General features: G+C 71.4%; 212 protein-coding genes and 4 pseudogenes (2 of these 216 running past the window's edge). 118 read left to right on the top strand and 98 right to left on the bottom strand.

What is annotated here, in order from left to right; genetic code table 11:
- On the bottom strand, positions 1-228 hold the start of the coding sequence (locus tag A3CE_RS0101410; RefSeq protein WP_020638277.1) for a RecB family exonuclease. 675 nt of this gene lie to the left of the window's left edge; the window shows 228 of its 903 coding nt (coding positions 1-228); it begins with the start codon at positions 226-228; its stop codon lies off the left edge, out of view.
- A 163-nt stretch (positions 229-391) separates the two neighbouring features.
- Here A3CE_RS0101410 and A3CE_RS49785 point away from each other — a divergent pair.
- From A3CE_RS49785 to A3CE_RS0101395, 3 genes and pseudogenes are all read left to right on the top strand, one after another.
- Positions 392-1544, top strand: a pseudogene (locus A3CE_RS49785) (M50 family metallopeptidase).
- Between the two features lie 105 nt (positions 1545-1649).
- Positions 1650-2480 carry a tRNA (adenine-N1)-methyltransferase gene (locus A3CE_RS0101400; protein WP_026468046.1) on the top strand — a complete coding sequence of 277 codons (831 nt, stop codon included), beginning with the start codon at positions 1650-1652 and terminating at the stop codon, positions 2478-2480.
- 5 nt (positions 2481-2485) lie between these two features.
- Positions 2486-3268, top strand: a complete 783-nt coding sequence (locus A3CE_RS0101395; RefSeq protein ID WP_020638274.1) for a pentapeptide repeat-containing protein — start codon at positions 2486-2488, stop codon at positions 3266-3268.
- Here the strand turns inward: A3CE_RS0101395 and A3CE_RS0101390 are convergent.
- Both A3CE_RS0101390 and A3CE_RS0101385 read right to left on the bottom strand, forming a co-directional pair.
- On the bottom strand, positions 3265-3717 hold the full coding sequence (locus A3CE_RS0101390; protein ID WP_020638273.1) for a hypothetical protein: 453 nt from the start codon (positions 3715-3717) through the stop codon (positions 3265-3267). The two genes, A3CE_RS0101395 and A3CE_RS0101390, sit on opposite strands and share 4 nt — an antisense overlap.
- Before the next feature lie 13 nt (positions 3718-3730).
- Positions 3731-4585, bottom strand: coding sequence for a polyadenylate binding domain-containing protein (locus tag A3CE_RS0101385; RefSeq protein ID WP_020638272.1), 855 nt, complete (start codon positions 4583-4585; stop codon positions 3731-3733).
- Positions 4586-4950: 365 nt separating this feature from the next.
- Here A3CE_RS0101385 and arc point away from each other — a divergent pair, with 365 nt between their 5' ends.
- A complete protein-coding gene (arc, locus tag A3CE_RS0101380; protein ID WP_026468045.1) occupies positions 4951-6753 on the top strand; it encodes a proteasome ATPase in 1803 nt (600 codons plus the stop codon).
- 25 nt (positions 6754-6778) lie between these two features.
- Here arc and A3CE_RS0101375 read toward each other — a convergent pair whose 3' ends face one another.
- Positions 6779-7723, bottom strand: coding sequence for a DMT family transporter (locus tag A3CE_RS0101375; protein ID WP_020638270.1), 945 nt, complete (start codon positions 7721-7723; stop codon positions 6779-6781).
- 99 nt (positions 7724-7822) lie between these two features.
- Here A3CE_RS0101375 and A3CE_RS0101370 point away from each other — a divergent pair, with 99 nt between their 5' ends.
- On the top strand, positions 7823-8659 hold the full coding sequence (locus tag A3CE_RS0101370; protein ID WP_020638269.1) for a DUF3626 domain-containing protein: 837 nt from the start codon (positions 7823-7825) through the stop codon (positions 8657-8659).
- Here the strand turns inward: A3CE_RS0101370 and A3CE_RS0101365 are convergent.
- A complete protein-coding gene (locus tag A3CE_RS0101365; protein WP_020638268.1) occupies positions 8648-9529 on the bottom strand; it encodes a TIGR03620 family F420-dependent LLM class oxidoreductase in 882 nt (293 codons plus the stop codon). The two genes, A3CE_RS0101370 and A3CE_RS0101365, sit on opposite strands and share 12 nt — an antisense overlap.
- Positions 9530-9596: 67 nt before the next feature.
- Entirely contained in the window at positions 9597-9935 is a 339-nt protein-coding gene (locus A3CE_RS0101360; RefSeq protein ID WP_020638267.1) for an ArsR/SmtB family transcription factor, read from the bottom strand.
- Positions 9936-9982: 47 nt separating this feature from the next.
- Here A3CE_RS0101360 and A3CE_RS0101355 point away from each other — a divergent pair, with 47 nt between their 5' ends.
- From A3CE_RS0101355 to A3CE_RS0101345, 3 genes are read left to right on the top strand one after another with little or no spacing between them, the layout of a single operon-like run.
- Positions 9983-10321, top strand: a complete 339-nt coding sequence (locus A3CE_RS0101355; RefSeq protein WP_020638266.1) for a hypothetical protein — start codon at positions 9983-9985, stop codon at positions 10319-10321.
- Positions 10318-11259 (top strand): aldo/keto reductase, encoded by a 942-nt coding sequence (locus A3CE_RS0101350; RefSeq protein ID WP_043790603.1) that lies wholly within the window; start codon positions 10318-10320, stop codon positions 11257-11259. Before A3CE_RS0101355 ends, A3CE_RS0101350 begins: the two co-directional genes overlap by 4 nt.
- A gap of 52 nt (positions 11260-11311) precedes the next feature.
- Positions 11312-11932: a hypothetical protein gene (locus tag A3CE_RS0101345; RefSeq protein ID WP_020638264.1), complete on the top strand. Its 621-nt coding sequence runs from the start codon at positions 11312-11314 to the stop codon at positions 11930-11932.
- On the opposite strand, the pseudogene A3CE_RS49780 reads toward A3CE_RS0101345, so the two are convergent.
- Positions 11923-12440, bottom strand: a pseudogene (locus tag A3CE_RS49780) (NUDIX domain-containing protein). The gene A3CE_RS0101345 and the pseudogene A3CE_RS49780 sit on opposite strands and share 10 nt — an antisense overlap.
- A 41-nt stretch (positions 12441-12481) precedes the next feature.
- On the opposite strand from A3CE_RS49780, the gene dop reads away from it, so the two are divergent.
- From dop to prcA, 4 genes are all read left to right on the top strand, one after another.
- Positions 12482-13984 (top strand): depupylase/deamidase Dop, encoded by a 1503-nt coding sequence (gene dop, locus A3CE_RS0101335; protein ID WP_020638262.1) that lies wholly within the window; start codon positions 12482-12484, stop codon positions 13982-13984.
- Positions 13985-14063: 79 nt separating this feature from the next.
- Positions 14064-14258 carry a ubiquitin-like protein Pup gene (locus A3CE_RS0101330; protein WP_003075646.1) on the top strand — a complete coding sequence of 65 codons (195 nt, stop codon included), beginning with the start codon at positions 14064-14066 and terminating at the stop codon, positions 14256-14258.
- A 130-nt stretch (positions 14259-14388) separates the two neighbouring features.
- The gene (gene prcB, locus A3CE_RS0101325) at positions 14389-15243 is read left to right on the top strand and encodes a proteasome subunit beta (RefSeq protein WP_020638261.1); all 855 of its coding nucleotides are present in this window, start codon (positions 14389-14391) and stop codon (positions 15241-15243) included.
- A 54-nt stretch (positions 15244-15297) separates the two neighbouring features.
- Positions 15298-16086 (top strand): proteasome subunit alpha, encoded by a 789-nt coding sequence (gene prcA, locus A3CE_RS0101320; RefSeq protein ID WP_026468044.1) that lies wholly within the window; start codon positions 15298-15300, stop codon positions 16084-16086.
- Between the two features lie 129 nt (positions 16087-16215).
- Here prcA and A3CE_RS0101315 read toward each other — a convergent pair whose 3' ends face one another.
- Together A3CE_RS0101315 and A3CE_RS0101310 are read right to left on the bottom strand one after the other, a co-directional pair.
- A complete protein-coding gene (locus A3CE_RS0101315) occupies positions 16216-17448 on the bottom strand; it encodes an alpha/beta hydrolase (RefSeq protein WP_020638259.1) in 1233 nt (410 codons plus the stop codon).
- A 148-nt stretch (positions 17449-17596) separates the two neighbouring features.
- Positions 17597-19078, bottom strand: a complete 1482-nt coding sequence (locus A3CE_RS0101310) for a bifunctional phosphatase PAP2/diacylglycerol kinase family protein (protein ID WP_020638258.1) — start codon at positions 19076-19078, stop codon at positions 17597-17599.
- A gap of 143 nt (positions 19079-19221) precedes the next feature.
- Between A3CE_RS0101310 and pafA the strand changes: the two genes are divergently transcribed.
- Positions 19222-20580: a Pup--protein ligase gene (gene pafA, locus A3CE_RS0101305; protein ID WP_020638257.1), complete on the top strand. Its 1359-nt coding sequence runs from the start codon at positions 19222-19224 to the stop codon at positions 20578-20580.
- 110 nt (positions 20581-20690) lie between these two features.
- The gene (locus tag A3CE_RS0101300; protein WP_020638256.1) at positions 20691-21713 is read left to right on the top strand and encodes a WD40/YVTN/BNR-like repeat-containing protein; all 1023 of its coding nucleotides are present in this window, start codon (positions 20691-20693) and stop codon (positions 21711-21713) included.
- Here A3CE_RS0101300 and A3CE_RS0101295 read toward each other — a convergent pair.
- Together A3CE_RS0101295 and A3CE_RS0101290 are read right to left on the bottom strand one after the other, a co-directional pair.
- Positions 21710-22408 carry an SDR family oxidoreductase gene (locus A3CE_RS0101295; RefSeq protein ID WP_020638255.1) on the bottom strand — a complete coding sequence of 233 codons (699 nt, stop codon included), beginning with the start codon at positions 22406-22408 and terminating at the stop codon, positions 21710-21712. The genes A3CE_RS0101300 and A3CE_RS0101295 overlap by 4 nt on opposite strands.
- 129 nt (positions 22409-22537) lie before the next feature.
- Positions 22538-23458: an NADP-dependent oxidoreductase gene (locus A3CE_RS0101290; protein ID WP_026468043.1), complete on the bottom strand. Its 921-nt coding sequence runs from the start codon at positions 23456-23458 to the stop codon at positions 22538-22540.
- Positions 23459-23566: 108 nt separating this feature from the next.
- Here A3CE_RS0101290 and A3CE_RS0101285 point away from each other — a divergent pair, with 108 nt between their 5' ends.
- The 7 genes from A3CE_RS0101285 (at position 23567) to A3CE_RS0101255 (ending at position 28479) form a co-directional block, all read left to right on the top strand.
- Entirely contained in the window at positions 23567-23998 is a 432-nt protein-coding gene (locus A3CE_RS0101285; RefSeq protein WP_020638253.1) for a winged helix-turn-helix transcriptional regulator, read from the top strand.
- Positions 23999-24008: 10 nt separating this feature from the next.
- Positions 24009-24992, top strand: a complete 984-nt coding sequence (locus tag A3CE_RS0101280) for a helix-turn-helix transcriptional regulator (protein ID WP_020638252.1) — start codon at positions 24009-24011, stop codon at positions 24990-24992.
- A complete protein-coding gene (locus tag A3CE_RS0101275; protein WP_020638251.1) occupies positions 24989-25969 on the top strand; it encodes a helix-turn-helix transcriptional regulator in 981 nt (326 codons plus the stop codon). The genes A3CE_RS0101280 and A3CE_RS0101275 overlap by 4 nt, the downstream gene beginning before the upstream one ends.
- Before the next feature lie 9 nt (positions 25970-25978).
- Positions 25979-26191, top strand: a complete 213-nt coding sequence (locus A3CE_RS0101270) for a bacteriophage holin (RefSeq protein WP_020638250.1) — start codon at positions 25979-25981, stop codon at positions 26189-26191.
- 31 nt (positions 26192-26222) lie between these two features.
- Positions 26223-26537: a Sec-independent protein translocase subunit TatA gene (gene tatA / locus A3CE_RS0101265; protein WP_020638249.1), complete on the top strand. Its 315-nt coding sequence runs from the start codon at positions 26223-26225 to the stop codon at positions 26535-26537.
- An 86-nt stretch (positions 26538-26623) separates the two neighbouring features.
- Positions 26624-27595 (top strand): twin-arginine translocase subunit TatC, encoded by a 972-nt coding sequence (gene tatC / locus A3CE_RS0101260; protein ID WP_020638248.1) that lies wholly within the window; start codon positions 26624-26626, stop codon positions 27593-27595.
- Entirely contained in the window at positions 27595-28479 is an 885-nt protein-coding gene (locus A3CE_RS0101255; RefSeq protein ID WP_020638247.1) for a diacylglycerol/lipid kinase family protein, read from the top strand. The genes tatC and A3CE_RS0101255 overlap by 1 nt, the downstream gene beginning before the upstream one ends.
- On the opposite strand, the gene A3CE_RS0101250 is transcribed toward A3CE_RS0101255, so the two are convergent.
- Entirely contained in the window at positions 28476-29054 is a 579-nt protein-coding gene (locus A3CE_RS0101250) for a hypothetical protein (RefSeq protein ID WP_026468042.1), read from the bottom strand. The genes A3CE_RS0101255 and A3CE_RS0101250 overlap by 4 nt on opposite strands.
- A 189-nt stretch (positions 29055-29243) precedes the next feature.
- On the opposite strand from A3CE_RS0101250, the gene A3CE_RS0101245 reads away from it, so the two are divergent.
- The 4 genes from A3CE_RS0101245 (at position 29244) to A3CE_RS0101230 (ending at position 35466) form a co-directional block, all read left to right on the top strand.
- Positions 29244-32021 (top strand): DEAD/DEAH box helicase, encoded by a 2778-nt coding sequence (locus A3CE_RS0101245; RefSeq protein WP_020638245.1) that lies wholly within the window; start codon positions 29244-29246, stop codon positions 32019-32021.
- Positions 32022-32179: 158 nt separating this feature from the next.
- Positions 32180-32941 (top strand): DUF4333 domain-containing protein, encoded by a 762-nt coding sequence (locus A3CE_RS0101240; RefSeq protein WP_020638244.1) that lies wholly within the window; start codon positions 32180-32182, stop codon positions 32939-32941.
- Between the two features lie 68 nt (positions 32942-33009).
- Entirely contained in the window at positions 33010-34206 is a 1197-nt protein-coding gene (locus A3CE_RS0101235; RefSeq protein WP_020638243.1) for a GNAT family N-acetyltransferase, read from the top strand.
- A 42-nt stretch (positions 34207-34248) separates the two neighbouring features.
- Positions 34249-35466, top strand: a complete 1218-nt coding sequence (locus A3CE_RS0101230; RefSeq protein ID WP_020638242.1) for a GNAT family N-acetyltransferase — start codon at positions 34249-34251, stop codon at positions 35464-35466.
- A gap of 192 nt (positions 35467-35658) precedes the next feature.
- Here the strand turns inward: A3CE_RS0101230 and A3CE_RS0101225 are convergent, their stop codons facing one another.
- Positions 35659-36603 carry a 5'-3' exonuclease gene (locus tag A3CE_RS0101225; protein ID WP_026468041.1) on the bottom strand — a complete coding sequence of 315 codons (945 nt, stop codon included), beginning with the start codon at positions 36601-36603 and terminating at the stop codon, positions 35659-35661.
- A 222-nt stretch (positions 36604-36825) separates the two neighbouring features.
- On the opposite strand from A3CE_RS0101225, the gene A3CE_RS0101220 reads away from it, so the two are divergent.
- Genes A3CE_RS0101220 through A3CE_RS0101205 form a run of 4 tightly spaced genes read left to right on the top strand, consistent with a single transcriptional unit; the run spans position 36826 to position 38977 of the window.
- Positions 36826-37968, top strand: coding sequence for a M24 family metallopeptidase (locus A3CE_RS0101220; protein ID WP_020638240.1), 1143 nt, complete (start codon positions 36826-36828; stop codon positions 37966-37968).
- Positions 37965-38420: an Lrp/AsnC family transcriptional regulator gene (locus A3CE_RS0101215; RefSeq protein ID WP_020638239.1), complete on the top strand. Its 456-nt coding sequence runs from the start codon at positions 37965-37967 to the stop codon at positions 38418-38420. The genes A3CE_RS0101220 and A3CE_RS0101215 overlap by 4 nt, the downstream gene beginning before the upstream one ends.
- A gap of 46 nt (positions 38421-38466) precedes the next feature.
- Positions 38467-38691: a hypothetical protein gene (locus A3CE_RS0101210; protein WP_026468040.1), complete on the top strand. Its 225-nt coding sequence runs from the start codon at positions 38467-38469 to the stop codon at positions 38689-38691.
- Positions 38678-38977 (top strand): hypothetical protein, encoded by a 300-nt coding sequence (locus A3CE_RS0101205; RefSeq protein WP_020638237.1) that lies wholly within the window; start codon positions 38678-38680, stop codon positions 38975-38977. The genes A3CE_RS0101210 and A3CE_RS0101205 overlap by 14 nt, the downstream gene beginning before the upstream one ends.
- A gap of 33 nt (positions 38978-39010) precedes the next feature.
- Here the strand turns inward: A3CE_RS0101205 and A3CE_RS0101200 are convergent, their stop codons facing one another.
- Positions 39011-40090, bottom strand: coding sequence for a GDSL-type esterase/lipase family protein (locus A3CE_RS0101200; protein ID WP_020638236.1), 1080 nt, complete (start codon positions 40088-40090; stop codon positions 39011-39013).
- Between the two features lie 152 nt (positions 40091-40242).
- Between A3CE_RS0101200 and A3CE_RS0101195 the strand changes: the two genes are divergently transcribed.
- Positions 40243-40872 (top strand): FMN-dependent NADH-azoreductase, encoded by a 630-nt coding sequence (locus A3CE_RS0101195; protein ID WP_020638235.1) that lies wholly within the window; start codon positions 40243-40245, stop codon positions 40870-40872.
- Here A3CE_RS0101195 and A3CE_RS49775 read toward each other — a convergent pair.
- The gene (locus tag A3CE_RS49775; protein ID WP_020638234.1) at positions 40869-41438 is read right to left on the bottom strand and encodes a LysR family transcriptional regulator; all 570 of its coding nucleotides are present in this window, start codon (positions 41436-41438) and stop codon (positions 40869-40871) included. The genes A3CE_RS0101195 and A3CE_RS49775 overlap by 4 nt on opposite strands.
- Positions 41439-41535: 97 nt before the next feature.
- Between A3CE_RS49775 and A3CE_RS0101185 the strand changes: the two genes are divergently transcribed.
- Positions 41536-42375, top strand: coding sequence for an oxidoreductase (locus A3CE_RS0101185; RefSeq protein ID WP_020638233.1), 840 nt, complete (start codon positions 41536-41538; stop codon positions 42373-42375).
- On the opposite strand, the gene A3CE_RS0101180 is transcribed toward A3CE_RS0101185, so the two are convergent.
- The gene (locus A3CE_RS0101180; RefSeq protein WP_020638232.1) at positions 42372-42725 is read right to left on the bottom strand and encodes a VOC family protein; all 354 of its coding nucleotides are present in this window, start codon (positions 42723-42725) and stop codon (positions 42372-42374) included. The genes A3CE_RS0101185 and A3CE_RS0101180 overlap by 4 nt on opposite strands.
- Before the next feature lie 154 nt (positions 42726-42879).
- On the opposite strand from A3CE_RS0101180, the gene A3CE_RS0101175 reads away from it, so the two are divergent.
- Positions 42880-44076, top strand: coding sequence for an FAD-dependent monooxygenase (locus A3CE_RS0101175; RefSeq protein WP_026468039.1), 1197 nt, complete (start codon positions 42880-42882; stop codon positions 44074-44076).
- Here A3CE_RS0101175 and A3CE_RS0101170 read toward each other — a convergent pair.
- The 3 genes from A3CE_RS0101170 to A3CE_RS0101160 are packed head-to-tail and all read right to left on the bottom strand — an operon-like array spanning position 44057 to position 47989.
- Positions 44057-44725 carry an ABC transporter ATP-binding protein gene (locus A3CE_RS0101170; RefSeq protein WP_020638230.1) on the bottom strand — a complete coding sequence of 223 codons (669 nt, stop codon included), beginning with the start codon at positions 44723-44725 and terminating at the stop codon, positions 44057-44059. The genes A3CE_RS0101175 and A3CE_RS0101170 overlap by 20 nt on opposite strands.
- A complete protein-coding gene (locus tag A3CE_RS0101165; RefSeq protein WP_020638229.1) occupies positions 44722-45414 on the bottom strand; it encodes an ABC transporter ATP-binding protein in 693 nt (230 codons plus the stop codon). Before A3CE_RS0101165 ends, A3CE_RS0101170 begins: the two co-directional genes overlap by 4 nt.
- The gene (locus A3CE_RS0101160) at positions 45407-47989 is read right to left on the bottom strand and encodes an FtsX-like permease family protein (protein WP_020638228.1); all 2583 of its coding nucleotides are present in this window, start codon (positions 47987-47989) and stop codon (positions 45407-45409) included. Before A3CE_RS0101160 ends, A3CE_RS0101165 begins: the two co-directional genes overlap by 8 nt.
- 274 nt (positions 47990-48263) lie before the next feature.
- Here A3CE_RS0101160 and A3CE_RS0101155 point away from each other — a divergent pair, with 274 nt between their 5' ends.
- The gene (locus A3CE_RS0101155; RefSeq protein WP_020638227.1) at positions 48264-48797 is read left to right on the top strand and encodes a carboxymuconolactone decarboxylase family protein; all 534 of its coding nucleotides are present in this window, start codon (positions 48264-48266) and stop codon (positions 48795-48797) included.
- Here the strand turns inward: A3CE_RS0101155 and A3CE_RS0101150 are convergent, their stop codons facing one another.
- The 5 genes from A3CE_RS0101150 to A3CE_RS0101130 form a co-directional block, all read right to left on the bottom strand.
- Positions 48798-49757: a quinone oxidoreductase family protein gene (locus A3CE_RS0101150; RefSeq protein ID WP_020638226.1), complete on the bottom strand. Its 960-nt coding sequence runs from the start codon at positions 49755-49757 to the stop codon at positions 48798-48800.
- A gap of 5 nt (positions 49758-49762) precedes the next feature.
- On the bottom strand, positions 49763-50623 hold the full coding sequence (locus A3CE_RS0101145) for a dioxygenase family protein (protein ID WP_020638225.1): 861 nt from the start codon (positions 50621-50623) through the stop codon (positions 49763-49765).
- A gap of 11 nt (positions 50624-50634) precedes the next feature.
- Complete coding sequence (locus A3CE_RS0101140; RefSeq protein ID WP_020638224.1) at positions 50635-51426, bottom strand: citryl-CoA lyase; 792 nt, start codon at positions 51424-51426, stop codon at positions 50635-50637.
- Positions 51423-52580, bottom strand: a complete 1158-nt coding sequence (locus A3CE_RS0101135; protein ID WP_020638223.1) for a CaiB/BaiF CoA transferase family protein — start codon at positions 52578-52580, stop codon at positions 51423-51425. Before A3CE_RS0101135 ends, A3CE_RS0101140 begins: the two co-directional genes overlap by 4 nt.
- 74 nt (positions 52581-52654) lie before the next feature.
- Positions 52655-53464 (bottom strand): IclR family transcriptional regulator domain-containing protein, encoded by an 810-nt coding sequence (locus tag A3CE_RS0101130; RefSeq protein ID WP_020638222.1) that lies wholly within the window; start codon positions 53462-53464, stop codon positions 52655-52657.
- A 145-nt stretch (positions 53465-53609) separates the two neighbouring features.
- On the opposite strand from A3CE_RS0101130, the gene A3CE_RS0101125 reads away from it, so the two are divergent.
- The 4 genes from A3CE_RS0101125 to bglX all read left to right on the top strand — a co-directional run bounded on the left by A3CE_RS0101125 (position 53610) and on the right by bglX (position 59659).
- Positions 53610-55043, top strand: coding sequence for an amidohydrolase family protein (locus A3CE_RS0101125; protein WP_020638221.1), 1434 nt, complete (start codon positions 53610-53612; stop codon positions 55041-55043).
- 15 nt (positions 55044-55058) lie between these two features.
- Positions 55059-55562, top strand: a complete 504-nt coding sequence (locus tag A3CE_RS0101120) for a hypothetical protein (protein WP_020638220.1) — start codon at positions 55059-55061, stop codon at positions 55560-55562.
- 243 nt (positions 55563-55805) lie between these two features.
- Complete coding sequence (locus A3CE_RS0101115) at positions 55806-57302, top strand: right-handed parallel beta-helix repeat-containing protein (RefSeq protein ID WP_020638219.1); 1497 nt, start codon at positions 55806-55808, stop codon at positions 57300-57302.
- A 92-nt stretch (positions 57303-57394) separates the two neighbouring features.
- On the top strand, positions 57395-59659 hold the full coding sequence (bglX, locus tag A3CE_RS0101110; protein ID WP_020638218.1) for a beta-glucosidase BglX: 2265 nt from the start codon (positions 57395-57397) through the stop codon (positions 59657-59659).
- On the opposite strand, the gene A3CE_RS0101105 is transcribed toward bglX, so the two are convergent.
- Entirely contained in the window at positions 59652-60125 is a 474-nt protein-coding gene (locus A3CE_RS0101105; protein ID WP_020638217.1) for a GNAT family N-acetyltransferase, read from the bottom strand. The two genes, bglX and A3CE_RS0101105, sit on opposite strands and share 8 nt — an antisense overlap.
- A gap of 89 nt (positions 60126-60214) precedes the next feature.
- Here A3CE_RS0101105 and A3CE_RS0101100 point away from each other — a divergent pair, with 89 nt between their 5' ends.
- The 5 genes from A3CE_RS0101100 (at position 60215) to A3CE_RS0101080 (ending at position 63893) form a co-directional block, all read left to right on the top strand.
- Entirely contained in the window at positions 60215-60439 is a 225-nt protein-coding gene (locus A3CE_RS0101100) for a helix-turn-helix domain-containing protein (RefSeq protein WP_020638216.1), read from the top strand.
- A complete protein-coding gene (locus A3CE_RS49770) occupies positions 60436-61026 on the top strand; it encodes a Clp protease N-terminal domain-containing protein (RefSeq protein WP_020638215.1) in 591 nt (196 codons plus the stop codon). The genes A3CE_RS0101100 and A3CE_RS49770 overlap by 4 nt, the downstream gene beginning before the upstream one ends.
- The gene (locus tag A3CE_RS0101090) at positions 61016-61291 is read left to right on the top strand and encodes a hypothetical protein (protein ID WP_020638214.1); all 276 of its coding nucleotides are present in this window, start codon (positions 61016-61018) and stop codon (positions 61289-61291) included. Before A3CE_RS49770 ends, A3CE_RS0101090 begins: the two co-directional genes overlap by 11 nt.
- Positions 61292-61444: 153 nt before the next feature.
- Positions 61445-62275 (top strand): FkbM family methyltransferase, encoded by an 831-nt coding sequence (locus A3CE_RS53195; protein ID WP_051183734.1) that lies wholly within the window; start codon positions 61445-61447, stop codon positions 62273-62275.
- A gap of 637 nt (positions 62276-62912) precedes the next feature.
- On the top strand, positions 62913-63893 hold the full coding sequence (locus A3CE_RS0101080; RefSeq protein WP_020638213.1) for a trypsin-like serine peptidase: 981 nt from the start codon (positions 62913-62915) through the stop codon (positions 63891-63893).
- A gap of 164 nt (positions 63894-64057) precedes the next feature.
- Here the strand turns inward: A3CE_RS0101080 and A3CE_RS53190 are convergent, their stop codons facing one another.
- Positions 64058-65035: a helix-turn-helix domain-containing protein gene (locus A3CE_RS53190; protein ID WP_051183733.1), complete on the bottom strand. Its 978-nt coding sequence runs from the start codon at positions 65033-65035 to the stop codon at positions 64058-64060.
- Positions 65036-65197: 162 nt separating this feature from the next.
- Here A3CE_RS53190 and A3CE_RS0101065 point away from each other — a divergent pair, with 162 nt between their 5' ends.
- From A3CE_RS0101065 to A3CE_RS0101055, 3 genes are all read left to right on the top strand, one after another.
- Positions 65198-66151: a VOC family protein gene (locus A3CE_RS0101065; protein ID WP_026468037.1), complete on the top strand. Its 954-nt coding sequence runs from the start codon at positions 65198-65200 to the stop codon at positions 66149-66151.
- A 9-nt stretch (positions 66152-66160) separates the two neighbouring features.
- Positions 66161-66790, top strand: a complete 630-nt coding sequence (locus A3CE_RS0101060; RefSeq protein ID WP_020638210.1) for an alpha/beta hydrolase — start codon at positions 66161-66163, stop codon at positions 66788-66790.
- A gap of 115 nt (positions 66791-66905) precedes the next feature.
- A complete protein-coding gene (locus A3CE_RS0101055) occupies positions 66906-67667 on the top strand; it encodes an AfsR/SARP family transcriptional regulator (protein ID WP_211231797.1) in 762 nt (253 codons plus the stop codon).
- A gap of 108 nt (positions 67668-67775) precedes the next feature.
- Here A3CE_RS0101055 and A3CE_RS0101050 read toward each other — a convergent pair whose 3' ends face one another.
- From A3CE_RS0101050 to A3CE_RS49740, 8 genes are all read right to left on the bottom strand, one after another.
- Positions 67776-68669 carry an IS3 family transposase gene (locus A3CE_RS0101050; protein WP_020638208.1) on the bottom strand — a complete coding sequence of 298 codons (894 nt, stop codon included), beginning with the start codon at positions 68667-68669 and terminating at the stop codon, positions 67776-67778.
- Positions 68666-68980 (bottom strand): transposase, encoded by a 315-nt coding sequence (locus A3CE_RS0101045; RefSeq protein ID WP_169523903.1) that lies wholly within the window; start codon positions 68978-68980, stop codon positions 68666-68668. The genes A3CE_RS0101050 and A3CE_RS0101045 overlap by 4 nt, the downstream gene beginning before the upstream one ends.
- A gap of 106 nt (positions 68981-69086) precedes the next feature.
- On the bottom strand, positions 69087-71660 hold the full coding sequence (locus A3CE_RS49755; protein WP_020638206.1) for an amino acid adenylation domain-containing protein: 2574 nt from the start codon (positions 71658-71660) through the stop codon (positions 69087-69089).
- A gap of 1 nt (position 71661) precedes the next feature.
- Entirely contained in the window at positions 71662-74532 is a 2871-nt protein-coding gene (locus A3CE_RS49750; protein WP_020638205.1) for a type I polyketide synthase, read from the bottom strand.
- Positions 74529-77819, bottom strand: a complete 3291-nt coding sequence (locus A3CE_RS49745) for a non-ribosomal peptide synthetase (RefSeq protein WP_020638204.1) — start codon at positions 77817-77819, stop codon at positions 74529-74531. The genes A3CE_RS49750 and A3CE_RS49745 overlap by 4 nt, the downstream gene beginning before the upstream one ends.
- Positions 77806-78108, bottom strand: a complete 303-nt coding sequence (locus A3CE_RS0101025; protein ID WP_020638203.1) for an acyl carrier protein — start codon at positions 78106-78108, stop codon at positions 77806-77808. Before A3CE_RS0101025 ends, A3CE_RS49745 begins: the two co-directional genes overlap by 14 nt.
- 43 nt (positions 78109-78151) lie before the next feature.
- Complete coding sequence (locus tag A3CE_RS0101020; protein ID WP_020638202.1) at positions 78152-80068, bottom strand: RiPP maturation radical SAM C-methyltransferase; 1917 nt, start codon at positions 80066-80068, stop codon at positions 78152-78154.
- A complete protein-coding gene (locus A3CE_RS49740) occupies positions 80065-81849 on the bottom strand; it encodes an AfsR/SARP family transcriptional regulator (RefSeq protein ID WP_020638201.1) in 1785 nt (594 codons plus the stop codon). The genes A3CE_RS0101020 and A3CE_RS49740 overlap by 4 nt, the downstream gene beginning before the upstream one ends.
- Positions 81850-82304: 455 nt before the next feature.
- Between A3CE_RS49740 and A3CE_RS53185 the strand changes: the two genes are divergently transcribed.
- The 11 genes from A3CE_RS53185 to A3CE_RS0100960 are packed head-to-tail and all read left to right on the top strand — an operon-like array spanning position 82305 to position 99046.
- On the top strand, positions 82305-85175 hold the full coding sequence (locus A3CE_RS53185; RefSeq protein ID WP_020638200.1) for an amino acid adenylation domain-containing protein: 2871 nt from the start codon (positions 82305-82307) through the stop codon (positions 85173-85175).
- Positions 85172-86002, top strand: coding sequence for a sugar phosphate isomerase/epimerase family protein (locus tag A3CE_RS0101005; protein WP_020638199.1), 831 nt, complete (start codon positions 85172-85174; stop codon positions 86000-86002). The genes A3CE_RS53185 and A3CE_RS0101005 overlap by 4 nt, the downstream gene beginning before the upstream one ends.
- Positions 85995-88715: a condensation domain-containing protein gene (locus A3CE_RS54615; RefSeq protein WP_020638198.1), complete on the top strand. Its 2721-nt coding sequence runs from the start codon at positions 85995-85997 to the stop codon at positions 88713-88715. The genes A3CE_RS0101005 and A3CE_RS54615 overlap by 8 nt, the downstream gene beginning before the upstream one ends.
- Positions 88712-92080, top strand: coding sequence for a thioester reductase domain-containing protein (locus tag A3CE_RS0100995; RefSeq protein WP_020638197.1), 3369 nt, complete (start codon positions 88712-88714; stop codon positions 92078-92080). The genes A3CE_RS54615 and A3CE_RS0100995 overlap by 4 nt, the downstream gene beginning before the upstream one ends.
- A complete protein-coding gene (locus A3CE_RS0100990; protein WP_020638196.1) occupies positions 92080-92943 on the top strand; it encodes a 3-hydroxyacyl-CoA dehydrogenase family protein in 864 nt (287 codons plus the stop codon). The genes A3CE_RS0100995 and A3CE_RS0100990 overlap by 1 nt, the downstream gene beginning before the upstream one ends.
- Complete coding sequence (locus tag A3CE_RS0100985; protein WP_020638195.1) at positions 92940-93191, top strand: acyl carrier protein; 252 nt, start codon at positions 92940-92942, stop codon at positions 93189-93191. The genes A3CE_RS0100990 and A3CE_RS0100985 overlap by 4 nt, the downstream gene beginning before the upstream one ends.
- Complete coding sequence (locus A3CE_RS0100980) at positions 93192-94295, top strand: acyl-CoA dehydrogenase family protein (RefSeq protein WP_020638194.1); 1104 nt, start codon at positions 93192-93194, stop codon at positions 94293-94295.
- Positions 94292-95257, top strand: coding sequence for a 3-oxoacyl-[acyl-carrier-protein] synthase III C-terminal domain-containing protein (locus A3CE_RS0100975; protein ID WP_020638193.1), 966 nt, complete (start codon positions 94292-94294; stop codon positions 95255-95257). Before A3CE_RS0100980 ends, A3CE_RS0100975 begins: the two co-directional genes overlap by 4 nt.
- Positions 95258-95259: 2 nt before the next feature.
- Positions 95260-96327, top strand: a complete 1068-nt coding sequence (locus A3CE_RS0100970) for an HAD-IIIC family phosphatase (RefSeq protein WP_020638192.1) — start codon at positions 95260-95262, stop codon at positions 96325-96327.
- The gene (locus A3CE_RS0100965; protein WP_043791597.1) at positions 96324-97556 is read left to right on the top strand and encodes an MFS transporter; all 1233 of its coding nucleotides are present in this window, start codon (positions 96324-96326) and stop codon (positions 97554-97556) included. Before A3CE_RS0100970 ends, A3CE_RS0100965 begins: the two co-directional genes overlap by 4 nt.
- Complete coding sequence (locus A3CE_RS0100960) at positions 97553-99046, top strand: AMP-binding protein (protein ID WP_020638190.1); 1494 nt, start codon at positions 97553-97555, stop codon at positions 99044-99046. Before A3CE_RS0100965 ends, A3CE_RS0100960 begins: the two co-directional genes overlap by 4 nt.
- Before the next feature lie 108 nt (positions 99047-99154).
- On the opposite strand, the gene A3CE_RS49725 is transcribed toward A3CE_RS0100960, so the two are convergent.
- On the bottom strand, positions 99155-100594 hold the full coding sequence (locus A3CE_RS49725) for an NsdA family TPR-like regulatory protein (protein ID WP_020638189.1): 1440 nt from the start codon (positions 100592-100594) through the stop codon (positions 99155-99157).
- A 236-nt stretch (positions 100595-100830) separates the two neighbouring features.
- Here A3CE_RS49725 and A3CE_RS55960 point away from each other — a divergent pair, with 236 nt between their 5' ends.
- The 3 genes from A3CE_RS55960 (at position 100831) to A3CE_RS0100940 (ending at position 102642) form a co-directional block, all read left to right on the top strand.
- Positions 100831-100983 carry a hypothetical protein gene (locus tag A3CE_RS55960; RefSeq protein WP_020638188.1) on the top strand — a complete coding sequence of 51 codons (153 nt, stop codon included), beginning with the start codon at positions 100831-100833 and terminating at the stop codon, positions 100981-100983.
- Positions 100980-101303 carry a hypothetical protein gene (locus A3CE_RS49720; protein ID WP_020638187.1) on the top strand — a complete coding sequence of 108 codons (324 nt, stop codon included), beginning with the start codon at positions 100980-100982 and terminating at the stop codon, positions 101301-101303. Before A3CE_RS55960 ends, A3CE_RS49720 begins: the two co-directional genes overlap by 4 nt.
- A 73-nt stretch (positions 101304-101376) precedes the next feature.
- Positions 101377-102642 carry a hypothetical protein gene (locus A3CE_RS0100940; protein ID WP_020638186.1) on the top strand — a complete coding sequence of 422 codons (1266 nt, stop codon included), beginning with the start codon at positions 101377-101379 and terminating at the stop codon, positions 102640-102642.
- Here A3CE_RS0100940 and A3CE_RS0100935 read toward each other — a convergent pair.
- The 4 genes from A3CE_RS0100935 to A3CE_RS0100920 all read right to left on the bottom strand — a co-directional run bounded on the left by A3CE_RS0100935 (position 102615) and on the right by A3CE_RS0100920 (position 105864).
- A complete protein-coding gene (locus A3CE_RS0100935; RefSeq protein ID WP_026468034.1) occupies positions 102615-103901 on the bottom strand; it encodes an FAD-dependent oxidoreductase in 1287 nt (428 codons plus the stop codon). The genes A3CE_RS0100940 and A3CE_RS0100935 overlap by 28 nt on opposite strands.
- A gap of 154 nt (positions 103902-104055) precedes the next feature.
- Entirely contained in the window at positions 104056-104607 is a 552-nt protein-coding gene (locus A3CE_RS0100930; protein WP_020638184.1) for a TetR/AcrR family transcriptional regulator, read from the bottom strand.
- An 8-nt stretch (positions 104608-104615) separates the two neighbouring features.
- Entirely contained in the window at positions 104616-105059 is a 444-nt protein-coding gene (locus tag A3CE_RS0100925) for a nuclear transport factor 2 family protein (protein WP_020638183.1), read from the bottom strand.
- Positions 105060-105153: 94 nt separating this feature from the next.
- Positions 105154-105864, bottom strand: coding sequence for an alpha/beta fold hydrolase (locus tag A3CE_RS0100920; protein ID WP_020638182.1), 711 nt, complete (start codon positions 105862-105864; stop codon positions 105154-105156).
- 240 nt (positions 105865-106104) lie between these two features.
- Between A3CE_RS0100920 and A3CE_RS0100915 the strand changes: the two genes are divergently transcribed.
- From A3CE_RS0100915 to A3CE_RS0100880, 8 genes are read left to right on the top strand one after another with little or no spacing between them, the layout of a single operon-like run.
- Positions 106105-107427: an MSMEG_0569 family flavin-dependent oxidoreductase gene (locus tag A3CE_RS0100915; protein ID WP_020638181.1), complete on the top strand. Its 1323-nt coding sequence runs from the start codon at positions 106105-106107 to the stop codon at positions 107425-107427.
- Entirely contained in the window at positions 107427-108272 is an 846-nt protein-coding gene (locus A3CE_RS0100910; RefSeq protein WP_020638180.1) for an amidohydrolase family protein, read from the top strand. The genes A3CE_RS0100915 and A3CE_RS0100910 overlap by 1 nt, the downstream gene beginning before the upstream one ends.
- 4 nt (positions 108273-108276) lie before the next feature.
- A complete protein-coding gene (locus tag A3CE_RS0100905; RefSeq protein ID WP_020638179.1) occupies positions 108277-108789 on the top strand; it encodes an MSMEG_0572/Sll0783 family nitrogen starvation response protein in 513 nt (170 codons plus the stop codon).
- Positions 108790-108797: 8 nt separating this feature from the next.
- Positions 108798-109868 carry an MSMEG_0568 family radical SAM protein gene (locus A3CE_RS0100900; RefSeq protein WP_020638178.1) on the top strand — a complete coding sequence of 357 codons (1071 nt, stop codon included), beginning with the start codon at positions 108798-108800 and terminating at the stop codon, positions 109866-109868.
- A gap of 1 nt (position 109869) precedes the next feature.
- Positions 109870-111240 (top strand): MSMEG_0567/sll0787 family protein, encoded by a 1371-nt coding sequence (locus tag A3CE_RS0100895; protein ID WP_020638177.1) that lies wholly within the window; start codon positions 109870-109872, stop codon positions 111238-111240.
- Positions 111237-112067, top strand: a complete 831-nt coding sequence (locus A3CE_RS0100890; protein ID WP_026468033.1) for a carbon-nitrogen hydrolase family protein — start codon at positions 111237-111239, stop codon at positions 112065-112067. The genes A3CE_RS0100895 and A3CE_RS0100890 overlap by 4 nt, the downstream gene beginning before the upstream one ends.
- Positions 112068-112898 carry a carbon-nitrogen hydrolase family protein gene (locus tag A3CE_RS0100885; RefSeq protein WP_020638175.1) on the top strand — a complete coding sequence of 277 codons (831 nt, stop codon included), beginning with the start codon at positions 112068-112070 and terminating at the stop codon, positions 112896-112898. It begins immediately after the preceding gene.
- A complete protein-coding gene (locus A3CE_RS0100880) occupies positions 112898-113965 on the top strand; it encodes an MSMEG_0565 family glycosyltransferase (protein WP_020638174.1) in 1068 nt (355 codons plus the stop codon). The genes A3CE_RS0100885 and A3CE_RS0100880 overlap by 1 nt, the downstream gene beginning before the upstream one ends.
- Here the strand turns inward: A3CE_RS0100880 and A3CE_RS0100875 are convergent.
- Genes A3CE_RS0100875 through A3CE_RS0100850 form a run of 6 tightly spaced genes read right to left on the bottom strand, consistent with a single transcriptional unit; the run spans position 113949 to position 120198 of the window.
- Positions 113949-114737 (bottom strand): creatininase family protein, encoded by a 789-nt coding sequence (locus A3CE_RS0100875; protein ID WP_020638173.1) that lies wholly within the window; start codon positions 114735-114737, stop codon positions 113949-113951. The genes A3CE_RS0100880 and A3CE_RS0100875 overlap by 17 nt on opposite strands.
- Complete coding sequence (locus A3CE_RS0100870) at positions 114734-116068, bottom strand: FAD-binding oxidoreductase (protein WP_020638172.1); 1335 nt, start codon at positions 116066-116068, stop codon at positions 114734-114736. Before A3CE_RS0100870 ends, A3CE_RS0100875 begins: the two co-directional genes overlap by 4 nt.
- Before the next feature lie 11 nt (positions 116069-116079).
- The gene (locus tag A3CE_RS0100865) at positions 116080-117270 is read right to left on the bottom strand and encodes a hypothetical protein (RefSeq protein ID WP_020638171.1); all 1191 of its coding nucleotides are present in this window, start codon (positions 117268-117270) and stop codon (positions 116080-116082) included.
- Positions 117271-117294: 24 nt separating this feature from the next.
- Positions 117295-118155: an ABC transporter permease gene (locus A3CE_RS0100860; RefSeq protein WP_020638170.1), complete on the bottom strand. Its 861-nt coding sequence runs from the start codon at positions 118153-118155 to the stop codon at positions 117295-117297.
- Positions 118155-118922, bottom strand: coding sequence for an ABC transporter ATP-binding protein (locus tag A3CE_RS0100855; protein ID WP_020638169.1), 768 nt, complete (start codon positions 118920-118922; stop codon positions 118155-118157). Before A3CE_RS0100855 ends, A3CE_RS0100860 begins: the two co-directional genes overlap by 1 nt.
- 10 nt (positions 118923-118932) lie before the next feature.
- Complete coding sequence (locus A3CE_RS0100850) at positions 118933-120198, bottom strand: amidohydrolase family protein (protein ID WP_020638168.1); 1266 nt, start codon at positions 120196-120198, stop codon at positions 118933-118935.
- A gap of 108 nt (positions 120199-120306) precedes the next feature.
- Here A3CE_RS0100850 and A3CE_RS0100845 point away from each other — a divergent pair, with 108 nt between their 5' ends.
- From A3CE_RS0100845 to A3CE_RS0100825, 5 genes are all read left to right on the top strand, one after another.
- On the top strand, positions 120307-120957 hold the full coding sequence (locus A3CE_RS0100845) for a helix-turn-helix domain-containing protein (RefSeq protein ID WP_020638167.1): 651 nt from the start codon (positions 120307-120309) through the stop codon (positions 120955-120957).
- Positions 120954-121910, top strand: coding sequence for a PDR/VanB family oxidoreductase (locus tag A3CE_RS0100840; RefSeq protein WP_020638166.1), 957 nt, complete (start codon positions 120954-120956; stop codon positions 121908-121910). The genes A3CE_RS0100845 and A3CE_RS0100840 overlap by 4 nt, the downstream gene beginning before the upstream one ends.
- 9 nt (positions 121911-121919) lie before the next feature.
- Positions 121920-123215: an amidohydrolase family protein gene (locus A3CE_RS0100835; protein ID WP_020638165.1), complete on the top strand. Its 1296-nt coding sequence runs from the start codon at positions 121920-121922 to the stop codon at positions 123213-123215.
- A 270-nt stretch (positions 123216-123485) separates the two neighbouring features.
- Positions 123486-124295 (top strand): FHA domain-containing protein, encoded by an 810-nt coding sequence (locus A3CE_RS53175; RefSeq protein ID WP_020638164.1) that lies wholly within the window; start codon positions 123486-123488, stop codon positions 124293-124295.
- A gap of 13 nt (positions 124296-124308) precedes the next feature.
- Positions 124309-124686: a hypothetical protein gene (locus tag A3CE_RS0100825; RefSeq protein ID WP_020638163.1), complete on the top strand. Its 378-nt coding sequence runs from the start codon at positions 124309-124311 to the stop codon at positions 124684-124686.
- Between the two features lie 19 nt (positions 124687-124705).
- On the opposite strand, the gene A3CE_RS0100820 is transcribed toward A3CE_RS0100825, so the two are convergent.
- Complete coding sequence (locus tag A3CE_RS0100820; RefSeq protein ID WP_020638162.1) at positions 124706-125890, bottom strand: cytochrome P450; 1185 nt, start codon at positions 125888-125890, stop codon at positions 124706-124708.
- 145 nt (positions 125891-126035) lie between these two features.
- On the opposite strand from A3CE_RS0100820, the gene A3CE_RS0100815 reads away from it, so the two are divergent.
- Positions 126036-129089, top strand: coding sequence for an MGH1-like glycoside hydrolase domain-containing protein (locus A3CE_RS0100815; RefSeq protein WP_125591575.1), 3054 nt, complete (start codon positions 126036-126038; stop codon positions 129087-129089).
- Positions 129090-129103: 14 nt separating this feature from the next.
- Here A3CE_RS0100815 and A3CE_RS0100810 read toward each other — a convergent pair whose 3' ends face one another.
- Positions 129104-130042: a LysR family transcriptional regulator gene (locus A3CE_RS0100810; protein ID WP_020638160.1), complete on the bottom strand. Its 939-nt coding sequence runs from the start codon at positions 130040-130042 to the stop codon at positions 129104-129106.
- Between the two features lie 88 nt (positions 130043-130130).
- Between A3CE_RS0100810 and A3CE_RS0100805 the strand changes: the two genes are divergently transcribed.
- Genes A3CE_RS0100805 through A3CE_RS0100795 form a run of 3 tightly spaced genes read left to right on the top strand, consistent with a single transcriptional unit; the run spans position 130131 to position 133128 of the window.
- Entirely contained in the window at positions 130131-131516 is a 1386-nt protein-coding gene (locus A3CE_RS0100805) for a CitMHS family transporter (protein WP_020638159.1), read from the top strand.
- 15 nt (positions 131517-131531) lie between these two features.
- Entirely contained in the window at positions 131532-132815 is a 1284-nt protein-coding gene (locus A3CE_RS0100800; protein WP_020638158.1) for an acyclic terpene utilization AtuA family protein, read from the top strand.
- Positions 132802-133128: an AtuA-related protein gene (locus tag A3CE_RS0100795; RefSeq protein ID WP_020638157.1), complete on the top strand. Its 327-nt coding sequence runs from the start codon at positions 132802-132804 to the stop codon at positions 133126-133128. Before A3CE_RS0100800 ends, A3CE_RS0100795 begins: the two co-directional genes overlap by 14 nt.
- On the opposite strand, the gene A3CE_RS0100790 is transcribed toward A3CE_RS0100795, so the two are convergent.
- The 3 genes from A3CE_RS0100790 to A3CE_RS0100780 all read right to left on the bottom strand — a co-directional run bounded on the left by A3CE_RS0100790 (position 133070) and on the right by A3CE_RS0100780 (position 136956).
- Positions 133070-134437 carry a PHB depolymerase family esterase gene (locus A3CE_RS0100790; RefSeq protein WP_020638156.1) on the bottom strand — a complete coding sequence of 456 codons (1368 nt, stop codon included), beginning with the start codon at positions 134435-134437 and terminating at the stop codon, positions 133070-133072. The two genes, A3CE_RS0100795 and A3CE_RS0100790, sit on opposite strands and share 59 nt — an antisense overlap.
- Positions 134438-134559: 122 nt before the next feature.
- The gene (locus A3CE_RS0100785; protein ID WP_051183732.1) at positions 134560-135318 is read right to left on the bottom strand and encodes an LLM class flavin-dependent oxidoreductase; all 759 of its coding nucleotides are present in this window, start codon (positions 135316-135318) and stop codon (positions 134560-134562) included.
- Between the two features lie 246 nt (positions 135319-135564).
- The gene (locus A3CE_RS0100780; RefSeq protein WP_026468030.1) at positions 135565-136956 is read right to left on the bottom strand and encodes a KamA family radical SAM protein; all 1392 of its coding nucleotides are present in this window, start codon (positions 136954-136956) and stop codon (positions 135565-135567) included.
- Between the two features lie 131 nt (positions 136957-137087).
- On the opposite strand from A3CE_RS0100780, the gene A3CE_RS0100775 reads away from it, so the two are divergent.
- The 4 genes from A3CE_RS0100775 to A3CE_RS0100760 are packed head-to-tail and all read left to right on the top strand — an operon-like array spanning position 137088 to position 141881.
- On the top strand, positions 137088-138692 hold the full coding sequence (locus A3CE_RS0100775) for an amidohydrolase (protein ID WP_020638153.1): 1605 nt from the start codon (positions 137088-137090) through the stop codon (positions 138690-138692).
- Positions 138693-138703: 11 nt separating this feature from the next.
- Entirely contained in the window at positions 138704-140317 is a 1614-nt protein-coding gene (lnt, locus tag A3CE_RS0100770) for an apolipoprotein N-acyltransferase (RefSeq protein WP_020638152.1), read from the top strand.
- 25 nt (positions 140318-140342) lie between these two features.
- Positions 140343-141110 carry a polyprenol monophosphomannose synthase gene (locus A3CE_RS0100765; RefSeq protein ID WP_020638151.1) on the top strand — a complete coding sequence of 256 codons (768 nt, stop codon included), beginning with the start codon at positions 140343-140345 and terminating at the stop codon, positions 141108-141110.
- Between the two features lie 30 nt (positions 141111-141140).
- Positions 141141-141881, top strand: coding sequence for a PIG-L family deacetylase (locus A3CE_RS0100760; RefSeq protein WP_051183859.1), 741 nt, complete (start codon positions 141141-141143; stop codon positions 141879-141881).
- Here the strand turns inward: A3CE_RS0100760 and A3CE_RS0100755 are convergent.
- Positions 141868-142623: a DeoR/GlpR family DNA-binding transcription regulator gene (locus tag A3CE_RS0100755; protein WP_020638149.1), complete on the bottom strand. Its 756-nt coding sequence runs from the start codon at positions 142621-142623 to the stop codon at positions 141868-141870. The two genes, A3CE_RS0100760 and A3CE_RS0100755, sit on opposite strands and share 14 nt — an antisense overlap.
- Positions 142624-142671: 48 nt before the next feature.
- Between A3CE_RS0100755 and A3CE_RS0100750 the strand changes: the two genes are divergently transcribed.
- Complete coding sequence (locus A3CE_RS0100750; RefSeq protein WP_020638148.1) at positions 142672-143298, top strand: NUDIX domain-containing protein; 627 nt, start codon at positions 142672-142674, stop codon at positions 143296-143298.
- A gap of 100 nt (positions 143299-143398) precedes the next feature.
- Here the strand turns inward: A3CE_RS0100750 and A3CE_RS0100745 are convergent, their stop codons facing one another.
- The gene (locus A3CE_RS0100745) at positions 143399-143605 is read right to left on the bottom strand and encodes an FAD-dependent monooxygenase (protein ID WP_020638147.1); all 207 of its coding nucleotides are present in this window, start codon (positions 143603-143605) and stop codon (positions 143399-143401) included.
- A 69-nt stretch (positions 143606-143674) separates the two neighbouring features.
- Here A3CE_RS0100745 and A3CE_RS0100740 point away from each other — a divergent pair, with 69 nt between their 5' ends.
- Positions 143675-144253, top strand: a complete 579-nt coding sequence (locus tag A3CE_RS0100740; RefSeq protein WP_026468028.1) for a TetR/AcrR family transcriptional regulator — start codon at positions 143675-143677, stop codon at positions 144251-144253.
- Positions 144254-144540: 287 nt separating this feature from the next.
- Here the strand turns inward: A3CE_RS0100740 and A3CE_RS0100735 are convergent, their stop codons facing one another.
- The 5 genes and pseudogenes from A3CE_RS0100735 to A3CE_RS0100715 form a co-directional block, all read right to left on the bottom strand.
- On the bottom strand, positions 144541-145110 hold the full coding sequence (locus A3CE_RS0100735; RefSeq protein WP_020638145.1) for a DinB family protein: 570 nt from the start codon (positions 145108-145110) through the stop codon (positions 144541-144543).
- A gap of 236 nt (positions 145111-145346) precedes the next feature.
- Positions 145347-146453 carry an SWIM zinc finger family protein gene (locus A3CE_RS0100730; RefSeq protein ID WP_020638144.1) on the bottom strand — a complete coding sequence of 369 codons (1107 nt, stop codon included), beginning with the start codon at positions 146451-146453 and terminating at the stop codon, positions 145347-145349.
- The gene (locus A3CE_RS0100725; protein WP_020638143.1) at positions 146450-148924 is read right to left on the bottom strand and encodes a DEAD/DEAH box helicase; all 2475 of its coding nucleotides are present in this window, start codon (positions 148922-148924) and stop codon (positions 146450-146452) included. Before A3CE_RS0100725 ends, A3CE_RS0100730 begins: the two co-directional genes overlap by 4 nt.
- 71 nt (positions 148925-148995) lie before the next feature.
- A pseudogene (locus A3CE_RS49710) lies at positions 148996-149519 on the bottom strand (hypothetical protein).
- Positions 149516-150457, bottom strand: coding sequence for a daunorubicin resistance protein DrrA family ABC transporter ATP-binding protein (locus A3CE_RS0100715; protein ID WP_020638141.1), 942 nt, complete (start codon positions 150455-150457; stop codon positions 149516-149518). The pseudogene A3CE_RS49710 and the gene A3CE_RS0100715 overlap by 4 nt, the downstream one beginning before the upstream one ends.
- Positions 150458-150536: 79 nt before the next feature.
- On the opposite strand from A3CE_RS0100715, the gene A3CE_RS0100710 reads away from it, so the two are divergent.
- The gene (locus tag A3CE_RS0100710) at positions 150537-151313 is read left to right on the top strand and encodes a TetR/AcrR family transcriptional regulator (protein ID WP_020638140.1); all 777 of its coding nucleotides are present in this window, start codon (positions 150537-150539) and stop codon (positions 151311-151313) included.
- On the opposite strand, the gene A3CE_RS0100705 is transcribed toward A3CE_RS0100710, so the two are convergent.
- Positions 151296-152471, bottom strand: a complete 1176-nt coding sequence (locus A3CE_RS0100705; RefSeq protein ID WP_020638139.1) for a cytochrome P450 family protein — start codon at positions 152469-152471, stop codon at positions 151296-151298. The two genes, A3CE_RS0100710 and A3CE_RS0100705, sit on opposite strands and share 18 nt — an antisense overlap.
- A gap of 86 nt (positions 152472-152557) precedes the next feature.
- Here A3CE_RS0100705 and A3CE_RS0100700 point away from each other — a divergent pair, with 86 nt between their 5' ends.
- From A3CE_RS0100700 to A3CE_RS54610, 4 genes are read left to right on the top strand one after another with little or no spacing between them, the layout of a single operon-like run.
- Positions 152558-153628, top strand: a complete 1071-nt coding sequence (locus A3CE_RS0100700) for a TetR/AcrR family transcriptional regulator (RefSeq protein ID WP_020638138.1) — start codon at positions 152558-152560, stop codon at positions 153626-153628.
- 20 nt (positions 153629-153648) lie between these two features.
- On the top strand, positions 153649-154929 hold the full coding sequence (locus tag A3CE_RS0100695; protein WP_020638137.1) for an RNA polymerase sigma factor: 1281 nt from the start codon (positions 153649-153651) through the stop codon (positions 154927-154929).
- Between the two features lie 2 nt (positions 154930-154931).
- Positions 154932-155267, top strand: a complete 336-nt coding sequence (locus A3CE_RS0100690; protein WP_020638136.1) for a YciI family protein — start codon at positions 154932-154934, stop codon at positions 155265-155267.
- Positions 155264-155410: a hypothetical protein gene (locus tag A3CE_RS54610; RefSeq protein WP_020638135.1), complete on the top strand. Its 147-nt coding sequence runs from the start codon at positions 155264-155266 to the stop codon at positions 155408-155410. Before A3CE_RS0100690 ends, A3CE_RS54610 begins: the two co-directional genes overlap by 4 nt.
- Positions 155411-155481: 71 nt before the next feature.
- Here A3CE_RS54610 and A3CE_RS0100680 read toward each other — a convergent pair whose 3' ends face one another.
- A complete protein-coding gene (locus tag A3CE_RS0100680; protein WP_020638134.1) occupies positions 155482-155934 on the bottom strand; it encodes an anthrone oxygenase family protein in 453 nt (150 codons plus the stop codon).
- A gap of 17 nt (positions 155935-155951) precedes the next feature.
- Positions 155952-156098, bottom strand: a complete 147-nt coding sequence (locus A3CE_RS55955; RefSeq protein ID WP_157376759.1) for a hypothetical protein — start codon at positions 156096-156098, stop codon at positions 155952-155954.
- A gap of 82 nt (positions 156099-156180) precedes the next feature.
- Here A3CE_RS55955 and A3CE_RS0100675 point away from each other — a divergent pair, with 82 nt between their 5' ends.
- From A3CE_RS0100675 to A3CE_RS0100660, 4 genes are all read left to right on the top strand, one after another.
- Positions 156181-157113, top strand: coding sequence for an AraC family transcriptional regulator (locus tag A3CE_RS0100675; RefSeq protein WP_020638133.1), 933 nt, complete (start codon positions 156181-156183; stop codon positions 157111-157113).
- Between the two features lie 39 nt (positions 157114-157152).
- The gene (locus A3CE_RS0100670; RefSeq protein WP_020638132.1) at positions 157153-157752 is read left to right on the top strand and encodes a TetR/AcrR family transcriptional regulator; all 600 of its coding nucleotides are present in this window, start codon (positions 157153-157155) and stop codon (positions 157750-157752) included.
- 159 nt (positions 157753-157911) lie between these two features.
- Positions 157912-158385: a VC0807 family protein gene (locus tag A3CE_RS57805; protein ID WP_020638131.1), complete on the top strand. Its 474-nt coding sequence runs from the start codon at positions 157912-157914 to the stop codon at positions 158383-158385.
- Positions 158382-159101, top strand: coding sequence for an SDR family NAD(P)-dependent oxidoreductase (locus A3CE_RS0100660; protein ID WP_020638130.1), 720 nt, complete (start codon positions 158382-158384; stop codon positions 159099-159101). The genes A3CE_RS57805 and A3CE_RS0100660 overlap by 4 nt, the downstream gene beginning before the upstream one ends.
- A gap of 185 nt (positions 159102-159286) precedes the next feature.
- Here the strand turns inward: A3CE_RS0100660 and A3CE_RS0100650 are convergent, their stop codons facing one another.
- Positions 159287-160444 (bottom strand): methyltransferase domain-containing protein, encoded by a 1158-nt coding sequence (locus tag A3CE_RS0100650; RefSeq protein ID WP_020638128.1) that lies wholly within the window; start codon positions 160442-160444, stop codon positions 159287-159289.
- 4 nt (positions 160445-160448) lie between these two features.
- The gene (locus A3CE_RS0100645) at positions 160449-161165 is read right to left on the bottom strand and encodes an ATP-grasp domain-containing protein (RefSeq protein ID WP_020638127.1); all 717 of its coding nucleotides are present in this window, start codon (positions 161163-161165) and stop codon (positions 160449-160451) included.
- A 39-nt stretch (positions 161166-161204) separates the two neighbouring features.
- Here A3CE_RS0100645 and A3CE_RS49695 point away from each other — a divergent pair, with 39 nt between their 5' ends.
- Positions 161205-161624 (top strand): peptide deformylase, encoded by a 420-nt coding sequence (locus A3CE_RS49695; protein WP_020638126.1) that lies wholly within the window; start codon positions 161205-161207, stop codon positions 161622-161624.
- Between the two features lie 281 nt (positions 161625-161905).
- On the opposite strand, the pseudogene A3CE_RS59525 reads toward A3CE_RS49695, so the two are convergent.
- Both A3CE_RS59525 and A3CE_RS0100635 read right to left on the bottom strand, forming a co-directional pair.
- Positions 161906-162106 (bottom strand): annotated as a pseudogene (locus tag A3CE_RS59525) (ArsR/SmtB family transcription factor); the annotation flags it as partial.
- Between the two features lie 39 nt (positions 162107-162145).
- Positions 162146-163237, bottom strand: a complete 1092-nt coding sequence (locus A3CE_RS0100635; protein WP_245589407.1) for a hypothetical protein — start codon at positions 163235-163237, stop codon at positions 162146-162148.
- A gap of 220 nt (positions 163238-163457) precedes the next feature.
- Here A3CE_RS0100635 and A3CE_RS54585 point away from each other — a divergent pair, with 220 nt between their 5' ends.
- Both A3CE_RS54585 and A3CE_RS0100625 read left to right on the top strand, forming a co-directional pair.
- Complete coding sequence (locus tag A3CE_RS54585; protein ID WP_020638124.1) at positions 163458-164249, top strand: alpha/beta fold hydrolase; 792 nt, start codon at positions 163458-163460, stop codon at positions 164247-164249.
- A gap of 10 nt (positions 164250-164259) precedes the next feature.
- Positions 164260-165303, top strand: a complete 1044-nt coding sequence (locus A3CE_RS0100625; RefSeq protein WP_020638123.1) for a tyrosine-type recombinase/integrase — start codon at positions 164260-164262, stop codon at positions 165301-165303.
- 1 nt (position 165304) lies between these two features.
- On the opposite strand, the gene A3CE_RS49675 is transcribed toward A3CE_RS0100625, so the two are convergent.
- Positions 165305-165541, bottom strand: a complete 237-nt coding sequence (locus A3CE_RS49675; protein ID WP_020638122.1) for a hypothetical protein — start codon at positions 165539-165541, stop codon at positions 165305-165307.
- 25 nt (positions 165542-165566) lie between these two features.
- On the opposite strand from A3CE_RS49675, the gene A3CE_RS0100615 reads away from it, so the two are divergent.
- Complete coding sequence (locus A3CE_RS0100615; RefSeq protein ID WP_020638121.1) at positions 165567-166076, top strand: CGNR zinc finger domain-containing protein; 510 nt, start codon at positions 165567-165569, stop codon at positions 166074-166076.
- On the opposite strand, the gene A3CE_RS0100610 is transcribed toward A3CE_RS0100615, so the two are convergent.
- Complete coding sequence (locus tag A3CE_RS0100610; protein WP_020638120.1) at positions 166073-166777, bottom strand: SRPBCC family protein; 705 nt, start codon at positions 166775-166777, stop codon at positions 166073-166075. The genes A3CE_RS0100615 and A3CE_RS0100610 overlap by 4 nt on opposite strands.
- A gap of 493 nt (positions 166778-167270) precedes the next feature.
- On the opposite strand from A3CE_RS0100610, the gene vanH reads away from it, so the two are divergent.
- The 4 genes from vanH to A3CE_RS0100590 all read left to right on the top strand — a co-directional run bounded on the left by vanH (position 167271) and on the right by A3CE_RS0100590 (position 170826).
- The gene (gene vanH / locus A3CE_RS0100605; protein WP_084641149.1) at positions 167271-168311 is read left to right on the top strand and encodes a D-lactate dehydrogenase VanH; all 1041 of its coding nucleotides are present in this window, start codon (positions 167271-167273) and stop codon (positions 168309-168311) included.
- On the top strand, positions 168304-169347 hold the full coding sequence (gene vanA, locus A3CE_RS0100600; RefSeq protein ID WP_020638118.1) for a D-alanine--(R)-lactate ligase: 1044 nt from the start codon (positions 168304-168306) through the stop codon (positions 169345-169347). Before vanH ends, vanA begins: the two co-directional genes overlap by 8 nt.
- The gene (gene vanX / locus A3CE_RS0100595) at positions 169344-169952 is read left to right on the top strand and encodes a D-Ala-D-Ala dipeptidase VanX (protein WP_020638117.1); all 609 of its coding nucleotides are present in this window, start codon (positions 169344-169346) and stop codon (positions 169950-169952) included. The genes vanA and vanX overlap by 4 nt, the downstream gene beginning before the upstream one ends.
- A gap of 94 nt (positions 169953-170046) precedes the next feature.
- Complete coding sequence (locus A3CE_RS0100590) at positions 170047-170826, top strand: SGNH/GDSL hydrolase family protein (protein WP_020638116.1); 780 nt, start codon at positions 170047-170049, stop codon at positions 170824-170826.
- Here the strand turns inward: A3CE_RS0100590 and A3CE_RS0100585 are convergent.
- The 6 genes from A3CE_RS0100585 to A3CE_RS0100560 form a co-directional block, all read right to left on the bottom strand.
- Positions 170806-171417: a TetR/AcrR family transcriptional regulator gene (locus tag A3CE_RS0100585; protein WP_020638115.1), complete on the bottom strand. Its 612-nt coding sequence runs from the start codon at positions 171415-171417 to the stop codon at positions 170806-170808. The genes A3CE_RS0100590 and A3CE_RS0100585 overlap by 21 nt on opposite strands.
- Before the next feature lie 93 nt (positions 171418-171510).
- Positions 171511-171966 carry an SRPBCC family protein gene (locus tag A3CE_RS0100580; RefSeq protein WP_020638114.1) on the bottom strand — a complete coding sequence of 152 codons (456 nt, stop codon included), beginning with the start codon at positions 171964-171966 and terminating at the stop codon, positions 171511-171513.
- Positions 171963-172283, bottom strand: coding sequence for an ArsR/SmtB family transcription factor (locus tag A3CE_RS0100575; RefSeq protein ID WP_020638113.1), 321 nt, complete (start codon positions 172281-172283; stop codon positions 171963-171965). Before A3CE_RS0100575 ends, A3CE_RS0100580 begins: the two co-directional genes overlap by 4 nt.
- Entirely contained in the window at positions 172283-172669 is a 387-nt protein-coding gene (locus tag A3CE_RS0100570) for a VOC family protein (RefSeq protein WP_026468024.1), read from the bottom strand. The genes A3CE_RS0100575 and A3CE_RS0100570 overlap by 1 nt, the downstream gene beginning before the upstream one ends.
- 26 nt (positions 172670-172695) lie before the next feature.
- Positions 172696-174222 carry an FAD-dependent monooxygenase gene (locus A3CE_RS0100565; protein ID WP_020638111.1) on the bottom strand — a complete coding sequence of 509 codons (1527 nt, stop codon included), beginning with the start codon at positions 174220-174222 and terminating at the stop codon, positions 172696-172698.
- Positions 174223-174305: 83 nt separating this feature from the next.
- Positions 174306-174929 carry a TetR/AcrR family transcriptional regulator gene (locus tag A3CE_RS0100560; RefSeq protein ID WP_020638110.1) on the bottom strand — a complete coding sequence of 208 codons (624 nt, stop codon included), beginning with the start codon at positions 174927-174929 and terminating at the stop codon, positions 174306-174308.
- Between the two features lie 163 nt (positions 174930-175092).
- Here A3CE_RS0100560 and A3CE_RS0100555 point away from each other — a divergent pair, with 163 nt between their 5' ends.
- The gene (locus A3CE_RS0100555; RefSeq protein WP_020638109.1) at positions 175093-176451 is read left to right on the top strand and encodes an MFS transporter; all 1359 of its coding nucleotides are present in this window, start codon (positions 175093-175095) and stop codon (positions 176449-176451) included.
- A gap of 66 nt (positions 176452-176517) precedes the next feature.
- Here the strand turns inward: A3CE_RS0100555 and A3CE_RS0100550 are convergent, their stop codons facing one another.
- The 7 genes from A3CE_RS0100550 to A3CE_RS0100520 all read right to left on the bottom strand — a co-directional run bounded on the left by A3CE_RS0100550 (position 176518) and on the right by A3CE_RS0100520 (position 182059).
- The gene (locus tag A3CE_RS0100550) at positions 176518-177849 is read right to left on the bottom strand and encodes an SPFH domain-containing protein (RefSeq protein WP_376741600.1); all 1332 of its coding nucleotides are present in this window, start codon (positions 177847-177849) and stop codon (positions 176518-176520) included.
- A gap of 88 nt (positions 177850-177937) precedes the next feature.
- Positions 177938-178426 (bottom strand): SPFH domain-containing protein, encoded by a 489-nt coding sequence (locus A3CE_RS0100545; protein WP_020638107.1) that lies wholly within the window; start codon positions 178424-178426, stop codon positions 177938-177940.
- Positions 178423-178857: an NfeD family protein gene (locus A3CE_RS0100540; protein WP_020638106.1), complete on the bottom strand. Its 435-nt coding sequence runs from the start codon at positions 178855-178857 to the stop codon at positions 178423-178425. Before A3CE_RS0100540 ends, A3CE_RS0100545 begins: the two co-directional genes overlap by 4 nt.
- Before the next feature lie 84 nt (positions 178858-178941).
- Positions 178942-179757, bottom strand: a complete 816-nt coding sequence (locus tag A3CE_RS0100535; RefSeq protein ID WP_026468022.1) for a DUF3097 domain-containing protein — start codon at positions 179755-179757, stop codon at positions 178942-178944.
- A gap of 51 nt (positions 179758-179808) precedes the next feature.
- Complete coding sequence (locus tag A3CE_RS0100530) at positions 179809-180693, bottom strand: aminoglycoside phosphotransferase family protein (RefSeq protein WP_020638104.1); 885 nt, start codon at positions 180691-180693, stop codon at positions 179809-179811.
- Positions 180678-181481 (bottom strand): SCO1664 family protein, encoded by an 804-nt coding sequence (locus A3CE_RS0100525; RefSeq protein ID WP_020638103.1) that lies wholly within the window; start codon positions 181479-181481, stop codon positions 180678-180680. Before A3CE_RS0100525 ends, A3CE_RS0100530 begins: the two co-directional genes overlap by 16 nt.
- A gap of 2 nt (positions 181482-181483) precedes the next feature.
- Positions 181484-182059 carry a DUF3090 family protein gene (locus A3CE_RS0100520; RefSeq protein ID WP_020638102.1) on the bottom strand — a complete coding sequence of 192 codons (576 nt, stop codon included), beginning with the start codon at positions 182057-182059 and terminating at the stop codon, positions 181484-181486.
- A 78-nt stretch (positions 182060-182137) separates the two neighbouring features.
- On the opposite strand from A3CE_RS0100520, the gene A3CE_RS0100515 reads away from it, so the two are divergent.
- The 3 genes from A3CE_RS0100515 to A3CE_RS0100505 are packed head-to-tail and all read left to right on the top strand — an operon-like array spanning position 182138 to position 185360.
- Positions 182138-184057 (top strand): prolyl oligopeptidase family serine peptidase, encoded by a 1920-nt coding sequence (locus A3CE_RS0100515; protein WP_026468021.1) that lies wholly within the window; start codon positions 182138-182140, stop codon positions 184055-184057.
- Positions 184054-184953: a S66 peptidase family protein gene (locus A3CE_RS0100510; protein WP_026468020.1), complete on the top strand. Its 900-nt coding sequence runs from the start codon at positions 184054-184056 to the stop codon at positions 184951-184953. Before A3CE_RS0100515 ends, A3CE_RS0100510 begins: the two co-directional genes overlap by 4 nt.
- Complete coding sequence (locus A3CE_RS0100505) at positions 184950-185360, top strand: TIGR03668 family PPOX class F420-dependent oxidoreductase (protein WP_020638099.1); 411 nt, start codon at positions 184950-184952, stop codon at positions 185358-185360. Before A3CE_RS0100510 ends, A3CE_RS0100505 begins: the two co-directional genes overlap by 4 nt.
- Positions 185361-185440: 80 nt before the next feature.
- Here the strand turns inward: A3CE_RS0100505 and mptB are convergent, their stop codons facing one another.
- The 5 genes from mptB to A3CE_RS0100480 all read right to left on the bottom strand — a co-directional run bounded on the left by mptB (position 185441) and on the right by A3CE_RS0100480 (position 192455).
- The gene (gene mptB, locus A3CE_RS0100500; RefSeq protein WP_020638098.1) at positions 185441-186976 is read right to left on the bottom strand and encodes a polyprenol phosphomannose-dependent alpha 1,6 mannosyltransferase MptB; all 1536 of its coding nucleotides are present in this window, start codon (positions 186974-186976) and stop codon (positions 185441-185443) included.
- Positions 186977-187046: 70 nt separating this feature from the next.
- Positions 187047-188696, bottom strand: coding sequence for a nickel ABC transporter ATP-binding protein NikE (gene nikE / locus A3CE_RS0100495; protein WP_020638097.1), 1650 nt, complete (start codon positions 188694-188696; stop codon positions 187047-187049).
- Positions 188693-189598, bottom strand: coding sequence for an ABC transporter permease (locus A3CE_RS0100490; protein ID WP_020638096.1), 906 nt, complete (start codon positions 189596-189598; stop codon positions 188693-188695). The genes nikE and A3CE_RS0100490 overlap by 4 nt, the downstream gene beginning before the upstream one ends.
- Positions 189595-190617 carry an ABC transporter permease gene (locus A3CE_RS0100485; protein WP_026468019.1) on the bottom strand — a complete coding sequence of 341 codons (1023 nt, stop codon included), beginning with the start codon at positions 190615-190617 and terminating at the stop codon, positions 189595-189597. Before A3CE_RS0100485 ends, A3CE_RS0100490 begins: the two co-directional genes overlap by 4 nt.
- Before the next feature lie 2 nt (positions 190618-190619).
- Positions 190620-192455: an ABC transporter substrate-binding protein gene (locus A3CE_RS0100480; RefSeq protein ID WP_043790583.1), complete on the bottom strand. Its 1836-nt coding sequence runs from the start codon at positions 192453-192455 to the stop codon at positions 190620-190622.
- Positions 192456-192624: 169 nt separating this feature from the next.
- Here A3CE_RS0100480 and A3CE_RS0100475 point away from each other — a divergent pair, with 169 nt between their 5' ends.
- Positions 192625-193452 (top strand): M55 family metallopeptidase, encoded by an 828-nt coding sequence (locus tag A3CE_RS0100475; RefSeq protein ID WP_026468018.1) that lies wholly within the window; start codon positions 192625-192627, stop codon positions 193450-193452.
- Positions 193445-194743 (top strand): M20/M25/M40 family metallo-hydrolase, encoded by a 1299-nt coding sequence (locus tag A3CE_RS0100470; protein WP_020638092.1) that lies wholly within the window; start codon positions 193445-193447, stop codon positions 194741-194743. Before A3CE_RS0100475 ends, A3CE_RS0100470 begins: the two co-directional genes overlap by 8 nt.
- Here A3CE_RS0100470 and A3CE_RS0100465 read toward each other — a convergent pair.
- Together A3CE_RS0100465 and A3CE_RS0100460 are read right to left on the bottom strand one after the other, a co-directional pair.
- On the bottom strand, positions 194733-195371 hold the full coding sequence (locus tag A3CE_RS0100465) for a class I SAM-dependent methyltransferase (RefSeq protein ID WP_020638091.1): 639 nt from the start codon (positions 195369-195371) through the stop codon (positions 194733-194735). The two genes, A3CE_RS0100470 and A3CE_RS0100465, sit on opposite strands and share 11 nt — an antisense overlap.
- 41 nt (positions 195372-195412) lie before the next feature.
- Entirely contained in the window at positions 195413-197038 is a 1626-nt protein-coding gene (locus A3CE_RS0100460) for a tannase/feruloyl esterase family alpha/beta hydrolase (RefSeq protein ID WP_020638090.1), read from the bottom strand.
- A gap of 148 nt (positions 197039-197186) precedes the next feature.
- Here A3CE_RS0100460 and A3CE_RS0100455 point away from each other — a divergent pair, with 148 nt between their 5' ends.
- Both A3CE_RS0100455 and A3CE_RS0100450 read left to right on the top strand, forming a co-directional pair.
- Complete coding sequence (locus tag A3CE_RS0100455; protein ID WP_043790581.1) at positions 197187-201500, top strand: GH92 family glycosyl hydrolase; 4314 nt, start codon at positions 197187-197189, stop codon at positions 201498-201500.
- A 94-nt stretch (positions 201501-201594) separates the two neighbouring features.
- A complete protein-coding gene (locus tag A3CE_RS0100450) occupies positions 201595-203166 on the top strand; it encodes a recombinase family protein (RefSeq protein WP_125591563.1) in 1572 nt (523 codons plus the stop codon).
- A 933-nt stretch (positions 203167-204099) separates the two neighbouring features.
- Here the strand turns inward: A3CE_RS0100450 and A3CE_RS55950 are convergent.
- From A3CE_RS55950 to A3CE_RS0100420, 6 genes are all read right to left on the bottom strand, one after another.
- Entirely contained in the window at positions 204100-204486 is a 387-nt protein-coding gene (locus A3CE_RS55950) for a hypothetical protein (RefSeq protein WP_125591561.1), read from the bottom strand.
- 3 nt (positions 204487-204489) lie between these two features.
- Complete coding sequence (locus A3CE_RS0100440; RefSeq protein WP_245589406.1) at positions 204490-206637, bottom strand: FtsK/SpoIIIE domain-containing protein; 2148 nt, start codon at positions 206635-206637, stop codon at positions 204490-204492.
- A 217-nt stretch (positions 206638-206854) separates the two neighbouring features.
- Positions 206855-207742 carry a hypothetical protein gene (locus A3CE_RS0100435; RefSeq protein WP_020638085.1) on the bottom strand — a complete coding sequence of 296 codons (888 nt, stop codon included), beginning with the start codon at positions 207740-207742 and terminating at the stop codon, positions 206855-206857.
- Positions 207739-208077: a hypothetical protein gene (locus A3CE_RS0100430; protein WP_020638084.1), complete on the bottom strand. Its 339-nt coding sequence runs from the start codon at positions 208075-208077 to the stop codon at positions 207739-207741. The genes A3CE_RS0100435 and A3CE_RS0100430 overlap by 4 nt, the downstream gene beginning before the upstream one ends.
- Positions 208074-208409 (bottom strand): WhiB family transcriptional regulator, encoded by a 336-nt coding sequence (locus A3CE_RS0100425; RefSeq protein WP_020638083.1) that lies wholly within the window; start codon positions 208407-208409, stop codon positions 208074-208076. The genes A3CE_RS0100430 and A3CE_RS0100425 overlap by 4 nt, the downstream gene beginning before the upstream one ends.
- Positions 208406-208603 (bottom strand): helix-turn-helix domain-containing protein, encoded by a 198-nt coding sequence (locus A3CE_RS0100420; RefSeq protein ID WP_020638082.1) that lies wholly within the window; start codon positions 208601-208603, stop codon positions 208406-208408. Before A3CE_RS0100420 ends, A3CE_RS0100425 begins: the two co-directional genes overlap by 4 nt.
- A gap of 167 nt (positions 208604-208770) precedes the next feature.
- Here A3CE_RS0100420 and A3CE_RS0100415 point away from each other — a divergent pair, with 167 nt between their 5' ends.
- Together A3CE_RS0100415 and A3CE_RS0100410 are read left to right on the top strand one after the other, a co-directional pair.
- Positions 208771-209145 carry a helix-turn-helix domain-containing protein gene (locus tag A3CE_RS0100415; protein WP_026468017.1) on the top strand — a complete coding sequence of 125 codons (375 nt, stop codon included), beginning with the start codon at positions 208771-208773 and terminating at the stop codon, positions 209143-209145.
- Positions 209146-209496: 351 nt separating this feature from the next.
- Positions 209497-210450 carry an NsdA family TPR-like regulatory protein gene (locus tag A3CE_RS0100410; protein WP_020638080.1) on the top strand — a complete coding sequence of 318 codons (954 nt, stop codon included), beginning with the start codon at positions 209497-209499 and terminating at the stop codon, positions 210448-210450.
- On the opposite strand, the gene A3CE_RS0100405 is transcribed toward A3CE_RS0100410, so the two are convergent.
- Entirely contained in the window at positions 210436-210984 is a 549-nt protein-coding gene (locus tag A3CE_RS0100405) for an NUDIX hydrolase (RefSeq protein ID WP_020638079.1), read from the bottom strand. The two genes, A3CE_RS0100410 and A3CE_RS0100405, sit on opposite strands and share 15 nt — an antisense overlap.
- A gap of 142 nt (positions 210985-211126) precedes the next feature.
- Positions 211127-212653 (bottom strand): RNA-directed DNA polymerase, encoded by a 1527-nt coding sequence (locus A3CE_RS54575; RefSeq protein ID WP_125591559.1) that lies wholly within the window; start codon positions 212651-212653, stop codon positions 211127-211129.
- Between the two features lie 213 nt (positions 212654-212866).
- Between A3CE_RS54575 and A3CE_RS55945 the strand changes: the two genes are divergently transcribed.
- A complete protein-coding gene (locus A3CE_RS55945) occupies positions 212867-213478 on the top strand; it encodes an SLATT domain-containing protein (RefSeq protein WP_169523901.1) in 612 nt (203 codons plus the stop codon).
- 857 nt (positions 213479-214335) lie between these two features.
- Here A3CE_RS55945 and A3CE_RS0100400 read toward each other — a convergent pair.
- On the bottom strand, positions 214336-215502 hold the full coding sequence (locus A3CE_RS0100400) for an NsdA family TPR-like regulatory protein (RefSeq protein WP_020638078.1): 1167 nt from the start codon (positions 215500-215502) through the stop codon (positions 214336-214338).
- 608 nt (positions 215503-216110) lie between these two features.
- On the opposite strand from A3CE_RS0100400, the gene A3CE_RS0100395 reads away from it, so the two are divergent.
- The 6 genes from A3CE_RS0100395 to A3CE_RS0100370 all read left to right on the top strand — a co-directional run bounded on the left by A3CE_RS0100395 (position 216111) and on the right by A3CE_RS0100370 (position 223710).
- A complete protein-coding gene (locus tag A3CE_RS0100395; RefSeq protein ID WP_020638077.1) occupies positions 216111-216371 on the top strand; it encodes a hypothetical protein in 261 nt (86 codons plus the stop codon).
- Between the two features lie 53 nt (positions 216372-216424).
- Complete coding sequence (locus A3CE_RS0100390; protein ID WP_245589405.1) at positions 216425-217264, top strand: S1 family peptidase; 840 nt, start codon at positions 216425-216427, stop codon at positions 217262-217264.
- A gap of 89 nt (positions 217265-217353) precedes the next feature.
- Entirely contained in the window at positions 217354-217740 is a 387-nt protein-coding gene (locus tag A3CE_RS49670; RefSeq protein WP_084641144.1) for a transcriptional regulator, read from the top strand.
- A gap of 156 nt (positions 217741-217896) precedes the next feature.
- Positions 217897-218439 carry a YciI family protein gene (locus A3CE_RS0100380; RefSeq protein WP_020638074.1) on the top strand — a complete coding sequence of 181 codons (543 nt, stop codon included), beginning with the start codon at positions 217897-217899 and terminating at the stop codon, positions 218437-218439.
- A 37-nt stretch (positions 218440-218476) separates the two neighbouring features.
- Positions 218477-221602, top strand: coding sequence for a GH92 family glycosyl hydrolase (locus tag A3CE_RS0100375; protein WP_020638073.1), 3126 nt, complete (start codon positions 218477-218479; stop codon positions 221600-221602).
- Positions 221599-223710 carry an FUSC family protein gene (locus tag A3CE_RS0100370; protein WP_020638072.1) on the top strand — a complete coding sequence of 704 codons (2112 nt, stop codon included), beginning with the start codon at positions 221599-221601 and terminating at the stop codon, positions 223708-223710. The genes A3CE_RS0100375 and A3CE_RS0100370 overlap by 4 nt, the downstream gene beginning before the upstream one ends.
- Before the next feature lie 53 nt (positions 223711-223763).
- Here the strand turns inward: A3CE_RS0100370 and A3CE_RS0100365 are convergent, their stop codons facing one another.
- The 3 genes from A3CE_RS0100365 to A3CE_RS0100355 form a co-directional block, all read right to left on the bottom strand.
- Positions 223764-224393: a DUF4360 domain-containing protein gene (locus tag A3CE_RS0100365; RefSeq protein ID WP_026468015.1), complete on the bottom strand. Its 630-nt coding sequence runs from the start codon at positions 224391-224393 to the stop codon at positions 223764-223766.
- A gap of 321 nt (positions 224394-224714) precedes the next feature.
- Complete coding sequence (locus A3CE_RS0100360; RefSeq protein ID WP_020638070.1) at positions 224715-225080, bottom strand: VOC family protein; 366 nt, start codon at positions 225078-225080, stop codon at positions 224715-224717.
- Entirely contained in the window at positions 225077-225487 is a 411-nt protein-coding gene (locus tag A3CE_RS0100355) for a nuclear transport factor 2 family protein (protein WP_020638069.1), read from the bottom strand. Before A3CE_RS0100355 ends, A3CE_RS0100360 begins: the two co-directional genes overlap by 4 nt.
- A 94-nt stretch (positions 225488-225581) precedes the next feature.
- On the opposite strand from A3CE_RS0100355, the gene A3CE_RS0100350 reads away from it, so the two are divergent.
- The gene (locus A3CE_RS0100350) at positions 225582-226025 is read left to right on the top strand and encodes a MarR family winged helix-turn-helix transcriptional regulator (RefSeq protein ID WP_020638068.1); all 444 of its coding nucleotides are present in this window, start codon (positions 225582-225584) and stop codon (positions 226023-226025) included.
- 115 nt (positions 226026-226140) lie between these two features.
- Positions 226141-226549 carry the 5' end (the start) of a Kelch repeat-containing protein gene (locus tag A3CE_RS0100345; protein ID WP_245589404.1) on the top strand. Its footprint extends 782 nt past the window's final position, so only the first 409 of its 1191 coding nucleotides appear in the window; the start codon lies at positions 226141-226143; its stop codon lies beyond the right edge, outside the window.

Genomic DNA, 226549 nt, shown 5'->3' with positions numbered 1-226549 from the left:
GGCGGGCAGCGCGAACAGCCGCTCCAGGACCGAGTGGACGAGCGTGCCGCGCAGCTGGGCCTTGGTCGGGACCTCCGGCAGCCGGTCCACCGCGCGGAACCGGTAGAGCAGCGGGCACTGCTTGAAGTCACTGGCCCGTGACGGCGACAACGCGGGCCGCCGCCGTACCTCGGTGGCGACGGCGGAAGCGGTGGGCGGGCCGGTGGTCACAGTGTCGGCGTCGGGCATGGGCAGAGCGTAACGCCGGGGTCCGACAGTTCCGGCGACCGCAACGCCCGCCACCTCGTCCCGCACCGGACGTGTCGTCCATCCCGGTACGTGTGTCGTCCGGTCGCGACACCACCGGGGCCGGATCACCCGCTACCCACACCGGGGGCTCTAGGCTCTCGGGATGGCCGCGACCAGTGAGCAGGGCACCGGGGGCACCCGGCGGGCCGTCCTCCCGGACGGCGGCCTCCTGCTGTTCCGGGTCGCCGGGGTGCCGGTGCTGCTGGCGCCGTCCTGGTGGATCGGCTCGCTGATCGTCGTCGTGCTGTACGCGCCGCTCGTCGGACGGCTGCTGCCGGACGCCACGGCGCCGACGTCGTGGCTGCTGGCGGGCGCGTTCGCGCTGCTGCTGGGTCTGTCGGTGCTCGCCCACGAGCTCGGGCACTGCCTGGTCGCGCTGCGGCTGGGGATCCCCGTGCGGCGGCTGCGCCTGTTCCTGCTCGGCGGCCTGTCCGAAGTGGCCCGCACGCCGAAACGGCCCGGCGACGAAGGTCTGGTCGCCGCGGCCGGCCCCGCGGTGTCGCTGCTGCTCGGCGGGTTCTGCGGTCTCCTGATGTTCGCCGTCCCCCCCGGACGGCGCGGTCTGGCTCCTGGTGGCCGAATGCGCGGTGGCGAACCTCGCCGTCGGCGTGTTCAACCTGCTGCCCGGACTGCCCTTGGACGGCGGCAGGCTGGTCCGCGCCGGTGTCTGGGCGGTCACCGGCACTCGCGCGAAGGGGACGCGCGCCGCGGTCGCCGGCGGCGCGGTCGTGGCGGCGGGCCTGCTCGTGTGGGCGCTGTGGGGCCTGGCGACGGCGAGCCCGGACCGGTGGCTGCGGCTGGGTGTCTGCGTCGTCACGGCGTGGTTCGTGATCCTGGGCGCGCGGTCGGAACTGGCCGCCGAGACACGCCGGACGTGGCCGGAGGGTCTCGTCCTCGGCGAACTCGTCCGGCCGGTGCTGCAGCTGCCGGCCGAGAGCCCGGTGTCGGACGCGCTGGCCGCCTCCGCCGGCCGGGGCGTGGTGCTGGTCCGCGCCGACGGAGTGGCGGCCGGGCTCCTCGACGAGGGCGCCGCGGAGCGGCTCGCGAGCACGTCGCCGCACGCGCCCGCCGAACTGGCGGCCGAGCCGATCCGGGCCGAGACCGTGCTCCTGGCGTCGGAGCCCGGGGAGGACGTCGTCGAGCGGGTCCGCGAGACCCCGGCGTGGCAGTTCCTCGTGGTCGACGACGAGGGCCGCCCGGCGGGCGTGCTGCGCCGGGACGACCTGCGTGCCGCGCTGAACCGCCGTACCCGCTGAGGCCCCGGCCCGCGCGGCCTGCGAAGATCTGGCGTCGGCCAAACGGGTTACTGAGTCGACAAAAGCAGCCGATTGGTAACGAACGGCACAGTACAGGAGGAAGTGTTGTCGGTCAGCGGACCGTTTCGCGCGGGTGATCGGGTGCAGTTGACCGACTCGAAGGGGCGGCACTACACCCTGACGCTGGCCGACGGCGGTGAGTACCACACCCACCGCGGCGGCTTGGCCCACGACGACCTGATCGGCCGTCCCGAAGGGTCGGTCGTCACCTCCGCGGGCGGGTCGACCTACCTGGCGCTGCGCCCGCTGCTGCCGGACTACGTGCTCTCGATGCCCCGCGGCGCGCAGGTGATCTACCCGAAGGACGCCGCGCAGATCGTGATGTGGGGCGACATCTTCCCGGGCGCCCGCGTGCTCGAAGCCGGGGCCGGCTCCGGCGCGCTGACGTGTTCGCTGCTGCGCGCGGTCGGCCCGGCCGGGCAGGTGCACTCCTACGAGATCCGCGACGACCACGCCGAGCACGCCGAGCGGAACGTCGTGAAGTTCTTCGGCGAGAAACCGGCCAACTGGTCGCTGACGGTCGCCGACCTGGCCTCGCACGAGGGCGAGGTCGACCGGGTCGTGCTGGACATGCTGGCCCCGTGGGAGCAGCTGCCGAACGTGGCCGCCCACCTCGTGCCGGGCGGCGTGCTGACGGTGTACGTCGCGACAGTGACGCAGCTCTCGCGCGTCACCGAGTCGCTGCGCGAACAGCAGTGCTGGACCGAGCCGGAGTCGTGGGAGACGCTGATGCGCCCGTGGCACGTGGTGGGCCTGGCGGTCCGCCCGGACCACCGGATGGTCGCGCACACGGCGTTCCTGCTCACCGCGCGCCGGTTGGCGGACGGCACCGTGTCCCCGCGGGTGTCCCGCCGGCCGAGCAAGGGCAAGGGCTAGCCGGGGTGTCTCCGCGCCGGAAGGCCGGGTTCACGGTGGCGGCGGCCGTCGTGACCGGCCTCGCGGTGCTTTGCGTGGTCTTCGTGCCGTCCTGGCTCGTCGGGACCGCGTCGGGACTGGGACCGGTAGACCGGCTGAAGGCCGTCAACGACGTCCGCGCCACGCTGTTGCAGGCGCTCGGCGGCCTCTTGGCCCTGGCGGGCGTCGGGCTGGGTGCGCTCCTGACGTCCCGGCAGCTGCAGCTGAACCGGGACAGCCGGTCGATCGACCTGTTCACGAAGGCGATCGACCAGCTCGGCGCGGAGCAGGTGCCGACCCGGCAGGGCGCCGTCTACGCGCTGGAGCAGCTGGCCGACCTCGATCCCCGCTATCGCGGGCACGTCCACGCGCTGCTCACGTCCTTCATCTGCTTCCGGGCGCCCTGGCAGCCCGGAACGGCCCGCCGCGAAGGCGGTCTGGCCGACGACGTCGCGGCCGCGGTCGCGGCACTGGGCCGTGGCGGGATGATCGAACCGGGCGCGGGGTCCGAGCTGGAGCGAGTCGACCTCCGGGGCGCCGACCTGACCGGCTTCGCGATTCCGCGGGTCTGTTTCGTGGGAGCGAACCTCGAGGGCGCGGTGCTGCGGAACGCGAACCTCGCCGGCGCGACCCTGACCGGCACGCTCCTGCGGGACGCGGATCTGCGCGGCGCCGACCTCACCGGCGCCGACCTGACGGACGCGGACCTGACCGGGGCCCGCACCGACGGCACCACCCGCCTGCCGGAGGGCTTCACACCGCCCGCTTAGCCCGGCACGCACCAGTGGCCGGTCTCCTTGTGCAGCGGGAAGGGCGTGTCCTTGGTGCCGCCCGCCGCCTCGACGTGGACCACCGCCGTCGCCGACTCGCCGCGCACCTCGGGCGGCCGGGGGAGCGTCGCGGTGACCGGGCCGGCCGCGTCCCACATCCGCTGCAGCCTCGCCAGGGCTTCGGCGGTCTGCGGGCGGCAGGTGAGCTTGCCGAACGCCGCCGAGTCGTGCCGGGCGATCGCGTCGACGATCGCCTTGGCCAGCACGCTCACCGCCGCCGTGTCGGCCGCGTCGGGTACGGGCGGTGGCGACGAGCGGGTCGGCACCTGGCCGGTCTTGCTCGACGGTGTGGGCGGGGCGCCACCCGGGGCGACGAGCAGCAGGCCCAGCACGACACCCGCGCCGGCCACGCCGAGCAGGACCAGCCCGGCGGCGAAGACGCGGTTCACCGCCTGCGGGGGCTCACGAGCCGTCCGCCTGCACGTTGGACAGGCACCACAGCCCGGATTCCTTCCGCGCCGACATCGTGCCGATCTTGGTCTTGCTGCCGTCGGTGGCCGAGTAGCGCACGGTGGACTTGTCCCCGCTGTCCTGGGGCGTGCCGGTCAGCTTCACCGTGACCTTCGGGATGTCGCCGGTGGTGCCTTCGAAGACGCTCCGGCAGATGGTGTCGGCGAGGGACTTCTCGTCACTCGCGTTGTAGGCGGAGATCGTCGAATCGAACAGCTCCCGCGAGCTCGGCTTGCCGCCGGGGGCCGGGCCGCCCGCGGGCTTGCTGCTCTTCGACGTCGGGCTGGTCGGCGCGGTGCTCTTCGGCTTGGGGGTGGACGCCTTCGGCACGGTCGTCGGCGCCGCGGAACTGCTGCTCGCGGGCGGTGCCGCGGCCTGCTCGCCGCCGCTGTTCGTGAGGGCCAGCGCCGTCACGCCGCCGCCGACGAGGACCACCGCGCCCGCCGCGATGGCGATGATGAGCCCGGTTTTCTTCTTCTTGGGCGGGGGAGCGTCGCCGAAGCCACCGCCGCCGTACGGGTCGTAGCCGCCGAAGCCCTGCTGCGGCTGGCCCCACTGGTCCTGCTGCCCGTACTGGGGGTGGCCCTGCTGGGGCTGAGGGCCCGTCTGGGGTGGGTAACCGCCCTGCTGGGGCTGCCCGTACGGATCGGGCTGCCCGAACTGCTGGGTGCCGCCGTAGCCCGGCTGCGGCTGGGGCCCGCTCTGGGGGTAACCGCCCGGCTGCGGTTGACCGTAGGGCCCGGGCTGCTGCCCGTAGCCGCCGGGCTGCCGGCCGTAACCGCCCGGTTGCTGCGGCGGGTAGGTCATGAGTGGTGCCCCCTAGCGTTCCTTCGACGTGACCCGGGCCTGACTTCCGGTCCGGCGTCGGCCCGATGCTAGCCACCGGGGCCGCCCACCGCGCGGTTAGGGCGGAACTGGCCGGAATTGCCCGGATCCCGCAGGGTTGGCGGCCCCGGCGGCGGGGTACTCCCGTCGTGCTTGCTTCGCCCCGGCACGCCCGGACCCGTCTCGCACCATCGCCACGGCACCGAAATGGCCGCTTGCGCTGCGGGAATGTCCGTGCTGGGGGAGGCTCAGAAACCGCGACGCGCCGATCTTGTGATGCGGAAAGGGCTTTTCTTGTCGGTGATCGCCGGTACCGTGGAATGAAAAGCACTCCGAGGAGGTGCCCGATGCATCATGACCTTCCCGGAGGTCGGCGCGAGGAGGCCGACCCTTCAGCAACATCCGGAGCTGGGACGACGGCGGACGAGCAAGCTCGGCAGATCCGTTTTCTCGAGGAGGAAGTGGCGCTGCTGCGCCGCAAACTGACCGACTCGCCAAGGCAGAACCGAGTTCTCGAACAGCGACTCGCCGAGGCCTCGGAAAGGGTGAGCCAGCTCACCGAGCGCAACACCAAACTGGTCGAAACCCTGCGCGAAGCGCGAGGACAGCTCCTCGCACTCCGCGAGGAGGTCGACAGGCTGGCCCAGCCACCGTCCGGGTACGGCGTCTTCGTCGAGGCGTACGAGGACAACACGGTGGACGTCTTCACGGCCGGCCGGAAGATGCGGGTGTCGGTTTCACCCGCGGTCGAGCTCTCGTCGTTGCGCCGTGGTCAGGCGCTGCGGCTCAACGAGGCGCTCACGGTGGTCGAGGCCGGCGGCTTCGAACGCGTCGGTGAGGTGTGCGCGTTGCGTGAGGTGCTCGCCGCCGACGTCGAGGGCGGCAGCCTTCGCGCACTGGTGGTCGGGCACGCGGACGAAGAGCGGGTGGTCCTGCTCTCCGATCTGCTGGCGGAGCAGCCGCTCAAGCCGGGCGACTCGCTGCTGGTCGACTCCAAGGCCGGCTACGCGTACGAGCGCGTGCCGAAGGCGGAGGTCGAGGACCTGGTGCTGGAGGAGGTGCCCGACGTCCGCTACGAGGACATCGGTGGCCTCACCCGGCAGATCGAGCAGATCAGGGACGCGGTCGAGCTGCCGTTCCTGCATGCCGACCTGTACCAGGAGTACCAGCTGCGGCCGCCCAAGGGCGTCCTGCTCTACGGCCCGCCGGGCTGCGGCAAGACGCTCATCGCCAAGGCGGTGGCGAACTCGCTGGCCAAGAAGGTGGCCGCGGCACGGGGCGACAACGAGGACGGGAAGTCCTACTTCCTGAACATCAAGGGTCCCGAGCTGCTCAACAAGTTCGTCGGGGAGACCGAGCGGCACATCCGCCTGATCTTCCAGCGGGCGCGGGAGAAGGCCTCCGAGGGTACCCCGGTGATCGTGTTCTTCGACGAGATGGACTCGATCTTCCGGACCCGTGGGTCGGGCGTGTCGTCCGACGTGGAGACCACGATCGTGCCGCAGCTGCTGTCGGAAATCGACGGTGTCGAAGGCCTGGAGAACGTCATCGTCATCGGCGCCTCCAACCGCGAAGACATGATCGACCCGGCGATCCTGCGGCCGGGCCGGCTCGACGTCAAGATCAAGATCGAGCGTCCGGACGCCGAAGGCGCGAAGGACATCTTCTCCAAGTACCTGGCCGAAGGCCTGCCGATCCACGCCGACGACCTCGCCGAGTTCGGCGGCGACGCCAAGGCGACGTTCGACGCGATGATCCAGCACACCGTCGAGCGCATGTACGAGGAGAGCGACGAGAACCGGTTCCTCGAGGTGACCTACGCCAACGGGGACAAGGAAGTCCTGTACTTCCGTGACTTCAACTCGGGCGCGATGATCCAGAACATCGTGGACCGGGCGAAGAAGTCGGCGATCAAGTCGGTGCTGGAGACCCAGCAGCCGGGTCTCCGCGTGCAGCACCTGCTGGACGCGATCGTCGACGAGTTCGCGGAGAACGAGGACCTGCCCAACACCACCAACCCGGACGACTGGGCCCGGATCTCCGGCAAGAAGGGCGAGCGGATCGTCTACATCCGCACGCTCGTCACCGGCAAGAACCAGGACTCGGGGCGGGCGATCGACACCGCCACGAACACCGGTCAGTACCTGTAGTTCCGACGCGCGATGGGGCGGCTGCTTAGGCAGCCGCCCCATCGGCGTGTCTAACGACGGACGAGTTCGGCTCGCTGCTTCGGCGCGGGCGCAACCTCCCGTGGGCGGCGAGGATCCCCAGCACCACGAGCAGTGCGCCGGCCGGCTGGTTCCAGCTCACCGGTTCCCCCAGCACCAGCACGCCGAGCAGGACCCCGACCACCGGGGTCAGGTACGTCACCGCCGAGGCGTTGGCCGCACCCCAGGCGGCGATGATGCGGGTGTTCCAGGCATAGGCCAGGCCCGTGCCGAAGACGCCGAGCGCGATCATGCTCGCCACCACCGGCAGGTCGAGGTGCACCGGCGTCGCCGCGATCGCGGGGGTCAGCAGGCCGAGGATCACCGTCGCCGACGCCGTCTGCCCGAACGCGACGACCACCGGATCCGTCCCCCGTGGTGAGACGAACCGGCGCAGGTACACGAAACACGCGCCGTAGCACGTCGTCGCGCCGAGGCAGGCCAGCTGGGCCGTCAGCTGGTGGGACACGTCGATGCCGTGCCACACCCCGACGATCATGAGCACGCCGAGAAACCCGAGCAGCAGGCCGAGCACCCGCGGCGGCGTGAACCGCTCCTCCGGCAGCGCCGCGGCCGCCAGCAGCATCGTGACCAGCGGCGTCGTCGCGTTGAAGATGCTGGCCAAACCGGACGAAATGTACTGCTCCGCCCACGAGAACAGCAGGAACGGCACCACGCACAACAACACCGACACGGCCGCGAGGTGACCCCACAGCACGGGATCACGGGGGAGCGGCCGCCGGCGCACCGCCAGGACCACGGCCAGCGCCAGCGCGCCCAGCGCGACGCGGGCGAGCGCGACCTGACCGGGGGAGAGCCCGCCGAGACCGACCTTGATGAACAGGAAACTCGCACCCCACACCAGCGCCAGCAGCGCGAACCGCACCGTGACCCCGAACTCCGCCGATCGCATGGGCGCAGTCAAACCGGCGAACCGGCCGCGATGCCAGCGGTTTCCCGGCCCCGCGTTGTGTATAACGACCTATACCGCCACGGCGGTAGGGTGCCATCCATGGCGGGGAGAACCGCACGGCGGTGGCCGGAAGCCGTCAGGCATGTCGCGGACCGGGTCGCCGGGCCGCCGCTGCCGGCGGACCTGGACGTCACGATCCACTTCCACCCGGACCGGCTGGTGGGGGAGAGGTCGCTGCTGCGGCACTGGCTGACGGACGGTGTCTACCGCTCGCAGTTCGAGACGGGCACGAGCAACGGCGGCCTGACCGCGCGCCCCGGCGGGGATCGGTGGCACTGGGAACACCGGATGTTCGGCGGCGTCTACGACGAACTGCCACCGTCCGCCCGTCCGAAGTACGGCTCACTCAACCACCGCCGCCGCCCGGCCGGCGGCTCGGTGCGGTTCGGTTCGGCGCACTTCCGGCTCAAACGCGAAGTGCTGGGGCGGACGACGTTCTGCTATCCGGACAGCTTCAACGAGCCGACGCACTTCGGCACGAGCACGCACATGCCACTGATCCCCCTCGTCGAGGCGGACGCCCCCGACGAGCTCGACGACTACATCGAAGCCCACGTCCACGGCCCGCTGCGGCTGCCGGACGACGTCGCGGCCCTGGTGCTGGACCCGTCCTTCCGGGGCACCGACGTCGAAGCGGCCGCCGCGGAGTTCCGGTTCCCGATCTGCTGGCACCACGGGTTCCGGCTGCCGGTGGCCAAGCTCGCCGAGCACGCGGACTACCGCGGCGCGGACGCCGTGCGGGCCGGCGAAGACATCGCCCAGGGCGGGTGGCTGGATGCCCGCGTCATCGGCGACGCCGTCCGCGCCGGCCGGCACGACCCCCAGGTGCTCAAGCGCGTGTGGCACTGCACCGCGCGGTTCGGCTCACCCGGCTAGCAGCACCTCGGCCAGTCGCCGCCAGTGCGGCATGGCCGAGGTGCCCGGCTCGACCCCGACGACCTGGACGCCCACGTGGTCGGCGCCCGCGTCGAGGTGTCCGCCCAGCTTCGCGGTGATCGTCTCGAGATCGCCCCAGAACACCAGGTCGTCGACGAGACGGTCGCTGCCGCGGCCGCCGTCGATGTCCGCTTCCGTGTAGCCGAGCCGCCGGAACTTCGCGACGTTGTACTCCGAGGTCAGGTACAGGTGCAGGTGGGCGCGGGCGACCTCCCGCGCCTTGGCCGCGTCGGTTTCGAAGAGCACGGCCTGCTCGACGCCGAGGAACGGGCTGTCACCGAGGATCTCGCGCGCCTGGGCGGTGTGTTCCGGGGTCACGTGGTAGGTGTGGGCGCCCGCCGATCGGTCGCGGGCCAGCTCCAGCATCTTCGGGCCGTACGCCGCGAGCAGCCGTCGCATCGGTGCGCGTGGCCGGGGGTTGCCGTTGGTGACGGTGTCCAGGGCGTCGAGGTAGTCGTTCATCGCCCGAAGCGGCTTCGCGCCGGGCTTCCCGGCGCCGAAGCCGAGGCCGAGCAGGTGGCGGTCCGCGTAGGCGTCCGCCAGCAGCAGGGCCGCACCCCGGGTCCACTGCGGACCACGGGACCAGATCTGCGCGATCCCGTTGACCACGGCGAGGCGTTCGGTGGCCGACAGCAGGAACCCGGCGTGCGTCAGGGCTTCCCGCCCGTCGCTCTCCGGGATCCAGATCGCCGGCCAGCCGAGCTCTTCCAGCTCCTGCACGGAGTCCCGGATCAGGGCGGCCGGCTGGTCCTCGAAGTCGAACGTCCAGATCCCGTAGCGGCCGAGCCGCATGTCCTCGATCGTACCCATACTTCGAAGTATCGCAGATTTTCGATATGAGTGGCCGGGCGGGTGGTGTAGCGGGGGAGGGGAGGGGTCAGAGGGAGTGGCCGAGCATCGCGACGAACTCGGCGATCCGGGCTTCGTCGCGCTTGTAGTGCGTCCACTTGCCGACGCGCGTGGCCCGGACCAGCCCGGCACGCTGCAGCGACGCCATGTACGCCGAGACCGTCGACTGCGCGAGCCCCAGCTTCTCCTGGATGTGGCTCACGCACACGCCGACCTCCACCGGGTCGGCAATCGCCCGCTCCACCGGGAAGTGCCGTTCCGGCTCCCGCAGCCACTGCAGTACCTGTAGCCGCACCGGGTTCGCGAGCGCCTTGAACACGTCGAGCAGCTGCTCGACGTCGGCCTGGGATTCGGTGCGCGTCGTCATGGTGTCGCTCCCAGTATATCGGCGTATAACGACCTATACTCACGGGCGTGAGCGAAGAAACCCGGCGGCCGCGCGCGCCGATCACGGAGTCCGACATCCTGGCCTGGCTGGAGACGGCCGCGGCCGCCGTCCAGGCGGGGGAGGTGAACGCTCAGGAGCTCATCGACCTCCTCGGCGAGTTCCGCCGGGCGTCCGCCGCGTGCGCCGACGCGTCGGACTGGCTGCTGCTCGCCGCCCGCGAAGGCGGCGCCAGCCTCCGCCAGATCGCGCCGGTCTTCGGCAAGGGCTACGTCCGGGCGCCGGCCGCGCGGCTGGAAAAGCTCCACCGTCAGGCCCAGAACTCCGATCAGTGGCTGGCCATCCTCCGGCACAAGCAGACGGCGTGAGGGGATCCGTGGACCGCATCGCGCTCGGCCTGGCGGCGCTGGGCAGGCCCGCCTACATCAACCTCGGCCGGGACGGGGCGCTGCCGCCGGTGCGGGACGTCGCTTCGATGCGGGCGGCGACGTCCGAGGTGCTCGACGCCGCCTACGCCGCCGGTGTCCGGCACGTCGACGTGGCCCGGTCCTACGGGCGTTCGGAAGAGTTCCTGGCCGGCTGGCTCGCCGAACGCGGGCACGCCGACGTCGAGGTCTCCAGCAAGTGGGGTTACGCGTACGTCGGGGACTGGCGGCTCGACGCCGACGTGCACGAGGTGAAGGAGCATTCGGCGGCGCGGTTCGCCACGCAGTGGGCGGAAACCCTGGCGCTGCTGGGGGATCGGGTGGGTCTTCACCAGGTGCATTCGCTCACTGTGGACAGTCCTTTGTTCACCGACGAGCCGCTCCTGGAAGCGCTGGCGGAGCTGTCCGCGAACGGTGTCGCGGTGGGGTTCTCGACGTCCGGGCCGGCGCAGGCGGACGCGATCGAGCGGGCGTTCGCGCTGGAAGCCGCGGGACGCCCGGTGTTCTCGGCGGTGCAGTCGACGTGGAACGTCCTCGAGCCGTCGGCGGGCCGGGCCCTCGCCGCGGCACACGCGGCCGGGAAACGGGTGCTGGTCAAGGAAACCCTGGCCAACGGCAGGCTGGCGGTCGAAGCGCCGTCCGTCGTGCGGGACATCGCGGCGGCGCACGGGACCGGGCCGGACGCGGTCGCGGTGGCCGCGGCGCTGGCGCCGGACTGGGTCGACCGCGCGGTCATCGGCCCGGCGAGCACCGCGCAGCTGGCGGCGAACCTGCGGGCCACGGCGCTGGACCTGACCGCCGCGGAACGGGACGCGCTGGCCGCGCTCGCCGAGGAACCGGGCGAGTACTGGCGGCACCGGTCCTCCTTGGCGTGGGACTGAAGGGCTGCACTACCCTTCGCTGCACGCCAAGGACGACAGGAGGCCGGAGCAGGTGCGTCATCGGCAGGCGATCGCGTTGGCCGCGGTCGCGTTGGTGGGACTCACGGGCTGCGACGGGCCCGATCCGAACAACCTGGAGACGTACTACGACGATCCGGTGCCCACGTCCTCGGCGGTCCCGCCCGTCTCGGACGCTCCGGTGAGTGCCGCGAAGGCGGCTCCGGTCACGCCTTCCGCGGTAGTGCCCGATCCCGGCCGGCTCGCGGAGCGGGCGTTGCTGTCCGACACCGACGTCGCCGAGGAAGGTGTGCAGCCGGGCTCGGGTGAGGCTTCGGGGTGCCTGGCGGACGGGCCCTCGGCGAGCAGCCGGACCGCGACCTGGCGCTACCCCAGCGGGTCGGTGCTGAGCCACCGCGTCGTCGCGTACCCGGACGGGACGGCCGCCCGGGTCGTCGCGGAGGCGGACTGCGCGGGCAAGACGGTGACTGTCCCGGCCCAGCCGGGCGTCGAGCTGCAGCGTGCCTGGTGCGACGGCAAGACCTGCACGGTGTTGCTGGCCAAGGGAAGGCTCGTGTCGGGGCTGACGGTCTCGGCGAGCACCGAGGCCCGCGCGGTGGACGCGGCCAAGCGCCTGCTGCCCGCGATGACGGCGAAGCTGACGGCTCAGCCGTAGCGGCGGAACCATTCCTGGACGCCTTCGCGGCCGTCGGGGATGAACGGCAGTTCCGGGGCCGGGTCGTCGACCCAGGCGCGCAGGTCCGCCAGGGTGATCCAGCGGCCTTCGGCGATCTCTTCGGCCTGGTGGCGGATGGGGCCGTCCCAGCGGACCTCGAAGGCGAAGTTGTGGCAGCGGTTGCGGCCGTCGTCGTAGATCTTGGTGAACAGCGGGACGGGTTCCACTCCCTGGACGCCGAGCTCTTCGGCGAGTTCGCGGCGGGCGCACTCGGCCGGGGTCTCGCCGGCGGCGACCATGCCGCCGGCCCAGCAGTCCCAGGTCGACGGGAAGACGTCCTTCCCGGGGTGCGGAGGTGCACGTAAACGGCCTTGCCGTCACCCGAACGGACCAGGACGACGCCGGCGGCGTGCCACAGGCCCTCGGCGCGGACGCGGGCGCGGGTGGTCTCGCCGGCCACCGAGCCGGCCTGGTCATAGAGGGCAACGAGTTCGTCACTGCCTGGCATGGGTGCATCGTTCCACCAGTTCGACCCCGTAGGGTGGGGACATGCGGCGGATCATGGGAACCGAAGTCGAGTACGGCATCTCCGTGCCGGGCGACGCGACGGCGAACCCGGTACTCACCTCCACCCAGGTCGTGCTGGCCTACGCGGCGGCGGCCGACATCCCGCGCGCCCGGCGGGCGCGGTGGGACTACGAGGTGGAGAGCCCGCTGCGGGACGCGCGCGGGTTCGACCTGACCGGGCCCGGCGGGCCGGGGCACGATCCGGACGTCGAGGACCTGGGCGCGGCGAACGTCATCCTCACCAACGGCGCGCGGCTGTACGTGGACCACGCGCACCCGGAGTACTCGGCGCCCGAGGTGACGAACGCGCGGGACGCGGTCATCTGGGACAAGGCGGGCGAACGCGTGATGGAGGAGGCGGCGATGAAGGCCGCTTCCGTGCCGGGCCAGCCGCCGTTGCAGCTGTACAAGAACAACGTCGACGGCAAGGGCGCGAGCTACGGCACGCACGAGAACTACCTGTGCGCGCGCTCGACGCCGTTCACGGCGATCATCGCCGGGCTGACGCCGTTCTTCGTGTCGCGGCAGGTCGTGACCGGCTCGGGCCGGGTCGGGATCGGCCAGCAGAGCGAGGAGGCCGGGTTCCAGCTCTCCCAGCGTGCGGACTACATCGAGGTCGAGGTCGGCCTGGAGACGACGTTGAAGCGCGGGATCATCAACACCCGCGACGAACCGCACGCGGACGCGGACAAGTACCGCCGGCTGCACGTCATCATCGGCGACGCGAACATGTCGGAGTACTCGACGTACCTGAAGGTCGGGACGACGGCGCTGGTGCTGGACCTGATCGAGTCGGGCATCCGGTTCGACGACCTGAAGCTGGACGAGCCGGTCAAGGCGGTCCACCAGATCAGCCACGACCCCACGCTGAAGCAGCAGGTGGCGCTGGCGAACGGCAAGAAGTACACCGCGCTGGACCTGCAGTTCGCCTACCACGAGATCGCTTCCCAGAACCTGGAACGCACCGGTGCGGACCAGGCGTCGAAGGAGGTCCTGCGGGTCTGGGGCGAGGTGCTGGACGCGCTGGCGCGCGACCCGCAGGAGTGCGCGGACCGGCTGGACTGGCCGGCGAAGCTGCGGCTGCTGGAGGGGTACCGGCAGCGCGACAACCTGGCCTGGGGCGCGCCGCGGCTGCGGCTGGTCGACCTGCAGTACTCGGACGTGCGGCTGGCGAAGGGCCTGTACAACCGGCTGGTCACGCGCGGGTCGATGAAGCGGCTGGTGGCGGAGGAAGAGGTGCTGGCCGCGGTGACGACGCCGCCGTCGGACACCCGGGCGTACTTCCGGGGCCGGGCGCTGGAGAAGTACGCGACGTCGATCGCGGCGGCGTCGTGGGATTCGGTCATCTTCGACGTGGGCCGGGAGTCGCTGGTGCGGATCCCGACACTGGAGCCGCTGCGGGGGACGAAGGCGCACGTCGGCAAGTTGCTGGACAACTCGGCGACGGCGGAGGAGCTGGTGGAGGCGCTCACCGGTTCGGACTAGGCGGTCGGCACACCGGCGTTGCCCCGAATGTCGGGGCCGCTGGGTAGGCTAGGAAACATCAGCCACACCGGGAGGCGAGATGGCCCAGGAAAAGATCGAAAAGCACGGCGGTGGTGACTCCGACGAGGAGTTCGAGGACACCGGCGCGGCGGGTCAGGAGCGGCGCGAGAAGCTCGGCGAGGACGTGGACACGATCCTCGACGAGATCGACGACGTGCTCGAAGAGAACGCCGAGGACTTCGTCCGGGCCTACGTGCAGAAGGGCGGCGAATAGCCGCCTGGGGCCCCGTGCCCTTGCCGACCGTTCAGCCGGCGGCCGGGGTCCCGCGTGGTGGTGGCCTGGAGGCCGCCCGGCGCGGGGCTGCGGCTTGCCTGGCCCGCACAGATGGGATTTTTGAGCACGTATGGACAACACCAGGGGCATCTCGGGTCCCGCGCTGCCTGCCGCATACTTCTCGTCGGCGACGTCGTCGTTTTCGGACTTTCTGCGGGTACAGGCGCCGGAGCTGCTTCCGGAGCGGCGGGTGGCCGGCGGCACGGCGGAGCTGGGTGTGCCGCACGGGACGACGATCGTCGCGTGCACCTTCGCGGGCGGGGTGCTGATCGCGGGTGACCGGCGGGCGACGTCGGGGAACCTGATCGCGAGCCGCGACATGGAGAAGGTGCACGTCACCGACGAGTATTCGGCGGTGGGCATCGCGGGCACGGCGGGGCTGGCCGTGGAGATGGTGCGGCTGTACGCGGTGGAGCTGGCGCACTACGAGAAGATCGAGGGCGTTTCGCTGTCGCTGGACGGCAAGACGAACAAGCTGGCCGGGATGGTCAAGGCGAACCTCGAGATGGCGATGGCCGGACTGGCGGCGATCCCGTTGTTCGTGGGGTACGACCTGGACGCCGAGGACGCGAAGCACGCCGGGCGGATCGTGTCGTACGACGCCGCGGGCGGGCGATACGAGGAGAACGGCGGCTACGCGTCCATCGGTTCGGGTTCGCTGTTCGCGAAGTCGGCGTTGAAGAAGCTGCACGACCCGGACGCCGACGTCGAGAGTGCGGTGCGGGTCGCGGTGGAGGCGCTGTTCGACGCGGCGGACGACGACACCGCCTCGGGCGGGCCGGACCTGGTGCGGCGGATCTTCCCGACCGTCGTGACGGTCACCGCGGAGCACGGCGCCGTGCAGCTGCCCACGGCCGAGGCGGCGGCGGTGGCGGAAGCCGTCGTGGCGGGGCGGATCGAGCGTCATCAGCGCCGGGTTTCGTGACCGGAGCCGGACCACAGTGAACGTTGGAACACCGAAAGACCTGGAGCGCACACCGTGACGATGCCGTTGTATGCCTCTCCCGAGCAGCTGATGCGGGAGCGTTCCGAGCTGGCGCGCAAGGGCATCGCGCGCGGCCGGAGCGTGGTGGTGCTGAAGTACGCGGGCGGCGTGCTGTTCGTGGCGGAGAACCCGTCGGCCACGTTGCACAAGGTTTCCGAGATCTACGACCGGATCGGGTTCGCCGCGGTCGGGCGCTACAGCGAGTTCGAGAACCTGCGGGTGGCGGGCATCCGGCACGCGGACCTGAAGGGCTACCAGTACGACCGGCGTGACGTGAGCGCGCGGGCGCTGGCGAACGCGTACGCGGCGACGCTGGGCAGCATCTTCACCGAGCAGCTGAAGCCGTTCGAGGTGGAGGTCTGCGTGGCGGAGGTCGCGGCGAGCGCGGCGGAGGACCAGCTGTACCGGCTGACCTACGACGGGTCGATCTTCGACGAGCCGCAGTACATCGTGATGGGCGGGCAGAACGAGAAGATCGCGGCGAAGCTGAAGGAGACGTTCGAGGACGGCCTGGACCTGCAGGCGGCGCTGGGATTGGCGGTGGCCGCGCTGCGCACGCCGACCCAGCCGGCGCCGGCGTCCTCGTCGAGCGGGTCTTCGTCGTCGAACGCCCCGGCGAACGGGAACAGCGACGCGGACCCGATCAAGCTGGAGGTGGCGGTCCTGGACCGCGACCGTCCGCGGCGGTCGTTCCGGCGGCTGACGGGTGCGGCGCTGGACACGCTGCTGCCGGTCCCGGACCCGCAGGGCGAGGAGCCGGAGGCGAAGCCGGAAGGCGAATAGTTTCGCGGTGAAGACGCCGGGTGTGGCCGAGTGGCCGCACCCGGCGTTTTCCTGCTGTGCTCGGCCGGCCCGGTCGCGGAGTGTGTGACGAGGTCGATGCTCAAGCTTCCCGGCCGCGGCAACCGGGTTTCAGGACACCGCGGGCGAGGCCCGGAAGTTCTGGTCGGCGAAGGCCAGCAGGTACGGCAGCGTGGCGCGGGCGGTGTGCCAGGTGTGGTTGAAGCCGCGTTCGGCGTGGACGACCGCTTCCTGGCCGCGGGCGCGCAGCGCGTCGGCGATCCGCCGGGCGGTGGTGACGTCGGTGGGGGCGCCGGTGCCGACGGCGAGCATCACCGAGATCGGCGCGCTGAACTTCATGCCCGGCAGGTAGCGCCGGGGGGTGTTGGCGGCGATCGCGGCCTGGTTGCCGTCGAGGATGCCGATGGAGTCGTTGAGGTCGTCGTAGGGCAGGGCGATCACCAGGGTGGCGAACTCGTCGACGTGGTGGAGGCCGATGTTGAGCGCGCCGAAGCCGCCGCCGGACATGCCGCCGAGCGCGCGGTGGGCCCGGTCGGCGATGGTCCGGTAGCGGTGGTCGACGGCCGGGACGACGGTCGAGGCGAGGTAGGTCTCCAGCTGGGGGCCGCCGGGCACGTTCAGGCATTCCCAGTCGGTGCTGGGGTTGCCGGCGGTCAGGTCCACGCTGACCACGATCATCGGGGCGGTGACGTTGGCCTGCTGCAGCGCCGAGAGCGTGCCGGGGGCGTCGCCGGAGGTGAGCCAGTCGCGGGGGCCGCCGAACGGGTAGCCGTGGATCAGGTAGACGACCGGGTAGCGGCGGGTGGTGTCGGTGCCGTACCCGGGCGGGAGGATGACGTAGTTGCTGCCCGACGGGACCCCGTGGGCGGGGTCGGGAAGGTTGACGACGTCGATCCGCTGGCCGGCCGCGGCGGCCGTGCCCGTGCCGGCGTGCGGCGCCGACGACGAGTCCGATGAATCCGGCGACGAACCCGAGGACGGTTCGGGAGCTTCCTTGCCGTCGTCGAGCAGGTGGCCGGCGAGGTTGACGACGCCGGGGCCGCGCTGCAGGAGGCGGGCGAGGTCGTCGGAAGTGCGGACGTACCCGACGTAGCTGTTCAAGGCGGTGACCGCGGCCAGCAGCAGGAGCACGCCGAACGCGGTGAACCCCCAGCGCCGGACGCGGCGGTGGTACCAGAGCGCGACGACGACGGCGAGGACGGCGACGGCGGCCGAGGCGAGGGCCAGCCAGATGAGCGGCGACTCGAGCGGCCCGAGGTCGCGGGCGCGGGCGGTGACGTCGCCGGGCAGCACCGGATCGGTCCCGGCCCGGTGGATGACGCTCGCCAGGCCGTGCCCGTCCATCGAATCCCCGCTCGTCCCCTGGCTGTGACAACCGGGGCTCCGCCACCCGGAACCCCCGAAATGCCCGCCGCGGGCATGGTTGCCCGCAACTCGAACGCGAAGCTAGCGGGGAGTAGCTGTGGGTTCGTTGAGAGAAGGTAAAGAGCCGTTAAAGCCGGTAGAGGGTGAGGGCGCTGGGCCGCGACCGGAAGCGGAACCGGTTGCCGAGCGGGCCGACCTCGCCGTCGGTGGCGACGCGGCGGTTGCCGTCGAGCAGCTCGACGTCCAGCTCCGGCAGGTCGAGCTCGTGGTAGACGTGGCTGGCGGCGAGGCTGCGGGTGATCATCGCGAGCAGGAACCGGGCCCGCGAGTACGGCAGGTCGGCGCGCAGGTAGCGGATGTCGAGCAGGCCGGTGTCGAGCGCGGGCCGCCGGCTGGGCGCGAAGCCCTTCGGCGCGTACGTGCCGTTGCCGACGAACAGCAGCCAGACCTGGGTGCGCTTGCCGTTGAGCCGGACGGTCAGCGGCTTGGCGTGCCGCAGCGTCCGCGCCAGCGCGATCGCGGCCGAGGGCCACTTGGGATGCCGCTGCTGGAGCTTCTCGCGCAGCCGCACCATCTCCGGGTAGCCGCCGAGGCTGGCGGTGTTGACGAACCAGCGGTGGGCGGTCCCGTCGGCGCCCTCGATCTCGACTTCCCCCAGGTCGACGCGGACGGCGTTGCCGACTTCGGTCGCCGCGTCGGCTTCGGGCATGGAGCTGACGCCGACGTCGCGGGCGAAGTGGTTGAGCGTGCCCGCCGGGACCAGCGCGAGCGGCAGGTCGCGTTCGGCGGCGACCGCCGCGACAGCGGCTACGGTGCCGTCCCCGCCCGCCACGCCGAGCGCGCGGACCGTGCCGCGGGCGTCGATCTCGGCTTCGAGCTGGGCGCGGAGGTCCTGCTGGGGGTCCGGGTAGAGCAGCGTGGCCTTGGGCCAGGCGAAGCGGACGTCTTCGGTCGGGTCCTGCCCGGCCACCCCGGAGTTCGGGTTGACCACCGCGAGCATGTCGTCGCCGTCGACCATCTCGGGGGCGTCCGCGTCGTGGGCCGTGCGGCCCGGGACGTCGTCGTGCAGCGGCCACCAGTGCCGGGTGGCCAGGCCCACGCCGACGCCGATCCCCAGGCCGACGCCGACGTCGGAGGGCCAGTGGACGCCGGTGTGGACGCGCGAGTAGGCCACCGCCAGCGCCACCGGGATCACCGCTAGACCGGCCCGGGGCGACTCCATCGTCACGGCCGTCGCGAAGGCCGCCGCGGACGCGGAGTGGCCGGACGGGAACGACGAGGACGTGGGCCGTTTCCGCAGGCGGCGGTGCATCGGCACCTCTTCCTCGGCCGGGCGGCGGCGGGGAAAGAGCGGCTTGCCGACGAGGTTCGCCACGGCGCTCGCCCCGGCGATCGCGACGACCCCGCGCAGCGCGCCCCGCCGGGCCGCGCCCTTGCGGGTGGCCAGCAGCGCGGCGACGCCCCACCACAGGCGGGACTTGTTCGCGGATCTCGACAGTGCCATCAGCGCGTCGTCCGCCCGTGAGACCGGCAGCGAGGCGCTGCGCCGCATCAGCGCGCGATCGGTCCGGCCGACCCGCCGGAACGTCCGGATGAGCTGGTGTGCCAAGAGGTCCGCCTTCCGTGTGCCGTCAAGAGCCGTGCTCCAATCGTGCCTGATTCGGGGAGATTTCACCGTCTGTGGCGTACTGGGGGCGTGTCGACGCCCGAACGGCCCACCGTCGGAGGGGGTCCAGCGCCTACTCTGGTGGAATGCAGCGGCGGATCTTTGGCATCGAGACCGAGTTCGGGGTCACGTGCACCTTCCACGGACAACGCAGGCTCTCGCCCGACGAGGTGGCGCGGTACCTGTTCAGGCGGGTCGTGTCGTGGGGACGCTCCTCCAACGTGTTCCTGTCGAACGGCTCGCGGCTCTACCTCGACGTCGGCTCGCACCCCGAGTACGCGACAGCCGAGTGTGACGACCTGGTCCAGCTCGTCACGCACGACAAGGCCGGCGAGCGGATCCTCGAGGACCTGCTGGTCGACGCCGAACGGCGGCTCGCCGACGAGGGCATCGGCGGCGACATCTTCCTGTTCAAGAACAACACCGACTCGGCGGGCAACTCGTACGGCTGCCACGAGAACTACCTCGTGACCCGCGCGGGGGAGTTCTCCCGGATCGCGGACGTGCTGCTCCCGTTCCTGGTGACCCGCCAGCTCATCTGCGGCGCCGGCAAGGTGCTGCAGACCCCGCGCGGCGCGGTCTACTGCCTCTCCCAGCGTGCCGAGCACATCTGGGAGGGCGTGTCGAGCGCGACGACTCGCTCGCGGCCCATCATCAACACCCGCGACGAGCCGCACGCCGACGCCGAGCGCTACCGGCGGCTGCACGTCATCGTGGGCGACTCGAACATGGCCGAGCCGACGACCATGCTCAAGGTCGGCTCGGCGAACCTGGTGCTCGAGATGATCGAGGCCGGCGTCCAGTTCCGCGACTTCACCCTCGACAACCCGATCCGGGCGATCCGCGAGATCAGCCACGACCTCACCGGCCGCCGCCAGGTGCGGCTGGCCGGCGGGCGCGAGGCCTCGGCGCTGGACATCCAGCGCGAGTACCACGCCCGCGCCGTCCAGCACCTCAAGGACAACGGCTCGACCGCGGCGAACGAGCGCGTCGTCGAGCTGTGGGGCCGCGCGCTGGAAGCGGTCGAGCAGCAGGACTTCGGCAAGATCGACACCGAGATCGACTGGGCGATCAAGCATCGGCTGGTCGAGCGCTACCGGCACAAGCACGACCTCGACCTGTCCAGCCCGCGCATCGCGCAGCTCGACCTCGCCTACCACGACATCCGCCGTGGCCGGGGCATCTTCGACCTGCTGCAGCGCAAGGGCCTGGTCCGCCGCGTCACCGACGACGGCGAGATCGAGGCGGCCAAGGACACCCCGCCCCAGACGACCCGGGCGAAGCTGCGCGGCGACTTCATCGCCGCCGCCCAGGCCGCGGGCCGTGACTTCACGGTCGACTGGGTGCACCTGAAGCTGAACGACCAGGCCCAGCGCACGGTCCTGTGCAAGGACCCGTTCCGCTCGGTCGACGAACGCGTGGAACGCCTGATCAGCTCGCTCTAGGCCAGGTCCGTGAATGGCACATTGAGGGACTTGAAGTCTCTCAATGTGCCATTCACGGCTTTGCGTGGACGCGACGAAAGTCGGGGCGGGACTGCGGCAGGATCGGCCCCATGCGTCTCGTGCTGCTCGTGCTCGCCCTGCTCGTCTCGGTGGCCGCTCCGGCGTCGGCGGGGGAGCGCCTGCCGAAGTGGGAGCTGACGCCGACCGGCGTCACCGCCCAGTTCCGCGGCCTGTCCGCCGTCAGCGCCCGGGTGGCGTGGGTCAGCGGGACCCAGGGCACGGTCCTGCGGACGACCGACGGCGGGGCCACCTGGCAGTCCGTCGGCCCGCCCGAAACCGGAACCCTCCAGTTCCGCGACATCGAGGCGTTCGACGCCGACCACGCCGTGGTCCTCTCCATCGGCTCCGGGACCGACTCCCGCGTCTACCGGACCGACGACGGCGGCGCGCACTGGCGCCAGACCCTCCAGAACACCGACGCCGCGGCCTTCTACGACTGCCTCGCCTTCTTCGACCCGTGGCGCGGGCTCGCGATGAGCGACCCCGTCGACGGCCGGTTCCGCGTGCAGGCCACTTTCGACGGCGGCCGCAGCTGGCGCCAGGTGCCCGACAGCGGCTTCCCGCCCGCGCTGCCCGGCGAGGCCGGGTTCGCGGCCAGCGGCCAGTGCGTCACCACCGCCGGCCCGTTCGACGCCTGGCTGGCCACCGGCGGCGGCGCGACGGCCCGCGTCCTGCACTCCGGCGACGGCGGCAGGCACTGGACGGCGAGCGACACGCCGTTGCCGTCCAGCCCGTCCGCCGGCGTGTTCGCCGTCGCCTTCCGCACGCCCGGCCAGGGCATCGCGATCGGCGGCGACTACGCGAACCCGGCCGCGCCCGGCCCGGCCGTCGCACTGACGCGGGACCGCGGCCGCACCTGGCACACCCCGGCGCAGTACCCGGCCGGCTACCGCTCCGGGCTGGCCTGGCGCGGCGGCGGAGTGCTGGCGGTCGGCCCGGGCGGCAGCGACTACAGCCCCGACGGCGGCCGCCACTGGACCTCGTTCGACACCGGCAGCTTCGACTCCGTGGACTGCGCGGGCGCGAACTGCTGGGCGAGCGGCGCCCAGGGGCGCGTGGCCCGCCTGCGCTAGAGCACCTGGCCGGTGGGACGGACCAGGATCTCGTTGACGTCCACCGAGGGCGGCTGGGACAGCGCGTAGAGCACGGCACGGGCGACGTCGTCCGGCTGCAGCGTGGGCTTCTTGCGCTGCTCGTCGCTGAGGATGTCGGTGTCGGTCATGCCCGGGTTGACGAGCGTGACCCGCACACCGGTGCCGACGGCCTCCTCGCGGATCGCCCCGGCCATCCCGGTCACGGCCCACTTCGTCACCGAGTACATGCTGGCGTTCCGGATGTACCGCCCGGCGACCGAGCCGGTGATCAGCAGGTGCCCGGCCGACTCCTTCAGCGCGGGCAAGGCGGCGCGGGCGGTGTAGGCCGCGCCGAGGACGTTGGTGCGGACCATCTCCTCCCAGGCCCGCGGGTCTGGGTCATCGTCGCCGAAGAAGGAGGTCCCGACGCCGATCCCGGCGTTGGCGAAGGCGGCGTCGAGCCGGCCGAACCGCTCGATGGTCCGATCGACGGCACCGGAGATGCCCGGCCAATCGCCGACATCGGCACCGAGGGCGAGGGCCCGCTCTTCCCCGAGTTCGGCCGCGAGGCCGGCGACGGACCCGGCGTTGCGGGCGACGAGGGCGACCTTGAACCCGGAGGCGGCGGCCAGCCGCGCGGTCGCGGCGCCGAGGCCGCGAGAGGCACCGGTGACGAGGAGAACGCGATCATCCATGCGCTCCAGGCTAGTGCGGTGATCGCCACGCCCCGAGCGCCCCAACGTGGCATTGAGTGCGCTGGACGCACCCAATGTGGCATTGGGTGCGCTGGACGCAACCAGCGCCACATTGGGGCGCTTTGGCCCTTACGGTGTCAGCACGAGCCGGCCGCGCAGGCCGCCCGCCGCGAGCCGCTCGTGGGCCGTCGCCGCCTCCGACATCGGCAGCACCTCCGCCACCCGCAGGGGCAGTACCCCCTTCTCCGCCAACCGGGACAGCTCGGCCAGCCGCTCGCCGTCCGCCCTGATCCAGACGCTGCTCACTCGTACCCCGCGCAGCGGGATCGGCGCGGCGCCCGCCGCGAAGGCGACGAACTCCCCGCCCCCGCGGACCGCGTCGAGCGCCTCCAGCCCCAGCAGCGCCGGGTCCAGGACCGCGTCCACCCCGCCCGGCACCAGCGCACGCACCCGATCGCCGAGCGAAGGCCCGCGCGGCAGGAACTCGTCCGCGCCGAACCCCCGCACCAGCTCCTCGTCGGCGGCCGCGGCGACCGCGACCACCCGGAGCCCACGCACCTTGGCCAAGGCGACGGCGTACCCGCCCACCGCGCCCGCCGCCCCGGTGACCAGCACCGTCCCGGTCGTCTCGACGAGGTCCAGCGCCTGTGCGGCGGTCAGCGCGTTGAGCGGCAGCGTCGCGGCTTCGCAAAGAGAAACACCCGCCGGGGCCGGAGCGACCGCCGACGCGTCCAGCACGATCCACTCCGCGTACGCGCCCAGCGGGGTGGCGATCCGGTCGCGCAGGCCGACCACCGCGTCACCCGCCGCGAAACCCCCGCCGGCGGTTTCGACCACCCCGGCGACGTCCCAGCCCAGGCCGAGCACCTCCCGTGGCGGGACCACGCCAGCCTCGGTCAGGAGCCCGGCGCGGGTGGCGAGGTCGACCGGGTTCACCGCGGCCGCCGCCACCCGGATCCGCACCTGCCCCGGACCGGGCTCCGGCACCGGCACCTCGACGGGCTCCAGGACCTCCGGGCCACCGAACCGGCGGACCACCATCGCACGCATCTTCATCTCCGTTCCCGTAACCGGACCTTCCCCACGAACGTAAGGGGAGCTACTCTCCATCGGGAAGTACGCACTCGCAGGTGCCCACCCCACCAGGAGGTACGTCCGGTGCCCACGCGCACGGCGGAACAGCGGCGGCAGGCCGAACGAGCCGCCTACGACGCCTATCTCGCGGCCTGCCCCACCCGGAAGCTCCTGGACGAGATCGCCGGCAAGTGGGTCAGCCTCGTCCTGGTCGCGCTCGGTGACGGCCCGCGGCGCTACAGCGACCTTTCGCGGCGCATCGCCGGGGTCAGCCAGAAGATGCTCACCCAGACCCTCCGGGTGCTCGAACGCGACGGCCTGGTGCGCCGCGAGGTCACCCCGTCGGTGCCCGTCCGCGTCGACTATTCCCTTACGCCGCTGGGGGAATCCCTGCGCGCGCTGGTGGCCGGGTTCAAGGACTGGGCCGAGGCAAACTTCGACGCCGTCGACGCCGCCCGCGCCGACTACGACGCGCGTACACCGGACCTCACGATCGAGCCGGGCGGCGCGGGCTAGGCTCTACCGGGTGTCCACCGCACGCGCCGAACGGCTGGTCAATCTGGTGCTGGCCCTCCTGTCCACCCGGCAGTACCTCACTGCCGAGCGGATCCGCGGCATCGTGCCCGGCTACGGCGACGCCGTCAGCGACGATGCCTACTTCCGGATGTTCGAACGGGACAAGACCGAGCTGCGCGAGCTCGGCATCCCGCTGGAAACCGGCCGCAACTCCGCCTTCGACGCCATCGAGGGCTACCGCATCGCCCGCCGCGACTACGAGCTCGGCGAGATCGACCTCGCCCCCGACGAAGCCGCCGCGGTCGCGCTGGCGTCCCGGCTGTGGGACTCCCCGGAGCTGACCGGGCAGGCCCACGGCGCGCTCGTGAAGCTGCGCGCCGCCGGACTGGAGGTCGACGACCAGGCGCCCACGATCGTCGAGCCGCGCGTGCGCGCCGAGCCGGCGTTCGGGCCGCTGCTGGCCGCGGTCCAGAACGGCCAGGCCGTGCGGTTCGAGTATCGCCGCAGCGGCTCGCCCGAGCGGATCATGCGCACCCTCGAACCGTGGGGGGTGGTGTCGTGGCGGGCCCGCTGGTACGTCGTCGGGCACGACCGCGACCGCGGGGCCACCCGGTGCTTCCGCCTGTCCCGGGTGACCGGCCAGGTCCGCGCCGTCGGGAAACCCGGCGAGGTCAAGCGCCCCGAAGGCGTCAACCTGCTGAAGCTCGTCACGGCGACCGGGGACACTGAGCAGTCGCCGGTGACCACCGCCCGGCTGTGGGTCGCCGACGGCCGCGCGGCCGGGGTCCGCCGCCGCGGCACCGTCGTCGGCCGGTGTGCCGTCGACGGCGAAGAGGGCGACCTCGTCGAGATCGGGCTCTACTTCCCGGAGTCGGCGGCCGACTGGATCACCGCGCAGGGCCCCGACGTCGTCGTGCTCGAACCCGACGTGCTGGCCAAGACCGTCCAGGACCGGCTCGAAGCCGTCGTGGCCCGGCAGGGGAGCGGCCGGTGAGCGGGTCCACCGACCGGATGCCGAGGCTGCTCGCGCTGGTGCCCTACCTGCTGGCGCGCCCGGGCATCCGCGTCGACGACGCGGCGCAGGACTTCGACGTCACGCCGAAACAGCTGCGCAAGGACCTCGAGCTGCTGTGGATGTGCGGGCTGCCCGGCTACGGGCCGGGCGACCTGATCGACCTGTCCTTCGAGGGCGACACGATCGTCGTCACCCACGACGCCGGGATGAACCGCCCGCTGCGGCTGACCGGCGGCGAGGCGACCGCGCTGCTGGTGGCGCTGCGCGCGCTGGCCGAGACGCCGGGCGTGGTCGACGGTGACGCCGTCCGCCGCTCCATCGCCAAGATCGAGTCCGCCGCCGGGCAGGCCCAGCCCGCCGGCGTGGTCGTCGGCGGGGGAGTGCGCGAAGGCAAGAAGACCGCGCGGACCCGCGAGGAGGTCGCCCGGGCCCTGCGGGACGGGCGAGCGCTGCGGATCCGCTACTACACGGCGTCCAAGGACCAGATCACCGAGCGCACGGTCGACCCGATGCGGCTGCTGATCGTCCAGGCGGTCGGCTACCTCGAGGCCTGGTGCCGCCGCGCGGAAGGCGTCCGGCTGTTCCGGCTCGACCGGATCGACGAGCTGACGGTCCTCGACGAGCCGTCCCGGCCGCCCGCGCACGCCCACCCCACCGACATCTCCGAGGGTGTCTTCCGCGAACGTCCCGACCAGCGGGAGGCGGTCCTGGTCCTCGACCCGGACGCACGCTGGGTAGCCGAGTACTACCCGTGCGAGGAGCTCGACGAGCTCGACGGGGGGCGGCTGCGCATCCGGATGCGCTACGCCGACCAGTCCTGGATGGTGCGCCTCGTCCTGGGACTGGGCGGAGAAGCGCTGGTGGAGAGCCCGGCCGACCTCGCGTCCGACGTCGGTCGCCGGGCCGCCGGCGCCGTGGCCCGAGCCCGTCACCTTCCGTCAACCTGCGACCACTAGGCTGCTCGCGTGCCTTACCTGCCCACCATCGTCCTCGCCGCGGCGGGACTGCTCCTCCTCGTCGTCCTGCTGGTGCGGACCACCCGGGTCTTGCGTGGTTTCAAGCAGACCGCGAGCATGGTGGCTACGAACACCCAGGACCGGGCGGGGTTGATCCGCGCCCGGGCGGCAGGGTTGCGCGTCGCGTTCGCGCAGCGCCGCCGGAAACCGGAAAACCAGTAACATCCCTACCAGACGCAGATAGGAGGCCACCATGCTGAACGGATTGCAGCCGTGGCATTTGATCATTTTGGTGCTGCTCGTCGTGCTCCTGTTCGGGGCCAAGCGGCTTCCCGATGCGGCGCGGTCGATCGGCAAGTCGATGAAGATCTTCAAGGCCGAGACCAAGGACCTCGCGGGCGACAAGAGCGCCTCGCACGAGGACGCCGAGCCCGTCGAGACCAGGCAGATCCCGGCGACGCCCGCCCCGTCGGCCACGACCGACCAGCAGGTCGCCGACCTGCAGCGGCAGCTCGACGAACTCAAGAAGCAGCAGGCCGCCGACCAGCCGCAGAAGAACGCCAGCTGAGCGGCTAGGCCACACCCGGTCCCTGGTCCACGGAGCGCGCCCCAGCCGGCGCGCTCCGGCGGACACCGACGAGAACGGAACAACCCGTGGCGGAACCCGCCTCCGGAAACGGCGACAACCGCCGCTCGAAGCGGCGCAAGCGCAGCCGTCGCACCAACCCCGACGGCACGATGACGCTCATCGAGCACATCTACGAGTTCCGCCGCCGCCTCGGCTTCGCGATGCTCGCGGTGGTGATCGGCGGGATCCTCGGGTTCATCTGGTTCGGCACCAAGATCGGCCCGATCCCCTCGCTCGGTGACCTCGTCAAGGACCCGTACTGCGCCATCCCGCCGAGCCGGCGGCTTGACAGCGCCGCGGGGTGCCGGTTGCTGCAGACCGTGCCGTTCGAGGCCTTCATGACGCAGCTGAAGGTCGGCCTCGCCGCCGGCGCCGTGCTCCTGTCGCCGGCCTGGCTGTACCAGCTCTGGGCGTTCATCGCGCCGGGCCTGTACAGCAAGGAGCGCAAGTACGCGCTGACGTTCGTCGCGTTCGCGTCGGTGCTGTTCGCCGGGGGCGCCGTGCTCGCCTACATCCTCTTCCCGCACGCCCTGCAACTGCTGATGGGCTTCGGCCAGGACGCGTTCGTCACCGCCCTCACCGCGGACAAGTACATCTCGTTCCTGCTGTCGCTGCTGATCATCTTCGGGATCAGCTTCGAGCTGCCGTTGCTGGTGGTGATGCTCAACCGCGTCGGCGTCGTGAAGTACGCGCAGCTGAAGAAGTGGCGCCGCGGCATCGTGTTCGCGCTGTTCGTCTTCGCTGCCTTCGCCACTCCCGGTTCTGACCCGTTCTCGATGCTCGGCTTGGCCGGTGCGCTGACCGTGCTGTTCGAGATCGCCGTCCAGCTCGCCCGGATCCACGACCGCAAGAAGGACAAGCTGCGCGGCGACGAGGGCTGGGACCAGCTCGCCGACGACGAAGCGGCCCCGTTCGACTACACGCCGAGCACGGCCGACGACGAGCCGTCCACCCCGACCGCGTCCGGCGGCCGCTCGAGCACCGACGACATCACGTAGTGGGGATCCACGCCGCGCTCGCCGTCCACCCGGCGTCGGGGCACGGCGCCGCCGCCCGGATCGCCGACACCGTCGCCGAGCGGCTGCGCGCCGCGGTGGACCGGCTCGACGTGCTGGTCGCCCACTCCGTCGAGGAGTCTCGCGAACTGATGCGGACCTCCCACCACGCCGGACTCGACGTCCTGGTCGTGCTCGGCGGCGACGGAGCCGCCCACCAGGGCGTCCAGTTCTGCGCGAACCACGACGTCGCGCTCGGCCTCGTCCCGGCGGGCACCGGCAACGACTTCGCCCGCGCCCTGGGCGTCCCCGGCGAGCCGCTGCCCGCCGTCGACGCACTGGTGGCCGCCCTGCGATCGGGAGCCCGGCGGCGGATCGACCTCGGCCGCGTCGGCGACACCTGGTTCGCGACAGTGCTGTGTGCGGGCTTCGACGCCGGCGTCAACGAACGCGCCAACCGGATGCGCTGGCCGTCCGGGCCGCGCCGCTACGACGTCGCGATCCTCGCCGAGCTGGCGGCGTTCCGCTCCCGCCCGGTCGTCATCGACACCGGCACCGAACGCCTCGAACTCGACGCCGCGACCCTCGTGGCGATCGGCAACACCCCCTTCTACGGCGGTGGCGTCCCGATCTGCCCCACGGCCGACCCCGAAGACGGCGTCTTCGACGTCACGATCATCGGCCACGCCACCCGCCGCGGCCTCATCCGCCTGCTCCCCGGCCTCCGCACCGGCAAACACCTCACCCACCCGGCGGTCCGCACCCTCCGCGCCCGCACGGTGACCCTTTCCGGCAACTCCTGGCCCGCCTACGCCGACGGCGAGCCCCAGGGGAGTGTCCCGGTGACGGTCAGCTGCGTCCCGAGCGCGCTGACGGTCCTGGCCTAACGCTCGTACCCACCCGCCCGTGCCACCAGCTGGCGGAAGTGCGCCGGGGTGAGCAGCCGGCCCGCTTCGGCGAAGTACACGCCACCGCACCGGTGGCAGAACCAGCCCTGCTCCCACACCTGCCGCGCCGCCGGCACCCCGCGCCGCTGCCGCCGATCCGCCCGCACCCGCCGCACGTACAACCAGACCAGCACCCCGGCCGCGACGTACACGCACAACGCGGGCAGCGACACCACCGCGACGCCCACCACCTTCGACCCCGCGCCCCCGGGCGGCGGATCGTCGAACGCCGAAAACGGCAACAGCAGGAAACAGCTCCCGACCAGCACCAGCACGATCACCGCCGCCAGCAGGCCACCACGACGGCGCGGGGGAGGGAAGGGGTCCAGCGCCCGCGCGACCGCGGTCACCGACACCCCGCTCACCTGAGCGCCCGCGGAGACCACCAGCCCCTCGCCGGCCGGCACGACGACCGCCGCACCCTGCCCCCGGTAGAACGAGTGACCGCCCTGGTACACCGCGGGCACATGCTGCACCCGATCCAGCAGCCCACAGCCGGGACACGGTTCCGTCATGCCGCATCCGACGCACCCCACCACAACCCGGTTCCCGACATACCTAAGTGTATAACGCCCTATACGGCGGGTCGATTTTCTAGATCAACAAGCTGATCGTGAACCGCTCAAAAGAAGCAGCGACCAGGCGAGCCACGCCGTCGGTCACGCGGCGTGCGAACTGCCGGGGGGATGTGAAACCCTGACGAGGTGGCCAGTAGCCCTTCTCCTTCCCCGGCCGAGGCCTATGCGGCCTCCACGCGTCGCGGGAAGTACCCCCAGCTGACGCGCTTCGCCGCGGAGGCTTCCTTCGAGTTCGACCAGTTCCAGATCCGCGGGTGTGAGGCCCTCGAGGGCGGTCACGGCGTGCTCGTCTGCGCGCCCACCGGGGCGGGCAAGACCGTGGTCGGCGAGTTCGCCGTGCACCTGGCGCTGGCCGAGGGCCGCAAGTGCTTCTACACGACGCCGATCAAGGCGTTGTCGAACCAGAAGTACGCCGACCTCGTCGCCCGGTACGGCGCCGACGCCGTCGGCCTGCTGACCGGGGACACCTCGATCAACGGGAACGCCCAGGTGGTCGTGATGACCACCGAGGTGCTGCGCAACATGCTGTACGCCGGGTCCTCCACCATCACCGACCTCGGGTACGTGGTCATGGACGAGGTGCACTACCTCGCCGACCGGTTCCGCGGGGCGGTCTGGGAAGAGGTGATCCTGCACCTGCCCGAGCACGTCCGGGTGGTCGGGCTGTCGGCCACGGTCAGCAACGCCGAAGAGTTCGGCGAGTGGCTGGTCGAGGTGCGCGGTGACACGACCGTGGTCGTCGACGAGCACCGGCCGGTGCCGCTGTGGCAGCACATGCTCGTCGGGAACCGCCTGCTGGACCTGTTCGCCGGCGAGGACGTCCACGCGCCCGGCGCCGAGCTGCGGATCAACCCGACCTTGCTGCGCCGGACCGAGGAGATCGGCCGCCAGTACGCGCCCGCGGGGTTCCGTGGCCCGCGCGGGCGCCGGGGTGCGCCGCCGCGGATGCCGCGGTTCCGGCCGCCGTCGCGGGTGGAGGTGGTCGAGCAGCTGGACCGGGCGGGGTTGTTGCCGGCGATCGTGTTCATCTTTTCGCGGGCCGGGTGCGATGCGGCGGTGGCGCAGTGCGTGCGGTCCGGGCTGCGGCTGAACGGGCCGGGTGAGGTCGAGGAGATCCGCCGGGTCATCGAGGAGCGCACGGCCGATCTGCCCGAAGGTGACCTCGGTGTGCTGGGTTACTGGGAGTGGCGGGAGGCGCTGGAGCGCGGGATCGCCGGGCACCACGCCGGGTTGCTGCCGGCGTTCAAGGAGACGGTCGAGGAGTTGTTCGTCCGGGGGCTGGTGAAGGTCGTGTTCGCGACCGAGACGCTCGCGCTGGGGATCAACATGCCGGCTCGCACGGTCGTGCTCGAACGCCTGGTGAAGTACAACGGCGAAGCGCATGTGGACCTGACGCCGGGGGAGTACACGCAGCTGACCGGGCGGGCCGGGCGGCGGGGGATCGACGTCGAGGGCCATGCCGTCGTGGCTTGGCAGCCGGGGGTGGATCCGAAGCAGGTGGCGGGGCTGGCGTCGACGCGGACGTATCCGCTGCGGTCGTCGTTCCGGCCGGGCTACAACATGGCGGTGAACCTGGTCGCGCAGGTGGGTGCGACGGAGGCTCGTGAGCTGCTGGAGCAGTCGTTCGCGCAGTTCCAGGCCGACCGGTCGGTGGTCGGCACGGCGCGCCGGATCGAGCGGAACAAGGAGGCCCTCAAGGGCTATGGGGCCGCGGTGACCGGGGATTTCGACGAGATGCTGGAGTACGTCGAGCTGCGCGCGAAGATTTCGGCGCGGGAGAAGGCGTTGTCGCGGCAGAACACGGCGGTGCGTCGTGCGGGTACGGCGGAGTCGCTGGAGAAGCTGCGGAAGGGTGATGTGATCGCGGTGCCGGCGGGGCGGCGGGCGGGGCTCGCGGTGGTCGTCGATCCGGGGCTCGATCCGATCCGGGAGCCGCGGCCGGTCGTGGTGACGGAGGATCGCTGGTCGGGGCCGTTGTCGGTGGCGGATTTCCCGGCGCCGGTGGAGGTGCTGGGCCGGATCAAGCTGCCGAAGCACATCGAGCTGCGTTCGCCGAAGACTCGTCGGGACATCGCTTCGACGTTGCGGAGCGCGGGGATTGCGTTGCCGGGTAAGCAGAATCGGCGGTCCGGGGCGAACGAGGACGGTGAGCTGGCGGCGTTGCGGCGGGCGTTGCGGGCGCATCCGGGTCATGGGCTGGCCGAGCGTGAGGCGAACTTGCGCTGGGTCGAGCGGTATCAGCGGCTGGCGGCGGAGACGCAGCAGCTGGAGCGGAAGGTGGCCGCGACGACGCACTCGCTGGCGCGGGCGTTCGACCGGATCCTGGCTTTGCTGGGTGAGCGCGGCTATTTGGGGCCGGAGTCGGCGGGTGATGGCGAGGACCGTGTCACCGAGCACGGGAGGCGGCTGACGCGGCTCTACAGCGAGTCGGATCTGCTGGCGGCCGAGTGCATCCGGCACGGGGTGTGGCGTGGGCTGAACCCGGCGGAGCTGGCGGCGGTCGTGTCGACGTTGGTGTTCGAAGCTCGTCGGGACACGGCGGGTGAGCCGCGGTTGCCGGGTGGGGCGGTGCCCGAGGCGTGGCAGGAGACGGCGCGGTTGTGGGTGGAGCTGACCGAGGACGAGCGGCGGCACCGGCTCGATCGGACGCGGGAGCCGGACGCCGGGTTCGCGTGGCCGGTTTATCGCTGGGCTCGTGGCGAATCCTTGGAGAAGGTGCTCACGGCGGCCGAGGCGAACGGCCAGGAGTTGTCGGCGGGTGATTTCGTGCGGTGGTCGCGGCAGGTGATCGATCTGCTCGACCAGATCCGTGATGTGCTCGGCAAGGGTGATCCGGTCGGGGCGGCGGCCGCGGACGCGGTGAAGGCGCTTCGCCGGGGTGTCGTGGCTGCTGGAGCGGCGTGAACTTCGTGTAAGCCCTGCTCCAGACGGCGCAGGCGGTGAGCGTGGACACGTGTGCTCGGCTGCGACCTGTGGTTGGATCGCCTGGACACCGTCCGTATGCGGCTCGACGGCGGTTTCGGGGTGGACAGCGAGATGATCGAAGCAGGCGGAGGCAGACGATGAGCACGCCGTATGGCGGCAACGACCCACAGCAGCCCCAGTACGGGCAGCAGCCGGGCGGCGCGTACCCGCCGAGCGGTCAGCAGGAACAGCCTCAGTGGGGTCAGCAGCCGCCTTCCTACGACCCGAACCAGCAGCAGCAGTGGGGTCAGCCGCAGCAGCCCCAGCAGCCGCAGTACGGGCAGCAGCCGGGTGGGTACAGCCCGCCGCAGCAGCCGCAGTGGGGTCAGCAGCCCCCGCCTTACGGGCAGCAGCCGCCGGGGTATCCGCAGAGTGGTCCGCAGGCGCAGCCGCAGTACGGGCAGCAGCCGGGTGGGGCGTACCCGCAGAGTGGTCCGCAGGCGCAGCCGCAGTACGGCCAGCCGCAGCCGGGCCAGTACGACTACGGCCAGCAGTTCCCCGGCCAGGGCGCGCCGGAGGGTGAGCAGCAGCCGGCGAAGTCGAAGAAGGGCCTGTTGATCGGGGTCGTCGCGCTGGTGGTGGTGCTGGCGGTCGTGGGTGTGCTGGGTTTCGTGGCGCCCGGGTTCTTCAAGACGCAGGTCTTCAACAACACGCAGATGCAGACCGACGTCCAGAAGCTGCTCACGGAGACGTACAAGATCGACGGTGTCACCGGGGTCACCTGCCCGGCCGAGCAGAAGGTCGAGGACGGGGCGAAGTTCGAGTGCACCGCGACGATCGCCGGCAAGCCGCAGCAGGTGCCGATCACGGTGAAGGGCGACGGCGGCAACTACGAGGTTTCCCCGCCCGCTTCCAAGTGACGTGACCGAGGTCCGGTCGCCGGGAATTCCGGTGGCCGGACTTCGTCGTCTCCGGAGATGATCCGGGGATGAGCGACTTCGAGATCCGGACGCTGGGCGTCGATGAGCACCGCGCCGCGAGTGACTTGTTCCGTGGCACGGTGCATTTTCCGCCGGCCGACGACACCGAGTGGGAGCGTACGGCGCGGACGTACCAGCCGGGTGGGACGCTCGGGGCGTTCGGGCCTGAGCTCGTCGGTACCGCGAAGGCTTTCGACGCCGAGCTGACCGTTCCCGGCGGGGCGCGGCTGCCGATGGCCGGTGTCACCGGGGTCGGTGTCCGCGCCGACCGGACTCGCCGTGGCATCTTGCGGGCGTTGATGACGGCGCAGCTGGAGGATTTCGCGGGGCGCGGGGTGGTGTTCGCGAACCTGCTCGCTTCGGAAGGCACCATTTACGGCCGGTTCGGCTACGGCCTGGCGACGCGGTGCCGTACCTACAGCGTCGACCGGCATCGGGCGCGGCTGCGTCCGGAGGTGCCGGCGGGCGGTGAGCTCGAGCTGCTGGAGATCGACCGGGCTTTCGAGGTCTGCCCGGGCATCTACGAGCGTCTGCGGCGGCGGCCCGGGGGAATGACGCGTCCGGAGGTGCTGTGGCGGCTGTACGAGAACCAGGCGCGTCGCGGGACGCAGCCGATGAAGACGGTGGTGCACCACGGGCCGGACGGTCCGGACGGGTTCGTCCGGTACTTCGTCGGAGGCGGGCACGATCAGCCGAAGCGGCTGGAGGTGACGGATCTGTCCGCCGGTTCCCCGGCCGCGTTCGCCGGGTTGTGGCGGTTCCTGCTGGGCGTCGATCTGGTGGACCGGGTCGTGGCCGAGGAGCGCGCGCTCGACGAGCCGATCGAGCTGATCCTGGCCGACCATCGCCACGCCACCGTCGAGCGGGTCGCCGACGAGCACTGGATCCGGCTCGTCGACGTCCCGAAGGCACTGGCCGCCCGCGAGTACGGGCACGCGGCCCCGGTCGTGCTGGAGGTGGTCGACCCGCTGCTGCCCGGCAACAGCGGTGCCTACCGGATCACGCCGGACGGTGCGGAGCGCACTGACGGGCCTGCCGCGCTCCGCCTCGACGTCACGTCGCTCGCGATGGTCTACCTCGGTACCTGGCGGGTTTCGGCGCTGGCCGACGCGGGCCGGGTCGAGGTGCGTGATCCGGCCGCTCCGGCGGCGGCGGACGCGCTCTTCGGTACCCGTGTCGCGTCGTGGAGCGGCACTTACTTCTAAAACCGGGTGCCCGTTCCGGTGGGTGGGCGGCAGGATCGGGGGATGACCGCCTTCGACGTCCGCCCGATCACCGAAGACGAGCGGCGCAGCACGGTGGACGTGCTGCGGCGCTCGTTGCACCACAACCGCATCACCGACGACGCCTGGGCCCGGACCGGGAAGTCGTGGCCTGCCGAGCACAAGTTCGCGGCGTTCGACGGTGGAACTCCGATCGGGATCGTCAGTTCGTTCGACACCGGGATCGCCGTGCCGGGCGGGCGGGCCGTGCCGGTCGCGGCGGTCGACGGTGCCGGCGTGCGTGCCGACCGGACCCGGCGCGGGGTGCTCAGCGCGCTGATGGCCGCGCAGCTGGCGGACTTCGCCGCGCGGGGGGTGCCGTTGGCGGTCCTGCACGCCAGCGAACCCACCATCTACGGCCGGTTCGGCTACGGCTCGGCCGCGCTCGGCAAGACCGTGCGGGTGGCCCGGCCCGCGGGCCGGTTGCGTGAGCGCGTCCCGGCCGGGGGCGAGGTCCGGATGCTCACGCCCGAAGAGGCGGTGAAGGAGCTTCCCGCGTTGTACGAGCGCATCGGGCTGCACCGGCCGGGCATGATCGGGCGTCCGGACCTGTGGTGGCCTGTCGCGCACGACCGGTACGCGGGCCCGGAGGCCGGCCATCTCGTGGCTGTCCACAGTGGACCCGACGGCGACGACGGCTTCGTCGTGTACGCCACGGTCAGCCGCCGGTCGTTCGACTCGCCGGACGAAGGTGCCGTGCTGGACGTCCACGACATGCACGCCGCCGGCCCGGCCGCGCGGGCCGGGCTCTGGCGGTTCCTGCTGTCGGTCGACCTGGTCTCCGGGGTGCGCGGCCGTCACCGCCCGGTCGACGAGCCCCTCGCGGTGATGCTGGCCGACCACCGGCACGCCGCCACCCTGGCCGTCGAGGACGACCTGTGGCTGCGGCCGGTCGACGTCGAGGCCGCGCTGGGCGCCCGCGCCTATCGTGCGGCCGGGCCCGTGGTGCTCGCGGTGGCCGACCGGACGCTGCCGGGCAACACCGGGCACTACGAGGTCGGTCCGGACGGCGTCCGGCGCACCTCCGCGGCCGCGGACCTGGCGCTCGACGTCGACACCCTCGGCATGCTCTACCTCGGGCAGTGGAGCGCCACCGCGCTGGCGGACGCCGGCCGGATCGAAGTCCGCGACGAGGCGGCCGTGGCGCGAGCCGACGAGCTGTTCACCACGGTCACCGCGCCGTGGTGCGGCACGCACTTCTAGTGTTGCGCGTCGTCGGTTCGTTGACAGTGCGGCTGCGAGGGCGAGCGTCCTGAATGACTCATTCAGGTCTTCGGAGGTCCTGAATGAGTCATTCAAGACCTTTGGCCGGAGCTGGCGAGCTTCGCTCACCGGGGCTGAGCGAGCGCCCTGACTCCAGCGGCCCGAGCGTCAAACAACTTGCGACGCGCGACACTAAGCGCCGGGCAGGGCCTTGAGCAGCCGTTCGACCGAATTGCCGAGGTTCCACCGCTCGGCCAGTTCGGCGACCCGCTCCGGGTCGGCCGGGGTGGCCGGCACGGTGTCGGGGCCGGACTGCTCCACCGGGGCGTCGACGGCGACCTTGACCACGGTCGGGGCGACGGCGAGGTAGTCGGCGGCGTCCGCCAGCCGCAGCCGGGTCTTCAGCGGCACCTGCGAGTCCCCGGCCGAGGCGGCCGCCAGGAGTGCCTCGAGCGACCCGAACTGCGTGATCAGCTTCGCCGCGGTCTTCTCGCCGATCCCGGCGACGCCGGGCAGCCCGTCGGAGGGGTCGCCGCGCATCATGGACATGTCCGCGTACGCCGGCCCGGCCGTCTCGCGGGGGAGGCTGTAGCGCTCGGCGATCTCGGCCGGGCCGAGCACTTCGGCTTTGGCCCAGCCCTTGCCGACGTAGATCACCGATGTCGGTGTCGGCTCGGTGCGTACCAGCTGGAACAGGTCCCGGTCGCCGGTGATGACCTCGACCGGGTCGGTCTGCTCGCGGGTCGCCAGCGCGCCGATGACGTCGTCGGCTTCGTAGCCCGCCGCCTCCGCGGTGGCGAACCCGAACGCCGCCAGCAGGTCCAGGATGATCGGCACCTGCGGGGTGAGCGTGTCGGGCACCTCTTCGACGTCCGGGCCGCTGCCGGTCTCCTCGGCCACCCGGTGCGCCTTGTAGCTGGGCAGCAGGTCGGTGCGGAACTTCGGCCGCCAGTCCGCGTCGAGGCAGCACACCAGCCGCGCCGGGCGCCGGTCGGTGAGGATGCGCGCGATCGTGTCGGCGAACCCGCGCACGGCGTTCACCTGCGTTCCGTCCGCGGCGCGCATCGAGTCGGGCAGGGCGAAGAAGGAGCGGAAGTACAGGCTCGCGGAGTCGAGCAGGGCAAGGGATCCGGTCACCCGCACAGCCTGCCACGCCCGCCGGCGGCCGTGGGTGCGCGACGCACCCGGGACGGCGGCGCGCACGTCATGAACGACCCTTTCATGACATCCGGCGAGGTGAACGAGTCGTTCATGACGTGCGCGCGGCACGCCGCCGGCGACAGGGGTGGGTCACCCGGGTCGGCATGTCGTGGCCCCAGGCGGTCCGGCCGCCGCATCCGGCCCACTAGGCTCGCCCCCATGTCGCGCCGTTCCCTCCACACGCCCGCCCCCGACGCCGTCGCCCTGCGCGCCCGGCTGGACCGCGCCCGCACCGCCGCGGCCGCCGCGAGCACCGACGCCCTGCTGATCGCGCCCGGCTCCGACCTGCGCTACCTCCTCGGCCAGGCCGGCGGCTCGTTCGAGCGGCTCACCACCCTCGTCGTCCCGGCCGACGGCACGCCCGCGCTGGTCGTGCCGAAGCTGGAGGCGCCCGGCTACGCCGACGTCCCGACCGACGAGCTCGGCGTCGAGCTGCTCACCTGGGTGGACGGCGACGACCCGTACAAGCTGGTGGCCGACCGGCTCGGCAAGCCCGGCCGCGTCGCGGTCAGCGACTTCACCCCGGCGCTGCACGTGCTCGCCCTGCGGGCGGCGCTGGGCGAGGCCGAGCAGACGCTGGCCGGCCCAGTCGTGCGGGAGCTGCGGATGCGCAAGGACGCGACGGAGATCGCATCGCTGCGCGAGGCCGGCGCGGCGATCGACCGCGTGCACGCCCGCGTCCCGGAGTTCCTGCGGCCCGGCCGCACCGAGGCCGAGGTCGGCGCCGACATCACCGCGGCCATCGTCGAGGAGGGCCACCTCCGGGCGGACTTCGTGATCGTCGGCTCCGGCCCGAACGGCGCCAGCCCGCACCACGACGTCTCCGGCCGGGTCATCGAGCGCGGTGACGTCGTGGTCGTCGACATCGGCGGGCCGCTGCCGGCCGGTTACAACTCCGACTCCACCCGCACCTACGCCGTCGGCGAGCCGCGTGACGCCGACGTTGCCGAGACCTACGCGGTGCTGCAGCGCGCCCAGGCCGCCGCGGTCGCCGCGGTGCGGCCGGGGGTCACCGCCGAGGCCGTCGACGCCGCCGCGCGCGACGTCATCACCGAGGCGGGGTTCGGCGAGTACTTCATCCACCGGACCGGGCACGGCATCGGCCTGGACGTGCACGAGGAGCCGTACATCATCGCCGGCAACGCGCTGCCGCTGGAGCCGGGCATGGCCTTCAGCGTCGAGCCGGGCATCTACCAGCCGGGCCGGTGGGGCGCCCGGATCGAGGACATCGTCATCGTCACCGAAGACGGCGTCGAGTCCGTCAACAACCAGCCGCACGAGCTCGTCGTGCTGAACGCGTGACGCCCGGCGGTCTGGAGCCGCTGGACCAGGCGATCGTGCAGGAGCTCGCGGCCGACGGGCGGCGCAGCTTCACCGACCTCGCCGAGCGCGTCGGGCTGTCGGTGTCGGCGGTGCACCAGCGGGTGCGCCGCCTCGAGCAGCGCGGTGTCATCCTCGGGTACACCGCGCGGCTCGACGGCGAGCAGATCGGGCTGCCGCTGACGGCGCTGATCTCGCTGACGCCGAACGACCCGGGCGCGCCGGACGACTACCCCCAGCGGATCCAGCACATCAAGGAGATCGAGTCGTGCTACTCGGTGGCCGGCGACGAGTCCTACATCCTGCTGGTGCGCGTCCAGACGCCGCTGGCGCTGGAGGACCTGCTGCGCCGGATCCGGGAAGCCGCGAAGGTGTCGACGCGCACGACGGTCGTGCTGTCTACGCCGTTCGAGGGACGTTCGCCGACGTTCTGATCCCGGCGTTCCGCCCGGCGACCGGGGCACTGGTACGGTAAAAGGTATGGCAACACGTAAGGTGACTCTTTCGCTGGACAGCGGCGCGCTGGAATTCGCCGAACGAGCCGCGAAAGCCCACGGAATCTCAGTCTCGTCCTGGCTGTCCAAGGCAGCCAGGCGCGAGGCGGTCCGCACCGGCTACACCCCGCAGAAGCCGGAGCTCGGCGTCCCGGAATCGGACGAGGCCGAACGCAGCGCGGCGGAGAAGGATCTGCGTGCGCAGGGGTGAAGTCTGGACGTACCACCCCCCGACCGAACCGGCCCGGCAGCGCACGGTCGTGCTGCTGTCCTCGGACGGGGTGAACGAGTCCGAACGGCCCTGGCTGCTCGGGACCGAACTGCTCGACCGCGACCCGATGGACATCCTCGGCGTGGCGATCGACGCCCGCTACTGGGTATCGACGCTCAACCTGACCCGGCTGTACCGCCCGTGGTTCGACGAGCGCGTCGCCGAGATCGACCAGGACGTCCAGGAACGCATCGACATCGCCCTGCGAGCCGCCCTCGACCTCTGACACCGCGGACCCCGCCGACCCCGGGCGCCGGCGTCAGCGGGCGACGACTTCCGGGGCCGCGTGCAGCTTGCCGTCCGCGCCCGCCAGGCAGGACGCGTTGCCGTCGCGGGCCGCGATGAACTCGGTGACGCAGTTGGCGATCGCGGTGTGGCCGGCGGTGTTGGGGTGGAACGACTCCTGCAGCGCGTGCCCGGCGCGTTCGGTCCGGCCGAGGTCGGCCAGCTGCAGCGTCAGCCGCGTGAACCACTCCGTGGCGGGGTTCGCGCCGCCGCTGCACGCCTCGTGCTTCACGCCCGCCTTGGCCAGGTCCAGGAACCGCGCGCCGGACTCGCGCGCGGCCGCTTTCAGTCCCGACGACAGGACACCGATGCCGGTCTGGGAAATCCAGCGCAGGTCCTCGACCCGGAACGGGCAGCCGTTGAGGGTGCGCAGGTCCTCCGGCAGGTCGGGGCCGATCGGGGCGGCGTAGGACTGCAGGATCAGCTGGTAGTCCGCGGGCACGTATCCCGCCTGCGCCAGCACCGTCTTCACGTCCGAGACCGCCTTCGCGACCTTCGGCACCATCGCGTCCACTTTGGACTGCCAGCTCTGCTTCAGCGCCGTGCTGCACGGTGGGCCGCCGGGGTTGAACCACGCCTTGAAGCACTCGGTGACCTGGTTGGAGAACTTCGGCTCGTCGTTCGCGCCGACCGCGATCACCACCGCGGCCACCCGGTGGTCCTTCACCAGTGCCGCCAGCTGCTGTGCCTGTGAGCCTTCCGTCCACTGTTTGACGTCGCCGAGCGCGACCTGCTCGGCGGGCGCGCCGGAACAGCCGAGGTTGACGTGCGCGGTGACGCCGGGGACGGTGATCTTTTCGACGAACGCGTTGGGGGAGCGGTGGCACCAGTTGCCGCCCTGGCCGTTGGTGGCGGCGGTGTACTGGCCGGCGCCTTCGCCGGAGACGGTGCTGTCACCCATCGCGACGACGGTGAGCGGGCCGGTGCCGGGCGGTCCCTGCCGCGGCTGCGGGTGGCCTGGCCGGCTTTCCGAGCCGAAGAAGACGAAGAACCCGGCCAGCAAGGCCACGCACGCGAGGACCAGGGCCCCCCAGTACCACCGAAGACGTCGCATCGCCGTCGATTCTACGGATCGGGTGATCGACTCCTGGTCCGGACACGGTGCGTCACCGATCACTCCCGGCGCCTTGACTAACCGGACTCCGGTCCGATACGGTCGGAGGCATAACCGGACTGTGGTCCGAAACGCTGCCGAGGAGCACCGACATGCCCGATCTGCTGCACATCTCCGCCTCGCCCCGCGGCGAGAACTCCCAGTCGCTGCGCCTGGCAGCTACTTTCCTGGACACCTACCGCACCATCCACCCCGGCGCCGAGATCGACGAATGGGACCTCTGGGACGGCTCGCTGCCCGCGTTCGGCCCGGCCGCCGCCCGCGCCAAGATGACCGTCTTCGGTGGCGGCACCCCGCAGGGCGAGGAAGCCGAAGCGTGGCATGCGGCCACCGAGGCCTTCGCCCGGTTCGACGCCGCCGACCGGATCCTGTTCAGCGTGCCGATGTGGAACTCCGGGGTGCCGTACGTGCTCAAGCAGTTCGTCGACGTCGTGTCCCAGCCCGGCTTGATCTTCGGCATCGACCCCGCGACCGGCTACCAGCACCTGCTGGCCGGCCGCGGCAAGCGCGCCGCCGTCATCTACACCAGCGCGGTGTGGGGACCCGGCGTCGGCCCCGAGTTCGGCGCGGACTTCCAGGCGCCGTTCTTCACCGGCTGGCTGAACTGGACCGGCATCGACGACGTCGCCGAGATCCGGTTCCACCCCACCCTCACCGGCGACGCCGCGGAGGTGTCCCGCGTCGCCCACGAAACGGCCCGCGACGTCGCGAAGGCGTTCTAGCCTGCCTCGGTCAGGTCGGTGGCCGCAGCGAGGCCGGCCAGTGGATGCTCCGCCGGAAGCACCGCGCAGACCTCCTCGGTCAGCAGCGTCCGCGACACCAGGTCCTCGACCAGCGGCGGCCGGGTGAAGGCCAGGTCGAACCGGCCTTCGCGCAGGCCGTCGACGAGCTCGGCGATCGACGCCTCGGCCGTCGTCACCGCCAGATCGGGGAACCGCTCGCGGACCGCGCGCACCACCGGCGGCAGCAGGTAGTTCGCCGTCGTGGCGAGGAAGACCAGCCGCACGCTGCCGATCTCGCCGCGCACCGCCCGGCCGAGCGTCGCGACGGCTTCTTCGGCGCGAGCCAGCACCGCGCGGGCCTCCGGCAGGAACAGCTGCCCGACGGCGGTGAGCCGCGCCCCGCGCGCGTCGCGGTCGAACAGCCGCGCCCCCAAAGCCCGTTCCAGCACGGTGATCTGCTGCGACAGCGACTGCTGCGCGATGTGCAGGCCCGCGGCGGCGCGCGTGAAGCTGGTTTCGTCGGCGACGGCGACGAAGTAGCGAAGCTGCCGCAGCTCAGGGGTCACAGGCTCAGACTGTAGCTGTGGCAGGGCATCGGTGTTGGCGGCCCGGCCGTGATCGTCTCCAGGATGGAGGGAGGAAACCACTGGGAGGACACCGAAGATGACGAACACCGACGGCCGCGTCTGGCTGATCACCGGCTGCTCCGCCGGCTTCGGCCGGGAAATCGCGCTGGCCGCGCTGGCCGCGGGCGACCGAGTGCTGGCCACCGCCCGGCGGCCGGAAACGCTGGCAGAACTGCGGGAGCGCGGCGGCGACCGGATCCGGACCGCGGCACTGGACGTCACCGACCCCGGGCAGATCGACACGGCGGTGAAGACCGCGCTCGAGGAGTTCGGCCGGATCGACGTCGTGGTCAACAACGCCGGCAGCGGCTCGGTCGGCGCGGTCGAAGAACTCACCATGGACGAACTGCGCGCGCTGATGGAGGTCATGTTCTTCGGCGCGGTCGCGGTCACCAAGGCCGTCCTGCCGCACCTGCGCGCGCAGGGCAGCGGCACGGTCGTGCAGATCAGCTCGATGGGCGGGCAGCTGTCCCCGCCCGGCTACGGCGCCTACTGCGCGACCAAGTTCGCGCTGGAGGGCATCTCCGAGGCACTGGCCGCGGAGGTCGCGCCGTTCGGGGTGAAGGTGCTGATCGTCGAGCCCGGCGCGTTCCGCACCGAGTTCGGCGGCGGCCGGATGCACCGCTCCCGCACGATCGACGCCTACGCCGTATCGACCGGCGGAACGCGCGAAGCGGTCGAGAACATGGACGGCACCCAGCCCGGCGACCCGGCCAAGGCGGCCGCGGCGATCCTCCGCGCGGTGGGCAGCGACGACGCCCCGCTGCGGCTCGCGCTGGGCGCGGACGCCGTCGAAGCGATCCGCGCCCACCACGAGGCCGTCGCGGCGGACCTGGCCGCCTGGGAAGAGGTCAGCCGGGCCACCGCGCTCGGCTAGTTCTGCGGATCCTGCAGTACGCCAAGGACGTTGCCGTCGGCGTCGGTGAAGGTCGCCACCAGGCGCCCGTTGCCGACGTCCTTCGGCTCGTCCTTGACCTTCGCGCCCGCCGCGGTCACCTCGGCGAGCTTCGCCTCGATGTCGCCGACGTGCCAGTACGTCACCGGCCCGGTCATGCCCTGCTGCGCGCCGTTCGGCACCAGGCCGATGTGCTGGCCCTCGGCGTCGTAGCCGACGTAGTAGGGCGCGTCGGCCTGCGGCTCGATGCCCAGCAGGGCGGTGTAGACGGCCTTGGCGGCGGCCAGGTCGGTGACGGGGTGCAGGACGGTCTTGATCCCCTGGGTGCTCATCTTCGGTGCTCCTGAAGTCGTGGTCTGCGGTACGTCGCTTGCGTGACTTCACTGACGCTATTCCCGGCTCGCTGACCAGCGCTTCTCGATTCCTGATCGGTTGGCGGGCCGCTACACTCCGGACCGTCATCCGGGATCGGCGATGGGGGCCGCGATGAGCGGGAACAGGGTTTTGGTGGCCGGAGCGAGTATCGCGGGGCCCGCGCTGGCCCATTGGCTGCAGCGGCGGGGAGCCGAGGTCACCGTGGTCGAGCGGGCACCCGGGTTGCGTCCCGGTGGGCAGGCGGTCGACGCGCGCGGGGTGGCCAAGGAAGTCATCAAGCGGATGGGGCTGGACGCGGCAGTGCGCGCGGCCCGCACCGAGACCGCCGGCGCGCACACCGTGGACGTCGACGGGAACGTGCTGGAGACCTTCCGCGCCGACGACCACGGCGGCGACGGCTACATCGCGGACATCGAGATCCTGCGCGGAGACCTCTCCCAGGTGCTCCACGACGACACCCGTGACGGGGTCGAATACCTCTTCGGCGACCGGATCGCCGAACTCACCCAGGACGCGGACGGGGTCGACGTGACCCTCGCGAGCGGCGCCCGGCGGCGCTTCGACCTGGTGATCGGGGCCGACGGGCTGCACTCGGCGCTGCGCGGGATGGTCTTCGGGCCGCGCGAGCGGTTCCTCCGCCACCTCGGGCTCGTCCTGGCCTTCTACAGCGTGCCCAACGAGTTCGGGATCGACCGCTGGATGCTCGACTACCAGGACCAGGGACGCTCCGCCGGCCTGCGGCCCCTCAAGGACCCCACCCGGGCGATGGCCATGCTCTCCTTCCCCGCGGCCGGTTTCGACGTCGACTACCGCGACATCGAGGCGCAGAAGAACCTGCTGCGGGAGCGGATGGCCGGCCTGGGCTGGTGGACCCCGCGCATCCTCGCGCACCTGGACGACACCCCGGACTTCTACCTCGACCAGGTCGCCCAAGTCGTCATGGACCGCTGGTCGGCCGGACGGGTGGGGCTGATCGGCGACGCGGCGTTCAGCTCGTCGCCGATGTCCGGTGGCGGCACCGGGCTGGCCCTCGTCGGCGCCTACCTGCTGGCCGGCGAACTCGCCGCCGCCGGGTGGGACCCCGAGGCCGGGTTCGCCGGCTACGAGACGCTGATGCGTCCGTTCGTCGAGGCCAACCAGGAGATCGGCCGGCTGCACGTCCAGAGCCGCGACGCCGCCGCCGCGGACGCCGAACCCGACATGGCAGCGCTCATGCCGCTGATCGAACGCGCGATCAACGGCGTCGAACTGCCCGGCTACGCCGGGGTACCGGACTTCGGAGCTTCGGTCAGTCCAGCAGCGCCGTAAGCACCCCGTCGAGCAGGCGGACGCGGCGGTCGGCGATGCGGTGGACCTCGTCGTCGTGGGTCGCGACGATCACCGCCGCCCCCTCCTCGGCACACCGGCGCAGCAACCGCAGCACCCGGGGCGTCGAGCCGGCGTCCAGGTGCGCGGTCGGCTCGTCGGTCAGCAGGACCCGCGGCCGCCCGGCGACCGCGCGGGCGAGCGCGACCCGCTGCTGCTGCCCGAACGACACCTCCAGGGGGTAGCGGTCGCCGAGCTCGCCGATGCCCAGCTCGTCCAGCAGCCCGGTGACCCGCTCGGCGATCGCCGCCGGTGCCGGGCGCGGGACGTCGGCGCGCAACCGCAGCGGCAGGGCGACGTTCTCCGCGATCGTCAGCTCGTTGGCCAGCCCCAGTGCCTGCGGCAGCACCGCGCAGGTGTGCCACGGCGGCGCGCCGCTGATCGGGACGCCGTCGAGCAGCACACAGCCGGAGTCGGGGGAGTCGAACCCGCACAGCAGCGCCAGCAACGCGCTCTTGCCCGACCCCGACCGGCCCGACACCGTCACCAGCTCACCGGCGCCGACGCGCAGTTCCAGCCCGCGCAGCACCTCGATGTCCCCGCTCGGATGGGCGAAACTGCGGCGCAGCCCGACGGCTTCCACGATTGTCATGCCGGCAGCTCCCGTTCTTCGACGCCTTCGAGCGAACCCTTGTGCAGCCGGGCCACCCGCGCGCCGAGGTCGATGAGGCGCTCGTCGTGCGAGGCGACGAGCACCGCGAAATCCTGGTCCACCAGGTACCGCAGGGTGTCCAGCACCAGATCGGCCGACGCCTCGTCCAGCTGCGACGTCGGCTCGTCGGCCAGGACCACCGTCGAGCGCGCGGCCAGCACGCACCCGAACGCCAGCCGCTGCTGCTGCCCGCCCGAGAGCGCGGCGATCTTCCAGCCGCCGGTGCCGTGCAGGCCCAGCTGCCCGAGGATGTCGTCCGGACGGCACTCGGTCCCGGCCGCCTCGGCCGCGGCGTGGAGGTTGTCCGCCACGCTCAGGTAGCCCAGCAGGTTGTCGGCCGGGTTCTGGAACACCAGCCCCAGGTGGTGGCGCCGCAGCGCCCGTCGTTCCCGGTACTTGAGCCGGCGGACGTCGGCGCCCTGGAACGTCATCGTGCCGCGCGCGGGCGGCTCGAACAGCCCCAGCACCCGCAGCAGCGTCGACTTCCCCGACCCGGACGGCCCCGCGAACACGGTCATCCCGCGCGCGGGCACGTCGATGCTGACGTCGTCGACGCCGGTGACGACGCCGGCCGGCGTCTGGTAGTCGACGCCGATGCCGCGCAGGGAAAAGATGGGTTTCTCAGGCACGGATCAGCTCCGCGGTCCGGGCGGTGCGCACCGAGCGCACCGCGATCCAGCCGGCCAGGGCCACCACCAGCACACCCACGGCCAGCACGGTCAGCACGAACGGCAGCGGATCGGGCAGCTCCGAACGCGGCGCGAGGAACGTCGCCGGGTCGAACCGGGGCACCGACAGGCCCGCCACCGAAACCCCGCACACCACCCCGACGACGATGGCCAGCCCGCTCAGCGCACCCAGCTCCATCAGGTGACTCGCCAGCAGCGTCCGCGGCCGCATGCCCATCCGCAGCACCAGCGCCCCGGCCAGCGCGTTCTGCCGCCGCCGGACCTCGACCGCCACCAGCAGGGCCAGGATCGCGACCACCCCGAGCACCGCGCCCAGCAGCGCCACGAACGAGAACGTCCACGACACCACGAAGAACGGCAGACCGTCCAAAGCGGACTCGCGGCTGATCCGGTTCGGGATGAACACTCCCGCGGCCCGCAGCGCGGCGGTCGCCTCCGCCATCGGCGACGTCGTCAGCACGCTCCACTTCGGGATCCCGTTCAGCTGCGCCCGGCCGAGCACCGCGCGCGAGATGACGTAGCCGGGGGAGGTGCCGATCATCGGGAACACCGGCAGGTCACCGGCGACGACGGCGTCGGGCAGCCCGTCCGGCAGCTTGCCGGTCTGCTTGGCCGTGTGCCCGACGCGGATCACCGGCGTGCCGCGCGGGTCCGGCTGCGAGATCTTCCGCAGCAGCTCGGCCAGGTCGTCGCCGGGAACGCGGTCCACCGCGGCGGCGCGGGCGAACGTCGCGGGGTCGACCACCAGCACCACGCCGCCGGTGCCGGTCAGCTCGCCGACCACGGTGCTGGTGCCGGCCAGCGACGCGGGCATCGCGATGTCACCCATGCCGATCGGGCTGTCGGTGTCGAGGCGGGCGTTGCTGCCGACGAAGATCGCCGACTTCGTGTCGAGGGCCTCCTCCTGGCCGTGGGCGATGCCGATCCCGGTGGCCAGCGTGCCGATGGCGAGGGTGCCGATGACGAGCACCCCGGTCACCGGGGCCCGGGCACCGGCCAGCCGCCGGATCGCCAGCTGCAGCGCCGGGCGAGACCAGAACCGGGCCCGGTGCGAGGCGTGCAGCGCGAGCCACGCCAGCCGCGCGGTCAGCAGGCCCACGGTCAGCACCACGAACACCGGATAGGTCAGCGCCAGCGGATCGACCTGCGGTAATGGATTTCCGAGGCGTGACGCGGTGCCGTAGCCGGCCAAGCGGGTCCAGCCCAGCCACGCCATCCCGGCCGTCGCGAGCTCCCACGGGAAGTACGCCAGCAGCCGCACCCGGTTGCCGCGGCGGCGCACCCGGCCCAGCTCGAACTCCCGGTGCACCCGCACGGCGACGACGAGCGCCAGCAACGTCAGCGACACCACCAGCGTCCCCGCCGCGACGACGCCCGCCCGCAGCACGGCCGCCGGATCGGGCGCCCCGGGTGGCCCGTAGACGCCGAGCAGCACCCGCGCCGCGACCGCGCCCGCGGCGCCGCCGAGCAGGATCGGCGGGCCCAGCTCGGCGACGGCGAGCCCACCCAGCGCCGCCGGCCCGCTGCCGCGGGCCGAGAGCAGCCGCAGCTGCGCGTGCCGGCGCTGGTACCACTGCAGGGCCACCGTGCCGAGGCCGGCGCAGCCGACCAGGACGCTGATCAGCGCCAGCGGCAGGATCGAGACGAACACGTTGTCCCGGGCCTGGCGAGCGATCTGCGCCGAGCGCTCGAACGTCGGGACGTCGGCGGCGACCAGCGAGCCGAGCCCCTGGGCGGTCAGATCGGCGCGGACGTCGGCGACGAGGTCGCGCGAGCGCTGCACCAGGTCCTCGGCGCCGCTGAGAGTGGTCGGCGGCGGCTCGTAGAAGGAGATGTGGAAGTACTGCATGGTGGGCAGGCCGATCGCCTTGATCGCGTCGTCGAAGGTCTTCCGGTCGGTGGCGAACACGATCGAGTCGATCGGGTCGTTGACCAGCCGGTCGATGACGGCGCCGGACTGCTGCGAGCACCACCACCGCGGCGGCGGGTCGAGCAGATCGCGGTAGACGCCGGTGACCGGCGCCAGCGCGACGCCCTCGACAGCCGGATGCGCGCCGACCCCGACGTGCTCGCCATTGGCCAGCACATCGCCCAGCCACCACCCGGGCGCGCGCGTGCCCTGCTGCAGCGTCAGGTGGTCCAGGCCGACCTGGTCGCGCGAGGCCAGCCGGACCTTGTAACCCGGGCCGCCGTCGAACTTCGTGCCGAACAGGACGTTCGTGAACTGGCCGACGACGGGGGCGCCGAAGCCGTGCGCGGCGGCCTGCCGCTGGACCGCGCCGGTGAGCGCGGGGATGTCCTTGACCGGCATGTTGCCCTTGCCGAATACCGGGCCGTAGCTGTCGGGACAGGTGGTCCCGGTCTGGTAGGTCACCGTCGCCCCGCCGGCCGCGGACGCCTGCAGCACCGCCGCCGCGCCGAGAAAACAGGCCAGCAGCGAGGTCACAGCCGCCACGATCAGCGTGAGCGGACTGGAAAGGGCGGCCCTCGGGGCCGCCCGCCACGGCTTGGTCACTCTGGGTTGTCCAATCTTCCCCCACTTCACCCGCATGGACGCGCACGCTACCGGCAGACCCCAGGACGGGGAACGTTTTTGTCACGATCGTTGTCACCGGCGGTGTTCGCCCACGAAGATCACCTTGATTGGTCTAATCCAATCGTGAAAGCGTTCTCGCCGGTCTCGGCTGAGGCTTTCGGCGGCGTCCCGGTTGGGCAACACGGAGGTTGGCCAGGCCGCCGCGGGCCGAAAGACTGCGCGGGGAAGATCTCCGCCCCTCGAGGAGGAACCGATGCCGCACATTCCGCTCGACCCGCAGCTGCCGGGGATCCGGTCGCTGATGGCCTTCCGGCCCGAGACCGCCGTCCCGCTCAACCATCTGGCCCAGACCCTCCTTCGCGGCCCGAGCAGCCTGACCGTCGGCGAGCGCGAACTGATCGCCGCAGTTGTCTCCAACGGCAACGAATGCCGCTTCTGCCACGGCAGCCACGCCGCCGCCGCGGCCGAGACCCTCGACGGTGGCCGCGCGGTGGTCGACGCCGCCTGCGCCGGGGTCGACGACGCGCCCGTCTCGGACAAGCTCAAGGCTCTGCTGCGGATCGCCCTCGCCGTCCGCGAGACCGGCCGCGCCGTCACCCCCGAGCTGGTCGACGCGGCTCGTGCCGAGGGGGCGACGGACCTCGAGCTGCACGACACGGTCCTGGTCGCCGCGGCGTTCTGCATGTTCAACCGCTACGTCGACGGGCTCGCCACCGTGGCGCCGGACGACCCGGCGGTCTACGACCAGATCGGGAAGGTGCTCGCCGCCGAGGGCTACGACCGCTGATCAGGGCACCAGCACGATCCGGCCCGGCCGTGTCCAGGCGTCGGCGGCGTCCGCGAGCGGAGCGCGCTCGTAGCGGACGGTGAGGTGGCCCGCCATCGCGTGGGCCACCACCGTGAGGAGGGCTTCGCCGCGCTCGTCGGCGGTCAGTTCGTTGTTCGTGTAGCCGAGGACGCGCAGCGACCGGCTGCGCAGCACGGCCGAAGGCACGGCGAACTCGTCGCCGGCGGCGCTGCCGAGGTTGACCAGCCGGCCACCCTGGCGCAGGGTGCGCAGCGCCGCCGCGGCGGGGATCCCGCACACCGGGTCGATGACCAGGTCCACCGGCCCGGCGGCCTCGCCGAGCCGCCGCGCCAGCGAGCCCGCGTCGTCGCCCTCCTCGAGCCGGACGACGCGGTCCGCGCCGAGCCGCAGGGCCCGCTCCAGCGCGGCGTCCGAGCGCGCGCACGCCACGACGTGCCCGGCGCCCGCCACCCGCGCCAGCTGCAGTGCCGCCTGCCCGACCACACCACCGGCCCCGAGCACCAGCACGGTCTCGCCCGGCGCGAGCCGGCCCGTGGCCGTCAGGCACATCCAGGCCGCGACCGCCGACAGCCCGAGTGCCGCGACGAGCGTGTGGTCGGCCCCGGGCGGCAGGACGACCAGATCCTCGGGGGCGACCACGGCGCGGTCGGCCATGCTGCCGTCCCCGGGACGCATGCCCGCGGTCGTGGCGAACCAGACCGGTGTCCCGGCCAGGTGCGTCGGTGTCGGCCGCGTCAGGACGCCGACGCCCTGCACCCCCGGCACGTACGGCGTCGAGGGAACGCCGAAGTAGGACGCGCCGGACGCGCAGAGCAGGTCGAGCGGGGTGATCGGCGCCGCCGTGACGCTCACGGCGACTTCGCCGGGACCCGGCTCGGGATCGGGCCGGCCGGCCACCACCGGCGGCTGCCCGGCGACCCGGATCTCAGCGGCACGCACGGCGGTCAGACGGGCTGGAGGACGAAGTCGTACCGCGCTTCCAGCCACGGCTCCGCGGACTGGCCGCCGTCCGGGGTCGGCCCGGGATCGCGGGGCTCGAAGGCGACGACCAGTTCCTGCTTGGTGCCGAACACGACGTCGCTGTCGAGGTACTGCGCGCCTTCCTGGAACAGGTGCGTGATCAGCGGCTCGTAGCCGGCGGCGTTGACCAGGAAGTGCACGTGGGCGGGCCGGAAGTGGCTGATGTCCGTGCCGCCGATGAGCTCGCCGACCGGGCCGTCCATCGGGATCGAGTAGCCCTTGGGCGCGATGGTGCGCAGGCAGTAGGACCCGTCGGGACGCGTAGCGTACTTCGCGCGCAGCCGGGCTTCGTCGATGTCCGCGATCTGCGACTCGTACGCGCCGTCTTCGTCGGCCTGCCAGACGTCGAGGATCGCGCCGGCGACCGGGGCGCCGTCCAGGCCGCGGACCGAGCCGGTGACGTAGAGCGGCGTGCCGGGCAGGCCGTCGGACATGTCGCCGCCGAAGTCCTTCTCCGGCGAGCCTTCGATGTGGAACGGGCCGAGCACGGTGGCCGGGGTCGCCTTGGCGTCGAAGGCGTGGTTCATCTGGACCACCAGCATGCTCAGGCCGAGCACGTCGGAGGCGAGGATGAACTCCTCGCGCTTCTCGTTGCTGATCCGGCCGGTTTCGGTGAGCCACCGCATCGCGGCCATCCACTCGGGCTCGCTCAGCCGCACTTCACGCGCGAAGGCGTGCAGGTGCCGCACGAGCGCGGCCATGACCTCCGCCGTCCGCGGGTCGTGCGCGCTCGCCCAGCGCTCCGCGGCGAGCTCGGTGATGTTGTCCTCGGTGACGAGCTGCATCGGCGTTCCTCTCACGCTTCCGGATCCGGGGCGACCGACCGGTTGTTCAGGTCGACCGACAGGAAGATGTCGTTCGCGACCGGGTGCCGCAGCTCCTCGGCGAGCTGGCCGATCAACCCAGCGGTCCTGGCCAGCAACGCGAACCCGCGCAGCAGCTCCAGCGGCAGCCCCAGGTCGGCGAGCGCGGCCCCGCAGACGCCGGCGCCGTTGAGCGGCAGCGTCTTGCCGAGCACCCGGGGGTGCACCCGGCCGATCGCGGCGAACAGCTCCAGGTGCGGGCCGCGCAGGCCTTCCTCGTCGGCGATCGCGAACAGCCGCGGGGTGCGCGGGTCGCCGTCCTTGTGCACGTGGTGCCCGAGCCCCGGGACGAACTTCCGCTCCGCGCGGCGCTTTTCGACGGTTTCGAGCGCGAGCGCGTCCCAGCCCCGCTCGTCCGAGGGCAGCTCGGCTTCGGCGAGGACGGCGTGCAGGAACCGCCCGCAGTCCTCGGTGACCCCGAGGAACCGCGACCCGCCACCCAGCAGGCCGGCGGCCAGGGCACCCTGGACGGAGTCGGGCGCGGACAGGTAGGTCAGCCGCGTGACGATCGCCGTCGGGGTGAAGCCGTGGTCGGCCAGCGCGGCCAGCACCGCCTCGAAGACCCGCGTTTCCCCTTTGGACGGACGGCGCTGCGTCGCCAGCCAGAAGGCCAGCTCGCCGAACCCGACCGTGCCCATCACGTCCTCGGCGAGGTCCCGGCCGAGCAGCGTGATTTTGTCCTTTGTGGACGCGCCGAGCGCGGTTTCGTAGACCGGGTCAGTCATTCGCTGCCTCTCCTCAGCCACGCGCGCAGCTCGGCGCCGTGCTCGTCGAGGTCGGGCGGCGGCAGCCGGTAGGCGGCGGGAGTGGCGGAGAACCGGATCGGGTGGCGGGTGGTGGGGACGGCGCGGTCACCGTCGCCGACCTCGACGACCGGGTCGAGCCCGAAGCGTTCGGCCATCGCGAAGCCGCCGTCGATCGTGTTGATCGGTCCACAGGGGACACCGACCTCCGTCAGCGCGTCGAACCAGTCCACCGCGCCGCGTTTCGCGAGCCGCTCGACCAGCAGCGGCCGGAGCTCTTCGCGGTTCTTCGTGCGGTCGGCGTTGCGCGCGAACCGCGGGTCGTCCGGGACGTCCGGTAGGTCGAGGACCTCGCACAGCCGGCGGAACTGCCCGTCGTTGGCCGCGGCGACGATCAGGTCGTTGTCGGCGGTCGGCAACGGCTCGTAGGGGAAGACGCTCGGGTGGGCGTTGCCCATCCGGTACGGCACCACGCCGCCGGCGGCGTAGGCCGAGCTGTGGTTCACCAGCCCGGTCAGCGCCGAGGACAGCAGGTTGACCTCGACGTGCTGCCCTTCGCCGGTCGCGTCGCGGTGGCGCAGCGCGGCGAGGATCCCGATCACCGCGTGGTTGCCCGCCATCACGTCGAACACCGAGATCCCGGCCCGGTACGGCGGGCCGTCCGGGTCGCCGGTCAGGCTCATCAGGCCCGAGATCGCCTGCACCATGAGGTCGTAGCCGGGCACGTGCCGTCCTTCACCCGAGCCGAACCCGCTGATCGAGGCGTAGACGGCGCCGGGGTTGGCCGTGCTGACCGCCGCGTAGTCGAGGCCGTACTTGGCCAGGCCGCCGGGCTTGAAGTTCTCGATCACCACGTCCGCGCGGGCGGCCAGCTCGCGGGCGACCGCGGCGTCCGCCTCCTCCCGCAGGTCGAGGGCGATCGACCGCTTCCCCCGGTTGACGCCGAGGTAGTAGGTCGAGACATCGCCGCGCACCGGCGGCATCCACGTGCGGGTCTCGTCGCCCTGGGGCCCTTCGACCTTGACGACGTCGGCGCCCATGTCGGCCAGCAGCATCGTGGCGTACGGGCCGGCGAGCACCCGGGAGAAGTCGGCGACCAGCAGTCCCGAGAGCGGGCCCGTTGCGGTGGTGGTCACCCGAGTTCCTCGCCTTCTGTCCGTTCAGCGGACGAGTGTCCGCGAAAGCAGTCTGCTCTGGCGGGCAGGCCGGGTCAAGACACCGCGGGCACGGTCACGTGCGGGACGTCGTCCAGCCGGGCGAAGTCGGCGCTGATCTCCCCGGCGGTCTGCAGCAGCAACGGCAGGTGGTGTTCCAGCAGCCGGTCGACCGGCGTTTCCGCGGCGTGGCAGTTGACGTTGACGCCGGCGAGCACCCGGCCGGACCCGTCGCGCAGCGGCGCGGCGACCGACCGGATGCCCAGCGCGAGCTGCTCGTCGGTCAGCGCCCAGCCGCGGGCCCGGACCTCGCGCAGCTCGGCGTCGCGCTCGGCCCGGTCCGGCTGCCAGCGCGGCACCAGTCCCGAGCGCGTCGGCTGCGCCAGTACCGCGTCCAGCTCGTCCGGCGGCAGGGCCGCGAGCTGCACCTTCCCCAGCGACGTCGGCAGGGCCGGGAACCGGGTGCCGATCTGCACGGTGAGCCCCACGATCTTCGGCACCGCCACGCGGGCGACGTAGACGATGTCCGAGCCGTCGAGCTGGGCGATCGAACACGACTCGCCGGTGCGGGCGACCAGGCGTTCCAGGTGCGGCCGGGCGACGTCCCACAGGCCCATCGAACGCACGTAGGCGACGCCGAGGTCGAGCACGCGCGGGGTCAGGGCGTAGCCACGGCCGTCGGTGCGGACGTAGCCGAGCTCCTCCAGGGTGAGCAGGATCCGGCGGGCGGTCGGGCGGGCCAGCCCGGCGGCGCCGGCCACCTCGGCCAGCGTCATCTCCGGCCGGTGCGGCCGGAACGCCGTGATCACCTCGAGCCCGCGCGCCAGCGCTTCGATGAAGTCGGGACCCGTTCCCTCGCGTGGCATGCGCGACCTCCTCGTGCAGTGGGCCTGCCCGGCAGCGTAGCGGCGGGGAGGCGGCGGGCATTGACACCGGCGCGGCACTGGGCAATGGTGACTGCGCCCCTGAAGTGTCCGCAGGACGGACGAGTGTACGCAAGTGGAGGCAGCGATGACGCAGCCCACCGACGGTCCGGTCGTCCTGCGGGGCGGCACGGTGCTGACCCTCGACGACGCCCGCCGCGTCCTCGTCGGGGAAGACGTCCTCGTCGAAGGCGGCCGGATCACCGCGATCGGCCCGGCGCTGGAGGCGCCGCCGGGCACGACCGAGATCGACGCCACCGGCGGGATCGTCCTGCCCGGGATGATCGACACCCACCGCCACCTGTGGCAGACCGCCATGCGCGGCTACGGCGCCGACTGGACGCTCACCCAGTACTTCGTCTGGTACTACCTCGAGTGGGGCAAGGTGTTCCGGCCCGAGGACATCTACGCCGGCAACCTGCTCGGCGCGCTCGAGGCCCTCGAAGCCGGGGTCACCACGACCGTCGACTGGTCACACGGCCTGCAGACCACCCAGCACGCCGACGCCGCGGCCGACGCGCTGCAGGCCGTGCCCGGCCGGTTCGTCCTGGCCTACGGCAACATCCAGGACTCGCCGGCGACCTGGACCGGGACACCGGAGTTCCGCGACTTCGTCTCCCGCCGCGTCACCGGCGACGACCTGCTCGGCTTCCAGCTCGCCTTCGACGTCACCGGCGACCCGGCGTTCCCCGAGAAACCGGCGTTCGAAGTGGCCCGGGAGCTCGGCGTGCCGGTGACCACGCACGCGGGCGTCTGGGGCGCCACCGGCGACGCCGGCATCCGCCTGATGCACGACCACGGGTTCATGACGCCGGAGACGATCTACGTCCACAGCGCGTCGCTGTCGGCGGACTCCTACCACCGGATCGCCGCGACGGGCGGCTCGGTGTCGGTCTCGACCGAGAGCGAGCAGAGCGCCGGCCAGGGCTACCCGCCCACCTGGGCCCTGCGGAGGTACGGCATCCCGGTGTCGCTGTCGATGGACACGTCGGTGTGGTGGAGCGGCGACCTGTTCTCGGCGATGCGCGCGACGCTGGGTGCCGACCGGTCCCGGGAGCACCTGGAGGCGCACGCCAAGGGCGAAACGGTCACCCACGCCGCGCTGCGGGCCGAGCAGGTCGTCGAGTGGGCCACCCGCGGCGGCGCGCAGGCGCTGGGCCGCGCCGACCTCGGCAGCCTCGAGGTCGGCAAGAAGGCCGACGTGGTGCTGCTGAAGAACGACGACTCACCGGCGTCGTTCCCGCTGTTGAACCCCTACGGCCACGTGGCGTTCCAGGCCCAGCGCGGCGACGTTCACACCGTGCTGGTCAACGGCCGGATCGTGAAGCGCGACGGCCGGCTGGTGGGCGTCGACCTGCCCGCCGTCCGGCGGCGCGTCGAGGAGACGGTGGAGCACCTGCGCGCGCAGCTCGGCGAGGAGGCGTGGCGCCAGGGGATGAACCCGGACGTCCCGGAGACGAAGATCCTCGACAACCCCTACACCTACACCGACTACCAGAGCGACAGCACCCACGGCGGCTGAGCTACCGTTCCGGCTGTGGTCGGAGTCTTCATCCAGCCCGCCTACGGCACCCCGGACGCACGCCGGTACGGATCGGAGTCCCTCGAGCGGACCGTGCCGTTCCGCGACTTCGCCGACCTCCTCGACCCCGCCGACCTCGCCCGCCTCGACGCCCTGCACCCGGGCGGGCGGGCCCGGTTCTGGGGCGCCAAGGACAAGTACGACCGCCGGATGGACACCGTCACCACCGGCGACGTCGTGCTCTTCACCGGCCGCAAGCACGTCCAGGCCACCGCGGAGGTGGGGCACCGGTTCCGCAACCCGGCGTTCGCCCGCCGGTTGTGGCACCCAGACCCGGGGAAGTGCCTGTTCAGCAACGTCTACAGCCTGCGGCGCTACCGGCGTGTCGAGCTGCCGTACGAAGAGGTCTGGGCGCTGCCGGGCTTCACCCCCGGCGACCACTTCATGGGCCTGCGGTTCCTCGACCAGGCCAAGTCCGCCGCCGTCCTGGCCCTGCTCGGCGCCGAATCCGCGCGCTGAGCGAGCGTCGGCCCTGGTGCGTGCCGGCCGCTGGTCAGCCGATCGATATCCGCCGAACGGCGAGAATTCCGGTCGAATACCGACGTCGCGCCACGATAACGGTGTATTCGATCAATTGCTCCCACGGGTTTCACGGTCGTGGAGTAATCACTGAATATTTGGTGAGTTGGTATACCCGAAAAGTTACTTAAACGACTCGTTCGGCCCAAGCCGTTTCGCGATGAACTGCGTAGGTTTCACGGCATGTCGCGCATGAATTCGATCCTGGCCATTGTCCTGCTGGCCGCGCTGGTCGTGGTGCCCGGCCCGGGTGTCACGGCGGCCGCGGCCGCCGTGACACCCGGGCCGGTGTGCGATCACCAGCCGGCGCTGAACGTGACGGCTCCCGCGGGCGCCGTCACCGTCGACGCCGCGGTGCCCGGCGACCTCTACCGCAAGTCGCAGGAGTCGCCGCCGGGGACGACGTTCTGGCTGCCGCCGGGGAAGCACACGCTGGCCGTGGACCCGTTCGGGCAGGTCATCCCCAAGGACGGCGACGTCTACCTCGGCGCGCCCGGCGCGGTGCTCGACGGGCAGGGCGTCAACCGGGCGGCCTTCACCCAGCAGGCGAAGGACGTCGTGATCCGCGGGCTGACGATCCAGAACTTCGTCGCCCCGCAGGACCAGGGCGTCGTCAACCACGATTCCGGCGCGCATTGGATCATCGAAAACACCACCGTGCAGAACAACTCGGGCGCCGGGCTGATGGCCGGTGCCCGGCAGGAAGTGCGGCACACCTGCCTGCGGAACAACGGGCAATACGGCATGAACGCCTACCGTTCGGACAGCACCATCACCGCATTGATCATCGAAGGCAACGAAATCTCGGGCAACAACACCGATGACTGGGAAACGCGCAACCCCGGGTGCGGGTGCAGTGGCGGAATCAAGTTCTGGGTCGTCGACAAGGCCGATGTCCGCGGCAACTGGATCCACCACAACCACGGCGCCGGGCTCTGGGCCGACACCGACAACAACGACTTCCTGGTCGAGAACAACCTCATCGAGGACAACGACGCCGAGGCGCTGTTCTACGAAATCAGCTACAACCTGGTCTTCCGCGACAACGTCCTGCGGCGCAACAGCCTGGTGGCCGGCAAGCGCCGGTCCGACAAGGGCGACAACTTCCCGGTGGCCAGCGTGTACCTGTCGGAGTCGGGCGGCGAGCCGCGGGTGCCCGCCCGGACCCACCTGATCGACATCTACGACAACACCTTCGAGGACAACTGGTCCGGCATCACCGCCTGGGAGAACGCCGACCGGTTCTGCAACAGCCCGGCCAACACGTCGATCAACACGTGCACCAAGCTCGTCACCGACCGGACCCGGTGCTCCGCGCCGGGGATCGAGGACGAGCCGCTGTACGACGACTGCCGCTGGAAGACCCAGCTGGTCGAGGTGCACGACAACACGTTCCGCTTCGACCCGGTCCACGTCGGCTGCACGAACGGGATGTGCGGCAAGATGGCTCTGCTGTCCAACTACGGAACGTATCCGACCTGGTCGCCCTACAAGGCGACAGTCGTCCAGGACGCCATCACCCACGACCAGGACAACTACTGGTTCAGCAACTCCTACTACGGGCCGTGGAAGTTCGTCGCGGGGGACACCTCACGGACACTGACCGCCGATCAGTGGCAGTCGACGCCGTGGGACCAGGACAACTGCGCGTCCTTCGACGACGTGATGCCGCGCTGCTGACGGGAGAACGGTGACCGGAAACGCGAGCTGACAGGCAGGGTCCGGCGGGGCTTATCCTGTCTGGTCTCGTTCTCTCGCGAAAGGTCCCCGCCATGGAACAGCCCGAGAGCCACGAAGCCGCGGCAACCGCCGACGGGGTGAACCGCCGCAGCCTGCTCGCCGGGGTCGGCGGCCTCTTCGCCGCCGGGGGAGTCGCCTCAGTGCTCGCCCCGGCCGCCGCGGCGGATCCGGCCACCCGGCCGGACCGCGACGGCCGGGTCGAGGCGCTGCTCGGGAAGATGACCCTCGAGGAGAAGCTCGGCCAGCTCCAGCTCGTCGGTACCGAAGACCTCGCGCGGACGTCCCTCGCGACCGGACAGCTCGGCGGCGTCTTTTCGGTGGTGGGAGCGGCGAAGCTCAACGCGCTGCAGAAGATCGCGGTCGAGCAGACGCGGTTGCGCATCCCGCTGATCTTCGGCCTCGACGTGATCCACGGGTACACCACGAACTTCCCGATCCCGCTGGCCCAGGGCGCGAGCTTCGACCCCGGTGTCGCGGCCGCCGACGCGACGGTCGCCGCGAAGGAAGCCCGGCGCAGCGGGATCCACTGGACCTACGCCCCGATGATGGATGTCACCCACGAGCCGCGCTGGGGCCGCATCGCCGAGGGCTACGGCGAGGATCCGTACCTGGCGAGCAAAATGGCCGTGGCGAAGGTCCGCGGCTACCAGGGTGACGACTACTCGTCTCCGGACCGGCTCGCCGCCTGCGCCAAGCACTTCGTCGCCTACGGAGGAGCGGAAGGCGGCCGGGACTACAACACCGTCGACGTTTCGCTGCAGCGGCTGCACAACCTCTACCTGCCGCCGTTCAAGGCGTCCGTCGAGGCCGGCGTGGCGACGGTGATGGCGAGCTTCAACACGATCAGCGGCGTCCCCGCTCACGGCAACGGTTACGTCCTGCACGACGTGCTCAAGGGCGCCTACGGGTTCCGCGGGTTCGTCGTCAGCGACTACACCGGCATCGAGGAGCTGATCCTGCACGGCCTCGCCGGAGACGGCGCCGACGCCGCGGCCGCCGCCCTGCCGGCCGGCGTCGACATGGAAATGGTCAGCACCAACTACGTGCGGTACGGCAAGCAGCTGCTGGCCGAACGCCGGATCACCCGCGACCAGATCGACGACGCCGTCCGCCGGATCCTGCTGGTCAAATTCAAGCTCGGCCTGTTCGAGCGCCCGTACGTCGACGAGTCCGGCGAGGTGAAAGCGCCTTCTCCGGCCGCGCTCCCCGCGTCACGGCAGGCCGCTGGGCGGTGCATGGTGCTGCTCAAGAACGACGGGCCGGTGCTGCCGCTGGCGAAGTCGGTCCGCTCGGTGGCCGTCGTCGGGCCGCTCGGCGCGGCGACCTACGACCTCAACGGCACCTGGGCGGGCCTCGGCACCGGCGCGTGGACGACCCCGCCGGTGACCGTGGTCGACGGGATCAAGGCCGCGGCGCCCGGCGCCACCGTGACGTTCACCGCGGGCTGCGCCGTCGAGGGGGCCGACACCAGCGGGTTCGCCGCCGCGCAGCAGGCGGCCCGCGCGGCCGACGTGACCGTCGTCGTGGTCGGCGAAACCGCCGCCATGAGCGGCGAAGCGGCCGCGCGCAGCAACATCGACCTGCCCGGCGTGCAGCAGCAGCTGGTGGCCGCGATCAAGGACACCGGGAAGCCGTTCGTGGTGGTCCTGGTCAACGGCAGGCCGCTGACGATCCCGTACCTGCACGACAACGCCCCCGCCATCCTCGAGGCGTGGGCGCCGGGGGTGCAGGGCGGTCATGCGATCGCCGACGTCCTGTTCGGCGTGGTGAACCCGAGCGGCAAGCTGCCCGTCAGCTTCCCGCGCGCGGTCGGCCAGATCCCGATCTACTACAACCACGAGAACACCGGCCGCCCCGCCGACCCGGCCAACAAGTACACGTCGAAGTACCTCGACCTGGAGTCCGGCCCGCTCTACGAGTTCGGCCACGGCCTGTCGTACACGACCTTCCGCGTCGACGGCCTGCGTCTGTCGGCCACGCGGATGCCGGCGCGCGGCGGCCGGATCGAGGTGAGCGCCCGGGTGACCAACACCGGTGCCCGTGCGGGCGACGAGGTCGTCCAGTTGTACCTGCGGGACCCGGTCGCGAGCATCGTGCAGCCTGTTCGGCGGCTCCGCGGCTTCCAGCGGGTCACCCTGGCCGCGGGCGCGTCGAAGACGGTGTCGTTCACCCTCACCCCCGAAGACGTCGGCTTCTACGACAACGCCGCGAAGTTCCGCGTCGAGCCGGGCAAGATCGAGGTCTACGTCGGCACCAGCTCGGCGGCCACCCTGACCGCGAGCTTCACCGTCACCTGACCGGCTCCTTCACCAGGAGCATCGTCGCCGGCCCGAAGCCCGCCCGCCGGTAGAACGGCCTCGAGCGCTCGCTCGGGGCCAGCACGATCCGCACCGCGCCCCGCTCGCGGGCGTAGCCGATCGCCGTCTCGAGCAGGGCGGTGCCGATGCCCCGATCGCGGTGGCCGGCGAGGACGAAGGCGTTGCCCAGGTAGTACCAGAGCGAAGGCGCGCGTCCCGGTTTCGGCATCCGGGTGAAGGTGACGAGGTTGACCATCCCGACCGGTTCCTGGCCGAGCTCGGCCAGGAAGATCACGCGGCGCGCGGCTTCCTCCGCGTACCACTCCGCGAAGCGGTCCTCGAAGCCGTCGTCGTCGACGAGGTGGCCGGACTCCTCCTCGACCCAGGCACGGCGCAGCGCGGCGATCCGCGCCGCGTCGTGCTCGCCGGTCCGTCGAACGGTCGTGGTGCCGGAGGTGGTCGTCATGAGGTCATCTTCGGGGAAACCCGGTCGCCGCCCCAACTTCCGCGTCAGCTTATGTTGACGCAGTGAGTACGTCAGCTTATGCTGACGACATGGAGAAGACACTCGACCTCGCTGCCGGACCCGCCAACAGCGACCCGGACATCGGGCTGCGCGCCGTGGCGTCCCTGCGGATCCTCACCGAAGAACTGGAAACCCTGCAGGTCGACCGGGCCCGGGCGCTGGGCTGGAGCTGGCAGGACATCGCGGCCCGGCTCGGCGTCACCAAGCAGACCGTCCACCGCAAGCACGGCCGCCGGAACAGGAGCCGATCGTGAACCGGGCGTTCGACGACGGCGCCCGCCGGATCGTCGGGCGCGCCCAGCAGCAGGCCCACGCGCTCGGCCACCGCGGAATCGGCTGCGAGCACCTGCTGTTCGCCGTCGCCGAGTCCCCGGACCCGGCCGGCGCGGTGCTGCGGGAGCACGGCCTCACCCCCGCGCACGTGACCGCGCAGACCCGGCGGCTGCTGAGCGGCACCGCCACCCTCTTCGACAGCCTCGACGGCGACGCGCTGGCCACCCTCGGAATCGACCTGCAGATCGTGCGTCAGACGGTCGAGGCTACATTCGGCCCGGAGGCCCTGCGCCCGGCGCGGCTCAGTCCACGCCGACGCTGGTACCACCGCCGCCGTCCCCGCCGCCCCGGCAGGCACCTGCCCGTCACCGGCCGCGCCCAGCGCTGCCTGGACGCAGCCGTGCACGAGGCGAAGCGCGCGGGCAGTACCGCGGTCGACGCGACGGCGCTCGCCGTCGCGGTCGTCACCGCGGACGGCGGGCTGGTGCCCCGGATCGTGCACACCACCGGTGTCCCGGCGGAAGCCCTGCGCACCGCCATCCTGCGGCGAGCCCGCCGTGCGGGCTGAGGCCGGCCGGCGGGCCCGGTGGCTGCGCCGGATCGCCGTGGCCGTGTGGCTGTTCAGCTGGTACACCCTCTACCGCGAGATCTTCGTCTGGCACCACATGACGACCGGCCTGCGCTTCCGGCCACCCGACCTCCCGCCGGGCAGCACCGACCGGCCCCACCCGGGCCTGCCCCTGATCGCGGTGTGCGTGACGTCGGTGGCGGCGCCCGTGGTCGTCCTGGCCGCCACACTCGCACTCCACCACCGGCGGCGCGACGCCGGCTGATCACCCGGTCACCAGCTTGACCGTTTCCGGCGCCTGCAGGCTGTTCCCGCAGAATCCCTACACACCGTTACCGGTCGGCTTTCGCCCCTCGCGCCGCTGTAATAGCTTCGGCCGGGAGGGCTTGGCCGGATTGTCGGGAGGGGAGAGATCGACATGGGAATCGAACGGAGCTTGCGGAATTTCGTCGTCCGGACGCCGCTGGCGGAGAGCAGGTTTGTCGGCGGTGCGTACGCGACGCTGAACCGCATCAGGTTCAGGCGCTCCTGGGACCGGCCTGTGGAGTTCCGCGGCAGCCGGTTCGTGATCGGCCGCGATCTGACTCTCTACCCGTTCGTGCGGGCCGGCGGGTTCGAGGAGCGGGAACTGGACTGGCTGCTGCCGCGGATCAAGCCCGGCGACGTGGTGTGGGACGTCGGCGCCAACGTCGGGATCTACACCGTCCTGCTGGCCAAGCGAGCTCGCCGGGTGGTGGCCTTCGAGCCGATCCCGGCCACCATGGCGCGGCTGCGCGCGAACATCGGCCTGAACGGCATCGACAACGCTGAACCGGTCGAGGCCGCACTGGCGGACGAGGCCGGGCGCAGGTCCATGGCCGTCCTGGCCTCGGGTGCCGGCGGCTCGCACCTCGTGCGCGACGGCGGCGGCAGCTTCGAGGTGGCTGTCACGACGGGGGACCGCTATGCGGCCGAGCACGGCGCGCCCGACGTCGTGAAGGTCGATATCGAGAGCTTCGAACCGGAATTCGTCCGCGGTGCGTCAGCCGTGCTCCGGGATCGGCGACCGCTGCTGACCCTCGAGGTGAACCGGACCTCGATGGCGACCGCCGCCGAGCGCGAACGGTGGCAGGCCATGGCGGACGACCTGTTCGGCTGGTACGGCGAGGCCGTCTGGTTCGGCCCTTCCGGGCCACCGGTGACCCTCCGGGGGTTGACGCCCGACGAAGTTCCGCTCCGGCCGTGCACATTGGCGTTCGGAAGGATTTGAGCGACGACGGCGTCAGCGATTGTTCGGCATCGCTCAGGGCCGAAAGGGTGGATTTCTCGCCGCGCCCCGATCCCCGTGCGCCGGCGGTAACAGGTGGCGTGCAACGCAAACGGCCGATCGGGCTTCGCCGAAGGGGCGGCGAAGTGTGACGTTCTCGACCGTGAACATTCGCCCCAACCGTGCCCTCCAGGGCGATTGACAGTGTCCCGGCGACCCTGATAACCGCGTGCGCCTCGCGGTGGTCCGGTCGTGTTGCACGCTTAGACTCATCGGCCGAATCCCCAGTTGAAAATTTCTCGTTCTTTCCCGTGCTCCGGCGGCAAAAAGAATCATGGTCTTCCCGGTCATCGAACTTCTGTTGACATCACTTCCGGAAATTGGAACACTGTGCCGCGGCGCCCGGTACGGCGCCACCTCAAAGGGGTTGGATCTACCGATCACGGGGAGATCGGAAGTCGGCCGAACGGATCGGCCGGTTGTCTCGACAGACGACGCGGTTGCCGAAGTAACGCATTTGCATGGTCACATTCGAAGCCGTTACACGGGTGAGCCATGCCCATTTCCGTGCTGGCGGCCGCGTCGGCAGTCAAGATCCTTTTCCGATCGCCTTGTCGTGCATTCATTGGGAGGAGAACATATGGGAATCCGCGCATTGCGGCTGAAGACTTTCCTGGCAGTGGCCGGTTTGGTGGCCGGCGGCGCGCTGGTCGCGTCTGCACCGGTCGCGGCCGCGGCGACACCGGACGGTGTCGTGCAGTCCCCGCAGGTCGACAAGCTCACCCAGAGCCAGTCGGAGAAGTTCTGGACGCCGGAGCGGCTGCGCAGCGCCAGACCCGTCGCCCAGGACGTCCCCAAGGTGGCGGCCCAGCCGCAGGCGGCCAACCCGGTGCTGACGCCGGGCGGTGACCAGTTCGGCAACGCGCAGGTGGCTCGGCCGTACACCTCGGACTTCAAGGCGCGGGTGACCGGGAAGGTCTTCTTCGTCAATCCCCGCGACGGCCTGACGTACGTCTGTTCCGGCTCGGTGATCAACTCCACCGGCAAGAGCGTGGTCGCCACCGCGGCGCACTGCGTGTTCCAGGGCGGCGCCGGCCAGTCGATCTGGAGCTCGAACTTCATCTTCATCCCGTCGTACGACAACAACAGCCGCCCGCTGGGCACCTGGAACGCCGCGACGTTCTGGATCCCGACGACGTACTTCAACCACGGCAACGACGGCTTCACCCACGAAGACGACGTCGCGTCCGTGGCGATCTCCGCCCAGGGCGCGAACAAGATCACCAACGTGGTCGGCGGCCTCGGCTGGGTGTCGAACAACTCCGGCACGATCAACGGCTGGGACACCCACGGCTACCCGCAGGAGATGTACGGCGGCCAGAACCAGCTGCACTGCATCGGCAACGGCCGGGACGCGGGCGGCTTCAACGGTGACACCTACCTGTTCACCAACAACTGCGTCGCGTTCGGCGGCCACAGCGGCGGCCCGGTGATCAACGCCAGCAACCAGCTGCTCGCGGTCACCTCCGGTAGCGACCGGTCCACCAACTCGTTCTACGCGCGCGCCGCGTCGAACACGTGGATCCCGGTGCTGAACGCTGCCCAGGCGGCCGGCTTCTAACGAACATCGGCAAGGCGAGGGGCCACCGCGACGGCTGTCCATTCCGGACGCCGCGGGGTGGCCCCTCGTGTTCCTGGTACTCGGCTCCGCGTTGACCGCGCCGCTGTCCGGTGACCCGTGCGTGTGGTGCTTCAGCCAGGTGCTCGACGGGTGACGGATACCGGTCAGGCGAGTGCCTGGCGGCGGAATTCCGCCGGGGTGACGCCGGCGGTGTTCTTGAAGACCTGCCCGAAGTGGGACGGGTCGCCGAAGCCCCAGCGGGCGCCGATCGCGGCGACCGGGACGCTGCGGGCGGCCGGGTTCGCGAGGTCGCGTTTGCAGGCTTCCACCCGGCGGTGCCGGATCCACCCGGCCACCGTGTGGCCACTGTCGCGGAACAGCGCGTGGAGGTGGCGCACGGAAACGAAGCAGGCTGCCGCGATGGTCTCGACGCGCAGGTCCGGATCGGACAGTCGTTCGTCGATGTAGGCCTGCACGGCCTGCCGGCGCCGGCTCCGGTCGTCGCAGCCGGCCGGGCCGGTGAGGCCGGCCTCGGCCCGCAGCATGGTCGCCGTCATGTCGATCACGTTGCCCGCCAGCAGGATTCCGGTGGACTGGTGCGCCGGGGCCAGCGAGCCCAGGGTGAGGATCGTCGACCAGACCACGGGCGCGATGCCCTGCTCGGTGGAGAAGGTGCGGGCCGTCAGCTGGGAGAAGGCCTCCGCGTCGTGGGCGCCGAGCGCCGCCTTGCGGAACCGCACGTTCACCGACCGGTAGCCGTCGCCGACGTCGAGGGTCAGCGGCCGTTCCGAATCGTAGAGCGCGAACTCGCCGGCGCGGATGGTCGCGGACCGGCCGGCCTGGGTGAGCTGCTTGGTTCCGGCGAGTTGCAGGGTCAGGAGGAAGTAGGCGTCGCCGCCGTCCGTCAGGTCGTCGGGACGGCGGTGGACGGTGTGCCGGCGGCAGGCCACGCCGAACATGCCGAGCTCGCCCATCGACCGGTGGGTGATCGAGCCGGCGAAGGTCCTCGGGTTGTCGAACTCGAAGCTGAACTGGAGCGCCACACCGGCGTTGACCTGCTGTTCCCAGACGCCGGGGCCGACTTTGACGGCGGTGCGCGGTACCGCGTTCCCGGTGGGGATCAGGATCGACGAACCGGCCATGGTCGCTCCTGGGGGCACGTGGGCAACTCGGTCAGGGTACGCCGTGGTCCCGGCTGTGCACATCGGCGACATCGTCGTGCACGTTCCGCCGATGCCCGCGGTGGCCCGCCGTTCGTAGCGTGGGGCCGGAAGTGGTCGCAGCTCGACGAGGAGACGCCCGCAATGGCCTACATCGAAGGTTCCCATCACATCACGCTGTCCGTCGGCGGGGCGCAGGAAGACGTCGACTTCCACGTCAAGGTGCTGGGCATGAGGTTCATCAAGCGCACCGTCCTGTTCGACGGTTCGGTGCCGATCTACCACCTGTACTACGCGAACGCGAACGGCGACCCGTCGAGCGTCGTCACGACCTTCCCCTGGGCGCAGGCCGGGCTGCACGGCAAGCGCGGCACCAACCAAAGCCGCGAGGTGCTGCTCTCCGTCCCCGAGGGGAGCCTCGACCACTGGCACCGACGGCTGACCGAGCACGACGTCGAGGTGCGTGACCTGGAGGTCTTCGACCGGCGGCGGCTGGCGTTCGAGCACCCGTGCGGCATCGAGTACATGCTCGTGGCCAACGAAGGCGACGACCGCGTCGGGCACGCCGGCCACGGGGTTCCGCCGGAGTACGCGATCCACGGCCTGCACGGTCTCGGGGTGCACGTGACGACGCCCGACCGCACCGTGGAGTTCGCCAACGACACCTTCTACGCCCAGGACGGGCTCGCCGAAGAGGGTGACCGGATCGCCGTGCAGCTCGGGAAGCAGGCACACGGCAACCACCTCGAGATCACGGTCAACCGCCGCGACGAGCAGGGGACCTGGCACTACGGGGCCGGTACCCACCACCACTTCGCCTGGAACGCCGACACCCTGCAGAACCAGGACGAGCTGAAGTTCGAGGTCGAGGGCCGCGGCTACACCGACATCTCGGAACTGAAGGACCGCAAGTACTTCAAGAGCGTCTACGTCCGGTCCCCGGCCGGTGCCCTGTTCGAACTGGCGGTCACCCACGCCGACGGCGGCTGGGACTGCGACGAATCACCGCACGAGCTGGGACAGCGGTTCCAGCTCCCCGAGCAGTTCGAAGACCGCCGGGAAGAACTGCTCGCGGCGCTCGAGCCGATCGACGGCTGAGGGAGCGGCGTGAATCCCCATCTCGGGCAGCGGGTCCTGACCTGGGGGCCGGCCGAGGCGTCCGTCGTGGTGCTCGCCGTGCACGGCCGCGGGCAGGAGCCCGGGTTCATGCGCGAGCTGACCGAGCGGCTCGGCCCGCTGCCGGCGCGGTTCGTCGCGCCGGCAGCGGGCGGCGGCAGCTGGTACCCCCTGCCGTTCCTCCAGCCGATGGAGGCGAACCAGCCCCACCTCGACCACGCGCTCGCGGCGATCGAGGCCCACATCGACACGCTCCTCGACGCCGGAACGGCCGCCGGAGACCTGGTGCTGCTGGGCTTTTCGCAGGGCGCCTGCCTCCTGGCGCACCTGTTGCTCACCCGGCCGCGCCCGCTCGGCGCCGCGGTCCTGTTCACCGGCGGGTTCATCGGCCCCGACCCGATCAAGCCGCCGACCGGCACCGAGCTCGACGGCGTGCCGGTGCTGCTGCGGAGCATCGAGGACGACCCGTGGGTCCCCGCCCACCGGGTCGCGGAAACCGGCCGTCTCTTCGAGGCCGCCGGAGCCCGGGTCGACCTGGCCATCGAACCGGGGAACGAGCACGTCGTGACCGACGAGGCCTGCGCCGCGGCCGCCCGCGTGATCGGCCGCCTCGGCTCCTGACCCGCACCCGGGCGACCGGGACTGTCGACGGATTGTCGACGGCTCATGGGACCGTGCAGGCTGGGGGCCGGCTCGTCCCCCTGATGGATTTCCGCGGAACTCAGGGGGAGGCCACGTGCGTGTCAGGCTGCTCGGTCCCGTCGATGCCGTCGTCGACGGTGTGCCTGTGTCGATATCAGGGCTCCGGCGAAGAGCGGTGCTGGCGGCGCTCGCGCTGCACGGCGAAGGAATCGTCGGGACGGGCTGGCTCATCGACGCCGTTTGGGGTGCCGATGCGGGCGGGGTGTCGGCGAACACCCTGCAAAGCCACATGTCCTCGCTGCGGCGCATCCTCGGTGACCGGAACGCGATCGTCGCCCGCCCACCGGGCTACCTGCTCGGTCCCGGCACGACGGACGTGACCGAGGCGCGGCGCCTGGTCGCGCGAGGCGAATCCGGTGCCGACCCGGCGGAGAGCGTCGCGACGCTGCGCACCGCGCTGGCCCTGTGGCGGGACCGCCCGCTGATCGACGTCGGCGGTGTGGCGTGGCTGGACGAACAGGCCGCGAGCCTGGAGCGGTTGCGCACCCGGGCCCAGCTGGCCCTGATCCGAGCCAGGCTCACCCTCGGCGAGCACGCCCAGCTCGAACCGGAACTGGAGCGGCTGGCCCTCGCGCGCCCGCTCGACGAGCAGGTGCACGCGCAGTTGATGCTCGCGCTGTACCGCACCGGCAGGCAGGCCGACGCGCTCGGCGTTTACCGCAGGCTGCGCGCGGCCTTGGCCGACAACCTCGGCATCGACCCCAACCAGCGGCTGCGTGACCTCGAGATCGCGATCCTGCGCCAGGACCCGGCCCTCGAGGAGTCCGCGCTCGCCGTCCGGCTGCTGGCCGGTTAGCCCTCGCGCGCGGCCCGATAGCCCGGCCCCAAGGTCTTGAATGACTCATTCAGGACCTCCGAAGACCTGGGCTTGCCCCGTTTGGGCAGACAGGGTCGATGAGTGAGATCAGGCTACCTGAGGTTCGGTAGCCGGGTGAGTGGTTGTTTCGTAGGCGCTGGGGCTGAGGTAGCCGAGGCTGGAGTGCCGGCGGCGGGTGTTGTACCAGCCTTCGATGTAGCTGAAGATCGCCTGGTGAGCGCGGGTTCTGGTCGGCCAAGGTTGCCGGTCGAGCAGTTCGGTTTTGATGGTCGCGAAGAACGACTCGGCCACCGCGTTGTCCCAGCACTGGCCTGTGCGACCGACCGAGAGCCGGACGCCGGCGTCGGTGGCGGTGCGGGCGAACTGGGCGGAGGTGTACTGGCAGCCGCGGTCGGAGTGGAAGATCACCCCGGGAGCGGGGCGGCGCTGGGTGAGCGCATCACGCAGGGCCTGGTCGATGAGGTCGGTGCGCAGGTGGTCGGCGGTGGCCCAGCCGATGACCTTGCGGGAGGCGAGGTCGATCACGGTGGCCAGGTAGAGCCAGCCTTCCCAGGTGGGGATGTAGGTGATGTCGCCGCACCACCGCGTGTTGATGTTCTCGGGGTGGCAGGTGAAGTCGCGGGTGATCAGGTCCGGGCGGGCCGGGGCGGCGGGGTCGGCGATGGTGGTGGTGCGCCATCGTTTCGGTGTCCGTCCGGCCAGGCCTGCTTGGCGCATCAGCCGGGCGACGCGTTTGCGGGCATGGCGGTGGCCTTGGGCCTGCAGTTCGGCGTGCACCCGCGGTGAACCGTAGGTGCCGCGGGACTCCTCGTGCACTTGCGCGATGTGGTCGGTCAGGGCGGTGTCGGTCAGTTCGCGGGCGGACGGGCCTGCGCGGTGGGTGTAGTAGGCGGCACGGGAGACCTTGAGCAGCGCGCAGGCACGCTTGACAGTGCCCTTGCCGCTGGCGTTCTCCGCCTCGATGAACGGGTAAACGTTCACCGGGTCTCCTTCGCGAAGAAAGCTGTCGCTCGTTTGAGGATTTCCACGTCTTCCCGCAGCCGTGTGTTCTCTTTCCGGAGGGCGGCGAGTTCGGTCTTGTCGTCGCTGGTCAGCCCGTCGGTGCGGGTCCCGGCGTCGCGTTCGGCCTGGACGATCCACTTGCGGACCACTGAGTCGGTCAGCTCGAAGTCCCGGACCACCTCCGGGACGGTTCGCTCGCCGCGCTGCACCAGCTCAACGATCTGCGCTTTGAACTCAGGTGTGAACACCCGCCGGGGTCGTTGACGGGCGCGGGGTTTCTTCTTGGCCACGGGTTCCATGATGAGGGACATCCGTTCTCAGGGGCTTGCGTCCCTGATGAGAGGTGTCCGCCAAACCGGGTCAAGCCCAGGACCTCCGAAGACCTGAATGAGTCATTCAAGACGTTCGCCCTCGCCGCCGGCGGCCCGGCTCCGGCAGGGCGGCTCGGTCGAGCTTGCCGTTCGCCGTCGTCGGCACCTGCGGGATCACCACGAACCGGGCGGGCACCATGTAGCCCGGAAGGTGCCGGGCCAGGTGGTCGCGCAGTTCGGTCTCCTCCGGCGGCTCGCCTTCGGGGACGACGTAGCCGACGAGGATGTCGCCGTCGCGGAGGATGACCGCCGCGTTGCCGACGCGGGGATGGCCGCGCAGCACGGCTTCGATCTCGCCGAGCTCCACCCGCCTGCCGCCGATCTTCACCTGGCCGTCGGTGCGGCCGGCGTAGTGCAGGCAGCCGTCCGGGGTCCACCAGCCGAGATCGCCCGTGCGGTAGACGCGTTCCGGCGCGCCGGCCACGGTGATCTCGACGAAGCGGTCCGCGGTGAGGTCGGGGCGGCCGGCGTAGCCGCGGGCGAGGCACTCGCCGCCGAGGTACAGCTCGCCACGGCCGCCGAGCGGGGCCAGGCGCCGTTCCTCGTCGAGCAGGTAGACCGCGACGTTCGCGATGGGCCGTCCGATCGGCACGCCGGTCTCCGGTTCGGGGTGGCGGCAGGGCCACGCGGTGACGTCGATCGCCGCTTCGGTGGGGCCGTACAGGTTGTGCACCGCCACCGGGAGGACGCCCGTCAGCTTGTTGACCGTCTTGGGCGGCAGGACTTCGCCGCTGCAGATCACCGTCCGCAGTGACCGGCAGGCGGCGACCCCCGGTTCGGCGGCGAACAGGGCCAGCATCGACGGCACGAAGTGCACGGTGGTCACCCGTTCGCGCCGGATCACCTCGACGATCGCCTCGGGATCGGCCTGCGTGCCGGGTTCGGCGAGCACCAGCCGGGCACCGGCCATCAGCGGCCACAAGAATTCCCAGACCGAGACGTCGAACGTGTAGGGCGTCTTCTGGAGCACGACGTCGTGTTCGGTCAGCCGGTAGGTGTCCTGCATCCAGGCCAGCCGGTTCGCGAGGCTCCGGTGGGTCATCTCGACACCTTTCGGAGTGCCGGTCGACCCGGAGGTGAACATGACGTACGCGCTGCCGGGGGACGGCGGGGCGGCGGCCGGCCTGACCGGGCCCGGGCCGGCCGGTCGTCCGTCCACTGTGTACGGAGGGGGGCCGAGCCCGGCGACCGCGGCCCGGTGGTGGTCGTCGGCCAGCACCGCCGCGGCCCCGGCGGCGTCCACCATCGCGGTCAGCCGGGCCGGGGGATGGGTGCCGTCCAGCGGGAGGTAGGCCGCCCCGGCCAGCAGGATGCCGAGGATCGCGACGACCATGGCCGGGCTGCGCTCGGCACAGAGCGCGACCACGCGGCCCGGTTCGACGCCCTCCTCCCGCAGCCGGTCCGCGAGTTCCCCGGCCCGGTCGAGGAGCTCGCGGTAGGTCAGCTCGGCCGGGCCGAGCCGGACGGCGACCCGCTCGGGTGACCGCCGGGCCTGGTCACGGATCACTTCGTGCACCGGGCGATCCGGAAAGGGTGTCCTCGCCGGGTTGAAGGCGAGCAGCCGCTCCCGTTCCCGCGCGCCGACGAGCCCGGCCCGGCGGATCGCCCGGTCCGGGTGCCGGATGAGGGCGGGCAGCACGGTGGCGAGCCGTTCGTCCGTCACCGCCCCGGTCCGGTCGGCGGTGAGGACGCCGTCCCGCACGACCACGTCGCAGGCGTCCTCGTCCCCGCCCGGCGAGCGGAGCCGGTCGAGCACCTCGTGGAACGTCGTGTCCGGGCCGAGCCGCACGGCGCTCCGGCGCTCGCCGTGCCCGGTCACGACCCGTTCCCGGCCCGTGACGCGGTGGACCAGCACCGCGCACGCGGCGCCGAGCAGGGTGTCGCCGTCCACGCCGAGGGCCCGCTCGGCGTGGATCCGTTCGATCGCGGCCACGGTCGCCGCCACCATGGCGTCGTCCAGCTCGACGCCGGGGACGACGTGGTGCCGGGGCAGCGGATCGGGGTGCTGCGCGGCGGCCAGCAGGAAGCCGAGCCAGCCGTCGAAGCGGGCGAGCAGCTCGGTCTCCAGCAGCTCCACCTCGTCGGCGTCGATGTCCTCGGCCAGCGCCCAGCCGGCCAGGGCGGCCGCGAGCCCACGGTTCATCGCGGCATGCGTTTCGGCCCCGCCCCGAGCGCGGTCGAACGCCATGCCGTCGGCGGACGAACCCAGCTTCGCCGCGAAGCCGCCGAAGTCGTCGACAGCTTGCTCGAGCGTCGGCCGGGTGGGCTTGACGAGCACGACCGGCAGCCCGCCGAGCCGCGCGGCGATCCGTTCGGCGAGGCCGGAGGCACTGCAGTAGCCCACGACACAGCCGACCTCCGCCTCCGCCAGCAGTCCGGCGTAGGTTTCGGCGAGCTCGTCCAGGCCGCGGTAGGAGTAGCCGCCCGCCAGGTCGCGGACCGCGTCGATCCGCAGGATCGTCAGGTCCCCGCCGGCCGCGCTCAGCTCCGCGGCCAGCGACCGCTGCGCCGACAGCGGCTGGAAGTCCGTGACGACGACGGCCGGCGATCCACTGTGCAATCCACTGTGGCCGGTCAGCTGCTCCACGGTCGGTGCCATGTCAGTCCCGTTCCGGTGCGGCGGTGATGACCGCGGCGATCGCCGCGGGGGTCGGGGTGGCCGCCAGCGCGTCCACGTCGAGCGGGACTCCGAACCGCCGCTGGAGCCGCGCCACCATCCGGACGAACAGCAGCGACTCGCCGCCGAGGTCGAAGAAGTTCGACCCGGGCCGCACTCCGGCGGTCCCGAGCAGGTCCAGCCACACCTCGATGACCTGCGCCAGAACGGGCTCGGACTCCGGAACCGGTCCGGCCGGCGAGGGTGGCGGAGCCGGCTCGGGTGCCGGTTTCCGCAGCCAGTACTCGTTGCGGGCGAACGGGTACGTCGGCAGCGGTATCCGGCCGGCCACGCTCTGCCGGACGTCGTCCCAGCGAACGTTCACCCCGGCCGCCCACAGCGCGCCGGCGGCGGCCACGACCGGGCTCGAGCGGCCGGGTTGCACGGCGATCTTGGCGGCGTCGCGCGCTTCGGGAAGCGCCCGCGCGGCCGCGGTGAGCGCCTTGCCGGGCCCGACCTCGACCAGGACCGGGTTCGCCGTCGCCAGGCCGGTCCGCAAGGCCTCGAGGAACCGCACCGGTGCGAGGACCTGCTCGGCCCAGTAACCGGCGTCACGGCGCGCGCCGCGGGGGAGCAGAGTGCCGTCGAGTCCGCTGACGACGTCGATCCGCCTGCTCCGGCCACGAGCCGCGGCCGGAGCACGCCGGAGCCCGTCGGCGGCGCCGGCCATCATCCGGGAATGGAACGCCCGGCGGGCGGGGAGCATCCGGTGCCGCACGCCGAGGCGGTCGAAACGCGTCCGCAGCTCGTCGATCGCCTGCTCGGTGCCCGACAGGACGACGTTGTCGGTGCCGTTGACCGCGGCGAGGTCGAGCCCGCCGATCTCGCCGGCCTGGTGCCGGGCGACCGCCTCGCCGGTGAGCGCGGCGAGCATGCGGCCCGGCGGGGCGGCCTGCATGAGCGATCCACGCAGGGCCACGAGGTGCAGCGCGTCCTCGATGTCCAGCTCGCCGGCCAGGCACGCGGCGGCGTACTCGCCGGCGGAATGGCCGATCAGGGTGGCGGGCCGGACACCCCAGGACACCAGCAGGCGCCCGAGCGCGTATTCGTGCACGAGCAGCGCGGGCTGCGCGACGTCCGTGCGGTGGACGCGCTCGGCCGGCGCGCCCGGATCCAGGAGGACTTCGCGGAGATCGAACCCGAGGATGTCGGCGGCCGCCTCGGCGCACCTGTCCACATCGGACCGGAACGACGGCTGGCCGGCGTAGGGCTCCGCCGACATCCCGGCGTATTCCGAACCCTGTCCCGGAAACAGGAACACGAGGCTCGGGCGCTTCACGGCCGGTCCGCCGGGCGGATCCGCCAACCGCGCGACGGCGGACGGCACGTCTTCGGCCGCGACGGCGTGCCGGTACGGGAACGGGCGGCGATGCGACTGGAGCGTCAGGGCGACGTCGTGGACCGACACGTCGTTGGCCGTGCGCAAGTGCGCCGCGAGCCTGGCCTTCGCCGCCTCGAGCTCGGCCTCGGTGCGCGCGGAGACGGGCAGGACCGCGGTCGCCTGCCGCGGCCGCGGCGCGAGGCCGGCCCGAGCCGGTGCTTCCTCCAGGACGACGTGCGCGTTGGTCCCGCCGAGACCGAAGGCGCTGACGGCGGCCCGGCGGGTCCGGGAGTCCGTCCACTTGCGGGCCCGGCGGTCCAGGGTGAACGTGGTCCCGTCGGCGATCTCGGCGCGTGGCCGGGTCAGGCCCGCCATCGGCGGGATCCGCTCGAAGTACAGCGCCAGCACCGCCTTGATGAACCCGGCGACGCCCGCCGCGGCGTCGAGGTGCCCGACGTTGGCCTTGACCGAGCCGAGCGAACAGGGCCGGTCCCGGCCGCCGAACACCTCCGTCAGCGCGGCGAGCTCGATGGCGTCGCCGACCTCGGTCGCGGTGCCGTGCGCCTCGATGTAGCCGATCGTTTCCGGTGCCACCGCGGCGTTCGCGTAGGCCCGGCTGAGCACGTCGAGCTGGCCGCGTACCCCGGGCGCGGTGTACCCGGCCTTGGCGCCGCCGTCGTTGTTGATCGCCGACCCCTTGACCACCGCGTACACCAGGTCGCCGTCGCGGACCGCGTCGTCGAGGCGCTTCAGCACCACCATGCCGACGCCGCCGCCCGGCACGGTGCCGGCCGCGGTCGCGTCGAACGGGCGGCAGCCGCCGTCCGGCGACAGGACCCCGCCCGGCTCGTACAGGTAGCCGGTGTCCTGCGGGTACGGCACGGACACCCCGCCGGCGAGCACGACGTCCGCGTCACCGGCGAGCAGGCTCTGCCGGGCCAGGTGCACCGCGACCAGCGAGGTCGAGCACGCGGTCTGGACGGTCACGGCCGGTCCACCCAGGTCGAGCCGGTAGGCGATCTTCGCGGCCAGGTGGTCCTTCTCGTTGCCGAGCACCGCCGCGAGCAGGCCGTGCGAGCCGGCGACGTCCGGGTCCTTCAGCACGCTCTCGACGAGGTAGTGGCCGAACCCGGAGCCGGCGAACACGCCGACCCGGCCGAACGGGCGGTTCGTCGTCAGCCCGGCCGTTTCCAGTGCCTCCCACGCGGTCTGCAGCAGCAGGCGGTGCTGCGGGTCCATCAGTGCCGCGTCCTTCGGCGTGATGCCGAAGAAATCCGCGTCGAAATATCCGGCACCGTCGATCCGGCCACGGGACGGCACGTACCACTGATCGTCCACTTCGGACTCCGGGACGCCGGTGCGGAGCAGCTCGTCCCGGGTCAGGGTGGTGATCGAGACGCGGCCGGCCTCGATGTTCGACCAGTACCGCCAGACGTCCTCCGCGCCGGGGAACCGGCAGGCGAACCCGATCACCGCGATGTCCGGCCCGCTCATGCGCTCGTGCCCGGCGGTGCGCCCGCCAGGTGCCGCGCCAGCGATTCGACGGTCGGGAAGCGGTACAGGTCCACCAGCGGCAGCGGCTGGTCCGGCAACCGTTCCCGGAGCTGGTGCCGGACCAGGGCCAGCCGCAGCGAGTCACCGCCGACGTCGAAGAACACCTCGTCGTGGTCGAAGTCGTCGGTGCCGAGCACCGTGGTCCAGGCGTCCGCGATGATCTTCTCCAACGCGGCGACGTCGTCTTCGGCGGTGGTCGTGGCCACGGCCGGGAGCGTTTCGGCGGACAGCGCCCGGAGGTCCACCTTGCCGTTGCGGGTGAGCGGGAACTCCGTGACCCCGAGCCACCGTTGCGGGCGGGCGTAGGCCGGCAGTTCGGCCTCGACGGCCTGCCGGATCGCGGCCAGCGACGCGCCGCCGGTCCGGACCGCCGCGCACAGCCGGTCCTCGTCGGACAGGAACACCAGCGCGTCGAGCACGCCGTCCCGGCTCGCGATCCGGCGCTCCACGTCGGCCAGTTCGACCCGGTGGCCCGCGATCTTGACCTGCCGGTCGTGGCGCCCGTGGAAGCGCAGCGTGCCGTCGGTACCCCAGCGGGCCAGGTCGCCGGTCCGGTACGTCCGGTCTCCGGTCGCCGCCGCGCCGGTGAAGACCTCGCCGGTCCGGGCGGGATCGCTCAGGTAGCCGTCGGCGAGCCCGGCGCCGGTCGTGGACAGCTCGCCGATCCCGCCCGGCGGGACCAGCCCGCCGCTCGTGTCGAGCACGACCACGCTGGTCCCGGCCACCGGCCGCCCGATCGGCAGGTCGGGTCCGACCTGGTGAGCGCCGTCCACTGTGTGCGTCGTGGTGAACGTCGTGTTCTCGGTGGGGCCGTAGCCGTTGGTCACCCGCAGCCCGGGGCACCGGTCCAGCACGCGCCGGACGTGCGGGGGCGACACCACGCCGCCGCCGGTGAGCACCTGACGCACCCCGCGGAAGGCGTCCGGGCGGTGTTCGGCCACGATCCGGAACAGGCCCGACGTCAGCCACAGGTGGGTGACCGGGCGGTCGTGGAGGAACCCGGCCAGCGCGGCCGGTGCGGGCTCGCCGGGTGGGTACACCTCGACGGCGTCCCCCTTCAGCAGCGGGACCAGGAGTTCGAGCGTGGAGGCGTCGAAGGCCAGGGGAGCCAGGCGGAGCATCCGGGTGGCCGCGGCCGGGACGAACAGGTCCGGGTCGGCGGCCAGCCGCAGCACGCCGCGGTGGGTGACGACGACACCCTTCGGCAGACCGGTCGAGCCGGAGGTGAACGCGACGTAGGCCGTCTTCCCGGTGACCGCCGGAAGGACGGGCCCGGCCGGGACGGGCCCGGTGAGGTCGATCGCCGTTTCCGGGCCGATCCGGGCCTTCGGCTCGGCGGTGGCCAGCACGTGCGTGCGCCATTCCCGGGTGGCCGCCGGGTCGATGGCGACGTAACTCGCGCCGAGACACAGCGTCGCGAGCACGCCGACAGCTTCGCTCGCCGACCGCGGCAGGTCGATCAGCACCCGGTCACCCGCCTCGACGCCGGCCGCGGCGAGCTGCCGGGCCTGCGCCGAGGCGAAAGCGTGCAGCTGCGCGTAGGTCAGGGTGACGCCGGCGTGCGTGTCGCTGACGGCCACGGCTTCCGGCGCGGCGGCGACCGTGCGCTCGAACACGTGCCAAAGGTCGCCGTCGCTGTCGACGGACGGGCCGGCACCCAGCCGGTCGAGCCGGGCCCGCTGGCCCGCGGAGATGGTCCGCGCGCGGACGAGCGGCTGCCCGGGTTCCGCTGTCAGCTCGGCCAGCCCGGCTTCGAAGGACTCGGCGAGGTCTCCGGCGTCGGCCGGGCTCAGCACCGAGGTCGCGTACTCCAGCGCCAGCCGGGGCCCGCCGGACCAGGCCTGGACGTAGAGCAGCGCGTCGAACACCGCCCCGCCGCAGTGGCCTTCGTGCACGCGCCAGTCCGGTCCGATCCACTCGGGGACGAGCTGGTCGTGCGCGGCGAACCCGATCTGCGCCAAGGGGTTGCGAGCCGGATCGGGGTCCTCGCCGAGCGCGGCGACGAGGTGTTCGAAGGGCACGTCGGCGTCGCCGGTCGCGGCGGCGATCGCCGCGCTGACACCGCGGACGCAGGCTTCGGCGCTGTCGCCGTCGTCGATCCGGCACCGGACCGGCACGACCCGGGTGAGGAGCCCGACGACGCCGGCCGTGCCCGCGCCGAACCGGCCCGCCACCGGCAGGCCGAGCAGCAGGTCGGCGAGGCCGGTCCGCCGGGCGACGGTCAGCGCCCACGCCGTCATCAGCACCGCGGTGGTCGTGACCCCGCACCGGGCGGCCAGTGCCCCGGTCGCGGTGGCGAGCGGCTCCGGGAGGGTGAAGACCAGCCGGGCCCCGCGGCCGTCGGACTCCGGTGGCCGCGGGGAGTCGGACGGCAGTGAAACCACGGTCGGCGCCCCGGCCAGCCGGTCGGCCGCCCGCGCGGTGATCTCGGCCAGCTTGCCGGACGACGTCAGTTCCGCCTGCCGGTCGGCGACCTGGTCGGGGGACCGGCCGGGGGCGGCCGGTTCACCGCGGTACAGCTCGCCGAACTGGCGCCACAGCAGCCCGATGCTCCACCCGTCGGCCAGGACGTGGTGGACCAGCATCGTCAGCACGCTGCCGCGGCCGGCCCGGCCGAGCACGAACACCACCGGCGGCCGCTCGAACGGCCGGAGCAACGCGTCACTCGCCCTGGCGTAGAGCTCGTGGCCGGCTTGGACACTGTGGACGGACGGCAGGTGCTGGCGGAGGATCCGCGGCCGCTCGGTCGGCGGCAGGACCCGCCGGCACTGCGCCGTCCCGTCGGCCACGAACATCGTCCGCAGCGACTCGTGGCGGGCCACCAGCTCCGCCAGCGCCGCGGTGGCCCGGTCCTCGTCGAGCGGATCGCCGGTCTCGAGGCTGAACATCAGGTGGTACGGCCGGTCGGTGCCGGCCAGGTGCGCGGCGAGCATCACCCGCTGGCCCGGCAGCAGGGGCCGGTCCGGTTCCCGGCCCGCCGGTGGCGGCGGCGCCAGGTAGGGCGTGGCCGCCGACAGCACGGGGCCGAGCGGCTCCGGGCCGATCAGCCGTGCACTGTCCACACTGGACTCCAGGTGCCGCTGGCCGAGCGCGAGCAGCTCGATGGCACCCAGGGAACTTCCGCCGAGTGCGACGAACGAGGTGTCGCCGAGGCGGGCCGCGACCTCGGCGGCCCGCGTCCCGGTCACCGCGCCGACCAGCGGCAGCCAGTCCTCAAGCCCGGTCATGCGTCCTCCCGAAGACTTCACCGAGCAACTCGGCCATGGTGGTGACCGTGAACGACGCGAACAGCCGCCGCCGGTCGATGCGCACGCCGTACCGCCGCTGCGCGGCCGCCACGAGCCGGACCGCCTGCAGCGAATCGCCGCCGAGGGCGAAGAAGTGATCCGTCACGCCGAGCGGCCGGACCTCGACCCGGTCCGCCCAGAGCTCGAGGAGCTCCGACTCGAGGTCGGTCCGCGGCCCGAGCGGCTCCCCGAGGTCCTCCGGACGGTCGTTCGCGGCTGGTGGCTGCATCTGGGTTTCCCTTTCGCCCGAACCGGTTCGGCGCCGGGCCGGGTCATCGCCGCACCACGGCCAGCGGGAGCTCGCGCCGCGCCTCGGCGGCGGGTTCCGGGGCGTCGGCCGGTTCGCCCGGCGGCGGCACGACCAGGCTCATCACCCGATCGCCTTCGCCGAAGAGCAGGCGGTGGCGACGCAGGTAGGCCAGCTGCGCGGCGACGACTTCGGCAGGCCGGTCGAGGTCGGCGGCCAGGCGGTCCGCCTTGACCGGCGCGGAAAGGCGGCGCATCAGCGGCAGCAGTTCCGGCTCGATCGGTACCGTCCGGACCGTGCCGTCCCGGGAGTCGTGCACCCAGTGCTCGCCGGCGTCCGACCGCAGCACCAGCTCCGGCGGGACGTCCTGGTCCGCCCAGCGCGCCTGCCAGTACTCCACCTGCTCGGTCACCGGCTGCAGCCAGGTGATCGAATGCCGCATGTACGGCGAAACCCGGCGGTCGGTGAAGAAGTACGCCATCCGCGCGATCTGCTCGTCCGGGAACGGGTAGATCAGCGGGTAGAAGTCCATCGGGGTCAGCTCGAGCTCGTACTCCCCGGCCTGCGTGTAGTACGGGCTGAAGCGGTCGAACCGCACCAGGAACGCGCCGTTCGGCGGGGGAAGGTGGGTCAGCAGCGGGATGTCTTCCACGTACTTGGCGTAGACCTCGTCGGTCTCCCGGGGAAAGCCGAGCAGCAGGTTCCACTCCGGCGTGATGCCGTGGCCGAGGCAGCTGCGCAGGAACTGCAGGTTGAGGAACGCCGTGGTGCCCTTGTTCATCAGCTTGAGCGTGCCGGTGGACAGCGCCTCGATGCCCGGCTGGATCCGGGTCACCCTGGCCTCGCTCAGCACGGCCATGTCGTGCTCGCTCATCGGGACCTTGATCTCGTAGAACAGGGAGACGCCCGCCGGCGGGTCGAGCTTCGCGAACACTTCCTTCGGGTAGGACTTCGGCATGATGTTGTCGGTGCAGACGAACTCGTCGCACCACGGGCTGAATTCGAACAGCCATTCGAACTGCGCGCGGGCGTGCTCCGGTGCCATCGAGCGATAGGCCATGCCGAGACCGTTGAGCCCGCAGAACGTGCAATGCGAGCGCTGGCCCCACCAGCACCCCCGCGACGTTTCGAAGAACAGGATCGGTTTCGCGGCCTCCGGCCCGCCGAGCCGGTCCCGATGGGCGTCGAAACTCGCGACGAAGCCGGTGTAGTCGGGGGTGAAGAAGTCGTCGATGTCGCGCTCCCGCCCCACCGTGTCGCGGTAGGCGGGATCGTGGCAGTTCTCCGCCGTGAGCACGCCCGGGATCGTGTGGAGACCTTCGGGCGTCCCGGCCAGCAGCTGCCCCACGAACTGCGGGAACGTGTGCAGGGCGGGCCCCGAGAACACCGCGTCGATCGCGTCGACCTCCTGCGCGATGACCGTGCCCATCGGGGCCTCGCAGTTGGCCCCGCCCAGCAGCGTCATCGCGGCGGGATTGCGGTCCTTGATCACCCTGGCCATCCCGATGCTGGCCACGTGCTGGGCGAACATCGAGGTGAACCCGACGACGTCGGCGGAGTACAGGTCGTGGCGCTCGGCCAGCTCCGCGCAGAAGCCGGCGATCCCGGCGCGGCGCTCGACGATGCGCTCGCGGAACTCCCGCCACTGCGCGCCCAGGTAGTAGCGGCGGAAGTAGTCCTCGGCGTTGTCCGGCTCCTCCGGGAACGCCACCGGCCGGAACAGCCATTCGCCGATCCCGGTCATCAGGTGCCCGACACCGTCGGCGATCGCGTCGTAGGTGTCGACGCCGAGGTATTCGGCGAAGTCGAAGTTGAGGTAGCGGACGTCGACCTCGACCGCGTCGCCGAACTCGCGCCGGGTCAGCGCGGCGAGCTGGCTGAGCGCGAACGAGGGCTTGCGCCAGTCCGCGAACGGCATGGTGACGAGCACGATCCGGGTCATCGGGGTCCCTCCGGGGATTCGGGTGGGGGCTCAGCTAGGGGTACGGCGCCGCCGAGTTCGGCGGCGTAGAGCCGGAGCAGCTCCGGCATCCGGTACCGGCCGGGGCCCGCCGGCTCCAGCAGGTGGTGGTCGACGAGCCGCTCGGCCGCGGCGTGGGTGTCCGCCGCGGACATCCCGGGCACCGTGCCGTCGCCGGCGTGGCGGAACGCCCGCGCGGCGAGCCGGTCCGCCTCGTCACCGGCGTCGAGGACCCGCAGGCTCGCGGAGAACGCGGCGCGGACCGAGTGCGAACCGGCCCGCAGCTCGTCGAGCCGGCGGTGGGGGTCGGTGAGCCTGCTGGTGAGCGCCGAGATCGGGAGGCCGGGCCGGGCGGCCAGGCGGGCGCCGGCGATCCGCAGCGCCAGCGGCAGCCCGGTGCACGCGGCCACGATGGCGGCGGCCGCGGCAGGCTCGGCCGCTACCCGGTCCGCGCCCGCCCAGTGGGCCAGTATCGCCAGTGCCGCGGGCTCCGCCAGCGGGGCGGGACGCAGCCGGAGGCCGGCGTCCACCGCGGCGAGCCCGGCCCGGCCGGTGACCAGCACGAGGCACCCCGCCGCGCCCGGCAGCAGCGGGAGGACCTGGTCGGCGTCGCGGGCGTCGTCCAGCAGGATCAGCATCCGCTTGCCGACGAGCGCGGACCGGTAGGCGGCGCCGAGCTCCTGTTCGCTGGTGGCTCCGGGGGCGGGCGGGCGGCCGAGCCCCCGCAGCAGCCGGGCGAGCGCCTCGGCGCCCGGCAGGGGACCGGGGCCGGTGTGCCCGTGCAGGTCGAGGTGCAGCTGGCCGTCGGGGAACGCGTCGGCGCTCTCGTGTCCGAAATGGACGGAAAGAGCGGTCTTCCCGGTGCCCGCGGCGCCTTCGACGGTGACCACACCCGTGCCCCGCGGGCCGGCGACGGCCGCGCGCAGTGCGGCGAGCTCCTCGTCCCGGCCGGCCAGCAGACCCGGTGGCGCGGGCAGCTGCCGTGGCACCGGCGCGAGCGGTTCCCGTGGCTGCGGGGACTTCAGCAGCGTCCGGTCGGCGGCGAGGATGCGCTGCTGCAGGCGCTGCAGCTCCGGGCCGGGCTCGATGCCCAGCTCGTCCACGAGCACCGACCGGGCATCGGCGAAGGCACGCAGTGCTTCGGCGTGCCGGCCGGACTGGAACAACGCGAGCATGTGCAGCCCGCGCAGGCGTTCCCGGAGCGGGTGCGCGGCCACCAGCACGGTCAGCTCGCCGGTGACCTCGCGGTGGTGCCCCAGCCGCAGCCGCGCCTCGACCCACTGCTCCTCGGCGTCGAGCCGCTCGTCGGTGAGCGCGGAGCGGACGGCCGCGGTGATGGTCGAGTCCTCGACGCCGGCCAGCGGTTCGCCGCGCCAGTGGCTGAGCGCCCGGCCGAGCAGCTCGGCCTGGGCCTGGTCGTCGGCGGTCTCCTTCGCGGCGGCCACCAGGTCCCGGAAGCGGCACAGGTCGATCTGCTGCGGATCGACGTCGAGCAGGTAGCCGGGCTGGCGGTGGACGAGCCGGATCGCGGGATCCGCGGCCAGAGTGCTCCGCAGCTGTGACACACAGCCCTGGATGGCGTTCCTGGCGGTTCCCGGCACGTGCCTGCCCGGCCACAGCGCCTCGCGCAGCCGTTGCATGGGCACCACCTGGCCGGGCTGCAGCAGCAGCATGGCCAGCACGCAGCGGCGCTGCGCGCTGCCCAGCGCCAGCTGGCGTCCCTCGTGCCAGATCGCGATCGGACCCAACAGCCCGAATTCCATTTGACCCCCGGCCGTATTCCGGCGCTTTCGACCTGAGAGCGTCGCATCCCGATGCCGGTGAATTCAAGGAATTCTCGGTTTCGGGATGCCCGGTTCGGGAAGAACGGCCGAAGGGCCGGTCTTTCGTACCTGGGTGACGTCGCCTGGTCTGCCCCAAGAGGAGTGGAAACGTTTGCCGGGGCAATGATAGCGCGCACGGGGCGCCCTTTCGACGGGAACTCAGCGATCAATCAGCGCGCGCTCAGCGCAACCCGCCAGTGTTAGTCGAGGGAGCGGCGAAGTTGTCCAAAGGAGCGGCGGAGTTAGCCGAGGGGAGCGGGGGAGTTAGTCAACGGGAGCGGCGACCGGGCCGTGGAATCGCAGCATTCGGTGGCCGAAACGTATTCGAATGGCGGCTAAATCGGCCGTTCGGGTGAGACCCGGCGAAGCGGCAGGACTGAACGGGGGAATGGCGGGTGAACACTTCGGTGACGCAGCACGGCGCTGTCGTCGCGCTCCCGGCGGACCGGGGGATCCACCACCTCGTCGCCGGCCGTGTCTCGGCCGAGCCGGACACGCTCGCCGTCTCGGCCGCCGATGGAGACCTCACCTACCAGCAGCTTTGGGCGCGTTCTTCGGACCTGGCCGCGGCCTTGGCGGCCCGCGGTGTCGAGGCGGGTGACCGCGTCGCGGTGGCGGTGGACCGCTCGGCCGCACTGGTCGTCACCCTGCTCGCCGTCGCGCGGCTCGGCGCGGCCTATGTGCCGCTCGACGCGCTCGCCCCACCGGGGCGCACTGCGGGCGTACTGGCCGAAGCGGACTGCGCCGTAGTCGTCCGGGGGCCGGGTTGGCCGCCGTTGCCGGACATCCCGGCGCTGGACGTCACCGCCGTGCGCGGCGGGGAGAGCCATGGGCCCGAACCGGCGCCTTTCGATCCCGAGTCGCCGCTTTACGTGGCCTACACCTCCGGTTCCACCGGCGCGCCCAAAGGGGTCGTGGTGCCCCACCGCGCGGTGCTGCGGCTGGTGAGCTCGGCCGCCTATTGCCCGCTGGGTCCCGGTGACCGGGTCGCCCAGCTGGCGAACCCGGCGTTCGACGCGCTGACCTTCGAGGTCTGGAGCACGCTCGCCGCCGGCGCGACCGTGGTCGTGCCGCCCGCCGCCGGGCAGATCGACCTCGGCGCGTGGGGTGGTTTGCTGGCCCGGTACCGGATCAGCGCCCTGTTCCTGACCTCCGCGCTGTTCGACCTGATCGCCCGGGCCGAGCCCACGGCTTTCGCCTCGGTCGCCACCCTGCTGGTCGGCGGCGACACGATGGACCCGGCCGTCGTGCGGCAGGTGCTCGACGCGGATCCGCCCGGCCGGCTCGTCAACGCCTACGGCCCGACCGAGGCCACGACCTTCGCCGCCTTCTTCGAGTGCACGCCGGAGACGGTCGACGGCCACGGACGCGTCCCGATCGGGTTCCCGCTCCAGAACACCTGGCTGTGCGTGCTCGACGACGACCACGCGGCCACGGCCGAAGGCGAGCTGTGGATCGGCGGCCCCGGGGTCGCGCTGGGCTACCTCGGGCGGCCGGACGAGACCGCCGCGCGCTTCTTCCCGGGTGCGGCCGTGCCCGGAGCGGACGGCGAAGGACCCTGGTACCGCACCGGCGACCGGGTCCGGCGCCGCGGCGACGGGGCGATCGAGTTCCTCGGCCGCGTCGATCGCCAGGTGAAGCTGCGCGGGTTCCGGGTCGAGCTCGCCGAGGTCGAGGCCGCGGTGCTGGCCACCGGGCTGGTGTCCGCGGTGGCGGTGGAGAAGTCCGGTGACGGCCCGCTCGCCCATCTCACCGGTTACGTCGCGGGCGCCGCCGCGGACGCGGACTTGTCCACGGCCCTGCGGGACCGGCTGCCCGGATACATGGTGCCCGCCCGGTGGGTCCGGCTGCCCGCGCTCCCGCTGACCTCGACCGGGAAGCTCGACCGGGCACGGCTGTCCGCCGGCGAGCGGACCGCCCCGCTGTCGACCGGCCAGGAACGGCTCTGGTTCGTCGAGGCCGCCGAGCCGGGGACGGCGGCCTATGCGACGCCCATCCTGCTTCGCTGGCGTGGCGCGGTGGACCGGGCCGCGTTGTCCGCAGCGCTCACCGCGGTGGCGGCCCCGCACGAGCCGCTGCGCACGACTTACCGGCTCGAGGCCGGCGGCCCGGTGCAGGTGATCCACGAGCCCGCCGGCGTGGACGTCGAGGTGGGTGACGGTGCCGACGGCGAGGCCGAGCGGTGCGCGGCCGCCCCGATCGATCTCTCGGTGGATCCGCCGCTGCGGTGCACGGTCTGGCCCGGACTGCCCGGCGGGGACCTGGTTCTGCTGCGCACGCACCACATCGCGGTGGACGGCTGGTCCGCCCACGTGCTCCTGGCCGACCTGGCCGTCGCCTACCGGGCCGCCGCGGCCGGGCTGGTCCCCGTCCTGCCGCCGACGGAGATCGGGTTCTCCGGCTACGCCGCGCGGGAGCGGAGCGAGGCCGCCGGCCCGGAGACGGCGAGCCTCGTCGCCGAGTACGCCGCCCGGCTCCGTGACCTGGTCGCCGACCTGTCGCTCGACCGGCGGCCGGGATCCCGGCCGCCGGTGGCCGGGCCGCGAGCGGGCACCCGGTACCCGCTCGACCTGGACGGTCCCTTGTGGACGGACGTCCGCGAGCTGGCGCGCCGGCTGCGGATCACGTCGTTCGCCGTCCTGCTCGCCGCGTTCACCGTGGTGGTCCGCCGCTGGTCGGGCCGGACGGCCTTCCTGCTGGGTACCGGGGTGGCCAACCGGCCGTGGCCGGAGCTGGAGGAACTGGTGGGACTGTTCGCCAACACCGTCCCGCTCCGCTGCGAGGTGGCCGACGCCGAGTCGTTCACCCGGCTGTGCGAGGCCACCGCCGACGAGGTGCTGACCGCGCTCGAGGCCGAATCGCTGCCCCTGGACCGGCTGGTGACCGCGGTCGCCGACCGGCGCAGCCCACTCGTCCAGGTGGTCTTCAGCTTCCAGCAAACCGGCGCCTCGCCGCCCGCGCCGTGGCGCTCGGCGGATTCGCCGGACACCGGGTGGGCGAAGTTCGACTTCTCGATGTTCCTCGAAGCCGGGCCCGGCGGCCTGACCGGGCACATCGAATACGACACCGCCCGCTACCCCCGTGACCTGGTCGCCGCCCTCGCCGAAGGGTTCGTCGTCCTGCTCGGCGCGGCCTGCCGGAACCCCGCCGTCCCGGTCGCCGAACTACCCCACTCCCGGCGACCGGTCACCCGGCAAGCCCAGCTCGACTTGTCCTCGCACGCCCTGGCGCGCTTGGCGTCCTCCCGGAAGGAACCCGCACCGTGATCGATTCCTCCCTCGGCATCCTCGTCGACCAGGCGTTCATGGGTTCGTCGCTGCTGGGCCGCGATGCCTGGCGGGCCGCGGCGGAGGCGGGCGCGGACTGGATCGCGCTCACCGAGGAAGCCATGGAGATGACGCCGGACGTGCTGCACACGCTGCGCACCGACGTCGAGTCCGCCGGGGTGCCGGTGACCATGGCGCAGTGCCACGCCTTCGGCCTCAACGACCCGCGCGAGGTGGCCAGGGAATGGAACATCGTCCGCACCGAGCGGCACGTCGACCTGGCACGCGAACTGGGCGCGCCGGTGCTCAAGATCCTGCTCGGCGAGTGGATCTGGCGCACGATGTGGCCGACGGCGACCCAGTGGCAGCTGCTCGTCGACGCCGTGCGCCGGATCGGCGACTACGCCGCCCCTCGCGGCGTCGAGGTCAGCGTCGAGCTCGAACCCCTCGACACCTCCCTGGTCAACGACATCGCGTCGCTGACCAGGCTGATCACCGAGGTGGATTCGGAGGCCGTGCTGGCCAACATCGACACCTCGCACATGGTGGTCCGCGGGGTGCCCGCCGCCGAGGTGGCGCGGCTGAGCGGCCGGGTCAACAGCGTCGACTTCTCCGATTCGAACGGCCGCTACCACGAGCATCTCGCCCCCGGTGACGGCGTCGCGGACCTGCCCGCCTTCGTCTCGCAGCTGCGGGCCGCGCGGGCGCGGGCGATCGCGGTCGAAGTCGGCCCGTTCGCGGATCCGGAGAACGCCTTCCGGAAGGTCGAGCGGGCGATCCGCGGCACGCGGTCGTTGTTCGCGGAGGCGGTGGTGCCGCGTGCGTGAACCCACGACGGTCCCCGAAATGGCCGCGGCGAGCCTCGCGCTGGCCGACCCCGCGGCCGTCGCCGTCGAGTGCGGCGGCTCGACCGCCACGAACGCGGAACTCGACGCGCTCGCCTGGGGAACCGCCGGCAGGCTGCGGGCGGCCGGTGTCGGGCCCGGTGCGGTCGTCGGCGTCGTCGCGTCGCCGGGGCCGCGTCAGGTCGCGGCCTGGCTGGGGGTGCTGCGGGCCGGTGCCGCGTTCGCGCCACTCGACCCGGACCGGCCCGAGCCCGCCGGGATCGAACTGCTCCGCGAGGCCGATGTGGAGCCGGGCCCGCCGGTGCCCGCGGTCCCGGTCGACGAGCGCGCCCCGGCGGTGGTCCTGATCCCGCCCGGCGGCGAGACCGTCGTGTGGGAACAGGGAAACCTCCTGTACGCGGCGCTCACGACGGGGTGGCTGCACGAGCTGGGCCCCGGTGCCCGGCTGGTTGCTTCTGGTGCGACGGCGGTGGTCGAGGCGTTCGCCTGTCTGTGCTCCGGTGCCCGGCTGGTGCTCACCGACGTCGCCGAGCGCCAGGGCCGGTCTTTCTACCGCGCCGCCGGATGCCCCGGATTCGCGGCCGAGATCGTCGACGGATCGCTGCGGCCGGTGCCGAACACCCGCCTGGACGTGCTCGGCGCCGGGGACGAAGAACTCCCCGACGGGGTCGAAGGGGACCTTTGGGTCTTCGGTCCGGGCGTGCCCGGCGACCTCCGGCGGTGCCGGACCGGGGATCGCGCCGTGCGGGGCCGCGACGGGGAACTGAAGCTGTCCGCACCGGCCGAGCCGGCTCCGCCGCCGTCGCCGGTGAGCGCGTCCGAGACGGGACGGCGGCGGGCGGCGGAGCTGTTCGCGGAGACCCTGTCCGCGGCCGGGCTGTACGGCGAGGCGCAGCGGGCCGCGCTGCGCGAACCGGACGCCGACTTCTTCCGCCTCGGCGGGCATTCCCTGCTCGCGGTCGGAATGGTCGCCGCCGCGGCCCGGCGCTGGAACGGCGAAGTGGCGTTGCGGGACTTCCTCGCCGAGCCCACCGTCACGGGCCTCGGCGCGCTCCTGGACACCGCGGCCGCACCGCCGTCGCGCTCGCCCGTCACCGCCGACGACGGGTGGTACCCCGCGTTGCCCGCCCAGCAGCGGCTCTGGTTCCTCGACCGGCTTCCCCGGCTGCGTCAGGCCTACCTCGTCACGTTCGTGCTGGAGTACACCGGGGTGGTGGACGCCGCCCGGCTCGCCGCGTCGATCCGGTTCGTGCTCGGCAGGCACCCGGCGCTGCGTTCGGTGTTCCGGCTCGACCACGCGCGCCGGGAACTGGTCTACCGCACCGACGGCCCGGCTCCCGAAGTGTCGCTTGTGGACAATCGGGGCCGGTCGCGGGCGGAGCTCGACGACTACCTCGACGAGGTGCTCTGGCAACCCTTCGACCTGGCCGACGGGCCGCCCGCGCGAGCGGCGGTGATCACCTCCGGAACCGGGGCGACCACGGTCGCGCTGAGCGCGTCGCACGTCGTGCTCGACGGCTGGTCCCTGCGGCAGCTCGCGGACGAGATCGGCGAGACCTACCGCGCGGCCGGGCAGGGCAGGCCGCCGCATCTGCCCGAGCCGGTCCACCCGGCGGATGCCGCGGGGCCGGTGGAGGCGGGGAAGGACCGGCTGGCCGAGGTGCTCGCGTCACTGGAAGATGCTCCGCTCGACGTCGACCTGCCGCGGGACCGGCCGCGCACGGCCGAACAGCGCACCGAGGGAGCCACCGCCGTCCTCGGGCTGGGCCCGGAGCTGACCTCGCGGCTGCGGGTGGTCGCCGCCGCGCACGGCTGCTCGACGTTCATGGTGCTCGTCGTGTTGCTCGCGGCCGCGCTGGCCGAGCGCGGTGACCAGGCCGACTTCCTGTTCGCCTTCCCCTGGGCGGGCCGGGACGACCCGGGCCGGGCGAGCGCGGTCGGCATGTTCGCCGGCACTCTGCTCGTGCGGGCCGATCTGCGCGGCGAGCCTGGCTGGGGCGAGCTGCTCGGCCGGGTCCGCCGTGCCGCCACCACGGCGTTCGCCCACGCGGACGTCCCCTTCGACGCCGTCGCCGCGGCGCTGGAGCCCGGGCGCGATCTCAGCAGGCCGCCGGTGACGCCGGTGATGGTCAGCGTGCTCGACGCGCCCCTGGCCGCACCCGTCCTCGGCGACGGTGTGCACGGCCGGGTCGAGATCCGGGACGCGGCGCACGTGAAGTACGAGCTCGCGCTCGTCGGGATCGAGCACCCGGACGAGCTGGAGCTCTACGCCGACTACGTGACCGGCCTGTTCGACCGCGCCACTGTCACCGCGCTGCTGGCCGATCTGCGCAGGCTGGCGCTGGAGCTCGTGCGATCCCTGGAGGCGACCGTGCCCGAACCGTCCACATCGGACCTTGTCGACGTCGTCCGCAAAGCCTGGGCCGACGTGCTCGCCCGCGCCGACGTGGACACCGAGACCAGCTTCTTCGACGCGGGCGGCACCTCGCTGCTGCTCATCATGCTGCTCGACCGGCTGGCACCGCTGACCGCGCGCGAACTCACCGTCGCCGACCTGTTCCGCTGCAACACCGTGTCGAGCCAGGCGCGGCTGCTCGCCGGGGACGACCGGCCCGCACCCGCGCCGCGCGAGCAGAACCGGCAGCGGCTGCTCGGCGCCGCCCGCCGCCCGGCGCCGGGGACGTCGCGCCGGTGAGCGCGGACACGGCGATCGCCGTCGTGGGCATCGGCTGCCGGTTTCCCGGCGCGGACACCCCCGCACAGTTCTGGGCCGGCCTCGAAGCCGGGGTACTCGGCATGCGCGAACTGACCGACGACGAACTGCGCGTCGCGGGTGTCGGACCCGAGGTGTTCGGCGATGCTGACTACGTGCGCCGGATCGCGACCCTGGCCGGGCCCGGCCTGTTCGCGGCGGAGTTCTTCGGCGTCTCCCCGGCCGAAGCGGAGCTGATCGACCCGCAGCAGCGGTTGTTCCTCGAGACCTGCTGGGAGGCGCTGGAACAGGCCGGGTACCCGCCCGGCGGTGAAAGCGACCAACGGGTCGGCGTCTTCGCCGGGATGAGCCCGAGCGGGTACGTCGCCGCGTTGCAGGCCGCGCGGGCGCGGCGGGGCGGAACGGCCGGGCTCGACCACCTGTCGCTGCAGCTCGGCGGGATGGCCGACTTCGGCGCGGCCCGGGTGGCGCACAAGCTCGGCCTGCGCGGCCCGTCGGTGGGCGTGCAGACGGCCTGCTCGTCTTCGCTGACCGCGGTGCACTACGCCGTGCTCAGCCTGCTGTCCGGTGAGTGCGACCTCGCGCTGGCCGGGGGTGCCGGGCTCGCCGAACCCGCCGCGGGCTACCGGTTCGAGCCCGGCGGGATCCTCTCCGACGACGGCTACTGCCGGGCGTTCGACGCCCGCTCGTCGGGCACCGCGGTCGGGTCCGGCGTCGGCGTCGTCGCGCTGCGCCGGCTGGCGGACGCGCTCGCCGACCGCGACCCGGTGCTCGCGGTGCTGCGCGGCAGCGCGGTCGGCAACGACGGGGCCCGGCGGCCGGGGTTCACCGCGCCCACCCCGGACGGCCCCGCCGACGTCGTCGCCGCGGCGCTGCACACCGCGGACGTCGGCGCGGATCTGCTCTGCTACACCGAGGCGCACGGCTCGGGCACCCCGCTCGGCGACCACGTCGAGCTGCGCGGCCTCACCGACGGGCTGCGGATCTCCAGTGCCGCCACGGGATTCTGCGCGCTGGGCTCGGTGAAGGTCAACATCGGGCACACCGGCGCGGCGGCGGGCGTCGCCGGCCTGATCAAGGCCGTGCGCATCGCGGCGACCGGGATCCTGCCCCCACACCCGTTGTTCGAGCGGCCGCGGGACGAGGGACTGCTCGCGGACAGCCCGTTCACCCTGGCCGCGGCGGCGGGCCGGGCCACCGGCGCCGACCGGCACGTGCTGGTCAACTCGATGGGGCTCGGCGGCACCAACGCCGCGGTGGTGCTCGGCGCGCCACCGGCGCCGCGGCCCGCCGACGGCCCGGCTCCCGCGATCGTCCGGCTGCGGCTGTCGGCCCGCAACCGCGCCGAACTCGACGACGCCTCCGCCCGGCTGGCCGGCGAACTCGAAGGCGGCACGCTGCGGCACGCCGATGTCGCCTACACGCTCCGGACCGGCCGCCGTGACTTCGCCGAACGCCGGGTGGTGACGGCGCCGCCCGAACGGCTCGCCGCCGCGCTGCGGCTGCCGCGGCCCGGCCCGGTCCGGACTTTGCGCACCGGCGAACGACGGCCGCTGGTCGTCGCCGCCGACCCGGCGCAGCCGCTGTGCGCGCGGCTGGTCGCGGCACTCGGCGCGGGCACGGAGGTCGTCCCGGTGCTGCCCCCGGTGGTCCCCGACGACGTGTTCGTCCTGTTCGCCGGCGAGTCCGCGGAGACTTCCGCGGACTCGCACACCCTGCCGCTCACCGGGGACACCGATGCGCTCGAGGAAGCCCTGGCCACCGCGTGGCTGCACGGTGTCCGCGTGGGCGAGCACCAGCCGCCGGGCGACATCGTGCGCGTTCCGCTGCCCGCCTATCCGTTCCCGCGCCGCCGCTACTGGGCCCTCGATGATCTAGGCATCGAAGACACCGGCGCCGCACCCGAGGCGTCCGGGCCACTCCAGACGCAGGTGCTTTCCTTGTGGCGAGAGCTGTTCGGGATTTCCTCGATCGGTCCGGACGACGAGTTCGGCGCGCTCGGCGGGACATCCCTGCTGTCCGTGCGGATGGCGCTGCGGGTCCAGCAGCGTCACGGCGTGCTGATCAACCTGCACCGCGTGGGCGGCAGCCGGGCCACCGTCCGGCGGGTCGCCGAGGCCGTCGCGGCGAGCGGCACGGCGGGCGAAGCCGCCGACGGGGACGGTGCGCTGATCGATGCCGACCTCGCCGCCGGGCTCGGCCCGATCGCGGCCCGGCCGTCGGCGGGCACCGACGTCCTGCTCACCGGAGCCACCGGCTACGTCGGCGCGTTCCTGCTGCACGAGCTGCTCCGCCAGACCACCCACCGGGTGTACTGCCTGGTGCGCGCCGAAGACGAAGCCGGCGGCCTGGCCCGGCTGGCCGCGGCCGCGACCCGGTTCCGGCTGCCCGTCCCGGACCTGCGGCGGGTGGTCGCCGTCCCGGGCGACGCCGCCGGGGACGTCTGCCGCGGCTTCCGCGACGGCGAGCTCACCCGCCGGATCGGGCACATCCTGCACGGCGCGGCCAGGGTGGTGTTCACCGAGCCCTACCGGGTGCTGCGCACCGACAACGTGCTGCCGGTGCTCGAACTGGTGCGCTGGGCGCGTGAGTCCGGCATCACCGACTTCAGCCAGGTCAGCACCCTCGCCGCGACCGGCCCGGACGTCGGCACCGGTGACCGCCGCACCGAGCGGCGCGCCCAGCCGCTCGACCCGCGCACCGGCGGCTACGGCGCGTCGAAGTGGGCGGCGGAACGGCTGCTGGAGCGGGCCGGGCAGGACGGCCTGCGGGTCCGGGTGTTCCGCCCGGGGCTGATCAGCGGCGCCACCGCGACCGGGGCCTGCAACACCCGGGACATGCTGTTCCGGCTGCTGGCCGCGGGCCTCGCCGTCGGCGCGCATCCGCTCGACCCGCGCCCGGTCCCGCTGGCCCCGGTCGACGTGGTCGCCGAAGCCGTGGTGGGGCTCGCCGGAGCCGACGGGGCGACCGGCCGCCCCTACCACCTCGTCGACCGGGTCGCCCCCACGCTGCCGCAGCTGTTCGGGCTGCTGGCCGAAGCCGGTCACCCGACGGAAGCCCTGCCCGTCACCGCCTGGTTCGAGCGCGTCGCCGAACGGGCACTCGAGACCGGCGATCCGGTGCTGGCCAGCATCGCCCTCTACGACCTGGACCGGCTGGACGCGGGAGACGACGACGTCGACTGCGAGCACTGGCAGGACTGGCTGCGGCAGACCGGCCGCCACGCCCGGGTCGACGCCGCGCAGCTGGTGCGCAGTCTCGGGTACCTGGCCGGGCAGCCCGAGTTCGCCGGGCTGGTGCCGATCGCGGGCGTCGACGTCACCGCCGGTGAGAACGGGGGACACTGATGACAGATCCGTGGCACACCCAGGGAATCGCGGTGGTCGGGGCCGGGGTGATGGGCGTCGGCATCGCCGCGCTGGCGCTCGCCCACGGCGTGCCGGTCACGCTGGTGGACATCGATCCGGCCCGGCTGGCGCTCGCCCCTGCCGCGGTCCGCGACCAGGCGCGCATCGGCGCGCTGCTGCGCAAGCTGCCTGCCGCCGGAATCACCGCCGAGCTGCGGACCAGCACGTCGGTCACCGCGGTCGCCGGTGCGGCCGCGGTCGTCGAGGCGGTCACGGAACTACCGGACACCAAGGCAAAAGTACTGGCCGAAGTGTCCACTGTGGTCAGTGCGGGCACGCTGCTGGCGACCAACACCTCGGCGATCCCGGTCGGCGAGCTCGCCGCCGCGACCGCCCGCCCGGCCGAGCTGGCCGGCACCCACTTCATGAACCCGCCCTACCTCATCGACGCGGTCGAGGTCGTCCGCGGACCGGACACCGGCGACGCGGCGATGGCCGCGCTCGCCTCGCTGTTCGCGGTGCTGGGCAGGCGGGCGATCCTCGTCGGCGACGGGCCGGGGTTCGTGTCCAACCACGTGCTGATGCGGATGATCAACGACGCCGCGCGGCTGGTGACCGAGGGCCGGGCCGCCGCCGAGCGCGTCGACGAGGTGTTCACCGCCTGCCTCGGCCACCGCACCGGCCCGCTGGCCACTGCCGACCTGATCGGCCTCGACAACGTCGTCGACACCCTGGCGGTGCTGTACGACCGGACCGGCGAAGAGGCTTACCGCGCCGACGCGGAGCTCCTCGCCCGCGTGCGGGCCGGAAACCTCGGCCGCAAGAGCGGCGCCGGGTTCTACGACTACGGGAGTGTCTCGTGACGGCTTCGGAAACGACCGACCCGGTCGTGGTCGACCTCCTCGGCTTCCTGACGGGGCTGACCAAGGCCGAGCACGCGCCGGACGAGGACCTGTTCGCCGCGGGCGGGCTGTCCTCGTTGATGGCGCTGGAACTCGTCGTGCACGTCGAGCGCCGGTACGGGATCACGGTCGCGGGGGACGAGCTCAGCCTCGACAACTTCCGCACGGCCGAGGCGATGGCCCGGCTCGTCCGGCGATTGCAGTCCTGAATGGACGCCCTCGCCGACGCGCTCGCCGCCGTGACTGCCGCGGCCGGCTCCGACGCCGCCGCGTGGGATCGCGCGGGCCGGATCCCCGAACCGCTCGTGCGGGAGCTCGCCCGCGGCGGGCTCCTGTGCGCCCAAGTCCCGGCCGAGTACGGCGGGCCCGGGTTCAGCAGCCGGGACAACGGTGAGCTCACCGCGCACACCGGCAGCCTCTGCGGCTCGTTGCGGAGCCTGCAGACGTCACAGGGGATGGCCGCCTGGACCGTGCAGCGCCTCGGGCGTCCCGCCCAGCACGAAGAGTTCCTGCCGAAACTGGCCGGTGGCACGCTGGCCGGGGTCGCGATGAGCGAGCCCGCCGCGGGCAGCGACCTGTCCGGGATGCGGACCGCGATCCGCGCCGACGGCGACGCGATCGTCGTCGACGGCGCGAAGGTCTGGGTCACCGGCGCGGCCTACGCCGACCTGCTCGTCGTCTTCGGCACCTACGAACGCGGCGCCGGTGTCGCCGTGGTCCCGGCCGGGACACCCGGGGTGACGATCTCGCCGGTCGCCGACCCGCTCGGCTGCCGCGCGGCCGGGCACGCCGACGTCCGCCTCGAGAGCGTCCGGCTCCCCGCGAGCCACCTGCTCGCCGCCAGCGGGGCGCCGCTGCCGATGCTGGTCACCACCGCGCTGAGTTACGGCAGGCTCTCGGTCGCCTGGGGCTGTGCCGGGCTGGTGCGGGCCTGCCGGACGGCCGCGGTGCGGCACGCCGCCGAGCGCGTCCAGTTCGGGCAACCGCTGTCCGGTCACCAGCTCATCGCCCGGCACCTGGCCGAGCTGGTGACCGCGGAACACCTGGCGACGCTCGCCTGCGCGCACGCCAGCGGCCGGTGGGACGAAGGCGCGCCGGACCAGGCGGTCGCCGCGGTGCTGGCCAAGCAGGTCGCCGCGCGGCAAGCGGCCGAGAGCGCGGCTCGGGCCGCGCAGGTCCTGGCCTCGGCCGGGGCCCGTGACGATCACGTGGTGGCGCGGGCCTACCGGGACGCGAAGCTGATGGAAATCATCGAGGGCAGCACGGAGATCTGCCAGCTGCTGCTGGCCGAACACGCGCTGGCGCTCGCGTGAGCGCGCCCGGGATCGGCGCGGTGCACTGCGTCCTGCCGCGGGAGTTCGTGAAGGTGACCCGGCTGCCGGAGTTCGCCGACCTGGACCGCGCCGCCGCGGACTTCGCCGCCGGCTGTGGCGTCGCCGAGGTGGGGGTGCTGGACGAGCCCGCCGCGGACCTGGCCGCCCAGGCCTGCCGCGAGCTGCTGGCCCACCACGACATTCCCGAACCCGACGTCCTGGTGCTGGTCGCGCCACGCGCGCCGGAGGTGCTGCTCGGGTCGGACGTCACCCGCGTCCAGTCCGCCGTGGGGCTCGGGCGGGCGTTCCCGTTCGCCCTCGACGGGCTGGGCTGCACCGGGTCGAGCGCGGCCTGGGCGCTGGGCGCCGACCTGCTGCACGCCGACGCGTCCCGGCGGTGCGTGCTGATCACGCACGCCAGCCGTCCCACCGGCCTCGACCGCGTCCGGTATCCGGTGACGGTGATCGGGGACGGCGCGTACGCGATGGCGGTGGTCCGCGGTGGCCGCCCGGTGCTGCGCGCGCACCGGGCGGAGACGGACGGGTCGTTCCACGACCTCTTCCGCGTCGACTACCGCAGGACACCCTGGTACGAGTGGCGTGAGGAGTGCGCTTCGCCGGACCGCTACCGGTTCGAACTGGCGCTGCGCAGCCGGGAACGGATGGCCCGGCTGGTCGAGCAGGTGCTCGCGGACGCGGCCGTGGACCGCTCCCGCGTCCGCGCGACCGTGATGCAGAACGTCACCGCGTCCGCGTACGAGTTCTACACCGCGCTGCTGGGCCTGCCGATCCACCCGGTCTGCGCCGCGCACCTGAGCGCGTACGGCCACCTCGGCGCGATGGACGTCGTGCTCAACCTCGACCGCGTGCTCGCCACCGGCGAGCTGACCGAAGGGGACCTGGTGCTGGTGCTCAACAACAGCCCGGTCGCGGCCTGGGCCGTGACCCTCTGGGAGGTCTGAGCGTGGAAACCGTCAAGTGCCTGGTCTGGGACCTCGACGACACGCTGTGGCGGGGCACCCTGGCCGAAGGCGACGACGTCGCGTTGCTGCCCGGCGTCGCCGACGTCGTCCGCGGCCTCGACGCCCGCGGCATCCTGCAGTCGGTCGCCAGCCGCAACGACCCCCAGCCGGCGATGGCCCGGCTCGCCGCGTTCGGCCTGGACGGCTACTTCGTGCTGCCGCAGATCGGCTGGGGCCGCAAGTCCGACGCGGTCCGCGCGGTGGCGGGCGAACTGGGCTTCGCCCACCGCGCGATGGCCTTCGTCGACGACCGCCCGGCCGAACTGGCCGAAGTCTCCTTCGAACTGCCCGAGGTCCGCACCTACCCGGCCGCCGCGGCCACGAAGCTGCTGCAGCGGCCCGAGTTCACCCCGGCCGCGATCACCGACGACGCCCGCCACCGCCGCGAGCGCTACCAGGCGGGATTCCGGCGCGACTCCGCGCGGGCCGAGTTCGCCGGGCCCGACGACGAGTTCCTGCGCTCGCTCGGCATCGTGCTCCGGATCGACCACGCGACCGAGACGGATCTCGCGCGGCTCGAAGAGCTGACCCGCCGGACCAGCCAGATGAACGCGACCGGCGTGCCGTATTCCGAAGCCGCCTTGCGAGGGTTGCTCGGCGAGCCGGACCACGACGTGCTGGTGCTGACCCTGACCGACCGGTTCGGCCCGTCGGGTGCGGTCGGCCTGGCCCTGGTGCACCGGCATCCGCGCGTCTGGCACCTGAAGCTGCTCGCGACGTCGTGCCGGGTGGTCGGCTGCGGGGTCGGCGCGGTCGCCCTCCGGTGGCTCGCCGACCGGGCCGCCGCCGCGGACGTCCACCTGGTGGCCGACTTCCGGCGCACCGACCGCAACCGGATCATGGAGATCGGCTACCGCTTCGCCGGGTTCTCGCCGGCCGGGTGCGCCTGCGCGGCCGTGCTGGCCGGCCACGAGGACACCGGGATCGAGCGGTTCCACCTGGTTCCGCGGGCGCAGCCGGCGTCGGCGGTCATGACCGTGCTCGGTCCGAAGTGGACGGTCGCGTCGTGACGGGGTCCGCGACGGCGGTCCGCGGCGATTTTTCCCGGTTGTGGCTGGCGACCGCGATCTCGGCGTTCGGCGACGGCGTCCGCTACACGGCGATCCCGCTGCTCGCGCTTTCGTTCACCACCGACCCGTTCCGGCTCGCGCTCGTCACCGTCGCCATGGCCGTCCCGCTGCTGTTTTCGGCGCTGGCCGGGGTGCTCGCGGACATGGTGGACCGCCGCCGGCTGCTCATCGGCGTCGACCTCGCGCGCGCCGCGGTCGTCACCGTGCTGGCGCTGCTGGTGCTGACCGGCACGGCGAACCTCGCGCTCGTCTGCGTCGCGGCGGCCCTGCTCGGTCTCGGCGAGGCCGTGTTCGCCGTCGGCGCGCAGTCGTTCCTGCCGGAGGTCGTGCCCCCGGCGCGGCTCACCGCGGCGAACGGCCGGCTGCACGTGGCCCAGCTCGTCTTCCGCGACTCGATCGGCCAATCCGCCGGGGGAGTCGTGTTCGTCCTGTTCGCGGCCCTGCCGTTCCTGCTCGACGGCGGCTCGTTCGCCCTCGGCGTGCTCCTGCTCCTGGCCGTGCGCCGCACCGCGGCACCCGCGCCTGAGCCCGCGTCCGGTCCCGGGCCGAGGGTTTCCTGGCGGGCGATGCTCGCCGAGGGCGTCCGCTACCTGAAGGCCGACCGGCTGCTCACCACTCTCGCCGTGATGCTCGGCATGGCGAACTTCTTCGTGACCGGCATCGCCGCGGTGGAGGTGCTCTACGTCGTGCAGGAGCTCGGACTGCCGAAAGCGGTGTTCGGCGTCTTCCTGGCCGCGGCGGCGCTGGGCGGGATCGCGGGCGCCCTGCTCAGCGGCAGGCTCGCCGCCCGGCTGGGCGTGTTCCGCGCCGCGCTGGCCTCGCTCGCGTCCGCCGGTCTGGCGGTCATGCTCCTCGGCCTGGCCGCCTGGCCGCCCACCGCGGTCGCCGGGTTCGCGGTGTTCGGCTTCGGCACGGCGGTGTACCAGACGCTGACCGTTTCGTTCCGGCAGGCGGACGTGCCGGCGGAACTGCTCGGCCGGGTCAACGGGGTCTACCGGCTGATCGGCACCGGGACGGCGCCCTTGGGCGCCCTCGCCGCCGGTGCCCTCGCCGGTGCGCAAGGCTTGCGGTCGCCGTTCCTCGCGGCAGGCGCGGGAATCCTGCTGCTGGCACTGGTCGCCGCGCGGCCGGTGCTGCGGATGGCGGCCGGACGGGTGGGGACCGCATGACGCTGTACCGGTTCTTCGCGGACACCGCGGCCCGGTGGCCGGACGCCGTCGCGGTGGAAACCGACGGCCGGAGCTGGACGTATCGGGAGCTGCACCGGCTGGCCGAGGGAACGGCCGGAGCCGTCCTGGCCCGCCATAGCCGGATTCCGCGGCGGATCGGCCTCCTCGCGGCCCGCGGCATCCAGGCGTATGCGGGCTACCTCGCGGTGCTGAGGCTCGGTGCCGCGGTCGTCCCCCTCGATCCGCGGCTGCCCGAGCGCCGCCTGCGGCACATCGCCGAGCTGGCCGGCCTGGAGCTGGTCCTGGCGGCCGAGCCCGCGGACTGGGCGCCGCGCGTGGTCGAGCTGCCGGTCACCGAGGACTGGGCGCTGCCGGCCTATTCGGGTCGTCCCGGCGACGAGGCCTACGTGCTGTTCACCTCCGGCTCGACAGGACGGCCCAAAGGCGTGCCGATCCGTCACCGCAACTTCGCGGACTACGTGCCCTACTGGGTCAAGGCGTTCGAAGTGGGACCGGGCAGCCGGGTTTCGCAGACGTTCGGGCTGGGGTTCGATCCGTCGGTGTTCGACCTGTTCGTCGCCTGGGCGGCGGGCGCCACCGTGGTCGCCCCCGATCCGGGAGAGCTGCTCACCCCGGTCGCCTACATCCGGCGGGCCCGCCTGACCCACTGGTTCGCCGTCCCGTCGGTGGTCGGCGTCGCGCGGCAGCTGGGCAACCTGCCCACCGGAGAAGCGGACACCCTGCGGCACAGCCTGTTCGCCGCCGAGCCACTCACCCGCGAGCTGGCTTCGCTCTGGGCGGAGGTCGCCCCGGCGAGCACCATCGGCAACATCTACGGGCCCACCGAACTCACCATCACCGTGACCGGCTACCGCCTCCCGGCCGACCGCCCGGCCTGGCCCGGCACCTCGAACGGCACCGTGCCGATCGGCCGCCCGTACCCGCACCTGGACGCCGTCGTGCTCGGTGAGGACGGCCTGCCCGCCACCGAGGGGGAACTGTGCGTCCGCGGCCTCCAGCGTTTCGGCGGCTACCTCGACCCCCGCGACGACATCGGCCGGTTCACCTTCTTCGACGGCACCGGCCCGGCCGCCGACTACGACGGCTCGCGGCCACTCACGGACGCCTTCTGGTACCGCACCGGCGATCGCGTCGGCTGGGAAGCCGGCGAGATCGTCCACCGCGGCCGCCTCGACCAGCAGGTGAAGATCCACGGCCACCGCGTCGAACTCGGCGAGATCGAAGCCGCCCTGCGCGCCCACCCGGAGATCGACCAGGTCGTCGTGCTCGCCCCGGCGACCGACGGCGAACCGGCCCTGACCGCCATCTACACCGGCGAGCCCCTGCCTGCCGCCGCACTCCACCACTGGCTGCGTTCGCGGGTCCCGATCCACATGCTCCCGCGCCACTTCGAACACCGCACGACCATGCCGCTGAGCCTCAACGGCAAGATCGACCGCCACCGCCTGACCGGCCCGGAAAAGTCATGAGGGGCACCCTCATGGTCTTTGTGTCCATGAGGGTGCCCCTCATGACACGGGCATCACCCGAGGTGGACCGCGGCCCCGAGGCCGATGGGAAGCGCTGTTTTGGCCCGGTCAGCCGGTGGCCAGCGCCGGGTGGGCGCGGATCCGCTCGGCCAGTTCTTTGGCTTCGCGGGAATTTCGGTACAGCGGGGTGTCCAGGGTCGCGCAGATGCCGGACAGGCGGGTGGCCAGGTGGGCGACGCCGGCGGTGGCGGACGTGCTGATCACCGGGTCGAGCGCGACATCGGCGGCGTCCAGTTCGCGTGCGGCCAGGTAGCCGTCGGTCATCTCCAGCCGGGTGGATGCCTCGCCGCCGTAGCGGCGGCTGCGTTCGGCGTCCGTCGCGTACAGGCGCAGTGCGCGTTCGGCGGCTTCGATCGCCAGCGTCGGCTTGCCCACCTGCACCCAGGCGCCGGCGTTGCAGAAGGACTGCCGTGCCTCGTCGAACCCGAATTCGCCGCCGACGAGGTCGTGCAGCTCGTCGGGCTCGGTGACGAGCTCACGCGCGTGGTGACCCATGCCGATCACCTTCTGGGTCTCGCGGACGTCACCGAGGTGGGCCCAGGCGCGGCTTTCGATGTTGCACAGCCGCACGAAGCCGGTGCCGTGCCGCAGGTGTTCGCGGCCGGCCTTCGCCAGGTGCGCCGCCTCCCGCGGGTTTCCCGACCAGAACGCGATGAGCGCCTGGGTGCCGCGCAACCACGCCTTGAGTCCACTGTGGCCGATGATCTCGGCGTAGACCCAGGCGGCGCGCGACTGTTCGGCCGCGGCGCCGTAACAGCCCAGCTCCATGCTGGCGTTCGCCAGTAGCCCGCACGTCTGGCCGGCGAGCAGGTAGAGGTGTGACTGCTGGGCCGGGTGGGCGTGCCGCTGCAGCAGCTGGAAGACGCGATCGCGCACGCGGACGAGCTCGCCGAAGATCTCGGCGGGCTGGGTGAGGATGGACGTGCGCGCGAGCTCGACGACGTCGTGGTCCAGCTGTTCGAGCGTGATCGCGCCGACCTCGGTGACCTCGGCGCGTTCGGCGTGCGCCCCGGACTCGTGGGCGGCGGCGCGGACCGCGGCGGCGCTGAGCCGTCCGGATCCGGGCGACGGCGGAGCGGCCTCCTCCTCGGGCGGCGGAAGCTGGTCGAGCACGAGCCGCTCCGACTCGGGCAGCAACGGCAGTTCGTCGTCGCCGAGCAGGGCGCGGGGCACGGTGCCGTAGACCTGGGCGAGCAGGGCGAGGACGTGCACGGTGGGGCGGATGCCCCGCTGCGGCCACGCCTCGTATTCGCTGATCCGTTTGCCGGTCATCGGTGCCCGGCCGTCGCCGAGCAGGTCGTTGCAGCGCGCCGCGACGGCCGTCTGGGACAGGCCGTGGGTGTACCGCCAGGCCTGGCGTGGGTTGAACTGCCAGCGGCCGGCCATCTCGGCCGCGATCCGGGCCGGGCCGCAGCCGCCGGCGAGCAGCTGGTGCCGGAGCCGTTCCCGTTCGGGTTTGCTCCCGGGCTTCGACCCGCTGGTTCCCATGACGCCGCTCCGAGACCGAATAGGTATCCACACACCGCCGACGGTCGGTCACCGTAGCGCATCACCGCTTTCCGCGGCAGCGCCGGAGATCGCGCGGAAACTCCGGCGAAAACTCCCATCCGGCGGGAACCCGCCGGGCCGGGCCGGCCGGGAATGCTGGTCCGCCGCATCAAGGCAACTGGAGGATCTGTGCCCCGTCTTCGCGACACCGCTGGTACCGGCCCGCGGCGGCGGTCATGACCGTGCGCTGGGTCGAAAACGCCCGCGGTGGCGGGACACCGCACGATCGCGTCCCGTCTGCGCAGGCCGCGCACGCCCGCGCGAACGCCTCGGCCGGCCGGCCCGCCGAGACCGCCCGGCCGGCCACGGACGAGCGGGACCGCCGGTGACCACCGTCGAGGAGGGGTTGCACGCGCTCGTCGCCCGCGGGTTCCGGTTCCAGCACATCGGCGACCGGCACGGCGAGCTGGCGATCATCGTGGGCACGTACGGATGGCCGGGGTTCAGCGACCGGATCGAGATCCACGGTGAACACGAGGCATCGGCGGCCCGCACGAGGGCCGATTCGGCCGAGGAGGCCGTGTGGAGCCAGGGCGGCGAAGCCGTGTCGGTGATCGCCGCCCTGCTCGCACTGCCACCACCGCACGAGCCGCCGCACCCACCGGTTCCCGGGAGGGCACCTGGCGCGCGAACCATCCGGACCAGGTAGCTGCGTGTTCCACCAGGTCCGGCGGATCGCCGGACTCGCACCGCCACCGCGTTTTCCGCCGTAGAGTGCCGGCATGCCCTCACCGGACAGCGAGTACAGCCGGTTCCTCGACGAACTGCTCCCCGAACTCGAGTTGTCCTTGAGCAAGCGCGAAAACGCCGAATCGGCGCTGGAGCGGCTCCGCGCCCACTACGCGGCGTGGCCCGCGCCCGGCGAGGAGCCCCGGCCGGAACCGGGCCGGGTCGCCGTGATCGCCCTCGATCCCTGGCGCGACTGGTCCGCCGAGGTCAAAAGCGCGGTGCTGGTCGCGGACCTGGTGATCTGCGACGACCCGTTGCTGTACGTGCAGGACCACATCAAGCGGTTCGCCCACTTCTACCGGCGGACCTTCGGCAGGGGGACCGGCACCCGGCTGCTGGCTCACCTGGCGACGCAGCTCGACCGGATGTGGGAGGTGCTGCCGCTGGTCCGGGCCGGGTTCGTCGTGTTCCGGCCGCTGCGCATGGCGGCCGAGGAGACCGTGACCGCGGTGGAGCGCGCGGTCACCGACCACCTCGAGGACCACCTGGAGATGCTCGGCTACGACGTGTACAGCTATCCGCAGTGGGTCGAGTACCGGCTGCCGTTGCTGGCCGAGCACGAGAAGATCGAGCTGGACCGCGAGCTGTGGACGGAGTTCGGCATGGGTCCGGCCGAGATAGCCCGGTTCACCGTCGAGCCGCGGCTGACCCTGCAGTCCTTGACCACGTGGAACGGGCTGCTGCACGCGGAAGCGGTCGACGGGACGTTCTGGAGCACGTCCGACGCGTACTGGCGGCTGGCCCGGGACGCGATGAACGGCCTGCATCCCGGGACGAGGCTGCTGTCGTTCGTCGACACGTTCACCCGGCCGGTCCTGGAAGAGGTGCCGGCGCGGGACCTGGTCGCGATCCGGGGTAACGACGAGGCGTTCGACGCCTTCCGGCGGCATCTCGTGCTGACCGAAGACCTGATCGGCTCGGATCCGGACGAGGAGCGGTTTCCCGCCGACGTCGCCCGGGTCTTCGACGAGGTGTTCCGGCCGAACATCCGCGTCATCGAGAAAGCCATGCAGCGCAACACCGTGTTGCGTGACCTGCCGTTCGTCCTGGCCACGGCCGGCTTCGCCGTCGCCGGCGGGGTGGCGAGCGCCGCACCCCCCACGGCGACGATCTTCGGTGCCCTCTCGAGTCTCCTCGGCTTCGGCCCCGCGGTCCGGGACAGCCTGCGCCGGGAAGCCAAGGTGCAGCAGGAGCCCGCCTTCGTGTTCTGGAAGCTCGGCGTGCCCGGCGATCAGGGGCTTTCCGAAATGTTTCCGTGAGCTGCCCCCGCCGGCGCGCGGCGGGCGAAGGCCGGTGCCCGTTCGGGGCGGAACCCGACGCCGACGAGGTACACGGACAAGGTCTGCACCCACGGGAACCGCCGAGCCGCGGCGATCAGCGGCCCGGCCGGTCCGGCCAGGCCTCCGGTCGCGAGCGGACGGGCGAGGTCCGTGTGCATGATCCGTTGCAAGGTCTGGACCAGGATGGTCGCCGGTAGCCGGCGCTTGCGCACCCGGGCGAGGTCAGCCGTGCCGACCGTGCCCCGGCGCAGTGGTCCGGCCAGTGCGGTCGCGGCCGCCACGGCATCCTGGACGGCCAGGTTGACACCCATGCCGCCGACCGGCGACATCGCGTGCGCGGCGTCGCCGAGGCACAGGAGCCCGTCGGTGTGCCAGCGGCGTAGCCGGTTGAGCCGCACGTCGAGGTGCTTGACCTGGTCCATCGACACCAGTTCGCCGACCCGGCCGGCGTAGTCCGGGAGGAGTTCGGCGATGTCGTCCCGAAACGCCGCGATGCCGCGAGCCCGCAACTGCCGGTCGGTCCCTTTGGCGGCGACGTAACCGATCTGGAAGTAACCGGGCCGGGGGATGACGACCGCGAAGCGTCCCCGCCCGGCGGTCCGCGTCAGCACGCCGCTTTGCTCGTCGGCCCGCCGGGAGAGCTGGAACCACCAGGTGTCGAACGGGACCTGGTACGTGGTGACCGGCAGGCCGGACGCGGCGCGCAGGACAGAGTGCCGTCCGTCGCAGGCCACGGTGAGGTCCGCCCGGATCTCACCGTCGACGCGCGCGCCGGAATCCTCGTTCGCGCGGTAACGAACGCCGACGACCCGGCCGTGTTCCTTGATGACGGAGGTCGCTTCGGTGCCCATCCGCAGCCGGAAGGCCGGCTCGGCTCGCCCGGCGTCCGCGAGCAGGGTCAGCAGATCCCATTGGGGCACGATCGTCATGTAGGGGTGCCGGACACCGAATCGGGCCAGCGCCGCGAAGTCGCCGATGCGCTCGAACCCGCCGGACCGATCGGGCAGCAGCACTTCGGTGACGCGAGAACGTGGCAACGCGGCGAACTGCTCGCCCAGGCCCAGATCGTCGAGCAGATCCACGGTGGCGGGGTGCACGGTGTCGCCGCGAAAGTCGTCCCGGAAGTCTGTGTGCTTTTCCAGGACTGTGACGTCGACTCCGGCGCGAGCCAGCAACAGCCCGAGCATCATCCCGGCGGGGCCGCCACCGACCACGCAACAGGTCGTCCGTTGCCTCAGGCCGGTGCCTTCCGTCGCTGATGATTCCTGGTGGGTCGTAGCGGCCGAACGTACTGAGGCGAGCCGGTCCGCACAAGGAAACTCCCGCCAAGGGGCGGCGGTTCTGCGCGGAACTCTCGTGAGGTGGGGGAGAATCGGGCAGAACTTTCGCGGCTCAGTGGCCGCTGAGAGTGCGCGCCCAAGGCTCGTCGATGTCCGCGAGGCCGAGTGAGAGCGTGACGTTTTCGAGCATGCCGGCGGCGAACCAGTGCCGGACGGCTTCGTCGTCGGATCCCACCAGTTCGCGGACGAGCTCGACCTGCTTGGCATAGCAGGTCCGCACGGCCTCGCCGATCAGCGGCTCGTCGGCCGCGCAGTTGGCCTGCATGAGGAATCGCAGCACGTCACGGTCCTGGATCAGTGCGCCGTAGGCCGATCGGGCCGCACGCAGAGCCGCTTCCGGAGACCGGAGGACCGGGGTGGCCTCGGCGACGTGGGCGGCCAGAGTGTTCGCCATCAACTCGGACACGTGGAAGACAGTGCGAGCGAAGAGCGTCTGCTTGTCGGCGAACAGACGGTAGACGTACGGCTGCGAGATGCCGGCGCGCTCGGCGATCTCGTGGGTCGTCGTCCCGTAGAAGCCTTTGCGCGCGAAGCACGCGACCGCGGCCTCCAGGATTACTCGGCGGCGCTGGTCACCCTTCTTGCTCGAGCCGGGGGCGGGCATGACGACAGTCAATCACGCGGCGCGGCGTGGGGTTCCAGCGCTTCGATGGCGACGAGCGGGTTCCAGTAATCGACGTAGCGGATGATCCGGCCGGTGTCGTCGGTGTAGACCACCGAGATGCAGGTCTGCTCGTAGGGCTTCCCCGTGGCCACCGCTCGTCCGGTCGACCCAAACTCGGCGATCGCGGTCGCCGGATCGGTGGTCTCGTGGAACACCAGGTTCACGAACCGCACGTCGAAGGTGTCCGGGAACTGGCTCATGTGGGCGAGCAGCGCGTCGCGCCCCCGGACCTGGCGGGGAACGCCGGCCGGGGCGTAGGGGAACTCGAGGATGCCGTCCGGGGTGAACAGGTCGACCCACTCGGCGATCCGGCCGGCTGCCACCAGCCGCAGGTGCTCGGCGACGGCGTGCTGCGCGGCCGATCGCCGCTCGGGAACCAGGGTGCCGCTCATGTGCGCTCCTCTATTAGTGATTGACCAATAACTAACGTACCGGCCAAGCACCCGGGTGGTAAGCGCCCGGAACAAAACTGATTTCAGGTTGTCTTCACGGTCGGGAGCCGGCGCGGTTCAGGTCGTTCAGGAGGGCCGCGACCTGGCCGGGGATGGTCACCGATGCCATGTGGCCGGCGTGGAGCGTGACGACGTGGGCGCCGATGCGTTCGCTTGACCTGGCTTGCAACTCGGGTGGGTAGCACTGGTCGTTCGTCAGGTGGACATAGGTGCGAGGGATGGGGAGTTCGTATCCCGCCAGGTCCACCGGCTCGGTGAGCAGTGCCGCGGCGTCATCGACCAGCCCACCGAGGATGAAGGCGGTCTGGTCCTCGTCGGCGTCGTTGCACAGCATGGTCCGCGCCGCCTCGACGCCGACCGAGTAGACGCCTCCCGTGATGCCGGCTTCGACGGCGGTTCGCACGTCCGGATCGATCTGGTCGAGCACGCGTGTGCGGTCTTCGGGCACCACGGCCGACAGCAGGACGACGTGCCGGATCCGCTCGGGCAGCAGGGCCATCACCCGCGGGACGGTGACGCCGCCGAACGAGTGGCCCACCAGCACGATGTCGGTGAGGTCGCGCTCGAGGACGTCCGCTGCGACGGCCTTGGCGCAATCGTCCAGGGTGACGGTCCTGACGTCGGTGCCGGCCCGTTTGCCGCGGCCGGGCAGGTCCACGGCCAGCGCGTCGCCGTCGAGCAGGGGGATCAGCCGGTCCCAGCAGGCGGCACCGAGGGTTGCCCCGTGGATCAGCACGAACGACATCTGGGTCTCCTGGCAGCGGCGGTGGTGCGCGGATGACGACCGCGAGAGCCTAACTGAATTCAGCTCAGTTGCAAACGGGGCAGGTCTTCCCTGGCCTGCCGGCAGTGACGCGCCTGCCCCAGGTGACCGTGGCGATGTTAACCACCGCCGGAGATAAGTTGTCACGCGGCGGCGGCCCGGCAACATGCCGATGTTCCGGATGAAACCGTCCGGAAATGGTTCGCCGGTGCACTGATCGGCATGAACTTCGAGCTCGACGGCCTGCATCGGCCGGTGATCGTGGTCGGCGGCGGCCAGGCGGGACTGTCGATGTCCCACTGTCTGAGCACCGCCGGGGTCGGGCACCTGGTGCTCGAACGCGAGCGCGCGGGGCACGAATGGCGGACCCGCCGCTGGGACAGTTTCTGCCTGGTCACGCCGAACTGGCAATGCCGGCTGCCCGGGTTCCCCTACGCGGGCGGGGATCCGGACGGGTTCATGGTCCGGGACGAGATCGTCGCCTACCTCGAGGCGTACGTGAAGGAGTTCGACGTCCCGTTGCACGAGGGCGTCGAAGCGACGCGGCTGCGGCAGCTGCCCGGGGGCGGGTTCCGGCTCACGACGTCGGCCGGTGAGCTGACCGCCGATCACGTCGTGCTGGCCACCGGTCCGTATCAGGTGCCGCTGAAGCCGCGGCTGGCCGAGCGGTTGCCCGAGCACGTCGTCCAGCTGCATTCGGCCGAGTACCGCAACCCGGCGCAGCTGCCGGACGGCGAAGTCCTGGTCGTGGGAACGGGGCAGTCCGGCTGCCAGATCGCCGAGGACCTGCACCTGGCCGGGCGCCGGGTGCACCTGGCCGTCGGGGCGGCGCCGCGGGTGGCCCGGCACTACCGCGGCCGCGACGTCGTCGCGTGGCTCGACGAGATGGGTTACTACGCGCGGGGGATCGACGAGTTCGCCGACGCGGATGCCGTGCGGTTCCGGGCGAACCACTATGTCACCGGCCGCGACGGCGGGCACGACATCGATCTGCGCGCGTTCGCCACCGAGGGCATGCAGCTCTACGGCAGGCTCCACACAATCCGAAGTGGACAACTGAGCTTCGCGGACGACCTGCGCCGCAACCTCGACGCCGCAGACACTGTGTCCGAAGGCATCAAGGACTCGATAGATGCCTTCATCGCCCAACGCGGGATCGCGGCGCCGCGGGAAGCACGCTACAAGCCGGTGTGGGAACCGCCGGAGGGGCCTCGCACCCTCGACGTGGAAGCGCTTTCGGCGGTCGTCTGGAGCACCGGCTTCGGCCGCGACCACCGCTGGATCGACGTCCCGGTGTTCGACGGCAAGGGCTACCCGACGCATCACCGCGGCGTCACCAGCTGCCCTGGGCTGTACTTCCTCGGCCTGCCGTGGCAGCACACCTGGGGCTCCGGCCGGTTCTGCGGTGTCGCGGCGGACGCGGAGTACCTGACCCGGCGGATCACCGGGGTCGGCCGCGGCGCCGACGTCCGGTGGCTCTCCGGCACGCCGGTGAGCACCTACCCGGCCGACGACGACTGGGTCGCGCCCCGGACGGTGGCGTGATGGCGGCACCGAAGTGGACGAACGACGCCCACCGGCACCTGGGCGTGCTGCCGGCGTACCCGTTCTACGGCGGACCGCCGGTCGCCCCGGCGATTGGCGCCCGTGCGACGATCGGGGAGCTGCTGTCCGATTTGGACCGTGAAGGCACCGAGCGCGCGCTGGTGATCCCGAACTACGGCGTCCCGGACCCGGCGATCGCGTTCTCCTTCAACGAGCTCTGCGTCGAGGCGGCGGGCAAGGACGACCGGATCAGCGCCGCGCTCTGGGTGTCTCCGCGCGCCGAAGACGCCGGCCGCACCGAAGAAGCGCTGAAACTGGCGGGTGAAGAAGGCGTGCGGGCGCTCAAGCTCAGCTTCCTGCTGGGTGGCCGGGCGGCCGACCCGGCCTGCCGGCCGCAACTGGACCGGATCTTCGCCACGGCGAGGGAGCACGACCTCGTCGTGCACGTCCACACCTCGCCGGGTGCGGCGTCGGACATCGACGAGGTCGGCAAGCTCGTCGACGCCTACGCCGGCGACGTCAAGCTGCACCTCGTCCACTTCGGCGGCGGGATGAGCGGGCACATCAAGCTCGCCGGCGGCCGCTTCTTCGACTGGATCGCCGCCGGGAAGCAGGTCTACACGGACCTGTCCTGGGCGATCGGCTTCACGCCGCGCTGGCTCGTCGAGGAGATCTCACGCCGCGGCTTCGGCCACGACCGCGTGCTGTTCGCTTCCGACGAGCCATGGGGCGATCACGAGGGCGAACTCGCGAAGCTGGCCACCGCGGCCGGTGACGGCGAGCTCGCCGACCTGGTTTTCCGCGGCACGTTCGACGTGCTGTACGGACCGAAGAAAGGGAAATAGACCGATGGCAGAGCTGACCGAAACCGAGAAGACCAGCCTCGACGAGATCCCGCACCCGTCGCTGCCGCAGGGGTCGAACATCTACGGCGGGACCAAGGTCTTCCCGGACTACCAGGCCGAACCCGGCCAGAGCTACTTCACGCTCGTGCACGGCATCGCACACGAGTCGTCGGTGAGCTTCGTGGCGATCCTGCAGGCGACCCGCGCGCTGCGGAAGGGTTTCGAGGCCGCGATCTACTTCTACGGCCCGGGTTCGCTGAACTGCCTGGCCACCCGCGGCTTCCCGACCACCGGCAACGCCGCGTTCCCGGGCGAGCTGAACATCAACGACCAGCTCAAGACGTTCATCAGCGAGGGCGGCAAGGCCTACTGCTGCCGGTTCGGCCTGTCTCTGCACGGTGCGCGCGAGGAGGACCTCATCGAGGGTGTCATCCCGACGCACCCCCTCGATGTACAGGACGCGCTGATCCACTACGCGCGCAAGGGCGCGATCATCAACTCCACCTACATGTTCTAGGAGCCGTAGTGCGCGTTGGCATCGAAGAAGTTCTGGACACCCGCGCCGACATCGCCGTCCGCGGGGTGCGGGTGGACGCACCTGTGCGGCGCAGCAAGGGCGCCGGGCCGAGCGACGACGGCCACCTGGTCGTCGACGGTGCCAACGCGACGCTGCCGCTGAACCCCGACAGCCCGTACGAGGTCCGCGACGGCCGGATCCACCGCGGGCCGGTCGACCTCGGCCTCAGCGTGACGCCGGTGGCGCGGCCGCGGTTCTACGATCTGTCCACTTCGGACGGAATTCCCTACCGGAAGATCGCACTGCTGCACGGCAAGGACGTCCTCGCGACGACCGTCGTGCAGACCTGCGTCCGGTACGCCGAGGACCAGCGCTGCCGGTTCTGCACCATCGAGGAGTCGCTGCGGTCGGGGTCCACCGTCGCCGCGAAGACGCCGCAGCAGCTCGCGGAGGTCGCCGAGGCCGCGGTGCGGCTCGACGGCGTCCGGCAGATGGTGATGACGACCGGCACGACGGCCGGGCCGGACCGCGGGGCCCGGCACCTGGTCCGGTGCGTCCGGGCGGTGCTCGACGCCGTCCCGGGCCTGCCCATCCAGGTGCAGATCGAACCACCGGGCGACCTCGGCGTGCTCACCGAACTGCGCGAAGCCGGGGCGACGTCGATCGGCATCCACGTCGAGTCCCTCGACGACGACGTCCGGCAGCGCTGGATGCCGGGCAAGTCGACCGTACCGCTGGCGGAGTACGAGGCCGCGTGGGCGGAGGCGGTCCGGGTGTTCGGCCGCAACCGCGTCTCGACCTACCTGCTGATCGGCCTCGGCGAGGACCCGGACGACCTGGTCGAGGGTGCCGGGCGGCTGATCGACCTGGGCGTCTACCCGTTCGTCGTCCCGATGCGGCCGATGCTCGGCACCCTCGCCCGCCGCGACGGCGCGACCGCGCCTTCGCCTTCGCTGGTCGCCGACGTCACGAGCCGGGTCGCGGCGCTGCTGCGGGCCGCCGGGATGACCGGCGCCGACCAGGGCGCGGGCTGTGCCGCGTGCGGGGCCTGCGGCCTGCTGAGCGCGGCGGGAGGCTGACGTGGACCACGACATCCTCGCGCTGCTGGGTGACGTCCGCAGCGTCGCCGCCCGCCCGGCGTTCCACATCTCTGAAGCTGACCGCAGTGGACTGACGGCGTATCGCGCGTTGCGACACGAAGCGTTCGTGTCGCGACAGGGCCTCTTCGCCGGGCACGATCTCGACGACCACGACGCCGATCCGCGCACGATCGTGCTGGTCGCCCGCGACGCGGCCGGTGCCGTGCTCGGCGGGGTCCGGCTCGGCCCGGCGACGGACGGCCCGGATCTGGGCTGGTGGCAGGGCGGCCGCCTGGTCGTCGCCCCCGGCTCGCCACCGGGGATCGGCTCGGCCCTGGTCCGCGCGGCCTGCGCGCGGGCCGAGGCCGAGGGCGCGCTGCGGTTCGAGGCCACCGTCCAGACCCGCACCGAAAAGCTGTTCGCCCGGCTCGGCTGGCAGCCGGTGCGGCCGGTGACCGTCGCGGGCCGCGAGCACGTGCTGATGCGGTGGCCGATCGGCCGGATCGCCGCGCTGGCCCGCGCGACCAAGGCCGCACTCGGGCCGCTGCTGCGCGGCATGACCGGCGTGCCCGGCTTCGTCGGCGACGACGGCGTCCCGCTGCCGGGCACCGACGTTGTCGCGGCCTGCGACGCGATCATCCCGGCCATGGTCGAGCGCGACCCGGAGTGGGCGGGCTGGTGCTCGGTGCTGGTCAACCTCAACGACTTGGCCGCGATGGGGGCCACGCCGACCGGGTTGCTCGACGCGCTCGGCGCCCGTGACGCGTCCTTCGCCGCCCGTGTCCTGAGTGGACTGCGGAAGGCGAGCGAGGCGTACGGCGTGCCGGTGCTCGGCGGGCACACGCAGTTCGGCGTCCCGGCCTCGCTGTCGGTCACGGCGCTGGGCCGGACCGCCGACCCCGTGCCCGGAGGTGGCGGGAAGCCGGGGCAGCGCGTCTGGCTCACCGCCGACCTCGGCGGCGGCTGGCGGCCCGGCTACACCGGACGCCAGTGGGACTCGACGAGCTTCCGCCGCACGCCCGAATTGCGCGAACTGCTCGGCTCGGTCGCGGCGGTGCGACCGGACGCGGCCAAGGACGTCTCGATGGCCGGGATCGCGGGCACCCTCGGCATGCTCGCCGAAGCGTCCGGCTGCGGCGCGCTACTGGACGTCGAGCGCGTGCCGCGGCCGCCCGGAGCGTCCACAGGGGACTGGCTGACCTGCTTCCCGGGCTTCGCGATGCTCACCACGGGGACGCCCGCGCCGGCGGGCCCGGCGGTCACCGCCGAGTGCGGCGAGCTGGTGCCGGGGGCCGGCGTCACGCTGCGCTGGCCCGACGGCGAACTGACGCGAGCCATCGACGGCGGCGTCACCGGATTGGGGAACTCATGACGACACTCAGGATGGCCGCGGTCGCCGCGCCGTTCGACCGCGATCTCGAGGGCGACTTCGCGCGCATCGAGAAGCTGATCGGTGAGGCGAAGGCCGAAGGCGTCCGGCTGCTGGCCCTGCCGGAGGCGGCGCTCGGTGGCTACCTGGCCAACCTCGACGGCGGCGCCGAGGGCCCGCCCGCGCTCGCCGCCGACGGCCCGGAGCTGAAGCGGCTGGCCGCGCTGGCCGGCGACCTCGTCGTCACGGCCGGGTACTGCGAGCTGGCCGGCGGGCGGCGGTACAACTCCGCGGTGTGCGTTTCCGGCGACGGTGTCCTCGGCCACCACCGCAAGGTCCACCAGCCCCTGGCCGAGAACGCCAGCTACGGCGCCGGACGGGAGTTCGCCGCCTTCGACACGCCGGTCGGACGGCTGGGCATGATGATCTGCTACGACAAGGCGTTCCCCGAATCGGCGCGGGCGCTCGCCCTCGACGGCGCCGAAATCGTCGTGTGCATGAGTGCCTGGCCCGGCAGCCGGACCCAGCCGGCCGCCGACCTCGCCGAGGACCGCTGGAAGCGCCGGTTCGACCTGTTCGACCGGGCCCGCGCGCTGGAGAACCAGATCGTCTGGCTCTCGGCCAACCAGTCCGGCACCTTCGGCGACCTCCGGTTCGTCGCGAGCGCCAAGGTCGTCGACCCGGGCGGCGAGGTCGTCGCCGACACCGGCGTCGCCGAAGGCATGGCGATCGCCGAGCTGGACGTCCACGAGGCGCTGGTCACCGCCCGGCGGTCGATGGGCCACCTGGCCGACCGACGGCCCGACGCCTACCCGGTTAGTGTCCCGTGAATGGGGCAGACCCGGATCGCCGCCGTGGCCGCGCACTTCGGCCGCGACCTCGGCTTCGACCTCCAGCGCATCGCGACGCTGATCGACCACGCGCGCTCGTCCGGTGCCGCGCTGCTGGTGCTGCCGGACGCGGCCCTCGGCGGCTACCTCGCCGACCTGCGCCATCCGGACCCGGACGCGCTGCCGCCGGCGCTCGACCCGGACTGCGCGGAGCTGAAGACCGTCCGGTCGCTCGCCGCGGAGATGGTCGTCTGCGTCGGCTACTGCGAGGCCGACGGGCCGCGGCGCTACAACTCCGCGGTGTGCGTCACCGGTGACGGCGTGCTCGGGCGGCACCGCAAGGTCCACCAGCCGCCGGGGGAGAGCATCGCTTACGAGGCGGGTGACCGGTTCGCCGCGTTCGACACGCCGGTCGGGCGGCTGGGCATGCTGATCGACTACGACAAGACGTTCCCCGAGTCGGCCCGGTCGCTGGCCGTCGACGGCGCCGACATCGTCGCCTGCCTGAGCGCCTGGCCGACCAGCATCACCAACCGCGCGCCGCGGATGGCCCAAGATCGCCAGTCGCGCCTGTTCGACCTCTACGACCAGGCGCGGGCGGCGGAGAACCAGGTCGTGCTCGTGTCGTCGAACCAGACCGGCGCGATGGGCGGGATGCGGTTCCTCGGCCAGGCCAAGGTCGTCGGACCCGGCGGCGAGATCCTCGCCCGGACGTGGTCGAAGGCCGGGATCGCGGTGGCCGAGCTGGACGTCGCGCAGGAGATCGCCAACGCCCGGCGCGTCCTGCACCACCTGGGGGAACGGAAACCCGAGGTCTACCGGGAGGCCTGATGCGCATCGCCCTGCTGAGCTACTCGACGAAACCCCGCGGCGGGGTCGTGCACACCCTCGCGCTGGCCGAGGCGCTGGCGGACCTCGGCGAGGACGTCACCGTGTGGACGCTCGGGCGCGGCGGCGACGCGGGCTTCTTCCGCCCGGTCGACCCGCGGGTGCGGCTGGCGATCGTCCCCTTCCCCGACGTCGCGGACGAGTCCGTCGGCGAGCGGATCCTGCGGTCCATCGCCGTGCTGCGCGCGGCGTTCACCCCGGACGCCTACGACGTCGTGCACGCGCAGGACTGCATCAGCGCGAACGCCGTCGACCGGTGCATCCGGACGATCCACCACCTGGACACTTTCACCACGCCCGAGCTGGCGGCCTGCCACGAACGCGCGATCGTCCGGCCGTACGCGCACATCTGCGTCTCGGCGTCGGTCGCCGCCGAGGTCCGCGACGGCTGGGGCCTCGAGGCAGCCGTCATCCCCAACGGCGTCGACTACCACCGCTTCGCGACCGCGCCGCGCACCGCGGAGCGCGGCCGGTACGTACTGGCGGTCGGCGGGATCGAGCCGCGGAAGGGCTCACTCGACCTCCTGGAGGCGTACGCGCTGCTGGCCGAACCGGATGTCCGCCTGCTCATCGCCGGCGGCGAGACGCTCTTCGACTACCGCGACTACCGGACACGCTGGGAGAAGCGCGCCGCCGAGCTGGGCATCGAGCCGGTCGTGCTGGGTCCGGTCGCGCACGACGAACTGCCGTCACTGGTCGCGTCGGCGGCGGTGTTCGCCTTCCCGTCCACCAAGGAGGGCTTCGGGCTGGCCGCGATGGAGGCCCTCGCCGCCGGGGTGCCGGTGGTGACCCGCGACCTGCCCGTGCTGCGCGAGGTCTTCGGCGGCGCCGCCCGGTTCGCCGCCGACCCGCCCGGCTTCGCGCGAGAGCTGCGGGCCGCGCTCGACGGCGTCGATCCCGCGCCCGGCCGGGCGCGGGCCCGCCGCTACACCTGGGCCGCGGCGGCGGACCGGCACCGCGCTTTCTACCGGAGCCTGCGCGGCACGCAAAGCCTCATTTCCCCGGGCTGAAGTTGTGCTCGAAACGGGCGATCTCGCGGAGGGACTCGACTGCCTGGTGCACGGACGCTTCCCACAGCACCTCGCCGTAGGCCGGGGTCGCCTGCGTCGGGTCTCCGACGACGCCGGGTGTGCCGAAGTCGTTCGACAGCCAGCCGAAGCTCACGGGACGCCCGTTGAATCCGATGTGCCGGAAGTCCGCGAGGTGCTCGGGCACCCAGCGCTCGGCCCGCGAGAGGTCCACGAGGTCGGGGCGCAGGTGCAGGACGAGGGAGGTCTCCGCCGCACCGCCGTGGATGCCGAGCTCCCGCTCGTCCAGCCCTTCACCCGCGGGCGGGGCCGCGCGGACGAGCGAGGGCATGAGGAAGGTCTTGAGCCCGGAGCGTTTGCGGATTTCCCGCAGCGCCACTTGGAGGAGCGCGACGTTTCCGCCGTGCCCGTTGAGGAACACGAGCGTCCCGGCGCCCATGAGCGCTACCGACCGTCCGATTTCGACGGTGGTGCGCAACAGGGTCTCGGCGTCGAGCCAGACCGTGCCGGGCGCCCAGCTGTGTTCGTCCGATTTCGTGTAAGTGAGCGTGGGGAGCTGCCAGACGTCGATGCCCTCGGCGGCGGCGCGTTCGACGGCGGCGCCGGCCACTGCTTCGGCGATCAAGGCGTCGGTGCTGAGCGGCAGGTGCGGCCCGTGGTGCTCGATCGCGCCCGTGGGGAGGACGACGATCGATTCCCGGCCGATCCGGTCGGCGAGGGACGGGCCCGCGAGTTCGGCGATGGCGCGGTTCATATCTTGGCCTGCGCGGGCAGCGTCACGGCGAGTTCGGGCACGCCCAGGTGGCCGGGGTTGAGCAGCCCGTCCGGGTCGGTGCGTTCCTTGAGCGCGAGGAGCTCCTCGACTCCGTGGTCGACGTAGAACTGGTGCGGGCTGTGGACGCGCACGCCGAGTTCGACGAGCTTCGCGTATCCCGCGTAGACGTCTTCGGCGCCCGTGTATTCCGCGACGAGCATCCCGATGGGGAAGTGATGTGCGGCTTCGATGTGCAGGATGCCACCGGGGTACACGGCCTCGACCTCGTGGATGCGGTCGATCAGCGCCTCGCCGCCGACCTCGACGTGGAAGTAGTCCTTGCCGGGACTGTTCTTCTTGAGCCACCAGATGGGGTGGTTGTAGGAGAGCATCGAAACCTTGATCGTCTGCTGGACCCCTTCGCGGACGTCTTCGACCGAGCCGCCGGCGACGGAGATGAGCGACGACGCCGCATCGAGTGCCACCGCGTCGATGATCGCGCGCAGGCTCGCGCGCCCGGCGGGGATCGCCGGGTCCGCGGGGAGCCGTTCCGCCACGGCGGCCCGGTCCGCGCTCACCAGCCGTGGCAGGGGCTCGATCTCACGGAGCGTCCGCACGGCGCCGAGCGCCTCCTCGAAGGTGGGGAAGCTCGCGTAGACGGCCCGCCAGTCCTGGGCCGGTTCGAGCCGGACCGTCGCGCGGGCGATCACCCCCGCGGTGCCGTAGGTGTGCACGAAGGGCCGTGCGTCGTCGCCCTCGACGTGGACGAGGGCCGGTTCGGTACCCGGGAGGGCGACGTCGAGCGCGACGACGAAGCCCTCCCAGTTCGTGCCGTGCGCGATCGACCCCGTGCCGCCCGAGCCCCCGGAGAGGAAGCCGCCCAGGGTGGACTGCGCGGTCGACGGATACATCCAGACTTGCTGGCCGCTCGCGTCGGCCGCTCGTTCCAGAAGTGCCAGGGAGGCGCCGGCTTCGGCCGTGATGACACCGTCGCCCACCTCGACGACGGCGCGGGCGCGCGTCGTGTCGAGGATCAGGCCGCCGTGCAGCGGGATGCCCTGCCCGTAGTTGCCCGTGCCCTTGCCGCGTGCGGTGACGGGGACGCGGTGGCGGGTCGCGGCGGCCACGACCACCGCGATCTCCTCCGCGCTCGCCGGGTAGGCCACGAGGTCGGCGAGGCCGAGCGGGAGCTGCTCGGAGAGGATGGGGCTCATCGTGGCCTCGTCGACCGAGGCGCGCTCGCGGGTCTTGAGGTCGGCGCTCACGCCGCGCTCGCCGAGCAGCTCGACGAGTTCGGCGCGCAGCGCCTCGATGGTCTCAGTGCTGGTCATGACGCTCCTGTTCACCAGCCGAGGGCGATCTTGGGGTCGAGGAACTGGTTCGTGACGAGGTCGCCGGCGACGAGGCCGCTCTTGACGTGTCCGCCCGACTTGGAAAAGACCGGCGCCGCGATCTTGATGAGCTCGGAGACGCGCTTGTCGTCCATTGCGCCGACGTGCCCGGTGCCGGCGTCGGTCGCGATCTTGAGGTCCTTCATCTGGGCGACGGCGGCCTTGCCCACCGCGGCGTCGTACGTCCAGCCGTTGTTGTAGGCCTGCACGAGCTTGACGATGAGGTCGTTCGTGGCCGCCGGGTTCTTCAGGAAGTCGACGTCCGCCTGCTGCATGACGGGCACGAGCTTCTTGAGGCACGGCGAGAGCGAGGCCAGTTCGGTGGTGCGGACGGACATCGTCTGGGGGTACGGGGACCAGCCGGTGTCCGCGACGAGCTGGAACTTGAGCGGTTTGCCCCAGGCGGCGATTTCGTTCTGGTAGACGTACGGTTCAGCGGTCGCGAAGCCTTGCTGCGCGTCCTTGCCCTTGGCGGTCACGAACTTCGCCGGGGCGCCGTCGTAGCTCCCGTCGAGGATGCCGGCGGGCAGGTAGCCCGCATCGGTGAGATAGGCCATGTAGGCGGCGCCGTTGAAGTACCGGACGACGCCGCCGCTCGCCTGGAGCTTGGTGCCGAGGTCCTTGATCGTGGTGACGTCCGGGTAGGTCTTCGGGTCCCACATGATCATCATCGGCGACTTGTCGTTCTGGGCGAACACGGCCGTGGTCGGCATGTCCCCGGAGAACTGGACGGCCTCGTCGGTGGAGACGTAGCCGAGGGTGATCGACTTGTCCTGGTTCATCTGGGCCGAGACCTTCGAGAAGCCGATCGCCGGCCCGCCGGCGCGGATCTGGAGCTTGACGCCGGTCGGCTGCCCGTTGGCGTAGAGGTCGCTCGTCACGGACTTCTGGCTGGCGTCGATCGCGGGGTTGGGTCCGAGCAGCTGGTAGAGGTGCCCGTGGTCGGCCTCGGGATTCCAGTCGGTCTGCACGACGACCGTCGACGGGCACACGCCGGCGAGGTCGACGGCGGGTCCGGTCGGGACGGGCGCCGCGGGCGCTGCGCCGGCGTCGGCCGATCCGCTCCCGCCGCAGGCGGTGAGGGCGACGGCGAGCGTGGCAACGGACAGGATGGCGGCGGCAGTGCGGGGTCGAGTGCGCATGGAACTCCGTTTCGGGTGGGAAAATCAGGTGAAGTCGAACCAGCGGCCGACCGCGAGCCGGCCGATGAGCCCGAAGGCGAGGAAGACGGCGATGCCGTAGAGCGAGGCGACGATGATCGTCGCGTACAGCTCGGGGCCCATCAGGCGGGACGCCGTGACCTGGATGAGGACACCGAGGCCGGGGTCGCCGCGCTGGAAGAACTGGTCACCCACGATCGCGCCGATCACGGACAGGCCCGCGGAGGTGCGGAGGCCGACGAAGATCGAGGGGAGCGCGGCCGGGATCTGCAGCTTGAGGAGCCGGGTCAGCCGGCCGGCGCCTTGGAGTGCGAACAGCTCGCGTTGCGCACGATCTGTGGAATGCAGGCCGAAGAGGGTGTTCGAGACCATGGGGAACAGCGCGATCATGACGGTGACGATCACGCGGGAGAGGAAGGCGTAGCCGAACAGCGCCCCGATGAGCGGCACCAGCGCGAGGATCGGCACGCACTGAAGCACGACAGCGTACGGATACAGCGCCTTCTCGAGGCCCTTTGCCTGGGCCATGACGGTGGCCCACAGGACCCCGAGGACGATGGCGGCGGCGAGACCGACGAGCGAGACGACCGTCGTGCGGCCGAGTGCGGCCCACAGCTCCGCGTTGAACCCGGTCGGAGCGCCGTCGGGGCGCGTGTCGTTGATGATCGCCGTCAGCACGAGGTGCGGATACGGCACGAGGTAGGGCGACTCGACCACCTGGTCGTAATACGCCGCCGCCGCGTACCACAGCCCGACGAAGACGCCGAAGGCCACGACGGGCTGCCACCACGACGCCGTTTTCCGGACGCGCCGGGGCTTCAGGGCGGCGGTGGTCCGGCGTGCCGCGGTTTCCTGGAGCGTGGGCATCAGCTGTGCCCCTTCCTGAGCGCGTGCGAGACGTCGCCGACGAGCTCGGCGAACTCCGGGGTAAAGCGGATGTCGGGATCCCGCGGCATCGGGAACGGCACGTCGAACCGCGCGACGATGGAGCCCGGCCTGCCGGACATGACGACGACCTTGGTCGAGAGGTAGACGGCCTCGGAGACCGAGTGCGTGACGAACAGGCCCGCGAAGCGCTGCTCGGTGAACAGCCGCAGGAGTTCGTCGTTGAGGCGTTCGCGCGTGATCTCGTCGAGGGCCCCGAACGGCTCGTCGAACAGGAACAGTTCGGGGTCGAGCGTGAGTGAGCGCGCGAGGGAGACGCGCATCTTCATGCCGCCCGAGAGCTGTTTCGGGAGATGTTTCTCGAAGCCGTTGAGGCCGACGAGGCCGATCGCGGCGGCCGCCTTCGCGGTCCGGTCCACTTTGGCCGCCCGGTTGAGCTCGGCGAGGAGTTCGACGTTGCCCTGGACCGACCGCCACGGAAGGAGCGTCGCGTCCTGGAAGACGTAGCCGATGCGGCTCGTGCTCACGTCGGCCGCTCCGCCCGAAGCCGATTCGAGGCCCGACGCGATACGCAGCAGCGTCGACTTGCCGCAGCCGCTCGGACCCACGATCGAGACGAATTCGCCGCGGTCCACCGTGAGATCGACGCCGTCGAGCGCCGCCGTGCCGTCGGGGAAGACGAGGTCGACGTCGCGGAAGTCCAGCAGGGTCGAGCGGACAGCGGGCTCGGCCGCGATCGTGGTGGACATGCAATTCCCTTCAGGAAGCGGGGACGGGCAGGGGAGCCACAGTCAGCGCCGCAAGCTCGCGGCGTGCCTCGGTGATCGCGACGACGCGGCCGCGGTGGACGACGATGCGGTCGGCGGGCGCGGTGGCGATCGCGTCGACGAGGTTCACGGCCCGGATGGCGAGGAAGTCGGCTTGGCTGCCGACCACCGTCCCCGCGGGCGGCAGTCCCATGACGGATCGCGCTCCGGTGCTCACGAGCCCGTAGGCGTCCTCCGGCGAGAGATGGCCTGCCGTGACGAGAAGCGACGCGGTTTCGAGTGCGTCGCCGCGGCCCACCGGGTTGAACGGATCGCGCACGTTGTCCGCCCCGGCACCGAGGCGGACGCCCGCGTCGAGAAGCTCGCGCAAGGGCGCAAGACCGCGCGGCGTCGAGACGGGGTGCTCCCATCCCTGGAGATAGAGGTTCGTGATGGGCAGGGTGACGATGCCGATGTCCGCGGCCTTGACGTCCGCGATGATCGCGTCCCGGCGTGCGGCTTCGAGCGTGCCGAGCCGCACGCAGTGGCCCGCCGTGCGCGGGCGGTCGGCCGGCCAGTCGCGCACCGCGCGGGCATAGGCGTCGAGGGTGACGGGCCCGTAAAGGTTCTCGTCGGCGTGGAGGTCGGCGCCGATCCCGCGCCGCTCCGCGAGCGCGAGCAGCCGCGCGAGGTCCGCCGCGGGATCGGGAGCGAGGTGCGGAGCGCCGCCGACCAGGTCGACGCCGACGTCGAGGACCGCTTCCACGTGGTGGTCGGGGCAGTGCGGCCCGGCGAGCGCCACGAGTTCGATGTCCATGAGGCCCGCGAGTTCCGCCCGGACCTGTACGAGGGCACGGGCTGCGCGCGTCACGTCTTCGGTGCCCGCCCCGCCGTCTTCGAGGACGTCGACGTGAGACCGGATCGCGGTGGTGCCCGCGGCGAGCATCGCGAGGGCCTGCGCCCGGGCGCGCTCGACGATCGACTCGACGCTCATCGCCGTCGCGTGCGCCCGCCACGCGTCGATCGCGGAGCCGAGGTCACCGAGCTTCGGGCCGACGGCGTCGAAACTCCGGGCCTTGTCGAGATGCGCGTGGGGCTCGGCCGGGGCGGGAAGCAGCAGCCAGCCATCCAGATCGAGCGTCGGCTCGGGGAGGCCGGCCGCGCCCGCGGCGGTGATCGCACTGACCGTGCCCGAGGTGAACGAGACGTCCACGACGCGCCCGTCGAGCAGCTTCGCGTTGCGCACCGCGGCGAGCGGGCGGGGCAGCGAGTCAGCCATGCGTTTCTCCGGTATCAGGGTGTTGCGGAAGCGCGGGGATGGTGTAAATGTTGACCGCATCAACATCGCAGACGGTACGGAGCCGAGGTTTCCGATGTGTAAAACCCCGTGTTCGTTGTGTTGCCCTTGCGGCTCGGTGGGGTGGTGGCGGTCACCGTGAAGGAAGCCGACCCCGCGCCGTCACGCGTCGTCGACGAGCAGTCCGAGCGAGTCGGCGCGCGCATCCGCGAGCTGCGCCGGTCCCGTGGCCTCACGCTCGTCCAGCTGGCGGGGCGCACCGGACTTTCGCACCCGTTCCTCAGCCAGCTGGAGCGAGGACACACCCGGCCGAGCATGGTTTCGCTCGACCGCATCGCGAAGGCCCTCGGCTCGACCCAGGTCGAGCTCATCGCCGCCGGCGCCCCGGGCTTGCCGGACGCCGAGAGCGGGCGAGCCGACGTGCTGCGCGCCGGCGAGGGCGCCCGCAACCAGTTCCCCAACGGCGAGGTCAGGCTGCTCACGCGCGGCAGGCGGGCGTTCGATCCGATCGAGTGGACCGGGACCAGCCCCGAGTTCGGGGACTACTTCCGCCACTCCGAGGACGAGTTCGTCCACGTCGTCGGCGGGGCGCTCCTGCTGGACCTCGAGAAGGACGGGACGGTCCGGCTCGACGTGGGCGACTCCGTCTACTACCCGGGTGGCACGGCACATCGCTGGTGCTCGCCCGACGGATCGCGGTTCCACCTCGTCGTGGTGAAACAGAAGCTGGAGAACGCATGACGGGCCCGGCGCGCCACGCCGAATACGACGTTGTCGTCGTCTCGAAGACCCAGGCCGCGGACGGCGTCGTCGTCCTGGACCTCGCGGCCGCCCACGGCGGCCGCCTGCCCGCGTGGCGGCCCGGAGCGCACATCGACCTCGTGCTCCCGACGGGTGACGAGCGTCAGTACTCGCTCTGCGGGGCGTTGGACGCCGGTGCCTGGCGGATCGCCGTGCGGCGTGCCGAGGCGGGCCGCGGGGGCTCGGCGTATGTCCACAATGTCCTCGAGACCGGGACGTCGCTGCGGGCCCGTGGGCCGGTCAGCCATTTCGAGTTCCGGCCGGAGGTCCCCGCGCTCTTCGTCGCCGGTGGCATCGGCATCACCCCGATCCTGCCCATGATCGAGTCGGCCGAGGCGAGCGGCACGCCGTGGCGGCTGGTGTACGCGGGGCGCACGCGGGCGTCGATGGCGTTCGCCGACGAGCTGGTGCGGAGCCATCCCGGGAAGATCGAGCTGAGGGTGAGCGCCGAGGGCTCCCGGCTCGACTCCGGCCGGCTCCTGGACGTTCCCGCGGCGGGAACCGTCGTCTACTGCTGCGGGCCCGCGGGGCTCATGGACGACGTCGAAGCGGCGATGCGGGCGTGGCCGTGGGGTTCCCTGCAGGTCGAGCGCTTCGCGCCGAAGGTGGTCCCGGCGACGACCGACGTCGAATTCGAGGTGGAGCTGGCGTTGTCCGGGCAGACGTTCTCGGTGCCGCCCGATCGGTCCATTTTGGATGTTGCCGAGGACGCCGGGGTTCTCGTGCTCTCCTCGTGTCGTGAGGGCACCTGCGGGACGTGCGAGACCCCGATCCTCGACGGCGCCGCCGAGCACCGGGATTCGATCCTGAGCGAAGACGAGCAGGCCGCGAACCGCACCATGATGATCTGCGTCTCGCGCTCGTGCGGCGGCCGGCTCGTCCTGGATCTGTGAAAGGGACCCATGCTGACGATCCAGGGCGCCGATCGCATCCTCGTCGATTCATCCACTGAGGACAGTGGTGATCTCATCCTCGACGACGGTTCCCCGCTCAGGACGGCGCTCGACGCCTCCGGATGCGTGGTGACGCCGGGGCTCGTGAACGCCCACCACCACCTCCTGCAGAGCGCGTTCCGCACCCTGCCCGGAACGCGGGGCGTGCCGATGGTCGAGTGGCTGCCCGCGATGGCCGCCGCCTACGGGCGAGTCGGCCACGATCCGGAGGCCTATGCCGTCGCCGCCTCGGTGGGCGCCGCCGAAAGCCTCCTGTGCGGTGTCACGACCATCGCGGACCACCATCTGAACTGGCCGCACGGCGCTTCGATCGCGGACACGGTCGCCCTTGCCAGGGCGACGACCGGGGCCGTCCGGTCCCTCGGCGCCCGGCTCGCCTTCGTGCGCGGCTCGGCGCGGGACGATCCGGAGTGGGCGGGCGAGTCCGCCGAGGCCATCGCGACCGCGCTCGTTCCCGGGGCCACCGGCGGGGTCTCGCCGGACGGCATGCTCCAGGTCGCGGTCGGCCCCGCCGGGGTCCATTCCGACGCGCGGGAGACGTTCGCGGCTCTCGGCGCGGTCGCGGCCCGCCACGGCTTGCGCCGCCGGACTCAGGCCAACGAGCAGGTCGACACCGCGATCGCCGTCGAGCGCTACGGGCGCAGGCCACTCCAGCTCCTCGACGAATGGGGGTGGCTGGAACCGGACGTCACCGTGGCCCACCTGTGTGACGTCACGCCCGGCGAGATCCGCCTGCTCGCGCAGGCGGGCGTGACCGCGACGCACGCGCCGGGGTGCGACGTACCCATGGGGTGGGGCGTCGCGCCGGTCGCCGCGCTGATCGAAGCGGGCGTCGTCGTCGGCCTGGGTACGAGTGGCGGGGGAAGCAACGACGCCGGGCATCTGCTCGCCGATGCCCGGCTCGCCCTTCAGGTCTCGGCCCTCGTGGGGCCGCAGCTGCCCGCGCGCACCGTGCTCGGGATGGCCACGACGGGTTCCGCCGCGGGGCTGGGCCGACCCGAGCTCGGGCACCTGGGTGCCGGGTCGGCCGGTGACCTGTGCGTGTGGGACGTCTCCGGCGTCGCCGACGCGGGCGTGCACGATCCGATCGCGGGACTGCTGTGGGCGTCGCCCGGGCGGCGGCCGAAACACGTGGTCGTCGGGGGACGTGTTGTCGTGCGGGACTACCGGCTGGTCGCGGCCGACGAGGCAGAGCTCGTGGCTCGCCTGCGCGAACGACTGGCCCGCACACCCTCCACGAGCTGACCGGTTGGTCGCTGTTCTCGGTTTCCGGACCGCATTGAGAATGCCGGTCGGGCAGAAGTGGACGGTGCTCGATCCGGCAGATATCAGTCCGGCAATCGACGGCCGCCGAGATCGATTTTCGCGAGCGTCCCGAGCATGTGACTGACAAACCGCGGAGAAACTGCGTTCAAGGCTACGGGAGATATCGAAACGGCGGCATTACCTGTCGCCGCCCCCCTGCCGGAGGCGTATCGTGGGGGAAACATTTCGTTGGCGCCCTCGGAGACACTGATGGCCGGTCGACTGGTGATCACCAAACCCGCCGCCCTTCGCGGGACGGCCTTCCCCCTGACCGCCGCCCGCACGGTCATCGGGCGCAGCGCCAACTCCGATGTTCAGGTTCAGGACTCCTTCATCAGCCAGTGTCACGCCGTCGTGCTGCACAGGGACGGGCGCGCGATACTGGAAGACCTCGGCTCGAAGAACGGGACGACGATCAACGAGCGGACGGTGTCGTCGCCGGCGCTCCTGCAACACGGCGACGTGATCAGGGTGGGTCGAGCTGAGATGCGGTTCGAAGAGACGGCCGGAAACGAGCAGTGGGATGTCACCGGCCTGCACGACGCAGTCCGTGACAGAGCTGATCGGCCCCACCCGGGCAATTTTGTCGTCGACCGGCAAAGCGCAGAATCACTGTACAACATCGGCGGCGATCAGATCGTCCACCAGATCCAGCAACGCGACAGCTTCCTCAGGGAAATCGCCGCGACCAAAACAAAGGCCACTCGGCTGATCTGGTTCGGCTTCCTGCTCATCCTGCTGGGCGGTGCCGCTTTCGCCTCGATGGTGCTGGGCTTCATGAGCGAAATCTGGGGCAAGATTCCGAGCGCCGGCGACCCCGGCGGCTTCGTCCAGCCGGACCTGAGCACCCCGACGCTCGGCGGAGTCCCGGTCGGGCTGCTCGGGTGGGCCGCCGCGGCCGTCGGCGGCGTCCTGGTCGTCATCGGCATCGTGCTCCACGTGGTCGCGACAGCCCGCCGGCGACGGGTGGAAGCCGCATACCCGGCCCTCCCGACCTCCCGTCCGCCCCGTTCCCCCTGAAGGGAGTTCACCCATGACGTTCAACATCGGCAGCCAGCACGCCGCGAATATCAACAACGTCGCGGGAGACCAGGTCATCCACGGCGGGCAGGCGGGGTACGCCGACTCCCGAGCCCTGCTCGACCGAGTCCGGCAGGACATCGGCGCGCTACGGTTGTCACCTCCGCTCATGACCCGGGTGAATGCCGAACTCGAAGCCATCGACACCGAACTCGGTACGCCGCACTCTGACAAGCAGTCTGCGGCCGGCCGCCTCGGCCGCCTCGTCTCCCTGCTCAAGTCGGCCGGTGTCCTGGCCACGAGCGGGAGCGGACTGATGACCTCACTGGCCGCGCTGGCCAGCTCCTTCGGCGCACTCGGCGAGCCGATCGGACGACTGCTCGGTTCCTGACCTCCCGGCACCTGACGGGTCAGAACCCGATCGGCATCCGCTGTGCGCCGCGCACCGGCATCTCGATCTTCCACACGATGTCCCCGGCGATGTGGAGGCCGGGCAGCTTGGCCAGCAGTGCCCGCAGTCCTTCCTGCAGCTCGGCCCTGGCCAGTGGCGCGCCGAGGCAGTGATGCACGCCGTGTCCGAAGCCGAGGTGCTGGTTGTCTTCCCGGTCGAAGCGCAGTTCGTCGGGATCGGGGAACTGCCGGGGATCCCGGTCGGCCGCCGCGAAGTTGACCACGACAGGTTCTCCCGCCCGCACGAGCACCCCGCCCACTTCGATGTCCTCCGTGGCGTAGCGCGGGAAGCCGGGCCCGTAGCTCAGCGGCGTGAACCGCATCAGCTCTTCGACGGCGGCGGGCATCAGGTCGAGGTCGGCACGCAGTTCGGCCAGCCGCTCGGGGTGGGCCAGCAGCACGACGACGAAGTTGGGGATGTGCGACGCGGTGGTTTCGTGCCCGGCGACCAGCAGCCCGAGGCACATGTCGGTCAGTTCGAGCTCGGAGAGCCGGTCGTGTTCGTCGCGGGCCTCGATCAACGCGGTCATCAGGTCGTCGGCGGGGGCCGCGCGCCGGGCAGCGATGAGTCCGCTCATGTACTCCCGGAACTCTTCCCGGTTGGCCGCGAACTGTTCCGCGGTGGTCCGGTTGGTGGACAGGAACGCGTCGCTCCACGCCCGGAACTTCGGCCGGTCGGCCACCGGCACGCCGATCAGTTCACAGATCACCGCAACCGGCAGCGACAACGCGAAGTGCTCCACCAGGTCGACCGGCGCACCCCGGGCCGTCATCGCGTCAACGAGTTCTTCGGCCAGTTCACGGATCCGCGGCCGCAGGTGTGCCACCCGGCGCACGGTGAACGCCTTGGCCACCAGCTTGCGTAGCCGGGTGTGGTCGGGGGGATCCTTCACGATGATCCCGGCGTCCAGCTTGACCGGCCCCATCCTCGGCACGTCGGCCTCGACGGCCATGGCGCGGCTGAACCGCCGGTCACCCACCACGAGCCGGACGTCGTCGTAGCGGACGGCCAGCCACGCGGGCTCACCGTAGGGCAGCTTGATCCGGATCATCCCGGGTGTGTCGCGTGCCTTCGCGTAGGCCGGGTCGATGTCCAGCCCCGCCGCGGAGCCGAACGGGTAGGTGACGGGTTCGAGCTGCGTCATACCGCTCATCCTTCGGGTGTATCGAGCGAACCCGGATCGGAAAACCGCTGATCGGCGCAAGCGAAGGTGTTCCCTTTTGGGTTCTGCTGAGCGATAGTGGTGCGGTCTGTGGTTTTACAACGTTGTAAACCGTGCGGGAGGCTCGATGCACAGGCGGCTGTCCAAGAGACGACGCGGACGTGGCGCGATGGCCTGGCTGGCCGCGATCGGCCTCGCCACCCAGATCGCCTTCGCGGGCGTCGCGAGTGCGGCCGAGGACGTCTCGCCTTCCCCGGCGCCGGGGACGCACTTCCTCGACCACGCCGCCGCGCTCGCCGGTTACGCCGATCCTGCCTGGTACGAAGCGAACATCCCGTTCGTCGACCTGCCGGACGCCACGATGCAGAACGTCTACTACTACCGGTGGCGCGTCTGGAAGGAACACCTGCGCTACACCGATCCCACCGACGGCTGGATCTCGACGGAGTTCCTCGACTGCTGCGGCTACGCCGCGCCCTACCAGGCGATCAACGCGGCCGCGGGCCACCAGCTGACCGAAGGGCGCTGGCTGCGAGACCCCGGCTATGCCCAGGACTACCTGCGGTTCTGGCTCACCGGTCCCGGCGCCGGGACCAAACCGGCCATCGACGACGTCAACGCCGACACCACCGACTGGGCGCACGAGTACAGCGCGTGGCTGGCCACTTCGGCCTACGGTCTGGCCCAGGTGACCGGCGACTTCGCGGCCCTGCGCGAACTGCTTCCCGCCCTCGTGCGCCAGTATCGTGGCTGGGACAAGCAGTTCAACGCCGAGCTGGGCCTGTACTGGTCGGTGCCGGTCTGGGACGCCATGGAGTACTCCGCCTCCTCCTACGAGTCGCCCAACCCGTACCACGGAGGCGCCGGGTACCGCCCGACGCTCAACTCCTACCAGTACGGCGACGCCGTCGCGATCAGCCGTATCGCGGACTCGGCCGGCGACCACCGGCTCGCCGCCGAATACGCCCAGCGCGCCGCCGGACTCAAGGCCGCGCTGCAGAAGTGGCTGTGGGACCCGCACCGCGGCTTCTACTACGCGATGGCCCGCGACGGCAACCCGGACCACCGGCTGTCCGGCAGCCGCGAACAAATCGGGTTCGTCCCGTGGATGTTCGGCGCCGCCGGCACCGGGAACGACGTGGCCTGGTCCCAGCTGCGCGACCCCGGCGGTTTCGCGAGCGCCTACGGCCCGACCACGGCCGAGCGTCGCAGCCCGTTCTTCATGAAGGACGCCGGCGGCTGCTGCCGCTGGGACGGCCCCAGCTGGCCCTTCGCCACCTCGCAGACCCTCACCGGCCTCGCCGGCCTGCTCGACGACTACCCCGCGCAGGCCACGATCTCCCGAGAGGACTACGCCGCGGCGCTGGCCACCTACGCCCGGACCCAGACCAAGGACGGCAAGCCCTACGTCGCCGAGGCCCACGACCCGGATCGCGACGCGTGGATCTACGACGGCCGCGACCGCAGCGAGGACTACAACCACTCGACCTACACCGACCTCGTCCTGTCCGGCCTGATCGGGCTGCGCCCGCAGACCGGGGACACGCTCGACGTCCGGCCGCTGGCACCGTCCACATGGGACCACTTCGCCGCCGAGAACGTGCCCTACCACGGGCACGACGTGACCGTGCTGTGGGACCGCGACGGCCGGCACTACGGACAGGGCGCCGGGATGCGGCTCTACGTCGACGGACGGCTCGTCCGGCAGTCGGCGGCATTGCGGAACACCACGATCGACGTCGGCCGCCCGCGCCTCCCCAGGGCCGACGACCTCGTCGACGACGCCGCCAACCCGCTGCGCACCGGTTATCCCAGGCCGATCACGTCGTACACGTCGCCCTACGACAACGCGTGGAACGCCCTCGACGGCAAGGTCTGGTACAACGAGGTGCCCCAGAACACCCGGTGGACCAACTACGCCTCGCCGAACGCGAACGACTTCTACGGTGTCGACTTCGGCGCCCCGACGCCGGTCGGCGACATCCGCTGGCACGGCTACGACGACGGCGGCGGGGTCAAGCCGGCGGCCGCCTACAGCCTGCAGTACTGGACCGGTTCGGCCTGGCAGGAGATTCCCGGCCAGGTCCGCGAACAGGCGAGGCCGGTGGGCAACGGCGTCAACCGCATCACCTTTCCCGTCGTCACCACCAGCAAGGTCCGGCTCGTGTTCACCAACCCGCCGGGCGCGTTCGTCGGCGTCACCGAACTGCAGTCCTGGACGCCGTCGAGCCCGGACGCCCGGATCGGCGTCGGGCCCGCCAACGCCAACGGCGTCGTCACGGTCAAGCGGGGCATCCCGCTCGACGTCACGGTGCGCAACACGACGCAGAGCCCGCTCGTCTCGCCGCGGGTGAGCCTGGCCGTGCCGGACGGCTGGTCGGCCACCCCGGCCGCCGGACGGCCCGCCGCGGCGATCCCGCCCGGCCGGTCCTGGACGTGGAACTACACCCTGACGGCACCGGCGGGCGCCGAGCCGGGCAGTGCCGCGACGCTGACCGCGACCGCGTCCTACCGCGGCCCCGGCGGCGGAACGGAAACCACGCACCAGCGGCAGAACCTTCAGGTCGCCCATCTCGCGGGCCGGCACGATCCGGTCGGCGCCTGGCGTCTCGACGAGGGCAGCGGCACGATCGCCCACGACACAGCCGGGGCCCACGACGCCACCCTGACCGGTTCACCCGCCTGGGTTCCTGGCGTGACCGGCACCGCGCTGCAGCTCGACGGCACGGGTCAGTACGCGCAGACGAGCGGGCCCGTCCTGGACACCACCGGCAACTTCTCGGTCAGCGCGTGGGTCCGGCTGGACCGCACGGACGCGTGGGCGACGGCGGTCAGCCAGGACGGCGACCCGAGCAGCGGCTTCTACCTCCAGTACTCCGCGGCCGACAACCGCCTGGCTTTCTCGACCAGCGCGGGAAGAGCGCTGTCGGACGTGGCCCCGCAAACCGGGCGCTGGTACCACCTGGCCGGCGTGCACGACGCCGATGCCGGCAGCTACGTCCTCTACGTCGACGGCGTGGCGCAGGCCAAGACCTGGAACCAGCCCGCCGGAGATGCCGCACCGGGCTCCCTGGCCATCGGCCGTGCGGTCTCGGGTGGCCGGCACAGCGATCCATGGCCTGGCGGTGTCGACGACGTCGTGGTGTGGAACCGGGTCCTGACCGCGACCGACCTCGCTTGAGGAGGTGCTGTCGTTCACGACGGCAACCAGGACACCTCCTCGGGCAGGTTGATGCCGGAGCGGCTCGCGTCGGTGATGGCGGCTTGGAAGGCGACGACCGCGGGCGCCAGCGGCCGGTGCGGGACGCGGACGACGGCGATGCTGCGTTCGGTGCGCGGGGCGCCGAGCGGACGGTGGTCGAGTTCGGCGAACGTCATGAGTGGCAGGACGAGTCCCGGTACGGCGGTCACGCCGAGGCCGGCGGCGACGAGGCCGGCGACCGCGCTGATGTTGCGGGCCTCGATGGCGTCGCGCGGGCGGGTGCCTGCCTCGGTGAAGGCCCGGTCGAGGTGCTGGCGGATGCTCGTGGTGCGGTCGAAGGCGATGAACGCCTCGGCCGTGAGGTCGGTCCAGGTGACCTCCGCGACCTCGGTGAAGCGGTGGCCTTTCGGGAACACGCAGCAGAACCGGTCGGTGGCGACGGGGGTGACCAGCAGGTCGTCGATGGGGTCGGTGGTCGCGGACACGACGGTCACGGCCAGGTCGACGTCACCGGCGCGGACGCGACCGAGCACCTCGGCGGCGAGGGCGTCCTCGATGGACAGGACGACGCCGGGGTGGTCGCGGTGGTAGGTGGACACGATGGTGGGCAGCAGGATCGCGGCCAGGGAAGGCAGGGTCGCCACGCGGACCCGGCCGCGCTGGCCGTCGAGGAAGCCGGCGAAGTGGCGCAGGTTCGCGTCGAACGACGCGACCGTGACGCGGGCGATCGCGACGAACTCGCGGCCTTCGGCGGTCAGCTCGAGCCGTCTGGTCGTGCGTTCGAAGATCGCCACCCCCAGGCGTCGCTCCACTTCGAGCACGGTCCTGGACAGTGACGACTGTGCCTGCAGCAGCACCTCCGCCGCTGCGGTGAAGCTGCCGGCGTCGTGCACGGCGAGCACGACGCGGAGCTGTTGCACTGTCAGATCCATGCGCACGGCTCATCAATCTATCGAAGATTGATGCTTGCCGCGATAGGTGGCCGCTGGGGAAGGTGAGCACACTCGAAGGAGGTCAAGGATGCTCGCCGCGAGTGGCTTTGTCACCATCGCACTGTTCCTGGTGGCGGTGCTGTCCCGCCGGGTCTCGGTGCTCATCGCGCTGACCGCGCTGCCGATCCTCGTCGCGGTGGTCACCGGGCACGGCGGCGCCCTCGGCACGCTGGTCGGCGGCGGTCTCCTCAAGGTCGCCCCGGTCGCGATCATGATCACGTTCGCGGTGCTGTACTTCAGCCTGATGATCGACGTCGGGCTGTTCGACCCGGCCGTCGCGCGGGTGCTGCGGTGGGCGAAGGGCGACCCGCTGAAGATCACCGTCGGCACCGCGATGCTGACCCTGCTGGTCGCGCTCGACGGCGACGGCGCGTCGACGTTCCTGATCACCGTGTCGGCGCTGCTGCCGATCTACAAACGGCTCGGCATGCGGCCGCTCGTCCTCGCCGGCGTGGTCTGTCTCGGCGCCGGCGTGATGAACATGGTTCCGTGGGGCGGCCCGACCGCCCGGGCCATGGCGGCGCTGCACCTGACCTCGGGCGACATCTTCGTGCCGGCTATCCCGGCGATGGTCGCGGGCATCCTGTGGGTGCTGGTCGCCGCGTTCCTCATCGGACGGTCGGAACGCAAGCGGCTCGGTGTTACTAATCCGGCCGAAAGTAGGCGGACACGGACCGCAGCTGATCCGCTTGCAGGAACTGTTTCCGCCGTGACTGCCGGTCGGATTGGTAACGATCGGCACAGTATCGAACTGGACGAGGTCGTGCCCGCGCCGGAGCCGCGGGCCGGCTGGGCCCGCGTCCGGTTCTGGTTCAACGTGGTCCTGACCCTCGCGCTGGTCGTGGTGCTGCTCGCCCAGTGGTTCCCGCTCGAGGTCGTGTTCGTGATCGCGTTCGTCATCGCGGTGATCGTGAACCGGCCGAAGTGGGAGCAGCAGCAGGAGCTGTTCACCAAGCACGGCACCAACGTCGTGCTGGTCACGACGATGATCTTCGCCGCCGGTGTGTTCACCGGGATCCTCGGCGGCACCGGCATGATCGGGGCGATGGCGAAGTGGCTCGCCGGCATCATCCCGCACGGCGCGGGCGGCGCGCTGCCGGTGATCGTGGCCGTCACGGGCATGCCGCTGTCGCTGGTGTTCACCCCGGACGCCTACTACTTCGGGGTGCTGCCGGTGCTGGCGGAGACCTCGGCGACGTTCGGCGGCAGCGCGGCCGAGGTCGGGACGGCGGCCATCCTCGGGCAGATGACCACGGGGTTCCCGCTCAGCCCGCTGACCGCGTCCACGTTCATCCTGGTCGGCATGAGCGGCGTCGACCTGGGCGCCCATCAGCGGTTCATCTTCAAATGGGCGTTCGGCACGACGCTGGTCATGACCGTCGTCGCGCTCGTGACCGGCGCCATCTCGTTCTAGCCGGGGAGAGATCGCTTGTCTACCACCAGGATCGGCAGCGGGGCGGGGTTCTCCGGCGACCGGGTCGAGCCGGCGGAGGACCTCCTGCGCCGGGGGGACCTGGCCGACATCGTGCTGGAGTGCCTCGGCGAACGGACGGTCGCGCTCGCGCAGCAACGCAGGCTGGCCGACCCGTCACTCGGCTACGAACGCCGGTTGCCGGCCCGGTTCTCCCGGCTGCTGCCGCCGGCCCTGCGCAACGGCGTGCGGATCGTGACGAACATGGGTGCGGCCAACCCGCTCGCGGCGGGCCAGGTCACCCGCGACCTCCTGGACGCGCACGGGCTCGGTGGCCGGGTCGCGGTCGTCACCGGCGACGACGTGCTCGCCGGCCTGGACCTGGACGCCCCGGCGTGGGAGACCGGGAAGCCGCTGCGCGAGCACGGCGAGATCGTGTCGGCCAACGCTTACCTGGGTGCCGATGCCCTGCTCCCCGCACTGTCCGCCGACGTGGTGATCACGGGCCGGGTGGCGGACCCCTCGCTGTTCGTCGCGCCGCTCGCCGACCGCCTCGGCTGGGACGTCGGCGACCTGCCGAGGATCGCCGCGGGCACGGTCGTCGGGCACCTCCTCGAATGCGCGGGCCAGCTGACCGGGGGCTACTTCGCCGACCCCGGCTTCCAGGACGTGCCGGACCTGCCCGCGTTGGGGTTCCCCTTCGCGGACGTCGAGCCGGACGGCACCGCCCTGCTCGGGAAGCTGCCCGGCACCGGTGGCCGGCTGTCCCGCGCGACCGTGCGGGAACAGTTGCTCTACGAGATCACCGACCCGGCCGGCTACCTGACGCCGGACGTGACGCTGGACGTGCGGGGTGTGTCGGTCACCGAGACCGGCGCCGACGCGGTGCGCGTGGCGGGCGCGCGCGGGACCCCGCGACCCGGATCGCTCAAGGTGAGCGTCGGCTACCGGGCGGGGTCCAAAGTGGAGGCGGAGATCTCCTACGCCGGTCCGAACGCCGCCCGCCGCGCCGCGCTCGCCGCCGAGGTCGTCACCACCCGGCTGGCCGGCGTGCCACTGCGCGCCGAAGTACTCGGCGGCGAGACCGACTGCCGGCTGCGGGTGGCCGCGATCAGCCACGACCGGGACGTCCTCGAACGCGTCGGCGACGAAGTGGAATCCCTGTACACCAACGGTCCCGCCGGCGGCGGGGGAGTGCGCGTGCACATCAACGAGGTGATCGGAATCGTCTCGACTCTCATCCCGCGCGACGCCGTCCGCCCGGCCGTGACGTTCCTGGAGGCACCCGATGCTGCTGCATGACCTGGCGCACTGCCGCGCGGGCGACAAGGGCAACGTGGCGACCCTGTCGGTGTTCCCCCGCGACGACGGCGACTACCAGCTGCTGGTGCGGACCCTCACGGCGGACCGGGTCCGTGCCCACCTCGCCGGGTACGTCGCGGGTGAGGTCGTCCGCCACGAGCTGCCCGGCCTGTGCGCGCTGCACTTCGTCTGCCACCAGGTCGTCGACGGCGGCGTGACCACGTCGCTGGCGCTGGACACCCACGGCAAGTCCCTCAGCTCACGCTTGCTCTCGCTGGAGCTTGGCGTGACTGGGCGAACAGCCAGTCGATGACGACGTCGTTCTCGTACGTCTGGCCCCACGCGAAGTGCGGGCTGGGCGTCGTCGTCCCCGCTGTGTAGCTCGTGAACAGCACGTGGCTGCCGGTGGCGCGGGCTTCGCGCAGAAGTGCGCGCGAGCGGGCCTCGAACTCGGCCTTGGGAAGGTTGTTGGCCCACTCACCTCGGGTCACCTCGGTGCCGGCGGCCTCCAGCGCGTTCATCAGCGTCCAGGTGCCGGGTTTGCCGAACCGGCCCTCCCGGTAGGGCACGACCGGGTCGTCGATCGAGTGGTCCGCCCACAGCGGGACGCGCGTGATCTTGTCCATGGCGGCCACCTCGCCCCAGCCGGACGTGGCCAGGGCCGCGGCGAACTTGCCGGGGTACTTCGGCAGCAGGTGGTAGATCCCGCGGCCGCCGGAGGACAGGCCGACGAGGTAGATCCGGTCGGGGTCGACGGGTTCGCGGGCCGCGAAGGTGTCGATGAGCTCGACGGTCGCCGCGGTGACCCGGGCGTCGGTCCAGTCGGTGCCGTCCGGGCCGTCCATCGGGCGGGGGAGCGGGACCTGGGGAGCGAGGACGAACGCCGGGTTCGTGTGTTGCCGTTCCGGTTTTGCGAACGTGACCGCGATCCGGTTGCCGGTCAGCTGGGTCATGGTGTTGTCGGCGACCTCGCCGCCGCCGTGCAGGGTGACGACGAGGGGGAGGCGCCGGTTCCCCGTTGCCGGTCGGTAGAGCCGGAATCTCAGTTCGAACCCGGTCGAGTCGACGAACGAGCCCGCGCTGAAGCGGTCGACGACCGGGTTGAGCACGCCGTCGTTGCGGACTGCGAACGGGGTCGCCGGGAGGACGACCGCACCGCCGCCGGTTTTCAGGTCCTCGACCTGCCGGATCGCGTACGCCCGGTCGAGCGGGAGCGGGTCGGTGGCGCCCGCTGCGCGCGCGTTGGGATCCGCCGGAGCCAGCTCGATGACCACGTAGTTGCCCGGCCGGCTCCGCTCGGCCACCTCGGGCGCGGTGTTCGTGTAAGCCCGGGTGACCGTCCGGGGCGCCTTCTGGCCGCCGACGGTGGCGATGACCTCGAACGCGGACGGCGCGATCGTGCCGCCTCGCAGGTCGACGGGATCGGCGTACCGGACGGCGACCGCGGTGACCCGCCAGTTGTCGCGCGGTGTGACGGTGGTGATGAGGTCGGCGCCCACGGCCGGGTTCTGCCCGCGTCTCCCCGGCGGGCTCGCCGCGGCCGGCGAACTCGTGCTCACGATCTGGGCTGTGGCCGCACCGGCGGCCAGTGCGAGTGCGCCCCGCCTCGAGATCCCGGTCATGCGTACCTCGTCTCCTCGTTGAGCGAAGGTTCACCGACGAGTCTGGTGGTGGGCGACGACCGCGGTCCAACACCGGCATCCGATCAATCGATGCGGTGCACGCATGGACGGCGTCTGGCCGGCTACCGTCCGGCCAGTTCGGCAACGACCGGCGCGAGGGCACCGGCGACGTCGGCGCCGAACACGAAGTAGGAGAAACCGATCTCCTCGCGTCGCCGTTGGATCTCCTCGGCGGCGGCAGCGGGATCACTGGGCAGGAACGCCAGCGAGTCCGCGGCTCGGACGGCGGCGGGGTCGGTGTCGGGTCCGGCCATGAAGGCGGCGACCGAGTCGCCGACCACAGGTACGTGCAACGCCAGTTCCGCACCGCGACGGTTGTCGAAGCGTTGTACCCGTTCCATCGTCTCGGCCCGCGTCTCGATCTGTGGCATCACGAAGGTCACCGTGTCGGCGAGTTCAGCGGCGAGCGCTTGTGCCTTCGGGCCGCCGGCGACCATGGCCACCGGGGTGTGCAGGTCCGGGCCGTCGAGGTCACGCAGGGCCGCGACGACGTCACGCACCTGGCTCGACCGTTGGCTCACCGGAGTGACCGGCAGACCCAGCTCATGGAGCTGGTCGGCGATCCCGGGGCGGCCGGTGCCGATGCCCATCTCGAACCGCCCGTCGGTGAGCACGGACAGCGAGTGCGCCTCCCACGCGGTGATCCACGCGGGTCGCACCGGAGATGCGTACACCCAGGTGCCCACGCGCAGGTCGGTGATCGTTGCCGCGACGGCGAGCGCCGGGCCCGGTGCCGGCTGCCACTGCGGCACATCGGGCATCAAGATCGTCGAGTAGCCACTGTCGGCCAGACCACGCACCTGATCACGCCAAGCCGGCATGTCAGTGGTGATCGGCGCAAGGACTCCGAATCGCAACGGCCTGATCTCGCGTGTCGAGTTGCCCGTCATGGTGAAGCCTCTTCCCCTGCGGCCCGGCCTGGTACCGAGCTTCATACCTGCTACGAACGAGCCGCAGGGCATCCGACACCACCCGACAAGCAATCCGGCGCGACGTCGCCCCGTGGCCGTCGCGGAACAAGGCGCGCCGGCGCGCCTTGTTCGCGTTGGGATCAGGTGGCTACATGATCAAGATCGAGGCTGGGTGTTCCACCAGGTTTGACCGGCCTCGGGCAGGGTGGAGATCGGGTCGTAGTACGGGTAGCGCCGCTGCAAGGCTTCGGGGTCGGCGTGCTCGATGCCGGTGCGGTAGTTCTTGGTCCAGTACGAGATCCCCAGCTCGCGGTCGTAGTCGGCCAGCTGGTGCACCCACCGCTTCCCGACGTAGGGGACGTCGCAGACGATGCGCGGCGTCGCGTACCCCGGCAGGTACCCCATGATCGCGTGCTGCAGCTCCTGCGCCTCGTGCACCGAAACCCGCCAGTGCTCCGCGTTCGGGATCATGTCGCACATGTAGAAGTAGTACGGCAGGATGTTCGCTTCCCCTTGCAGGGCAAAGCAAAGGTCCAGCAGCGCCGCCGGGGTCGCGTTGACCCCGCGCATCAGCACGCCCTGGTTGCGGACGTCGCGGACGCCGACGTTCAGTGCCGTCTGGGCCGCTTCGGCCACCAGGGGCGTCACCGACTGAGCGTGGTTGACGTGGGTGTGGATCGCCAGGTTGACGCCCCGGCGCTGGGCCGTCACGGCGACGCGCTCGAGGCCTTCGACGACCTTCGGCTGGAGCCAGTGCTGCGGCAGCGCCGCCAGTGCCTTGGTCGCCAGGCGGATGTCGCGGACCGTGTCGATGTCCATCAGGCGCATCAGGAACGACTCCAGCTGCGGCCACGGCACGTTGGCGACGTCGCCGCCCGAGACGACCACGTCGCGGACGCCCGGGGTCTTCTTCAGGTAGGCGATCATCGCGTCCTGGCGGTCGACCGGCTTGAGCGTCAGCTTGTGCTTCTCGATCTGCTCGGTCGAGTTGCCGACGAGGTCCATCCGGGTGCAGTGCCCGCAGTACTGGGGGCAGGTCGAGATCATCTCGGCCAGCACCTTGGTCGGGTAGCGGTGGGTCAGGCCCTCCACGACCCACATCTCCGCCTCGTGCAGCGAGTCGCGCTCCGAGTGCGGGTGGCTCGGCCACGTGGCGTCGCGGTCACTCTTCACCGGGAGCATGTAGCGGCGGATCGGGTCGGCGTAGAACGCCTCGGTCACCTTGGCCGGGTCGGTGCCGGCCGTCGGCGCCATCGTGTTGAGCATCTGCGGCGGGAGCAACATCGACATCGTCGCCATCTCGCGCTGGTCGGCGAGCAGGTCGTCGTAGAAGCGTTCCTCGAGCAGGTCGCCCATGAGGGCGCGCAGCTGCTTGACGTTGCGGACGCAGTGCACCCGCTGCCACTGCGCGTCACGCCACTCGGCGTCGGTCACGTCGTGCCAGCCGGGGAAGCGGCGCCAGTCGGGTTCCACCAGCTCGGCGCGGGCGTACTCGTAGGGCTGGTCGAAGGCGGCGGCAGGCGTCACAGGTTCCTGGATCGCAGTCACTTGTACTCCTAGTCGTCGGGAACGCGTTAAAATATCCTGTCATAACGCTCTCACAGAGTAAATCTTCCTGCCTGCTGGGCTGAGTTCCCCCACGTGGAGGAAGGGCCGGGCGGCGGGGCAGACTCGAGGGCGTGACGGACGAAAACACGACCCTCCTGCTCGGTGGGCGCATCTACACACCCGCGGGTCCGGACGCCACGGCGATGGCGGTCACCGGCGGCACCGTGGTCTGGGTCGGCCAGGACGCCCCGGCCCGCGCCCTCCACCCCGGCGCCGAGGTGGTGGACCTCGGGGGCGCGTTCGTGGCGCCCGCGTTCGTCGACGCGCACGTCCACGCCACCGCGACCGGCCTGCACCTGACCGGCCTCGACCTCACCGGCGTCCGCGGCGGCGCCGAGCTGCTGAGCCGCGTGCGTGACGCCGTCGTCCCCGGCCAGGTCCTGCTCGCCCACGGCTGGGACGAGAGCATCTGGACCGACCCGCGGCTGCCCAGCCGCGCCGAGCTCGACGCCGCCGCCGGCGCTACGCCCGTCTACCTCAGCCGCGTCGACGTCCACTCCGCGCTGGTGTCCACCGCCCTGGTCGAACTGGCCCCGGCGGCCCGCGACGCCGAGGGCTGGTCGCCCGACGGCCCGCTGACCCGCGCCGCCCACCACGCCGTCCGCGGGGCCGTCCGCGCGGCGATCACCCCCGAGCAGCGCGAACTCGCCCAGCGCGCGTTCCTCGCCGAGGCCGCGAAGCAAGGCATCGTCAGCGTCCACGAATGCGCCGGCCCCGACATCTCCGGCCGCGACGACCTCGCCGCCCTGCTCGCCCTCGCCGGACCGGACACGCCCGAGGTCGTCGGCTACTGGGGCGAGCTCGGCGCCGTCGAAACCGCCCGCGAACTCGGTGCCCGCGGCTTGGCGGGCGACCTGTTCGTCGACGGCGCTCTCGGCTCTCACACCGCCGCGCTGACCACCCCCTATGAAGACCACCCCAGCGAGGGGACGCGCTACCTCGACGCGCACCGCATCGCCGGGCACCTCGCCGCGTGCACCGAAGCCGGGCTGCAGGCCGGCTTCCACGTCATCGGCGACGCCGCGGTCGCCGAGGTGATCGAGGGCTTCCGCCTCGCGGAGAAGGAGGTCGGGCAGCGTGCCCTCGCCGCCCGCCACCACCGGCTGGAGCACCTGGAAATGGTCACCGCCGGGCAGGCGAAGCTCCTGGCCGGCTGGGGCGTGACCGCCTCGGTGCAGCCGCTGTTCGACGCCCTCTGGGGCGGCCGCGAAGGCATGTACGCCGAACGTCTCGGCGCGGACCGCGCGGCCGGGCTCAACCCGTTCTCGGCACTGGCCGCCGAAGGCGTACTGCTCGCCTTCGGCTCCGACGCGCCGGTGACACCGCTCGACCCGTGGGCGAGCGTCCGCGCCGCGGCCTACCACCGGACGGTGGGGGCGGGCCTGTCGCCGCGTGCGGCGTTCACCGCCCACACCCGGGCGGGGCACCGGGCCGCGGGTGTCAACGACGGCGTCACGGGGAGCCTGGTCCCGGGCGCGCCGGCGCACTACGCGATCTGGGACGCGACCGACCTCGTCGTGGCCACGCCGGACAGCCGCGTGCAGCGCTGGTCGACCGACCCGCGTGCCGGGGTGCCGCCGCTGCCGCGGCTCGAGCCGGACGCGGCCCTGCCGCGGTGCCTGCGGACCGTGCGGGACGGCAAGGTCGTCTACGGCGGCTTCACGCCGGGCACCTAGAGTTGTCAGCCGTGGCAGTCACCGTCGCGGACCCCGAACCGGGCACCCCGCAACTCCCCGCGCGCACGCGACGCTTTCCCCGTGCCTGGCTGCTGCGCCTGGCCGTGGCGCCGGCGTCCGGGTTCGCGTACTACTTGAGCTTCGCACCACGCTCGCTGTGGTGGCTCGCGCCGCTGGCGTTCGCGGGGTTCGCCCTGGTGCTTCGCGGGCGGCGCTTCCGCGGCGGGTTCGGCTACGGCTTCGCGTTCGGGTTCGTGTTCTTCCTGCCACTGCTGACTTGGCTGCTGGACTTCCTGGGCCCCGACTTCGGCCCGTGGCCGTGGCTGGGCCTGTCGTTGGCGCTGGCGCTGTACCACGGCTTGGCGGGCGGTCTCATCACGCTGGTGTGGCGCCTGCCCGCCGGGCCGCTGTGGGCGGCGCTGGTGTTCGTCGCGCTGGAGACGCCGCGCGCGTGGTTCCCGTTCGGCGGCTTCCCCTGGGGCCGGGTCGCGTTCAGCCAGCCCGAGGGCGCGTTCCTGCCGCTCGCCTCGATCGGCGGCGCCCCGCTGGTCGGCCTCGCCGTCGTCTTCACCGGGTTCTGCCTGGCCGCGCTCGCCGCCCGGCTCTGGGACGTGCGCAAGCTCACCCGGCCCGCCGTCCTCGCTGCCATCGGCACCGTCCTGCCGGTCGTGGCCGGCCTGGCGCTGTGGCCGGCGATCGGGACCGGCGCGCAGGACGGCGAGCGCACCGTCGCGACCGTGCAGGGCAACGCCCCGGACATCGGGCTCGCCCTGCAGGGTGAGCGCACCGTGCTGCGCCGCAACACCATCGCCGAGAGCCAACGGCTGCTGGACGCCGTCCACGCCGGGAAGGTCCCGAAGCCCGACCTGCTGGTCTGGCCGGAGAGCGCCACCACCGTCACCGGCCCGGACCCGCAGGTCGACCGGCTCGTCGCGAACTTCGGGGTGCCGGCGCTGATCGGCGCGATCTACCAGCTGCCGGACGGGCACCTGCAGAACTCCGTCATCGCCTGGGACCCGCGCACCGGGCCCGGCGAGCGCTACGCGAAGCAGCAGCTGGTGCCCTTCGGCGAGTACGTCCCGGCCCGCAAGGTCGCCGAGCTGGTCACCCCGTTCCTCGACGCCGAAACCGTGGACATGGTTCCCGGCGACGGCGCGAACCAGACCATGACCGCCGCGGGCACGAAGGTCGGGGTGTTCATCTGCTACGAAACGGCGTTCGACTACCCGGCCCGCGACGCCGTGCGCGACGGCGCCGAACTGCTCGTCGTGCCGACCAACAACGCCTGGTACGGCGAGAGCGAGATGAGCGTGCAGCAGCTGGCCATGTCGCGGCTGCGCGCGGTCGAACACGGCCGGGCCGTCGTCGTCTCGGCGGTCTCCGGGGTGAGCGCGATCGTCGCGCCCGACGGGTCCGTGACCAGCTCAACGGGCCTTTTCACGGCGGATTCCCTGGTCGGGCGCGTCCCGTTGCGGACGCAGACTACGCTGTCGGATCAACTAGGTGCGTGGACGGAGTACGGGCTGCTGGCCCTGGCGATCGCCGGGGTGGCCGGCGCGCTCGTACTCCGTTTTCGCACCCGGCGCGGCAGCGCCGGCACGGAGGCAGGGGAAGCGGCGGACTGAGCGCCGCGGATTCGGAGGAAGACGGATGTCGCAGGCGCCGCGGGGGGCCCGGGAAATCGAGCCGGTGCTGGTGGTGATCCCGACCTACAACGAGCGGGAGAACCTCGGCCCGATCCTGGACCGCCTGCACAAGGCACTCCCGGACGTGCACGTGCTGGTGGTGGACGACGGCAGCCCGGACGGCACCGGTGAGCTCGCCGACGAGCGGGCCGCCGCGAACGAGCACGTCCACGTGCTGCACCGGACCGAGAAGGCCGGCCTGGGCGCCGCCTACATCGCCGGGTTCCGCTGGGGCCTGGCCCGCGAGTACAACACGATCGTCGAGATGGACGCCGACGGTTCGCACGCGCCCGAGGACCTGCCCCGCCTGCTGGACGCGGTCGGCGACGCCGACCTGGCGATCGGCTCGCGGTACGTGCCGGGCGGCAGCGTGGTGAACTGGCCGCTGAAACGCCAGATCCTCTCGCGTGGCGCGAACGTCTACTCCCAGATCGCGCTGGGCATGCGGACCCGGGACATCACGGCGGGCTTCCGCGCCTACCGCCGTCCGGTACTGGAGAAGCTCGCCCTGGACGAGGTCAACTCCCACGGCTACTGCTTCCAGATCGACCTGACGATCCGCACGGCCGACGCCGGGTTCGAGATCGTCGAGGTGCCGATCACGTTCACCGAGCGGGAGATCGGCGAGTCGAAGATGGACGGCTCGATCATCCGCGAGGCGTTCCTGCGGGTGGCGACGTGGGGCGCCGGGCGCCGCTGGAACCAGCTGCGCCGTCTTTTCGGCTCCCGCTGACGGACGTGCTCATCGGGCATCATGGGGCCGATGAGCACCCTCGTCGCCTTCCACGCCCACGCTGACGACCCCGTGCTGCTCAGCGGCGGCACCCTGGCGCGCGCCACCGCCGACGGGCACCGGGTGGTGATCGTCGTGGCCACCGACGGCATGGGCGCCGAGTGCCCGACGCCGCGGTGGGACGAGCTGCGCGCCGCGGCCGCCATCCTCGGTGCGCACCGCGTCGTGCACCTGGGGTACGCCGAGAGCGGGCACGGGCCCGTGCTTTACCCCGATCCGCCCGGCCGGCGGCGGTTCGTCCGGGCGGACACCGGCGAAGCCGCGGAACGGCTCGCCGCGCTCCTGCGGGAGGAGCGGGCCGACGTCCTGCTCGGCTACGACCCCAACGGCGGCTACGGCCACCCCGACCACGTCAAGGTCCACGAGGTCGCCCGGCGCGCGGCGGCGCTGACCGGAACGCGGCTGCTGGAGGCCACGATGCCGCGCGACGTCGTCGTGCGGCTCACCCGGCTCGTCCGGGCGCTGCGGATCCCGTTCCGGTACGACACCGACGCCCTCAGCCGCGCCTACAGCCCGGCCTCGGCCATCACCCACCGTTTCGACGTCCGGCGCTTCGCCGCGCGCAAGCAGGCGGCGCTCGCCGCGCACGTGTCCGATGTGCGCGGCACCGGACGGCTGGCGCCCGTCCTGCGGGTGCTCGTGTGGCTGCCGGCGCCGGTGTTCGCGCTGGTGGCCGGCCGCGAGTGGTACGTCGACGTCACGCGCCGGTGATCGCGACCCCCATCGCTGCAAGTTTCTGCACGTTCTGGTCGTCTTCGCCGGCGTCGGTGATGACGCCCGCGATGTCGGCGAAGGAAAGCACGGTGAACCGGGACGCCGCGCCGAGCTTCTCGGCGCTCGCCAGCACGTAGGTGTCCGCCGCGCGGCGGGCCAGGGTCCGCTTCATCGCGGCTTCGTCGGCGTCGCCGGTGGTGAGCCCGGCTTCGGGGTGGACGCCGGCGACGCCGAGCAGGAAGACGTCGGCGCTGATCGCCTGAGCGGCTTCGGCCGCGGCCGCGCCGCAGGTGACCGCGGAGTGCCGGAACAGCCGGCCGCCGAGCAGGAACACCTCGATGCCGTGGTGGTCCAGCAGCGCGGCGGCCACGGTCGGACTGTGCGTCACGACGGTCGCCGCCAGGTCACGGGGCAGGGCCTTGGTGACGGCCAGCGTGGTGGTGCCGCCGTCGAGGATGACGGTCGAGCCGGGCCGGACCAGGGCGGCGGCGGCCACGGCGACCCGGTCCTTGCCGTCGACGGCGATGGACCGGCGGCTCGCGTAGTCGGCGATGGCGGGGGAGACGGGCAGTGCGCCGCCGTAGACGCGCTGGCAGAGCCCCGCCGCGGCGAGGTCACGCAGGTCCCGGCGGATGCTGTCCTCGGAGATCCCGAGCTCGGCCGCGACGTCCTTCGCCAGCACCTTGCCGTCGGCCGCCAGCCGGGCGAGCAGCAGTTCACGGCGTTCACCGACCAGCATGCACGATCCTCCTTGGTTGTTCCGAGTCGTGCACATTATGGTCGTGGCATGACCTCTTCGACAAGCGCCCCCGCACTGGACCGCAACCCGCGTGTCCGGATCACGAACGTCGAACTGCTGGCGTCGGCCTGGCACGTCCTGCGCCGCACGACGTTCGAGTACCAGCACGGCGACGGTCACTGGACGACCGAGCAGCGCGAAACCTACGACCGGGGCAACGGCGCCACCGTGCTGCTCTACGACCCGGCGGGCGGCACGGTGCTGCTGACCCGGCAGTTCCGCTACCCGGTCTACGTCAACGACCACCCGGACGGCATGTTCCTGGAGACAGCGGCGGGCCTTCTGGACGAGGACGACGCGGAGACGGCGATCCGCCGTGAAGCCGCAGAGGAGACCGGCGTCCGCATCGGCGAGCTGCAGCACGTGTTCGACGTCTACACGAGCCCGGGCTCGGTGACCGAACGCCTGCACTGCTACGCGGCACCCTACGCCCCCGCCGACCGCGGCGAGGGTGGCGGCCTCGCCGAGGAAGGCGAGGACATCGAGGTGGTGGAGCTTCCGTTCCCGGCGGCGCTGAAGATGATCGAAACCGGCGAGATCGCGGACGCCAAGACGATCATGCTGCTCCAGTGGGCCGCACTACGCGGCCCGTTCCGCATCTCGGCAGGCGGCTAGCGCGTACCCCAGCCGGATACGCCGACCGGCGCATCCAGGCATGCGAAAGGCCCCCGCGGGGGGAGGTCGCGGGGGCCTTTCCGTTGTGCAGGAGCTCGGGCTACAAAGCCGAGGCTCGCGGGGTCACGCGGACCGGGCGGAACACCTCGGTGCTGCGCGGGTTGAACCGGCGCGCCTTCGGCTGCGGCGACACCCCGGCGTGCTTCTCGACCAGCACCGGGTACACCCCTTCGCGCCGGAGCAGCAGTGCTGCGGTCAGGCCGGCGATCCCGCCGCCGCTGATCAGAACTGGAACACGTGTGGTCATCGGAACTCCCTGACTAAAGGTGACACGGTACAACTGAGTACACCGTACAACTAGTGGTATCGTCAAGGCATGACTACCGGGATGGGCCGGCGGGAGCGCAAGAAGGCGGCTACCCGCCAGGCGCTGGCCGACGCGGCCCTGCGGCTGTTCCTCGAACGCGGCTACGACGACGTGGGCGTCCGCGAGATCGCCGACGCCGCCGACGTTTCCACCACAACTCTGCAGAAACACTTCCCCAGCAAGGAATCCCTCGTCTTCGACCGGGACGCCGACATCGAGGAGGCCCTGATCGCGGCCGTGCGCGACCGCGCGCCCGGCACTTCGGTACTCGCCGCGCTGCGGGACCACACGCTGGCCCGCGTCGAGCGCGGCGCAGCCGCCGACGGGGCGTCGGGATTCATGGCCCTCGTGCGCGGCACGCCGGCGCTGAGCGAGTACTGGCACCGGATGTGGATGCGACACGAGGACGCGCTCAGTCGCGCCCTCACCGCCGAAACCGGCGAGCCCGAAGGCGATCCCAGATGTGCCGCACTGGCCCACTTCGCCCTGGAAACCTCGGCACTCGCCATCCGCGCCGAAGATCCGGCCCGCACAGTCGAAGCCGCGTTCGCCATCCTCGAGCACGGCTGGCACGCTTCGCCACGCTGAGCCGCTTCCCGGGTGACCCGTTACTCGTCTCGGGCCGATACGGGGTTGGCTTGACGGCGTACCGGGCGAACATCCTCTTCTGCCGCTGATCGAGCGTCCGCGTCCAGCCCCAATTAGCCGCGAGGCGCTTGCTTCCAGCAGCCGTAGCAGCTCATGTGGCGACGTGCCTGCCGTTGACTGTCAACGCAAAGTCGGGTTCCACAAGCCGGCCGCAGCCTGGCAGGCAATCGGGTCCAATGACTTCCCGGCAGTCCGGCGTTCGGGAGCGTCTCCCGCTGAAGTCCCCCTCAGCGATGCCGCTCGGCCGCTTGCCCGATTTCCCGCACGTAGGTCTCCCACCAAGCCGCGTCGCCGATGTCGTCGTGGTCGGTGCCCGAGCGGCCGTCGATCAGCTCGCGGAGGATGTCGGCGTGACCGGCGTGGTGCGCCGTCTCGGCGGTCACCCGCACCAGCAGCGAGCCGAACGTGGTGGTCCGCCGCTCCTGCGGCCACCACGCCACCGACGCCGGCGCGTCCAGCGGCAGCCGCTCGATCGATTCGTCCGAATGCCGCCACGCCGTCCGGTACAGCTCGACCAGCTCCTCGCGGGTCTCCTCCGCCTTGGCCCACATGTCCGCGCTCTCCCAGACCGAACCGTCCTCGAACCACGGCAGCTTCACGGGAGCCGGGCGGCCCACGGAGTCACCGAGGTAGCCGAGTTCTCCCCCGGCGACGTGCTTGATCAGGCCCAGCAGGTTCGTCCCCGTCGGGGTCATCGGCCGCCGGATGTCGTACTCGCTCAGCCCGGTGAGGCTGTTCACCAGGCTCTCGCGCGACTCCTGGAGATACCGGCGCAGGTCAGTGGCAAGGGTGTCCATGCGCGCACGCTAGCGACCGGCACCGACAAGAACGAGACGCTGACGCTGGAGGGGACCGCCGCGCGGAAGCCCCTCCAGCTCGACAGCGGGCTGTGCGGAAGCCGGTCACCGGTGGAAACCGGGCGGGCGCGCGGAGGGACCCCGCGCGCCCGCACCCCCAGTGGCCCGGCGGAACCCGCCGTCAGGAGACAGGAGACGACGAGGAGCGCACGGGATACCGGCAATACCCGCGGATTTCAGCCCAGCAGCAGGCCGGGATCGGTTTCCGGCGCGCCCGACGGCCACCACGAGTTCCCGTCGGACCGGTAGGGGTGCCAGCGGCCCCTGCGGTCCAGCCGCAGCTGCACTTCGCCGACCGTGCAGTGGTTGCGGTCGAACACCGGTTCCGAGTCCGTGACGTCGGCGAGCGCCGCCCGCGCGGCGGCCAGTGCCGCTTTCGGCGGGGTCCACGGCGCGTCGAGGACGTCCAGGCCCGCACGCCCGCCGTGGGTCCAGGCCGCGACCGCCCGCGCGAAGTCCGCGCCGTCCCCGAGCCGCCCGGCCGCCGCGGGGAACTCCGCGGCCAGGCGGACCGTGTCGGGCCGCCGTCCCGGCCACGGCTCCCCCGCGAGCAACGCCGTCGCCCGCCCCGCGGCGTTGGCGGCGAGCAGGGCGAAAGTCTCCGCGGGCACCCCCGGCGCGGCGGGGATCGATGGTTCACCGGAGGGCTGGAACGCCGTCAACTCCGGCAGCTCACCCGGCGTCCGGGCCACGTCGAGGGGGTCCGGACGCGGCGCGGTGCGGCTTTCGAGGTCCTCGAGGATCTCCCGCTCGCCCTTGCCCCGCATCAGCAACAGCACGAACGGGTCGACGTCGAGCAGCCACGACGCCTGGAACGACAACGCGGCCGCGTGCCGGCACGGCAGCTCCCAGCCCGGGCAGTCGCACTCCGGATCGAGGTCGCCGATCCCCGGCAGCAGGTGGACGCCGGCGTCGTCGGCCGCTTCGATCAGGTCGTGCGGCATGTCGCGGTCCAGCAGCGCCGCCAGGTGCCCGGCCCGCGAGGCGACCCGGTCCAGGAACCGCGTCCAGTCCACATCGGACAGTTCCGCCAGCCGCAGCTCGGTCCGGTACGGGCCGCCGTCGACGTCGTCGACCACCGCCGCGATCCGGCCCGGGCTGACCGTGATCGGCCCGACCAGCCCGGCCGCGGCGTACCGGCGGCCCTGCTTGAGCTGCCGCTGGTCGAGCGCGGTGTCCTCCATCGCGCTCAGCCAGGCCCGGCCCCACCACGACTTCGCGAAGCGTCCCTGCGCGCCGGCGGCCCCGAACGCGGGGAACCCGCGTACCCGGTCATCACTCATCCGCGGCTCCTCAGTTCCACGAGCTCCGCCAGCTCCGTGTCGGACAGTTCCGTCAGTGCCGCTTCGCCGCCGGCCAGGACCGCGTCGGCCAGCGCCCGTTTCTCCCGCAGCATCGCCGCGATCCGGTCCTCGACCATGCCCTCGGCGACGAGCCGGTGCACCTGCACCGGCCGGGTCTGCCCGATCCGGTACGCCCGGTCGGTCGCCTGGTCCTCCACCGCCGGGTTCCACCAGCGGTCGAAGTGCACGACGTGGTCGGCGCGGGTCAGGTTCAGCCCAGTGCCTGCCGCCTTCAGCGACAGCAGGAACACCGGCACCTCGCCGGCCTGGAACCGCGCCACCAGGTCGTCCCGGCGGGCCACCGGCGTGCCGCCGTGCAGCAGCTGCGTGGGGATCCCCCGCGCGGCCAGGTGCTTCTCCAGCAGCCGGGCCATGGCGACGTACTGGGTGAAGACCAGCACCGCGCCGCCTTCGGCGAGGATCGTGTCCAGCAACTCGTCGAGCAGCTCCACCTTGCCCGAGCGGCCGCCGGGCTCTTTGAGGTACTGCGCCGGGTGGTTGCAGATCTGCTTCAGCGCCGTGAGCAGCTTGACGATCCGGCCGCGGCGGGCCATGCCGTCGCTCGCGGCGATGCCGGCCATCATCTCCCGCACGACCGCCTCGTACAGCGCCACCTGGTCCGGGCTGAGCGCGACCGGCCGGTCGGTCTCGGTCTTCGCCGGCAGCTCCGGCGCGATCCCGGGATCGGATTTGCGGCGCCGCAGCAGGAACGGCCGCAGCAACCGGCTCAGGCGCTCGGCCGCGCCCGCGTCCCCGGCCTCGATCGGCTTCGCCCAGCGTGCCCGGAACTCGCTCAGCGACCCGAGCAGTCCCGGCGCCGTCCAGTCGAGGATCGCCCACAGCTCGGACAGGGAGTTCTCCACCGGTGTGCCGGTCAGCGCCACCCGCGCCGCCGCGGGCACCAGCCGCAGCGCCTTCGCCGTGCCCGAGCGGTGGTTCTTGACGTGCTGGGCCTCGTCGGCGACCAGCAGCCCCCAGCGCACTCCGGCCAGCGGCGCCGGATCGGTGCGCAGCGTGCCGTAGGTGGTCAGCACGAACCCGCCGGCGTCGTCGAGCGAACGGGCGCTGCCGTGGAAGCGCCGCACCGGCACGCCGGGGGCGAACCGGCGGATCTCCCGTTCCCAGTTGCCCAGCAGTGACGCCGGGCACACCACCAGGGTCGGCCCGGCGGCCCGGTGCAGGTGCAGTGCGATCAGCGTGACCGTCTTGCCCAGGCCCATGTCGTCGGCGAGGCAGCCACCGAGGCCGAGCCCGGTGACCGTGGCCAGCCACTGCAGACCGCGCAGCTGGTAGTCCCGCAACGTCGCGGCCAGCCCGGCCGGGGGCGCCTGTGGTTGCGGTGGCTCGGACAGCCGTTCCCGCAGCCGCGCCAGCCAGCCGTCGGTGACGACCTCGATCGCCTCTCCGTCGACCTCCGTCGTGCCCGACAGCACCGCGCCGAGCGCGTCGACCGGGTTCAGCGGCTTCAACGTCCGCTCCCGCGCCTTCGCCGCCAGCGCCGGATCGACCAGCACCCACCGGTCGCGTAGCCGCACCACCGGACGGCGGGCCTCGGCGAGCGCGTCCAGCTCCGCCTCGGTCAGCACCTCACCGCCCAGGGCGAGCTGCCAGTCGAACGCCAAGGCCCGGCCGCCGCCGAAGAACGACGGCAGGTCACCCGGGGTGTCCCCGGCGCGGACGACGGCACGGGCGGACAGCGACCCCACCAGCTCGGCCGGCCAGTGCACGTCGATCCCGGCCGCCGCCAGCCGCGGCGCCGCGGCCGCGACCAGCTCGGTCACGTCGTCCTCGCCGAGCGCCAGCTCGGCCGGCACCGCCGAGGTCAGCAGCGGGCCCAGCGCCGGCCACACCTGCGCGCCCCGGCGCAGGGCCAGCACGACGTCGATGCGGGCCCGCGGCCCGAACCGCCCGGTCTCCCACAGCCGCGCCGCGTCGGCGACCTGCCCCGGGTCGGCGAGGCTGTGCACTTGCACCACGGCGTGGAATCGCCCGGCGTCGAACCCGTCCGGCGCCTCCACCCGCAGCGACACCCGGATGCCCGAGTCCAGCCCGGCGGCCAGTTCGTCCGCCCAGTCCCGCAGCGAATCCGCGCGCTGCGGCGCCACTGCGGCGAACAACCGCGTCCCGGCCGCCTTCGCCGCGGCGGGCGTGCGCGGCAGCGTGTCGGCGACGGCGTCGAGGAACGCCCGCAGCAGCGGGCCCGGCGCACGGTCGTCCGGCGGCATCGCCGCGGCGAGGTCCCGCAGCCACGCCGCTTCGGCCGGTTCGAGGGGACCGACGCGCCAGGCGTCGTGCCCGGCCTCGGTGACCCCCGGCAGCAGCCGTCCCGCCGCCACCAGCCGCAACGCGGCCTTCGCCGCCGTCACCCAGAACGCGTCGGCGCCGGCCAGCAGCTCCGGCAGGCCGTCCACAATGGAGAGATCGCGGCCGTCGACGACCAGCCGTCCCGCCCGTGGTGGTTCGCCCGGTTCGAAATGGACGTTCAGTTCCCCAGCCTCCCGTATCGGCGCACGGACAACGGCACGAACACCGCGAGCAGCACCAGCGGCCAGACCACCGCCATGAGCACCGGGTGCGTGCTCACCCAGGAGTCCCCGGCGCCGCCCGGATTGCCGAACAACACCCGCGCCGCGGTCACCGTGGAGGACAACGGGTTCCACTCCGCCACGGTTCCCAGCCACGCCGGCATCGTCGAGGTCGCCACGAACGCGCCGGAATCGGCAGCGACCGGAACCGGTCGGTGACGCCCTTGACCGCGTCGTCCAGCACCGCGATCATCGTCCCCGACAGCCCGAACGCCATCGTCATCGCGAACATCCCCGGCATCAGGAACTCGCGGTAGGAGCCACCGCCGGGCACGCTCATCCCGCCGCCGAGCAGGTAGGCGAAGATCAGCACCATCAGGATCGGGAACGCCACCACCGTGGCCAGCCGGGCCGGCCGCCGCGCCAGCTGCGCCAGATAGCGCTGGGTCAGCGTCCAGCCGTCTTCGATCGCCCACCTCATCGCGCCACCTCCGCCTTCCCGGTCAGCTGCAGGAAGACCTCGTCCAGCGTCGGGCGCCGCAGCGCGACGTCGGCCACCGCCAGCCCGGCCGCGGCCAGCTCGCGGACGACGGCGGTGAGCACCGACGCCTCGTCCGGCGCGGGCGCGCTCACCCGCAGCTCCTCGGTGACCGGCTCGGCCCCGGTGACCCGGTTCAGCAACGCCGCCGTCGCGCCGAGCGCGTCCGGATCGGTCAGCGCCAGCTCGATCCGGGTCGCCCCGAGGGAGCCCTTCAGCTCGGCCGGGGTGCCTTCGGCGATCACCCGGCCGTGCTCCACCAGCGAGATCCGGTCGGCCAGCCGGTCGGCCTCCTCCAGGTACTGCGTGGTGAGCAGCACGGTCGTGCCGTCGCCGACCAGCGACCGCACCGCCCGCCAGACCTCGGTGCGGCTGCGCGGGTCCAGGCCGGTCGTCGGCTCGTCGAGGAACAGCACCCGCGGCGCGGCCAGCAGCGAGGCGGCCAGGTCGAGCCGCCGCCGCATGCCGCCCGAGTACGCGGAGACCGGCTTGGCCCCGGTGTCCGCGAGACCGAACCGCTCCAGGAGGTCGTCGGCGCGGCGCACGGCCTCGCGACGGCCCAGGTGGTGCAGCCGCCCGAAGAGGATCAGGTTCTGGCGCCCGGACAGGATTTCGTCGACGGCGGCGTGCTGGCCGACCAGCCCGATCGCCGAGCGCACCTTCGCCGGCTGGGCCGCCACGTCGAACCCGGCCACCCGCGCGACCCCGCTGTCGTGGCGCAGCAGCGTGGACAGCACACGGACCGCGGTCGTCTTGCCCGCGCCGTTGGGTCCCAGCAGGCCGCACAGGGTGCCGGCCGGAACGGAGAGATCGAACCCGTCGAGGGCGTACGCGTCGCCGTAGCGCTTGCGAAGTCCCTCAGCGTGGATCTGCGGAATCATCCTGCCCCCAAACTCTGTACTGTGTACGAAGAAGAGGTTAGCACAACTCTGTACGATGTACAGAAATCGAGTGAGCAGAATGGCCGGTGTGAGCACGCAGGAGAACGGCGACGGCGACCCCCGGCGGGCGATCGAACTGCTCTGGGGCGTCTCGGCACCCCCACGCCGCGGCCCGAAACCCAAGCTGACCACGGCCGACGTCGTGCAGGCGGCCGTGACACTGGCCGACGCCGACGACATCGAAGCCGTCACCATCCGCCGCGTCGCCGAGCAGCTCGGCGTCTCCCCCATGTCGCTCTACACCTACGTGCCCGGCCGGGCCGAGCTGCTGGACCTGATGATCGACCACGTCCACGGCGAGCTGCCGGTCCCCGGGGAAGGGCTCGGCTGGCGCGCCGCGCTCACCGCGATCGCCGAAGCCCAGTGGGCGCTGTTCCACCGGCATCCCTGGCTGCTGCAGGTCGCCACCAGCCGCTCGGCGCTCGGCCCGAACAGCTTCGCGAAGTACGAGCGCGAGCTGCGGGCGGTCGAAGGCATCGGCCTCGGCGATGTCGAGATGGACGCCGTGGTCACCGTCGTCAGCGGCCTGGTCCGGGCCACCGCGCGCAGCTCGCTCGACAACGCCCGCCTCGTCCGCTCCAGCGGCATGACCGACGCCCAGTGGTGGGAGCGCGCCGCGCCGGTCCTGGCCGCCATCCCGGCCGCCGACGCGACGCACTACCCGATCTCCTCGCGGGTCGGCACGGCCGCCGGTGAGGCCCACAATGCCACGGAGAACCCGGCCTACACCTTCCGCTTCGGCCTCGCCCGCGTCCTCGACGGCATCGAAGCGCTGGTGTCAGAGCGTCAGGAGTAGCCGCGCCGGGCGCCAGGTCCCGCCGTCGGGTGCCCGGGGGACGTCCTCGACGAGCGCCAAGTCCGGGAACCGCGCGAAGAGCGACGACAACGCCACCTCGGTCTGCACCCGCGAAATCGAGGCGCCCAGGCAGAAGTGTGGCCCGTGCGAGAACCCCAGCTGCGGCGGCCCCGAGCGGGTGATGTCGAAGCGGTCCGGATCGGTGAACGCCCGCGGGTCGCGGTCGGCGGCCACCATCGCCGCCGTCACCCGCTCGCCCTTCCGGATGAGCTCCCCGTCGACCTCGACGTCCTCGCGCGCGAACCGCGGCGTGGTCAGCAGCTGCGGGCTGCACCAGCGCATCAGCTCCTCGACCGCGCCCGGCCACAACCCGGCGTCGGCGCGCAGGAGGTCCAGCTGATCCGGGTGCCGCAGCAACGCTTCGACGGCGTTGGCGATGAGGTTCACCGGCGTCTGCCCGCCCAGGACCAGGTGCCAGACCAGGGTGACCAGCTCGGTGTCGGTGAGCCGGTCACCGTCCTCGGCCTGGATCCGCACCAGATCGCCGATGAGGTCGTCGCCCGGCTCGGCCCGGCTGCGCGCCACCGCTTCCTTGGCTCCCTCGATGATCTCCGGGATCGCCCCGGCGAAGTCCGGGCCCATCCCGCCGGCGACGGCGGCGCCGTACGCGCGCCAGCGCGGCCGATCGGTCCCGGGAATGCCGACCAGCTCGCAGATCACGTCGATCGGCAGCGGCCGCGCGAAGTGCGGCACCAGGTCGACCACGCCGTCTTCGGCGTGGTCGGGCAGCTCGTCGAGCAGCCTGGTGGTGATCGCCTCCAGCCGGGGCCGCAGCTGCGCGGCCCGCTTCGGCGTGAACGCCGGCGCCACCAGCCGCCGCAGCCGCAGGTGCTCCGGCCCGTCCTTCTCCGCCATCGTCCGCAGGTACTCCAGGCAGTGGTCGGGGATGCCCGGCGGGCGCAGGAAGCTGCCGGAGTTCACCTCGAACCGGGAGTCGGTCAGCATCGCACGCGCTTCGGCGTAGCGGGTCACGGCCCAGAACGGGCCGAAACCGGGGATGACCAGCTTGGCCACCGCGCCCAGTTCCCGCGCTCGGTCGTAGGCGGTGAAGGGGTCGGTCAGCACCTTGATATCGGTCAGATCGATCTCGGGGGTCATCCACCACTCCAGATGTTCAAATCAGATGTTCTTATCATCTCAGTGGTCACGGTATCTTGACTCGCGACGCCGCGGCAAGGAGGACGATGGTCAGGCTCAGCAGGGCGGAGACCCAGGAACGCAACCGCGCGAAGGTGCTCACCGCCGCCCGGGACGAGTTCGCCCGCCGCGGCTTCCGCGAGGCGAAGGTCGACGTCATCGCCGAACGCGCCGAGCTCACCCGCGGCGCGGTCTACTCCAACTTCCCCGGCAAACGGGCCCTGTACTTCGCCGTCCTGGCCGACCTCGCCGAGCGCGCGCCCCGGCCCGCCACGCCGCCGCCGGACCCGGCTGCCGCCGACGTCCTCGCCGCGTTCGCCCGCGCCTGGGTCGCCCGGCTCCCCCTGGCCACCGACAGCGACAGCGACGACGCCCGGCTCGCCCGCGACCTGCTGCCGGAGATCCTCGCCGACGACCACACCCGCCGGCCGTTCGCGCAGCTCATGCGCGTCAACGCGATCCTGCTCGGGCTCGCCCTCGAACGCCTCCGGCCCGGAAGGCGCCTCGTCCGGGTCGCCGAAGCCGCCCTCACCACGCTGCACGGCGCGAGCCAGCTCGCCGCCGCCGCGCCCGGCTTCGGCGAGCCGTTCCACGTCGTCACGGCGTGCGCCGCACTCCTGGACCTCGGCCTGAGCGACGACTGGCCGGCCGAGCCGCCGATCACCACCTCGGCCCGGCCCGCCGACGACCCGTGGCACCCGCCGACGGCGACCGACCTGCTCACCGGCGACACCGTGCGCCCCGGCGACGGCGTCGTCACCATCCTCGGCCTGCACCGCGCGGCCGCCTTCGAGGAAGCCGTCCGCGCCGGCGCCGACGTCACCGCCGTGCTCGTCACCAGCGACCCCGGCGAACTCGCCCCGCTGGCCCGGCTCGCCGTCGCCGACCTGCGCAGCTGCCTCGACCAGGCGATCGCCCCACCTCCGCGGCCGCGGCTGCGGATCGTCTGCGACGCCGGCGGCAAGCTCGCCGCGGCCGCCGGCGTCACCGCGGTCAGCGACGCCACCGAGACGGCCGTCCGCGTCGAAGGCGGCCGGATCGTCGCGCGCGCCGAAGGCTTCGGCGCGTGTCACGCGGCCGCTGTCGGTTCGGCCTCCGGCCGTTCGTCGGGTGGGTGAACCGGCCGAGAGGAGTGGTAGTGGACGTCGAGACCGCGGTCGCCGAAGCGTTCCGCGAGGAGTGGGGCCAGGTCGTGGCCACGCTCATCCGGATCACCGGCGACTGGGACCTCGCCGAGGAGTGTGCCCAGGAAGCCTTCGCCCTCGCCCTGCGCACCTGGCCACGCGACGGCGTCCCGCGACGACCGGGCGCGTGGCTCACCACCGCCGCCCGCAACCGCGCCACCGACCGGATCCGCCGCGAAACCCTCGGCGCCGCCAAGCTCCGGGAGGCCGCCGTCGTGCCCGTCCCCGACGAACCCGACCCCAGTCCCGAACCCGACGACAGCGGGGTCACCGACGACCGGCTGCGGCTCATCTTCACCTGCTGCCACCCCGCGCTGGCCACCGAAGCCCAGGTCGCGCTCGCCCTGCGCACCCTCGCCGGGCTGTCCACCGCCGAGATCGCCCGCGCCTTCCTCGTCCCCGAAGCCACCATGTCCCAGCGGCTCGTGCGGGTGAAACGCAAGATCCGCCACGCCCGCATCCCCTACCGCGTGCCACCCGCGCACCTGCTGCCCGAACGCACCGCCGCCGTGCTCGGCGTGCTGTACCTGACGTTCAACGAGGGCTACTCCGCCAGTGCCGGACCGGACCTGCTCCGCCCCGACCTCGCCGCCGAAGCCGTCCGCCTCACCCGTGTCCTCGCCCGGCTGATGCCCGACGAGCCCGAGGTCCTCGGTCTGCTCGCCCTGGTGCTGCTGCAGCACGCCCGCCGGGCCACCCGCGTCGACGCCGGCGGCGTCCTCGTCCCGCTCGAAGCACAGGACCGCACCCGCTGGGACGCGAGCGAAATCGCCGAAGGCACCCGGATCCTCGAGACCGTGCTGCGGCGCCGCCGGCCGGGGCCGTACCAGATCCAGGCCGCCATCGCCGCCTGCCACGCCACCGCCGTCCGGGCGGCCGACACCGACTGGCCCCAGATCGCCGGCCTCTACGGCGAGCTGCGCAAGTTCGTCCCCAGCGCGGTCGTCGAGCTCAACCGGGCCATCGCGGTCGGCATGGCCGACGGGCCCGAAACCGGGCTCGCCCTTCTCGACGAACTGCCACTCGCGGGGTACCACCTGCTGCCGGCCACCCGCGCCGACTTCCTCCGCCGCCTCGGCCGCCACGCCGAAGCCGCGCACTGGTACGCCCAAGCCCGCGACCTCGCCGGCACCGACGCCGAGCGCACCTACCTCACGCGCAGAATCTCGGAGATCGTGTCGGTCGCGGGCGAGCCCGCTCGTCGGCAGGATGAACCCCGACCGGAAGGACGCTGACCATGCAGTACCTGCTGATGATCTGCGGCGACGAAACCGCCGGAGAACACCGCGACGACGGCTGCGGCGGCTGGAGCGAGGACCTGGAACGCCGCGGCAAGATCCGCGGCGGCGGTGGTCTCCGCCCGCCGGCCGAGGCGACGACGATCCGCGTCCGCGACGGCGAAGTCCTGCTCACCGACGGGCCCTTCACCGAAGCGAAGGAACAGATCGGCGGCTTCGTCATCCTCGACTGCGCCGACCTCGACGAAGCCCTCGAACTCGCGGCCCGCCACCCCGCCGCGACCTACGGCAGCATCGAGGTCCGCCCGATGCTGGGCCCGGAGGACTTCGCGTGACGCCCGCCGTCGTCGACCGGCCCGCCCAGCGGTACGTCGCCGAGCGCGCCACCCCCGGCATCCCCGGCTTCCCGCGGATCGCCGACCGGCTGCCGGACCCGGCACAGTGCGTCACCGACCTGCTCTTCCGTATCGACGGCTGACCACGGCAAGGCCGTGAATGGCACATTGAGAGACTTGAAGTCTCTCAATGTGCCATTCACGGCCTTTACTCTCAGCCACGCCGGGTGAGCACCGCTGCCACCAGGCAGCCGAAGCCCGCCGTGCTGACCAGCGCGCGCAGGACGTTCCAGCGCACCCACACCGTCTCGAACTGGGCGCGCACCGCCGTGTAGTCGTCGCCGCCCTTGTCCAGCGCGTTGTTCAGCGGGATGTTCACCGCCCCGGTGATCACCACCATCGCCGCCAGGAACGCGAACCCCGCGATCACCCACGGCCGTGGCCCCGGGTTCAGGAACACCGCCACGCCCGCCAGCAGCGGCGCGCCCAGGAACGTCAGCATGAACACCGGGTTGATGATCGCGACGTTGATCCCGCGCATCCCCTCGACGAACGTCTTGTCGTCGGCGCGGGCCAGCCCCGGCAGCACCGAGCAGGCGTAGGCGTAGAACAACCCGGCGATCAACCCCGCAGTGACCAGCGCGGCCACCAGAACCACCGTCGACATCGGTTTCTCCTTCCCCTTCACCGTGTCCAGACCCCGGTCGCCGCGGCCTCCGAGCGAACCGGAACATAGCGGACAGCACGCCCGGACGCGGCCGCGTTCCCGCAGCCGCCCGCCACGCGCCGCCCGGTGTTGCCGGTGCCACCCACCGCCAATGTCGTTGTCATGCCACTGAGTCAAGCGGCTCCAGATGAGACTCTCCATAGTTCAGAACCGCGATCGCATGTCTCAGCGTCTACGCTCGGTCGCATGGACCCGCTCGCCGCCCTGCTCGACGGCCCCCGCGCCCACGGCGCGTTCCTGCTCCGGTCGGTACTGACCCCGCCGTGGTCGCTGCGCATCGAGGACCGGGCACCCCTCACGGTCGTCTCCGTGGTGCACGGCGAAGCGTGGATCGTGCCCGACACCGGCGAAGCCGTCCTGATGAGCGAAGGGGACGTCGCGATCGCGCGCGGCCCGGATCCGTACCTGGTCGCCGACCACCCCTCGACCCCACCGCAGGCGCTCATCCTCCCCGGCCAGGAGTGCCGCACCCCCGATGGCGGGCACCTCACCGCGTTCGCCCACGTCGGCGTCCGCACCTGGGGTCACGGCACCGACAGCCCGGTCGTGCTGCTCACCGGCACCTACGGCATGGAAGGCGAGCTGAGCAAACGGCTCCTCGCGGCCCTGCCGGTGTTGATCGTCCTGCGCGCGACCGACTGGCCCACCCCGCTCGCCGGACTGCTCGCCACGGAGATCGGCAAGGACGTGCCCGGCCAGGAAGCCGTCCTCGACCGGCTGCTGGACCTGCTGCTGATCGCCGCGCTGCGGACCTGGTTCGACCGGCCGGACAGCGCCGCCCCCGCCTGGTACCGCGCCCACGACGACCCGGTCGTCGGCCACGCCCTGCGGCTGCTGCAGCACCAGCCGGCCGAGCCCTGGACGGTCGCCAAGCTGGCGGCCGACACCGGCGTCTCCCGCGCCGCACTGGCCCGCCGGTTCGCCGCCGCGGTCGGCGAACCCCCGATGGCCTACCTCACCGGGTGGCGCCTCGCGCTCGCCGCGGACCTGCTGCGCCAGCACCCGGAAGCCACGATCGGCTCGATCGCCCACCAGGTCGGTTACGGCAGCGCCTTCGCCCTCAGCACGGCGTTCAAACGCGAGTTCGGCGTCAGCCCCCACCACTACCGGACGACCTGACCGTTCGGCGCCCTGGCCAGATAAACGTCTGGAGGGGCCATGGAACGGACGTTCACCAACGAGGCACGGCGCGCGCAGATCATGCGGGCGGCGATCGACACGATCGCGGAGCTGGGGTACGCCAAGGCGTCCTTCGCCCGGATCACCGAGAAAGCCGGGCTGAGCGGCCCGCGCATGATCTCCTACCATTTCGCCGACAAGGACGACCTGATCCACGAGATCCTGATGTACGTCCTTACCGCCGGGGCCAGGTTCATCAACGAACGCGTCGAGGCGGCGGACACCCCCGTCGGCAAGCTGCGGGCCTACCTCGAAGCGAACCTGCAGTTCCTGCGCGAACACCCCAACGACGTGGCGGCGCTGACCGAGATCGGCCCGCACCTGCGGACCGCGGCCGACCGGCCCTACACGTCGGTCAGCGCGCAGGAAGTCAGCGCGCAGAGCCTGGAAAAGCTGCTCGCCCAGGGGCAGACGAGCGGGGAGTTCCGCGACTTCGACGTCCGGTCGATGGCGGTGCTGATCCGCGGAGCCGTCGACGGAGCCGCGCGGAGATTGCGCGACGAAGCCGACTTCGACTTCGACTTCGACGCCTACGTCCGAGAAGCCGTCACGACGTTCACGCGGGCGGTGGCCCGGTGAAGCGGCTCAATGGCGTCCTGGTCGACGTGCTGGTGCCGCTGGCGCTGTTCTACGGACTGCGCGCCGCGGGCGTGGACCAGCTGCTCGCCCTGCTCGCCGGGGCGGCCATTCCCGTCGTGACCGGACTGCGCGCACTGGTGGCGGGAACGGATCGGCGGAGTGCGGTGGTTCGTGCTCGGGGCCATGGCGGTGACCGTGGCCAGCTCGTTCGTCAGCGGCAGCCCCCGGGCGCTGCTGCTGCGCGGCGTGGTGCTGATGGCGGCGCTCGGGGTGTTCCTCCTGCTCAGCGTGCGGGCCCGGCGCCCGTTCCTCTATGAGGCGGCGATGACCGTCCTCGACCAGGACAAGCAGCGCACCTGGCGCCGCAACTGGGACGAGCACCCGCCGTTCCGCCGGCTGGTGCGCCTGTGCAGCGCCCTCTGGGCGGCGGCGTGCCTGCTCGACGCGGGGTTGCGGGCGGTGATCGTCCTGGTCCTGCCGATCGACGCGGTGCCCGCGGCCGAACTGGTGCTGCTCCTGGTGACGCTGGCTGCGCTCGTCGTCGTCCAACGCGTCTTCGGCCGGACTTTCCTGCGCCGCCACGGGTTGCGGATGCGTGGGGTCGAGATCTCACCGACGGCGGCCGCCCGGTGACCGGCACGGTCACGCTGATCACCGGCGGGGCGAGCGGAATCGGCGCGGCCGCCGCTCGCCGCTTCCACCGCCGCGGCGACCACGTCGTGATCGTCGATCGCGACACCATCCGGGGCGCGGCCGTCGCCGAAGAGGTCGGCGGGCAGTTCGTTTCCGCCGACGTCGGCGAACCGGACGACAACACCCGCGCCGTGGAGACCACCCTCGACGCCTTCGGACAGCTGGACGAGGTCGTGCTCAACGCCGGCGTGCCCGGTCGCTGCGGCCTGCACGACTTCACCGTCGAGGGCTACCGCGACACGATGCGCACCAACCTCGACGGTGTCGTCTACGGGCTGCACGCCTGCCTGCCCCGGCTGCGCCGGCAAGGGCACGGATCGATCCTCGTCATGGCCGGCATCGCCGGGCTCACCGGCTCGCCGGACCTGTTCTACGCCACCGGCAAGTACGCGCTGGTCGGTCTGGTCCGCTCGGCGCCGGCCGCCGACGGGATCCGGATCAACGCCCTGTGCCCGGGACTGGTCGACACCCCCGCGCTCGCCCCGCATCGAGCGGCGCTGCGGGCCCACGGCCTGCAACTGGCCGACCCCGCCGAGATCGCCGCCGCGGTCGAAACCGTGCTGGCCGATCCCCGCACCGGGCAGGTGTGGACCGTCCAAGACGGACAGCCCGCGGCTCCCGTCCCGCCACCCGAAGTGCGGCTCGCTTCCGGGTGACCCGTCAGGGCTGCAGTTCCGGGGTTGAGTAGCAGCGGTTCAGCCGTTGGCCCAAACCAAGATCCGCAGATCAGCGGCGGATGACGTTGCCGAAGGCGCCGGTGTTGACCGTGACCGCGAGGTCGAGCCATGCCTTCCCGTACGTCTCACGCGGGCGCTGCGCCGGTATCCGCGCAGTCCCCCGGTCAGCCACTGCAACCCAGCGGCCAGCAGTGGTCGCGGTCGGGGTCGTCGAGCCAGACGTACTGCTTGCCGGGCACGTTGAGCGCGGTCACGCCGAGCCGGGCGGCGTCCGGCTCGCCGAGGGCGTCGAACGCGGCGACGGCGTGCTCGACGGTGTCCCACAGCCGATAGGGCCCGGACTGCCGGACCACCCAGGTCCCCTCGGCCACCGGTGTCACGTCGACCTCGGCGCGTGCCGGACCTCGCTCGGCGACCACGACGCCGTGCGCGGCGCTGCCGGCGAGCCGCAGGCCCGGCGCGTGCAGCCACAGGAACAGCGCCAGCTCGGGCCGATCGAGGAGCGCGGCGGGGTCCACGGCGGTGGAGCCGTAGTGGGGAATCGCCGACGTGGCCACTGATGGTTCCTGGCCGGGGCCGAACGGGCTGGCGACGTCGGCGCGCATCGGCATGAACAGTACGGGGAACGGGTCGATACGGCCGCTGACCTCATCGTCGGCGGTCTTGTCGAGCACGAGCAGCGGACCGGCGGCGCCGGCGTCGAGCGGGGCGACGATCCGGCCACCGTCGGCAAGCTGGTCGATCCACGCCGGCGGGATCGCGGTGACCGCGCAGGTCGCGATGATCCGGTCGAACGTAATCTCACCCGGCCAACCCGCGAAGCCATCGCCCGCGGCCAGGTGCGGGTTGTACCCGGCGGCAGCGAGCCGGTCGGAGGCGGCGTCGACCAGCTCGGGGTCCAGATCGAGGGAGTACACGTTGTCCGCGCCGAGCCGATGGGACAGCAGAGCCGCGTTGTAGCCGGTACCGGTGCCGATCTCCAGCACCCGGTGCCCGGGTTCGGCGGCGAGCCGCTCCAGCATCACCGCCATCACGGTGGGCTTGCTCGAGGACGAGCTGGCGATCGGCCGCCCGGCCGCGCCGTCGCCGGCGGGACGGGTCTGGGTGGCCAGGGCTTCGTCGGCGTAGACCGCGTCCAGCCAGCCCGGATCACCAGCACCCAGCGAGGCAGGGCCGTCGAGGATGCGCGGGACGAACAGGTGCCGGGGCGTCGCGGCAAACGCGGCGCGCCACGCCTGGTCGGACAGGACGCCGGCGGTGGCCAGCGCATCGGCAAGGGCGACCGCCCGGGTTTCCCAAGCGGCGGTGTCCAGGACGTCCACGGGTCTACTCCTCGGTCAGGGCGTCGGCGATCGCCGCGGCGATCGGCAAGTCGCATTCTTCGGCCAGCCAGCCCCAGGCGGCAACTGCGTTGGCCTCGAGGGCGACCCATTCGCCGTCGGGCCGGATGACGAAGTCGAACGCACTGAATCCCAGCCCGGCCGCGTCCAGGTACCGGGCGATACCCGCCCGGACGTCGTCAGGGACGTCGATCACCTCGTAGGTCAGGGCGTCGTAGTCCGAACGCCAATCTACTTGCGCCTTCTCACTCCTCGCGTGGATCGCCACCGGGAACAGCCGACCGCCGACCGCGGTCACCCGCGCCTCGAACCGCTTGGGCTGCCACTGCTGAACCAGGTGCGCAGTCACTTCGACACCGTCGAGCGCGTCGAGTTCGTCGCGGCCGAGGCGCCGGGTGTAGACGAGCGCTTCGCCTCCGGACTCGTACACCACCGGCTCGGCCAGCGGCTTCACGATCAGCTCCCCGAAGGCCTTCGCGAACGCGCGGACCGCATCGGCGTCGTTGGTGACCAGCGTCGGCGGGACTGCCAGCCCGGCCTGCTTCAGCACCGCCAGCTGCCGCGGCTTGTACGCCGCGTCGGCCAGCGCCGAGGGATGGGAGACCCAGCGGACCGGCAGGCTCACCAGCACCCCGCCCAGCCCGACCCGGGCCTGCGCCCGGCTGAACCGCAGCTCCGGGCCGGACAGCCCCGCCGGTATCACCGGCGCGGTCGGCTTCCCGTAGTAGACCGCGGTGACCTCGTGCAGCGGGACCTCGTGCTCAGCGGTCCGCAGTCCGCCCCGCCAGCCGGCGGCGGCCGGGGTCAGCTCGGCGCCGATCGACATGCGGCCGCGATCGTCCGGACGGCGGATGGCGAGGCGATCACCCTGTTCAATCCCACGATCATCGAATCCGCCGGCGAGGTCGACGAACAGTACGAGGGCTGCCTGTCCTTCTTCGACGTCCGCGGCCAGATCCCACGTTCGCACGTCATCCACGTCGAGCACACCACCATCGACGGCCGGACGAAGATCACCGTCTTCGAGCGCGGCGTCGCCCGCCTCGTCGCCCACGAAATCGACCATCTGCACGGCACCCTCTACACCGACCGGATGCGGATCGGGGTCGAGCCGATCCCGGTCGAGCAGTACCGCGGCACCGGCACCACCTGGAAGTACTGATGGCCCGCTGTCCCTTCCGGCGGTTCTGCGCCGGTCGTGGATGTCGGGGTTCGGCCCAGCCGCGGGACGTTCCACGGCTTCGCGTGCGGGGCCGGGGGCGATGCCCGGGTGTTGCCGCGCAGGGCGGCCGCCGGCCCTGACCAACGGGAACCGATTCGGCCGCAGGTCAGCCGCGGCGGATCTTGGCTTGGCGCCGACGGCTGTACCGCTGCTACTCGACGCTGAGTTCCTTGCCCAGCTTCGCCAGCCAGTCGCCGGTGCCCTGCTCGCGCCAGGCCGGCTCCTCCGCGCCGTCGAGGAACGATCCCCGCCGCCTCCAGCACCTGCAGGTGCTGCACGACCGCGGCCAGCGACATGGTCAGCGGCTCGGCCAGCTCACTGACCGACGCCGGACCGCGCACGAGCCGCTCCACCAGCGCGCGCCGGGTCCGATCGCCCAAGGCGCGGAACACCAGGTCCAGCGACTCCTCATGGTTAAGCATGTACTTAAGTTAGTCACGGACGTGATAACAGTCAAGCAGTTACTTAAGCATTGCGGCGACGTCGTCGGGCAGCGTGGCTTCGGGGACTTCCCGCAGCGCGGCGAGCACCCTGCTCGTCGCGTGCTCGGCGGCGTCGGCGCGGGCGGTGCAGGCGCGGAGTTCGGCACCGAGGTTCGTGGTGGTCTCGTGCATCGACCGGACGGTCTGTTCGTGCGCCGCCTGGGACTCGGCCAGCCGCTGGTCGAAGACGGCGCGCAGCCGCTCGGTGTCCGCCCGGGCCCGGTCGAGGGCGCCCTCGTGAGCCGCGGTCGCCTTGGTCAGTTCTTCGCGGACCTCGTCGAGACGTCCGGCAGCGGCGTCGGCGCGGGCGGCGGCAGCTTGACCGCGCCTGCGTTCCTCGTCGAGACGTTCGTTGGCCGCGTCGGCCCGAGCCTCGGCAACCTGGCCGCGGCCGCGTTCCTCGTCGAGAGCGGCGCGGGCGGCCGTGAGTTCGGCGGTCAGGGTGGCCACCACCGAGGCTCGCTCGCCGGCCAGTGCCGCGGCGGCCTCGGCCCGCTCACCGACCCGGGCCAGCTCGTCGCGGACCGCGGCCAGCTGCCCTTCCGCGCGTTGCTGCTCCTGCGCGGCGGCTCGCCGGGCGGCACGCTCGGCGTCCCGGTCCCGGGTCGCCGCGGCCTTCTCCTTCTCCGCGGTGGCCGCGGCCTCGGCAGCTTCGTCGGCGATCTCCCGGGCCTGGGCCGCGTCGGCTTCCGCCAGGCCACGCTGACGGCGGTGCTCGTCGGCCTCGGCCAGTGCCGCGTCCCGCTCCGCGAGCGCCGCGGCGGTCGTCGCCTCGAGCTGGTGGCGCAGTGTCGTGAGGGTCTCGACGAGTCCGCGAGCCGGTTCGAGCACCCGGTCCACCTGGCCGGCGAGGGCCGTGACAGCCGTGTCGTCGAGCTCGGTGTCGCTCTCCCGCAGCGATTCGGCGTCCGACAGGACCGCCTCGGCATCCCGGCAGCTGAGGCTCCGCCGGCCCCAGGTCTTCCCGTCCTGGCAGAACCGGGCGCGGCTGCCCCGGCCGACCGCCGGCGGCAGCGGCGCCCCACACCTCCGGTACTCGCAAACCCGGATCTGACCAGCATCTTCCGTCATGATCAGCACCCTATCAAACCTTCTAATCAGAAGTAGATCTATTTATTCAGAATCAGAAGATTGAACACAGCCTAGCTGGATTCGGATAAGGTCACATATCCCAATCCAGAACACCCGGGATCGCCGATCGCCCTCTCGAAAACTGGGAGGGGTCCTCCGCGAGGACTGGGAGCCCCGGACGATCGCGAAATCCCGTGGACACCGGCGGGAGGATCGAGGCATGAAGATCACCGCGTCCGACCACGAGACCGCCGTGACCGTCCGTGGCACCCGTGGACCCGCCGTGCTGCTCGTCCACTCCCTCGGCCTGGACCGCCGGATGTGGGACCCCGTGCTCGACCGCCTCGCCGAAGGCCGCCGGGTGTTCGCCTACGACGTCCGCGGGCACGGCTCCGCCGCCGGGGCGCCGCTGCCGTTCACGATGGCGGCCACCGCCGCCGACCTCCTGGCCGTGCTCGACGCGCTCGAACTGGACACCGCCCACGTCGCCGGGCTGTCGTTGGGCGGGGCGATCGCGCAGACCGCCGCCGTCGCCGCGCCCAGGCGGTTCGCTTCGCTCATCCTCATGGCCTCGCCGGACCGGCCGGTTCCCGAAGCGTTCGAGGAACGCGCGCGGGTCGCCGAGACCGGCGGCATGACACCGCTGATCGGCCCGACGCTGGAACGCTGGTTCACCCCGGACGCCCTGGCCGCCGGCACCGACGGCGTCCGCTACGCCCGCGAGTGCCTGACCTCGTTCGATCCGGCGACGTGGGCGTCGATCTGGCGCGGCTACGGCGGCCTCGACGTCTACGAACGGCTTCGCGACTTCCCGGTACCCGCGCTGGCGCTCGCCGGTGACGCGGACGCGTCGATCCCGGTCGAGGGCATGGCGGCCATCGCCGGCCGCATCGGGGACGGCGCGAAGTTCGCCGTCGTTCCCGGCGCGCCGCACATCCAGACGCTGGAACAGCCCGCCGCGGTCGCCGACGCCCTGGCCGGGTTCCTGCCCGCGGAGATCGACATCCCGTAACCTTCGGCGCGTGCCCGAGCTCGAACCGGTGACCGACGCCGCCCTGGCGGCCGCGAGCCCGCAGGACCGGCTCGCCCTGCTCGACGAGGCCGCCGCCCGGCACGTCGACGGCCAACGGCCGCCGAACACGCTCAAGGCCTACGCCCAGGACTGGCAGGTCTGGCAGGACTACACCGCCGAAACCGGGATCCCGCCACTGTCGGCGACGATCGGCGCGCTGACCGGGTTCGTCGTGTGGCTCGAGCGGGGACGCACCCTGCGTCCGGACGAACGCGCCGTGCCCGAAGTGCCCGAACGGGCCGCCCCGGCCGCGCCCTCGACGATCGAACGGCGGCTCACCGGGGCACTCGCCGGGTTGCGGCACCACAAGGTCGTCGTCGATCCCGAAGCGAGCCGCGCCGCCTGGCGGGCGCTGAAGGGGTACCGGCAGCGGCTGGCCCGGGAGGGGATCCAGCGCGGCCGCGGCAAGGCCACCATGGTCACCCTCACCGACCTGCGGGCGATGTCACGAGCCTGCCCGGACACGCTCGCCGGCGCGCGCGACCGGGCGATGCTGCTCATCGGGTTCCCGATCGCCGCACGCTGCTCGGATCTGGCGAACCTGCTGGTCACCGACGTCGAGCCGGTCGACGACCGGGGTCTGGCGGTCACCGTGCGGCACGGCAAGAGCACCGGTGACATGGTCGTCCCCCGGCGCGACAGCCCCGACACCGACCCGGTCCGGGCGTGGCACGCGTGGCGCTCCGGCGCCGGGATCACCGAGGGGCCCGCGTTCCGCCGGGTCGACCGGCACGGCAACGTCGGCGTGCCCGCGCTCAGCACGACCGGCGTCAACCAGATCCTCACCCGGGCCGGCGTCCGCGCGGGCCTGCCGTACCCGGTGACCGGGCACTCCCTGCGGTCCGGGTTCGCCACCGAGGCACGCCGGGCCGGCGCCGACGACCTCGCGATCGCCGACCAGGGCCGCTGGGTGCGCGGCAGCCGCGCCCTCTACGAGTACATCCGCCGGGTCGACCAGTGGAACGACAACGCGGCCGGCGCGCTCGACCTCTGAGTCACCGGGCCGGCCGGGTGGCGCCGACGACTTCGCCGTCGAGGCGGGCGAGCCAGCTGCCGCAGACGCAGCGCACGTAGTCGAGCCGGTGGGAGACGGGCTGGGCCGCGGACGCCGGGAGTTCGGCGAGCGGCCAGCCGCAGCGGGGACAGTGATCCTCTAGTGCGGCTGAGTTTTTGAGTGCGGCGGGGTTCTCGAGTGCGGCTGAGTTTTTGAGTGCGGCGGGGTTCCGATCCATGCCACGATCGTGCTGTAATGCTTCAGTGCACTTCAACCCTTACGGCGGTCCGGCCGCGCTCGTGGCCGCCGACCTGGTGAACGCGGGGTCGGCGAGTGAGCTCCTCGACGGGATGGTCCGCAACGGCATGGCCATCGCGGCCCTCACCGGCGACGAAGCGACGCGGATCGGGGAATGGGCACACCGGCTGCACCCGGTGTTCACCGCCGACCCCGCCGAGCGGCCCGCGCTGGTCAACGAGCTGCTCGCGGAAGCGGCGTGCCGTCCGTATATCACCACCCACGACGGCAAGCCGCCCCACCTGCACTACTCGGCCGAAGACGCCGGGCCGGTCGGCCGGGTCCGCGCCTACACCGCGGGCGGCCTCGCCCACCTCGTGTGCGAGGCCCCGGACCGCCTCGGCATCTGCGCCAGTGAAAGCTGCGAGACCGCGTACGTCGACACTTCGCGCAACGGCCGCCGCCGGTTCTGCTCGACGCGCTGCGCGACCCGCGTCCACGTCGCCGACCACCGGGCCCGGCAGGTCAGCGCCTAGGCGAAGACCCCGGCGAGCCACGTCTGCCAGCCCAGCTCCTCGGCCCCGGCGTCGATCCCGGCGAAATGGTGCCGTCCGACGCCGAGGGGCCAGCCGAAGGCGTTGCGGCCGTAGAACCGGTAGAGCGCGTCCTCGGTCCGGACACCGAGGAAGTTCGGCGTCGCGTAGTCGACGACGCCTTCGACACCCCGGACGGTCACCCGGTCGCCGGCCTGCGCGTTTTCCGGCACGCCGAGCGCTTCCTTCAGCTTGGTGAAGCCGTCGGCCGACGCGGACGACTCCGGTGCCTCGGTCATCGCGTAGGTGGCGGCGCGGCCGGCGAAGTGGGTCAGGTACTCGCCGAGGGAGTGGTAGTAGAACGCGGTGTGCTGCCGGCAGGCGTCGTAGTTGGTGTCCCAGTCCTCGAGGAAGACGCCGCGGTGCCGGAACTTCAGGTGCGTCGCGTCGCCGCGGCGTTCGAAGGTGTAGTCGAGCTGGTTGAACCAGTCGCCCTCTTCACAGCGGGTCGCGAAGTGCGCACCGGGCTGCCAGACGGTGACCTCGCCGCCGTGGAAGGTCAGCCCGGTCTCCTTGCCCCCGACCCGCGGTTCGTACGAGATGGGCCAGGACCAGCTCCCGGCGTCCACGGTGATCGCCCGCCAGCAGGCCTCCGGCGTGGCCGCGAGCGTGCCGTCGAACCCGGCTTCGAATTCCTTCGCCATGGCTGTCTCCCTCGGTGCGGTCCGGCTTCTGCCAGGACGTCATCCGGGAGCGACCGGATTCGACAAACCGCGCGGAACTTTTCTCGCCCGCCACGCGAGCACTCCCGGAGTACCCCGGCGTGGACACCGGTGCCGCAGCCCAGCTCGAGGCACGGCCCGGAGCCGGGGCCGAGGAGCTCCCGCAGGGCGGGCCCGATGGCCAGGGGGTCCTCGCGCTGCCCGGCGAGGAACGTCGTCTCGTACCAGTCGGCGATCGCGTCGTAGGCCGTCATGCTTCCCGTGTACCGGCCGCGAGCGGCGGGGAGCCAGGAATTCCGCCGCGGGCGAAGCCCGCTTGTGGCGCGGCCCGCCGGGGGGCATGATGCACAGAGCTGGGGCTCTTTCCTTCACCATCACGACCCGCGTACTCGCCGTTACTGGGCGGTAACGTCGTGTCCGCCGTATCGAAACCCGCATACGGGGCGGCCTCACCGCGCTGCCTATACTGCCGGGCATGACCTACAGCGAACCGGCACGACCAGCGGACAGCCGCGCCCGATCGCTGGCGTCGTCATCCTCCTCGGCGGTTCCGCCGACGGGAATCACCATCTATGGATGCGGTCAGGACGAGGCCGCTTTGTTCCGGGAGCTGGCGCCTCGCTACGACGTAATACCGACCATCGCCGAGGCGCCGGTATCCGAAGCCAATGTCGAACTGGCCGCCGGAAACCCGTGCATCAGCATCGGTCACAAAACCCGGGTCACGAACCCCACTCTTCTGGCGCTCGCCGAAACCGGCGTGAGGTACATCTCCACGCGAAGCATCGGGTACAACCACATCGATGTGAAATACGCGGAGAGCATCGGCATCACCGTGGAAAACGTCGCCTACTCGCCCGACAGTGTGGCTGACTTCACGCTGATGCAGATGCTGATGCTGATGCGCAACGCGAAGACCATCATCTCTCGCGCGGGTGTCCACGACTACCGGCTGAACGACGTCCGCGGGCGAGAACTGCGCGACCTGACCGTCGGGGTCGTCGGAACGGGACGCATCGGCGCGGCGGTGATGGACCGGCTCCAGGGTTTCGGCTGCCGGACCCTGGCCTACGACACGCGTCCCGTGGCCGCCGCCGAATACGTTTCCCTCGACGAACTGCTGCGGTCGAGCGACATCGTCACACTCCACACCCCGCTCACTCCCGATACGCACCACCTCCTGAACGGTGAGCGCATCGAGCAGATGAAGCCGGGCGCGTTCGTGATCAACACCGGCCGCGGGCCACTCATCGACACCGAGGCCCTCGTTCCGGCCTTGGAAAGCGGCAGGCTGGGCGGCGCGGCGCTGGACGTCCTCGAAGGCGAGGAAGGAATCTTCTACGCCGACCACCGGGACAAGCCCATCAAGAACAAATTGCTGCTGCTGCTCCAGGAACTGCCGAACGTGATCGTCAGCCCGCACACGGCTTACTACACCGACCACGCTCTGAGTGACACCGTCGAAAACTCCATCGCGAATTGCATGAAATTCGAAGGCAGGAACCAGCATGGATAGGCTGAAAATCGCAGTCCTCTTCGGCGGCATGTCCGAGGAGCACCCCATCTCCGTCAAGTCCGCTCGCGAGGTCGCGAAGAATCTCGACACCGAGAAGTACGAGGTGTACTGGGTCGGGATCACGCAGAGCGGTGCCTGGGTGCTCTGCGACGGTCCCGAGGGGAACTGGGAAGACGGCGCCAACAGCCGTCCGGCCGTGCTGTCGCCGGACCGGAGCGTGCACGGGCTGCTCGTCCTGGGCGACGGCGGGTATGAGACCATCAGCCTCGACGTGGTGCTTCCCGTCCTGCACGGCAAGCTCGGCGAAGACGGCGCGATCCAGGGTCTGTTCGAGCTCTCCGGCGTCCCCTACGTGGGCTGCGACGTCCAGAGCTCCGCGGTCTGCATGGACAAGGCCCTCGCCTACGTCGTCACCCGCGGCGCGGGCATCGCCACGCCGGACTTCTGGATCATCAACACGGACGAGGACGTCGACACCAGCCAGTTCAGCTACCCGGTCTTCGTGAAGCCGGCCCGTTCGGGTTCGTCTTTCGGTGTCACCAAGGTGTCCAGCGAAGGTGAACTGGCCGCCGCGCTGGAGACCGCGCGCGAGTACGACACGAAGGTGCTCATCGAGGCGGCCGTCATCGGCAGCGAAATCGGCTGTGCCGTCATGGGCAACGACCCCGACCTGGTGACCGGCGAGTGCGACCGGGTCGCGCTGTCCCACGGCTTCTTCCGGATCCACCAGGAAGCGACGCCGGAAACCGGTTCCGAGAACTCCTCGTTCATCGTGCCGGCCGACATTCCGGACGAGAAGCGCGCGCTCGTGCAGGAGACGGCGAAGAAGATCTACCGCGCCCTCGGCTGCCGTGGGCTGGCGCGGGTGGACCTGTTCCTCAAGGAAGACGGATCCGTGGTCCTCAACGAGGTCAACACCCTGCCGGGCCTGACCTCCTACAGCCGGTACCCGCGCATGATGGCGGCCGCGGGCCTGCCGCTCGGCGAGGTGATCGACCGGCTCGTGTCCCTGACGCTGACCGGGAAGCTGCAGTGAACGAAGGCTTCGCCTTCGTGGACGAACTGGTACCCGGTATTCGCTGGGACGCCAAGTACGCCACCTGGGACAACTTCGTCGGCAAGCCGGTGGACGGCTATCTCGTCAACCGCATCGTCGGCACGAAGGCTTTGTGCGCCGCCCTGGAGAAGGCACGGGACAAGGCCGGATCCCTGGGGTTCGGCCTGCTCCTCTGGGACGGTTACCGGCCGCAGCGCGCGGTGGACCATTTCCTGCGCTGGTCGACGGAGCCGGAGGACGGCCGGAAGAAGGCGCGGCACTACCCGAACATCGAGCGGCCCGAGATGTTCGAACAGGGTTACGTCGCCGCCAAGTCGGGCCACAGCCGGGGCAGCACCGTCGACCTGACGATCTACCACCTCGACACCGGGGAACTCGCCCTCATGGGCGGTGACCACGATGTCATGGACCCGATCTCCCACCACGGAGCCGAGGGAATCACGGCGGACGAAACGCGCAACCGTGCTCACCTTTGTTCCGTCATGGAGGATTCCGGGTTCAGCCGGTACGACAGCGAGTGGTGGCACTACACGCTGAAGGACGAGCCGCACCCCGACACCTATTTCGATTTCCCGATCGAATAACCGAAGTGGGCCGTGCTGGGCTCGTTGGTGAACCGCTCCGGTTCGCCGACGAGCCCAGCGGCGCGTCCGGCAACGCGGTGGTTATGATCGGGCCATGCAAAGCAAGCGCTTAGTCAGCCTAGGTGACTCGTTCACCGAGGGCGTCGGGGACGAGGACCCGGCCGCTCCGAACGGCGTGCGTGGCTGGGCCGACCGGGTCGCCGAGCAGCTCGCGACCCGCGAGCCGGACTTCCGCTACGCCAACCTCGCCATCCGCGGCAAGCTGATGGGCCAGGTACTGGCCGAACAGCTCGAGCCGGCCCTGGCCATGGCGCCTGACCTCGTCACGCTCTACGCCGGCGGCAACGACCTCATGCGGCCGAAGGTCGACATCGACGCGCTGATGGCCGGCTACGAGGCGGCAGTCGAGAAGATCCGCGCGACCGGTGCCCGCCTGGTGCTCTTCACCGGCGTCGACGGCGTCGAGGACGTGCTGTTCCGCAGGATTCGCGGCCGGGTCGCGATCTACAACGAGTTCGTCCGCGCCATCGCCGCCCGGCACGGCGCGCTGCTGGTGGACATGTGGGCGATGCGGCAGCTGCGTGACCGGCGGCTCTGGGCGCCGGACCGGCTGCACCTCAACCCGCTCGGGCACGCGGAGATCGCCATCGCGGTGCTGGCCGCTCTCGGCGTCGACCACCCGCTGACGGCGAGCGAGCTGGGCCCGCGCGACGTCCTGAGCCCGTCGCAGCGCCGCGCCCAGAACCTCCGGTGGGCGCAGGAGCACGCGCTGCCGTGGGTCCGGCGCCGGCTGCGCGGCGAGTCGTCCGGTGACACGCTCACCCCGAAGCGGCCGACCCTTGAGCCGGTGGGCTCAGCGCCGCTCCCCCGTTGACGCGCCGGGACGGAGCCCGTCGAACAGGATTTCCACGGCTCGGTCGCGCAGGCGCGCGTCCGGGCCGGCGTATTCGGCGGCCTTCGCGGCCCCGATGACCACGGTGATCAGCTCACCGACGACGAGGTCCTTCCGGACCGCGCCCGCCCCCTGCGCACGCGACAGCAGCACGCCCAGCGACTCGATGAGCCGGGCGCCGACGGCGGACTTCGTCATCGGCACGGTGACGCCGGCCGCGGTGAGCGCCTCGAAGTAGGCGTTCTTCGCGCTCGACATCTCGATCCAGCTGGTCAGGAACGTGAAGAACGCGCCGCCCGGGTCGGCGGAGTCCGCGGCGACGGCGGCCTCGGCCTCGTCGACGAACCGGCGCAGGCGGGCGAAGAGCACCGCTTCGAGCAGCGCCTCCTTCGTCGGGAAGTGCCGGAACACCGTGCCGATGCCCACCCCGGCGGCGCGGGCGACCTCCTCGGTGGGCGCCCCGGTGCCCTTGGCGGCGAACACGCTCTCGGCCGCCTCCAGCACGCGCGCCCGGTTGCGCCGGGCGTCGGCGCGCAAGGGTTTCGACTCGGTGGGGTCAGCGGCCTGTGTCACCACCCGATCCTACTGTGCCGATTGTTACCAATCCGACCACAGTCACGGCCGAATGGCTTGGTAGCAACGGTTACGTGCCGGGTGGGGGTCGGCCTACTTTTGGTCGGATGGGTAATCGGGCAGCGTGTCCAGCAAGCGGGTCAGCGCCCGCGGCACGTGGGAGCGCCAGCCGCTGCCCATGATCCGGCGCGAGACGCGCTGGAACTCGTCGTCCTGGTCGAATCCCTCGTGGCTGAGGAACAGCCGGGTGCCGGTGCCCTCCGGCTCCAGCCGCCAGGTCACCGTCCACTGCGGACCCCAGCGGATGCTGAGCTTGCGCTCGGGCTCGACCTCGAGGACCTCGCACGCGACCGGGCCGCCCGCGAACCCGGCGGCGGGCACCGGCTCGGCCAGCAGCTCGAACCGGTGCCCCACCACGGGCTTGATGTCGTTGGGCATGCCGATCCACCGTTCGAGCAGAGCCGGTTCGGTGAGCGCGCGCCACACCTTGCGGGCCGGGTGGGCGAGGAACTGGTCGACGTGGACCGCGGCCGGATCGTCGTCGGTCACAGGTCGTCCTCCTTGTCGAGCAGGTCACGCAGATTCGTGAGCTTGGTCCGCCAGAACCGCTCGTACGGCGTGAGCCAGTCCGCGACCTCTTCGAGCGGGGCCGCGTCGAGCCGGTAGACGCGGTTGCGGCCTTGCCGCTGCTCGCTGACCAGGCCAGCCTCCCGGAGCACCCGCAGGTGTTCCGAGAGGCTGGGCCGGGCCATCGCGAAGCGGTCCGCGATGACGCCGGCGGCCATCGGGCCGTCGAGCAGCAGCCGCAGGACTTCGCGCCGCGCCGGGCTGGCGAGGGCGGCGAAGACGTCGTCGTTGACCGGCATCAGCTCGGGACGTTGCCGAAGTCCGACGGTTCGAGCAGCCCGAGGGTGTGGCCGTCGAGGTCCGTGAACGAGGTGGCGCGGCCCCACGGCCGTTCCGCCGGCTCGGCGACCTCGACGCCGGCCGCCCGCAGCGCGGCGACGTCGGCGTCGAGGTCGGTGGTCTGCAGCTGGAAGTGCTGCGGGCCGCCGCCGGTGCCGGTGACCTGCTGATCGGTCAGCACCACGCCGGTCTTCGCGCCCTTCGGCGCGACCATCACGAAGTGCCCGCCCTCGGGCGTGCGGCGGTCGACGAGCGCTTCGAACCCGAGCTTGCCGACGTAGAAGTCCCGCGCGCGGGCGTGGTCGGCGACGGGCAAGGTCAGGAACTGCACGTGGGTGATCGTCATGCCCGCCACCATACGTAGGGGATTTCCTACATGTCAACGGGGCTACCGAACCACCGCTCCAGCGCCGCTCGCAGGGCCTTGCGCTCGGTGTCGTCCGGCTCCGCCGAGCTGGACGCCCAGGCGACGTAGCAGTCCGGCCGCAGCAGCATCGCCGTCGCGGGCGCCTGGCCCGCGGGCCGGGCGGCGACCAGGTCGACGCGGTCGGTCCAGCCGCGCAGGTCGGTCCCCAAGGAGCCCGTGAAGTCCAGCAGCAGCGGCCGGGCCGTGCGGGTCAGCTCGGCGAGCCGGAGGCCGTCGGCCAGCTCGACGTCGGGAGCCCACCGGCCGTCGAGCGGGTGGTCGGTGGCCGGGTCGTACCGGATGTCGGCGCCGGACATGAGGTTCGCGATGTGCCGCACGGTGCTCGGCAGTCTGAGCAGCTCGCCGAAGAGTTCGCGTAGCGCGGTGATAGCGCTGTCCGGTCCGATGAGCGCGCTCTGGGCCTGGGTGTGCATGACGACCCGCTCGGCGGCCGGGCGGCGTTCGGCTTCGTAGGTGTCGAGCAGTCCCGGCGGGGCCCAGCCGTGGATCTCGGCCGCGAGCTTCCAGCCGAGGCCGATCGCGTCCTGCATGCCGAGGTTGAGCCCGGGCCCGCCGATCGCGGAGTGGACGTGCGCGGCGTCGCCGACCAGCAGGACGCGGCCGTCGCGGAAGCGGTCGGCCAGCCGCGTGTTGCGCCCGTGGAGCCGCCGCGCCAGGTGCGGGCCCTCGCCTTCGGGCGGCCCGAACGGGACGTCGGCACCGAGAACGCGGCGGACGCTCTCGCGCAGCTCGTCCACGGTCATGGCCGTGTCGTCGCCGGCGTCGTCCGCGACCCACTCGATGGTGGTCACCATCGTGGCGGTTTCGAGTGTCGCGTGGACGAACAGCCCGGTTTCGGTGCGGTAGTGGGAGAAGGCCGGGATGACGCCGTGGCCCGGCACCCGCAGGCCGCCGGTGGCGGGGTCGAGCAGCTCCGGCGGGACGGTGACGTGCGCCGACCGCGAGACGCTGCGATCCTCGGTGACGCCGGGAAAGCCGATGCCGGCCAGTTTCCGGGTGACGCTGCGGCCGCCGTCCGCGCCGACGAGGTACCGCGTTTCGAGGGAGTACGCGCCGTCCGGGCCGGCGACCTGGAGGGTGACGTGCTCGGCGTCCTGCTCGAGGCCGGTGAGTTCGTGGCCGCGGCGGATCTCGACCCCGAGCTCGGTGGCGCGGTCGCCGAGCATCGCCGCTATCCGCCGTTGCGGGACGGGCAGGATGTGCAGCGGGGTGTCCGGCGCGATCGTGAGGTCGAGCGGCATGGCGCCGAAGACGAACCGGGGCGTCGGCGGGCCGAGCGGTCCGGCGAGGCGCTCGTGCAGGCCGCGGCGGTCGAGCATCCGGACGACCTGGCCGACCATGCCGTTGGCGCGGTGCTCGGTGGTCGGTTCGGGCAGCCGTTCGAGGACCAGCGGCCGGACGCCGGCGAGGCTGAGCTCGCAGGCGAGCATGAGGCCGTTCGGGCCGGCTCCGGCGATGACGACGTCGTACATGGCGGAACTCCTTGGTGGGTGGCGAAAAAGGGCAGGACGAATCCGCCCGGCGGGTGCCGGGCGCCCTCAGTGATCCGGGAAGGTCAGTGCGGCGCTGGCAGGCCGGCGGCGAGCCGGCCGAAGACGTCGCGCAGGAGGTCGGCCATCGAGCCCGACGGCTCGGTGTCGAGCCACTGGCCGATGATCACGTTGAACGCGGCGACCACGGTGGCCGCCATCAGCCGCGGGTAGAGGTCTTTCGTGGCGTCGGTGCCGGTGCGCTCGGCGATCGCGGCGGCGAACTCGGCTTCGGCCGCGGCGGCGGCTTTCGCGAACTCGCTCTGGAGCGCGGGTTCGGCGACCATCAGCCGGATGCCGCTGAGCCACTGCTCGTCGGGGAAGAGCTGTTCGGGCGTGCCCTCGCTGAGAGCGAACCCGGCCAGGGCGGCCTCGGTGACGGCGGTCCAGATGGGCTCGTCGGCGGGGCGGTGCCGCAGCTGCTCGGCGATCGAGCGGGCCCGCTCGAAGTGCCGGGCCGCGATGGCCTCGCCCTTGGTGGCGAAGTAGTTGCTGAAGGTGCGGGTGGACACCCCGGCCTCGGCGGCGATGTCTTCGATCCGGACGTTGTCCAGCCCGCGTTCCACCACGAGCCGGATGGTGGCCCAGCTCAGCGCGATCCGCGTTTCCCGCTTCTTGCGCTCCCGCAGCCCGCCGCCGTCGATGTCCATGACTCCACCGTACAGAACTTTGCTGACTCTGCAAAGTTGCCGAGTCTGCAAGTCTGGGTACGGGAGCTGGTCACCAACCGGACGATCTTCCGGCCATAGATCGCCTAAACCGTCGGCGGGCGTCACACTGTTGTGTGACGTCAGTCACCGGAGGTGGTGCAAGATGGTTTTGGGAGACGGCGGCGTCACTCACAAGGTGGCACCGGAGAGCAAGTCAAGACGGGTCCAGGTACGGCGTGCGGCGCTCGCGAGCGCGATCGGCACGACCATCGAGTGGTACGACTTCTTCCTCTACAACACCGCGGCGGCCTTGGTCTTCCCGCACCTGTTCTTCCCCGCGTCGAGCGCGTACGCCGGCGCCATGCAGTCGTTCGCGACCTACGCGGTCGGGTTCGCCGCCCGCCCGGTCGGCGCCGCCATCTTCGGCCACTGGGGTGACCGGATCGGCCGGAAGACGACGCTGATCGTCACCCTGCTGCTGATGGGCATCTCCTCCGGCATCGTCGGGCTGCTGCCCGGGACGTCGGCGATCGGCGTCGCCGCCCCGCTCATCCTGGTCCTGCTGCGGCTGGTGCAGGGCATCGCGATCGGCGGCGAGTGGAGCGGCTCGGTCCTGCTCGCGATGGAGTGGGGCAACCAGCGCAAACGCGGGCTGCTGGGCAGTTTCGCGCAGATCGGCGTCCCGGTCGGGCTGGTGCTCGGCACCGGCGGCATGACACTGCTGTCGGCGACCCTCTCCACCGACGCGTTCAACTCCTGGGGCTGGCGGATCCCGTTCCTGGCCAGCCTGGTGCTCGTGGCGGTCGGCCTGGTGATCCGCCTGAAGATCCTCGAGACGCCGATGTTCGCGAAGCTCGTCGAGAACCGGCAGACCGCGCGCACGCCGGTGCTCGACGCGATCCGGCACCACTGGCGGGAGATCCTGCTCTCGGCGGGCGTCCGGTTCAGCGAGCAGATGCCGTTCTACCTGTTCACCAGTTACGTGCTGATCTACGTCGTCGCGCGGCACGAGTTCAGCAGGACGTTCGTGCTCAACGCGGTCCTCGTCGGCGCGGCGTGCGAGCTGGCGATGATCCCGTTGTTCTCCGCGTTGTCGGACAGCTTCGGCCGCAAGCGCGTCTACCTGTGCGGGGCGGTCCTGACCGGCGTGATCGCGTTCCCGTACTTCACGGTGCTGAGCCACGGCGGGCACGCGCTGGTGTTCGTCGCCGTCGTGGTGTCGTTCATCCCGCACGCGCTGCAATACGGCCCGCAGGCCGCGCTCATCGGCGAAAGCTTCCCGACGCACCTGCGCTACGGCGGCGCCGGGCTCGGTTACCAGCTGGCGTCGGTGTTCGCCGGCGGCCCGGCGCCGCTGCTGGCGACGTGGCTGCTGCACAAGACCGGGACGCCGTACTCGATCTCGACCTACATCGTCGTCTCGGCGGTGGTGACGGTGCTGTGCGTGATCTTCCTGAAGGACCGCTCGAAGGCCGACATCGACGACGCGAGCGTCTACCAACGGGCGGCACGCACGGGCTGAAACGCCGTGAATGGCACATTGAGGGACTTGAAGTCCCTCAATGTGCCATTCACGGACCAACGAGGGTCAGCGGCGCGGGCCGCCGAACGGGGGCTGCTGCGGGAACGGCCCGCTGCCCGGGTTCTGCTGCCCGCCGCCGAACTGGCCCGGCGGCGGAGCCTGCGGCGGCGGGCCCTGGTACTGACCGCCCTGGGGCGGGCCGGCCGGGGCCTGCGGCTGGGGCAGCGGCTGGCCGCTCTTCGGCGTCGACGGCTGCTGTGGGGCCGGGGCGGCTTCCGTGGCGCGGTCCTCGTCGGCTGCCGGCTCCGGCTGCTGCGTGGGCCGCGGGATCGACGGTCGCGCGGGCGGTGCCGACGGTGCGCCGATCGCCGGGACCTCCTTTCGCGCCACGGCTTCCGCGGCCGCGACGGCCTCGGCGACCTTCGGGTCGCTCTTCGTTTCGAACCAGTCGGCGACCTCTTCGTCGTCGAGCTCGAGCTTGGCCGGGACGTCGTCGTCCTTCGGCGGCTCGTACCGGAACACGCCGTCGTCGCCCGGGGCGCCGAGCGCGCGGGCGAAGCCTTCGAGGGCCTTGCCGTAGTCGCTGGGGATCATCCAGACCTTGTTCGCGTCGCCCTGCGCCAGCTGCGGCAGCGTCTGCAGGTACTGGTAGGCCAGCACCTCGGGGGTGGGGCGCCCGGCCTTGATCGCGGCGAACACCTTTTCGATCGCCTTCGCCTGGCCCTGCGCCTGCAAGTAGCGCGCGGCCCGCTCACCCTGCGCCCGCAGGATGCGGGACTGCCGCTCGGCCTCGGCGGCGAGGATGGTCGCCTGGCGGGCACCTTCGGCGGAGAGGATCTGGCTCTGCTTCTGGCCTTCCGCGGTCTTGATCGCGGACTCCCGCTGACCTTCGGCGGTGAGGATCATGGCGCGCTTCTCGCGGTCCGCGCGCATCTGCTTCTCCATCGAGTCCTGGATGGAGGGCGGCGGGTCGATCGCCTTCAGCTCGACGCGGCCGACGCGGATGCCCCAGCGGCCGGTCGCCTCGTCGAGCACGCCGCGCAGCTGGGTGTTGATCGAGTCGCGGGAGGTCAGCGTCTGCTCGAGGCTCATCCCGCCGACGACGTTGCGGAGTGTGGTGGTGGCCAGCTGCTCGACACCGACGATGTAGTTGGAGATTTCGTACACCGCGGCGCGCGAGTCGGTGACCTGGAAGTACACGACGGTGTCGATCGACACCGTCAGGTTGTCTTCGGTGATCACCGGCTGGGGCGGGAACGAGACGACCTGCTCACGCAGGTCGATCCGGGCGCGCACCTTGTCCAGGAACGGCACGAGGATGTTGAGGCCGGGCGAGGCGACCGTGCGGAACCGGCCGAGCCGCTCGATCACGGCGGACTGCGCCTGCGGCACCACCATGACCGCCTTGGCTATCGTGATGACCACGAGCAAGGCCAAGGCTATGACCAGGCCGATCACAAATCCGGTCAAGAGAATTTCCCCTTACCTAGTACCATTCTTGCGCGGTTGACGGCGTTCCTGGTGCCGCGGGCGGGCTCACCTCGAGCTGCAGTTCCTTCGTGGTGATGCCCCAGCGGCCGGTGGTGTCGTGCAGGACCGTCCACACTGTACGGTGCAGGTCTCCTGGTGCGGTGATGGCGCGCTCGGCGGTGGTCAGGCCGGCCTCCTGCCGCAGCGCCGTGCGGGCCAGCTGTTCGATCGCGAACGCCGGGTTGCTGATTTCGTAGGTCGCCAGGCGCGGGTCGGTCACCGCGAAGACGACTTCGAAGCCGATGAGGACCTCTTGCCTGTCACCGGCTTCGACCGGGCGAGGCGGGGCGGTCAGGATCTGTTCGCCGAGGTCGAAGCGGGCGCGGACCCGGTCGGCGAACGGGCGCACGAAGTGGCGGCCGGGGCCGAGCACCGTGTGGAACTGCCCGCCGCGTTCGATCACCGCGGCGTGGCCCTCGCCGACGACGACGAGTCCGAGGCTCACGGTTCGTCCGCCACGACGGCGGTGGCGCCGGAGATCTCGACGACCGTGACCGAGGTGCCGGGCGCGATGGGCGGGAGGTGCGCCGACATGCTGCGCGCCGACCAGACGTCGCCGGCCAGCTTCACCTGCCCGGCCTCGTGGTCCACTGTGGACACGACGACGGCGCGGGCGCCGATCAGCGCGTCGATGCCGGTGTGGTGCGTCGGCCCGGACAGCAGGCGCCGCTTGAGCGCGGGGCGGACCAGCATGAGCATGCCGACGGAGGCGACGGCGAACACGGCGACGTCGATGACCAGGTTCCCGGTGAGCACGTCGGCACCGGCACCGAACAGCGCGGCGACGCCCAGCATGATCAGCACGAAGTCGCCGGAGACGACTTCGGCGATCATCAGGGCGATGCCGACGATCAACCAGACCAGTGCCCAAGACATGGCTTCATGCTCTCAGATCGCGCCGGTTCGCACCGGCGCCGTGACGGGAAGTAACCTTCGCGTGACCTTGGACAATTCGGACATTCAGCCCTCTTCCGCCGGTTCGGTGACGAAGTCGATGAGCCGTTCCACGGCCCCGATGAGCGGGGTCTCGAGGTCGCGGAAACTGCTCACCCCGCTCAGGACACGTTGCCAGCCTTCGTAAGGTTGCCCCCAGCCGAGCGCGTCGCAGATTCCCTGCTTCCACTCGGTGCCGCGCGGGATCTTCGGCCACGCTTCGATCCCGACGGCTCCGGGCCGCACGGCCTCCCAGACGTCGATGTACGGGTGCCCGGTGACCAGCACGTTCTCGTCGCGGACGGCCCCGACGAGCCGGGACTCCTTGCTGCCGGGGACGAGGTGGTCGACCAGCACGCCGAGGCGGCGCCCGGGGCCGGTGCCGAACTCGGCGATCCGGTCGGCGAGGACGTCGACGCCGTCGAGGGGTTCGACCACGACGCCTTCGACGCGCAGGTCGTGGCCCCAGACGCGTTCGACCAGCTCGGCGTCGTGCTTGCCCTCCACCCAGATGCGCGAGTCGCGGGCGACCCGGGCCCGCAGCCCCTGGACGCGCACGGACCCGGACGCCGAGATCTGCCGGGCCGGCACCTTGGGCGCGGCTTTGACGGGCACGAGCGTGACCGGCTTGCCCTCCAGCAGGAAGCCGGCCGGGAGGAGCGGGAAGACGCGGTGACGGCCCTTGGCGTCCTCGATGACGACGTTGCCGTACTCGATCTTCACCACCGCGCCGCAGTAGCCGCTGGCCGGGTCCTCGACCACGAGACCGGGCTCGGCGGGGACTTCCGGCACCTTCTTGCGGCGCCGGCCGGCGAGCACGTCGTCATACGAATGGGAGCGCACGACCAGGCAACCTAGTGGCCGCGGGCGCCCGGGCGGGTCATGCCACGCCGGTCAACGCGCCAACTCCAGGACCGCGTCGGTGAACGGCGTCCGCTCGCCGCGGCGCAACGGCCCAAGCGCGACCAGGGGCGCCATCGCGACGCACCAGGCGCGGACGCGCTCGGCGTCGAAGTCCGCGACGTGCGGGGCGAGGGCGGCGATGCCGTCGTCGATGGTGCCGCCGGCCGCCATCGGGACGAACACGAAGTCGATGGCGTCGAGGGACGGGTCGCCGAGGCCGGGCCGCGGGTCGATGGCGACCGCGCCGCGCCCGGGTCCGGCGTCGAGGACGTTGCCCGGGTGCAGGTCGCCGTGGATCAGCGTGACCGGCCCGCTGCCGGCCAGCTCCAACGCACGCGCACGCCCCTTGGCCAGGACGTCGGCGCTCAGGTGCTGGGCGGCCGGTGACTCGCGGCGTCGTCGTTCGGAGAGGCCGAAGATGAACTCGATGCCGTCGGCCAGCCGCCGGAACTCCCCGCGTGGTTCGACGGAGTGCAGCTGGCCGAGCAGCTCGCCGATCTCGGCCCACGGGACGTCGCCGTCCAGCTGGGTGCCCGGGACCAGGCCTTCCAGCAGGATGGCGTGGGCGTCGAGGTCGGCGTCGAGCACCTGGACGACGCGGGCGCACCCGGCCCAGGCGCTCAGCCCGGCGAACTCGAGCCGGGCGACTTCGGGATCCGGGGTCAGCTTGAGGACCCGCAGGTCACCGCCGGGGCCGGTGCACAGCAGCGTCCGGCCGGTGTTGCCGGGCCGGGCCTCACGGACTTCCAGTCCCCACTTCGCGGTCAGCCGGGCGACCAGGTCCGGGAGCGCGTCGCACCACGGCTCGGCCAGCTCCGCGCCGAAGCGGTCGGCCAATCGCGCGCGGGCCGGGTCGTCGATCAGAACAGGGGCCACGGGATCGCGCGCCAGTCGTCGCCGGGTGCGGGGAAGATGCCCTCGGAAAGCAGCAGGTCGGTGCGTTCGGCGAGCGCCCTGACCTCGAAGCCGGTGATGTGCTCGGAAAGCGTCTCGCCGAGCTCGCCGTCGAGCTCCGAGCGCAGTTTGCGGAGCTTCTCGACGGTGTCCGGGGGCACGGGCTCGCCGATCCAGCCCCACAGGACGGTCCGCAGCTTCGGGTCGGTGTGCAGGCAGATGCCGTGGTCGACGCCGTAGACGCGGCCGTCGACGCCGGGCAGGAGGTGCCCGCCCTTGCGGTCGGTGTTGTTGACGACGATGTCGAGCACGGCGAGGTCGCGCAGCCCGGGGTGGTTCGCGTGGGCCAGCACCGCGGGTTCGCCGAGCCGGTCGTGGGCGTGCAGCACCGGGCGCCAGCCGTCGGGGACGTCGTCGGGCGGCAGGACTTCCACAAGGTCGTCTTCGGTGGTCTCGATCCACAGCTGGACCATGCCGGGGCCGAACGGGCCGTCGCGCAGCACGGTGGGCGGGATCGCGCCGAGGCCGGTGGCGTCGGCGACGATCGCGGTGGCGACTTCGCGCCCGGCCAGGGTGCCGTCGGGGAAGTCCCACAGCGGCCGCTCCCCCGACACCGGCTTGTACACGACCCGGCCCGTGACGCCGTCGAGCTCGATGGCGCAGAAGAGCGTGACGTTGGAGGCGTCCACCAGCCGCCCTTCGACGTCGATGCGGCCGTGGGTGACCAGCTCGCGGGACGCCGGGTCGGCCGGATCGGGGGTCGCGGCCATGGTCAGTCTTCGCCCGCGTCGGTGTCGCGCCGGTAGCCGTTCTGCCGGGGGCAGATGTGCCCGGCCGGGTCGAGCGGCTCGCCGCACAGCGGGCACGGTTTGCGACCGGCGTTGACGACGCGGTCGGCGCGCTCGGCGAAGGCGCGGGCGGCGGCCGGGCTGAGGAAGACGCGGACGGCGTCCGGGCCTTCCTCGGTGTCGTCGAGCACGACCGTTTCGTCGACCTCGCCCTCGGTGATGGCGAGCAGCTCGATGACGACCGCGCTGCTGTCGGCGTCCCAGCCCAGCCCCATGGTGCCGACGCGGAACTCCTCCTCGACCGGCACGGTGAGGGGGTCGACGTCGACGAGGTCGTCGGGGACGTCGTCGGGCACGTCGGCGCCGAAGCGGCTGGCGACTTCCTCGAGCAGTGAGCTGAGACGCTCCGCGAGGACGACGACCTGCTGTTTTTCGATGGTGACGCTGATCGTGCGCACGTCCTCGGACGCCTGGAGGTAGAAAGTACGATCGCCGGGCTCGCCGACGGTGCCGGCGACGAACCGATCCGGCTGGCGGAAGACGTGGATTACGCGAGACATAGCACTGTCGACCCTAGGCCACCGGCGCATGATCGGCATCCGCCGCCCCATGGTTCGCGGGCCCGCTAGCCTCGGGACGTGTCTCGGATCTCCCCGTACGGAACCTGGTCCTCGCCCATCACCGCCGCCGAGGTGGCCGCCGCCGGCGGCGGCCCGCAGTGGCTCGACGTCGTCGGGGACGAGGTGTGGTGGGCCGAGGCGCGGCCCGGTGAGCAGGGCCGGGTCGAGCTGGTGCGGGCGGTGCCCGGCGGGACCGAGGACGTGCTGGGCGCGCCGTGGAACGTCCGCAACCGGCTGCACGAGTACGGCGGGCGGCCGTGGGCGGTGGCCAGTGGCGTGGTGGTGTTCACGCACTGGGCCGATCAGCGCGTGTACGCGCAGAGCGAAACCGGAGTCGTGCCGCTCACACCGGACCCGCCGGAGCCTCAGGGCGTCCGCTACGGCGATCTGCGGGCGGGACGGCCCGGCGAGGTGTGGGCGGTGCGGGAGCGGAGTGCCGGCCCGCGTCCCTCCGACGTCGAGCGGGAGCTGGTGGCGATCGCGCTTTCCGGCGGGGCGGAGCGGGTGCTGGCCGCGAGCCACCGGTTCCTGACCGTGCCGAAACTGTCGCCGGACGGCCGGCACGCGGCCTGGTTCGGCTGGGACCACCCGGCGATGCCGTGGGACGGCACCGAGCTGTGCGTCGCGCCCGTCGCCGAGGACGGCTCGTTCGGGCCGCACCGGGTGCTGGCCGGCGGCGCGGACGTCGCGGTGTGCCAGGTCGAGTGGGAAACGCCCTCGGCGTTGCTGGCGCTGCTCGACCCGGACGGCTGGTGGAACCTTCACCGGGTCGGGCTGGACGGATCGGTGGTGAACGTCGCGCCGGTGGAGCGGGAGCTGGGCGGGCCGCTGTGGAAGCCCGGGTCGCGGTGGTTCGCGCCGCTCGGCGGCGGGCGGCACGCGGTGCTGGCGTCGGGGCGGCTGGCCGTGCTCGACGAGGCGGACGGCTCGGTGACGCCGCTGGCCGGGGACCTGACGGCCTGGTCGAGCACGGCGTTCGCGGCGCTCGGCGATGCGGTCGTGGGCGTGGCGGGCGGTCCGGCGCGGGAAGCCGCTGTCGTGCGCGTTTCCCCCGGCGGCGCGGTGACGGACCTGACGCCGCAGCCGGAGCTGCCCTCGGCGTTCCTGCCGGTGCCGCAGGAGCGGGTGTTCAGCACGCCGGACGGCGAGATCGTGCCGGTGGTCCTGTACCCGCCGCGGAATCCGGAGTTCGCGGCCCCCGACGGCGAGCGGCCGCCGCTGCTGGTGGACGTCCACGGCGGCCCGACCGGGCAGCACCTCCCGATGCTCGATCTGGAGATCGCGTACTTCACCAGCCGCGGCATCGGGGTGGCGGCGGTGAACTACGGCGGGTCGACGGGGTTCGGGCGTGCCTACCGGGAACGGCTGCGCGAGCAGTGGGGCGTGGTGGACGTCGCCGACTGCGTCGCGGTGGCCGAGGCGCTGGTGGCGGCCGGGCTCGCGGACGGCGCCCGGCTGGGGATCCGCGGCGGCAGTGCGGGCGGGTTCACCGCGGCGGCGTCGCTGACCACGACGAAGACGTACCGGGCGGGCACGGTGATGTACCCGGTGCTGGACCTGGCCGGGTGGACCGGCACCGAGGGCGAAACGCACGACTTCGAGTCGCGCTACCTGGACGGGCTCATCGGCCCGTTGCCGGCGACCCGGCAGCGGTACCTCGAGCGGTCGCCGCTGGCCAACACGGGGTCGCTGGCCGGGCCGGTGCTGTTCCAGCAGGGCCTGGAGGACCGGATCTGCCCGCCGGAGCAGGCGGACCGGTTCGTCGCGGAACTGGCGGGCCGGGGGATTCCGTACGCCTACCAGCGGTTTGCCGGGGAGCAGCACGGGTTCCGGCTGGCGGAGACGATCGTGGCGGCGCTGGAGGCGGAATTGTCGTTCTACGGCCAGGTGTTCGGCTTCGACACGCCGGGTGTGGCGCGGCTGGAGCTGTCGCGGTGAGGCCGCCGCGGTTGCGGGCCGGCGACACGCTGGCGCTGGTGGCGCCGGCCGGGCCGGTGCCGGCGGAGCTGCTGGAGAAGGCGCTGCCGGTGCTGCGCGGCTGGGGCGTCGAGGTTCGGGTCGGGCCGTGCGTGCGGGCGGAACCGGGGACGCCGCGGTACCTGTCGGCCCCGGACGCGGCGCGGGCGGCGGAGTTCACCGAGGCGTGGCTGGACCCCGGCGTGCGGTGCGTCATGGCGGCCCGGGGCGGGTACGGCGTCCAGCGGATGCTGGACCTGGTGGACTGGGCGGCGTTGCGGGAGGCGGGCCCGAAGGTGCTGGCCGGGTCTTCGGACGCCACGGCGTTGCACCGGGCGGTGGATGTCCACTTGGGACTGTCCAGTTTGTTCTCGCCGCTGCCGGCGACCGCGTTGTTCGACGACTTCGCGCAGGCGCACCTGCGGTGTTCCCTGTTCGAGCCGGAGCGGAACCTGGTGGTCCGCGGCGGTTCGGCGCTGGTGCCGGGCCGGGCATCGGGGGTGTTGACGGGCGGCAACCTGTCGCTGCTGGCGGCGGGGCTCGGGACGCCGGAGCAGGGGTCGGCGCGGGACGCGGTGGTGCTGCTGGAGGACGTGACGGAGCACGTGTACCGGCTGGACCGGATGCTGACGCAGCTGCTGCGCGCCGGCTGGTTCACCGGGGTCCGCGGGATCGTGCTGGGTTCGTGGACGGCGTGCGGTGACCCGGCTCAGGTGCGGTCGCTGATGGTGGACCGGCTGGGGCCCCTGGGTGTGCCGATCCTCGAGGAGTTCGGCGTCGGGCACGTGCCGTCGTCGCCGACGTTGCCGCTGGGCGTGCCGGTGACCTTGGACGCGGATCTGGGGACGCTCACGTTCGACTCCCCGGCGCTGACATGACCCCGGAAGAGGCCAGGGCCCGGTTCGCCGCGGCACGGGTCGCGCGGCTGGCGACGGCGTCGGCTTCCGGGGTGCCGCACCTGGTGCCGGTGACGTTCGCGGTGCGGGGCGACACGGTGGTGTTCGCGGTGGACCACAAGCCGAAGTCGTCGCCGGCACTGCGCCGGTTGCGGAACATCGCGGAGAACCCGGCGGTGTGCTTCCTCGCGGACGGCTACGCCGAGGACTGGTCGCGGCTGTGGTGGGCCCGCGCGGACGGCGTCGCGCGGGTACTGCCCGATGCGGAGCGTGCCGAGCCGGTTTCGTGGCTGGTCGCGAAGTACGAGCAGTACGCGGAGCGGCCGCCGGAGCACGCGGTGGTCGCGACGGAGATCCACACCTGGCGCGGCTGGACCGGTTCCGCCTGAACCCTGCTGAAGTCCGTGAATGGCACATTGAGGGACTCTAAGTCCCTCAATGTGCCATTCACGGACTTGGCGCGGGAGCCTCAGTCGCGGAGGAACTTCTCCGGGCGGCGCCAGGCGTCGATGAGGCCGAGGGGGTCCGGGCGCAGCAGGGACGCCGCCGAGTAGAGGCTCGCCACCACGACCAGGGCGATGAACCACCAGTCGTAGAGGGCCTGCTCGCCCGTCGGGTAGTACACCAGCGTCACGAACACCGACACCGCCACCACCAGCGCCAGGTGGCGGGGCTGCCACTTGAACGCCGACAGCAGGACGAAACCCCAGGTCAGATACCACGGCAGGGTCGGCGGCATGAGGATCGCCACCGCGAGCAGGGAGATGCCGGCCCGGTAGACGGCCTCCGTGCCGCCGCCGCGGGCGAGCCACCACTGGCGGGCGCCGAAGCCGATCAGGACCAGCATGCCCGCCGCGCGGGCGACCGTGACGAACGGGGACACCTGGACGTCGACGATCAGGTGGACGAGGTTGTAGAACACCTCGCCGATGCCGGTGGGGATGTTGAGCCAGTTCGCGATGAGCTGCGGGGCCTTGAGCCCGGACCACCAGCCGAGGTTGAGCGAGCCGAGCGAGATCCACGTGCCCGCGACGAACACCGGGAGGAACAGCCCGACCGACGCCGCGCCCGCGCGCAGGAAGTTGCGGACCTTGGACTCGCCCGCCATGTGGTTGGCCCACATCCAGACGATGAACGGCAGGGCGATCGCCGCGGTCGGCTTGATGAGCATGCCGATGGTGACCAGGACGACCGCGGCGACGTGCTTGCGTTCCAGGGCGGCGAGGACGCCGATGGTGAGGAACGCGAGCATCATCAGGTCGTTGTGCGGGCCGCCGAAGAGGTGGATGACCATCATCGGGCTGGCCACCGCGAGCCACAGCGCGACCGGGAGCTTGCCGCCGAGGTGCTTGACCAGCCGCGGCAGCGCCCACAGCGTCCCGGCGAGGCCGGCGAGCAGCACGACGCGCATGAGGATGACGCCGAGGATCATGTTGTCGCCGCTGGTGGCGACGACGCCCTTGGAGATCAGCAGGAACAGCGGCCCGTACGGCGCCGGCGTGGTCTGCCACAGCGGGTGGACGTTCTGCACGACGTTCGGCAGCACGTCGAGCTCGGCGGGGCCGTTGGCGTACGGGTCGAGCCCGTAGAGCAGCTGGGCGCCCTGGCCGAGGTAGGAGAAGACGTCGCGGGTGAACAGCGGCGGCGAGACCAGCAGCGGCGCCATCCAGCAGCCGGCGGCGACGAGGACCGGGCGGCTGCCGACGCGGCCGGCGAGCACGTAGCGGCCGAGCCGGACCCAGGCCCAGACGATCATGCCGAAGCCGGTGTAGAGCACGGCGTTGGCGAGCATGCGGCCGTGGCCGTAGCGGACCCACGACAGCGGGCCGTGGCCGAGCACGGGGTCGGAGATCAGGATGCCGCCCGCACCGAGCGCGGCGATCATGAGCAGGGTGCTTCCGACCGTGCCCATCGCGATCGTGCGGTACGGGAATCGCGAGGGCACGCGGAGCCGCTCGGCCAGTCCGGCCGAGGGGGTCTGCGCGGGGTCGGTGGTGGTCGCCATTTCCGTTCGGAGGTTACACACCGCACCTGAGCGGGTTTCCCGCAGTGCCGGGTTTCGGCCCGGTACGGCGTCAGCTCCCGACGGTGCGGCGCTGGGCGGTGCCGCCGGGCAGGGCGGCCAGCAGTGACTTGGTGTACTCGTGGTGCGGGTCGAGCAGGACCTGTTCCACCGTCCCGGTTTCGACGAGCTCGCCGCGGTACATCACGGCGACGCGGTCGGCGATGTTCCAGGCCAGGCCGAGGTCGTGGGTGATGACGAGCGCGGCGAGGCCGAGCTCGCGGCGCAGCCGCAGCAGCAGGCCGAGGATCTCACCGCGGACGGACGCGTCGAGGGATGCGACCGGCTCGTCGGCCACCACCACCGACGGTTCGAGGGCCAGTGCCCCGGCGATGACGACGCGCTGGCGCTGGCCGCCGGAGAGCTCGTGCGGGAGACGGTCGGCGTACTTCTCGGCGGGCCGCAGTTCCGCGGCCTCCAGGGCGCGGTGGACGACGGTCCGCTCGTCGGCGAGCTGGTGGATCCGCGGGCCTTCGGCGACGGCCTCGTACACGGTGTGGGCGGGGTTCAGCGCGCTGGTCGGGTCCTGCAGGACCAGCTGGACCTGGCGGCGGTAGGCCTTGAGGCCGGCGCCGCCGGACGGCACGGGCTTCCCGGCGTAGCGGACCACGCCGGAGTCGGGTTTCTGCAGGCCGAGCAGGGTGCGGGCGAGGGTGGTCTTGCCGGAGCCGGACTGGCCGACCAGGGCGACGATCTCGTCGCGCGACACCGTGAGGTCGACGCCGGCGACGGCGTCGATGCGCTTGCCGGTGCGGTCGCGGAAGGACACGCGCAGGTTCTCCGCGGCCAGCAGGGGCTCCCCGCCGGCGACGCGGTCCGCGGGTTCGGGGGGCAGCGGGGTGCTGGTGGCCGGGGCGAAGCGCGACACCGGGTCGCCGACGGTCGGGAACGCCGCCGCCAGTGCCCGGGTGTGCTCGTGCCGGGGCGCGCCCATCACCTCGGCGCTGAGGCCTTCTTCGACGATCCGCCCGTCGTACATCACGGCGATGCGTTCGCAGGTGGCGGCGAGCACGGACAGGTCGTGGCTGATCATGATCAGCCCGATGCCCTGCTCGGCGACCAGCCGCGAGAGCAGGTCGAGGACCTGGGCCTGGACGATGACGTCGAGGGCGGTGGTCGGCTCGTCGGCGATGATGAGCCGGGGTGAGCAGGCCAGGGCCATGGCGATCATGACGCGCTGCTTCTGCCCGCCGGACAGCTCGTGGGGGTAGGCGCCGGCGCGGCCCGGGGGCAGGTCGACCTGGGTGAGCAGTTCGGTGACGCGGGCGTCGACCTCGGCGTCGGTGGGGACCTTCCCCTCGGCGTGGTGCAGCCGCAGCGGTTCGGCGATCTGCTCGCCGATCCTGCGGACCGGGTTGAGGGCGTGCATGGCGCCTTGGAACACCACCGAGGCCTCGGCCCAGCGGACCGCGCGCAGGCGGCCCCACTTCATGGCGGCGACGTCTTCGCCGCCGAGGAGGATCTCGCCGTCGATCTTCGCCGAGCGCGGCAGCAGGCGCAGCACGCTCATCGCGACGGTGGACTTGCCCGACCCGGACTCGCCGGCGACGCCGAGGGTGGCGCCGGGGTCGAGCGTGAGGTCGACCCCGCGCACGGCCGGGACGTCCCCGCCCGCCGTGGTGTAGGTGACGGTGAGGTCCTTGAGCTGCAGCAGCGGGGTCACTTCTTCAACCTCGGGTTGAGCACGGTCTCCAGGCCCCGGCCGACCAGGGTGAAGCAGAGCACGACGAGCACGATCGCGATGCCCGGCGGGAGCAGGTTCCACCAGGCGCCGCGGGTGACGGCGCCGTTGTTGAGCGCGGTCTCCAGCATCGTGCCCCAGGACACGGCGTTCGGGTTGCCGACGCCGAGGAAGGCCAGGGTGGCGTCGGCGATGACGGCGTTGCCGACGACGAGGGTGGTGTTGGCCAGCACGAGCGGCAGCACACCGGGCAGGACGTGCTTGCCGACGACGTGCAGGTGTCCCCCGCCCAGTGCCCGGGCGCGTTCGATGTAGGGGCGGCTTTCGATGGTGAGCGTCTGGGCGCGGACCAGCCGGGCGGTGCCGGGCCACGCGGTGAGCCCGATCGCCACGATGACGGTGAAGACGCCGTGCGGCAGCGCCGCCGAGAGCGCGATCGCCAGCACCAGCGACGGCAGCACCAGGAAGAAGTCGGTGAACCGCATCAGGATCGTGGACGTCCAGCCGCCGAAGTGGGCGGCGGTGATCCCGATGAGCGTGCCGATGAGCACCGACAGGAGGGTGGCGGAGAACCCGACGAGCAGGGAGATCCGGGCGGCCCACAGCGTCATGAGCAGCACGGACCGGCCGTCGATGTCGGTGCCGAGCCAGAAGCGGCCGCTGGGCGGGTTGAGCGGGCCGCCGTCGGCCTTGGTGACGTCCAGCCCCTCTTCGTCGCTGATCAACGGCAGCAGGAGGGCCATGACGACGGTGACGGCGAGCAGGAGCACGCCGGCGAGGGCGCCCTTCTGGGTGGCGAACTCGCGCCAGGTCCTGGTCACCGCCCGCCGGCGGCGTCGCCAGGCGATCGCGCGGGGCGATTCGATGGTCTCGGTGGTGGTCATGAGGTGCGCACCCTCGGGTCGAGCACGCGGTAGAGCAGTTCCGCGAGCAGGTTCATCAGCACGACGGCACCGGCGAGGACGACGAAGACCCCTTGCAGCACCGGCAGGTCCGGGCCGTGCAGGGCGTCGTAGGTCAGCTGGCCGAGGCCGGGCCAGCTGAACACGGCTTCGACCGACACGGCGCCGGAGACGACCATGCCGAACTGCATGAACACCAGCGTGGCCGTGGGCAGCAGGGCGTTCGGCACGGCGTGGCGGCGGCGGACGAGGTCGTCGCGCAGGCCCTTGGCGCGGGCGGTGGTGAGGTAGTCGGCGTTCATCTCCCCCAGCAGCGACGAGCGCATGATCAGCATGTACTGCGCGTAGAACACCGCCAGCAGCGTCACGCACGGCAGGGCCAGGTGATGCAGCACGTCGAGGGTCTGGGAGAAGACGTCGGGGGCGGCGTCCGGGGAGTGCATGCCGCGGCTGGGGAACAGGCCGTTGGTGGCGACGAGCAGGATCAGGCCGAGCCAGAACTGCGGGACCGACCAGAGGGTGAGGGCGATGCCGGTCTGGGTGCGGTCGAACGCGCTGTCGCGGCGCCAGGCCGCGCGGGTGCCGAGCCAGAGCCCGAGGACGACGGCGAGCACGGTGGCGCTGCCGACGAGCAGGATGGTCGGCCAGAGCCGTTCGGCGATCATGTCGGCGACCGGGCGGCCGCGCACCAGGTAGGAGGTGCCGAGGTCGCCGTGCAGCAGGCCCCCCAGGTACTGGCCGAACTGCACCAGCACCGGCTTGTCGACGCCCAGCTGTTCGCGCAGCTCGGCGAGCTGTTTCGGGCCGGTGGGCCGCTCGCGGACCATGGTCGCGACGGGATCGCCGGGCAGCAGCCGGAAGAGGAAGAAGAACAGCACGATCACCAGCAGGATGCTGACGGCGGCTTCGACGACTTTCCTGAGCACGAACCGGGCGGTGCCGGTCCCGCCGCGGTGCTCGTCGGGGTCGACGAGCACCGCGGCTTGTTCTGGGGCGGTCATGCTTACTCGCGGTCTTCGGAGGTCTTGCCGCGGCGGCTGATGACGACCCCGCCGACGACGATGATCACCACGACGATCGCGCCGATGACGATCCACAGGACGGTGCCGCCGCTGCCGGAGTCCGCGGCGGCGGCCTGGCTGCCGGCGGGGGTGGCGCCGTAGACGCCCCAGTAGCCGGACTGCTCGAGGATCGCGCCGTTGGGCTGCGGCTGCTTGGTGAAGCCGGAGAACTTGTCCGAGCGGTAGGCCTCGAGCGCGTTCGGGTAGTCCAGCACGATGTTGACGGCCTGGCTCGCCAGGCGGGCCTGGGCCTGCTTGACGATGCCGGCGCGCTTGGCGTCGTCGGTCTCGGCCAGCTGCTGGGCGCGCAGCCTGTCGAACTCGGGGTCGCAGAAGAAGGTGTCGGTGGTCGCACCCTTGCCCTGGGCGTTGGGCCGGGCCGCGCAGACGTGCAGCTGCAGCGCGGAGTCCGGGTCCGGGTTGGTGGCGTAACCGGAGATGGCGAGGTCGTACTTGCCGGCGTTGGTGCGGTCGTTCAGCTCGTCGTCGGAGACGAGCTCCTGCTTGACGGTGATGCCGATGTCCTTGAGCCAGCCCGAAACGTACTGCGCGAGGCGCTGGTCGTAGGGCCGGTTCGCGTGCCCGGTCAGCCGCAGCTCCAGCTTCGCGCCGCCGGGGGCGACGCGGACGCCGTCGGGGCCCTTGGCGTAGCCGGCCTGATCGAGGGCGGTGCCGGCCGCCGCGAGGTCGGTCTTCACCTGCTCGTTCGCGGCGGGCTCCCAGTGGTAGGTCTGGAAGACCGGCGGGACGATGCCGCTGCCGGGCTGCGCGAAGCCGTTGGCGACGCGGTCGACGACCGCCTGCTTGTCGATGGCCTGGAGGATCGCCTTGCGCAGCCGGAGGTCCTTGAGCACCGGGTTGCCGTCCCCGATCGGCTGGTTGTCGCTGTTCTGCACACCGAAGTTGAGGTTGATCTCGTCGTAGCGGCGGCTGGGAGCGGCGTTGGTGGCGATGTTCGGCTGGCCCTTGAGGGCGTTGAACTGGGTGGCGGTGAGCCGGTTGATGACGTCGACCTCGCCCTGGCGCAGGGCGTTGACGGCGGCTTCGGAGTCCTTGAACACCAGCAGCTGCAGCTCGTCGACCTGCGGCGCGACGCGCCAGTAGTTCTTGTTGGCCTTGAACTTGACGTACTCGTTCTGCTTGTACTCGGTCAGCTGGTACGGGCCGTCGTTGACGCCGACGACCGGGATCGTGTCGGTCTCCGGGGCGTTGAGGTCCTTGATCGGCGCCCAGACGTGCTCGGGCACGATCGGGACGTCGAGCAGGTTCATGTCCGACTGCACGGTCTTGGTCTTGATGACCAGCGTGGTGTCGTCGGGCGCGGTGACCGTGTCGAAGTTGGTGACGTAGTTGCCGTTGGCGGTGCGGGCGTTCTCGTCGGTCATCATCCGGTTGAACGTGAACGCGGCGTCCTTGGCGGTGACCGGCTGCCCGTCGCTCCACTTGGCGCCGGAGCGGATCTTGTAGGTCCAGGTGAGCTTGTCGGCCGAGGGGGTCCACGACTCGGCGAGGGCGGGCGAGGCCTGCGCGGTCTCCGCGGAGGGGATGGTCAGGAACTCGTAGATGAACCGGCCGACCTGCGTCGAGGCGGCCAGGCCGGCGGTGAACGGGTTGAGGTGGTCGATGCCGGTGGTCAGCGCGACGCGCAGCACCTTGCCCTGCTGGGCGTGGGCGGGCGCGGCGAGCGGGATCGCGCTCAGCGCCGCTGCGGCGAACACCGCGCCCACGCGGCCGAGCCGCCCGACCCTGCGTTGGAAATGCACCAAAAACCACCCCATCGTCTCGCTGTGAGCCTCCCCAAGGACGAGAAGTAACCACATACCGGGACAACCGCGCAATATGTTGCCGCCTCGGCAGGTGTCCGATCGTTATCGATCGGAATTTGTCACGCACCGTGATCGGCGATTCCGCGCCCGGGGCGGGTGCGGGCTGGCTAGAGTGCCCGGCATGCGCATCCTGATCTCGGCGGACATGGAGGGCGCCACCGGCGTCACGTGGACCGACGACGTCGTGCCCGGTTCGCCGCAGTGGGACCGCTTCCGGCGGTTGTTCACCGGCGACGTCAACGCGGTGCTGGCGGGGCTGTTCGCGGCCGGAGCCGGTGATGTCCTGGTCAACGAGGCGCATTCGTCGCAGCGGAACCTGCTGCTGGAGGACCTCGACCCGCGGGCGCGGATGCTGACCGGGCGGCACAAGCCGCTGTCGATGATGCAGGGCGTCGATTCCGGTGTGGACGGTGTGGTGTTCCTCGGCTACCACGCCGGGGCCGGGTTCGACGGGGTGCTCTCGCACACCTACCTGGAGAACCAGATCACCGGGGTGTGGCTGGACGACGTCCCGGCGAGCGAGGGCCGCCTGAACGCGGCCGTGGCCGCGGAGTACGGCGTGCCTGTCCTGCTCGTTTCGGGTGACGACAAAACGTGTGACGACGCCCGTGACTACGCTCCGGAGTCGGAGCTGGTCCAGGTGAAGGAGTGCGTGAGCCGCTATGCGGCGATCTGCCTGCCACCGTCGCGCACGGCGGAGCTGCTGACCGGCGCGGCGGCCGACGCGATGGCGCGGGCCGGGCGCGAGGAACGCCGGGTCGGGGCCCACCGGATGGAGGTGGAGTTCGACGCGAGCCACCTGGCGCAGGCGACGGCGGTGATCCCGACGGTGGAGCAGATCGGGACGCGCCGCATCGGGTTCGACGCGGTGAACATGACCGAGGCGATGAAGGCGTTCAAGGTCGTCACGGCGGTCGCGGCGGGGGCGGTGCAGGGCATCTATGGCTGACGTCGTCGAGCTGTGCGCGGACCTGATCCGGTTCGACACCACCAACCGCGGCGGCGGGGACGCTTCGGGTGAGAGGCCGGCCGCGGAGTACGTGGCCGCGTTCCTCGACGGCCTGGGCGTCCCGTCGAAGATCCTCGAGGCCGCGCCCGGCCGGGCCAGCGTGATCGCGCGCGTTCCGGGCACTGATCCGTCGCTGCCCGCGCTGCTGGTGCAGGGGCACCTCGACGTCGTCCCGGCGGACGCCGCGGACTGGTCGGTGCCGCCGTTCGCCGGTGAGGTGCGCGACGGGTACCTGTGGGGCCGCGGCGCGACCGACATGAAGGACTTCGTGGCGATGGTGCTGGCCGCCCTGGCGGGCGGGGTGCGGCCGCGGCGTGAGCTGGTGCTGGCGTTCGTCGCCGACGAGGAGGACCGCGGCGACTGGGGCGCGCACTGGCTGGTGGCCAAGCATCCTTCGCTGTTCGAGGGCTGCGAAGCGGCGATCAGCGAGTCAGGCGGCTACACCTACCACGTGCCGGCCGCCGACGGCCGTGACGTGCACCTGTACCCGGTCGGGACGGCCGAGCGCGGGACGGCGCACCTGCGCCTGACCGCCCGCGGCCGCGCCGGGCACGGGTCGCGCCCGAACGACGAGAACGCCGTCACCCGGCTGGTGGGTGCGCTGCACCGGATCGCCGCGCACCGCTGGCCGGTGTCGCTGACGCCGGCGGTGCGGGCGTTCATCGAACGCACCGGCGCGGCGCTGGGCGTCCCGGTGGATCTGTCCTCTTCGGACGGTGTGGACGCGACGGTGGCGGCGCTGGGCCCGGCGGGCTCGCTGGTGGTACCGACGGTCCGCAACAGCACGACGCCGACGATGCTGGAGGCGGGCTACAAGGTGAACGTGATCCCGTCGACGGCTTCGGCGCAGGTGGACGTGCGGGTGCTGCCGGGTACCGAGGACGCGTTGTTCGCGGTTTTGGACGAGCTGCTCGGCGAGGGCGTCACGCGGGAGTTCGTCGCGCACCAGCCGCCGGTGCAGGCGCCGGTGGACTCGCCGTGGTTCTCGGCGATGGCGGCGGCTTTGCGCGCGGAGGACACCGAAGCGGTCGTCGTGCCCTATTGCCTGGGCGGGGGCACCGACGCGAAGGCGTTCGCGAAGCTGGGCATCGACAACTACGGGTTCGCGCCGCTGTGGCTGCCGAAGGGGTTCCCGTACCGGGCGATGGCGCACGGGGTGGACGAGCGGGTGCCGGTGGCGGGCCTGCACTTCGGCACGCGCGTGCTGTCCCGGTTCCTCGCTAGCGTGTGAACGTCGCCCAGTAGCGATCGCCGTCGCGGATCGTCTCCAGGCTCACCAGCCGGACGCCGTCCTGGGCGACGGACTCGATCTCCGCGCGGCTGAACGGCCACGGCGGTCCCGGCTCGGGCTCGTTGTTCTCCTCCGCCACCTCCGAGACCAGCGCCGTGCCGCCGGGCGCCAGGAATCCGGCCAGGGCGGCGACCGCCGCGGCGCGGAAGGCGCGGGGCATCGCCTGGATGTTGATGATCTCCACGACCAGGTCGAACGCGTGGTGCCACTCCCCCGGCGGGTTCAGCAGATCCGCCACCACATAGTCCACTCGTGATTCCGGGAAGCGGGCGCGGGCGCTCTCGACGGCGGTCGGGGCGACGTCGAACGCCGTCACGGCCCAACCGGCCGCGGCCAGCTGTTCGGCGTCGTCGCCGAGAGCGCTGCCGACGAGCAGGGCGCGGCGGCCTTCGCCGGGGTGGCGCCGCGCCCACGCGGCCAGCTCGGGGTTCGGCTTGCCTCGCGTCCACGGCACCTCGGCTTCGCCCCGGGCGGCGGCGGTGTAGAGCCGCTCGAACCACCCGGTCGGGTCGCCTTCGGCGAGGGAGGCGCGGGCGAGCACTCGGTCGGCGGGGTCCGGCGTCGTCATGATCGCGACTTTAGCGGCGACGCCGGACCCGCGGGATGTGTTTACCGCGCGATGGGGCCCGGGATCGCGTACAGCCCGTCGCCCGCCCAGTGGACGACGTCGCGGACCGGTGCCGTGGGCGGCGCCGGGCGGAAGTTGGCCGCGTCGTCGATGCTGCCGGTGCCGTCGTAGACCGCGCGCTGCGGGTAGGTGAACACCGGCCGGGTGCGGGTGACGTGGCCGGTGGCGTCCCGGCCGGTCGCGGTGACCACCGTGGGCGCGGCGCCGCGTTCCACCCAGGCGACCAGTTCCTTCAGCGGGTCGAACTCGGTGAGCGTGGTGCCGCCGCCGCAGTGGTAGAGCGACGGGACCATGAACAGCCGCGCCCAGTCCTGGCCGTGGCCGTGGGTGAGCCGCTGGTAGTAGTCGAGCGTGCCGGCCGGCGGGATGGCCTCGTCGGCCCAGCCGTGCCAGAGCACGAGCTTGCCGCCGCGCCGCTGGAACGCCGACAGGTCGAGGCTCATCGCGTTGTACCGGACGCCTTCGGGGGTGAGCCGGTCGAACTCGCGCTTGGTGAAGGCGAAGGTGCCGACGGTCGAGGCCGGCGCGCCGATCGGGTAGCCGAGGTAGCGCAGGTAGTTGTCGGCGAGGCTGCGAGCGAAGCTGACGCCACCGGTCTCGGGGGTCGGGATGATCCAGCCGGCCCAGGACAGCTCCGAGCCCGGCTGTTCGCCGCCGGGGTAGAGCAGCGTGCCGTGGCCGTCGGTGGGTGGCGAGTAGATCCTGCGGGTCGCCGCGACCTGGGCCGGGGTGAGGCACGACGGCGTGTCCGCGCCGGCGCAGGTGAGTGCCGCCGGGTCGAAGTGGCAGGCGCGCGGGTCGTCGAGCTGGCCGTCGGCGAGCCCGTCGAGGCGGTCGCAGGCGGCGAGCACGGCGTTGTGCAGGGCCGGCAGCTTCGCCGCGGTGAGGATCGGGCTGCCGTCGGCGGCGGTGTCGACCCGCGCGAGCCAGGCCTGGAACTCCAGCAGCGGGCTCCAGTAATTCGCGGGTGCGCCGGCGACGACGCCGTCGAAGTCGGCCGGGTAGCGCTGGGCCAGCTGGAGGCCTTCGCGGCCGCCGTCGGAGCAGCCGGTGAAGTAGGACTTCTTCGGCGGGGCACCGTAGAACGCCTGGATGATCGCCTTCGAGGCGCGTGAGACCACGTGGGGTGCGCGGAACTCGAAGTCGTCGCGGGCGGCTTGGTCGTTCGCGCCCCAGCTGCCGTCGTCGACGACGGCGGGGGTCTTGCCGACGTGCCCGTCGTCGGTGGCGGCGACCGCGACGTCGCCACCGTGGGGCAGGCCGCAGTCGGCGAACTCGGGTGGGTTGACCAGGCCGCAGAAGCCGCCGCAGCCGTACTGGAGGTAGCGGCCGGCGTAGGTCTTGGTGGGCAGGCGCAGCTCGAACTGCACGGCGGGTTCGACGTAGCCCTTCACCCCGCAGTACTCGGGGTCGGTGCCGGTGGCCGCGACGACGGCCGCCGAGGTGACGTGCGTGGCCGCGCCCGAGAGGGCGTACCCGTGGGCCAGGCCGGCGCAGGCGGTCACCGGCCGGACGGCGGACTCCGTCGCGGCGGTGGCTGCCGGGGCGAACGTGATGGTGGCGAGTGTCAGCGTGGCGATGGCGGTGAAGATCCTGAACGGTCTCATCGGGCCCCCGATTTCCGCGTTGTCCAGTTCTGGCCAGGTTTGGCGGGCGGCCTTGACATCGATGTCACCCGCGCGTTTCGCTTCCTGGGCGCCGCCGGTCCCGCCAGCGCGGCGCCCGTGAATCCGTCCTCCAGAGCTTGGAGCAACGATGCCCCGAAGCGCCAGACCGCCGGTCGTTTTCCTGGTGACCGCCGCCGTGGTCGCCGCCGGCCTGGTCGCCCTTCCCGCGGCCTCGGCGGCCGCCGCCGAAGACGCTCTTCCCCCCGACTTCTCGTCCTCCTTCGAGGCGGGTGACGTCCAGCCGACGTGGACCGACGCGGTCGACACCGACGCGGCGGGCAAGCCACGCGCGTCCGGCGTGAACGGCGCCAACGGCACCTCCATCCCGGGCGACATCCGCGGCAAGGTCACCGAGACCAGCGCGAGCAGCGAGAACACCTCGGGCGGCGAGGTGGTGTCGAACCTCGTCGACGGCACCACGGACACGAAGTGGCTGTCGTGGGACCCGACGGCGTGGGCGCAGATCACGCTGTCGGAGGGCACCTCGATCACGCACTACGCGATCTCCTCGGCCAACGACTTCGCCGAGCGCGACCCGAAGGACTGGACGCTCCAGGGCTCGAACGACGCGAGCGCGTGGACCGACCTGGACTCCCAGACCGACCAGGCGTTCACCGCGCGGTTCCAGCAGAAGGACTACAAGCTGGCCGCGCCGGCCGCGCCGTACAAGTACTTCCGGCTCAACGTCACGCGCAACAACGGCGGCCCGATCCTGCAGCTGTCGGAACTGCTGCTGGCCAACGACGAGCCCGCACCACCGCCGCTGCCGAACATGCGCAGCTTCGTCGACTCCGGCCCGACCAGCGGGTACACGAACAAGAACCGCGCCGGCTTCACCGGGCTCAAGGCGTTCCGCTACTCGGGCAGCCAGACCGCGGCCGGGCACGGCTGGTCGTACAACAAGATCTTCGACGTGAACATCCCGGTCGTCGCCTCGACCGAGCTGTCGTACGAGGTGCAGCCGCAGTTCATCACCGGCGACCTGAAGTACCCGAGCACGAACGTCGCGCTCGACCTGGTCTTCACCGACGGCACCCAGCTGCGCGACCTCGGCGCGACCGACCAGTACGGCTTCCCGCTGACGCCGGAGGGCCAGGGCGCGTCGAAGGTGCTCTACGCCAACCAGTGGAACCTGGTGCGTTCGGCGATCGGGCAGGTCGCCAAGGGCAAGACGATCGACCGGATCCTCGTCGGCTACGACAACCCGAACGGCCCCGGCTCACTGCAGGGGTGGCTCGACGACGTCAAGGTCTCGGCCACTCCGACGCCACCGGCGAGCCTCCGCCCGAGTGACAACGTGATCACCACGCGGGGCACGATGGCCAACGGCACGTTCTCCCGGGGCAACAACTTCCCGGCCACGGCGGTACCGCACGGGTTCAACTTCTGGACCCCGGTCACCGACGCGGGCTCGAGCAGCTGGCTCTACAACTACAGCACCCAGAACAACGCCCAGAACCTGCCGCAGCTGCAGGCGTTCAGCGTGAGCCATGAGCCGAGCCCGTGGATGGGCGACCGGGAAGCGTTCCAGGTGATGCCGTCCGCGGCCGCCGGGGTGCCGGACGCCAACCGCGACGCGCGGGCGCTGCCGTTCAAGCACAGCGACGAGACCGCGCGGGCGCACTACTACGGGGTGCAGTTCCAGAACGGGATCAAGACCGAGATCGCGCCGACCGACCACGCGGCGATGATGAAGTTCTCCTTCCCGGGTGCGGATTCGAGCCTGATCTTCGACAGCGTCAACAACTCGGCCGGGCTCACGCTCGACACCGCCGCCGGGACGCTGTCGGGCTACACCGACACCGGCGTCTACGCGGGGGCGGGCCGGATGTTCGTCTACGCGACGTTCGACAAGCCGGTCACCGCCGGCGGCAAGCTCACCGGGCAGGGCCGCGACGCCGTCACCGGCTACCTGCGCTTCGACGCGGGCGCGGACAAGACGGTGAACATGCGGATCGCGACGTCGCTGATCAGCGTGGACCAGGCGAAGCAGAACCTCGCGCAGGAGATCGCCCCCGCGGCGACATTCGACTCGGTGCGCGACGCCGCGCAGCGGGCGTGGGACGACCAGCTGAAGGTGATCGAGGTCGAGGGCGCGTCGAAGGACCAGCTCACGACGCTCTACTCGAACCTGTACCGGCTGTTCCTCTACCCGAACTCGCAGTTCGAGAACACCGGCACAGCGCAGAAGCCGGCGTACAAGTACGCGAGCCCGGTGTCGCCGAAGACCGGCGCGGACACCGCGACCCGGACCGGGTCGAAGATCGCCGACGGCCAGATGTACGTCAACAACGGCTTCTGGGACACCTACCGGACGACGTGGCCGGCGTACTCGCTGCTCACGCCGGACATGGCCGGGAAGATGGTCGACGGGTTCGTGCAGCAGTACCGCGACGGCGGCTGGATCTCGCGGTGGTCGTCGCCGGGCTACGCGGACCTGATGACGGGCACCAGCGCCGACGTCGCGTTCGCCGACGCTTACCTCAAGGGCGTGCGTAACTTCGACGTCAAGTCGTTCTACGACGCGGCACTGAAGGACGCGACGGTGACACCGCCGAACAACGCGGTCGGCCGCAAGGGCATCGACGAGGGCATCTTCCTCGGCTACTCCCCGAACACCGCCGAGCACGGGTTCTCCTGGTCGATCGAGGGTTACGTCAATGACTTCGGTATCGCGAACCTGTCGAAGAAGCTGTACGACGAGGCTCCCGCGAGCGACCCGCGCAAGCAGGAGTACCTGACGAACTACGAATACTTCACCAACCGGGCCCAGCAGTACGTGAACGTGTTCGACCCGGGCGTCGGGTTCTTCCAGGGCCGCGACGCGGCGGGCAAGTTCAGCCGGTCGCCGCAGGACTACGACCCGCGGGTGTGGGGCATCGACTACACCGAGACCGACGGCTGGGGCATGGCGTTCTCCGTGCCGCAGGACGGTCAGGGCCTGGCGAACCTCTACGGCGGCAAGGCGGGGCTGGCGAAGAAGCTGGACGCGTTCTTCGCCGACCAGGAGACCGCGAACTTCCCGGGTTCCTACGGTGGCGTGATCCATGAGATGCGGGAGGCGCGGGACGTGCGGATGGGCCAGCTGGGCCACTCCAACCAGGCCTCGCACCACACGCTCTACATGTACGACTACGCGGGTCAGCCGTCGAAGACGCAGGCGAAGGTCCGTGAAGCACTCTCGCGGCTCTACACCGGCAGCGAGATCGGGCAGGGCTACGCGGGCGACGAGGACAACGGCGAGCAGTCGGCGTGGTGGACGTTCAGCGCGCTGGGCTTCTACCCGCTGCAGATGGGCAGCCCGAACTACGCGATCGGGTCGCCGCTGTTCAAGAAGGCCACCATCCACCTGGCCGGCGGGAAGAACCTGGTGATCAACGCGCCGGCGAACAGCGCGAAGAACGTCTACGTCCAGGGCGTGAAGGTCAACGGCAAGGCGTACTCCTCGACGTCGCTGCCGCAGGACCTGATCGCGCGCGGCGGGACGATCGACTTCGCCATGGGCCCGAACCCGTCGTCGTGGGGCACCGGCCCGAACGACGCGCCGAAGTCGATCACCACGGGTGACGCGGTGCCGGCGCCGCTGCACGACGAGACCGGTCCCGGCCGGGGCACGCTGTCCACTTCGGACGGTTCCGACGCCGCGGCGCTGGTCGACAACACCTCGCGCACCCAGGCCGCCGTCACCGGCGCCGTCCAGTACCAGCTCAACTCGACCGACGAGGCCGTCACGCACTACACGCTGACGTCCCAGACCGGTGCGGGCGACCCGAAGAGCTGGACGCTGAAGGGCTCCTACGACGGCAAGACGTGGGCGGTGGCCGACCAGCAGGCGAACCAGGGGTTCAGCTGGCGGCAGCAGACCCGCGCGTTCAAGGTGGCCAACCCGGCGCACTACGCCTACTACAAGCTCGAGGTCACCGCGACCAGCACCGGCGCCCCGGCTTCGCTGGCGGAGTTCGAGTTGCTGGGCAAGCCGGACGCGGCCTGCACTCGCACGATCACGGGCGCGTCCAACGGGCCGCTGTCGGTGACGTCGGGGACGGTGTGCCTGCAGGACGCGACGGTTTCGGGCCCGGTGACGGTGTCCGGCGGCGCGTCACTGGTGGTCCGCGGCGGTGAGATCAAGGGCCCGCTGGCGGCCACGGGCGCCGGGCAGGTCGTGCTCAACCGCACCAAGGTGGACGGCCCGGTGGCTCTGACGGGGACGACCGGTCAGGTGGCGATCGAGCTGACCCAGGTGGGCGGCCCGGTCGCGCTGACCGGCAACCACGGGCCGGTGCTGACGTCGAGCACCGTGGGCGGCCCGCTGGCGTGCGCACTCAATTCGCCGGCACCGACGGACTACGACCTGCCGAACACCGTCCGCGGCCCCGCCGCCGGGCAATGCGCGAAGATCTAGTCCTGCGGTAGGTCCGTGAATGGCACATTGAGGGACTTCAAGTCTCTCAATGTGCCATTGGCGACCCATCTTCTGTTGACCTACTGTCATTGGTATGGGTGACGACGACAAGGTTAGCGCTGGTCAGGGCGCCGCGGTGCCGTTGGTGCTGGACTCATACGGGCGGTTGTCGAAGGTGCCGGAGACGGGTGAGCTGGAGAAGGTGGAGGACCAGCATGCCGACAACCGGAGCGTGATCGACCGGGCTGGCGGTGTGCTCGGTCTGGAGTTGTCGGACGGGTTGTCGGCGTGGAAGAAGGGCGTCCGCCGTCCAGGGTGGGAACGGCTGCTGGAGCGGGTGCAGGCGGGCGTATCGGACGGGTGTGTGGTCTGGCACACCGACCGGCTGTTCCGGCAGCCGCCGGATCTGGAGAAGCTGATCGAGCTTGCCGAGAACGGCTACAAGGTCTATTCGGCGCGAGGCGAGCGGGACTTGGCTGATCCGGATGATCGGTTCATCCTGCGGATCGAGGTCGCGCACGCGGCCCGATCGTCGGATGACACGTCGCGGCGGATCAAGCGGCGGTTCGAGACCTTCCGCAAGCAGGGCCGGACGACCGGCGGGCCGCGCCGGTTCGGCTTCCCCGGCAAGGACGCGACCTGGACACCGGGCAAGAAGCAGACGGAGGCCGACCGCCCGGAGGTGTCGGCGGAACTGGTGGCGACCGAGCGGCAGGCACTGCGCGACGCCGCGAAACTACTGCTGTCCGAAGACGGGTCGATGGGCAAGGTGGTTGACCTGTGGAACGCGGCGGGTGTCCGCACGGCGGCGGGCCGGGAGTGGGTGCACGCGTCGGCGACCGCGACCATGCAACGCCCTGCCCTGGGCGGCTACGTCGCGCACAACGGCATCGTGGCGGGCCGGATGGAGGGGGAACCGATCCTGGACCAGCGCACCTACGACCGGCTACAGGCGATGTTCGCCGGGCGCAAACGCGGCCGGGTGGCGGGTCAGTCGCATGTGGGGACGGGGATTCTGCGGTGCGGGGTGTGCGGCCGGAAGCTGACCGCCCGCACGGTCACCGGCAAGACCTATCCGGACGAGACCGTGCGGGCGACGTACTTTTGTGCCAAGCAGCGGCGCGGGTGCGGCCGGGTGTTCATCGACCGGCGCGCGGTCGATGCGGAGTTGTTGACGTTCACGGTGGAACGGCTCTCGGATGAGCGGCACACCTCCGAGCTCGCTGAGCTGAAAACCCGAGCGCATGAACGGTTGGCGGCGGTCCGCGCGGAGATCGAGGATGTCGAGAAGCTGCAAGCGGGCCTGTCGGCGCGGGTGGGGGCGCGGAAGATGACCCTCGATGCGTTCGATGTCGCGAACGAACCGTTGGTGGCCGATCTGGCCCGGCTGATCGCCGAGCGGGACACTCTCTCCGCCGGGGTGCCGGAAGGGCCGACCGAAGCCGCGTCGGCGGCGACGCTGGTGGCAGAGTGGAACGGTGGGGATGTCGCGGAGAAGCGGGGGATGCTGACCCGCGCGATCGGCGCGGATAGGCTGACCGTGCTCCCGGGGTCGCGTACCGGCAAACGGGTGTTCGACCGGACCCGGCTCAAGCTACTCACCCCGGAGGCGTTCGCGAAGCTCGTGGCGGGTTGGAACGCCACCCAACTCGCCGGCGGCCCGTAAGAACGGGCCCCACCCCAGGGACACCGCACCTGACCTGAGGCAGCGGCAACCACCAAACCCAGTCGAGATACGCCACAACCCCGGCAACCACGGTCGCCGGGGTTGTGGCGTGTGGTCTGATCGGCGACAAACGTACGCAACGCAGCGTCCTCCCCTTGGCCAGATCGACGAGGGACGTCGATCCAGCCAGCATCCCGATATCGAGTGAACGACGTCGTGGCAGCCGGACCAGGGCCGAGGTAGTGTGCTCCACATGGCACGCAAGTTGACACCGGGGGCCTGCGCGGCCGTCGCTGTGACTGCGCTCGCCACCGGGGCCAACCTCGCCTCCAACTTCGCCGGGCCACCCACCCCCCTGCAGTTGGCATGCGCTTGCCTCGCCATCGTGTTATTGACTGGTCTTGCGGTCAGGGCCGAAAGGATTGCTCCGAGCCTCCGAATCGACGCGAACGGCGGGTCAGTTAAAAAAATACCCAGATGAGGTTGGGTGGGTTATGACGCATGCCATTTTCGAGGGATAAAACTAGGTCATCTGGTCAGGCGTGACAGACGCCTGCGGAAACACCCGAACCAACCAGGGGGGCGGGTGTTTCCGCAGGTGACAGACGTGATCGGCGACAGTCGACGCCCTTAGGTGTCTCCGCTTAGCGTCCCGGTCGTCTATCGGAATCGCTTTTTTGACCATTCCAAGTTGCAAGAAATAACGTTGTAAATGGCCACTTGTAACCGGCCTGCTGTCGATGGCATGACCTTTGCTCTGAGCAGACTAATACGGCAAGGCCTCGATTTCATGGCGGCTGTCATGTCGGGTGCTTGCAGCTGTGGGTCCAGAAGGACTTGAGCCTCCTACCTCCGGCGGTACGGGGCCGGGTTGTGCACACCGGCCGCGCGCGGCGCGGACCCAGGTTGCTGGGCCTGCGCCGCGCGAAGGTTTCAAGGTAGGCCGTCGTGTTCGGTCGCAAGGCGGTGATCAATGCGGCGCAGGATGGCGGCGACGTCGGCGAGTTCTTCGCTCGTCATCGGTGCCATCGCTGCGACGATCGGCCGCCAGTACGCGCGGGACTCCTCGGAGATCTCGGATGTGCCGTTCTGCGCTGAGGCGGCGCTCTGCCGGTCGCGTCGGGGCCGGTCGGTGTCCTCCGATCGCGTCCCGCTGTCGTCCGGGCTGCCGCTGTTGGTGTCGTCCGGGTTGCTGTCTGGGGGACCGTCGCCCTGGTTGGTGTGTCCGGTCCTGCGATGGGGGTTGCGGTCAAGGTTGCTGCCTTTCCGGGTGTGTCGCGGGCTGGTCGGTTGGTGATCATGTGTGGGGTGGTTGGCCAAGGGTTAATCACCTCCCCTCGGCCGTCGGCGGGAGCCGGGGAGGGACCCGGGCGCGTCCCCGGCAACACCCGGTTTCTGGTCCGATCCGGCGTTGTCCGGGTGGTGGGTCCCTGAGGTCCCTTCGCTGTGTTTCCCCTGGTCAGCCCAGGGACTTTGGTTCAGGGAGGCAGTAGGGAGAACTCCCTGACTTCCTGCCGGGTCCCCGTCCGGCTCCCTGCCATCCCGGTCCCGGTCGGCGAGCGCGGCAGCCACGTCTTCAGCGCGAACCACCTTGTTTCCGTCGGACTTGACGGGCGCGATCCCGTACGCGGCGAGCGCGGCCGTGAGGTCCCTGAATGTCCACCTCTCGTACTCGCCGGGATCGTGCCGGGCGAGTCGCGTGAGGATCGCTTGTGTCCGGACGCGACGTTCCCCGTCCATCGCCGCGTCGACGTCGGCCAGGTGGTCGGCGACCGGTGCCGCTTCGATCTCCGGCTGCGCACTGGACTCGACCGCCCAGCCCATCTGTTCGATCAACGCCACGGCTCGCGCGATGACCGGGGTGACGTCGTCGGCCCCGTCTTCGAACGGGACGTAGAACGTGCGGACCAGCTCGAACGTCTCATCTGTGATGCCGACCGCGACGCAGGTTCCCCGGTCGGTGTTGATCCGTAGTTCTGTCGCGCGGATGCCGGCCGCGTATTTGCCCGAGCCGAGTAGGCCGTCGTTGGCGACCTGATCGGCGACGGAGAACGCGACTCCGCAGGAGACGTTGCGGGTGACCTCCCTCGGGATGCTGTCCTTGGTGGGTGACTGGGTGGCCAGTAGCAGCACAATGCCGTACTTGCGTCCTCGCTTGATTAACCTGACGGCCAGTTCGGCGGCTTTCTTGCCGAACTTGGGGTGCTGGAACAGTTCGTGGCACTCATCGATCCCGCACACCAGCGGGTGTAGCCCGAGCCCGTGCTTGTCGGCGAGCTTGCGCGACACCTTCGGCGGACGCCCGGGCTGTTCCCCGAGCGCCTTGCCGCGTCGCTCCATTTCGGACAGCAGGTCAACCAACGCTTGCGTTGCCGCTTCGGCCACGCTGTCGTCCATCCCCATCCGGTAGCGGGACAGGCGCGGCGTGAACGGGTCGAAGTCGGATGACTCGCCCATCACGAACACCCACAGTTCGGCCGTTGGGTCGAGTGCCGCGCCGAGCAGCAGCGTCCGCAACGCGGCCGACTTTCCTTGCCCTGGTCGGCCGCCGATCAGCCAGTTGACCCCGATCAGCGGCGCGTTGATGACCAGGCCACGCTGGGACAGTCCGAACGGGACACCCTCGAACAGATCGACCTGTCCCTCGTGGACCAGCGGCCACTCGCCGGCACCGCCCCGCAAGACGCCCTTGTCGGCGACCCACAGGTCAAGAATCCCGTCCTCATCACCCTTGGTCGGCCAGGTCTCCAACGCGGCACGCCCGAGGTTCGCCGCGAGCTTGGGCCGTTGCGCGGCAACCATGTCGGCCGTCACGCCGAGCGGGAGCCGAACCTGCGCGTACGTCCCATCTCCGTCCGTCCGGGCAGCGACGGTGTAGACGAGTGTGCCGCCGTCCTTGAAGAACCGATTGAGCGGGCTGATTCCTAGGTGTGCCAAAGCTTTCGAAATCATCCGCTCGTCAATCCACGAATCAGCGTCGTCCCGGTCCGGCCGGACCAGCCAACCCGCGCCCGGAGTGCGGTCACGGCCTTCGAACGCCGATGCCACGGCCCACACTGCCGGTGCCACGATCAGCAGCAGCGGGACCACGAGGGTAAGCGCCGACCACACGGCTTCCACTCCCGTGTAGACGTTCGCCAGCCATGGCCACATGTCCGCTCGGTCCATCACCGAGTTGACCAGCCACAGGACCGCAGCGACCGGGGCGGCTACCCGTAGCGTGATCACCATCCGGCGGAGCACGATCCCGAGCTTGGCCCACCGCGCCGTGGCATCGGAGCGGATCAGCTCCTGCGCGGCCCGCCGCGCTTCGGCATCCCCTGCCAGCCGCGCCCGGCGGGCGTCCGCCCGCAGATCGGCGTAGGTGGCCCACATCCAGAACTTGACCAGCCACCGCCAGTTCCCGCGCAGCACGAACCACACCAGCCGCGCAACGTCGAGCGGGGCCTTCCGTGCCCGGTAGGCGGCCACCGACCGTGCCCGTACCACCGGCCCGGACCGCCACACCCGCGCGACCGCGTCGCGGTAGCGTTGCCGCCACGACGACACCCGACGCACGGCCGCTCGGGCGCGTGGCTGGGGCAACGTGTCGTCGATCAACTCACCGTCGAACACCGGGCCGACGTGCTCGACGTCCCGACCGCCGCTGCGGGCCAGCGCGGCGCGCTCGTAGTCCTCCGGATTCTGGTCAGTCATCCTCGCGCGCCTCCTTCTCCGCGTCGGCGGACAAGGCAGCAGCGACCCGGAAGGACACGCCACGGGAACACCCAGTCACGTCGCGAACCCACGCCGGGGTTACCTCCACCCCCGGGGTCCACGCTGCGCGCGCGTCGGTGATGAAGTCGGCGAACAGTTTCCGCCGGGCCGGACGCTTCCGACGCGGTGCCGCCGGTTCCGGTGCCGCTGGTTCACGGCCCGGCACGCTCAGTTCACGGACCGATGCGGCCGGTTCGCGAACTAGTGTGATCGGTTCGTGGACCGGTGTGGTCGGTTCCTGGACCGGGGCCACCGGTGCACGAACGCTCGCCTGGTCGGTGGCGTTCGTGAACGCCACCGTCACCGCGTCGGTGAGCTTGTCCCGCAGATCGGTCACGGCTTCGGCGGCGACGAAGACCACCAGCGGCGGTACCGAGTGCAGCACCACCCCGGCCGGCGACCTGGCCGCCCACGATGACCAGGTGTTCATCACGTAGGTAGCGGCCAGCGTGAGCCACTTCGCCGTCCGCACCCACGCTCCCGTGTGGACCTGGTATCGCGCGGTGACTTGCTCGGCCCGCAGGATCGCCAGCAGGATCAGGCACACGGTCGGGTCCAGCAGCCACGCTGTCAGCCACGGCAGTGACCCGAACGCGGACCCGGCGGCGGCGAACCACTGCACGTTGGCCGTGGTGAACGCCAACCCGAGCACGATCCCGGACCAGCACAACCGATCCACCTGCGCCCGAACCCGCTCGACACGCAACGCCACCACGTCGGGGTGGGTCTGCCAGCGGCGCACCTCTGCAGCCTCACTCGCGTCGTCGGCCAGCCGCCGCGCCCGATCCGGCACGGTCTGGTTGTGGTTGGTGGTGGTCATCGGCGACCACCACCCCGGCGACGGTGCGTGGTGGTATCCATCGACGTGACCGTCAGGGCACGCGTCAGGACGTAGGCCGCGATCAGGTCCGGCAGTCCGAGGACCACCAGGACCAAGGTCGGGTTGTGCACGTGCGTGATCACTAGCCACTGAACGCCCGTGAACGCCGCACCCGTGAACAGCACCCGCCCGGCCAGCGACACCACCCGCGAACTCGCCCGCGCCGCGTCGGCCGCCCGCCGCGCCTTGCGGGCGCTGTAGCGCCGCACCATGAACAGCGCGAGCAGCACTCCGACTCCGGCGAGGATCTGTGTCGGCGTGAGGTTGACCGTCATCGCGCCTCACCACCCCGGCGGCGGCGCAGCCACTTCGGATACAGGGCACGCCGGTCGGTGTCCGGCAGCGCACCCCACACCCCGACCGTGTCCGGCCCGGACGTCCGCAAGTCCAGCTCCCGGCATTCGTCGATCACCGGGCACCCGGCACACATGCGCGCGGCCAACTCCCGGTCCGGCGAGTCCTCGCCGGACAGTTCCGGCATGTCGGCCCGGTCGAACGCCCAGAAACACAGACCGTCCCCGGTCACCAGTTCGTTGAGCACGGCGTCCGGCACGTCGGCGTACCGGTCGAGCCGAGCAGCCATCTCCTCGTAGTCGTTTTCGGTCATCGCGCACCCCCGTCGAGCACGCGCCGCAGCTCGGCGGCCGGGATGACGAGCCGGGTGCGGCGCCGCTCTGCGCGGAGTGAGCCGACCCGGATAGCGCGATGGATCTCGTTGCGGTCGATGCCGAGAATCCACGCGGCGTCGGCTAGTGAGTAGAACGCCGGACCACCGGCGTCAGGAATGTTCTTCTTCTGCATTGGAGTGAGCCCTTAGAGTCGTTCAGCTGATTTGAGCTGAAAAAGAAAGCTGATTTAGTCGCATGAAGGCTTGAGAATGGTCCGAATGCGCGACGCGATGTCGATCTCGGCGCCGCGGAATCCGTTAGGCGCTAATGTCGGCGCTGAGGCGGACCACGGAGGAATGGGTGTCGGAAGACTGGGCGGCGGTCGCGAAGACCATCAACGAGCGCGTGAACGAGCTCGGATGGAAGCAACGCGAGCTCGCCGAGCGCTCGCAGGTCTCCCAGGCCATCGTCCGCGAAATCCAGAACCACACCGTGGAGCGCAAGCGCAGCGACCGCACCCTTGAAGCCCTGGCCGTCGCGCTTGGCCTGCACCCGCAACACCTGCTCGCCGTGCTGCACGGCCGCATCCCGCCGGCGCTGGGCCAGCCCCGTGAGGACATGGAAGACGCCGTGTCGGCGCGGCTGGCCGTCATCGAGCAGCGGCTGACGCAGATCACCGATCAACTGGCCGATCTCACCAAGCTGATTCGTCGTGATGGTGATCCGCGCGGTTAGCGCGAATCCCTTTTCGCGGTCGGCCTCTGGGGCCGTCCGGCGGGTGGTCCTGTCGTGTGTCATGCCTCTAAGAAACGGCATTTTCGCGGCTGGCGGGAGCTGGCAGCGGATGACACACCCCGTGTTAACTTGTGTTATTTCCGCAGGTCGCGGCCGTTATCGCGGGGCAGCGTCATGACGTCGATAAGCCCCTTGCAGGCCGCTCGGAACGCGGTCGGCTGGAGTCAGGAAAAGCTCGCGCGAGCCATCAACGCGCGCGCTGCGGCTCACGGATTGTCGGAGCGTTCGGTCCCGAGTCGGAAGACGGACATATCCCGGTGGGAGAACGGGCATGTCACGCCGGAACCGCCGATGCGCGCCGTCCTGCGCGAGATTTACGGCCGCACCGACGCGGAACTCGGTCTCCCATCTGGTGACGCCGCGATCGGCGAGGAGCTGGCCGAACGGCTCGTCGTCGCCAAGCGTGTCGACGCCGCGATCATCGCGGGGTTTCGCCAGGAGGTTGACGGCGTCCGCCATGCTGACCGCCGGTTCGGCTCGGCCGCCCGGCTGGAGCGGCTGCGTGGCCAGATCATCGAGGTTGAGGATCGGCTTCAGCACACGCTGTTGCGGCGCGACCGGGCGCCGCTGGCCGGGGTGCTGGTCGAGGCGTCCACGCTGGCCGGCTGGAACTCGCTCGACATCGGCTCACTCACGCAAGCGTGGACCCACTACGAACGCGCGAAGTCCGCCGCGCTCGAAGCTGGCTCGGCCGCGCTGCTCGCGCACGCCACCGCCGAGCAGGCATACGTGCTGATCGACGCGGGCAACATCGACGACGCGCTCGCCCTGTTCGCGGAGGCACGCTCGATCGGCAAACAGGCGCCGCGCCTGCTGCGCGCGTGGCTGGCCGCCGCCGAAGGGGAAGGCCACGCCATCGCCGGACACGGGGACGACTCCCTGCGCGCGTTCGACGAGTCCGACGCGCTTCGGCCGTCCGAAGTCGTACACCCCGAGCTGCCGTTCCTGTTCCTGGGCGGCACCCACCTGGACCGCTGGCGCGGCAACGCGCTCGTCCACCTCGGCGCACCGGAGGCCATCGATCAACTGGAACGGCTGGTGGACGACGCCCGGTCGTCGTCGTTCGTCCGGGCGGGCGCTGCCGTGTACGTGGACCTTGCGCTTGCCTACAGCGCGGCCGGGGACCGGGAGGCCGCACGGACCTACGCGCAGCAGGCCCGGCGGATCATTTCCCAGGTCAGGTCCGTCCGGCTACGTCGCCGACTGGAACGGCTCGTGCTGCCCGGCGACTCACGCCCGGCGTGAGTTGAGGTAGTAGAGCAAGGACACCAGCGTGCCAGACCCGAGCAGCTCCTGACGCTGCGCAAGCTCGTTCACCCGCGACAACGGCACCCACTCGACCCGGCCCACCTCTTCAGTGTCGGTCGGGTCGCCGACGTGCTCGGCTTCCCGCCACAGGTACACGTCAACCGGTGCCGTGACCTGCCCGGGCAGCGGCTCGAAGCTGACAAGGTGCTCCGGTTCGCCGACCGGCCGCCAGCCGCTCTCCTCGGCAGCCTCCCGCGCGGCTGTGCCCGCCGAGTCGTCGCCGTCGTCGACCATGCCGCCCAGCAGCTCATAGCCCCACTGCTTAGTGGCGAAGCGGTAGCGCCAGAGCATCAGCGCCTCTTCCTGGTCGTTCACGATCAGCGCGATAGCGATTCGTGCCAGGTGCACCACGTGGTACTCCCAGCGCTCGCCGTTCGGCGCCTCGACATCCGTCAACCCGACCTTCACCCACCGGTTGTCGTAGACCAGCCGCTCACCGAACGTCTTCCACGACCCATGCTCATCAGCCACACTGCGCAGCCTACGGCCTTCTGCTTCGCACTCAGAGCCAGACTTCGCGACTCCCAGGACGCGCGTCGGAGACTGGCAACCAGTTCGACATCTCCGCGAATAGCCACCAATAGAATTCGACACCTCGCCTGACATTGGTTGACTACGTCAAGAAAATTTTAGTGATTCGCGGCGGATGGTAATTCATGAATTCGAGCATCTTTACAGTCGGATAGTTTTCCCTATCTTCATCAAGCCAGCGCTTTACCGTACTTCTTTGTTCATTCGCTCCTAGTGCCGCCAATGAAAGCACTCGCCGAGCATGCGGTGTCGATGCTCTACCATGGGCATCACGACAGGCGCTCCTGCCTTCTTCTGCATCCCAAGCGCAGAGGCGCTGCGCCGCCACGGCTAATAATGGCAGTTCAGTGTTAGCGTCACGCACAACTGTCGAGAAATACTGAATCAAATCCGCTTCAGGCCGCTCAAGGCTTGTAAACATTCTGCCGTAGTGTGCAAGCGACCATTGATGCGTGGCCCAGTTGCTCGAAGCATAATCCAAGTACCATTCCTGCAGTTCTGGACTGGTGAAGTTCTCCTTGAAGACTCTCGACCAGGCGTCTGCTGCGTGCGGCATCCGAACGGCCGCATGCAACAAGTCGTTCGACCTATAGGAATGTGAGTTATCCCGCATCCGTGTTGCCGCGAAATTAATGCTCGTTCTGCCGGCCTTTTCCGGCTCCGTTAATATTCTGTCGACTAACTCCTCTAATGGTTCCATGTTCTCGTCATTTACGATCGCGCCATCAATTGCACTATGCTCGATATCCAACACTCTGGAAACCACATCTTCGCCCTCGAACACCTCAGTTTTTGCGTAATTCAAGTGCAAGCCGAGACTTTGAGCCACCGATTGAATTTCCATCTGCGCCCGCCTGGCCGAAGCAGGATCTGGGCAGAACAGCCAAATGTCGTCCATCCACCTTGCGCAGCCACGATAGGTAATATCAGATAGTGGCACATGGAGTATGGGAGCATGATGCACAAGTACATCATCTAATGGTCGAAGGTACATGTTCGCAATAATGGCCGAGGCCGTCGACCGCTGAGGTATACCAGATCTATTTCGGGTTCTTTGAAAGTCGCCAAGAAGGTCGCACAGGCGCTCCGTAGGTGCACCTTTTGCGGTTCGCCGTTCTATTTCATCTAGCACACTATTGGCAGGAATGCTGCTGAAAAAAGATACTATGTCGGTACATAAAGCCGCCTGCTGGTCAGACAAGAGATTTAAATGTCCAACATACCACTCCCACTGTCGATTATTGTGGGAGTACGATCCCCGCTCAGGAGATACAGGCGGAAGTCGCCAACCGTATGTTGTCGATGACAGATCTCCAATGAGATCCAGACTTAACCGGTCAACGATTGCCTGATAAATTAGGCGATCAGATGTGTCGAGTACGACAGCGGGTCGAGTTCCCCAATTTTCCTTGGGAACATCGATCAGATCTACATGTTGCATGCCAGTCGCATTGCAGTGGCCAAATGCAATCTCTCGCTCCCGCTGGCAGATATAGCTAAGCTCTGGCCATCCCCACGGATCATGATGCCAGTCCTGAAACATTTCTTGATTGAGATTATGCAGAGCCCGCTTAAGATCGAGAATCTCGGACCAGTCTACCCTCGGCACCCCTCTATGATCGCATGGGATCGGATTACTGTCCAGGCCTGAAGTCGAATCCTCCAGTGCACCGTTGGGGCCAGCCCCTGGCCACCGTAACAACACCGTGCCGGCATACGATCACCTATGGCGAGGTTCGACCTAAAGCACCGAGGACGTCCCGCGAGTACTAAACTGTTACAAACAAGCAAGTCAACGGCTCCAGTGCGAAAGAGGTGGACTTTGCAAGAGGAAATTCAGGAAGATTCGCTCAAGAGTATTGAATCGAAGGCTGTCACCGAGGGGGCTAGTCGACTCGAAGAGCGAGCATATAAGACCTATCTTGCCCGAGTAAGGGCACATCAGCGCTTGGGGCGACGAAACAACGCGTGGAACACCTCAATGATCGCTCTCTCTACGTCAACAACAATAGCCTCGGTTGGGCTATTAGTGAATCGGCCGATGTATGGCACCGGCGGCGACACGCTCATGGCGGCACTGGCGATTCTTTCCCTTGTTTCCTCGCTCGTCGTGTCGTCCGTTAACTATGGAGGCAGAGCAAGGGCAATGGAAGCAAGCTACAAGCGCATCCAACAAATATCGCTCGCTGCCGAGGATGTTGCCAACGATCCAAGTCAAGCCACGCGACAGCGTCTCAATGAACTTCAAAGAGAGTATGCGATCGCTATCGATGCATCGGAAAATCATTCAGATGCCGATTATCATAGATCTCAGAAGGTCAATTGGCGAAAACTCTGGCGCGACAGCCTGGTGAGTTATTTTCCCTACGCAACCTTGGCTGTACCAATCGGCCTAATGGTGCCATTCGCGAAATGGTTCATCGATGGCCTCTAATCCCAAAGTGAATGATTGTTCTTTGTCAAGTGGCCTGTATTATTCACTCAGCTAAGTGATCGCCGGCAACAACAGAACCCCGACGACCACGTAATTATTATGACCTCTATGACGGACTGAAGTTTGCATCCGACAGGGCGAGCAATGTAGTTCATTCAGGGGCTCCCAGAGACCGAATTCTCTCCCTGTGTTCTTCCATTACTCTTTTCAGTTCTCGAATGTGAGCGTGGATGGCTCGAATCTTCCATGGTGAAGTCCTCAGCAACCCTTGCGCGAAGATCATGATCTGGAACAGTTCTGAGTGTTGATCACGGAAAAACTGCTTCGCAACTTCGGTCACGGCGTCTCGATCTGCTGCCACATTCGTCACTCGCTCGGCTATTTCAAAGGCCTCTAGAGTAGCTGTCAAGCTTGAGCGAACAGTGCTTATTGCCTCGTCGCAAACCCTACGCGTTTTGGGGGAGCACCGAATGCTGGCAGTCAAAGCCAAAAGCCTTGTGCATGTATCGATACCTTTACGAAGGTGACTCTCGCTTGCCTCGGTGCTCGTAGTCAGACTAATTATTGTCGACGCACTTACTCTGATACTGACAATGAGATCGCGTTTGTCTCGTGCCGCCGAGACAATTCGATCTTTTCGAACCTCAAGATAAGGTCTCAGTAAGACATCCAGTATCATGGTTACTGCGGCGGCAGTTATGGCGCTCGTGATTGCTGCCTGAAAGGTCACTGAGTTTAACACTCTGAATTCTTACCATACTCCCATTCGAGACTCGCGGACAACCCGCAAATGTCCGAGCGACTGTCGTTTACTCACGGAAAACAGCGACAGGGCTACGAACACTGTAAGAGACTAACTAACGCAGCGAAGCTCTGAGCTGGGCGACCCTTCGTTGCTGTCGAGATGATCCAATCTCGACAGCCAAGCCGCGCGCACGCTTGGCATGTATTCGTCCTTGCTCACGCTCGCCCATCGTCAGAAAGGCGATCGCCAAGTCGACGCGCAGTGCCGTTTCCGCTCGAATGAACGTCGGATCGAGGCGCGTCAGCGCCGACGAAAGCACGTCGACCGCTTCAGGTTCTCCGATCCTTGCGAGCGCGTGACCGCGCCAGCGCGCAAGATGCACCGGATCGAGGACTACATAAGGGCCGTCCACAGCGGACTCGCCAACGGGCAATAGTGCTGCTGCGCGGTCGAAAGCCCGCAAACTTGCCGAGCGCTGCCCATTTGCCGCGAGCGCTTCGCCGAGCGCGGCGGCAAGCCAGGAACGGAGCAGGCGGCCAGCGGCACGGTCGGCGCGCTTCTCCGTGACTTGCAGTAGTTCCACGGCGGCCGACGTCTCGTCCACCTCTATCAGCACAAAGGCTTGCTCAGCGGCACTGTGTATCTCGAACGCCGCGTCCCCGGACTCGCTGGCTGCTGCCTTGGCTCGTTCGTAGTACTGCCATGAGTCAGCAACAGACCCCATGTCGAGCGTCTGCCACCCGGCGAGCGTGCCGAATTCGGCAAGCAGCGTTGCAAGTCGACTGCGGGTGCTCGGAGTCAAGCTGTGCGACCGGAGACGCATGACTTGTCGGATCTTGGTCGCTACCTCCTCGTGCGCTGTGATTGCGCCCAACTGCCGGTCAAGTCGGCGAACGGCGGTGAGCTGCTCGTGGAGCAGAGCCAGAACCTCTGCGCTCACGCGGCGGGAAGCGCTGAGCATCTGCCGTAGCTCAAGTTCTCCTGTGTCGGCCGGACGGAACGCGTCGGGCGGAGACAGTAGCTCATCGACGGTCAGCCCTAGCATCCGTTCCAGCAGTCGCGCTGTGGCCGGTCGTAGGCGGCCGAGCGGTGATCCGTCCGGATTGCGCCCGGCGACCAGCCGTTTTAGATGCCGCTCGCTGAGCGTGCCGGGCTCCCCGAAGGTCCGAGCGAAGTCTTCGGCAGCCTCGGCGAACTCGGCGTGCGTCTGATTCCGCTCCCTGAGCTTCTGCTCAAGCACCGTGCGCGGCGGGTCCTCTCGCCTGTCACCGGCCGCCATGCCGACCCCTTTTCGCTGTCCGGTCCCTCGTCATGTCCCCGCTATGGCCTCCCCGTGGCCTGTCGCCTAAATGAGCGCATGAGAGAGGCTGATTTCAGATCATACAGCTCGTTCCAGCTGGTCAGCTGGGTAGGTAGCGGAGGAATCGTGAGCGACGTGTCACGGCTGGGCCGGCGCGCCGGACTGTATGTCTGTTGGCACCGAAGTGAACGCGACGGCATAGACCATGCAGTCACCGACGAGGAGTTCGCTCGCGGCAGGCGCGACAACACCCAAGGGCGGTACGAGGCACTCTGCGGGCATGTCGTGCTGACTGGCTCGATGCTCCTGCCGCCCGGTCGCCTCTGTCCAAAGTGTCATGCATTTCTGATCGCCCGCTCAACCCTCCCGACCGTGGAGCAACGCATCCGACGAACGCGGCATCGGAAGCTGTCAGCTTGGCGTCGCTTGCTTCGCGGCTCCCAGTTCCCCGCCCTTCCGCCAACTATCCCGCGTCAACAGCCACGACCGGCACCGGAGCGAAACGGCCGGACCCCAACCCCGGCGGGAGCGGATAGCGTCCCGATCGCATCCGTTCCCGCCGGTCGCCACGCCCTGCGGGGTGCGCGGTGACGGTCCGGCTGGTGTTCGGGCGCCCGTTGCCAGGTGTCGTGGGTGAGACGCGCCGGGTGGTGCACGTGTTCGAAGTGCCGACCGGGGACACCGTGCCGGAGCGGCTGACCGCGTTCTGTGGGACCTCGTTCGGTCACGGCGAGCTTGAGCACCTCGACCGGATACAGGGGATGCCGTGCGTGTCGTGCTTGCGCCGGACACCGACGCCCGATCCGGAGTTGCCCACTGGTCGTCAGGAGCCGGACGAGCGGCCCTGAACCCTCCGAGCGAGACGCCCGGAGTTTGTTGGTACACAACGGAAAGAGGAGTGTTGAGAACAATCGGAATCGCGTGCACCGTGGCCGCGTTGGTACTGCCGGGCCTGCTCGGCGCCAGCACCGCGTCCGCTGCGCAACCGGAGATTGTCGGCGGCAGCGCTGCGACCGGGGACACGAGCTGGGTGGCGTCGATGGTGTATGACGCGCCCGCCTACGGCCGGTTCGCTGCTCCCTGGTGTGGTGGCGCGTTGGTGTTCCGGAGCTGGGTGGTGACCAACGCGCACTGTGTTACCGACATGCCCGGCGACACTACGCACATCCCCGTGTCGGCCCGGACCTTCACGGTGCGCGTGGGCTCGAAGGACCGCACCCGGGGTGGCGAGACCGCCCGGGTGGTCGAGATCAAGGTGCACCCGGGCTGGCAGTGGGCGGCGGGGGCGCCGGAGCAGCCGGTGGACGATATCGCGCTGCTCAAGCTGGATCACCCGGTGACAGTGCAGCCGATCCAGCTCGCCGGACACACCGCCCGACCGGGTGATCGGGCGACGCTGTACGGCTGGGGCGCGGACCAGCCGGACGGGGACACCAGCAACCTGCCGGTGCGGCTCCAGCAGTTGCGCACGACGGTGCTGGCGCCGGAGCGGTGCGCCGATGCGGGCCAGTCTGCGGGCGAGATCTGCACCAACAACCCGCACGGCACGGACGGCCCCGGCGGCGGAGACTCCGGCGGCCCCGCCGTCGCACTGGTGGACGGTGTGCCGCAACTGGTCGGCACGTGCAGCCGCGCCGCCGCCCAGTACCCGGGCGTCTCGCCGACCGTGTATACCAGCGCACCGGACTTCCGGACCTGGCTGTACGACACGGCCCGAGGAACCTCGGCCGCTGCCGCGTAGCTCCACGACTGGCCGTCAGGTCCCCGGCTGCGCGCCGGGGACCTGACCGTCGTTTCACGACACGACAACCATGTGACGAAGGAACACGAGTGATCGCCAGAGCGCGCCGTGAGGGACGACCGGTCGCTGTCCGCAGCTTCAGCCGTGATCTTGACCCGGTGCTGCTCGCGCCCGCGGGGCTGTTCGTCGTGACCCTGCTCGCCGAGATGCGTTGGTGCGAATTCGGCTTCATCTGCGCAGCGCTCGGCGTCACCCCAGCCGCGCTGTCCACCCAGCTCGGCAAGCTCCGCCGGGAGGGCATCGTCCAGACCCAGCGAAGCAAGGCGCAGCGAACCTGGGTCCGACTCACACCCGAGGGCCGCGAACGGCTCGTGAACCATCTCGAAGCGCTGCAAGCCATGGTGTCCCGCGCCGTCGGTCTGGTCGCGGCGGGCACCGCGATCCACGACCGTCCCCCACCGGAGGATGACTTGTGACGGATTTCTGGCGCGTCTCGATAGTGGCGGCAGACGGCCGTTTTGGGACGGTTCAGGCAACCTAACCTCGACCGTGGACGGGTCCGCGCCCATCCGCACAGGTCACAAGTACGTAAACAATTCATGGTTCGCCTTCACGGCGTTGGAGGGGATGTGATGGAGTTCTTCTGCTATCACCGGGACCGTCCGGGGTCGGCGGCGCTGCGGGAGCAGCTGGTGGAGGAGCACTGGGCCTACATGGACCGGTTCGCCGCGACGATGATCGCCCGCGGGCCGACGTTCGACGGCGACGTTCCCACCGGCAGCGTGCACGTGCTCGACCTGCCGGACCCGGCCGCGGCCCGCGCGTTCGCCTTCGACGAGCCCGGCTACCAGGCCGGGGCGTACCGGGACGTGCTGCTGCGGCGCTGGCGCAACACCCTCGGGCGCACGATCTGGGACTTCTCCGGTGGCCCGGCCGGCGGGAACCGGTACCTGGTCATCGGGCTCGGCTCGGGCGCGCCCGTGGACCTCGAACCGCCGGCCCGCGCGGACCTGATCGCGTACGGGCCCCTGCTGTCCGACGACGGCGCCGCCTGGCTCGGGACCGCGGTGCTGCTGCAGGCCGTGGACGCCGACGCGGCCGGGACGGTGCTGACCCCGGGCGCGTACGCGGCGATCGAGGTGCACGCTTGGCGGTTCGGCGGCCGCCCGTCGTAACCGGCGGGCTACGCCGATCGGCGGATACGGTGGGGGCATGTCCGACGCCGCGTTCTTCTCGTCCTTCGAAACCGGTGACCCGCGCCCCGCGGACCCCGGCCTGCGCGTCGACAGCGGCCCGGACCAATCCCCCACGGCCAAGACCGGCGTCGGCTTCACCGGCACCAAGGCCCTGCGCTACGACGCGCGCCCCGAAGCCGTCCTGTTCGAACTCGACGTGCCCGTCACCGACGGCACCGAGCTGTCCTATGTGGTCTTCCCGCAGTCGGACGGGGAGATCCCGGCCTACCACGCCACCCGGGTCAGCCTCGACGTCGAGTTCTCCGACGGCACCTCCGCCGGATTCGCCCCGGTCGACGACAAGACGCTCTACCTCGACCAGTGGAACCTCGTCCGCCGCCCGCTGGGGGCGTTCGCCGGGCGCCGGATCAGCCGGATCGTGCTGCGCACCGCCGCCCCCGGCGGGGAGATCACCGGGTGGCTCGACGACGTCCGCGTCGCCGGGCGGGCCGAGCCGCCGCGGGATCCCGTCGACTGCGTCCGGACCACCCGGGGCACGCACTCCAGCGGCGAGTTCTCCCGCGGCAACAACTTCCCGGCCACGGCGGTGCCGCACGGGTTCAACTTCTGGACCCCGGTCACCGACGCCGGCGTCACCAACTGGATCTACTCCTACCACCGCCACAACGACGACGGGAACCGCCCGGCGCTGCAGGCACTGGCGCTGAGCCACCAGCCGAGCCCGTGGATGGGCGACCGGCACACCTTCCACGTCATGCCCGGCACCGGCCCGGTCGAGCCCGACCGCCGCAAGCGCGCCCTGGCCTTCTCCCACGACGACGAGACCGACTCGCCGCACCACTACGGCGTCCGCTTCGCCAACGGGATGACCGCCGACCTCGCGCCCACCTCTCATGCGGCGATCCTGCGGTTCACCTTCCCGGACAAGCACGGCTGGCTGCTGTTCGACAACGTCGGCAACCGAGGCCGCCTCCGCCTGAACCCGGACACCGGCGTGATCACCGGGTACACCCGGGTCCGCAGCCGGCTCTCGGCCGGGGCGCGCCGGATGTTCGTCTATGCCGTGACCGATGCCCCGGCGACCCGCGGCGCCAAGGTCCGCTTCCCGCCGTGGCGGCGGGTCACGGGGTACTTCGAGTTCGACGGTCCCGACGTCACGCTGCGGATCGCGACGTCGCTGATCAGCCTCGCCCAGGCCAAGCGCAACCTCGAGCTGGAGATTCCCGCCGACACGACGTTCGAGCAGGTCCGCGACCAGGGACGGGAACTCTGGCAGGAGCAGCTCGGCCGCGTCGAAGTCGAAGGCGCCACCGAAGACCAGCGGACCACGCTGTACTCCAACCTCTACCGGCTGTTCCTCTACCCGAACGCCGCCCACGAGAACACGCCGAAGGGCATCCGGCACGCCAGCCCGGTCGTGCGCCGGCTGCGGCCGAGCACCCGCAGGCGCACCGGCGCGAAGGTCGTCGACGGCGAGCTGTACGTCAACAACGGTTTCTGGGACACCTACCGCACCACCTGGCCCGCGTACGCGCTGCTGGCCCCGGCGCAGTGCGGCCGGATGATCGACGGCTTCGTCCAGCAGTACCGCGAAGGCGGCTGGATCTCCCGGTGGTCCTCACCCGGCTACGCCGACCTGATGACCGGCACCAGCTCCGACGTCGCGTTCGCCGACGCCTACCTCAAAGGCGTCAAGAACTTCGACGTCGAGGCCGCCTACGACGCCGCCCTCAAGAACGCCACCGTCACCCCGCCACACCGCTCGGTCGGCCGCAAGGGCCTCGACCGGTCGATCTTCCTCGGCTTCACCCCGGTGTCGGTCCACGAAGGACTCTCCTGGGCGCTGGAAGGCTGCATCAACGACTTCGGCCTCGCCAACCTGTCGGAGGCACTTTCACGTGAAAGCGACGGGCCGCGAGCCCGGATGTACGCCGGCTACGCCGCCTACTTCCGCGAGCGCGCGAAGAACTACGTCCACCACTTCGACCCGGAGATCGGCTTCTTCCAAGGCCGCCACCGCGACGGCCGCCGCAGGTTCGCCCCCGAGGGCTACGACCCGGCCGCGTGGGGCGGCGACTTCGTCGAGACCAACGCCTGGAACACCGCCTTCACCGCACCCCACGACGGCCCCGGCCTCGCGGCCCTGCACGGCGGCACCGCCGGTCTCGAAGCCAAGCTCGACACCTTCTTCGCCACCCCGGAGACCGGACGGCGGCCCGGCGCGTACGGCGGCCTGATCCACGAGATGACCGAAGCCCGCGACGTCCGCATGGGCCAGTACGGCCACTCCAACCAGCCCTCGCACCACATCCCGTACGTCTACAACCTCGCCGGCGCGCCCGCGAAGACGCAAGCTGTCGTCCGGGAGGTGCTCCGGCGGCTCTACCTCGGCAGCGAGATCGGCCAAGGCTACCCCGGCGACGAGGACAACGGCGAGATGTCCGCCTGGTACGTCTTCAGCGCCCTCGGCTTCTACCCCCTGGCCGTCGGCAGCCCGCGCTACGCCATCGGCTCGCCGCTGTTCGAAAAGGCGACCGTGCACCTCGGCGGCGACAAGAAGCTCGTCGTCCACGCTCCCGGGAACACCGGCGACACCGTCTACGTCCGCGGGCTCACCGTCGACGGCGAGCCCCACGAAGCCACGACCATCGCCCACGCCACCCTCGCCGGAGGCGCTTCACTCGTCTTCGACCTGACCACCGAACCAGCCGGCTGGGGCAGCCCGCCACCGCCCGCCGAGCACCCGGACCCGGTCACCGACCTCGCGGGCACCGCGACCAGCTCCGACGGCACCGACACCGGTGCGCTCTTCGACGACACCACCCGCACCCAGGTCACCTTCCGCACCGCCACGCCGTCGATCGAGTTCACGGTCACCGGCGAGCCCCGCGAAGTCACGATGTACACGCTCACCTCCGGCGCCCGCCGCGGCGACCCGGCCGCGTGGGTCCTGGAAGGCTCGGCCGACGGCCTCGGCTGGACCACACTGGACGAACGCCGGGACGAACTGTTCCGCTGGCGCCGCCAGACCCGCCCGTTCGTGCTCGCCACCCCGGCCGCGCACGCCCGCTACCGGCTGCGGATCACCGCCACCCGCGGCCGCCGCGCCACCCTCGCCCAGTGGGAGCTGCTCGCCCGATGAACGACTTCCGCACCGCCACGCTCGACCGGCTCACGGCGGCCGACCCCGGCCTGGTCCGGCTGCGCCTGGCCGGCTCCGCCGTGCTCGGCATCGTCCTCGCCGTCGCCGCCCTGCTGCCCGCGCACCTGCCGCTGACCGTGATCCTCGTCGGCGCCATCGCCGCGATGATGACGGCCTTCACCGTCAACGACCCCACCCCGGGCGCCCAGGCCGCCACCCTCGGCCTGGCCTTCCTCACCGGCGCCGCGTCGATCACCGTCGCCAGCCTCGGCTCCGGCCTGCCGCCGCTCGACAGCGTCGTGTTCGTCCTGCTGATCTTCGTCGCCGTCTACGCCCAGCGCTTCGGCGCCCGCGGCACCGCGCTCGGCTCGATCGCCTTCTTCCTGTTCTTCTTCCCGATGTTCCTGCAGGCCGACGTCAAGCAGGTCCCGCAGCTGCTGCTGGCCCTCGCGGTCGGCGTCCTCGCCAACACCGTCGTCCGGTTCCTCCTGCTGCGGCGCAACGCCGAAGCGGAGTTCCTCCGGGTCCGCCGCGCTTTCCGTGCCCGCCTCGCCGCGGTCGTCCGCGCCGCCGAGGCCCACCTCGCGGTCAACGGCAGCGAACGCACCCGCAAGCAGCTGCGCAGCGCGATCAACCGGCTCCACGAGTGCGTCCTGCTCATCGAGGACGCCGCCCCCGACGTCGTCGGCGCCCGCGCCGCCGACCGGCTGCGGCGCCGCGCGATCGAGGTCGAGCTGGCCGTGCAGTGGCTCGCCATCACCGTCCAGCGCACCTGCTCCGACGAGCTGACCACCGAGGTCCGCGACGACCTCGTCGCCCGGCTCGCCCGCTTCCGCGCCCTGATGGAGCGTGACCCGCGGGAGCTTCCGCTGATCAGCCAGACCGGCGAATACAGCCGGATGCTCGTCGAAGGCAGCCGCATCGACTCCCACGCCGCCCCCGGCGACGGCGTCCGCAAGGCACTGGCCGAGCTGGCGCTGGCCGACGACCGCGCCCAGCGCGCCGCCGTCCCCGAGTCCACAGCGGACCCGCTCGACTCCGGCGATGACCCCGGTGGTGACTCCGGCGGTGACGAGGAGGCGACACCCAAGTTCGCCTACGACAACCGGACCCGCAGCGCCATCCAGGCCGTCGTCGGCGGCGGGCTCGCCGTGGTCGGCGGGGAACTCGTCTCCCACCAGCGCTGGTACTGGGCCGTTTTGACGGTGTTCGTCGTGTTCATCGGCGCCTCCAGCGCCGGCGCCACCTTCGTCAAGGGCGTCCGCCGCCTCGGCGGCACCCTGATCGGCATCGTCGGCGGCGTCCTGCTCGCGCTCCTGGTCGGCGGCAACACCGCGGCCACGCTGGCGCTCATCCTGGTGTGCGTGTTCGGCATGGTCTACACCGCGCGGGTCTCCCAGGTGGCGATGGCCTTCTTCGTCACCAGCATGCTCGGCCTGCTCTACAGCCTGCTCGGCACGTTCAGCCTCGCCGTCCTCGGGATCCGCGTCGCCGAAACCGCGGTCGGCGCCGCCGCGGGCATCCTCGCCGCCGTCGTCATCGTCCCGGTCCGCACCCGCTCGGTGATGCTCGACGACATCGGCGAAGTGCTCGACGACCTGGAGGAGTTCCTCGAACGCGCCTGCAGCCTGCTCGCCGGCGAAGAGAACGTCAACATCATCGAGCTCTCCCGCGACCTCGACCGCGCCGTCGAACAGGTCCGGACCACCGTCGAACCGCTGATCCACCCGGTCAACCTCCGCAGCGCCCGCCGCGACTACGGCTGGCACGTGCTCACCACATTGGAGACCATCGCCTTCCGGGCCCGCCACGTCGCCGCCCGCGCCCAGCCCGGCCAGCTCGCCGGGGCCGACGCCGACCGCCTGCGGCAGTTCACCGGACGGCTGCTGCGCAACATCGACGTCCTCCGCAAAGCTCTCGACGCCCCCGGTGGCGCGGGCGCCGGCACGCTCGTGCGCGACGACGGCACCCCGGTCTCCGACCGCGTCGAGGCGGCCGAAACCCGTGCCGTCCTCTCCAGCCTCAGCCACCTCGACGAGGCTCTCGTCTCCCTCGGCCGTGTCTTCGGCGTCCAGGCCACCGATCCCCGGGCCCCGGCCGAACGGTGACCGCCGGGGTCGGCGCGGCCATCGACCGCGCCGACCCCGGCGGTCTCACCCGATCACGGGCAGGTCAGCCACGCGAAGTGGTACGTGGTGGTGATACTGCCGTCGGTCGAGTCCATCGTGACGTAGCTCGTCGTCTTCTTCGGATCCGACGTCCCGGCCGCCGCACGCAATTCGGTGTTGATGTTCAGGTTGCGTTCCTCACCGCACGGCTTGAACGCAATCGCACCGACCTCCGTTGAATCGGTGAAATGCCAGTCATCCTCGAACGGACCGGTCAGCGGGTGCTGGACGAAAGCCGTCGGGGAATTACCCTGGAAATAGTAGTTCGCTCTTTCCAGGCCGGTCGAGCCGCGTTCCAGGTGTGCGAATCCGCGGTAGTCGGCCTGCGCGATTCCGTAGGTGAAGCCCTGTGGCACGTGCACCCGCAGGCCGATCTGGCAGTTCTTCCTGGCGTCCAGCGGCCCGGCCCCGACCCCGACCAGTGCCGTGTACACGCTGTAAGTTACCGTGAATGCGGTGTTGTCCTGCGAAACGGCCACCGCTGCCGTGTTGGCCGGACAGCCGGTGCCGTTGGCGTTCACGACGTCGATGACGATTTTGTCGGGCGGCGGAGGAGTGTTCCACGAATGCGGGGTGACCACAGAGGACAGCGCCATTACGGCAGCAACGACCGCAGACAGCATCGGAATCCTTCCCAATACATCCGAATTGGGGACCGGGGCCGGACCATGGTAGCGGAAGGATCATGGAAGCAAACCCCGCTGAACGGAGCAACGCCGCGCAGCCGTACCGCAACGCAACATTGCTCACGTTTCGACAAATTCTTCGCAACTCATTCCCGATGAACGTGAATGAATACTCGGGGAAAACGATTTCGCGCCTCCGGTCCACCCGGTGATCGGCACGATCACCCGCGCGACGTCCGGCTCGGCCGATCACCGGCCGGAGAGGCCGAAGTGGAATCCCGGTGCGGGTTACGGGTCCCGGCCTCCGGGGCTGTCCCCCTAGGCCCGGGTGAGCAGTTCCATGTTGTGACCGTCGGGGTCCGCGAAGTAGATCCCCCGGCTGCCGTTCACAGTGCCGACCTCGCCGGGCCGATCGTGGAACGGGTCCGCCCAGAACGTGATCCCCGCCGCCCGGATCCGCGCCAGCGCGGCATCGAAGTCCTCGTCGCCGACCAGGAACGCGTAGTGCTGGCTCGTCACGTGATCCACCCGCAGGTAGTCCAGCGTCACGCCGTTCGCCAGCGCGATCGGCACGAACGGCCCGGTGACGGGACCGGTCCGCAGGCCGAGGATCGCGGCCAGGAACTCCGCCGACTTCTCTCGATCGGTGACACACACGATCGTGTGGTTCAGCTCGACGCTCACCGCTCGTCCCCTTCCGGCGCGCGGGCGAACGACGGCGGGCCGCCGATCGGGCTGAGGTGGATGCTCGCCAGCCGCCACCGGCCGTCGTCGCGGACCAGCACGTGCGTGGCACGGAACCGGCCGTTCACCGGATTCCCCCGGTGCGTCGCGACCTGCTCGTGCACGCCGATCGCGATCGCGGCGCCGCCGAAGTCGCGGACCTCGACGCCGGCCCAGTCCAGCTTTTCGGTGACCAGCCCGCCGTCGCCGTAGCGCGCCAGCCACTGTTCGCGGTCCAAGACGAAGCCGAGCGGCCCGACCAGGCGGAAGCCGTCGGCGGCCAGGCCAGCCAGGACCTCGGTGTCGCCGCGTTCCTCGGCGGCGGCCCAGACCCGGCCGAACTCGCGAACCTGCTCTTCGGTGCTCATCGCGTTCCCCTTCCTTCGATGCCGATAACGTTAGAAGTCTAATCGTTAGATGTCAAACGCTTAGACTTCTCGGCATCTGCGGTACGGTCATCCCGTGCCAGCACCCGTCACCGCCCCCATCGGCGTCGTCCTCGCCCGCACCGCCAAAACCGCCGGCCGCGCCTTCGACCAGGCACTCGCCGCCGCCGGCGGCTCCCAGCCGGTCTGGCAGATCCTCATCTCCCTCAAAACCAGACCCGTCGCCAACCAGCGCGAACTCGCCGACGCCGTCGGCATCCAAGGCGCCACCCTCACCCACCACCTCAACGGCATGGAAACCACCGGCCTCGTCACCCGCCGCCGCGACCCGCAAAACCGCCGCGTCCACCTGGTCACCCTCACCGACGACGGCGAGAAGCTCTTCCACCGCCTCGCCGAAGCCGCCATCGCCCACGACCAGCGCATGCGAAAAGGCCTCACCGAAGCCGAAATCGCCCAGCTCGCCGACCTCCTCCACCGCATCGCCGCCAACGTCACCGACGCCCCGGCCGCTCGATAGAACCCGGCTGCCCCGAAGAACCCGGCTGCCCCAAAGAACCTCAGCACCGCACCAAAAGACCAGCCTTCGGGCAACCGCTTGACGATCACTTCCCCCGGCCACGATGGTCGGGACCATGACCGCACAAACCGCACTCCCGGCCACCGCGACCACCGGCTGGGCCCCCACGGGCGACCTTCCGTGGCCCCGCGTCTGGGACCACCAGTACGAAGGCCCGGTCCTCCTCCAGGACGGCCGCGTGCTCGCGGCGGGCGGAGGCGACAGCCGAGGCGCCCAGACCTTCGCCGACGCCGCCCTCCACGACCCCGTCACCGGGCAGTGGACCATCACCGGCTCACTGATCACCAGCCGCCGCGGCCACACCCTCACCGTGCTGAACGACGGCCGGGTCCTGGCCGCCGGCGGCGCACACGGGCATCCGTCGAGCAGGCCGTGGGCCCAGGCGTCGGCGGAGATCTACGACCCCGCCACCGGCACGTGGACCGCCACCGGATCGCTGCACCAGAGCCGGCTCGTCCACTCCG

The sequence above is a fragment of the Amycolatopsis balhimycina FH 1894 genome (genome assembly GCF_000384295.1).
Classification (GTDB): Bacteria; Actinomycetota; Actinomycetes; order Mycobacteriales; family Pseudonocardiaceae; genus Amycolatopsis; species Amycolatopsis balhimycina.
The sequence above is the reverse complement of the archived record's forward strand: the minus strand, read 5'-3'. Positions and strand labels throughout refer to the sequence as shown.

Excerpts from the sequence above, each read along its gene's own strand:
- A3CE_RS0101385 (WP_020638272.1), bottom strand. The coding sequence starts at position 4,585 with ATGACCTACCCGCCGCAGCAACCGGGCGGTTACGGCCGGCAGCCCGGC.
- arc (WP_026468045.1), top strand. The coding sequence starts at position 4,951 with ATGCATCATGACCTTCCCGGAGGTCGGCGCGAGGAGGCCGACCCTTCA.
- A3CE_RS0101375 (WP_020638270.1), bottom strand. The coding sequence starts at position 7,723 with ATGCGATCGGCGGAGTTCGGGGTCACGGTGCGGTTCGCGCTGCTGGCG.
- A3CE_RS0101370 (WP_020638269.1), top strand. The coding sequence starts at position 7,823 with ATGGCGGGGAGAACCGCACGGCGGTGGCCGGAAGCCGTCAGGCATGTC.
- A3CE_RS0101365 (WP_020638268.1), bottom strand. The coding sequence starts at position 9,529 with ATGGGTACGATCGAGGACATGCGGCTCGGCCGCTACGGGATCTGGACG.
- A3CE_RS0101360 (WP_020638267.1), bottom strand. The coding sequence starts at position 9,935 with ATGACGACGCGCACCGAATCCCAGGCCGACGTCGAGCAGCTGCTCGAC.
- dop (WP_020638262.1), top strand. The coding sequence starts at position 12,482 with ATGCGGCGGATCATGGGAACCGAAGTCGAGTACGGCATCTCCGTGCCG.
- A3CE_RS0101330 (WP_003075646.1), top strand. The coding sequence starts at position 14,064 with ATGGCCCAGGAAAAGATCGAAAAGCACGGCGGTGGTGACTCCGACGAG.
- prcB (WP_020638261.1), top strand. The coding sequence starts at position 14,389 with ATGGACAACACCAGGGGCATCTCGGGTCCCGCGCTGCCTGCCGCATAC.
- A3CE_RS0101315 (WP_020638259.1), bottom strand. The coding sequence starts at position 17,448 with ATGGACGGGCACGGCCTGGCGAGCGTCATCCACCGGGCCGGGACCGAT.
- pafA (WP_020638257.1), top strand. The coding sequence starts at position 19,222 with ATGCAGCGGCGGATCTTTGGCATCGAGACCGAGTTCGGGGTCACGTGC.
- A3CE_RS0101300 (WP_020638256.1), top strand. The coding sequence starts at position 20,691 with ATGCGTCTCGTGCTGCTCGTGCTCGCCCTGCTCGTCTCGGTGGCCGCT.
- A3CE_RS0101295 (WP_020638255.1), bottom strand. The coding sequence starts at position 22,408 with ATGGATGATCGCGTTCTCCTCGTCACCGGTGCCTCTCGCGGCCTCGGC.
- A3CE_RS0101290 (WP_026468043.1), bottom strand. The coding sequence starts at position 23,458 with ATGCGTGCGATGGTGGTCCGCCGGTTCGGTGGCCCGGAGGTCCTGGAG.
- tatA (WP_020638249.1), top strand. The coding sequence starts at position 26,223 with ATGCTGAACGGATTGCAGCCGTGGCATTTGATCATTTTGGTGCTGCTC.
- A3CE_RS0101250 (WP_026468042.1), bottom strand. The coding sequence starts at position 29,054 with ATGACGGAACCGTGTCCCGGCTGTGGGCTGCTGGATCGGGTGCAGCAT.
- A3CE_RS0101240 (WP_020638244.1), top strand. The coding sequence starts at position 32,180 with ATGAGCACGCCGTATGGCGGCAACGACCCACAGCAGCCCCAGTACGGG.
- A3CE_RS0101235 (WP_020638243.1), top strand. The coding sequence starts at position 33,010 with ATGAGCGACTTCGAGATCCGGACGCTGGGCGTCGATGAGCACCGCGCC.
- A3CE_RS0101230 (WP_020638242.1), top strand. The coding sequence starts at position 34,249 with ATGACCGCCTTCGACGTCCGCCCGATCACCGAAGACGAGCGGCGCAGC.
- A3CE_RS0101220 (WP_020638240.1), top strand. The coding sequence starts at position 36,826 with ATGTCGCGCCGTTCCCTCCACACGCCCGCCCCCGACGCCGTCGCCCTG.
- A3CE_RS0101210 (WP_026468040.1), top strand. The coding sequence starts at position 38,467 with ATGGCAACACGTAAGGTGACTCTTTCGCTGGACAGCGGCGCGCTGGAA.
- A3CE_RS0101200 (WP_020638236.1), bottom strand. The coding sequence starts at position 40,090 with ATGCGACGTCTTCGGTGGTACTGGGGGGCCCTGGTCCTCGCGTGCGTG.
- A3CE_RS0101195 (WP_020638235.1), top strand. The coding sequence starts at position 40,243 with ATGCCCGATCTGCTGCACATCTCCGCCTCGCCCCGCGGCGAGAACTCC.
- A3CE_RS0101185 (WP_020638233.1), top strand. The coding sequence starts at position 41,536 with ATGACGAACACCGACGGCCGCGTCTGGCTGATCACCGGCTGCTCCGCC.
- A3CE_RS0101180 (WP_020638232.1), bottom strand. The coding sequence starts at position 42,725 with ATGAGCACCCAGGGGATCAAGACCGTCCTGCACCCCGTCACCGACCTG.
- A3CE_RS0101175 (WP_026468039.1), top strand. The coding sequence starts at position 42,880 with ATGAGCGGGAACAGGGTTTTGGTGGCCGGAGCGAGTATCGCGGGGCCC.
- A3CE_RS0101170 (WP_020638230.1), bottom strand. The coding sequence starts at position 44,725 with ATGACAATCGTGGAAGCCGTCGGGCTGCGCCGCAGTTTCGCCCATCCG.
- A3CE_RS0101155 (WP_020638227.1), top strand. The coding sequence starts at position 48,264 with ATGCCGCACATTCCGCTCGACCCGCAGCTGCCGGGGATCCGGTCGCTG.
- A3CE_RS0101145 (WP_020638225.1), bottom strand. The coding sequence starts at position 50,623 with ATGCAGCTCGTCACCGAGGACAACATCACCGAGCTCGCCGCGGAGCGC.
- A3CE_RS0101140 (WP_020638224.1), bottom strand. The coding sequence starts at position 51,426 with ATGACTGACCCGGTCTACGAAACCGCGCTCGGCGCGTCCACAAAGGAC.
- A3CE_RS0101130 (WP_020638222.1), bottom strand. The coding sequence starts at position 53,464 with ATGCCACGCGAGGGAACGGGTCCCGACTTCATCGAAGCGCTGGCGCGC.
- A3CE_RS0101125 (WP_020638221.1), top strand. The coding sequence starts at position 53,610 with ATGACGCAGCCCACCGACGGTCCGGTCGTCCTGCGGGGCGGCACGGTG.
- A3CE_RS0101115 (WP_020638219.1), top strand. The coding sequence starts at position 55,806 with ATGTCGCGCATGAATTCGATCCTGGCCATTGTCCTGCTGGCCGCGCTG.
- bglX (WP_020638218.1), top strand. The coding sequence starts at position 57,395 with ATGGAACAGCCCGAGAGCCACGAAGCCGCGGCAACCGCCGACGGGGTG.
- A3CE_RS0101105 (WP_020638217.1), bottom strand. The coding sequence starts at position 60,125 with ATGACGACCACCTCCGGCACCACGACCGTTCGACGGACCGGCGAGCAC.
- A3CE_RS0101100 (WP_020638216.1), top strand. The coding sequence starts at position 60,215 with ATGGAGAAGACACTCGACCTCGCTGCCGGACCCGCCAACAGCGACCCG.
- A3CE_RS53195 (WP_051183734.1), top strand. The coding sequence starts at position 61,445 with ATGGGAATCGAACGGAGCTTGCGGAATTTCGTCGTCCGGACGCCGCTG.
- A3CE_RS0101080 (WP_020638213.1), top strand. The coding sequence starts at position 62,913 with ATGGGAATCCGCGCATTGCGGCTGAAGACTTTCCTGGCAGTGGCCGGT.
- A3CE_RS53190 (WP_051183733.1), bottom strand. The coding sequence starts at position 65,035 with ATGGCCGGTTCGTCGATCCTGATCCCCACCGGGAACGCGGTACCGCGC.
- A3CE_RS0101065 (WP_026468037.1), top strand. The coding sequence starts at position 65,198 with ATGGCCTACATCGAAGGTTCCCATCACATCACGCTGTCCGTCGGCGGG.
- A3CE_RS49755 (WP_020638206.1), bottom strand. The coding sequence starts at position 71,660 with ATGGCACCGACCGTGGAGCAGCTGACCGGCCACAGTGGATTGCACAGT.
- A3CE_RS49750 (WP_020638205.1), bottom strand. The coding sequence starts at position 74,532 with ATGAGCGGGCCGGACATCGCGGTGATCGGGTTCGCCTGCCGGTTCCCC.
- A3CE_RS49745 (WP_020638204.1), bottom strand. The coding sequence starts at position 77,819 with ATGACCGGGCTTGAGGACTGGCTGCCGCTGGTCGGCGCGGTGACCGGG.
- A3CE_RS0101025 (WP_020638203.1), bottom strand. The coding sequence starts at position 78,108 with ATGCAGCCACCAGCCGCGAACGACCGTCCGGAGGACCTCGGGGAGCCG.
- A3CE_RS0101020 (WP_020638202.1), bottom strand. The coding sequence starts at position 80,068 with ATGACCCGGATCGTGCTCGTCACCATGCCGTTCGCGGACTGGCGCAAG.
- A3CE_RS49740 (WP_020638201.1), bottom strand. The coding sequence starts at position 81,849 with ATGGAATTCGGGCTGTTGGGTCCGATCGCGATCTGGCACGAGGGACGC.
- A3CE_RS0100990 (WP_020638196.1), top strand. The coding sequence starts at position 92,080 with ATGACAGATCCGTGGCACACCCAGGGAATCGCGGTGGTCGGGGCCGGG.
- A3CE_RS0100980 (WP_020638194.1), top strand. The coding sequence starts at position 93,192 with ATGGACGCCCTCGCCGACGCGCTCGCCGCCGTGACTGCCGCGGCCGGC.
- A3CE_RS0100960 (WP_020638190.1), top strand. The coding sequence starts at position 97,553 with ATGACGCTGTACCGGTTCTTCGCGGACACCGCGGCCCGGTGGCCGGAC.
- A3CE_RS49725 (WP_020638189.1), bottom strand. The coding sequence starts at position 100,594 with ATGGGAACCAGCGGGTCGAAGCCCGGGAGCAAACCCGAACGGGAACGG.
- A3CE_RS55960 (WP_020638188.1), top strand. The coding sequence starts at position 100,831 with ATGACCGTGCGCTGGGTCGAAAACGCCCGCGGTGGCGGGACACCGCAC.
- A3CE_RS0100940 (WP_020638186.1), top strand. The coding sequence starts at position 101,377 with ATGCCCTCACCGGACAGCGAGTACAGCCGGTTCCTCGACGAACTGCTC.
- A3CE_RS0100930 (WP_020638184.1), bottom strand. The coding sequence starts at position 104,607 with ATGCCCGCCCCCGGCTCGAGCAAGAAGGGTGACCAGCGCCGCCGAGTA.
- A3CE_RS0100925 (WP_020638183.1), bottom strand. The coding sequence starts at position 105,059 with ATGAGCGGCACCCTGGTTCCCGAGCGGCGATCGGCCGCGCAGCACGCC.
- A3CE_RS0100920 (WP_020638182.1), bottom strand. The coding sequence starts at position 105,864 with ATGTCGTTCGTGCTGATCCACGGGGCAACCCTCGGTGCCGCCTGCTGG.
- A3CE_RS0100915 (WP_020638181.1), top strand. The coding sequence starts at position 106,105 with ATGAACTTCGAGCTCGACGGCCTGCATCGGCCGGTGATCGTGGTCGGC.
- A3CE_RS0100910 (WP_020638180.1), top strand. The coding sequence starts at position 107,427 with ATGGCGGCACCGAAGTGGACGAACGACGCCCACCGGCACCTGGGCGTG.
- A3CE_RS0100905 (WP_020638179.1), top strand. The coding sequence starts at position 108,277 with ATGGCAGAGCTGACCGAAACCGAGAAGACCAGCCTCGACGAGATCCCG.
- A3CE_RS0100890 (WP_026468033.1), top strand. The coding sequence starts at position 111,237 with ATGACGACACTCAGGATGGCCGCGGTCGCCGCGCCGTTCGACCGCGAT.
- A3CE_RS0100885 (WP_020638175.1), top strand. The coding sequence starts at position 112,068 with ATGGGGCAGACCCGGATCGCCGCCGTGGCCGCGCACTTCGGCCGCGAC.
- A3CE_RS0100880 (WP_020638174.1), top strand. The coding sequence starts at position 112,898 with ATGCGCATCGCCCTGCTGAGCTACTCGACGAAACCCCGCGGCGGGGTC.
- A3CE_RS0100875 (WP_020638173.1), bottom strand. The coding sequence starts at position 114,737 with ATGAACCGCGCCATCGCCGAACTCGCGGGCCCGTCCCTCGCCGACCGG.
- A3CE_RS0100870 (WP_020638172.1), bottom strand. The coding sequence starts at position 116,068 with ATGACCAGCACTGAGACCATCGAGGCGCTGCGCGCCGAACTCGTCGAG.
- A3CE_RS0100865 (WP_020638171.1), bottom strand. The coding sequence starts at position 117,270 with ATGCGCACTCGACCCCGCACTGCCGCCGCCATCCTGTCCGTTGCCACG.
- A3CE_RS0100860 (WP_020638170.1), bottom strand. The coding sequence starts at position 118,155 with ATGCCCACGCTCCAGGAAACCGCGGCACGCCGGACCACCGCCGCCCTG.
- A3CE_RS0100855 (WP_020638169.1), bottom strand. The coding sequence starts at position 118,922 with ATGTCCACCACGATCGCGGCCGAGCCCGCTGTCCGCTCGACCCTGCTG.
- A3CE_RS0100850 (WP_020638168.1), bottom strand. The coding sequence starts at position 120,198 with ATGGCTGACTCGCTGCCCCGCCCGCTCGCCGCGGTGCGCAACGCGAAG.
- A3CE_RS0100840 (WP_020638166.1), top strand. The coding sequence starts at position 120,954 with ATGACGGGCCCGGCGCGCCACGCCGAATACGACGTTGTCGTCGTCTCG.
- A3CE_RS0100835 (WP_020638165.1), top strand. The coding sequence starts at position 121,920 with ATGCTGACGATCCAGGGCGCCGATCGCATCCTCGTCGATTCATCCACT.
- A3CE_RS53175 (WP_020638164.1), top strand. The coding sequence starts at position 123,486 with ATGGCCGGTCGACTGGTGATCACCAAACCCGCCGCCCTTCGCGGGACG.
- A3CE_RS0100825 (WP_020638163.1), top strand. The coding sequence starts at position 124,309 with ATGACGTTCAACATCGGCAGCCAGCACGCCGCGAATATCAACAACGTC.
- A3CE_RS0100820 (WP_020638162.1), bottom strand. The coding sequence starts at position 125,890 with ATGACGCAGCTCGAACCCGTCACCTACCCGTTCGGCTCCGCGGCGGGG.
- A3CE_RS0100815 (WP_125591575.1), top strand. The coding sequence starts at position 126,036 with ATGCACAGGCGGCTGTCCAAGAGACGACGCGGACGTGGCGCGATGGCC.
- A3CE_RS0100810 (WP_020638160.1), bottom strand. The coding sequence starts at position 130,042 with ATGGATCTGACAGTGCAACAGCTCCGCGTCGTGCTCGCCGTGCACGAC.
- A3CE_RS0100805 (WP_020638159.1), top strand. The coding sequence starts at position 130,131 with ATGCTCGCCGCGAGTGGCTTTGTCACCATCGCACTGTTCCTGGTGGCG.
- A3CE_RS0100795 (WP_020638157.1), top strand. The coding sequence starts at position 132,802 with ATGCTGCTGCATGACCTGGCGCACTGCCGCGCGGGCGACAAGGGCAAC.
- A3CE_RS0100790 (WP_020638156.1), bottom strand. The coding sequence starts at position 134,437 with ATGACCGGGATCTCGAGGCGGGGCGCACTCGCACTGGCCGCCGGTGCG.
- A3CE_RS0100785 (WP_051183732.1), bottom strand. The coding sequence starts at position 135,318 with ATGCCGGCTTGGCGTGATCAGGTGCGTGGTCTGGCCGACAGTGGCTAC.
- A3CE_RS0100765 (WP_020638151.1), top strand. The coding sequence starts at position 140,343 with ATGTCGCAGGCGCCGCGGGGGGCCCGGGAAATCGAGCCGGTGCTGGTG.
- A3CE_RS0100760 (WP_051183859.1), top strand. The coding sequence starts at position 141,141 with ATGAGCACCCTCGTCGCCTTCCACGCCCACGCTGACGACCCCGTGCTG.
- A3CE_RS0100755 (WP_020638149.1), bottom strand. The coding sequence starts at position 142,623 with ATGCTGGTCGGTGAACGCCGTGAACTGCTGCTCGCCCGGCTGGCGGCC.
- A3CE_RS0100750 (WP_020638148.1), top strand. The coding sequence starts at position 142,672 with ATGACCTCTTCGACAAGCGCCCCCGCACTGGACCGCAACCCGCGTGTC.
- A3CE_RS0100745 (WP_020638147.1), bottom strand. The coding sequence starts at position 143,605 with ATGACCACACGTGTTCCAGTTCTGATCAGCGGCGGCGGGATCGCCGGC.
- A3CE_RS0100740 (WP_026468028.1), top strand. The coding sequence starts at position 143,675 with ATGACTACCGGGATGGGCCGGCGGGAGCGCAAGAAGGCGGCTACCCGC.
- A3CE_RS0100735 (WP_020638145.1), bottom strand. The coding sequence starts at position 145,110 with ATGGACACCCTTGCCACTGACCTGCGCCGGTATCTCCAGGAGTCGCGC.
- A3CE_RS0100730 (WP_020638144.1), bottom strand. The coding sequence starts at position 146,453 with ATGAGTGATGACCGGGTACGCGGGTTCCCCGCGTTCGGGGCCGCCGGC.
- A3CE_RS0100715 (WP_020638141.1), bottom strand. The coding sequence starts at position 150,457 with ATGATTCCGCAGATCCACGCTGAGGGACTTCGCAAGCGCTACGGCGAC.
- A3CE_RS0100710 (WP_020638140.1), top strand. The coding sequence starts at position 150,537 with ATGGCCGGTGTGAGCACGCAGGAGAACGGCGACGGCGACCCCCGGCGG.
- A3CE_RS0100705 (WP_020638139.1), bottom strand. The coding sequence starts at position 152,471 with ATGACCCCCGAGATCGATCTGACCGATATCAAGGTGCTGACCGACCCC.
- A3CE_RS0100700 (WP_020638138.1), top strand. The coding sequence starts at position 152,558 with ATGGTCAGGCTCAGCAGGGCGGAGACCCAGGAACGCAACCGCGCGAAG.
- A3CE_RS0100690 (WP_020638136.1), top strand. The coding sequence starts at position 154,932 with ATGCAGTACCTGCTGATGATCTGCGGCGACGAAACCGCCGGAGAACAC.
- A3CE_RS0100680 (WP_020638134.1), bottom strand. The coding sequence starts at position 155,934 with ATGTCGACGGTGGTTCTGGTGGCCGCGCTGGTCACTGCGGGGTTGATC.
- A3CE_RS55955 (WP_157376759.1), bottom strand. The coding sequence starts at position 156,098 with ATGACAACGACATTGGCGGTGGGTGGCACCGGCAACACCGGGCGGCGC.
- A3CE_RS0100675 (WP_020638133.1), top strand. The coding sequence starts at position 156,181 with ATGGACCCGCTCGCCGCCCTGCTCGACGGCCCCCGCGCCCACGGCGCG.
- A3CE_RS0100670 (WP_020638132.1), top strand. The coding sequence starts at position 157,153 with ATGGAACGGACGTTCACCAACGAGGCACGGCGCGCGCAGATCATGCGG.
- A3CE_RS0100635 (WP_245589407.1), bottom strand. The coding sequence starts at position 163,237 with ATGACGGAAGATGCTGGTCAGATCCGGGTTTGCGAGTACCGGAGGTGT.
- A3CE_RS54585 (WP_020638124.1), top strand. The coding sequence starts at position 163,458 with ATGAAGATCACCGCGTCCGACCACGAGACCGCCGTGACCGTCCGTGGC.
- A3CE_RS49675 (WP_020638122.1), bottom strand. The coding sequence starts at position 165,541 with ATGGATCGGAACCCCGCCGCACTCAAAAACTCAGCCGCACTCGAGAAC.
- A3CE_RS0100610 (WP_020638120.1), bottom strand. The coding sequence starts at position 166,777 with ATGGCGAAGGAATTCGAAGCCGGGTTCGACGGCACGCTCGCGGCCACG.
- vanH (WP_084641149.1), top strand. The coding sequence starts at position 167,271 with ATGACCTACAGCGAACCGGCACGACCAGCGGACAGCCGCGCCCGATCG.
- vanA (WP_020638118.1), top strand. The coding sequence starts at position 168,304 with ATGGATAGGCTGAAAATCGCAGTCCTCTTCGGCGGCATGTCCGAGGAG.
- A3CE_RS0100590 (WP_020638116.1), top strand. The coding sequence starts at position 170,047 with ATGCAAAGCAAGCGCTTAGTCAGCCTAGGTGACTCGTTCACCGAGGGC.
- A3CE_RS0100575 (WP_020638113.1), bottom strand. The coding sequence starts at position 172,283 with ATGCCGGTCAACGACGACGTCTTCGCCGCCCTCGCCAGCCCGGCGCGG.
- A3CE_RS0100570 (WP_026468024.1), bottom strand. The coding sequence starts at position 172,669 with ATGACGATCACCCACGTGCAGTTCCTGACCTTGCCCGTCGCCGACCAC.
- A3CE_RS0100565 (WP_020638111.1), bottom strand. The coding sequence starts at position 174,222 with ATGTACGACGTCGTCATCGCCGGAGCCGGCCCGAACGGCCTCATGCTC.
- A3CE_RS0100560 (WP_020638110.1), bottom strand. The coding sequence starts at position 174,929 with ATGGACATCGACGGCGGCGGGCTGCGGGAGCGCAAGAAGCGGGAAACG.
- A3CE_RS0100555 (WP_020638109.1), top strand. The coding sequence starts at position 175,093 with ATGGTTTTGGGAGACGGCGGCGTCACTCACAAGGTGGCACCGGAGAGC.
- A3CE_RS0100550 (WP_376741600.1), bottom strand. The coding sequence starts at position 177,849 with ATGGTGGTGCCGCAGGCGCAGTCCGCCGTGATCGAGCGGCTCGGCCGG.
- A3CE_RS0100540 (WP_020638106.1), bottom strand. The coding sequence starts at position 178,857 with ATGTCTTGGGCACTGGTCTGGTTGATCGTCGGCATCGCCCTGATGATC.
- A3CE_RS0100525 (WP_020638103.1), bottom strand. The coding sequence starts at position 181,481 with ATGGCCGCGACCCCCGATCCGGCCGACCCGGCGTCCCGCGAGCTGGTC.
- A3CE_RS0100520 (WP_020638102.1), bottom strand. The coding sequence starts at position 182,059 with ATGTCTCGCGTAATCCACGTCTTCCGCCAGCCGGATCGGTTCGTCGCC.
- A3CE_RS0100505 (WP_020638099.1), top strand. The coding sequence starts at position 184,950 with ATGACCCCGGAAGAGGCCAGGGCCCGGTTCGCCGCGGCACGGGTCGCG.
- mptB (WP_020638098.1), bottom strand. The coding sequence starts at position 186,976 with ATGGCGACCACCACCGACCCCGCGCAGACCCCCTCGGCCGGACTGGCC.
- A3CE_RS0100490 (WP_020638096.1), bottom strand. The coding sequence starts at position 189,598 with ATGACCACCACCGAGACCATCGAATCGCCCCGCGCGATCGCCTGGCGA.
- A3CE_RS0100485 (WP_026468019.1), bottom strand. The coding sequence starts at position 190,617 with ATGACCGCCCCAGAACAAGCCGCGGTGCTCGTCGACCCCGACGAGCAC.
- A3CE_RS0100480 (WP_043790583.1), bottom strand. The coding sequence starts at position 192,455 with ATGGGGTGGTTTTTGGTGCATTTCCAACGCAGGGTCGGGCGGCTCGGC.
- A3CE_RS0100475 (WP_026468018.1), top strand. The coding sequence starts at position 192,625 with ATGCGCATCCTGATCTCGGCGGACATGGAGGGCGCCACCGGCGTCACG.
- A3CE_RS0100470 (WP_020638092.1), top strand. The coding sequence starts at position 193,445 with ATGGCTGACGTCGTCGAGCTGTGCGCGGACCTGATCCGGTTCGACACC.
- A3CE_RS0100465 (WP_020638091.1), bottom strand. The coding sequence starts at position 195,371 with ATGACGACGCCGGACCCCGCCGACCGAGTGCTCGCCCGCGCCTCCCTC.
- A3CE_RS0100460 (WP_020638090.1), bottom strand. The coding sequence starts at position 197,038 with ATGAGACCGTTCAGGATCTTCACCGCCATCGCCACGCTGACACTCGCC.
- A3CE_RS0100455 (WP_043790581.1), top strand. The coding sequence starts at position 197,187 with ATGCCCCGAAGCGCCAGACCGCCGGTCGTTTTCCTGGTGACCGCCGCC.
- A3CE_RS0100450 (WP_125591563.1), top strand. The coding sequence starts at position 201,595 with ATGGGTGACGACGACAAGGTTAGCGCTGGTCAGGGCGCCGCGGTGCCG.
- A3CE_RS0100435 (WP_020638085.1), bottom strand. The coding sequence starts at position 207,742 with ATGACCACCACCAACCACAACCAGACCGTGCCGGATCGGGCGCGGCGG.
- A3CE_RS0100430 (WP_020638084.1), bottom strand. The coding sequence starts at position 208,077 with ATGACGGTCAACCTCACGCCGACACAGATCCTCGCCGGAGTCGGAGTG.
- A3CE_RS0100425 (WP_020638083.1), bottom strand. The coding sequence starts at position 208,409 with ATGACCGAAAACGACTACGAGGAGATGGCTGCTCGGCTCGACCGGTAC.
- A3CE_RS0100420 (WP_020638082.1), bottom strand. The coding sequence starts at position 208,603 with ATGCAGAAGAAGAACATTCCTGACGCCGGTGGTCCGGCGTTCTACTCA.
- A3CE_RS0100410 (WP_020638080.1), top strand. The coding sequence starts at position 209,497 with ATGCGCGCCGTCCTGCGCGAGATTTACGGCCGCACCGACGCGGAACTC.
- A3CE_RS0100400 (WP_020638078.1), bottom strand. The coding sequence starts at position 215,502 with ATGGCGGCCGGTGACAGGCGAGAGGACCCGCCGCGCACGGTGCTTGAG.
- A3CE_RS0100380 (WP_020638074.1), top strand. The coding sequence starts at position 217,897 with ATGGAGTTCTTCTGCTATCACCGGGACCGTCCGGGGTCGGCGGCGCTG.
- A3CE_RS0100375 (WP_020638073.1), top strand. The coding sequence starts at position 218,477 with ATGTCCGACGCCGCGTTCTTCTCGTCCTTCGAAACCGGTGACCCGCGC.
- A3CE_RS0100370 (WP_020638072.1), top strand. The coding sequence starts at position 221,599 with ATGAACGACTTCCGCACCGCCACGCTCGACCGGCTCACGGCGGCCGAC.
- A3CE_RS0100365 (WP_026468015.1), bottom strand. The coding sequence starts at position 224,393 with ATGCTGTCTGCGGTCGTTGCTGCCGTAATGGCGCTGTCCTCTGTGGTC.
- A3CE_RS0100355 (WP_020638069.1), bottom strand. The coding sequence starts at position 225,487 with ATGAGCACCGAAGAGCAGGTTCGCGAGTTCGGCCGGGTCTGGGCCGCC.